The 175,799-nt window shown below is 60.3% G+C and carries 163 protein-coding genes, 1 pseudogene and 1 riboswitch; of the genes and pseudogenes, 83 read left to right on the top strand and 81 right to left on the bottom strand.

Going from position 1 to position 175,799, the window contains the following annotated elements; translation table 11 throughout:
- The first annotated feature begins 115 nt into the window (after window positions 1-115).
- The 3 genes from AC3WMT_RS16650 (at window position 116) to AC3WMT_RS16640 (ending at window position 2,436) form a co-directional block, all read left to right on the top strand.
- Window positions 116-592: a thioesterase family protein gene (locus AC3WMT_RS16650; RefSeq protein ID WP_103304241.1), complete on the top strand. Its 477-nt coding sequence runs from the start codon at window positions 116-118 to the stop codon at window positions 590-592.
- A 24-nt stretch (window positions 593-616) separates the two neighbouring features.
- A complete protein-coding gene (locus AC3WMT_RS16645; RefSeq protein WP_103304242.1) occupies window positions 617-1,780 on the top strand; it encodes a gamma-butyrobetaine dioxygenase in 1,164 nt (387 codons plus the stop codon).
- A 392-nt stretch (window positions 1,781-2,172) separates the two neighbouring features.
- A complete protein-coding gene (locus AC3WMT_RS16640) occupies window positions 2,173-2,436 on the top strand; it encodes a hypothetical protein (RefSeq protein WP_103304375.1) in 264 nt (87 codons plus the stop codon).
- A 112-nt stretch (window positions 2,437-2,548) separates the two neighbouring features.
- Here AC3WMT_RS16640 and gbdR read toward each other — a convergent pair whose 3' ends face one another.
- Together gbdR and AC3WMT_RS16630 are read right to left on the bottom strand one after the other, a co-directional pair.
- Window positions 2,549-3,652 carry a choline metabolism transcriptional regulator GbdR gene (gene gbdR / locus AC3WMT_RS16635; protein WP_007949927.1) on the bottom strand — a complete coding sequence of 368 codons (1,104 nt, stop codon included), beginning with the start codon at window positions 3,650-3,652 and terminating at the stop codon, window positions 2,549-2,551.
- A gap of 604 nt (window positions 3,653-4,256) precedes the next feature.
- Entirely contained in the window at window positions 4,257-5,633 is a 1,377-nt protein-coding gene (locus AC3WMT_RS16630; protein WP_103304243.1) for an L-serine ammonia-lyase, read from the bottom strand.
- A gap of 436 nt (window positions 5,634-6,069) precedes the next feature.
- Here AC3WMT_RS16630 and AC3WMT_RS16625 point away from each other — a divergent pair, with 436 nt between their 5' ends.
- From AC3WMT_RS16625 to choV, 3 genes are all read left to right on the top strand, one after another.
- Window positions 6,070-7,014, top strand: a complete 945-nt coding sequence (locus AC3WMT_RS16625) for a choline ABC transporter substrate-binding protein (protein WP_038363126.1) — start codon at window positions 6,070-6,072, stop codon at window positions 7,012-7,014.
- Between the two features lie 66 nt (window positions 7,015-7,080).
- On the top strand, window positions 7,081-7,926 hold the full coding sequence (gene choW / locus AC3WMT_RS16620; protein ID WP_103304244.1) for a choline ABC transporter permease subunit: 846 nt from the start codon (window positions 7,081-7,083) through the stop codon (window positions 7,924-7,926).
- On the top strand, window positions 7,923-9,101 hold the full coding sequence (choV, locus tag AC3WMT_RS16615; RefSeq protein WP_016772804.1) for a choline ABC transporter ATP-binding protein: 1,179 nt from the start codon (window positions 7,923-7,925) through the stop codon (window positions 9,099-9,101). The genes choW and choV overlap by 4 nt, the downstream gene beginning before the upstream one ends.
- A 190-nt stretch (window positions 9,102-9,291) precedes the next feature.
- On the opposite strand, the gene betT is transcribed toward choV, so the two are convergent.
- A complete protein-coding gene (gene betT, locus AC3WMT_RS16610; RefSeq protein WP_103304245.1) occupies window positions 9,292-11,289 on the bottom strand; it encodes a choline BCCT transporter BetT in 1,998 nt (665 codons plus the stop codon).
- 429 nt (window positions 11,290-11,718) lie between these two features.
- On the opposite strand from betT, the gene betI reads away from it, so the two are divergent.
- The 9 genes from betI to yccS all read left to right on the top strand — a co-directional run bounded on the left by betI (window position 11,719) and on the right by yccS (window position 25,862).
- Window positions 11,719-12,312 (top strand): transcriptional regulator BetI, encoded by a 594-nt coding sequence (gene betI, locus AC3WMT_RS16605; RefSeq protein WP_053124587.1) that lies wholly within the window; start codon window positions 11,719-11,721, stop codon window positions 12,310-12,312.
- A gap of 88 nt (window positions 12,313-12,400) precedes the next feature.
- Window positions 12,401-13,873 carry a betaine-aldehyde dehydrogenase gene (betB, locus tag AC3WMT_RS16600; RefSeq protein ID WP_103304247.1) on the top strand — a complete coding sequence of 491 codons (1,473 nt, stop codon included), beginning with the start codon at window positions 12,401-12,403 and terminating at the stop codon, window positions 13,871-13,873.
- Between the two features lie 180 nt (window positions 13,874-14,053).
- Window positions 14,054-15,757, top strand: coding sequence for a choline dehydrogenase (gene betA / locus AC3WMT_RS16595; protein WP_103304248.1), 1,704 nt, complete (start codon window positions 14,054-14,056; stop codon window positions 15,755-15,757).
- Window positions 15,758-16,039: 282 nt separating this feature from the next.
- Window positions 16,040-17,482, top strand: coding sequence for a TldD/PmbA family protein (locus AC3WMT_RS16590; RefSeq protein ID WP_103304249.1), 1,443 nt, complete (start codon window positions 16,040-16,042; stop codon window positions 17,480-17,482).
- Window positions 17,482-18,819 carry a TldD/PmbA family protein gene (locus AC3WMT_RS16585; protein ID WP_103304250.1) on the top strand — a complete coding sequence of 446 codons (1,338 nt, stop codon included), beginning with the start codon at window positions 17,482-17,484 and terminating at the stop codon, window positions 18,817-18,819. Before AC3WMT_RS16590 ends, AC3WMT_RS16585 begins: the two co-directional genes overlap by 1 nt.
- Before the next feature lie 148 nt (window positions 18,820-18,967).
- On the top strand, window positions 18,968-20,395 hold the full coding sequence (gene mdtD, locus AC3WMT_RS16580; protein WP_103304251.1) for a multidrug transporter subunit MdtD: 1,428 nt from the start codon (window positions 18,968-18,970) through the stop codon (window positions 20,393-20,395).
- 355 nt (window positions 20,396-20,750) lie between these two features.
- Window positions 20,751-22,088 (top strand): ATP-dependent RNA helicase DbpA, encoded by a 1,338-nt coding sequence (gene dbpA, locus AC3WMT_RS16575; protein WP_242482951.1) that lies wholly within the window; start codon window positions 20,751-20,753, stop codon window positions 22,086-22,088.
- 157 nt (window positions 22,089-22,245) lie between these two features.
- Complete coding sequence (locus AC3WMT_RS16570) at window positions 22,246-23,424, top strand: BaiN/RdsA family NAD(P)/FAD-dependent oxidoreductase (RefSeq protein WP_103304254.1); 1,179 nt, start codon at window positions 22,246-22,248, stop codon at window positions 23,422-23,424.
- A gap of 254 nt (window positions 23,425-23,678) precedes the next feature.
- Window positions 23,679-25,862 carry a YccS family putative transporter gene (yccS, locus tag AC3WMT_RS16565; protein ID WP_103304255.1) on the top strand — a complete coding sequence of 728 codons (2,184 nt, stop codon included), beginning with the start codon at window positions 23,679-23,681 and terminating at the stop codon, window positions 25,860-25,862.
- A 147-nt stretch (window positions 25,863-26,009) separates the two neighbouring features.
- Here yccS and AC3WMT_RS16560 read toward each other — a convergent pair whose 3' ends face one another.
- Window positions 26,010-26,747 carry a substrate-binding periplasmic protein gene (locus AC3WMT_RS16560; protein WP_103304256.1) on the bottom strand — a complete coding sequence of 246 codons (738 nt, stop codon included), beginning with the start codon at window positions 26,745-26,747 and terminating at the stop codon, window positions 26,010-26,012.
- Window positions 26,748-27,002: 255 nt separating this feature from the next.
- On the opposite strand from AC3WMT_RS16560, the gene AC3WMT_RS16555 reads away from it, so the two are divergent.
- A complete protein-coding gene (locus AC3WMT_RS16555) occupies window positions 27,003-27,455 on the top strand; it encodes a GNAT family N-acetyltransferase (RefSeq protein WP_103304257.1) in 453 nt (150 codons plus the stop codon).
- Window positions 27,456-27,578: 123 nt separating this feature from the next.
- Here AC3WMT_RS16555 and AC3WMT_RS16550 read toward each other — a convergent pair whose 3' ends face one another.
- Genes AC3WMT_RS16550 through AC3WMT_RS16540 form a run of 3 tightly spaced genes read right to left on the bottom strand, consistent with a single transcriptional unit; the run spans window position 27,579 to window position 30,562 of the window.
- Window positions 27,579-27,875, bottom strand: coding sequence for a winged helix-turn-helix domain-containing protein (locus tag AC3WMT_RS16550; RefSeq protein ID WP_007913779.1), 297 nt, complete (start codon window positions 27,873-27,875; stop codon window positions 27,579-27,581).
- Window positions 27,876-27,899: 24 nt separating this feature from the next.
- Window positions 27,900-28,394 carry a M48 metallopeptidase family protein gene (locus AC3WMT_RS16545; protein ID WP_103304376.1) on the bottom strand — a complete coding sequence of 165 codons (495 nt, stop codon included), beginning with the start codon at window positions 28,392-28,394 and terminating at the stop codon, window positions 27,900-27,902.
- A 44-nt stretch (window positions 28,395-28,438) separates the two neighbouring features.
- On the bottom strand, window positions 28,439-30,562 hold the full coding sequence (locus AC3WMT_RS16540) for a putative bifunctional diguanylate cyclase/phosphodiesterase (RefSeq protein WP_103304258.1): 2,124 nt from the start codon (window positions 30,560-30,562) through the stop codon (window positions 28,439-28,441).
- A 320-nt stretch (window positions 30,563-30,882) separates the two neighbouring features.
- Here AC3WMT_RS16540 and AC3WMT_RS16535 point away from each other — a divergent pair, with 320 nt between their 5' ends.
- The 3 genes from AC3WMT_RS16535 to AC3WMT_RS16525 all read left to right on the top strand — a co-directional run bounded on the left by AC3WMT_RS16535 (window position 30,883) and on the right by AC3WMT_RS16525 (window position 33,302).
- Window positions 30,883-31,551, top strand: a complete 669-nt coding sequence (locus AC3WMT_RS16535; protein WP_103304259.1) for a polysaccharide lyase family 7 protein — start codon at window positions 30,883-30,885, stop codon at window positions 31,549-31,551.
- Window positions 31,552-32,044: 493 nt separating this feature from the next.
- Window positions 32,045-32,407 carry a DUF6124 family protein gene (locus tag AC3WMT_RS16530; RefSeq protein ID WP_103304260.1) on the top strand — a complete coding sequence of 121 codons (363 nt, stop codon included), beginning with the start codon at window positions 32,045-32,047 and terminating at the stop codon, window positions 32,405-32,407.
- 544 nt (window positions 32,408-32,951) lie between these two features.
- Complete coding sequence (locus tag AC3WMT_RS16525) at window positions 32,952-33,302, top strand: hypothetical protein (RefSeq protein ID WP_103304261.1); 351 nt, start codon at window positions 32,952-32,954, stop codon at window positions 33,300-33,302.
- 63 nt (window positions 33,303-33,365) lie between these two features.
- Here AC3WMT_RS16525 and AC3WMT_RS16520 read toward each other — a convergent pair.
- Window positions 33,366-33,680: pseudogene (locus tag AC3WMT_RS16520) on the bottom strand (class II fructose-bisphosphate aldolase); the annotation flags it as partial.
- A 116-nt stretch (window positions 33,681-33,796) separates the two neighbouring features.
- Here AC3WMT_RS16520 and AC3WMT_RS16515 point away from each other — a divergent pair.
- Together AC3WMT_RS16515 and AC3WMT_RS16510 are read left to right on the top strand one after the other, a co-directional pair.
- Entirely contained in the window at window positions 33,797-34,048 is a 252-nt protein-coding gene (locus AC3WMT_RS16515; RefSeq protein WP_103304262.1) for a helix-turn-helix domain-containing protein, read from the top strand.
- Window positions 34,045-35,244: a type II toxin-antitoxin system HipA family toxin gene (locus AC3WMT_RS16510; protein WP_103304263.1), complete on the top strand. Its 1,200-nt coding sequence runs from the start codon at window positions 34,045-34,047 to the stop codon at window positions 35,242-35,244. The genes AC3WMT_RS16515 and AC3WMT_RS16510 overlap by 4 nt, the downstream gene beginning before the upstream one ends.
- A gap of 81 nt (window positions 35,245-35,325) precedes the next feature.
- Here AC3WMT_RS16510 and fba read toward each other — a convergent pair whose 3' ends face one another.
- The 6 genes from fba to tkt all read right to left on the bottom strand — a co-directional run bounded on the left by fba (window position 35,326) and on the right by tkt (window position 41,710).
- A complete protein-coding gene (fba, locus tag AC3WMT_RS16505; RefSeq protein WP_003229012.1) occupies window positions 35,326-36,390 on the bottom strand; it encodes a class II fructose-bisphosphate aldolase in 1,065 nt (354 codons plus the stop codon).
- A gap of 268 nt (window positions 36,391-36,658) precedes the next feature.
- Window positions 36,659-36,991, bottom strand: coding sequence for an MliC family protein (locus tag AC3WMT_RS16500; RefSeq protein ID WP_103304265.1), 333 nt, complete (start codon window positions 36,989-36,991; stop codon window positions 36,659-36,661).
- Between the two features lie 57 nt (window positions 36,992-37,048).
- Window positions 37,049-37,270 (bottom strand): hypothetical protein, encoded by a 222-nt coding sequence (locus AC3WMT_RS16495; protein WP_007913756.1) that lies wholly within the window; start codon window positions 37,268-37,270, stop codon window positions 37,049-37,051.
- Window positions 37,271-37,304: 34 nt separating this feature from the next.
- Window positions 37,305-38,468, bottom strand: a complete 1,164-nt coding sequence (locus AC3WMT_RS16490) for a phosphoglycerate kinase (protein ID WP_103304266.1) — start codon at window positions 38,466-38,468, stop codon at window positions 37,305-37,307.
- A gap of 12 nt (window positions 38,469-38,480) precedes the next feature.
- Window positions 38,481-39,533: an erythrose-4-phosphate dehydrogenase gene (epd, locus tag AC3WMT_RS16485; RefSeq protein WP_034153619.1), complete on the bottom strand. Its 1,053-nt coding sequence runs from the start codon at window positions 39,531-39,533 to the stop codon at window positions 38,481-38,483.
- A gap of 179 nt (window positions 39,534-39,712) precedes the next feature.
- On the bottom strand, window positions 39,713-41,710 hold the full coding sequence (gene tkt, locus AC3WMT_RS16480; protein ID WP_103304267.1) for a transketolase: 1,998 nt from the start codon (window positions 41,708-41,710) through the stop codon (window positions 39,713-39,715).
- A 258-nt stretch (window positions 41,711-41,968) separates the two neighbouring features.
- On the opposite strand from tkt, the gene AC3WMT_RS16475 reads away from it, so the two are divergent.
- The 4 genes from AC3WMT_RS16475 (at window position 41,969) to AC3WMT_RS16460 (ending at window position 46,580) form a co-directional block, all read left to right on the top strand.
- A complete protein-coding gene (locus AC3WMT_RS16475; RefSeq protein ID WP_103304268.1) occupies window positions 41,969-42,964 on the top strand; it encodes an ArsR/SmtB family transcription factor in 996 nt (331 codons plus the stop codon).
- Between the two features lie 18 nt (window positions 42,965-42,982).
- Window positions 42,983-44,173: a methionine adenosyltransferase gene (gene metK, locus AC3WMT_RS16470; RefSeq protein ID WP_003229025.1), complete on the top strand. Its 1,191-nt coding sequence runs from the start codon at window positions 42,983-42,985 to the stop codon at window positions 44,171-44,173.
- A gap of 237 nt (window positions 44,174-44,410) precedes the next feature.
- The gene (ligB, locus tag AC3WMT_RS16465) at window positions 44,411-46,087 is read left to right on the top strand and encodes an NAD-dependent DNA ligase LigB (RefSeq protein ID WP_103304269.1); all 1,677 of its coding nucleotides are present in this window, start codon (window positions 44,411-44,413) and stop codon (window positions 46,085-46,087) included.
- Window positions 46,088-46,184: 97 nt separating this feature from the next.
- Complete coding sequence (locus AC3WMT_RS16460) at window positions 46,185-46,580, top strand: DUF1090 domain-containing protein (RefSeq protein ID WP_103304270.1); 396 nt, start codon at window positions 46,185-46,187, stop codon at window positions 46,578-46,580.
- Window positions 46,581-46,747: 167 nt separating this feature from the next.
- Here AC3WMT_RS16460 and AC3WMT_RS16455 read toward each other — a convergent pair whose 3' ends face one another.
- A complete protein-coding gene (locus tag AC3WMT_RS16455; RefSeq protein WP_103304271.1) occupies window positions 46,748-47,197 on the bottom strand; it encodes a c-type cytochrome in 450 nt (149 codons plus the stop codon).
- A 128-nt stretch (window positions 47,198-47,325) separates the two neighbouring features.
- Here AC3WMT_RS16455 and mltA point away from each other — a divergent pair, with 128 nt between their 5' ends.
- Window positions 47,326-48,504: a murein transglycosylase A gene (gene mltA, locus AC3WMT_RS16450; protein ID WP_103304272.1), complete on the top strand. Its 1,179-nt coding sequence runs from the start codon at window positions 47,326-47,328 to the stop codon at window positions 48,502-48,504.
- A 146-nt stretch (window positions 48,505-48,650) separates the two neighbouring features.
- Here mltA and AC3WMT_RS16445 read toward each other — a convergent pair whose 3' ends face one another.
- Window positions 48,651-49,034 (bottom strand): MAPEG family protein, encoded by a 384-nt coding sequence (locus tag AC3WMT_RS16445; protein WP_103304273.1) that lies wholly within the window; start codon window positions 49,032-49,034, stop codon window positions 48,651-48,653.
- A 39-nt stretch (window positions 49,035-49,073) separates the two neighbouring features.
- A complete protein-coding gene (locus AC3WMT_RS16440) occupies window positions 49,074-49,907 on the bottom strand; it encodes an EamA family transporter (RefSeq protein WP_103304274.1) in 834 nt (277 codons plus the stop codon).
- A gap of 157 nt (window positions 49,908-50,064) precedes the next feature.
- On the opposite strand from AC3WMT_RS16440, the gene AC3WMT_RS16435 reads away from it, so the two are divergent.
- Window positions 50,065-51,330: a cation:proton antiporter gene (locus AC3WMT_RS16435; protein WP_103304275.1), complete on the top strand. Its 1,266-nt coding sequence runs from the start codon at window positions 50,065-50,067 to the stop codon at window positions 51,328-51,330.
- Here AC3WMT_RS16435 and AC3WMT_RS16430 read toward each other — a convergent pair whose 3' ends face one another.
- Together AC3WMT_RS16430 and AC3WMT_RS16425 are read right to left on the bottom strand one after the other, a co-directional pair.
- The gene (locus AC3WMT_RS16430) at window positions 51,331-52,236 is read right to left on the bottom strand and encodes a formate/nitrite transporter family protein (protein ID WP_103304276.1); all 906 of its coding nucleotides are present in this window, start codon (window positions 52,234-52,236) and stop codon (window positions 51,331-51,333) included.
- A 175-nt stretch (window positions 52,237-52,411) separates the two neighbouring features.
- Window positions 52,412-52,819: an acyl-CoA thioesterase gene (locus AC3WMT_RS16425; protein WP_095137509.1), complete on the bottom strand. Its 408-nt coding sequence runs from the start codon at window positions 52,817-52,819 to the stop codon at window positions 52,412-52,414.
- 197 nt (window positions 52,820-53,016) lie between these two features.
- Window positions 53,017-53,115, top strand: a riboswitch (S-adenosyl-L-homocysteine riboswitch).
- Between the two features lie 23 nt (window positions 53,116-53,138).
- On the opposite strand from AC3WMT_RS16425, the gene ahcY reads away from it, so the two are divergent.
- The 4 genes from ahcY to rhlE2 all read left to right on the top strand — a co-directional run bounded on the left by ahcY (window position 53,139) and on the right by rhlE2 (window position 58,650).
- Complete coding sequence (gene ahcY, locus AC3WMT_RS16420; RefSeq protein ID WP_064388105.1) at window positions 53,139-54,548, top strand: adenosylhomocysteinase; 1,410 nt, start codon at window positions 53,139-53,141, stop codon at window positions 54,546-54,548.
- A 191-nt stretch (window positions 54,549-54,739) separates the two neighbouring features.
- Window positions 54,740-55,585, top strand: coding sequence for a methylenetetrahydrofolate reductase [NAD(P)H] (metF, locus tag AC3WMT_RS16415; protein WP_003229047.1), 846 nt, complete (start codon window positions 54,740-54,742; stop codon window positions 55,583-55,585).
- Between the two features lie 147 nt (window positions 55,586-55,732).
- Window positions 55,733-56,545, top strand: a complete 813-nt coding sequence (locus AC3WMT_RS16410) for a substrate-binding periplasmic protein (RefSeq protein WP_103304277.1) — start codon at window positions 55,733-55,735, stop codon at window positions 56,543-56,545.
- 221 nt (window positions 56,546-56,766) lie between these two features.
- On the top strand, window positions 56,767-58,650 hold the full coding sequence (gene rhlE2, locus AC3WMT_RS16405) for an RNA helicase RhlE2 (protein ID WP_103304278.1): 1,884 nt from the start codon (window positions 56,767-56,769) through the stop codon (window positions 58,648-58,650).
- A gap of 261 nt (window positions 58,651-58,911) precedes the next feature.
- On the opposite strand, the gene AC3WMT_RS16400 is transcribed toward rhlE2, so the two are convergent.
- The 3 genes from AC3WMT_RS16400 to AC3WMT_RS16390 form a co-directional block, all read right to left on the bottom strand.
- Window positions 58,912-59,490 (bottom strand): YceI family protein, encoded by a 579-nt coding sequence (locus AC3WMT_RS16400; RefSeq protein ID WP_103304279.1) that lies wholly within the window; start codon window positions 59,488-59,490, stop codon window positions 58,912-58,914.
- Window positions 59,491-59,521: 31 nt separating this feature from the next.
- Window positions 59,522-60,073 carry a cytochrome b gene (locus AC3WMT_RS16395; protein ID WP_103304280.1) on the bottom strand — a complete coding sequence of 184 codons (552 nt, stop codon included), beginning with the start codon at window positions 60,071-60,073 and terminating at the stop codon, window positions 59,522-59,524.
- Between the two features lie 348 nt (window positions 60,074-60,421).
- Entirely contained in the window at window positions 60,422-62,191 is a 1,770-nt protein-coding gene (locus AC3WMT_RS16390; protein ID WP_103304281.1) for a flavin monoamine oxidase family protein, read from the bottom strand.
- A gap of 223 nt (window positions 62,192-62,414) precedes the next feature.
- Here AC3WMT_RS16390 and AC3WMT_RS16385 point away from each other — a divergent pair, with 223 nt between their 5' ends.
- Together AC3WMT_RS16385 and AC3WMT_RS16380 are read left to right on the top strand one after the other, a co-directional pair.
- Window positions 62,415-63,821 (top strand): adenosylmethionine--8-amino-7-oxononanoate transaminase, encoded by a 1,407-nt coding sequence (locus AC3WMT_RS16385; RefSeq protein ID WP_103304282.1) that lies wholly within the window; start codon window positions 62,415-62,417, stop codon window positions 63,819-63,821.
- Between the two features lie 135 nt (window positions 63,822-63,956).
- Window positions 63,957-64,676 (top strand): 16S rRNA (uracil(1498)-N(3))-methyltransferase, encoded by a 720-nt coding sequence (locus tag AC3WMT_RS16380; RefSeq protein ID WP_103304283.1) that lies wholly within the window; start codon window positions 63,957-63,959, stop codon window positions 64,674-64,676.
- A 111-nt stretch (window positions 64,677-64,787) separates the two neighbouring features.
- Here AC3WMT_RS16380 and trhA read toward each other — a convergent pair whose 3' ends face one another.
- A complete protein-coding gene (gene trhA, locus AC3WMT_RS16375) occupies window positions 64,788-65,405 on the bottom strand; it encodes a PAQR family membrane homeostasis protein TrhA (protein WP_103304284.1) in 618 nt (205 codons plus the stop codon).
- A gap of 142 nt (window positions 65,406-65,547) precedes the next feature.
- Between trhA and AC3WMT_RS16370 the strand changes: the two genes are divergently transcribed.
- Entirely contained in the window at window positions 65,548-66,468 is a 921-nt protein-coding gene (locus tag AC3WMT_RS16370; protein ID WP_103304285.1) for a LysR family transcriptional regulator, read from the top strand.
- A 190-nt stretch (window positions 66,469-66,658) separates the two neighbouring features.
- On the opposite strand, the gene madM is transcribed toward AC3WMT_RS16370, so the two are convergent.
- The 15 genes from madM to pilG form a co-directional block, all read right to left on the bottom strand.
- Window positions 66,659-67,423: a malonate transporter subunit MadM gene (gene madM, locus AC3WMT_RS16365; protein ID WP_103304286.1), complete on the bottom strand. Its 765-nt coding sequence runs from the start codon at window positions 67,421-67,423 to the stop codon at window positions 66,659-66,661.
- A gap of 1 nt (window position 67,424) precedes the next feature.
- Window positions 67,425-67,841, bottom strand: coding sequence for a malonate transporter subunit MadL (madL, locus tag AC3WMT_RS16360; protein ID WP_003229065.1), 417 nt, complete (start codon window positions 67,839-67,841; stop codon window positions 67,425-67,427).
- A gap of 66 nt (window positions 67,842-67,907) precedes the next feature.
- A complete protein-coding gene (gene mdcH / locus AC3WMT_RS16355) occupies window positions 67,908-68,828 on the bottom strand; it encodes a malonate decarboxylase subunit epsilon (protein ID WP_103304287.1) in 921 nt (306 codons plus the stop codon).
- The gene (locus tag AC3WMT_RS16350; RefSeq protein WP_103304288.1) at window positions 68,825-69,445 is read right to left on the bottom strand and encodes a malonate decarboxylase holo-ACP synthase; all 621 of its coding nucleotides are present in this window, start codon (window positions 69,443-69,445) and stop codon (window positions 68,825-68,827) included. Before AC3WMT_RS16350 ends, mdcH begins: the two co-directional genes overlap by 4 nt.
- A complete protein-coding gene (gene mdcE, locus AC3WMT_RS16345; RefSeq protein ID WP_103304289.1) occupies window positions 69,439-70,224 on the bottom strand; it encodes a biotin-independent malonate decarboxylase subunit gamma in 786 nt (261 codons plus the stop codon). The genes AC3WMT_RS16350 and mdcE overlap by 7 nt, the downstream gene beginning before the upstream one ends.
- The gene (locus tag AC3WMT_RS16340) at window positions 70,221-71,072 is read right to left on the bottom strand and encodes a biotin-independent malonate decarboxylase subunit beta (RefSeq protein ID WP_103304290.1); all 852 of its coding nucleotides are present in this window, start codon (window positions 71,070-71,072) and stop codon (window positions 70,221-70,223) included. Before AC3WMT_RS16340 ends, mdcE begins: the two co-directional genes overlap by 4 nt.
- A complete protein-coding gene (locus tag AC3WMT_RS16335; RefSeq protein ID WP_103304291.1) occupies window positions 71,065-71,364 on the bottom strand; it encodes a malonate decarboxylase subunit delta in 300 nt (99 codons plus the stop codon). The genes AC3WMT_RS16340 and AC3WMT_RS16335 overlap by 8 nt, the downstream gene beginning before the upstream one ends.
- Window positions 71,364-72,236 carry a triphosphoribosyl-dephospho-CoA synthase gene (locus AC3WMT_RS16330; protein ID WP_103304292.1) on the bottom strand — a complete coding sequence of 291 codons (873 nt, stop codon included), beginning with the start codon at window positions 72,234-72,236 and terminating at the stop codon, window positions 71,364-71,366. Before AC3WMT_RS16330 ends, AC3WMT_RS16335 begins: the two co-directional genes overlap by 1 nt.
- On the bottom strand, window positions 72,236-73,906 hold the full coding sequence (mdcA, locus tag AC3WMT_RS16325) for a malonate decarboxylase subunit alpha (protein ID WP_093429846.1): 1,671 nt from the start codon (window positions 73,904-73,906) through the stop codon (window positions 72,236-72,238). The genes AC3WMT_RS16330 and mdcA overlap by 1 nt, the downstream gene beginning before the upstream one ends.
- Window positions 73,907-74,388: 482 nt before the next feature.
- Entirely contained in the window at window positions 74,389-74,859 is a 471-nt protein-coding gene (locus AC3WMT_RS16320; RefSeq protein WP_103304293.1) for a chemotaxis protein CheW, read from the bottom strand.
- Window positions 74,852-80,755 (bottom strand): Hpt domain-containing protein, encoded by a 5,904-nt coding sequence (locus tag AC3WMT_RS16315; RefSeq protein ID WP_103304294.1) that lies wholly within the window; start codon window positions 80,753-80,755, stop codon window positions 74,852-74,854. Before AC3WMT_RS16315 ends, AC3WMT_RS16320 begins: the two co-directional genes overlap by 8 nt.
- An 11-nt stretch (window positions 80,756-80,766) precedes the next feature.
- Entirely contained in the window at window positions 80,767-82,821 is a 2,055-nt protein-coding gene (locus AC3WMT_RS16310; protein WP_103304295.1) for a methyl-accepting chemotaxis protein, read from the bottom strand.
- A gap of 247 nt (window positions 82,822-83,068) precedes the next feature.
- Window positions 83,069-83,608: a chemotaxis protein CheW gene (locus AC3WMT_RS16305; RefSeq protein WP_103304296.1), complete on the bottom strand. Its 540-nt coding sequence runs from the start codon at window positions 83,606-83,608 to the stop codon at window positions 83,069-83,071.
- Window positions 83,609-83,618: 10 nt separating this feature from the next.
- Entirely contained in the window at window positions 83,619-83,984 is a 366-nt protein-coding gene (pilH, locus tag AC3WMT_RS16300) for a twitching motility response regulator PilH (RefSeq protein WP_007913674.1), read from the bottom strand.
- 60 nt (window positions 83,985-84,044) lie between these two features.
- Window positions 84,045-84,449: a twitching motility response regulator PilG gene (pilG, locus tag AC3WMT_RS16295; RefSeq protein WP_007913673.1), complete on the bottom strand. Its 405-nt coding sequence runs from the start codon at window positions 84,447-84,449 to the stop codon at window positions 84,045-84,047.
- Window positions 84,450-84,674: 225 nt separating this feature from the next.
- On the opposite strand from pilG, the gene gshB reads away from it, so the two are divergent.
- From gshB to AC3WMT_RS16260, 7 genes are all read left to right on the top strand, one after another.
- Window positions 84,675-85,646 carry a glutathione synthase gene (gshB, locus tag AC3WMT_RS16290; RefSeq protein ID WP_103304297.1) on the top strand — a complete coding sequence of 324 codons (972 nt, stop codon included), beginning with the start codon at window positions 84,675-84,677 and terminating at the stop codon, window positions 85,644-85,646.
- Window positions 85,647-85,753: 107 nt separating this feature from the next.
- The gene (locus AC3WMT_RS16285) at window positions 85,754-86,653 is read left to right on the top strand and encodes an energy transducer TonB (protein WP_103304298.1); all 900 of its coding nucleotides are present in this window, start codon (window positions 85,754-85,756) and stop codon (window positions 86,651-86,653) included.
- A gap of 193 nt (window positions 86,654-86,846) precedes the next feature.
- Entirely contained in the window at window positions 86,847-87,419 is a 573-nt protein-coding gene (locus AC3WMT_RS16280) for a YqgE/AlgH family protein (protein WP_103304299.1), read from the top strand.
- Entirely contained in the window at window positions 87,419-87,856 is a 438-nt protein-coding gene (ruvX, locus tag AC3WMT_RS16275) for a Holliday junction resolvase RuvX (RefSeq protein ID WP_064589634.1), read from the top strand. Before AC3WMT_RS16280 ends, ruvX begins: the two co-directional genes overlap by 1 nt.
- Before the next feature lie 81 nt (window positions 87,857-87,937).
- On the top strand, window positions 87,938-88,444 hold the full coding sequence (gene pyrR / locus AC3WMT_RS16270) for a bifunctional pyr operon transcriptional regulator/uracil phosphoribosyltransferase PyrR (RefSeq protein WP_103304300.1): 507 nt from the start codon (window positions 87,938-87,940) through the stop codon (window positions 88,442-88,444).
- Window positions 88,445-88,471: 27 nt separating this feature from the next.
- Window positions 88,472-89,476: an aspartate carbamoyltransferase catalytic subunit gene (locus tag AC3WMT_RS16265; protein WP_095164512.1), complete on the top strand. Its 1,005-nt coding sequence runs from the start codon at window positions 88,472-88,474 to the stop codon at window positions 89,474-89,476.
- Window positions 89,473-90,744 carry a dihydroorotase gene (locus AC3WMT_RS16260; RefSeq protein WP_103304301.1) on the top strand — a complete coding sequence of 424 codons (1,272 nt, stop codon included), beginning with the start codon at window positions 89,473-89,475 and terminating at the stop codon, window positions 90,742-90,744. The genes AC3WMT_RS16265 and AC3WMT_RS16260 overlap by 4 nt, the downstream gene beginning before the upstream one ends.
- 100 nt (window positions 90,745-90,844) lie before the next feature.
- On the opposite strand, the gene AC3WMT_RS16255 is transcribed toward AC3WMT_RS16260, so the two are convergent.
- A complete protein-coding gene (locus tag AC3WMT_RS16255; protein ID WP_103304302.1) occupies window positions 90,845-91,279 on the bottom strand; it encodes an NINE protein in 435 nt (144 codons plus the stop codon).
- Between the two features lie 248 nt (window positions 91,280-91,527).
- Here AC3WMT_RS16255 and AC3WMT_RS16250 point away from each other — a divergent pair, with 248 nt between their 5' ends.
- A complete protein-coding gene (locus tag AC3WMT_RS16250; RefSeq protein ID WP_103304303.1) occupies window positions 91,528-92,151 on the top strand; it encodes a C40 family peptidase in 624 nt (207 codons plus the stop codon).
- A 119-nt stretch (window positions 92,152-92,270) separates the two neighbouring features.
- On the opposite strand, the gene AC3WMT_RS16245 is transcribed toward AC3WMT_RS16250, so the two are convergent.
- Window positions 92,271-93,305: a type IV pilus twitching motility protein PilT gene (locus AC3WMT_RS16245; protein WP_103304304.1), complete on the bottom strand. Its 1,035-nt coding sequence runs from the start codon at window positions 93,303-93,305 to the stop codon at window positions 92,271-92,273.
- Between the two features lie 56 nt (window positions 93,306-93,361).
- Between AC3WMT_RS16245 and AC3WMT_RS16240 the strand changes: the two genes are divergently transcribed.
- The 11 genes from AC3WMT_RS16240 to AC3WMT_RS16190 all read left to right on the top strand — a co-directional run bounded on the left by AC3WMT_RS16240 (window position 93,362) and on the right by AC3WMT_RS16190 (window position 100,965).
- The gene (locus AC3WMT_RS16240) at window positions 93,362-94,048 is read left to right on the top strand and encodes a YggS family pyridoxal phosphate-dependent enzyme (protein WP_103304305.1); all 687 of its coding nucleotides are present in this window, start codon (window positions 93,362-93,364) and stop codon (window positions 94,046-94,048) included.
- A 24-nt stretch (window positions 94,049-94,072) separates the two neighbouring features.
- Window positions 94,073-94,891 (top strand): pyrroline-5-carboxylate reductase, encoded by an 819-nt coding sequence (gene proC, locus AC3WMT_RS16235; RefSeq protein ID WP_103304306.1) that lies wholly within the window; start codon window positions 94,073-94,075, stop codon window positions 94,889-94,891.
- A 10-nt stretch (window positions 94,892-94,901) separates the two neighbouring features.
- The gene (locus tag AC3WMT_RS16230) at window positions 94,902-95,492 is read left to right on the top strand and encodes a YggT family protein (RefSeq protein WP_103304307.1); all 591 of its coding nucleotides are present in this window, start codon (window positions 94,902-94,904) and stop codon (window positions 95,490-95,492) included.
- Window positions 95,489-95,779, top strand: a complete 291-nt coding sequence (locus tag AC3WMT_RS16225; protein WP_103304308.1) for a DUF167 domain-containing protein — start codon at window positions 95,489-95,491, stop codon at window positions 95,777-95,779. Before AC3WMT_RS16230 ends, AC3WMT_RS16225 begins: the two co-directional genes overlap by 4 nt.
- Before the next feature lie 236 nt (window positions 95,780-96,015).
- Entirely contained in the window at window positions 96,016-97,155 is a 1,140-nt protein-coding gene (metX, locus tag AC3WMT_RS16220) for a homoserine O-succinyltransferase MetX (RefSeq protein WP_103304309.1), read from the top strand.
- Between the two features lie 7 nt (window positions 97,156-97,162).
- The gene (gene metW / locus AC3WMT_RS16215) at window positions 97,163-97,783 is read left to right on the top strand and encodes a methionine biosynthesis protein MetW (protein ID WP_103304310.1); all 621 of its coding nucleotides are present in this window, start codon (window positions 97,163-97,165) and stop codon (window positions 97,781-97,783) included.
- Window positions 97,784-97,808: 25 nt separating this feature from the next.
- Window positions 97,809-98,243 carry a DUF4426 domain-containing protein gene (locus AC3WMT_RS16210; protein ID WP_103304311.1) on the top strand — a complete coding sequence of 145 codons (435 nt, stop codon included), beginning with the start codon at window positions 97,809-97,811 and terminating at the stop codon, window positions 98,241-98,243.
- Complete coding sequence (gene rdgB / locus AC3WMT_RS16205) at window positions 98,240-98,836, top strand: RdgB/HAM1 family non-canonical purine NTP pyrophosphatase (protein WP_103304312.1); 597 nt, start codon at window positions 98,240-98,242, stop codon at window positions 98,834-98,836. Before AC3WMT_RS16210 ends, rdgB begins: the two co-directional genes overlap by 4 nt.
- Window positions 98,833-100,038 carry a radical SAM family heme chaperone HemW gene (hemW, locus tag AC3WMT_RS16200; RefSeq protein WP_103304313.1) on the top strand — a complete coding sequence of 402 codons (1,206 nt, stop codon included), beginning with the start codon at window positions 98,833-98,835 and terminating at the stop codon, window positions 100,036-100,038. Before rdgB ends, hemW begins: the two co-directional genes overlap by 4 nt.
- 35 nt (window positions 100,039-100,073) lie before the next feature.
- A complete protein-coding gene (locus AC3WMT_RS16195) occupies window positions 100,074-100,397 on the top strand; it encodes a DUF3392 domain-containing protein (RefSeq protein WP_007913629.1) in 324 nt (107 codons plus the stop codon).
- A gap of 19 nt (window positions 100,398-100,416) precedes the next feature.
- Window positions 100,417-100,965, top strand: a complete 549-nt coding sequence (locus tag AC3WMT_RS16190) for an RNA 2'-phosphotransferase (protein ID WP_103304314.1) — start codon at window positions 100,417-100,419, stop codon at window positions 100,963-100,965.
- A 19-nt stretch (window positions 100,966-100,984) separates the two neighbouring features.
- On the opposite strand, the gene AC3WMT_RS16185 is transcribed toward AC3WMT_RS16190, so the two are convergent.
- The 5 genes from AC3WMT_RS16185 to AC3WMT_RS16165 form a co-directional block, all read right to left on the bottom strand.
- On the bottom strand, window positions 100,985-101,773 hold the full coding sequence (locus tag AC3WMT_RS16185; RefSeq protein WP_103304315.1) for a hypothetical protein: 789 nt from the start codon (window positions 101,771-101,773) through the stop codon (window positions 100,985-100,987).
- Window positions 101,774-101,961: 188 nt separating this feature from the next.
- Window positions 101,962-102,687 (bottom strand): tRNA (guanosine(46)-N7)-methyltransferase TrmB, encoded by a 726-nt coding sequence (gene trmB, locus AC3WMT_RS16180; RefSeq protein ID WP_103304316.1) that lies wholly within the window; start codon window positions 102,685-102,687, stop codon window positions 101,962-101,964.
- A gap of 9 nt (window positions 102,688-102,696) precedes the next feature.
- Entirely contained in the window at window positions 102,697-103,491 is a 795-nt protein-coding gene (locus tag AC3WMT_RS16175) for a thiazole synthase (RefSeq protein WP_042561554.1), read from the bottom strand.
- Window positions 103,492-103,551: 60 nt separating this feature from the next.
- Window positions 103,552-103,752, bottom strand: a complete 201-nt coding sequence (thiS, locus tag AC3WMT_RS16170; protein ID WP_165557463.1) for a sulfur carrier protein ThiS — start codon at window positions 103,750-103,752, stop codon at window positions 103,552-103,554.
- 71 nt (window positions 103,753-103,823) lie between these two features.
- Window positions 103,824-104,204, bottom strand: a complete 381-nt coding sequence (locus tag AC3WMT_RS16165) for a DUF423 domain-containing protein (RefSeq protein ID WP_103304318.1) — start codon at window positions 104,202-104,204, stop codon at window positions 103,824-103,826.
- 74 nt (window positions 104,205-104,278) lie between these two features.
- On the opposite strand from AC3WMT_RS16165, the gene mtgA reads away from it, so the two are divergent.
- On the top strand, window positions 104,279-105,001 hold the full coding sequence (gene mtgA / locus AC3WMT_RS16160; protein WP_103304319.1) for a monofunctional biosynthetic peptidoglycan transglycosylase: 723 nt from the start codon (window positions 104,279-104,281) through the stop codon (window positions 104,999-105,001).
- 208 nt (window positions 105,002-105,209) lie between these two features.
- Here mtgA and rpoH read toward each other — a convergent pair whose 3' ends face one another.
- The 4 genes from rpoH to ftsY all read right to left on the bottom strand — a co-directional run bounded on the left by rpoH (window position 105,210) and on the right by ftsY (window position 109,399).
- Window positions 105,210-106,064, bottom strand: a complete 855-nt coding sequence (rpoH, locus tag AC3WMT_RS16155) for an RNA polymerase sigma factor RpoH (RefSeq protein WP_003229146.1) — start codon at window positions 106,062-106,064, stop codon at window positions 105,210-105,212.
- Between the two features lie 115 nt (window positions 106,065-106,179).
- The gene (gene ftsX / locus AC3WMT_RS16150) at window positions 106,180-107,205 is read right to left on the bottom strand and encodes a permease-like cell division protein FtsX (protein WP_103304320.1); all 1,026 of its coding nucleotides are present in this window, start codon (window positions 107,203-107,205) and stop codon (window positions 106,180-106,182) included.
- The gene (gene ftsE, locus AC3WMT_RS16145; RefSeq protein ID WP_003229148.1) at window positions 107,202-107,873 is read right to left on the bottom strand and encodes a cell division ATP-binding protein FtsE; all 672 of its coding nucleotides are present in this window, start codon (window positions 107,871-107,873) and stop codon (window positions 107,202-107,204) included. Before ftsE ends, ftsX begins: the two co-directional genes overlap by 4 nt.
- Window positions 107,870-109,399: a signal recognition particle-docking protein FtsY gene (gene ftsY / locus AC3WMT_RS16140; RefSeq protein ID WP_103304321.1), complete on the bottom strand. Its 1,530-nt coding sequence runs from the start codon at window positions 109,397-109,399 to the stop codon at window positions 107,870-107,872. Before ftsY ends, ftsE begins: the two co-directional genes overlap by 4 nt.
- 344 nt (window positions 109,400-109,743) lie before the next feature.
- On the opposite strand from ftsY, the gene AC3WMT_RS16135 reads away from it, so the two are divergent.
- From AC3WMT_RS16135 to AC3WMT_RS16115, 5 genes are all read left to right on the top strand, one after another.
- On the top strand, window positions 109,744-111,099 hold the full coding sequence (locus AC3WMT_RS16135) for a M16 family metallopeptidase (protein ID WP_103304322.1): 1,356 nt from the start codon (window positions 109,744-109,746) through the stop codon (window positions 111,097-111,099).
- Window positions 111,092-112,579 (top strand): M16 family metallopeptidase, encoded by a 1,488-nt coding sequence (locus tag AC3WMT_RS16130; RefSeq protein ID WP_103304323.1) that lies wholly within the window; start codon window positions 111,092-111,094, stop codon window positions 112,577-112,579. The genes AC3WMT_RS16135 and AC3WMT_RS16130 overlap by 8 nt, the downstream gene beginning before the upstream one ends.
- Window positions 112,579-113,196 (top strand): 16S rRNA (guanine(966)-N(2))-methyltransferase RsmD, encoded by a 618-nt coding sequence (gene rsmD, locus AC3WMT_RS16125; protein ID WP_103304324.1) that lies wholly within the window; start codon window positions 112,579-112,581, stop codon window positions 113,194-113,196. Before AC3WMT_RS16130 ends, rsmD begins: the two co-directional genes overlap by 1 nt.
- Window positions 113,197-113,330: 134 nt before the next feature.
- Window positions 113,331-114,326, top strand: coding sequence for a hydrolase (locus AC3WMT_RS16120; RefSeq protein ID WP_103304325.1), 996 nt, complete (start codon window positions 113,331-113,333; stop codon window positions 114,324-114,326).
- A complete protein-coding gene (locus AC3WMT_RS16115) occupies window positions 114,323-115,165 on the top strand; it encodes an AraC family transcriptional regulator (protein WP_103304377.1) in 843 nt (280 codons plus the stop codon). Before AC3WMT_RS16120 ends, AC3WMT_RS16115 begins: the two co-directional genes overlap by 4 nt.
- 111 nt (window positions 115,166-115,276) lie before the next feature.
- On the opposite strand, the gene AC3WMT_RS16110 is transcribed toward AC3WMT_RS16115, so the two are convergent.
- Both AC3WMT_RS16110 and AC3WMT_RS16105 read right to left on the bottom strand, forming a co-directional pair.
- A complete protein-coding gene (locus tag AC3WMT_RS16110) occupies window positions 115,277-116,131 on the bottom strand; it encodes a sulfurtransferase (protein WP_103304326.1) in 855 nt (284 codons plus the stop codon).
- 32 nt (window positions 116,132-116,163) lie between these two features.
- A complete protein-coding gene (locus AC3WMT_RS16105; RefSeq protein WP_103304327.1) occupies window positions 116,164-116,835 on the bottom strand; it encodes a TetR/AcrR family transcriptional regulator in 672 nt (223 codons plus the stop codon).
- Between the two features lie 146 nt (window positions 116,836-116,981).
- Between AC3WMT_RS16105 and AC3WMT_RS16100 the strand changes: the two genes are divergently transcribed.
- From AC3WMT_RS16100 to AC3WMT_RS16080, 5 genes are all read left to right on the top strand, one after another.
- Window positions 116,982-118,412, top strand: a complete 1,431-nt coding sequence (locus AC3WMT_RS16100; protein WP_103304328.1) for a coniferyl aldehyde dehydrogenase — start codon at window positions 116,982-116,984, stop codon at window positions 118,410-118,412.
- Between the two features lie 32 nt (window positions 118,413-118,444).
- Entirely contained in the window at window positions 118,445-118,990 is a 546-nt protein-coding gene (locus AC3WMT_RS16095) for a twin-arginine translocation pathway signal protein (protein ID WP_103304329.1), read from the top strand.
- An 88-nt stretch (window positions 118,991-119,078) separates the two neighbouring features.
- Window positions 119,079-120,674, top strand: coding sequence for a GMC family oxidoreductase (locus AC3WMT_RS16090; RefSeq protein WP_103304330.1), 1,596 nt, complete (start codon window positions 119,079-119,081; stop codon window positions 120,672-120,674).
- A 115-nt stretch (window positions 120,675-120,789) separates the two neighbouring features.
- Window positions 120,790-121,269, top strand: coding sequence for a pantetheine-phosphate adenylyltransferase (gene coaD / locus AC3WMT_RS16085; RefSeq protein ID WP_003229157.1), 480 nt, complete (start codon window positions 120,790-120,792; stop codon window positions 121,267-121,269).
- Window positions 121,270-121,430: 161 nt separating this feature from the next.
- Window positions 121,431-121,682, top strand: coding sequence for a YfhL family 4Fe-4S dicluster ferredoxin (locus AC3WMT_RS16080; RefSeq protein ID WP_003195146.1), 252 nt, complete (start codon window positions 121,431-121,433; stop codon window positions 121,680-121,682).
- 151 nt (window positions 121,683-121,833) lie between these two features.
- Here AC3WMT_RS16080 and AC3WMT_RS16075 read toward each other — a convergent pair whose 3' ends face one another.
- The 3 genes from AC3WMT_RS16075 to AC3WMT_RS16065 form a co-directional block, all read right to left on the bottom strand.
- Window positions 121,834-122,157: a multidrug transporter gene (locus AC3WMT_RS16075; RefSeq protein ID WP_103304331.1), complete on the bottom strand. Its 324-nt coding sequence runs from the start codon at window positions 122,155-122,157 to the stop codon at window positions 121,834-121,836.
- A 69-nt stretch (window positions 122,158-122,226) separates the two neighbouring features.
- Window positions 122,227-123,039, bottom strand: coding sequence for a bifunctional DNA-formamidopyrimidine glycosylase/DNA-(apurinic or apyrimidinic site) lyase (mutM, locus tag AC3WMT_RS16070; protein WP_103304332.1), 813 nt, complete (start codon window positions 123,037-123,039; stop codon window positions 122,227-122,229).
- 12 nt (window positions 123,040-123,051) lie between these two features.
- Window positions 123,052-123,864: an HDOD domain-containing protein gene (locus AC3WMT_RS16065; protein WP_177431403.1), complete on the bottom strand. Its 813-nt coding sequence runs from the start codon at window positions 123,862-123,864 to the stop codon at window positions 123,052-123,054.
- 228 nt (window positions 123,865-124,092) lie between these two features.
- On the opposite strand from AC3WMT_RS16065, the gene AC3WMT_RS16060 reads away from it, so the two are divergent.
- From AC3WMT_RS16060 to ilvD, 6 genes are all read left to right on the top strand, one after another.
- On the top strand, window positions 124,093-124,632 hold the full coding sequence (locus AC3WMT_RS16060) for a type 1 glutamine amidotransferase domain-containing protein (RefSeq protein ID WP_103304334.1): 540 nt from the start codon (window positions 124,093-124,095) through the stop codon (window positions 124,630-124,632).
- 239 nt (window positions 124,633-124,871) lie between these two features.
- The gene (locus AC3WMT_RS16055) at window positions 124,872-126,068 is read left to right on the top strand and encodes a class I SAM-dependent rRNA methyltransferase (RefSeq protein ID WP_007913577.1); all 1,197 of its coding nucleotides are present in this window, start codon (window positions 124,872-124,874) and stop codon (window positions 126,066-126,068) included.
- A 454-nt stretch (window positions 126,069-126,522) separates the two neighbouring features.
- Complete coding sequence (locus tag AC3WMT_RS16050; protein ID WP_103304335.1) at window positions 126,523-127,596, top strand: SagB family peptide dehydrogenase; 1,074 nt, start codon at window positions 126,523-126,525, stop codon at window positions 127,594-127,596.
- Window positions 127,593-128,570, top strand: a complete 978-nt coding sequence (locus tag AC3WMT_RS16045) for a diiron oxygenase (RefSeq protein ID WP_103304336.1) — start codon at window positions 127,593-127,595, stop codon at window positions 128,568-128,570. Before AC3WMT_RS16050 ends, AC3WMT_RS16045 begins: the two co-directional genes overlap by 4 nt.
- Entirely contained in the window at window positions 128,563-129,795 is a 1,233-nt protein-coding gene (locus tag AC3WMT_RS16040) for an MFS transporter (RefSeq protein WP_103304337.1), read from the top strand. Before AC3WMT_RS16045 ends, AC3WMT_RS16040 begins: the two co-directional genes overlap by 8 nt.
- Window positions 129,796-130,052: 257 nt before the next feature.
- The gene (gene ilvD, locus AC3WMT_RS16035; protein ID WP_103304338.1) at window positions 130,053-131,894 is read left to right on the top strand and encodes a dihydroxy-acid dehydratase; all 1,842 of its coding nucleotides are present in this window, start codon (window positions 130,053-130,055) and stop codon (window positions 131,892-131,894) included.
- 194 nt (window positions 131,895-132,088) lie between these two features.
- Here the strand turns inward: ilvD and AC3WMT_RS16030 are convergent, their stop codons facing one another.
- Window positions 132,089-133,150 carry an HAD family hydrolase gene (locus AC3WMT_RS16030; protein ID WP_103304339.1) on the bottom strand — a complete coding sequence of 354 codons (1,062 nt, stop codon included), beginning with the start codon at window positions 133,148-133,150 and terminating at the stop codon, window positions 132,089-132,091.
- Between the two features lie 241 nt (window positions 133,151-133,391).
- Here AC3WMT_RS16030 and AC3WMT_RS16025 point away from each other — a divergent pair, with 241 nt between their 5' ends.
- Complete coding sequence (locus tag AC3WMT_RS16025; RefSeq protein ID WP_103304340.1) at window positions 133,392-134,783, top strand: L-cystine transporter; 1,392 nt, start codon at window positions 133,392-133,394, stop codon at window positions 134,781-134,783.
- A gap of 120 nt (window positions 134,784-134,903) precedes the next feature.
- Here AC3WMT_RS16025 and AC3WMT_RS16020 read toward each other — a convergent pair whose 3' ends face one another.
- A complete protein-coding gene (locus tag AC3WMT_RS16020; protein WP_103304341.1) occupies window positions 134,904-135,416 on the bottom strand; it encodes a dihydrofolate reductase in 513 nt (170 codons plus the stop codon).
- 85 nt (window positions 135,417-135,501) lie between these two features.
- Between AC3WMT_RS16020 and AC3WMT_RS16015 the strand changes: the two genes are divergently transcribed.
- Together AC3WMT_RS16015 and AC3WMT_RS16010 are read left to right on the top strand one after the other, a co-directional pair.
- Window positions 135,502-136,875, top strand: coding sequence for a DUF2868 domain-containing protein (locus tag AC3WMT_RS16015; protein WP_103304342.1), 1,374 nt, complete (start codon window positions 135,502-135,504; stop codon window positions 136,873-136,875).
- Window positions 136,868-138,244, top strand: a complete 1,377-nt coding sequence (locus tag AC3WMT_RS16010) for a GTPase/DUF3482 domain-containing protein (protein ID WP_103304343.1) — start codon at window positions 136,868-136,870, stop codon at window positions 138,242-138,244. The genes AC3WMT_RS16015 and AC3WMT_RS16010 overlap by 8 nt, the downstream gene beginning before the upstream one ends.
- Before the next feature lie 129 nt (window positions 138,245-138,373).
- On the opposite strand, the gene AC3WMT_RS16005 is transcribed toward AC3WMT_RS16010, so the two are convergent.
- From AC3WMT_RS16005 to AC3WMT_RS15975, 7 genes are all read right to left on the bottom strand, one after another.
- The gene (locus AC3WMT_RS16005) at window positions 138,374-138,931 is read right to left on the bottom strand and encodes a phosphonate degradation HD-domain oxygenase (protein WP_103304344.1); all 558 of its coding nucleotides are present in this window, start codon (window positions 138,929-138,931) and stop codon (window positions 138,374-138,376) included.
- Window positions 138,931-140,064: a TIGR03364 family FAD-dependent oxidoreductase gene (locus AC3WMT_RS16000; RefSeq protein ID WP_103304345.1), complete on the bottom strand. Its 1,134-nt coding sequence runs from the start codon at window positions 140,062-140,064 to the stop codon at window positions 138,931-138,933. Before AC3WMT_RS16000 ends, AC3WMT_RS16005 begins: the two co-directional genes overlap by 1 nt.
- Window positions 140,065-140,197: 133 nt before the next feature.
- On the bottom strand, window positions 140,198-141,223 hold the full coding sequence (locus tag AC3WMT_RS15995; RefSeq protein ID WP_034153698.1) for a putative 2-aminoethylphosphonate ABC transporter substrate-binding protein: 1,026 nt from the start codon (window positions 141,221-141,223) through the stop codon (window positions 140,198-140,200).
- Window positions 141,224-141,262: 39 nt separating this feature from the next.
- Window positions 141,263-142,987: a putative 2-aminoethylphosphonate ABC transporter permease subunit gene (locus AC3WMT_RS15990; RefSeq protein WP_103304346.1), complete on the bottom strand. Its 1,725-nt coding sequence runs from the start codon at window positions 142,985-142,987 to the stop codon at window positions 141,263-141,265.
- On the bottom strand, window positions 142,987-144,063 hold the full coding sequence (locus AC3WMT_RS15985) for a putative 2-aminoethylphosphonate ABC transporter ATP-binding protein (protein WP_103304347.1): 1,077 nt from the start codon (window positions 144,061-144,063) through the stop codon (window positions 142,987-142,989). The genes AC3WMT_RS15990 and AC3WMT_RS15985 overlap by 1 nt, the downstream gene beginning before the upstream one ends.
- A 222-nt stretch (window positions 144,064-144,285) precedes the next feature.
- On the bottom strand, window positions 144,286-145,149 hold the full coding sequence (locus tag AC3WMT_RS15980; RefSeq protein WP_064590128.1) for a LysR family transcriptional regulator: 864 nt from the start codon (window positions 145,147-145,149) through the stop codon (window positions 144,286-144,288).
- Window positions 145,150-145,165: 16 nt separating this feature from the next.
- Window positions 145,166-147,475 carry a heavy metal translocating P-type ATPase gene (locus AC3WMT_RS15975; RefSeq protein WP_103304348.1) on the bottom strand — a complete coding sequence of 770 codons (2,310 nt, stop codon included), beginning with the start codon at window positions 147,473-147,475 and terminating at the stop codon, window positions 145,166-145,168.
- Window positions 147,476-147,559: 84 nt separating this feature from the next.
- Here AC3WMT_RS15975 and cadR point away from each other — a divergent pair, with 84 nt between their 5' ends.
- A complete protein-coding gene (gene cadR / locus AC3WMT_RS15970) occupies window positions 147,560-148,009 on the top strand; it encodes a Cd(II)/Pb(II)-responsive transcriptional regulator (RefSeq protein WP_103304349.1) in 450 nt (149 codons plus the stop codon).
- 122 nt (window positions 148,010-148,131) lie between these two features.
- Here cadR and AC3WMT_RS15965 read toward each other — a convergent pair whose 3' ends face one another.
- The 3 genes from AC3WMT_RS15965 to AC3WMT_RS15955 all read right to left on the bottom strand — a co-directional run bounded on the left by AC3WMT_RS15965 (window position 148,132) and on the right by AC3WMT_RS15955 (window position 150,831).
- Window positions 148,132-149,103: a thymidylate synthase gene (locus tag AC3WMT_RS15965; RefSeq protein WP_103304350.1), complete on the bottom strand. Its 972-nt coding sequence runs from the start codon at window positions 149,101-149,103 to the stop codon at window positions 148,132-148,134.
- 50 nt (window positions 149,104-149,153) lie between these two features.
- The gene (gene lgt / locus AC3WMT_RS15960) at window positions 149,154-149,969 is read right to left on the bottom strand and encodes a prolipoprotein diacylglyceryl transferase (protein ID WP_103304351.1); all 816 of its coding nucleotides are present in this window, start codon (window positions 149,967-149,969) and stop codon (window positions 149,154-149,156) included.
- A 79-nt stretch (window positions 149,970-150,048) separates the two neighbouring features.
- Window positions 150,049-150,831 (bottom strand): sulfite exporter TauE/SafE family protein, encoded by a 783-nt coding sequence (locus AC3WMT_RS15955; RefSeq protein ID WP_103304352.1) that lies wholly within the window; start codon window positions 150,829-150,831, stop codon window positions 150,049-150,051.
- Window positions 150,832-150,962: 131 nt separating this feature from the next.
- Here AC3WMT_RS15955 and AC3WMT_RS15950 point away from each other — a divergent pair, with 131 nt between their 5' ends.
- Window positions 150,963-151,709 (top strand): NRDE family protein, encoded by a 747-nt coding sequence (locus AC3WMT_RS15950; RefSeq protein WP_103304353.1) that lies wholly within the window; start codon window positions 150,963-150,965, stop codon window positions 151,707-151,709.
- A 125-nt stretch (window positions 151,710-151,834) separates the two neighbouring features.
- Here the strand turns inward: AC3WMT_RS15950 and ptsP are convergent, their stop codons facing one another.
- Window positions 151,835-154,114, bottom strand: coding sequence for a phosphoenolpyruvate--protein phosphotransferase (gene ptsP / locus AC3WMT_RS15945; RefSeq protein WP_103304354.1), 2,280 nt, complete (start codon window positions 154,112-154,114; stop codon window positions 151,835-151,837).
- Window positions 154,115-154,136: 22 nt separating this feature from the next.
- Entirely contained in the window at window positions 154,137-154,616 is a 480-nt protein-coding gene (locus tag AC3WMT_RS15940; RefSeq protein ID WP_003229203.1) for an RNA pyrophosphohydrolase, read from the bottom strand.
- Window positions 154,617-154,759: 143 nt separating this feature from the next.
- Here AC3WMT_RS15940 and AC3WMT_RS15935 point away from each other — a divergent pair, with 143 nt between their 5' ends.
- Complete coding sequence (locus AC3WMT_RS15935) at window positions 154,760-155,416, top strand: histidinol-phosphatase (RefSeq protein ID WP_103304355.1); 657 nt, start codon at window positions 154,760-154,762, stop codon at window positions 155,414-155,416.
- A gap of 45 nt (window positions 155,417-155,461) precedes the next feature.
- Here AC3WMT_RS15935 and AC3WMT_RS15930 read toward each other — a convergent pair whose 3' ends face one another.
- From AC3WMT_RS15930 to ilvA, 4 genes are read right to left on the bottom strand one after another with little or no spacing between them, the layout of a single operon-like run.
- Window positions 155,462-155,929, bottom strand: coding sequence for a DUF2269 family protein (locus tag AC3WMT_RS15930; RefSeq protein ID WP_103304356.1), 468 nt, complete (start codon window positions 155,927-155,929; stop codon window positions 155,462-155,464).
- On the bottom strand, window positions 155,926-157,182 hold the full coding sequence (locus AC3WMT_RS15925) for an SDR family oxidoreductase (RefSeq protein ID WP_103304357.1): 1,257 nt from the start codon (window positions 157,180-157,182) through the stop codon (window positions 155,926-155,928). The genes AC3WMT_RS15930 and AC3WMT_RS15925 overlap by 4 nt, the downstream gene beginning before the upstream one ends.
- A 15-nt stretch (window positions 157,183-157,197) precedes the next feature.
- Window positions 157,198-157,611 carry a DUF2269 family protein gene (locus AC3WMT_RS15920; RefSeq protein ID WP_103304358.1) on the bottom strand — a complete coding sequence of 138 codons (414 nt, stop codon included), beginning with the start codon at window positions 157,609-157,611 and terminating at the stop codon, window positions 157,198-157,200.
- Window positions 157,612-157,650: 39 nt separating this feature from the next.
- Window positions 157,651-159,165: a threonine ammonia-lyase, biosynthetic gene (gene ilvA / locus AC3WMT_RS15915; RefSeq protein WP_103304359.1), complete on the bottom strand. Its 1,515-nt coding sequence runs from the start codon at window positions 159,163-159,165 to the stop codon at window positions 157,651-157,653.
- 312 nt (window positions 159,166-159,477) lie between these two features.
- On the opposite strand from ilvA, the gene rpiA reads away from it, so the two are divergent.
- Window positions 159,478-160,152 carry a ribose-5-phosphate isomerase RpiA gene (gene rpiA, locus AC3WMT_RS15910; protein WP_103304360.1) on the top strand — a complete coding sequence of 225 codons (675 nt, stop codon included), beginning with the start codon at window positions 159,478-159,480 and terminating at the stop codon, window positions 160,150-160,152.
- A 145-nt stretch (window positions 160,153-160,297) separates the two neighbouring features.
- Here rpiA and AC3WMT_RS15905 read toward each other — a convergent pair whose 3' ends face one another.
- The 4 genes from AC3WMT_RS15905 to AC3WMT_RS15890 all read right to left on the bottom strand — a co-directional run bounded on the left by AC3WMT_RS15905 (window position 160,298) and on the right by AC3WMT_RS15890 (window position 164,655).
- Complete coding sequence (locus AC3WMT_RS15905; RefSeq protein ID WP_103304361.1) at window positions 160,298-161,215, bottom strand: SdiA-regulated domain-containing protein; 918 nt, start codon at window positions 161,213-161,215, stop codon at window positions 160,298-160,300.
- A gap of 117 nt (window positions 161,216-161,332) precedes the next feature.
- A complete protein-coding gene (locus tag AC3WMT_RS15900; RefSeq protein ID WP_103304362.1) occupies window positions 161,333-162,256 on the bottom strand; it encodes an SdiA-regulated domain-containing protein in 924 nt (307 codons plus the stop codon).
- A gap of 297 nt (window positions 162,257-162,553) precedes the next feature.
- Window positions 162,554-163,219, bottom strand: a complete 666-nt coding sequence (locus AC3WMT_RS15895; RefSeq protein WP_103304363.1) for a fumarylacetoacetate hydrolase family protein — start codon at window positions 163,217-163,219, stop codon at window positions 162,554-162,556.
- Between the two features lie 41 nt (window positions 163,220-163,260).
- On the bottom strand, window positions 163,261-164,655 hold the full coding sequence (locus AC3WMT_RS15890) for an FAD-binding oxidoreductase (protein WP_103304364.1): 1,395 nt from the start codon (window positions 164,653-164,655) through the stop codon (window positions 163,261-163,263).
- A 206-nt stretch (window positions 164,656-164,861) separates the two neighbouring features.
- On the opposite strand from AC3WMT_RS15890, the gene serA reads away from it, so the two are divergent.
- Entirely contained in the window at window positions 164,862-166,091 is a 1,230-nt protein-coding gene (serA, locus tag AC3WMT_RS15885; protein ID WP_025112046.1) for a phosphoglycerate dehydrogenase, read from the top strand.
- A 62-nt stretch (window positions 166,092-166,153) separates the two neighbouring features.
- Here serA and AC3WMT_RS15880 read toward each other — a convergent pair whose 3' ends face one another.
- Complete coding sequence (locus tag AC3WMT_RS15880) at window positions 166,154-166,579, bottom strand: DUF4399 domain-containing protein (RefSeq protein WP_103304365.1); 426 nt, start codon at window positions 166,577-166,579, stop codon at window positions 166,154-166,156.
- Between the two features lie 134 nt (window positions 166,580-166,713).
- Here AC3WMT_RS15880 and AC3WMT_RS15875 point away from each other — a divergent pair, with 134 nt between their 5' ends.
- A complete protein-coding gene (locus AC3WMT_RS15875; RefSeq protein WP_103304366.1) occupies window positions 166,714-167,298 on the top strand; it encodes a transporter substrate-binding domain-containing protein in 585 nt (194 codons plus the stop codon).
- A 119-nt stretch (window positions 167,299-167,417) separates the two neighbouring features.
- Here AC3WMT_RS15875 and AC3WMT_RS15870 read toward each other — a convergent pair whose 3' ends face one another.
- Complete coding sequence (locus AC3WMT_RS15870; protein WP_103304367.1) at window positions 167,418-167,903, bottom strand: 2-thiouracil desulfurase family protein; 486 nt, start codon at window positions 167,901-167,903, stop codon at window positions 167,418-167,420.
- Between the two features lies 1 nt (window position 167,904).
- Entirely contained in the window at window positions 167,905-168,537 is a 633-nt protein-coding gene (locus tag AC3WMT_RS15865; protein ID WP_103304368.1) for a 2OG-Fe(II) oxygenase, read from the bottom strand.
- A 108-nt stretch (window positions 168,538-168,645) separates the two neighbouring features.
- Here AC3WMT_RS15865 and AC3WMT_RS15860 point away from each other — a divergent pair, with 108 nt between their 5' ends.
- Entirely contained in the window at window positions 168,646-169,398 is a 753-nt protein-coding gene (locus AC3WMT_RS15860; protein WP_103304369.1) for a DUF2059 domain-containing protein, read from the top strand.
- Window positions 169,399-169,527: 129 nt separating this feature from the next.
- Here the strand turns inward: AC3WMT_RS15860 and bipL are convergent, their stop codons facing one another.
- Window positions 169,528-170,475 carry a phospholipase BipL gene (bipL, locus tag AC3WMT_RS15855; RefSeq protein WP_103304370.1) on the bottom strand — a complete coding sequence of 316 codons (948 nt, stop codon included), beginning with the start codon at window positions 170,473-170,475 and terminating at the stop codon, window positions 169,528-169,530.
- Window positions 170,476-170,573: 98 nt separating this feature from the next.
- On the opposite strand from bipL, the gene AC3WMT_RS15850 reads away from it, so the two are divergent.
- Together AC3WMT_RS15850 and AC3WMT_RS15845 are read left to right on the top strand one after the other, a co-directional pair.
- Window positions 170,574-171,152 (top strand): DUF6436 domain-containing protein, encoded by a 579-nt coding sequence (locus AC3WMT_RS15850; protein WP_103304371.1) that lies wholly within the window; start codon window positions 170,574-170,576, stop codon window positions 171,150-171,152.
- A 102-nt stretch (window positions 171,153-171,254) separates the two neighbouring features.
- Window positions 171,255-173,666, top strand: a complete 2,412-nt coding sequence (locus AC3WMT_RS15845) for a penicillin acylase family protein (protein WP_103304372.1) — start codon at window positions 171,255-171,257, stop codon at window positions 173,664-173,666.
- A gap of 139 nt (window positions 173,667-173,805) precedes the next feature.
- Here AC3WMT_RS15845 and AC3WMT_RS15840 read toward each other — a convergent pair whose 3' ends face one another.
- Window positions 173,806-174,771, bottom strand: coding sequence for a GlxA family transcriptional regulator (locus AC3WMT_RS15840; RefSeq protein ID WP_103304373.1), 966 nt, complete (start codon window positions 174,769-174,771; stop codon window positions 173,806-173,808).
- A gap of 298 nt (window positions 174,772-175,069) precedes the next feature.
- Between AC3WMT_RS15840 and AC3WMT_RS15835 the strand changes: the two genes are divergently transcribed.
- Entirely contained in the window at window positions 175,070-175,711 is a 642-nt protein-coding gene (locus AC3WMT_RS15835; protein ID WP_103304374.1) for an HD domain-containing protein, read from the top strand.
- Window positions 175,712-175,799 lie beyond the last annotated feature (88 nt).

Below are 175,799 nucleotides of genomic sequence, written 5' to 3'. Positions count from 1 at the left end.
CCAATATTGAAAGGCCCCCGATCGGCTCCCTTTCCCCCTCTCCCCCCTGGGGGAAAGGGCTGGGGTGAGGGGGTAGCTTTGATCTTGAAGACCACCTGACTGCCGGAACCCAATCATGCCCACCCTCACCACCTACCAAACCCGCATCATCCCCGACTGGGTCGACTACAACGGCCACCTGCGCGATGCCTTCTACCTGCTGATCTTCAGCTACGCCACCGACGCTCTGATGGATCGCCTCGGCATGGACAGCAACAACCGCGAAGCCAGCGGCAATTCGCTGTTCACCCTTGAACTGCACCTCAACTACCTGCACGAAGTGAAGCTCGATACCGACGTCGAAGTGCGCACTCAAATCATCGGCCACGACAGCAAACGCCTGCACCTCTATCACAGCCTGCACAAGGCTGGAGAGGATCAGGAACTGGCGGGCAACGAACAGATGCTGTTGCACGTTGACCTCTCTGGCCCACGCTCGACGCCTTTCAGCACGGACACCTTGAGCCATCTGCAAAGCATCGTCGCCGAGCAGCAAAACCTGCCCTCTCCCACCTACATCGGCCGCGTCATTGCCCTGCCACCCGCCCGGTAAATTCATCGATCACAAGGAGCCGCCATGCACAACGCTGCCGCTGTTGCCGATTTCCGTACTTATCCGTTGATCAGCGCGCTGAGCGGCGTGCAGAGTCTGGCGGATCGCGTTGCCATCGAGTGGGCTGACGGTCGCATCAGCCCGTTTCACCACGTCTGGCTGCGGGACAACTGTCCGTGTCAGCACTGCGTCTATAGCGTCACCCGTGAACAGGTCTTCGAAATTGTCGATGCCGCTGAAGACCTCAAGCCTGTCGCCGCGCACATCGACACCGACGGCTGCCTGCGCATCGACTGGCAGGATGGCCACCTCAGTCGTTTCGATCCGGGCTGGTTGCGTGCGCATGCCTACGACGACGAATCACGCGCCGAACGTCTGGCCGCCAAGCCCAAGGCGTACCTGTGGCACAACGATCTGCAGTTGCCGGTATTCGAATATTCGGCGCTGATGAACGACAACGGCGCGTTGCTGCAATGGCTGATCGCTGTCCGCGACATCGGTCTGACCCAGGTGCGCGGCGTACCGACCGAACCGGGTTCGCTGAAGCAGATCGCGCAGCGCATTTCCTTCATTCGCGAAAGCAATTTCGGCGTGCTGTTCAACGTGCAATCCAAAGCCGACGCCGACAGTAACGCCTACACCGCTTTCAATCTGCCGCTGCACACGGATCTGCCCACCCGCGAGCTGCAACCGGGGCTGCAATTTCTGCATTGTCTGGTGAATGACGCCGAGGGTGGCGAGAGCATTTTTGTCGATGGCTTTGCGATTGCCGATGCATTGCGCAGCGAAGACCCGGCGTCGTTTCAGGCGCTGTGCGAAATCCCCGTGGAGTTTCGCAACAAGGACCGCCATAGCGACTATCGCTGTCTCGCGCCGATCATCGCGCTGGATGCATTGGGACGTGTGGCGGAAATTCGCATGGCGAATTTTCTGCGCGGCGCGTTCGATACGTCGGTGGAGCAGATGCCGTTGCTCTATCGCGCCTATCGACGCTTGATCGCGATGACCCGCGAGCCACGGTTTCGGCTGATGCAGCGGCTCAATCCGGGGGAGCTGTGGTGCTTCGATAACCGCCGCACCTTGCATGCGCGCAATGCGTTTGATCCGGCGACCGGGGCGCGGCATTTCCAGGGGTGCTACATCGATCGGGATGAGTTGTTGTCGCGGATTCTGGTGTTGCAACGCTAGACCGCGTCATCGTTCATCGCGGGCAGGCTCGCTCCCACAGGGTTCGGCGTCGAAAACAAATAATTGATCAGACCCAAAACCTGTGGGAGCTGGCTTGCCAGCGAAGGCGTCAGCAGCAACACGCCATTCTCTGGCTCACAGCCAAAAAAAGCCCCGATACAAGCCGTGACAGGATCGGGGCAGAAGCTACTGTTGAGGAGCTGCCGTGCGAGGGTGACCAAACCTTCGTGTTGCAAGCTGAGTTCAGTGTGCCCACTCCCCTCAGCGACGAGTTAGCCGAAAACGACCTGTTCATAGCCGTCGCGGCCACTGCGACAAATCGCCCTTGCCGTCCCTTCCCATGCCTACCAGAATCGAGCCACGACCTCCGTTGCCGAAGAAGGATGCGCGTCATGATGTATGCCGATTTGATCGATCAGGAAGACCTGTTGGGACAGCTCAAGGCATTGGGTTTTCAGGTACCGAGTGGCTCCACAGCGGAGCAGGCCTGCGAGTGTGCAGTGCGCGGTCTGGATAATGTGCGCGCGTTTGAACTGCGCAAGATGGTCAAGGATATGTACACCAGCGGCGCGAGTATTCAGCCAGCGGTGCGTCAGGCGATCGACAAACAGTTGTTGCCGGCATTGGCGCAATACCAACAGACCCACAGCGCCTGACAGGCCGCCATCGCTGGCAAGCCAGCTCCCACATTGATCCGGGCAAACACAACATTTGTGTACTGCACAGATCCTGTGGGAGCTGGCTTGCCAGCGATAGGGGCGACTCGATCTACAGCCTTACGCTGGCAAACGTCGACTCGTTACGCGCCTGACTCAACGCCGACATCGGCCCCGACAGTGGCGACATCACAATCGCCTGCGGCAGCGGCAGCATCGCCACTTGCTGGGTGGTGTTGGAACCTACGCGTTCGTCACGCGGCGGAATGCCGAAGTATTCGCGGTAGCACTTGGAGAAGTGCGGCGTCGAGACGAAACCACACACCGAAGCCACTTCGATGATCGACATCGGCGTCTGCTTGAGCAACTGCCGGGCGCGGATCAGGCGCAGCTTGAGGTAGTAGCGCGACGGCGAGCAGTGCAGGTATTTCTGGAACAGCCGCTCCAGCTGGCGACGCGATACGGCGACGTACACCGCCAGTTCGTCGAGGTCGATTGGCTCTTCGAGGTTGGCTTCCATCAGCGCGACGATTTCCTGCAACTTCGGCTGGTTGGTGCCGAGCATGTGCTTGAGCGGCACGCGCTGGTGATCCTGCTCGTTGCGGATACGTTCGTAGACAAACATTTCCGAAATCGCGGCAGACAGTTCACGGCCGTGATCGCGGCTGATCAGGTGCAGCATCATGTCCAGTGGCGCGGTGCCGCCGGAGCTGGTGAAACGGTTACGGTCGAGGGTGAACAGGCGGGTGCTCATCGCCACGCGCGGGAAAGCTTCCTGCATCGCCGCCAGACATTCCCAGTGCACGCTGCAATCGAAACCGTCGAGCAGGCCGGCGCAGGCCAGGGCCCAGCTGCCGGTGCACACGGCGCCCAGACGCTTGGACTGGCGCGCCTGGCTTTGCAGCCACGAGACGTGTTCACGGGTGACCGTGCGCTGAATGCCGATCCCGCCGCAAACAATCACGGTGTCCAGGGGCGGGGCTTTGTGCATGGAGGCATCGGGAGTGATTTGCAGACCGTCACTGGCCCACACCTGGCCGCCATCGACGGTGAGGGTGCTCCAGCGATACAGCTCACGACCGGACAATTGATTGGCCATGCGTAGCGGTTCTACCGCAGAGGCCAGGGAAATCAGCGTGAAATTGTCCAGCAGCAAAAAGCCGATGGATTGAGGCGCACGGTTCTGGGGTTGGGCCCCGGAGTTGAACGACGTCATCGCGGTATCTCCTCACACAAAGCGGGTGATGGCCTCAGGCGGAGGCTCTTGTTATTGCCGCGTGCTCATGCGGGAGACGGGCTTTGTTATGACAGAGCAATTGCCATGCCTAAAATTGAATGGCCGTTCAATAACTCCTGAAAACGACGTCGCGACGTGTCTATTCGAGACGTCCGACGAAAGGTATTTCGAAGTGCCATCAGTGTTGGTGAGAGCCCTGCTCCGTTGCCTGTGAGCAAATCGGTAGCACTTGTGGGAATGGGCTTGCGCGCGGTTGTTTCGGAGTGTCACCGCAGGCACGGGTGACGGACGGTAGGGTGTGCTGATTGCCTGTTACAGGTGGGAAAGACTCTTATCTGATTGCGACGCGCTAAAAGGTGGCGTGATTTGATTAGCGTGTTCACTTGGTGAGCAGTTTTGACTGGTCCGGCCTCATCGCTGGCAAGCCAGCTCCCACAGGGATTGGTGATGCTCACAAGATTTCAGCAACACCCAACAACTTATGAGAACCAGCTCCCACAGGGATTTTCTGTGTGATCAAGATTTCTGTATCACCACAGAACCTGTGGGAGCTGGCTTGCCGGCGATTGGGGTCAACTCGGTATCAGCACTCAACAGCACTGACCGCCAAGCCACCGCGCGATGTCTCTTTATATTTGTCATGCATGTCGGCACCGGTATCACGCATGGTACGGATCACCCGATCCAGCGAGATAAAGTGCTGACCATCGCCACGCAAGGCCATTTGCGCCGCGTTGATTGCCTTCACGGCGGCAATCGCATTGCGCTCGATGCACGGCACCTGCACCAGACCGCCAACCGGATCGCAGGTCAGGCCGAGGTTGTGTTCCAGACCGATTTCTGCGGCGTTGCACAGTTGCTCCGGCGTCGCCCCGAGGATCTCCGCCAGCCCTGCCGCCGCCATCGCGCAGGCTGAACCGACCTCGCCCTGGCAGCCGACTTCGGCACCCGAGATCGAAGCGTTCTTCTTGCACAGAATCCCTACCGCCGCCGCACCGAGGAAATAGTCGACCACGTTGGCGTCGGTGACCGCTTCGCTGAACTTCATAAAGTAGTGCAACACCGCCGGGATGATCCCCGCCGCACCGTTGGTCGGCGCCGTGACCATGCGCCCGCCGGCCGCGTTCTCTTCATTAACAGCCAGGGCGAACAGATTGACCCACTCCATCGCACTCAACGTCGAGCCGATCACATTGGGCTTGTTCAACTCCTGCAGGCTGCGATGCAACTTCGCCGCGCGCCGACGCACATTCAATCCACCGGGCAGGATGCCTTCGTGCTTGAGGCCCTGCTCGACGCAGTCCTGCATCGCCCGCCACAGCTTCATCAGCCCGGCGCGGATTTCCTCTTCGCTGCGCCAGACCTTTTCGTTGGCCATCATCAATTCGGCGACGCGCAGGTTGTTCTTCTTGCACAGCTCCAGCAGCTCCACCGCGCTGGAAAAGTCATAAGGCAACTCGGTGCGATCCAGATCGACCACGCCACTGGACGCCTGCGCCTGATCCACCACAAAACCGCCGCCCACCGAATAGTAGGTGTCGCGATGCAGTTCACCGTGATCACCCTCGGCAACAATCGTCATCGCATTGGGATGGAACGGCAGATTCTCGTCGATCAGGCGCATGTCCCGTGCCCAGACAAACGGCACCGACAAACGACCATCCAATAGAAGGGTATGAGTTTCACGCAGCGCCTGAATGCGCGGACCAATCTGCGACGGGTCGATTGCGTCCGGCCACTCGCCCATCAGGCCCATGATCACCGCGTTGTCGCTGCCGTGACCGATACCGGTGGCCGACAACGATCCGAACAATTGCACTTCTATACGACGCACCTGTTCCAGTAGGTGCTTGTCCCTTAGCGACTCGACGAACAACGCCGCGGCGCGCATCGGCCCGACGGTGTGGGAACTGGAAGGGCCGATGCCGATTTTGAACAGGTCGAAAACGCTGATAGCCATTGCTGCAGAGCTCCTGAGGATGCCGATCCGGGGCGATAAGCGCCCGCTGGCGGAGCTGCTACGCTCAAGCTGCGATCCGCCGGAATGCCCGCATCATCAGGCTTTTGTCAGGTCGCACGGCGTCTGACACCGACGCACTCATGCCCACTAACGCCGTGCCGCTTTCGTCCCCGGTTTTCGCCGTTTTTATGCGGTTCAGATGGCCAGACGGGGCCAAAAAAAGCTGTAAGCGACGTCACTGACACTGGATGCGACCATCCCTGTACTGGATACGACGCCCCCTGTAGGCGTCAGATTTTCACTGGTACATGATCGTTATGACTCGATTGCAAGGCGCCGTGGTAGAGCTGTCTCCAGAACGCCATCCAACCGCAACCTATAAGTGCGGTGGTCCACAGTCGGAACACTGCCAAAAAAAACACCAAGGAGTCCATCCATGAAAGGTTCCCCGTCGTTGTTGTTGGCCGCCATGCTGAGTCTGCCGTTACTGGCTCAAGCTGCAGAACCGGCGCAGTGCAGTACCGTTAACTTCTCCGATGTCGGCTGGACCGACATCACCGCCACTACCGCTACCACCTCCGTTGTCCTCAACGCCCTCGGCTACAAGACCAAGACCACCATGATCTCCGTGCCCGTGACCTACAAGTCGCTGGCCGACGGCAAGAACATGGACGTGTTCCTCGGTAACTGGATGCCGACCATGGAGAACGACATCAAGGCTTACCGCGACGCCGGCACCGTGGAAACCGTGCGCACCAACCTCAAGGGCGCCAAGTACACCCTCGCCGTGCCGCAAGCCCTGTATGACAAAGGTCTGCATGACTTCGCCGACATCGCCAAATTCAAGAAAGAACTCGACGGCAAGATCTACGGCATCGAGCCTGGCAACGACGGCAACCGTCTGATCCAGAGCATGATCGACAAGGACGCCTTCGGCCTGAAAACCGCCGGTTTTAAAGTCGTCGAATCCTCCGAAGCGGGCATGCTCTCGCAGGTTGACCGCGCGCAGAAACGCGACACCGCCGTGGTCTTCCTTGGCTGGGCGCCGCACCCGATGAACAAGCGCTTCAAGATTCAATACCTGACCGGTGGCGATGATTTCTTCGGCCCGGATTTCGGTGCTGCAACCGTGGCGACCAACACCCGCAAGGGCTACGCCACCGAGTGCAGCAACGTCGGTCAGTTGCTGAAGAATCTGGAGTTCACTGTCGACATGGAAAGTGAACTGATGGGCAACATCCTCGACGACAAGATGAAGCCTGACGCGGCCGCCAAGGCCTGGCTGAAAAAGAATCCACAGGTGCTCGATACCTGGCTCGCTGGCGTGACCACCATTGACGGTAAACCTGGCCTGGAGGCCGTGAAAGCCAAACTGCAGTAATCGCTTATGCCGGGGGAGCCAGCTCCCCCGGGCTGTTTATTTCCTTGCATGCGGACGTTCACTACCATGCTGATTGATCAGAAAATACCTTTAGGCCAGTACATCGCGGGCTTCGTTGAATGGTTGACGCAACACGGCGCCAGTACCTTCGACGCAATCGCCGTGACCCTGGAAACGATGATCCACGGCGTGACGTTTGCGCTGACCTGGTTCAACCCGCTGGTCTTGATCGGCCTCATCGCTCTGATTGCGCATCTGATCCAGCGCAAATGGGGATTGACCGCTTTCGTTATCGCCTCCTTCCTGCTGATCCTCAATCTGGGGTACTGGCAGGAAACCATGGAAACCCTCGCCCAGGTCATGTTCGCGACCCTGGTCTGCGTGGTCATCGGCGTGCCGTTGGGCATCGTCGCCGCGCACAAACCGATGTTCTACACGTTAATGCGTCCAGTACTCGATCTGATGCAGACCGTACCGACCTTCGTTTACCTCATTCCTACCCTGACCCTCTTCGGGCTGGGCGTGGTGCCGGGCCTGATCTCCACGGTGGTGTTCGCCATCGCTGCGCCGATCCGCCTGACCTACCTGGGCATCCGCGATGTCCCGCAAGAACTGATGGACGCCGGCAAGGCCTTCGGCTGCTCGCGTCGCCAATTGCTCTCACGGATCGAACTGCCTCACGCCATGCCGAGCATCGCTGCCGGCATCACCCAGTGCATCATGCTGTCGTTGTCGATGGTGGTGATCGCGGCACTGGTGGGCGCCGACGGACTCGGCAAACCGGTGGTCAACGCACTGAACACTGCTGATATCGCCCTGGGCTTCGAAGCAGGCCTGGCGATCGTACTGCTGGCGATCATGCTCGACCGTATCTGCAAACAACCCGACGCCAAAGTAGGGGGTGACGCATGAGCATAATTCGCTTCGAAGACGTCGACGTAATCTTCTCCAAGGATCCACGCGAGGCACTCAAGCTGCTGGATCAGGGCATGACCCGCAACGAGATCCTGAAAAAGACCGGGCAGATTGTCGGCGTGGAAAAAGCCACGCTGGACATCAATAAAGGCGAGATCTGCGTGCTGATGGGCCTCTCCGGTTCCGGCAAATCGAGCCTGCTGCGCTGCATCAACGGCCTCAACACCGTGAGCCGCGGCAAGCTGTTCGTCGAGCATGAAAACCGTCAGATCGACATTGCCTCCTGTACTCCCGCAGAGCTGAAAATGATGCGTACCAAACGCATCGCCATGGTGTTCCAGAAGTTCGCCCTGATGCCGTGGCTGACGGTGCGCGAGAACATCAGTTTCGGTCTGGAAATGCAGGGTCGCCCGGAGAAGGAACGCAAGAAACTGGTCGACGAAAAACTCGAACTGGTCGGCCTGACACAGTGGCGCAACAAGAAGCCGGATGAACTCTCCGGCGGCATGCAGCAGCGTGTGGGTCTGGCGCGGGCATTGGCGATGGACGCCGACATTTTGCTGATGGACGAACCGTTCTCGGCACTTGACCCGCTGATTCGTCAGGGCTTGCAGGATGAACTGCTGGAACTGCAACGCAAGTTGAGCAAGACCATCGTCTTCGTGAGTCACGACCTTGATGAAGCGCTGAAACTCGGCAGCCGAATCGCAATCATGAAAGACGGCCGGATCATCCAGTACAGCGTGCCGGAAGAGATCGTACTGAACCCGGCGGACGACTATGTGCGTACCTTCGTCGCGCACACCAATCCGCTCAACGTGCTCTGCGGTCGCAGCCTGATGCGCACGCTGGACAAGTGCAAACGCATAAACGGTTCGGTGTGTCTGGATCCGGGCGGCGACTCGTGGCTGGACCTGGCCGAAGGTAACACTATCAAGGGCGCGCGGCAGAATGGCTCGGTGCTGAACCTGCAGAACTGGGCGCCGGGGCAAGCGGTGGAAGGGCTGGAGCGCAAGCCAACGCTGGTGGATTCGAATATCGGCATGCGTGATGCGTTGCAGATTCGTTATCAGACCGGCAACAAGCTGGTGCTGCACGATAACAATCATGTGGTGGGGATCTTGGGCGACAGTGAGCTGTATCACGCGTTGCTGGGCAAGAACCTGGGCTAAGAACCCAAGACACAAAAACGCCGCGAGAGGATCGCGGCGTGATCGTTCCCACGCTCTGCGTGGGAATGCAGCCCGGGACGCTCCGCGTCCCACAACAGCGGACGCAGAGCGTCCATTGAGACATTCCCACGCAGAGCGTGGGAACGATCATGCAAAAGGGGCTCAATCGAGCCCCTTTTGTTTTAGCTGTTTAGCTGTACACCCGGCCAAGGAGCTGCCGATGGCTTTCAAACTGATCGAGCACATCGCGTGTGATCTGATCCTGCGTGAAGCCCATCAGGTCGTAATCCTGGCTGCCGTTGTGCAAATACACCTCGGCGCGGTAGTAACGCTGGCGCGCTTCATCGGACTGGGCCGATTCAGTCGGCGTCGCCAGATAACCGTCCAGGCTCACTTCGTAAACGAAAGGGTTGCCCTCTTCCATCTCGATGCGCACGCCCATGCAACGCTTGGATTTACCCAAAAGCGTTTGCACTTCCAGACCCTGCGCACGCATTTGCGCGGCAGCGTCTTCCAGCGCCGGGCTGACCTGCTTGTCCATGAAACGCTGCACCACCGATTGGCTCGGTTGCAGGTCCAGTTGCGTCAGACGCTCGCTGAAACCGCGACGACCACGTTCAGCCAGTTGCGCCTGCTCCTGTTCGATCTGCACGTCCTGACGCATTGCCTTGTGCAGGCCAAACATGAAGAACACCAGCACTACCGAGAACGGCAGACCGGCCAGCACCACCATGGTTTGCATGGCTTCGAAGTTACCGGCAAACAGCAGGCCGATGGTCACCAGGGTGATCACCACCGACCAGAAGATTCGCAGCCAGTGCGGCGCATCTTCGTCGACGTTGCCGCCCTTGCAGGACAGATTCGCCATCATCACCGCGCCGGAGTCGGCCGGGGTCAGGAACAGCACGAAGCCAACGAAGATCGACACACCGATGACGATTTTCGACGCCGGGTAATGCTCAAGCAACTGATAGATGGCCATCGACGGCTGTTCCAGCGCCGTCTTGCCAAGCTCGACCGCCCCCTGGTTCATCACCAGGTCCAGTGCCGAGTTACCGAAGATCGACAGCCAGGCCAGGGTGAAGCCCAGCGGAATCAGCAGCACGCCGGCGACCAGTTCGCGCACGGTACGACCACGGGAAATACGCGCAATGAACATGCCTACAAATGGGGCCCAGGAAATCCACCACGCCCAGTAGAACAGAGTCCACAGACCCAGCCAGCGGTCGGACTTGGCGTTGTCGCCTTCATAGACGTACAGGTCGAACGTCTTCAGCACCACGCCGTTGAGGTAGTCGCCGATGTTCTGCACGAAGCCGTTGAGCAGGTGCAGGGTCGGGCCGAACAGCAGGACGAAAATCAGCAGACCGCTGAACAGCACGATGTTCAGGTTGGACAGACGACGGATGCCGTTTTCCACACCGGACACGGCCGCGATGGTCGCCACGGTGCTCATGACGATGATCACGATCAAAAGGTTGGTGTTGCTGTGCTCCATGCCGAACAGGTTTTCCAGGCCGGAGGACACTTGCAGCGAGCCGATCCCCAGGTTGGTCACCAGCCCCAGCAGGGTCACGAACATGCCGAAGCCGTCCACCGCGTGACCGGCCGCGCCTTTGACCCAACGCTCACCGACCAGCGGATACAGCGCCGAACGCAGGGCCAGCGGCTGGTTATGACGGTACGCGAAGTACGCCACGGCCAGACCGACCAGCGCATAGATCGCCCAGCCGTGCAGGCCCCAGTGCAGGAACGTCAGCTGTACCGCCTGACGCGCGGCCATGTTGGTGGCCGCTGCGCCTTCCGGCGGATTGAAGTAGTGATCCAGTGGCTCGGAAGCGCCGAAGTACAGCAGCGAAATACCGATACCCGACGAGAACAGCATCCCCGCCCAGGCGCCGTAACTGAAATCCGGGGTGTCGTCCTTGCTGCCCAGTTTGAGTTTGCCGTACGAGGAAAACGCCAGGCCCACGACAAATACCAGATAGGCGGCAATCACCACCATGTAGTACCAGCCGAAGCTGCGCGACAACCAGGCCTGAGCCACACCCAACAAACTGCCAGCCTCTTTCGGGGCGATCATCAGAATGGCGGTCAACAACAGAATCAGCGCGGTAGAGGTGTAAAACACCCAACCGTTGACCGTCACCTTCTCGGGCGGGGTCTTTATAAGCGAGGCAGAACTCATGGCACAAATGCTCCAGGCAGTGCGAGAGAAGAACACAAGGCAACACGGAACCCGACCAATCGGTTAGTTGGCAGCCGACCGGCGGGTGATATAAAGACACCCCGAAAAAAGCCCGAACCTGCCGAAATGGCGCTGCGAATCGCTTTCGTGGCCAAAGGCATCCGGACGTTCATCCGAAACCTGGCCCTGAGCGTCTTGCCCTTTCAACACGTCCATCGAATCGCGAACCGCGCCATGCCCCATACAGGTTTCAAGCATTTTCGGATGTCGGTTTTATCGCCACTTACACGTAGGAAAAATCTGTAGGCAGCGACGATTTGTCGCAGATCTTATTCTTTGTTGATTGAACGTTCAATCAAAACAAAATAGACTGGCCCTCAATCCGATAGGCGTCATTCGCCCCTCGGAAGGCCTAAGGAGATGTGCAAGATGCCCAAGGTCGGTATGCAACCCATCCGCCGCCAACAACTGATCGAAGCCACTTTGCAGGCGGTCGATCAGGTCGGAATGGGGGACGCCAGCATTGCGCTGATCGCCCGTTTGGCCGGTGTCTCGAATGGCATCATCAGTCATTACTTTCAGGACAAGAACGGCCTGATTGCCGCCACGATGCGGTATCTGATGAGCGTCCTCAGCGAGAACGTCACCCTGCGCCGCCAAGCGCTGGCAGATGACAGCCCACGGGCGCATCTGCAGGTGATCATCGAAGGCAACTTCGACGCCAGCCAGGTCAATGGCCCGGCAATGAAAACCTGGCTGGCCTTCTGGGCCACCAGCATGCACCAGCCGTCTTTGCACAGGTTGCAGCGGATCAACGATCACCGTCTGTATTCCAACCTGTGCTGCGAGTTCCGCCGTGTGTTGCCGCTCGAAGATGCGCGCACCGCAGCGCGTGGCCTGGCAGCGTTGATTGATGGCTTGTGGTTGCGCGGCGCTTTGTCGGGAGACGCTTTCGACACGGCGCAGGCGCAACAGATCGCTTACGAATACATGGATTTCCAATTGGCCAAGAAGGTGAGCTAGAGCACACAGAAAACGCTCGGCCCCTGAACGCCACCGCAGCCTCACCGCGGTGGCCAACGCCAACCACTAATGCACTTGCGAGGACACTATGGCCCGTTTCGAACTGCAAAAACTTTACATCGATGGTGCGTACTCCGACGCCGGCAGCGATGCCACCTTCGAAGCCATCAACCCGGCTAACGGTGAAGTCCTCGCACTGGTGCAACGTGCGACCAAGGAAGACGTCGAGCGCGCTGTCGTCAGCGCCGAAAAAGGCCAGAAAATCTGGGCTGCGATGACCGCCATGGAGCGTTCGCGCATCCTGCGTCGCGCCGTCGACATCCTGCGCGAGCGTAACGATGAGCTGGCTGCTCTGGAAACTCTGGACACCGGCAAAGCCTTCTCCGAAACCAAGTACGTCGACATCGTTACCGGCGCCGACGTGCTGGAATACTACGCAGGCCTGGTACCCGCCATCGAAGGCGAGCAGATCCCGCTGCGTGACACTTCTTTCGTTTACACCCGTCGCGAGCCGCTGGGCGTGGTGGCCGGTATCGGCGCGTGGAACTACCCGATCCAGATTGCTCTGTGGAAATCCGCTCCAGCCTTGGCGGCCGGTAACGCGATGATCTTCAAGCCAAGCGAAGTCACCTCGCTGACCACCCTGAAACTGGCCGAGATCTACACCGAAGCCGGCGTTCCGAATGGCGTGTTCAACGTTCTGACCGGCAGCGGCCGTGAAGTCGGCACCTGGCTGACCGAGCACCCGCGCATCGAAAAAATCTCGTTCACTGGCGGCACCGACACTGGCAAGAAAGTCATGGCCAGCGCTTCGGCTTCGTCGCTGAAAGACGTGACCATGGAACTGGGCGGCAAGTCCCCACTGATCATCTGCGACGACGCAGATCTGGATCGCGCCGCCGACACCGCGATGATGGCCAACTTCTACAGCTCCGGTCAGGTCTGCACCAACGGCACTCGCGTGTTCGTGCCGGCTCATCTGAAAGCCGCCTTCGAAGCCAAGATCGTTGAGCGCGTTGCGCGCATCCGCATCGGCAACCCGGAAGACGAAAACACCAACTTCGGCCCGCTGGTCAGCTTCCCGCACATGGAAAGCGTGTTGGGTTACATCGCCAAGGGTAAAGAAGAAGGTGCCCGCGTACTGTGCGGCGGCGAGCGTCTGACCGACGGCGAATTCGCCAAAGGCGCATTCGTTGCTCCGACCGTGTTCACCGATTGCACCGACGACATGACCATCGTTCGTGAAGAAATCTTTGGCCCGGTCATGGCGATCCTCTCCTACGAAACCGAAGAAGAAGTGATCCGCCGCGCCAACGACACCGACTTCGGCCTGGCCGCCGGTATCGTCACCAAAGACCTGAACCGCGCTCACCGCGTGATTCATCAACTGGAAGCCGGTATCTGCTGGATCAACGCCTGGGGCGAGTCCGACGCAAAAATGCCGGTGGGCGGTTACAAGCAGTCGGGTGTTGGCCGTGAGAACGGGATCAGCTCGCTGAACAACTTCACCCGCATCAAATCGGTACAGGTCGAGCTGGGCGATTACGTCTCGGTGTTCTAAGACCCGAGTCCTGTATTGCCTGCGAGGCCGCCTTCGCTGGCAAGCCAGCTCCCACAGGTTTGGTGTCGCCCACCAAATCTGTGGCAACTCCCAATCCTTGTGGGAGCTGGCTTGCCAGCGATTCGAGTGCGCAGCACTCGCCGAGGCCCGACCTGACCAACTTCAAAGAGGGTGCATTCAATGTCCCAAGAATTCGATTACATCATCATCGGTGCCGGCTCGGCCGGTAACACCCTGGCGACCCGTCTGACTGAAGACGCCGGCGTCACCGTTCTGCTGCTCGAAGCCGGCGGCCCGGACTATCGTTTCGACTTCCGCACGCAAATGCCCGCCGCACTGGCGTTCCCGCTGCAGGGTCGTCGCTACAACTGGGCGTACGAAACCGATCCAGAGCCACACATGGACGGTCGCCGGATGGAATGCGGTCGCGGCAAAGGCCTCGGCGGTTCCTCGTTGATCAACGGCATGTGCTACATCCGTGGTAACGCGATGGACTACGACGGCTGGGCAAAACTGCCAGGCCTGGAAGACTGGTCGTACCTCGACTGCCTGCCGTACTTCCGCAAAGCGGAAACCCGCGACATCGGCCCGAACGACTACCACGGTGGCGACGGTCCGGTCAGCGTGACCACGCCGAAGGCTGGCAACAACCCGCTGTTCCACGCCATGGTTGAAGCTGGCGTGCAGGCCGGTTACCCGCGCACCGAAGACCTGAACGGCTACCAGCAGGAAGGCTTCGGTCCGATGGACCGCACCGTGACGCCGAACGGCCGCCGTGCTTCCACCGCCCGTGGCTACCTCGATGTCGCCAAGAAGCGTTCGACTCTGACCATCGTCACTCACGCTCTGACCGACAAGATCCTGTTCGAAGGCAAGCGTGCCGTTGGCGTGCGTTACCTGGTCGGCGACGCTGAAGAGCGCGTTGAAGCCAAAGCCCGCAAAGAAGTCCTGCTGTGCTCCGGCGCCATTGCTTCGCCGCAGATTCTGCAACGTTCCGGTGTCGGCCCGGCAAAACTGCTGGAAAGCCTCGACATCCCGGTCGTACACGATCTGCCGGGTGTCGGTGAAAACCTGCAGGATCACCTTGAGTTGTACCTGCAATACGCCTGCACTCAGCCGGTTTCGCTGTACCCGTCGCTGCTCTGGTACAACCAGCCAGCCATTGGTGCCGAGTGGCTGTTCAACGGCACCGGCATCGGCGCCAGCAACCAGTTCGAAGCCGGCGGTTTCATCCGCTCGCGTCCGGAATTCGAATGGCCGAACATCCAATACCACTTCCTGCCGGTGGCGATTAACTACAACGGCAGCAACGGTGTGAAAGAGCACGGTTTCCAGGCGCACATGGGTTCCATGCGTTCGCCGAGCCGTGGCCGCATCCAGGTCAAATCCAAGGATCCGCGCCAGCACCCGAGCATCCTGTTCAACTACATGGCCACCGAGCAGGACTGGCAGGAATTCCGTGACGGCATCCGCCTGACCCGTGAAATCATGCAGCAGCCTGCGCTGGACGCTTTCCGTGGCCGCGAAATCAGCCCGGGCATCGAAGTGCAAACCGATGAGCAGCTCGACAAGTTCATCCGTGAGCACGCCGAAACCGCGTTCCACCCGTCCTGCTCGTGCAAGATGGGCACCGACGAAATGGCTGTGGTAGATGGCGAAGGTCGTGTGCACGGCATGCAGAGTCTGCGCGTGGTCGATGCTTCGATCATGCCGATCATCACCACCGGTAACCTGAACGCGCCGACGATCATGATGGCCGAGAAAATCGCCGACAAGATCCGTGGCCGCAAGCCACTGCCGCGTAGCAATGCTGCCTACTACGTGGCTGGCGGTGCGCCAGTGAAGGGCAAGCCGATGCGTGATATCACGCCTGTTGCTCAGTAAGACTTGATACTGCGTCACGGCTAATCGCTGGCAAGCCAGCTCCCACAGGGTTTTGCGTCGTTCACAGAAATTGTGTACACAAAAACACCTGTGGGAGCCTGGCTTGCCAGCGATGAGGCCCTCACATTCAGCACAAATCCCTCTGCTTCAAGTAAATCCCCCTACACCCCCTCTTCACTTGATCCTACCCCCACGCAGGCCTACTCTAGACCTCGCGCAACCGTTTCACCCCTCCCCGCCGAATCGCCTCACCCCGCAACTCCATAACAAGGAGGTTCCCGAATGTTCGATTTCCACCCCCAGCTCAAGCAGCGCTTCGCTGCCTTGCGCACGGGCGCTGAGTTTTTTTCCCTGCGGTATGTACGCGAGTCCGGCCAGTATTTGTCGGTGCGCAAGAACGTCGCCGAACCGCCAAGCCTGAGCCGTGATGAAGGCGCGATGCTTACCGTTCGCGTCAATGGCGTTGAAGCCTATGCGGCGACCAACGACCTCTCGCAACAAGGCCTGCAAGCCGCGCTTGAACGCGCCGAGCTGCAAGCCCGTCGGCTCAAGCCGCACGCGCTGCTCGACCTGCGCGATCAGCTCGTTTCCAGCGACCGCGCTGACTACTTTTCACCCAATCTCGAACAACCCTTCCCGTCCCTGAGCGAATGCTTTGAGTTGCTCGGCGCGGAATCCGCCTCGGTGCCAAAGGATGAGCGCCTGGTGAATTGGGAAGTGAGCATCGGCATTACCCATGTCGAGCAGATCTACCTGAGCAGCGCCGGAGCCGAATTGCGTCAGGCCCAGCGCTTCGTCTACCCAGGCCTCGACGTCACCGCCTACGACGGCAACGACAGCCAGACCCGCAGCCTCGGCCGTGAGAACTTCGGCCAACAGGGCGGCGCTGACGTGATCAGCCGCTGCGGCCTGGTTGGTGCCGGTCCGCAGGTGGCCGATCAGGCCCTGCAACTGCTGCTCGCGCCCAACACCCCGCAAGGGCCGCGCGACCTGCTGTTGATGCCCGATCAGATGATGCTGCAGATCCACGAATCCATCGGCCACCCGCTGGAGCTCGACCGCATTCTCGGTGACGAGCGCAATTACGCCGGTACCAGTTTCGTCAAAGCATCTGATTTCGGCAGCCTGCAGTACGGCTCGAAACTGCTCAACGTGACCTTCGATCCGGGCATTCCCGAAGAACTCGCCAGTTACGGCCACGACGACGATGGCAGCAAGGCCAGCAAGCAATTCCTGATTCGCGAGGGCCTGCTGCTGCGACCATTGGGCGGTGCGCTGTCGCAGTTCCGCGCTGGTCTCGACGGTGTCGCCAACAGCCGCGCCTGTGGCTGGAACCGCGCGCCGATCGACCGTATGGCCAACCTCAATATCGAACCGGGCGACCAGCCGCTGAACAAGCTGATCGAAGGCATCGAGCACGGCATTTTGATGAGCACCAACCGCTCGTGGTCGATTGACGATGCACGCAACAAATTCCAGTTCGGCTGCGAATGGGGCCAGTTGATCGAAAACGGCGAACTCAAAGGCGTGGTGAAAAACCCGAACTACCGGGCGATTTCCGCGCACTTCTGGAAAAGCCTGCGCGCCGTCGGCGACGCCAACACCGTCAAGGTGCTGGGCACGCCAAACTGCGGCAAGGGCGAACCGAACCAGGTGATCCGCGTCGGCCACGCTTCGCCGGCCTGCGTATTCAGCAATGTTGATGTGTTTGGGGGAGACGCCTGATGAGTACGGTCAAGAATCAGGCTGAGGCCTTTAAAGTACTGGTCAACTGGCTGCGCGACACAGTGCGCGAGCCGGAACAGTTCACCCTCAGCTATGCCGCCGAATCGTCGGCGTTCGTGCGTTTCAACCACGCCAAGGTGCGTCAGGCCGGGCAAGTGCAGCAGGCCGATGTCGGCCTGAAACTGATCAACGACGGCCGCCATGCCGACTTGCACATCACCCTCTCCGGTGATCTGGAAGGCGACCTGCAACGCCTCGCCGAAGGTCTGCAACAATTGCGCGAAACCCTGCCGCTGCTGCCGCAGGATCCGTATCTGTTGCTCAACCACAATGGCTGGCAGAGCAATAACGTGCAGGAACATCCGCTGCCGGACACCGAGCAGGTGGTCGACGAAATCTGCGCCGCCGCCGAAGGTCTGGACCTGGTGGGCTTCTATGCCGCCGGCCCGATCAGCCGTGGTTTCGCCAGTTCTTCAGGCGCCTTCGGCTGGCATCAGGCGAACAGCTTCAACTTCGATTTCAGCCTGTTCCACGAGAACGGCGAGGCCGTGAAGGCCAGTTACGCCGGGCACGACTGGAGCAGCGATGGTTTCGCCAAACGCTTCCAGCAGGCGCGCGAGCAACTGGAATTCCTTGGTCGGCCGTTGCGCACCTTGGCACCGGGGCAATACCGCGCGTATCTGGCGCCGGCGGCGCTGGAAGAAATCATGGGCATGCTGAGCTGGGGCGGTTTCTCGGCGCAATCGATCGCGAGCAAAAGCAGCCCGTTGCAGAAGCTCTATGTCGGCGATCAGGCGTTCAGCCCGCTGGTGTCGCTGGATGAGAAAGTCAGCGAATCGTTGAGCCCGGCGTTTTCCGGTGAAGGTTATCCACGCAGCGATCTGCGCCTGATCGTCGAAGGCAAGGCTGGCGATCAATTGGTCGGTTCGCGCAGTGCGGCCGAATACGGCCTGACGGCCAACGGTGCCAGCGGCGGTGAATCGCCGAGTGCATTGAACATGGCTGCCGGTGATCTGTCGCAAGCAGAGATCCTCAAGCAATTGGGCACCGGGCTGTACATCAGCAACCTGTGGTACCTGAACTTCTCGGATCAACCGGCGGCGCGCATGACCGGCATGACCCGCTTCGCGACCTTCTGGGTCGAGAACGGCGAAATCCAGGCCCCGGTCAGCACCATGCGTTTCGATGACAGCGCCTACAGCCTGCTGGGTTCGCAGCTGGAAGCACTGACCGCCGAGCGTGAGTTGCTGCTGTCGGCGAGTACGTATAGCCAGCGCAATACTTCCTCGGCGTTGCTGCCGGGGGCGCTGGTGAGCCGACTGACCTTGACCTTGTAATACCGCAACACCGCAGTACCTGTGGGAGCTGGCTTGCCAGCGATGGCGGACTTTCAGGCAACAACGATGTTGAATCTGAGGGCCTCATCGCTGGCAAGCCAGCTCCCACAGGGTAGTGTTCCGTCTGATCCACTTTCTCAGAGGTTCCATGCCCACTCGCCCGCCTCTCGACGCCATCACCGCCCGCTGGTTGCCGTGGGTCGTCGCCATTGCGTTCTTCATGCAGTCCCTCGACGGGACCATCCTCAACACCGCCCTGCCGGCCATGGCCCGCGATCTGGCCGAAGACCCTCTGCGCATGCAGGGTGTGGTCATCTCCTACATGCTCACCGTGGCGTTGTTGATCCCCGCTTCCGGGTGGATCGCCGACCGCTTCGGCACCAAGAAAATCTTCTTCGGCGCGATCCTGCTGTTCAGCTTCGGCTCGCTGCTCTGCGCGTTGTCGAGCAGCCTGAGCATGCTGGTCGGCGCCCGCGTCATCCAGGGCTTGGGCGGCGCGCTGATGTTGCCGGTCGGTCGACTGGTGGTTTTACGTGCCTATCCAAGATCGGAACTGGTGCGGATCATGGGTTTCATCACCATCCCCGGCCTGCTCGGCCCGTTGATCGGCCCGACCATGGGCGGCTGGATGGTCGAATACCTGACGTGGCACTGGATCTTCCTGATCAACCTGCCGGTCGGCGTCATCGGCTGCTACGCGGTGTGGAAGTTCATCCCCGACCTGCGCGGCACCGAGCGCACGCGCTTCGATAGCTTGGGCTTTCTGTTGTTTGGCGCGGCGATGATTCTGATCACCATCGCCATGGAAGGGCTTGGCGAACTGCACCTGCCGCACCTGCGGGTGATGTTGCTGTTGTTCGGCGGCATGGCCTGTCTGGCGGCGTATTGGTTGCGCGCCGGACACATCGAAAACCCGCTGTTCGCGCCGTCACTGTTCAAGACCCGCACCTTTGCCGTGGGCATTCTCGGCAATCTGTTCGCCCGTCTGGGCAGCGGCGCTTTACCTTTTCTGGTGCCGTTGCTGCTGCAAGTGGCGCTCGGTTATTCGCCGTCGCAAGCGGGGATGAGCATGCTGCCGCTGGCCGCTGCGGCGATGGTCGCCAAATGGGTGGCGCGGCCGCTGATCGAACGTCTCGGTTATCGCATTGTGCTGACCGGCAACACACTGGCGCTGGGGATCATGCTGGCGAGCATGGGCCTGGTCAGCGAGCAGACACCGTACTGGCTGCTGCTGTGTCTGCTGGCGGTTCTCGGCGCGATCAACTCGCTGCAATTTACGGCGATGAATACGGTGACGTTGATTGATCTGGATGATGCGAGCGCCAGCAGCGGCAACAGTTTGCTCTCGGTGGTGGCGCAGTTGTCCTTGAGTCTTGGGGTTGCTTGCGCGGGCGCGCTGCTCGGCGGGTTCACAGCGGAGATTGGTAACGATGGCGTCGAGACCGTATTGGGCGCGTTCCAGCTGACCTTCGTCACGGTCGGGATCATGGCGATGCTGGCGGCGACAATTTTCTCGCAACTGTCGAAAGAAGACGGCCGCCGCGCCAAACGCCCGGAAGAGCACATCGAACACTGATTTGCGCTGAAGGGCTTTTGTGGCGAGGGAGCTTTGTGGTGAGGGGATTTATCCCCGACGGGTTGCGCAGCGACCCCAAGAAAGCTGAATGCGATCAGTCTGATGCACTGAGGCGGCAGGTTTTGGGGCTGCTTCGCAGCCCATCGCGGATAAATCCCCTCACCACAGAGGCTCCTCTGCCACAGGTTCAAATGCGGTCCGGGAACAACTCTGAGCTGTTGATTCAGTCGCTGTTCGTCCAGAACTTTCGAGGAAAGTGGCCCGGGGCTGCTACACTGCGCGACATTTTGTTTTGCAGGCCAGTCCCGTGACCACCATCGCCACCGCTTTTAATACTCTGCCGCTGTCCGCCGCCATGCTGGCTAACCTCGACTCACTCGGTTATGCCCAGATGACGCCGATCCAGGCGCAGAGCTTGCCGGTGATCCTCAAGGGGATGGACCTTATCGCCCAGGCCAAGACCGGCAGCGGCAAAACCGCTGCGTTCGGCATCGGCCTGCTCAACCCGATCAACCCGCGCTACTTCGGTTGCCAGGCGCTAGTGATCTGCCCGACCCGTGAGCTGGCCGATCAGGTTGCCAAGGAAATTCGTCGTCTGGCCCGTGCCGAAGACAACATCAAGGTCCTGACCCTGTGCGGCGGCGTGTCGTTCGGCCCGCAGATCGCTTCGCTGGAACACGGCGCGCACATCATCGTCGGCACCCCGGGGCGCATTCAGCAGCACCTGCGCAAGGGCTCGCTGGTGCTCGATGGCCTGAACACGCTGATCCTCGACGAAGCCGACCGCATGCTCGACATGGGTTTCTACGACGCCATCGAAGACATCATCGTCAAGACGCCAGAGCGTCGTCAGACCCTGCTGTTCTCCGCGACTTACCCGGTGGGCATCAAACAACTCGCCTCGAAATTCATGCGTGACCCGCAAACGGTGAAAGCCGAAGCGTTCCACGATGACACGCAGATCGAGCAGCGTTTCTACGAGATTTCCCCGGAAGACCGGATGAGCGTAGTGACCAAAGTCCTGCACCACTTCCGCCCGGCGTCCTGCGTGGCGTTCTGCTTTACCAAGCAGCAGGTTCAGGAAACTGTCGATCACCTGACCGCCAAGGGCATTTCCGCCGTCGGCCTGCACGGCGATCTGGAACAGCGTGACCGCGACCAGGTGCTGGCGATGTTCGCCAACCGCAGTACTTCGGTACTGGTTGCCACCGACGTTGCCGCCCGTGGTCTGGACATCGATGCGCTGGACATGGTGATCAACGTCGAACTGGCCCGCGATTCGGAAATCCACATTCACCGCGTCGGCCGTACCGGTCGTGCTGGCGAGAAAGGCATTGCGATCAGTCTGGTTGCCCCGGGCGAAGCACACCGCGCTCAAGCCATCGAACAACTGCAGAAATCGCCGCTGAACTGGGATCAGGTCGACAACCTCAAGTCCCAGGGCCTTGCCCCGCTGCAACCGCCAATGACTACCCTGTGCATCGGCGCTGGTCGAAAAGACAAGGTGCGTCCGGGCGACATTCTTGGCGCATTGACCGGCGACGCCGGCATTCCGGGTGCGCAGGTTGGCAAGATCGCAATCTTTGATTTCCAGGCCTACGTGGCGGTTGACCGCACTGTGGCCATGCAGGCTTTGCAGCGTTTGAACGACGGCAAGATCAAGGGCCGTTCGTTGCGCGTACGTATTTTGTAATCGATCTTCTATCCGACGAAGATCCCTGTGGGAGCGGGCTTGCCCGCGATGACGGACTGACAGACAACATCTATGTTGAATGTGCAGGCCTCATCGCGGGCAAGCCCGCTCCCACATGGGTCACCGGTGATTTTGAAATTTGTGTGAGGACACCGTTTTGCGCTCTACCGAAGTCGTGATCATTGGCGCTGGCGCCGCTGGGTTGATGTGTGCACTGACCGCCGCCGGGCGCGGGCGTCAGGTGTTGCTGCTCGACCACGCGAACAAGGCCGGCAAGAAAATCCTGATGTCGGGCGGTGGTCGCTGCAATTTCACCAACATGTACACTGAACCGAGCAATTTCCTCTCGCAGAACCCGCATTTTTGCAAATCGGCACTGGCGCGTTACACCCAGTGGGATTTCATCGGCATGGTCGGCAAGCACGCCGTGCCGTACCACGAGAAGAAACTCGGCCAGTTGTTCTGCGATAACAAATCCAGCGACATCCTCGAAATGCTTCTGACCGAATGCGATCAAGTCGGTGTCGACCTGCGTCTGGACACCTCGATCCAGACCATCGAGAAAGTCGAAAATGGCTACCTGCTCGACACCACCCTCGGCCAGGTCCAGTGCCAGTCGCTGGTAATTGCCACGGGTGGTCTGTCGATCCCGACGCTGGGCGCCACCGGTTTCGGTTATCAGGTCGCCAAGCAGTTCGGCCATGAACTGCTGCCGACCCGCGCCGGTCTGGTGCCATTCACCATCACCGATCAGCTCAAGGAACTATGCACCGAACTGTCCGGAACGTCGGTGGATTGCCTGGTCAGCTGCAACGAGCAGAGCTTTCGCGAGAATATCCTGTTCACGCACCGTGGCCTCAGTGGTCCGGCGATCCTGCAGATTTCCTCGTTCTGGGAATCCGGCGACACGGTGGAGATCAACTTGCTGCCGGATCACGACGCGGCGAGCTGGCTGCAACAGCAAGTGGCCGAACGCCCCAATAGCGAGCTGAAAACGTTGCTGGGTGAAATCTTCACCAAGAAGATGGCCAACCTGCTGGCGGACAACTGGTTCGTCTCCAAGCCGATGAAGCAGTACACCCACGCGGAACTGGCGGAGATCGCCGAGAAGCTGGGTAGCTGGAAAGTCGTGCCGGCGGGGACTGAGGGTTATCGCACCGCTGAAGTAACACTCGGTGGCGTCGATACTCGCGAAGTGTCCTCGAAAACCATGGAATCACTGAAAAGCCCCGGCCTGTACTTCATCGGCGAAGTGCTCGACGTCACCGGCCACCTGGGCGGCTTCAACTTCCAGTGGGCCTGGGCCTCCGGATACGCTGCTGCGCAGTACGCTTAATTCAAAGCTAAATACAAAAACCTGTGGGAGCTGGCTTGCCAGCGATGAGGCCGGCAGATCCAACATCATTGTTGACTGTCAGGCAGCCATCGCTGGCAAGCCAGCTCCCACAGGGTTCCGTGCCCAATTCAAGATTTAATCCAGCACAAGATCTCAAAGGAACACTTTTTGCTGTCAGATGTGATCGGCGCCATTGCGTCGGCGTCATTACTGGCTCAATTTAGCGGCATCGCCTCGGAAGGCCTTCGCACTTCATGTCCTCGACCTCGTTTCGTCAGTCTTTGCGGCGCCTGTGGGCGCTGGATAAATTCAGCTACAGCGTGCGGGTGTTCATCGCCCTGACCGGCAGCATGGCGCTGTGTTGGTATCAGGATGAAATGGGCCTGCTGATCCCGTTGTTCCTCGGCATTATCGCCAGCGCCCTGGCCGAGACCGACGACAGTTGGCAGGGCCGCCTCAATGCCCTCGCCGTGACGCTGGTGTGCTTCAGCATCGCCGCGCTGTCGGTGGAATTGCTCTTCCCCTACCCCATCGTGTTTGCCATTGCCTTGGCGCTGGCCAGCTTCGGCCTGACCATGCTCGGTGCGCTCGGCGAGCGTTATGGGGCGATTGCCTCGGCAACGTTGATTCTTTCCGTGTACACGATGATCGGCGTCGATCAACGCGGTGGTGCGGTCACTGATTTCTGGCACGAACCGATGCTGCTGGTGGCGGGTGCGGCGTGGTACGGCTTGCTCTCGGTGTTGTGGCAGGCGATGTTTTCCAATCAGCCGGTACAGCAGAGCCTGGCGCGGTTGTTCCGCGAACTGGGGTTTTATCTGAAGCTGAAATCGTCGCTGTTCGAGCCGATCCGGCAGATGGACGTCGAAGCACGACGGCTGGAGCTGGCCCAGCAAAATGGCCGCGTGGTTGCGGCACTGAACAGTGCCAAGGAAATCATTCTGCACCGGGTCGGCAACGGTCGCCCCGGCTCGAAAGTCAGCCGTTACCTGAAGCTGTACTTCCTCGCCCAGGACATCCACGAACGCGCCAGCTCCTCGCACTATCCGTACAACGCCTTGGCCGAAGCGTTTTTCCACAGTGACGTGCTGTTCCGCTGCCAACGCCTATTGCGCCAGCAAGGCAAAGCCTGCCGCGCACTGGCCGAATCGATCCAGATGCGCCAGCCGTTCATCTATGACGCCAGTTTCGCCGAAGCGCTGAGCGACCTCGACGCCTCCCTCGAACACCTGCGCATCCAGAGCAATCCGGCATGGCGCGGACTCCTGCGTTCGTTGCGCGCACTGGCAGCCAACCTCGGCACCCTCGACCGTTTGCTCAGCGACGCGAGTAACCCCGACGCCTTGGCCGATGCGACCGACAGCAGCTTGCTCGACCGCTCACCACGCAATCTCAAGGATGTCTGGATTCGTTTGCGCACGCAGCTTACGCCAACGTCACTGTTGTTCCGTCACGCCCTGCGCCTGCCATTGGCCCTGAGTATCGGCTACGGCATGGTGCACCTGATTCACCCGTCGCAAGGCTACTGGATCATCCTCACCACCCTGTTCGTCTGCCAGCCGAACTACGGCGCCACGCGGCGCAAACTCGGTCAGCGGATTTTCGGCACGGCCATCGGCCTGACCGTGGCATGGGCGCTGTTCGATCTGTTCCCGAGTCCGTTGGTGCAATCGTGTTTCGCCATTGCCGCCGGCGTGGTGTTCTTTACCAACCGCACCACCCGTTACACCCTGGCGACCGCTGCGATCACCATCATGGTGCTGTTCTGCTTCAACCAGGTCGGCGACGGTTACGGGCTGTTCCTGCCGCGACTGTTCGATACCTTGCTTGGCAGCCTGATTGCGGGCCTGACGGTGTTCCTGTTCCTGCCGGACTGGCAGGGCCGACGCCTGAACAAAGTGCTGGCCAACACCCTGACCTGCAACAGCATCTACCTGCGCCAGATCATGCAGCAATATGCCGCCGGCAAGAGCGACGACCTCGCTTATCGTCTGGCCCGACGCAACGCGCATAACGCCGACGCGGCGCTGTCGACGACACTGGCGAACATGCTGATGGAGCCGGGGCATTTCCGCAAAGAAGCGGATGTCGGTTTCCGCTTTCTGGTGCTGTCGCACACCTTGCTCAGTTACCTGTCAGGGCTGGGTGCGCACCGCGAGACGCAGTTGCCGGCCGATGTGCGTGAGCATTTGATTGATGGTGCCGGCGTACAACTCGCGACGAGTATCGACGAAATCGCCCAAGGGCTGGCGAGCAAGCAGCCGATTGCGATTCAGAGTGATGAAGAAGAAGCGCTGGCCAACGAACTGGAGCAGATGCCCGATGAGATTGATGAAGGGCAGCGCCTGGTGCAGACGCAATTGGCGTTGATCTGCCGGCAGCTGGGGCCGTTGCGTACGCTGGCGGCGCATTTGATCAAGGACACCTCCGAAGTTTGAGGTGGCCTGACTGGCCTCATCGCTGGCAAGCCAGCTCCCACAGTGGGTCGAGTGATTCACAAAATTGTGCTTCACCAAAGAACCCTGTGGGAGCTGGCTTGCCAGCGATGAGGCCCTCAGCAACAACACAACTCTGGGATCAGACACCTACATCCCATGCTGCCTCAGCAACCGGTCATAACTGCCATCCGCCTTCATCGCCGCTATCGCCCGATCAAACCCCGCCACGATCTGCTCATGCTGCGGATTTTTCAGACTCACCAATATATGCAGGCTGTTCTCGCTCAACGGTTTGGGCAAGAACTCCACCGAATTGCGCACCTTGGCTGATTCCCGCGCCAGGTAGTACTTCGCGACATACTCGTCCTCCAGCGTCAACTTGACCCGGTCCGCCGCCAGCATGCGCACCGCCATGGCGAAGTTATGCACAGGGACTTTCTGCAACGCCGTGTCGGCATCAAATGGCGGCGAATAGGCATAACCGCGCACCACTGCAATCGGGTATGTGTGCAATTGCTGCAGATTGGAGTATTCAAGCGGCGTGTCTTTGCGCTTGAGGAAGCGGATGCGGTTGAGCAGGTACTCACCGGAAAACTGCCCGAGTTTCGTCCGCTCATCGTTGTACCAGGCGTTGACCAGTACATCGTAACGGCCTTCGCCGACACCCAGCAGCGCCCGTGCCCACGGCACCTGTTCATAACCGCTGGCATAACCGGCCCGGGCCAGCGCGGTGCTGACGATGTCGGTGGCCAGGCCGCCATTGACCAGCGTGTCGTCGGTAAAGGGTGGCCAGATATCGAATACCAGCCGCAGCTTATCGGCTGCAGCGTTCTGACCCAGCAAGAGCAATCCGATCAAAGCAAAGGCTCGATGCAATCGCGGCATGCTTGAAAATCCTTAGCGGGCGAGCTGCCCGGCGTATTTTTCAGTCAAAACCCAAGGCCCCTTACCGGCGAAACCCAGGCCCTAACGTTAGCTCATTGAAGCCAGTGCACAGCGCTCTCCAGCAGATTACACAAAGAAGACACCGTCGCGAGAAAGGAATGATGGCATTTTGACCTTTATCACAGACTCTTCAGCCATACAGACATCTTTGGCGTCTGCGCTTAGTATCGGGCGACGCCTTCAAGGAATCGAAAAATGACAATCGAATGGGTCTGCAAACATCACAGTGATTTGGGCAAAGAACAGTTGTACGCATTGCTGAAACTGCGTTCGGAAGTCTTCGTGGTCGAACAGAAATGCGCCTACCCCGACCTCGATGGCCAGGATCTGGACGGTGACACCTATCATTTGATGGGTTGGGAGGATGACCAGTTGATGGCGTATCTGCGCCTGCTGGATCCGGAATCCCAGGGCGGTGACGTGGTGATCGGCCGGGTGATAACTGCGCCGCAAGGGCGAGGCAAAGGGCTTGGGCACGAAATGATGGAACAGGCGCTGAAACAGGCCGAGAAGCATTGGCCACAGGTGCCGATCTATCTGTCGGCACAAGCGCATTTGCAGGGGTATTACGGCAAGTACGGGTTTGTGGTGGCGGGTGAGGAGTATCTGGAGGATGACATTCCGCATATCGGGATGCGTCGCTCCTGAAAGCCCCATCGCTGGCAAGCCAGCTCCCACAGAGATCTGCGGCAAACACACTTTTTGTGAATGACAGACAAACCTGTGGGAGCTGGCTTGCCAGCGATGGCGTCAGCTCAATCGATACACAGCTCAGGGATACTCAAGCACTGCCTTGATCTGCCGCAAATTACGCTCGATCCACCCGCGATCAATCGCCCCCCACTCGCGAATCCGATAGCGCCCGGCATGGTTGCGTGCGCCCTCTTCCTGCTCGAATTCACAAACGATATCCAGATCCGCCAGTGCCGCAATCGTGTCCTGCGCCGTGCGCCGGGGCATGCCGGTCACTTCGGTCAGCGTCGGCACACTCGGTGCCAGACCGCTGTCGATCAGGTACGCCACGTACAAGCGGCGGTAGAAACTGCTTTTGGTCTTGCTGACGTCCATCCACACCTTCCTGGTTGCGTACTGTTAAGCCTGCAGATCCCGCCACGTCAGGTACACGCGCAGATCAAACTCGACCTGGTGATACCCCGGCAGCATGTGCTCACACAATTTATAAAACGCCTTGTTGTGATCCGACTCTTTGAAATGCGCCAGTTCATGCACCACGATCATCTTCAGAAAATCCGGCGCGGCATCCTTGAACAGCGAGGCGATACGAATCTCTTTCTTGGCCTTGAGCTTGCCGCCCTGCACTCGCGAAACCGTGGTATGCAGACCGAGCGCACGGTGGGTCAGATCGAGGCGGTTGTCGAACAGCACTTTGTCGATGGCCGGGGCGTTGCGCAGATATTCCTGCTTCAAGTCCAGTGCGTAGCTGTACAGCGCCTTGTCGCTCTGCACATCGTGCCGCCCCGAATAGCGCTGATCCAGGTATTCACCCAGACGCCCGTCGGCGATCAGTTGGCGCACCTGATCCTGAAGTTGCGCGGGATAGGCCTGGAGGTACTTCAACACAGTCATGGACGAGCGACACGGTTCGAAAAAGGTGCGCCAGTGTAGCGAATTCAACCGGGCAGTGCGCTCCAGTCAAACGGCGCGGCGAAGCTTGCAACGTCCTCGGCGATCAGTGGTCGTGCGACGAGGAAGCCTTGCACATACTCGCAGCCGTGGGCTTGCAGCCATTGATACTGCTCGATGGTTTCGACACCTTCGGCAATCACCAGCAAACCGTATTGCTTGCACAGGTTGATCACCGTGCTCACCAGCGAAGCGTCCCTTTCGGAGTCCGGCAACCGGGCGATCAGATGGCGATCAAGCTTGAGTGTATCGAGCTCCAGGTCACGCAGATGCGTCAGCGAACACGGCCCGGAGCCGAAGTCGTCCAGCGCCACGCGCACCCCGAGATTGCGCAGCAAACGCAGTTGTTTGCGGGTTTCATCCGGGTTTTGCATCAATGCTTCTTCGGTGACCTCGACTTCCAATTGCCGTGGCTGCAAAGAATGTCGCTCCATGACCTGACGCAACTCGGTGACCAGATTCGGCAGGCTGAACTGGGTGTTGCTCAAACTCACGCCGAGCACCAGGTCTTCGGCAAACAGGGTTTCCCAGGCTTTGCGCTGACCGGCACCGCGATGATAAATCCAGCTGCCGAGACGGCTGATCAATCGCGCCTCCTCCAGCAACGGCAAGAACAACCCCGGCGGCACATCGCCAACGCTCGGGTGCTGCCAGCGCAACAGCGCTTCAAAGCCACGAATCTGGCCGCTGTCGATGGCCACCTGCGGTTGATAGACCAGATTGAAATCGCGGTTTTCGATGGCCGTGCGCACGCTCTCCTCGAGCATCAAACGCGAGCGCGCCCGACCATTCATTTCGTGATCGTAAAAACGATATTGCTGACGCCCGGCGCGCTTGGCCTCGTACATGGCGATGTCCGAGGCGCGCAGTAATCCGTCGAGGTTCGAACCGCAATCCGGATACGTCGCGATGCCGATACTGGCACCGAGGGCGATGTCCAGCCCTTCGATCTGCTGACAGATCGACACACGTTCGATGAGTTTCTCGGCAATCTTCGCCGCTTGCTCGGGAAACTCAAGATCCAGCAGTGCCGTAAATTCATCGCCGCCCATGCGCGCAAGAATGTCGAACGGCCGCAGACACGCCTTCAACTGCTCGGACACCCAACGCAACACGCGGTCGCCAGCATCGTGGCCAAGGGAATCATTGACCCGCTTGAAACCGTCGAGGTCCAGATACAGCAGCACCCAGCTGCTGTCGCTGCGTTCACCGCGCAACAGCAGGTTCTCCACGGTCTGGTAAAAACCGCGACGGTTGAGTAACCCGGTCAAGGGATCGGTCACGGCTTGAAATTCGAGCTGTTGGTGCAAGTGGCGCACCACCGACATGTCGAGAACCGTCACCACCATCGCCTGTTGTTCAGTGGGAAGCGCCGCGCAGGACAAGGCCACCGGCACTTGCTGGCCTGGCGCTGTGCGCAATAACGCATCGTGAAGTCTCAGGGTTTCAGCACGCTTGAAGCTGGCGTAAAAATCGGATTCGGCCCACTGAGGGATATGTGGTTTCTGCAGATAATCGAGAAATTCCTTACCCTCCAGCTCCTTCACCGGCGCGTTCAGCAGGCGCGAAATCGCCGGATTGGCAAAGCGGATCAAGCCATCCTCGCCCACCACCAATATCCCCTCGGCAGCGTTATCCAGCACCGAGGCATTGAAGGCGCGCGCCACTTCCAGGTCATGACTCAAGCGCTGCAACGCGCGGCGATTGCGCTGGTGTTCCAGCAACGCCTGCACTTTCGGTTTAAGGATTTGCGGATCAAACGGTTTGAACAGGTAATCCACCGCGCCGCTGGCGTAGCCCTTGATCACGGCGTCCTGGGATTGCTCGTTGGCGGTGAGGAAGATAATCGGCGTGAGGCGCGTACGCTGACTGCCGCGCATCAGGCGCGCGACTTCAAAGCCGTCCATGCCCGGCATCTGCACATCCAGCAGCACCAGATCGACGTCGTGTTCGAGCAAAAGATTGAGCGCCTCGAAACCGGAGGCCGCGGTCAACACGTGCCAATCCTGACGCTGCAGCAACGCGCGCATGCTGATCAGGTTTTCAGGGTAATCATCAACGATCAAAAGGACAGAGCTGCCTTCACCTGGCGGGGGTTGCACGCATTCCATGCTGCTTCTCTTGTCGGGACATCAGACCGGTTCCGGTAAAAACCGTACACATACTGAGCCTTCACTCTAGTCGCGGATCTGCAAAAGCAGAAGCTGTCATCAGGCCATCATTTAACCAATGTCAGGTCTAGCCGACTAACGGTCACGCGTGAAGGCCCCTGAAACCGGGAAAGATGGCATTTCGACAGGATGTTGACGCCAAACGTCCGCCGGACGGCGGTTAACAAAAAAACCCTCTACGCTTATAAAGGCCGCCCCAAAACGTGCGGCCTAGAGCTTCTGGCACGTGCGTGCAGTGAAACTTGAGTGGAAGAACCGACATGATCGACCTCGCAACCTGGAACCTCAGCGTTCCCGTTGGCAGCCCGCCATACACCGTCGAAACCTCCAAACTGGTGAACGGCTTCAAGGATCAGTACTTCCATTCCGACACCGGCACTTTGTTCTTCTGGTCACCGGTTACCGGGTCAAAAACCGAAAACGCCATCTACCCGCGCACCGAACTGCGCGAAACCTACAGTAACGGCACCCTGCGCAACTGGTATTACCCCGACGCCGACAACTCGTTGCGTGCCACCGTGACGGTGAACAAGGTGCCCAGCTCCGGCAAGATTGTCATCGGCCAGATCCACGCGTACGAAAGCCAGAAGCCGATGGTCAAACTCGAGTACCAATACAAGACCAAAACCGAGACCGGTAACCTGGTGATCAAGGTGCGCATGCACCCGGATGACGACGAGGGCCGGGTCATCACCCTCGCCACCGGGATCAAACTGGATCGCGAATTCAACTACCTCATCCACTTGAGCCCCGGCGGCGCACTCGGCATCAGCGCGGCGGGTTATCAGTGGGACAGCCAGATCAGTGCGACGTGGCGCAACAAGCCGCTGTACTTCAAGGCCGGGGTCTATGTGCAGGACAACACCGGCTACACCAGCGAAGGCGGCCAGGTCACCTTCAGCAAACTCGATATCGACCACGACAAATAACTCTTTATTGACACACATCCTGTGGCGAGGGAGCTTGCTCCCGCTGGGGCGCGCAGCGGCCCTGAAAAAGCGAGGCCTGCTGCGCAGTCCAGCGGGAGCAAGCTCCCTCGCCACAGTGTTATTTATTGCCAATCGGACATCCTTTAAACGGGTTGTTTAGCTTTGTCGGCCGTTACTTCCGGATGCCTACAACAGCTTGCGTCGTTGCCTACGGGTACGCCAGAATCCGCCGGCTTGTGCGCCTGGCGGGCCATCGGTAACTTGATTCGCGTCACTGATTTCCAGTGATCGGGTTTAGTAGCCCGTGGTGTTTTTCAGTTATGTGCAAGGCGCATCAGTCAGCTTTTGTTAGCCGACTTGATGGTGGCTGTGTGCAGGGCGCTTCGGCGCGCCGGTCAATGCTGAATAACTCCCCGGTCTACTAACCTGCGCACAGCTGCCACCCTCCTTTTAGTAGAGAAGGCAAAGCGGCTCCATCAGGAGTTTTCAGCAAATGATCAAATCAACGCCTCACCCGCCGGTCACCGACCCGGCCTCCCCGTACGAATCCCTCAATTCCAAAAAACTCAACGATGCCGCTGAACGCGCCCTCGACCATTACCTCTGCCCCGCCGCCCACATCATGGCGAGCACCAACAAACCCGAACCCATGTACCTCGCCAACCCGAAGTACAACACCGAATCCCTGCTGGCCAACGCCAGCGAAACCCTGGGTTCAGCCAGCGAAATGCTCAACAACTTCGCCGCCATGCTCGACACCTCACACCGCAAGACAGCGCTGGGCATCGCGCAAGTGGTCATGCTCGGTGAATTGGCAGTGAATCAAGCGCTGGATCACGTGGAGTTGAAGGAATAGCCACCCATATCGGACTTTTCATCTAAAAACCTCTTGGATGTCCGCTGTAGGTGACAATTCCTTGTCACTGATGGGAAATCATCCACAGATAAACCCGCCCCGCGGCGGGTTTATTCTATAACAGTCCAACGCTCCGACTTATTTGCCCTTAGTCTTCAACTCTTCCTTCAGATAACGCCAGTAACATCGCTTCCAGCGAGATCGTTTTGGTCTTCGAAGTATTACCGGCAGTAGCGAATACTTCATTACGAGCGATACACACATCACGCATCGGGATCACAGTGACTCCGGAGATCTTACGTGGGTGGAATTCGCTCAAATTGCTTAAATAAAGGGAACAGACCTGCTTAAATTCCAACTTCTTATACCGAATTTATGAATTACCCGAACAGATCATCGCGAATGACTATAAAAAACTGTCATTTCTATCAGGTTACAAGAAACAGACTTCAACCTAACCTCATCAGCGTGATACCGGAAAACCGACTTCGGACTGAAATTTAGCCCGAGCCTTAAATATCGCGAGCAAAAGGTTAAGAAAATAATGCTTACTTTCCAAGGAACCGTCTCTGATACAGGCGAAAGCAATCCCGCCACACTTACATTTGATGACCTAAGCCAACAGGGTGGCAAGTTAAATAATGGGAAAATGAAATATTACGGGCTTAACTTCACCGTCACCGGGAACTATACCGCGAAGACATCCAGATCTTTTAATCTTCAGGCAAAAGCAAAAGCTTCAGATGGGGATGAATATGGGCATGGAGACAGTTCACTCACCATCACCCTGAAATCGTCCGACGGCAACGACAATCAGTTGGGCGGTACTGTTAAAGTTCTCGCAGGCGGGCCGAATGTGGGTAAGACCTACAATATGAACTTCACAAGAGGGTAACCCCAGAGCACAAAAAACCCGCCTTTCGGCGGGTTTCTTGAATCAGCAAATTAACGCTCAGGCTCAGTTAACCTTAGCGTTCAACTCACCCTTCAGATAACGCTGGAACATCGCTTCCAGAGAAATACCGAACGCTTCATAACGGGCGATACACACATCACGCATTGCAGTCACGGTCGCGCCGAAGAATTTACGTGGGTCGAATTCGCTCGGGTTGGTGGCCATCAGGCGACGCATTGCGCCGGTGGATGCCAGACGCAGGTCCGTGTCGATGTTGACCTTGCGCACGCCGTACTTGATGCCTTCGACGATTTCTTCAACCGGTACGCCGTAGGTTTCTTTGATGTCGCCGCCGTACTGGTTGATGATCGCCAGCCACTTCCGGTTTCATGGACGAGTAAACGTGCATCAGCAAGGGCAGCAGCTCGCAGTGAAGCGTGGATAAAATGTTTCGTATACGCTACCTTCAATATTAAATGTTACGGTAGCGACACATGGACTACTCTCTGTTGATTAACCGGCTCGGCATCCAATTACGTCAAAAACGTATAAATCGTGGCCTGACGCAGGCTCAGCTTGCCGATCTGGCGGGACTGACGCGATACAAAGTCATCGCGGTGGAGAAAGGCACCCTTTCCGTCGGCATGATCGCTTACGCGCGCGTTTTGGCTGCTCTGGACTGCGAACTCTCGGTGGTTCCAGCAACGATGCCAACCCTTGAAGAGCTTGGGGATTTATTCGAATGAAAATGGCCTCTCTTCAAGTCAGTACCCCACAGGGTAATAGCGGCAGACTTTTCAGCAACGCCGAGGATTTCACTTTTCGTTATCACGAAGATGCATCGCCAAAAATGGCCATCAGCCTCTCGATGCCTGTACGGCATGACGAATTTCGTCGGCGCGAACTGCACCCTGTTTTTCAAATGAACCTGCCAGAAGGCTATGTGCTGGAGCAGTTACGCAATCGCTTGGCCAAGACAGTCAACGTCGACCCAATGCTGCTACTGGCGCTTTCCGGAAGCACATCGCCCATTGGCAGGGTTCACGTACGCTCTGAAACCGTTGATGCTTTGTTGGAGGAGCAAGAATTTCCGGGAGAGAAACTCGAAGAGATTCTCACGTGGGACGGCACGGAAGATATCTTCGCCGACATGCTTGATCGCTACATCCTGCGGGCAGGCATTTCAGGCGTTCAACCCAAGTTGCTGGTGCCGGAACGACAAGAGGCAGAGTTGCCGCGAGTGACATCCAAAACCTCGGACCTGATCATCAAAAGTGGCAGAGACGAATTCCCAGGCCTGGCGATCAACGAATTCCTTTGTATGTCCATGGCAAAAGACGCGGGCATTCCCGTTCCGCCGTTTTATCTTTCCGACAACGCCAAGCTATTTGTCATGCGCCGCTTTGATCGCGACGATCAGCTCAACCCGATCGGTTTTGAAGACATGGCCGTGTTGATGGGGCTGCCGGCTACTCAGAAGTACAGCAAAAGTTATGCAGCCATCGCGAAGGCTGTTCGAGTGTTTTGCCCGGCGAAACACTTGCGCACGTCCCTCGATCAACTCTTCGATAGCGTTGCCCTGAGTTGCATCGTCGGAAATGGCGACGCTCATTTGAAAAATTTCGGTTTGCTCTATTCAGAACCCACGCAACGCGATGCGCATCTGGCGCCGGCTTACGACATCGTCAACACCACCGCCTATATTCCGGAAGATGTTTTGGCGTTGGATCTGGCGGGCAACAAGTCAATGTTCGCTTCACGACAAGGATTGCTGGAGTTTGCTCATACCTGTGAAATCGAGCGGCCCAGAGAGCGTATTCAAAAGTTGCTCATCGCTGTTGAAGAGGTGCTGAAGCGCCATTCTCAGTATCGTGAACAGGCGCCTCACGTGTTTACTGCCATCAAGCAATCAGCAGCACCATTTGCTCTGACTTTTGGATAGTTTCACTGCACGCAGACATCGCAGCCCACAAAAAACCCGCCTCACGGCGGGTTTCTTGTATCAGCGGTTCAAAGCCAAGGCTCAGTTAACCTTAGCGTTCAACTCACCCTTCAGATAACGCTGGAACATCGCTTCCAGGGAGATCGGCTTGATCTTCGAAGCATTACCCGCAGTACCGAACGCTTCATAACGAGCGATACACACATCACGCATTGCAGTCACGGTGGCGCCGAAGAATTTACGTGGGTCGAATTCGCTCGGGTTGGTGGCCATCAGGCGACGCATTGCGCCGGTGGATGCCAGACGCAGGTCGGTGTCGATGTTGACCTTGCGCACGCCGTACTTGATGCCTTCGACGATTTCTTCAACCGGTACGCCGTAGGTTTCTTTGATGTCGCCGCCGTACTGGTTGATGATCGCCAGCCACTCTTGTGGCACCGACGAGGAACCGTGCATTACCAAGTGGGTGTTCGGGATGCGTTTGTGGATTTCCTTGATGCGGTCGATCGCCAGCACGTCGCCGGTCGGTGGCTTGGTGAACTTGTAGGCGCCGTGGCTGGTGCCGATGGCGATGGCCAGGGCATCAACCTGAGTCTTCTTGACGAAGTCAGCGGCTTCTTCCGGGTCGGTCAGCATTTGGCTGTGATCCAGAACGCCTTCAGCGCCGATACCGTCTTCTTCACCGGCCATGCCGGTTTCCAGCGAACCCAGGCAGCCCAACTCACCTTCAACCGAAACGCCGCAGGCGTGCGCCATGGCTACGGTCTGTTGAGTCACACGAACGTTGTATTCGTAGTCGGTCGGGGTCTTGCCGTCTTCGCCGAGGGAACCGTCCATCATCACCGAGCTGAAGCCCAGTTGAATCGAGCGCTGGCAGACGTCAGGGCTGGTGCCGTGATCCTGGTGCATGCACACCGGGATGTGCGGGAATTCTTCGATCGCGGCCAGGATCAGGTGACGCAGGAACGGCGCGCCAGCGTATTTACGGGCGCCGGCCGAAGCCTGGACGATCACCGGGGAGTCAGTCTTGTCAGCGGCTTCCATGATGGCGCGCATCTGCTCAAGGTTGTTGACGTTGAAGGCTGGAACGCCGTAGCCGAACTCGGCTGCGTGGTCCAACATCTGGCGCATGCTGATAAGTGCCATTGTGTGTGTCTCTCCCGGTTTGGGTCGTTAATCGTGCCAGCCTGCCGGAGCGGCGGCGGCTATTCAAGTGATTGCAGATCGGGGGTCGAAGCCCGGTCTGGTGATTCGATAAAGCAAATTCTGTTTGTCACTGAAACTCTGTGGCGAGGGGGCTTGCCCCCGTTCGGCTGCGCAGCAGTCGTAAATAGCTTTGGGAGCGCTTCGCACTCCAACGGGGGCAAGCCCCCTCGCCACAAAAGCCCCCCACATTAGAGTGGTGGTGTGTCAGTTATTGCGCTTTGCAGCCGCGGCCGATCAGGTCATTGGTGGCGACCCAGTACACCAGGCCTTCGTCACCCTTGACGTGAAACGCCAGCATGCCATCGCTGTACAACGTGCCCGAGGCGCCCGGCTCTTCTTTCAGGCGATAGACCTGATCGCCGCCACCCAGTCGAACATCGACTTCCTTCTGGCTGGCATCGGCGTAACGCCACAGCACTTTGGCCTGGCTGTCGCAGGTCCAGGTGGTCCAGTTATCCGCCGGGGCGGACGACTGAAACAGGTTTAACTGCGCGCAACCGCCCAACAATGCCAACGCCGCAATGGCGATCAAGCCTTTCATCCGTGTTCCTCGGCTGACGGCGCATGCCGCCAGCCCTGAGTTAAAGAGTCAGACCCGTCAAGGACAACCATGTTCCTTGGCCGGGGTTTGCGTCTCGTATTTGTCCAGGCCGTCCGGCCCCGAGCGCTTGTTCAGCACCGGGTTGGTTTCGGCCTGCCAGTCGGCCTGATAACAGCCCTTCTGCGACTCGCTGGGTGCCGGCGTCGCTTCGGCCTTCGGGTTACTCCCGCAGGCCGCCAGCGTACCGGTCAGCAACAACAGTGCTAACGACTTGACCATGTGACCACTCCTTTGCCTGGCCAATCGGGCGGCCTCAGGCCTTGGCCCGGCTTTCCAGGACTTCTACGGCTGGCAGCACTTTGCCCTCGACGAATTCGAGGAACGCGCCGCCACCGGTGGAAATGTAGGAGATTTGCTCAGCCACGCCATATTTATTGATAGCGGCCAGGGTGTCGCCACCGCCAGCAATGGAGAACGCCGAGCTTTCAGCGATGGCCTGAGCCAGCACTTTGGTGCCGTTGCCGAACTGGTCGAATTCGAACACGCCGACCGGGCCGTTCCACAGAATGGTTTTCGACGATTTCAACAGTTCAGCGAAGTTGGCAGCGGTCTGCGGGCCGATGTCCAGAATCATGTCGTCAGCGGCAACTTCAGCGATCAGCTTGACAGTGGCTTCTGCGGTTTCGGCGAATTCTTTGGCAACCACCACGTCAACCGGCAGCGGCACGCTGACTTTGGCAGCGATGGCGCGCGCGGTGTCGAGCAGGTCCGGCTCGTACAGCGATTTGCCCACCGGGTGACCGGCCGCTGCGAGGAAAGTGTTGGCGATACCACCGCCGACGATCAGTTGATCGCAGATCTGGCTCAGGCTGTTCAGCACGTCGAGTTTGGTCGACACCTTGGAGCCGGCAACGATCGCAGCCATCGGCTTGGCCGGCGCGCCCAGGGCTTTGCCCAGCGCATCCAGTTCGGCAGCCAACAGAGGGCCGGCAGCGGCGACTTTGGCGAACTTGGCCACGCCGTGGGTCGAACCTTCGGCGCGGTGGGCGGTGCCGAAGGCGTCCATCACGAACACGTCGCACAGGGCCGCGTATTGCTGGGCCAGTTCGTCAGCGTTCTTTTTCTCGCCCTTGTTGAAGCGCACGTTTTCGAACAGCACGATGTCGCCGGCCTTGACGTCTACACCGCCCAGGTAATCAGCCACCAGCGGCACTTCGCGGCCCAGAGCCTTGCTCAGGTAGTCGGCGACTGGCTTGAGGCTGTTCTCGGCGGAGAACTCGCCCTCGGTCGGACGGCCCAGGTGCGAGCAAACCATCACCGCCGCACCTTTTTCCAGGGCCAGCTTGATGGTCGGCAGCGAAGCCAGGATACGCGCGTCGCTGGTGACAACACCGTCCTTGACTGGGACGTTGAGGTCTTCGCGGATCAATACGCGCTTACCTTGCAGATCGAGGTCGGACATCTTCAACACGGTCATGGGTCGCACTTCCTACGGTTTTTTTGAAGTTGCTGTTTGCAGATAGTGTTCTGCAACATCCAGCATTCGGTTGGCAAAACCCCATTCGTTGTCGAACCAGGCCAGGATGTTTACCAGTTTGGGGCCGGAAACACGGGTCTGACTGGCATCGACGATGGCCGAATGTGGGTCATGGTTGAAATCACAGCTTGCGTGGGGAAGCTCGGTGTAAGCCAACAGGCCTTTGAGCGGGCCGCTGGTGGCAGCCTCGCGCAGAATCCGGTTGACCTCATTGGCGTCGGTCGCGGTGGCGGTCTGCATCGTGATGTCGAGGCAAGACACGTTGACCGTCGGCACGCGTACGGCTTTGGCCTGAATTCGCCCGGCAAGTTCCGGCAGCAGGCGCTCGATACCGCGCGCCAGACCAGTGGACACCGGGATCACCGACTGGAACGCCGAACGCGTGCGGCGCAGGTCTTCGTGGTGATAGGCGTCGATCACCGGCTGATCGTTCATCGCCGAGTGAATCGTGGTGATCGACACGTAATCGAGGCCAATCGCCTTGTCGAGCAGACGCAACAGCGGCACGCCGCAGTTGGTCGTGCAGGAGGCGTTGGACACCAGCAACTCATCACCAGTCAGGCAATCCTGATTGACGCCGTAAACGATGGTGGCGTCGACATCCGCCTCGCTGGCCATCGGCTGCGAGAACAACACGCGTGGCGCGCCAGCGTTGAGAAAGCGCTGGCCATCTTCACGGGTGTTGTAGGCACCGGAACACTCAAGCACCAGATCGACGCCAAGGGACGCCCAATCGATGCCTTCGGGGGTGGCACTGCGCAGGACCTTCACGCAGTCGCCATTAATATGCAGACAATCGCCTTCTACTCGCACTTCGCCGGGAAAGCGGCCGTGAGTGGAGTCGAAGCGTGTCAGGTATTCGATGCTGGCCATGTCGGCCAGATCGTTGATTGCGACAATTTCAAACCCGGCTTTCTCGCCTCGCTCAAACAACGCACGCAAGACGCAACGACCAATCCGGCCGTAGCCGTTGAGTGCAACTTTGTAAGGACGCGGTTGAGGCATGGGGTTCTCGATAAAACGCGGGCAGACACAATGCTTGTTTGCGACACATTCCTTGTGGGAGCTGGCTTGCCAGCGATGGGGTCATCCGCTTCAACATAAATGCCGACTGAACGGACGCTATCGCTGGCAAGCCAGCTCCCACAGGGAATTGCGGTGACCGCTAGATCACCGCGCTGTGCTTAGTCTTCCAGCAGCTCTTCAGCCTGACCCAGGATGTTTTCCAGGGTGAAGCCGAACTCTTCGAACAGTGCCGAAGCCGGAGCCGATTCGCCGTAAGTGGTCATGCCGATCACGCGACCTTCCAGACCCACGTACTTGAACCAGAAGTCGGCGTGAGCCGCTTCGATCGCGATACGCGCGCTGACCTGCAACGGCAGCACGGCTTGCTTGTAGCCCGCGTCCTGAGCATCGAACACGCTGGTGCAAGGCATGGAAACCACGCGCACCTTACGGCCCTGCTCGGTCAGTTTGTCGTACGCCTGAACAGCCAGGCCCACTTCAGAACCGGTCGAGATCAGGATCAGCTCAGGCTCGCCTGCGCAGTCCTTCAGCACGTAGCCACCGCGGCTGATGTCGGCGATCTGACCGGCATCGCGCTCTTGGTGCTGCAGGTTCTGACGCGAGAAGATCAGCGCCGATGGGCCGTCCTTGCGCTCCAGAGCGTTTTTCCAGGCCACGGCCGATTCAACGGCATCGGCTGGACGCCAGGTGTCGAGGTTCGGTGTGGTACGCAGGCTGGTCAGTTGCTCGATCGGCTGGTGCGTCGGGCCGTCTTCGCCCAGACCGATGGAGTCGTGGGTGTAGACGTGGATCACTTGCTTCTTCATCAGCGCGGACATGCGCACGGCGTTGCGGGCGTATTCCATGAACATCAGGAAGGTCGCGCCGTAAGGCACCAGGCCGCCGTGCAGAGTGACGCCGTTCATGATCGCGGTCATGCCGAATTCGCGCACGCCGTAGTACATGTAGTTGCCGCTGGCATCTTCAGCGCTGACGCCTTTGCAACCTTTCCACAGGGTCAGGTTGGAACCGGCCAGGTCAGCCGAACCGCCGAGCAGTTCCGGCAGCAGCGGGCCGAACGCGTTCAGGGTGTTCTGGCTGGCTTTACGGCTGGCGATGGTTTCGCCTTTGGCAGCCACTTCAGCGATGTAGGCCGAGGCTTTTTCGGAGAAGTCGGCCGGCAGCTCGCCGCTCAGACGACGCACCAGTTCGTTGGCTTCGGTCGGGAACGCGGCGGAGTAAGCAGCGAAACGCTGATCCCACTCGGCTTCAACAGCACGGCCAGCTTCTTTGGCATCCCATTCGGCATAGATGTCCGCCGGGATTTCGAACGGGCCGTAGTTCCAGTTCAACGCTTTGCGAGTCAGAGCGATTTCCGCGTCGCCCAGCGGGGCGCCGTGGCAATCTTCTTTGCCCTGCTTGTTCGGCGAACCGAAACCGATGGTGGTCTTGCAGCAGATCAGGGTCGGCAGCGGGCTCTTGCGCGCGGTCTCGATGGCGGTCTTGATCTCTTCCGGATCGTGACCGTCGACGTTGCGGATGACCTGCCAGTTGTAGGACTCGAAACGCTTCGGCGTGTCATCGGTGAACCAGCCTTCGACTTCGCCGTCGATGGAGATGCCGTTGTCATCGTAGAAAGCAATCAGCTTGCCCAGGCCCAGAGTACCGGCTAGGGAAGCGACTTCGTGGGAAATGCCTTCCATCATGCAGCCATCACCCAGGAACACGTAGGTGTGGTGGTCAACGATATTGTGGCCAGGACGGTTGAACTGCGCGCCCAGCACTTTTTCAGCCAGAGCGAAGCCCACGGCGTTGGCCAGACCCTGACCCAGAGGGCCAGTGGTGGTCTCGACGCCCGGGGTGTAACCGAATTCCGGGTGACCCGGGGTACGGCTGTGCAGTTGACGGAATTGTTTGAGGTCGTCGATCGACAGGTCGTAACCGGTCAGGTGCAGCAGCGAGTAGATCAACATCGAGCCGTGGCCGTTGGACAGCACAAAGCGGTCACGGTCGGCGAACGATGGATTGCTCGGGTTGTGCTTGAGGTAGTCGCGCCAAAGCACTTCGGCGATATCTGCCATACCCATAGGGGCACCGGGATGGCCGCTGTTGGCTTTTTGCACGGCATCCATGCTGAGGGCACGAATGGCGTTGGCACGCTCACGACGGCTAGGCATCGCTGATCTCCTGGGTGTGAATAGATTGAAACGGAAAAAAGGAGGGCATTTTCCCTCACCGGAGCGCCTCGGGGCAATGACAGATAGTCATCCGAGGGCGTTTTTCCCATGGTTAACGGCGGTTTCCGTTGGTGAAACCTTTCCGCTGTTCGTTTGTAGAGTTAACCGTTTCGTGAGAAGTGCCATTTATCGAGCAATATCAAAACTTTTTGATATTGGCCTTGCGGTGATTTACCCCCGTCTCTAGACTGCTGCCCCATGAACTTACGCGTGCCTTCCATTCGCCATGACGATTGCGACGAGCTGGCGGCCCTGTGCAAGGCCGGCGGTGATCCGCTGCGGCTGAATGTACTGCGCGCGCTGGCCAACGATTCGTTTGGTGTATTGGAACTGGCGCAGATTTTCGGCATTGGCCAGTCCGGCATGAGTCATCACCTTAAAGTCCTGGCGCAAGCCGATCTGGTGGCGACCCGCCGCGAAGGCAACGCGATTTTCTATCGCCGCGCCCTGCCCCACACCGAACTGCTGGGTGGCAAGCTGCACGCTGCACTGTTAGAAGAAGTCGACAATCTGGCGCTCCCGGACGACGTCCAGGCGCGAATCGCTCAGGTTCACGCCCAGCGAGCCGCCGCCAGCCAAGACTTTTTCGCCCGGGTCGCGGAGAAATTTCGCGCCCAGCAAGACCTGATTGCCGGCCTGCCGCAGTATCGTGAAAGTGTGCTGGCCCTGCTCGACAAACTGAATTTCAATGGCGCTGCCACGGCCATTGAAGTCGGCCCCGGCGATGGTGCTTTTCTGCCGGAACTGGCACGCCGCTTCGGCACCGTAACCGCGCTGGACAACAGCCCGGCGATGCTCGAACTGGCACGTCAGGTATGTGAACGCGAACAACTGGCTAACGTCAGCCTGCAATTGGCCGATGCATTGAACGGCACCAGCCTTCAAGCCGATTGCGTTGTACTGAATATGGTGCTGCACCATTTCGCCGCACCGGCCGAAGCGCTCAAGCACATGGCCGGCCTGCTGCAACCGGGCGGTAGTCTGCTCGTGACAGAGTTATGTAGCCACAACCAGAGTTGGGCCAGGGAGGCCTGCGGTGATCTGTGGTTGGGGTTTGAACAGGACGATTTGGCCCGTTGGGCCACCGCTGCGGGACTCGTTCCCGGGGAAAGCCTCTATGTAGGCTTACGTAATGGTTTCCAGATCCAGGTCCGCCATTTTCAGCGACCGGCTGGCGACACTCACCATCGGTAAATTCAGGAAAACATCGAGATGAGCGAATACTCCCTCTTCACCTCCGAGTCCGTGTCTGAAGGACATCCGGACAAAATCGCCGACCAGATTTCCGATGCGGTGCTGGACGCCATTATTGCCCAGGACAAGCACGCACGCGTTGCCGTGGAAACCCTGGTCAAGACCGGCGTGGCCATCGTTGCCGGTGAAGTGACCACCAGCGCCTGGGTCGACCTGGAGCAGATCGTTCGTGACGTGATCTGCGACATCGGCTACACCAGCTCCGAAGTCGGCTTCGACGGCGCGACTTGCGGCGTGATGAACATCATCGGCAAGCAGTCCCCCGACATCAACCAGGGTGTTGACCGCGCCAAGCCTGAAGATCAGGGCGCCGGCGACCAGGGCCTGATGTTCGGCTACGCCAGCAACGAAACCGACGTGCTGATGCCAGCCCCGATCACCTTCTCGCACCAGCTGGTGCAGCGTCAGGCCGAAGCCCGTAAATCGGGTCTGCTGCCATGGCTGCGTCCAGACGCCAAGTCGCAAGTGACTTGCCGTTACGAAGGCGGCAAGGTGGTTGGTATCGACGCAGTTGTTCTGTCGACCCAGCACAACCCTGAAGTGTCGTACAAAGACCTGCGCGAAGGCGTGATGGAACTGATCGTCAAGCACGTGCTGCCTGCCGAACTGCTGAGCAAAGACACTCAGTTCCACATCAACCCGACCGGCCAGTTCATCATTGGCGGCCCGGTAGGTGACTGCGGTCTGACCGGTCGCAAGATCATCGTCGACAGCTACGGCGGCATGGCCCGTCACGGCGGTGGCGCGTTCTCCGGTAAAGATCCATCGAAGGTTGACCGTTCGGCAGCCTACGCTGGCCGTTATGTTGCCAAGAACATCGTCGCTGCCGGCCTGGCCGAGCGCTGCGAGATTCAGGTTTCCTACGCGATTGGTGTGGCCCAGCCTACTTCGATCTCGCTGAACACCTTCGGCACCGGCAAGATCAGCGATGACAAGATCATCAAACTGGTTCGCGAAGTGTTCGACCTGCGTCCATACGCAATCACCACCATGCTGGATCTGCTGCACCCGATGTACCAGGAAACTGCAGCGTACGGTCACTTCGGTCGCGCTCCACAGACCAAGACTGTTGGCGAAGACACCTTCACCACCTTCACCTGGGAAAAAACCGACCGCGCCGACGCTCTGCGTTCTGCTGCTGGTCTGTAAGACTTCCCCGGCTGTACAAAAAGCCCCGCACGGTTCGCGCCGTGCGGGGCTTTTTCATGCCTGAAATGCGATTCCTGAACCCAAACGAATAACCCTGTGGGAGCGGGCTTGCCCGCGAAGAGGCCAGCCGGATCGACATCACACCTTGACCGGACACACCCCGCAAAACACCCCGCCTACCGAGTTCCATTTCGTCTTCTAACCTTCAAGCATTCCCCCTGAGCAAGGACGCTCACGATGCTTGCCACGCTTCGCCTGCTGTTTGTTTTCCTCGTCGCCTGTACGGCTCTCAATGCCCACGCCGATTGCCCGAAATGGCCAGCTACTCAGGCAAAAACCGAAATCACCGCCCTGCAAAACCAGATCGACCAATGGGACGATGCCTATCACCGCCAGGGCCACTCGCTGGTTGCCGACGAAATCTATGACCAGTCGCGCCTGCGTCTGGGCCAGTTACAGCAGTGTTTCAAACTGGCAGCGGTGACCGAGCCCTTGCGCATGGCCTCAGGCTCAGTCGTGCACCCCATCGCCCATACCGGCCTGGACAAGCTTCATAAAGCCGAAGCCGTGCAAGCCTGGCTGCGTGATCGCAAGGATGTCTGGGTACAACCCAAAGTCGACGGTGTTGCAGTGACACTGGTTTATCGCGAGGGCTTTTTGCAGCAAGCAATCAGTCGCGGCGACGGGGTCAACGGACACGACTGGACGGCATCGGCGCGCAAGATCAAAGCGATTCCGCAACAACTGACGCAACCTGTGGATTTGCTGGTGCAAGGTGAACTGTATTGGCGCCTGAACGAGCATGTGCAGGCCCGTTCCGGCAGCGTCAACGCCCGTGCCACGGTGGCCGGGTTGATGGGACGCAAATCCCTGAATGACGAACACGCCGCCGACATCGGACTGTTTGTCTGGGACTGGCCGCAAGGGCCTGCGCAATTGCCTGAAAGATTATCGACATTGGCGACACTGGGTTTTCCCGCCAACGAACTTTACAGCCACCCTGTCAGCGAGTTCGCCGATGCACAAAAATGGCGTGACCACTGGTATCGCTCACCTTTGCCGTTCGCCAGCGATGGTGTGGTTTTGCGCCAGAGCCAGCGCCCACCCGCCGAACGCTGGCAGGCTCGTGCACCCTATTGGGCCATCGCCTGGAAGTACCCGTTCGCCCAAGCGCTGGCCGACGTGCGCAAAGTCAATTTCAAAGTGGGACGCACCGGGCGCATCACCCCGGTTCTGGAACTGACACCGGTCATGCTGGATGACCGACAGATCAAACGGGTCAGCACCGGTTCGCTGAAGCGTTGGGAAGAGCTGGATATCCGGCCCGGTGACCAGGTGGCAATCAGCCTGGCAGGGCTGACGATTCCGCGCCTCGACAGCGTTGTGTTGCGCACCACTGAACGGGCGGACATCAATATCCCCAGCGCCAGCGACTTCCATGCTTTGAGCTGCTGGCAACCCACACCCGGCTGCGAAAGCCAGTTTCTCGCCCGTCTGACCTGGCTCAGTGGCAAACACGGACTGGCGATGCAACATGTCGGTCGCGGCACCTGGGAGAAACTTCTCGAAACACGCCGCGTGAACAACCTGCTGGATTGGTTGACCCTCGACGCGCCAGAGCTTGCTAACATTGCCGGCTTCGGCGACCGCAGCAGTGAGCGCCTGATCTACAGTTTTCACAGCGCCCGCCAACGACCATTCGCACAGTGGCTCAAGGCACTGGGCTTGCCGCCAACAGGTGAGGCAAGGCTGGCTGATTCGTGGCAGGCACTGGCACAACGTGACACCGAACAATGGCAGGCAGAAGCCGGCATCGGCCCCGGTCGCGCGGCGCAATTGAGCGCATTTTTCCGCGACCCGCAGGTGCTGGCATTGAGTCAAACCTTACGCGCCGCCGGTATCGACGGCTTCTGAACATGCAATCCCGGTGCGCCGGGAACCCAACGGCCGCCGAAGCGCTCCAACAGCGCAGTGCCCGACCGACCTGATTGCCTTTGCACATGGAGCTTTTATGAAATTTCTCACACCGCTCGCCCTGCTCACTCTTTGTGGCGTAATGGCCGCGCCCGTGATGGCTGCCGAAGATGCTCCGGGCCTCACCGGTTGCGCTGCCAAGAAGCAGGGCATCATGAACCAGATCGAGCAGGCCAAATCCCGTGGCAATGCCGATCAGCAGGCGGGCCTGGAAACTGCGCTGCGCGAAGTGACCGAACATTGCACTGATGCAGGCTTGAAGAAAGAACGCGAAAACAAGGTGCTTGAAGCCAAGCACGAAGTGAGCAAACGCCAGGCTGACCTCGACAAAGCCATGAAGAAAGGCGATCCCGAGAAGATCAACAAACGCAAAGACAAGCTCGCCGAATCGCGCAAGGAACTGCAGGAAGCGCTGGACGAAATCGATAAGTAATTGATGCCCCTGTGGCGAGGGGATTTATCCCCGATGGGCTGCGAAGCGGCCCCAAGTCCATTCAACTCAGCTGTAACAGGCATACCTGGTTGAATGGATTTGCGACGGCTACGCCGCCGATCGGGGATAAATCCCCTCGCCACAGGGTTACTCAGCAGTCTTGAAGATCAATGATCCCGAAATTGCTTATGGCAAGCGCTGCAGGCATCTTCAACTTTCTGCACCGCAGGCCCGAGGTTGCTGGCCTTGTACGGCTGGACCTTGCTGGCGATCACCAATTCACCGGTGGCAGCTTCAAGGGTGCGAGCCATTTCCTGAAACTGCGCCTGTTTCTGCCAGACATCGTCCTTGGCGCTGGTGTGATCTTCTTCGCGCACCTGCGGGAAATGCTTCCACGGCTCATGAGACAACGCATCAAGCTTTACCGCACCTTCAGCAAACTTCGGCCCGTCGAACGGAATACGTCCACGCAACATGCCACCCAGATCTTCACCGGTCTTGAGCATCTGCTTGAAGATCGCCTTGCGTTGCCCCAGCGGAGAGTTCGGATCGACACCGCCACAGGCGGACAAGGTCAGACAGGCCAGCAATACAACAGCAATTCTTTTAAGAGTCATGGTGGCTTCAGGTCACGGAAATCGGCGGCCAGTATCCCCGCGTCACCGCCAAACACCAATAGCCCTATTAAAAATACGGGTTGTTCGAGCGCATGGAGCACTCGGGCAACCGGCACAGGAATCACTCCATGAACAGCCGTTTCAAGGCCTGGCGTCATCCACTGATCGCGACTCTACCCCTGCTGGCGATTCTCGCCGGCTGCACCGGGGGCGACAGCGACAAGCCGAAAACCCATGCGCTGGCCACTTATTCCAGCGCAACCTGGGAAGCACTGCCTGCCGTATCCGACAGTGATCTGGTCGCTGGCTTCGGCTCGTGGCGCAGTGCATGCACTCGACTCAAGGCCGACCCGGTCTGGGGCACGACCTGTGCGGCAGCCGCTAACGTGCCACAAAGTGCCGGCGAGATTCGTGCGTTCCTCAAGCAGAACCTCGACGTGTTTGGCCTGCGCGCTGAAAACGACAACCCCAACGGCTTGATCACCGGCTACTACGAACCCGTCTACCCCGGCAGCCTGACGCCCACCGACGTGGCCAACGTGCCGGTGTATGGCGTCCCCGAAGACATGATCATCGTCTCGCTGGACAGCATTTATCCCGAATTGAAGGGCAAGCGCTTGCGCGGTCGACTCGAAGGTCGCGTGCTCAAACCCTACGACGATGCAGCGACCATCGAGTCCAAAGGCGTGAAAGCGCCGGTAGTTGCCTACCTGACCGATCCGATGAACCTGCAATTTCTGCAGATCCAGGGTTCCGGGCGCATTCAGACGCAGGACGGCAAGCAGCTGCGCATTGCCTACGCCGACCAGAACGGCCACCCATATCGGCCGATCGGCCGCTGGCTGGTCGAGCAAGGCGAGCTGAAGAAAGAAGACGTCACCATGAGTGCGATCAGCAAATGGGCCAAAGCCAATCCGGCGCGCATCCCTGAACTCCTCGGCAGCAACCCGAGCTACGTGTTCTTCACCCGCAACCCGGACAGCAACGAAGGCCCGCGCGGCTCGCTGAACGTGCCGCTGACTGCCGGTTACAGCGCGGCGGTGGACCGCAAGGTTATTCCGCTGGGCAGTTTGTTGTGGCTGTCGACTACCCGCCCCGACGGCACGGCGCTGGTGCGCCCGGTGGCGGCGCAAGACACCGGCGGCGCAATTGCCGGCGAGGTTCGTGCGGATCTGTTCTGGGGCACCGGCGACGCAGCCGGGCAATTGGCCGGGGACATGAAACAGCAGGGGCAGATCTGGATGCTCTGGCCAAAAGGTGCGGCGCTGCCGCAAGTGCCGCAGGTGGCCGATACGGAGAAGAAATAACTCTTCAGATCATCGGTGGCTGTTAGAAAGCCATCGCGGGCAAGCCCGCTCCCACAAGGTTCCTTGGTGTACACAGAATTTCTGTTCACCACTGATACCTGTGGGAGCGGGCTTGCCCGCGATGAGGCCATCAGCAACACCGGTAATCAAACAGACACAAAGAAGAACGAAGCAATCAACCCCATCCCCACAAACCACACCAGCGACCGCAAGATCGCCCAGTCAGCCAGATAGCAAATGATGTACAGCAGGCGACTGGTGATAAACAGCACCGCCAGCACATTGACCGTCACCAGCTCAGCAGTCCCCACCAGATGCGCGACGATGACCGCAGCGGCAAACGCCGGCATCACTTCAAAGCTGTTCAATTGCGCCGCATGCGCCCGACGAGCCACACCGTTAAGGCTTTCCAGAAAATCGCGCGGATCGTGGTTGTCACTCAGCCGGTAGCCACCCACGGCTTTCGCCACGCCAGTGCAGATATACGGCAGAAAAATCGCGATCAACACACACCACAGAGCCACCGTCATAACGCCGTCCTTTTTTCGAGTCATAGAATTCGCGAGCGGTCAGAACTTCATCACCAGCATGCCGATCAGCACCAGCCCACAGGCTAAGAGCCGTGGCCGGCCGAAAGGTTCTTTGAGATAGCGCATACCAAACAGCACCACCAGAATCACGCTGATCTCGCGCAATGCCGCCGCTTCTGCAATCGAGCCCAACTGCATCGCCCACAGCACCAGAGCGTAGCTGAACAACACGCAGAATCCGACGGTCAGCCCCAGCTTCCATTGTTCACGCCAGAACTGCATGAACGCCGGGCGTTTGGCCACCCACGCCAGCAATGGGAACGGCCAGGCACTGAGCAGCGTGACCCAGACCAGATAATCCAGCGGGTGCGACCAGCGCCGCAACGCCTGACCGTCGATGTAGGTGTAGCAACCGATGCACAGTCCGATCAACGCAACCACCGGCAACATTGACCACGGCAGATGCTTGCCGCCACCGCCCTGCCAGAGCAGGCAGGCCATGCCAAAGGGAATCAGCATGATCCCGAAGATCTGCTGGGTGGTCAGCACTTCGCCGGCAAAAATCAGGGTCAACGCCAGTACCACCAGCGGTGACAAACCGCGCATCAGCGGATAGACCAGACCGAGGTCGCCGACCCGATAGGCCTGGATCAGCAGATAGCGATACAGCAGTTCGAACGCCGCCGAAGCCAGTATCCACGGCCAGATGTCCTGCGGCGGCAGGCTGATGAAGGGCAACGCCAGCGTCACGAACAACAGCGCCACCGTGTCCATGCACGCCACCACCAGTAGCCGTTCGGCGCTGAATTTGATCAGGGTATTCCACGCCGCATGCAACAGCGCCGCCACCAACACCAGAGCTGTCGCCAGCATGTTCTACTCCTTGTTTTTTGCGGTTGACCCTACACCAATGTCTGCGGCTGACCAACCGAGGGGACATCATTGTGTCTCCGCCCCGAATCAGCCCATCCAACCCCTGCATCGAAGAATCGGTGCGCTGTCTTTCCACCCCTCATCCAAAGGACCCCGGATGCTTGAACTTGTCGCCGCTTTTATCTGTTTGACCACCCTCCTGACCTTCGTCAATTTCCGCTTTATCGGCCTGCCGCCGACCATCGGCGTGATGGTCACCGCACTGATGTTCTCTCTGTTGCTGCAAGGCCTGAGCCTGCTCGGCTACCCAGGCCTCGAAGAACGTGTGCAGCAACTGATCGGCCAGATCGACTTCGGCGACCTGCTGATGAACTGGATGCTGTCGTTCCTGCTGTTCGCCGGCGCCCTGCACGTCAACCTGAACGACTTGCGCAGCTACCGCTGGCCCATCGGCCTGCTGGCAACGTTCGGTGTATTGATCGCGACCGCCGTGATCGGCAGTCTCGCCTATTACATTTTTGCCTTGTTTGGCTGGCATGTGAGTTTCCTCTACTGCCTGCTGTTCGGTGCGCTGATTTCGCCGACCGACCCGATCGCCGTGCTCGGCGTACTGCGGACCGCCAACGCCTCGAAACCGCTGAAAACCACCATCGTCGGCGAATCGCTGTTCAACGACGGCACTGCGGTTGTGGTGTTCACCGTGTTGCTGGGCATCGCCCAGCTCGGCGAAACCCCGACCATCAGCGCCACCGCCATGCTGTTCGCACATGAGGCGATTGGCGGCGTGCTGTTCGGTGGGCTGATCGGTTATCTGGTGTACCTGATGATCAAGAGCATCGAGCAGCACCAGATCGAAGTGATGCTGACCCTCGCACTGGTGATCGGCGGTTCGGCGATGGCGTCCGAACTGCACGTCTCGGCGCCGATTGCGATGGTGGTCGCCGGTCTGATCATCGGCAACCTCGGTCGCAACCTGGCGATGAACGACATGACCCGCAAATACCTCGACGGCTTCTGGGAGCTGCTCGATGACATGCTCAACGCACTGCTGTTCGCGCTGATCGGTATGGAGCTGTTGCTGCTGCCGTTCAACTGGGCGCACGTGGCGGCAGCCAGTTTGCTGGCGCTGGCGATTCTGCTGTCGCGCCTGCTCACCGTGGCCCCGGCCATCGTCCTGCTGCGTCGTTGGCGCACGGTGCCGCGCGGCACCATCCGCATCCTGACTTGGGGCGGTTTGCGCGGCGGTGTCTCGGTGGCGTTGGCGCTGGCGCTGCCACTGGGTCCGGAGCGTGATCTACTGCTGAGCATCACCTATATCGTGGTGCTGTCGTCGATCCTGTTGCAGGGTCTGACCATTGGCAAACTGGTCAAACACGCCACCCGTGACGAGCCAGCCACTGTGGCCGAGCCCGCACACCACTGATCATTTTCTGATCTGCTGCGGGTCAGGTTTTTCGGCCTGATCCGCAGACTGTTTCGCCTTGCCTGTCTCTTTCGGCACGCCGCTTTCGCTGCGAATCTGCGCATGGCTGATCAGGGCGAAGATGAAACTGCCGCCGATGATATTCCCCGCCAGCGTCGGCCCGGCGAACACCATCCAGAAATCACTCCACGGCAGTTCGCCGGCAAACACCAGATACGACACTTCCGCCGAACCGACCACGATGTGGGTGAAGTCGCCCAACGCCATCAGGTAAGTGATGAGGATGATGATCCACATCTTGGCGCTTTCCATGGACGGGATCATCCAGACCATGGTGGCGATCATCCAGCCGGAGACGATGCCCTTGGCGAACATCTGGCTGGCGTGGTTTTCCATGACCTTGCGGCCGATTTCAAGGAAGGCCTGGTCGGTCCTGGTGTCGAAGATCGGCAGTTCAAGCATCACGTACGCCACCAGAATGGTGCCGCACAGGTTGCCGAACAGCACCACGCCCCACAATCGAATCAACCGGCCGAAATTGCGCAGGGTCGGTTTGGTCATCACCGGCAGTACGGCGGTAAGAGTGTTCTCGGTGAACAGTTGCTGGCGCGCGAGGATCACCGCGAGGAAACCCGCGCAGTAACCAAAACTGGCGATCACCTTGAACTCGTCACCTTCGGGCAGGCGCGAGTTGAGCAGGCCCATGCCCATCAGCGACAGGCCCATGGTCAGCCCTGCGGCCAGCGCTGACCACCACAGTGCGGCAATACTGCGCTCCAGTTCCTGGTCGCCTTGGGTGCGGATGATCTCGTGCAGAACCGCCGCGCGGGGCGGCTGGCTTTTCTCGACTTCATGTTTTTCATCGGTCGAGAGGTTGGGGGTCTTGCCGTCTGTCGGGGTGCTCATGGCGGGGGAACCAGTGGGGGGCTTTCAGCTACGACCCGCGCCATTCACAGCTGTTCAGTGGTCAGACAAATATGTGCTGACTTCAAAACCGCCATCGCGGGCAAGCCCGCTCCCACAGGGGATTGCGCTGAACCTGTGGGAGCGTGGCTTGCCCGCGATCGGAGCGCCGCCGATGTCAGTTGCTGACCAGCTCATCTTCCTTGAACTGGTCTTTGACGTACTTGATCTCGGTCCGCCCGTGCGGTGCCGGCAGGCCGTCCTCGCCTAAGTTCACGAAGACCATTTTCTCGACCGTAAGGATGCTCTTGCGGGTGATCTTGTTGCGCACTTCGCAGGTCAGGGTGATCGAGGTGCGGCCGAATTCGGTGGCGGTGATGCCCAGTTCGATGATGTCGCCCTGGCGCGAAGCGCTGACGAAGTTGATTTCGGAGATGTACTTGGTCACCACGCGCTGATTGCCCAACTGCACGATGGCATAGATCGCCGCCTCTTCGTCGATCCAGCGCAGCAGGCTGCCGCCGAACAAGGTGCCGTTAGGGTTCAGGTCTTCGGGTTTTACCCATTTGCGGGTGTGGAAATTCATGTTCACTCCTGAGCGTTTGCCGAAAGATGGGCGCCATCTTGGCAGACTGATCGGTCATGCTCCATGAGCCTTCTACTATGGTCGCTATTAGCGATCTTCATTTGGCCGACAGAAACCCTTTGGAAGATCAGTCTAGACGGCTATAATCGCCCCCGTTTCAAAACGGTCATCTTCAATTGATACCGTTTTCCCGCCACCTGTCCGAGGGGCGCTGCAGCAGGTTCAACCTGTCAGGCTCGGATGGGGCGTTGACTGGCCTTGGCCGGACACTAAACGCACAACGGCGCCCATTCGCATACATTACGAATGGAGGCTCTTCATGAGCGCTGTTATCACGCCTGCAGATTTTAACGATTACAAAGTTGCCGACATGTCCCTGGCGGCCTGGGGCCGTCGCGAAACCATCATCGCCGAATCGGAAATGCCGGCTCTGATGGGTCTGCGTCGCAAGTACTCCGGCGAACAGCCGTTGAAAGGCGCCAAGATCCTCGGCTGCATCCACATGACCATTCAGACTGCCGTGCTGATCGAAACCCTGGTTGCCCTGGGTGCCGAAGTGCGCTGGTCGTCGTGCAACATTTTCTCCACTCAGGATCAGGCTGCTGCCGCTATCGCCGCTGCCGGTATCCCGGTTTTCGCCTGGAAAGGTGAAACCGAAGAAGAGTACGAGTGGTGCCTGGAGCAGACCATCCTGAAGGATGGCCAGCCATGGGACGCCAACATGATCCTCGACGACGGCGGCGACCTGACTCAGCTGCTGCACGACAAGTACCCACAGGTTCTGGATCGCGTTCACGGCGTGACCGAAGAAACCACCACCGGCGTACACCGTCTGCTGGACATGCTGGCCAAGGGCGAGCTGAAAATCCCGGCCATCAACGTCAACGACTCGGTGACCAAGTCCAAGAACGACAACAAGTACGGCTGCCGTCACAGCCTGAACGACGCGATCAAGCGTGGTACCGACCACCTGCTGTCCGGCAAGCAAGCGCTGGTCATCGGTTACGGTGACGTGGGCAAGGGCTCCGCGCAGTCCCTGCGTCAGGAAGGCATGATCGTCAAGGTTTCCGAAGTTGACCCGATCTGCGCCATGCAAGCGTGCATGGACGGTTTCGAACTGGTTTCGCCGTTCATCGACGGTATCAACGACGGTTCCGAAGCAAGCATCGACAAAGCGCTGCTGGGCAAGATCGACCTGATCGTGACCACCACCGGTAACGTCAATGTTTGCGACGCGAACATGCTCAAAGCCCTGAAGAAGCGCGCCGTTGTCTGCAACATCGGTCACTTCGACAACGAAATCGACACCGCTTTCATGCGCAAGAACTGGGCATGGGAAGAAGTGAAGCCACAGGTACACAAGATCCACCGTACCGGCCCGGGCGCTTTCGATGCGCAGAACGACGACTACCTGATCCTGCTGGCCGAAGGCCGTCTGGTGAACCTGGGCAACGCCACTGGTCACCCGAGCCGCATCATGGACGGTTCGTTCGCCAACCAGGTTCTGGCGCAGATCTTCCTGTTCGGCCAGAAGTACGCCGACCTGTCGCCAGCCCAGAAAGCCGAGCGTCTGACCGTTGAAGTACTGCCGAAGAAACTCGACGAAGAAGTGGCCCTGGAAATGGTTCGCGGCTTCGGCGGCGTGGTCACTCAACTGACCAAGCAACAGGCTGACTACATCGGCGTCACCGTCGAAGGCCCGTTCAAGCCGCACGCTTACCGCTACTAAGACAAGAGCAGCTGCGAGCGTCTAGCTTCAAGCGGCAAGCGAGGTCAAAAGCCGAACTTGCCGTGCGAAGCCTGAGGCTCCGCCCCTATTTCAAAACAGTGTCAGGCCGCAAGCTTCAGGCACAAGAGACCGGCGCACCTCCGCTGCTCTTGCAGCTTGAAGCTTGCAGCTTGTAGCTGGAGGCTCCCTCCATGTCCCAAGACCGTCGCTACAGCTTCGAGTTCTTCCCGACCAAGACCGATGCTGGGCATGAAAAGCTGCTCAACGTTGCCCGTCAGTTGGCAACGTACAATCCCGATTTCTTCTCCTGCACCTATGGCGCTGGTGGTTCGACCCGTGATCGCACCCTCAACACCGTTCTGCAACTGGAAAGCGAAGTCAAAGTACCGGCCGCACCGCACCTGTCGTGCGTCGGCGACAGCAAGGACGACCTGCGCGGCCTGCTGAACGAGTACAAGGCTGCCGGCATCAAGCGCATCGTTGCCCTGCGTGGCGACCTGCCGTCCGGCATGGGCATGACCAGCGGTGAGCTGCGTCACGCCAATGAACTGGTTGAATTCATTCGTGAAGAAACCGGCGATCACTTCCACATCGAAGTGGCCGCTTACCCGGAGATGCATCCGCAAGCGCGCAATTACGAAGACGATCTTGCCAACTTCGTGCGCAAGGCCCGCGCTGGCGCCGACAGCGCGATCACCCAGTATTTCTTCAACGCCGACAGCTACTTCTACTTCGTCGACCGTTTGCAGGCGCTGGGTGTGGATATTCCGGTAGTACCGGGAATCATGCCGATCACCAACTACAGCAAACTCGCGCGCTTCTCCGATGCCTGCGGTGCGGAAATTCCGCGCTGGATCCGCAAGCAACTGGAAGCCTACGGCGATGACAGCCAAAGCATTCAGCGCTTTGGTGAGCAAGTTGTCAGCGAGATGTGCGAGCGCCTGCTGCAAGGTGGCGCGCCGGGACTGCATTTCTATTCCATGAACCAGGCTGAGCCTAGCCTGGCGATCTGGAATAACCTGAAGTTACCGCGTTAAGCGTTAGAAGCAGGATCAAGAGATCGCAGCCTTCGGCAGCTCCTCCAAGGGTTGTCGTTGCTGCGATTTTTTGCGTTTGAATCCGCGAATTAGAGCTTGTGCGGCCACTTTCTGGCTCTTTCACGTTTCTCGTCGTAATCTCAAGCCATGCCTTTGATCGCGCAGTTATTCACCGTGCTGGTTTTTGCTTGCCTGAGCTTTGCCGCTCGGGGCGAGAAGCTGCGCATTGTCACCGAACCGTGGGCGCCTTATGTCTACGAGGAGAACGGCAAGAACCTCGGGCTCGACTACGAAACCACCGCCATCGTGTTCAAGCGCCTGGGCATTGAAGTCGAATGGCAATTCCTGCCGTGGAAACGCTGCCTGTCGATGCTGGAAACCGGTCAGGCCGACGGCGCACTGGATATCTTCCACAGTGACGAGCGCGATGCCACCCTGCTCTACCCCAGCGAACCGCTGTCGGATGTCGAGTTCGTAATGTTCTACGCCAACGATCGACCGCACCCCTTCAGCAACCTCGAAGAACTCAAAGGCCTGACCATCGGCACCTCACCGGGTTATCTGTACAGCCCCGACTTCAGCGAATCGACACTGTTTACCCGCGAACCGGCACCGACCCACGAAGCCAATTTCGGCAAACTGCTGCGTGGACGCATTGACCTGCTGATCACCGACCGCCGCGTCGGCCAGCATTTGCTCGATCAGTTGAATATTCGCGATCAGATCAGCGAAAACCCCACAGTCCTTAGCCGTCAGAGCCAGTTTCTTGCGGTTCGGCGCAATGCCGGGATGGATTTGCTGGTGCAGCGTTTCGGTGCCGAGCTCAAGCGATTCAAGCGCGAACCAGCGTACGCCGAGCTGAGCGCACGCTATGGCGCGGCGCCCAACGTTGCCGCACCGCTGGGCAATGCCTCGGCCAACAGTAAAACCGTTGAGCAGCAGGAAAGCAGCGCGCAATGAATGCTCTGTTATACTCCGGCGTTCCCGCCAGGCTCACGCCCGGACGCCCGGAACCGTAACAGGCCTCTCGACCCGCTACAGCGCAGCTTTCAGCCCGCGCGAGCGCTCCTGACGTGCCTTCGGAACCGCAGCAGGACCGGACGGGATTGCGTCCTCTTAAACGTGATTCGCGCCAGGCAAGACTCCCATTGGGCCAAGCCCTAACTAAAACAGGATTACTCATGTCCTTTGCTTCCCTCGGTCTCTCCGAGGCTTTAGTCCGCGCCATCGAAGATGCGGGCTATACCGAGCCTACTCCGGTGCAACAGCGGGCTATTCCCGCCGTGTTGCAAGGTCGCGACCTGATGGTTGCGGCTCAGACAGGTACCGGTAAAACCGGCGGTTTCGCCCTTCCGATCCTGGAGCGGTTGTTCCCCAACGGTCACCCGGACAAATCCCAGCGTCATGGCCCGCGCCAACCGCGCGTCCTGGTCCTGACCCCGACCCGCGAACTCGCGGCCCAGGTACACGAGAGCTTCAAGATCTACGCCCGTGACCTGAAATTCGTCAGCGCCTGCATCTTCGGCGGCGTCGGCATGAACCCACAGGTTCAGGCCATGTCCCGTGGCGTCGACGTTCTCGTCGCCTGCCCGGGTCGTTTGCTCGACCTCTGCGGCCAAGGCAGCGTTGACCTGTCCCACGTTGAAATCCTCGTCCTCGACGAAGCTGACCGCATGCTCGACATGGGCTTCGTCCACGACGTGAAGAAAGTCCTCGCACGTTTGCCGGCCAAGCGTCAGAACCTGCTGTTCTCGGCAACGTTCTCCAAAGACATCACCGATCTTGCCGGCAAGCTGCTGCATAACCCGGAACGCATCGAAGTGACGCCGCCGAACACCACGGTCGAGCGCATCGAACAGCGCGTATTCCGTCTGCCGGCCAGCCACAAGCGTGCGCTGCTGGCGCACCTGATCACCGCAGGCGCCTGGGAACAGGTGCTGGTGTTCACCCGCACCAAGCACGGCGCCAACCGCCTGGCCGAGTACCTGGACAAACACGGCCTGCCGGCTGTGGCGATCCACGGTAACAAGAGCCAGAACGCTCGCACCAAAGCCCTGGCCGACTTCAAGGCTGGCGAAGTGCGCATTCTGGTCGCCACCGACATCGCTGCTCGCGGTCTGGACATCGATCAGTTGCCACACGTGGTCAACTTCGAGCTGCCAAACGTCGATGAAGATTACGTACACCGTATCGGCCGTACTGGCCGCGCCGGTCGTTCGGGCGAGGCGATTTCGCTGGTCGCACCGGACGAAGAGAAACTGCTGAAAAGCATCGAACGCATGACCAAACAGAAGATTGCCGACGGCGATCTGATGGGCTTCGACTCCAGCACCATCGAGGCCGAGAAGCCTGAAGTGCGCGAACGTCCCGACGTGCGCAACCCGCGCAATTCCCGTGGTCCTCGCGGCGACGGCCCGAATGGCGGCGGCGGTGGCGGCGGTCGTAAAGACAAAGGCAAGGACAAGGGCAAAGAGAAACCTGCCGGCGAACGCGGCGAACGCCCTGCCCGTCAGCAGAAGCCACGCGAAGGTACTCCGGCCCGCGAACAGCGTCCGAGCCAACCGCCACGCGCAGCAGCTGATCGTGCACCGGACGAGTTCCTCGACGACGATATCGATAACTTCGGCAACCGCGTTGACTACGTGCCCAAGCCTGCCCCTGCCGGCGGCCGTGGCCGTCGTCCAGGCGCACCGGCTCAAGGCGCAGGCGCTGGTGCCGGCGCACCACGCGGCGGTCAGCCGCAAGGTCGCCAGAACGGTCCGCGCAACAGCAATGGTTCGAGCACCGGCACCCCGCCGGGCAAACGCAGCGGCCCACGCAATGGTGCGCCGCGTGACGGTCAGTCGGGTCGTCGCGACGACTCCGCCTCGTCCTCGCGCAACCGTCGTCCGGCCCGTGACGATCAGCCACGCAGCGAACCGGCAGTGCAGAACCCGCGCAGCACCGGCCCGAAGATCATGCACAAGGAGTCGAAGGCTGATCGCTTCCCGACACCTGAGCAGCTCGATCAACTGCCAAGCCGTCCGCGTGGCGAAAAACCAGCCTTGCTGACCCGCAATCGCTGAGTCGACGCCGCAATGAAAAATGCCCCGCCTCGAAAGAGTCGGGGCATTTTTTATGGCGCCACAAATACCCCTGAATCACCGCATCTCCCCTGTGGGAGCGAGCCTGCTCGCGAAAGCGGTCATTCAGCCAACATCATTGCTGACTGACCCGCCGCCTTCGCGAGCAGGCTCGCTCCCACAGGGGATGTGTGTATGTGTCGCAGGCAATAAAAAACGCCCCCGGTCTTTCGATCGGGGGCGTTTTTATGTGGCCGGGGAAAGTTATTTAACTTTCACACCTTCCAGCGAGATGTCCAGGTCCGCGGTTTGCGAGGAAGGACCTGGGCCCTTGATCCCGAAATCGTTCAGGTTAAGCGTGGTCTTGGCGTTAAAGCCAGCACGTTCGCCGCCCCATGGATCCTTGCCTTCGCCGTTGAACGTGGCCTTGAAGGTCACAGGCTTGGTCACACCGTGCAGGGTCAGGTCACCGGTCACGTCAGCGGTCTTGTCACCGGTCGACTTGACGGCGGTGGAAACGAACTTGGCGTCAGCGAATTTGCCCACGTCGAGGAAGTCTTTGCTGGCGATGTGCTTGTCACGCTCGGCATGGTTCGACCACAGGCTGGCGGTTTTCACGTCAACGGCAATCTTGCTGGCTTCAGGCTTGGCCGAATCCCACGAGAAAGTACCGTCGAAGTCTTTGAACGTACCGTGAATGAAGCTGTAACCCAGGTGGCTGATTTTCCAGTCAACGAAGGCGTGCTGGCCTTCCTTGTCGATTTTGTAATCCGCAGCCATGGCCTGACCAGCCGAGAGCAGTGCAGAACCGATTGCCAGAGCGGCCAGAGTCTTTTTCAACATGCTTTCTTTTCCTTTGAGTCGAGGTTGAACTTCAGGCTTTGCGACCGAGCATTCGCGTCAGGGTCGCATCACGATCGATAAAGTGGTGCTTCAATGCTGCCAACGCATGGAGACCGGAAAAAATTACCAGCGCCCACGCCAGCCAGAGATGAATCACCCCAGCGGTATCTGCCTGATCCGGTAGCCCGGAGACCAGTGCAGGAACTTCAAACAGGCCAAACACCGGAATCCCGACACCGTCTGCGGTGGAGATCAGGTAACCGGCAATCATCACAGCGAACAACGCGAAGTACAGAAACCCGTGGCCGAACTTGGCGCCGATGCGGGTCATGCGGCTGTAGCTTTGCAGCGTCGGCGGCGGTGGGCTGATAAAGCGCCACACCACCCGCAAGACCATCACACCGAGCAGCACCAGACCGATGCTCTTGTGCAGATCCGGCGCGTCTTTGCGCCAGGTACTGTAGTAATCCAGCCCGACCATCCACAGACCCAACGCGAACAGCCCGAAGACCACCAGCGCCACGCCCCAGTGCATGAAGATGCTGACCCAACCATAGCGCGAAGAAGAGTTACGTAGCTGCATTGCCCAAATCCTGTGAGAACTGCGAACCAAGACTAGCGAGTTATCTATCGAATTAAAGCGGAAAATTTTGCTTTGAAATATCGAGAAATACGATCAAGAGTCTGGAAGTGGTGAATTAAGGAAGGATTAAAAGGAAAAGTGCGGAGGGATGCTAGGTGGAAGATCCTGAAGATGTGCTGTTTGAACAGGCCTCATCGCGGGCAAGCCCGCTCCCACAGTGGTCGGTGGCGGTCACAAATTCTGCGTTCACCTCAGAAACCTGTGGGAGCTGGCTTGCCCGCGATGAGGCCGTTACAGGCAAAAAAAAGCGCGGCATAAGTGCCGCGCTTCTTCATTCACCACAAGGCCTTACTGCACCTTGGTCTCAGTCGCTGCAGCAGGCTTGGCTGCTGGCTTCTTCGCCGGTTCAGCCTTCTTCGCTGCCGGTTTCGCCGCAGGCTTTTTCACTTCGGTTTTAGCCGCAGGCTTCTTCGCCGCTGGCTTGGCCGCCGCTTTCTTCGCAGGCTCGGCTTTCACCGGAGCGGCAGGCTTCGGTGCCTCCACCGGAGCTGGCGCAGGTGCCGGGGTCGGCGCAGGCGCTGGAGCAACCGGAGCTGGAGCCGGCTCTGGCGCTTTCACAGGCTCAGGCTTCTTCTCGTCATCCGAACCACCAAACAGATTGCTGAAGAAGTTGCCCTTCTTCGCTGCCACGGCACCCGCCGCGCCTGCCGCTGCTGCGGCCGGCACCACTTTCGCCGGTTCAAACGATTTGCCAGCTGCCAGATCTTCGACCTGACTGGCCGCACGCTGACCGGTGCGCAGCGCGCCTTCCAGTGTGCCCGGGTACAAGGTGTCGGTGTGTTCGCCGGCGAACGCTACGCGTTGCAGCGGACGCTCCCAGATACGCCAGAACTTGCTGATCTGGCCCGGGCCGTAAGCCAGGTAGGCGCCGCCCATCGACGGGTCGGTGCTGTAGCGACGGATTTCATAACCGGTGAACGAGCCACGGGCCTGTGGATAAAACGCGTGCAGACGGATCAGCACCTGATCGACCATCTGCTTGTCGCCAAACGCCTGCATCACACGGGCGTTGTCGCCAGAGAGGTTGATCACCACGTTGGCGCCACCCTTCAGCGCTGGCTCGATCCAGAGCATGCCCAGACCGGCGTTGCTGTAAATCTCGCCGGACATGCGCGCCTTGCTTTCCCACACCGGAGTCTTGAACTTCAGCATGATCTGGTCGCGCCAGCCGTAGTTGGTGCCCTTGATCGCGGCCAGGTGCTGAGCGTCCAGCGCCGGGGTCAGCGCAATCTTGTTCAGCGCGCGCAGTGGCACGGCCAGCACCACGTAGTCAGCCTGGTAGCCAACACTGCCGACTTTGACGGTCACGCCGTCCTTGTCCTGAGTGATGGCCGAGACCGGCGAGTTGGTCTTGATGGTCTTGATCTGTTTGACGAACGCCTGTGCCAGCACCTGGCTGCCGCCGACCAGACGCGAAGCGCGCAGGTCACGGTCGGAGATGCCGCGATAGACGCGGTTCTGCTGAGCGAAATACAGCAGCGACAGGCGCGAAGGCTCGTCGTAGTGAGTGCGGATGTCCTGGTTGATCAACTGACGCGCCGTGGCCGGCAGGTTCTGCTTGTCGAGCCAGCTCGACACGTTGATCTGATCCAGTGCGTGCAGAGTGTTGGTCGCCGCCGGGTTTTGCGGGTCATCAATCGAACGCGCCAGATCGTCGAGGGTTTTCTGATAGCGCTTCAAGGCATCGGCGGTGGCCGGTTGCTTGGTCGCCAGATCAGCAGCAGAGAAATACTCGCCGTCGATCAGATAACCCGGCGTCCGCACGAATTCCGGCGCTGGCGTGGTGCCCAGCTTGAAAGTCGAAACGTACTTGTTCAGCACCGGCTGGGTCTTGTCGTTGCCGATCCACTCGCTGGTGGCCATGCCCGAGCGACCGCCCAGACTTGGCTTGGCTTCCAGCAGCGTGACCTGCCAGCCTTTGTTTTGCAGTTCGTAAGCGGCGGTCAGGCCCGACAGGCCGCCGCCGATCACGATTGCGGTTTTATCCTTGGCCAGCGCCGTAACGCTGAACAGCCCCAACATCACCAGCGCACAGGCGCGCAGCCAACCGACAGACATTCAGCGAACTCCGGAAAAACACGTAGGAAAAAGCAGTTTTGCGGGTCAGACGACCCGAAGAACCGCGAAGAATACGTCAGCCATCAAAACGCCGCCAGCGACGTCTATCGGCCCATACAAAGTAGCTCAATCGACACAATGGGTTGTCCCGACGCGATGCATTGCATAGGCTTGCGCGATTGTTTGCCCGCGCCAGACGCGAGCCGCCTCGAGGAGACTGTAAATGGGCCTGAATAACCAGTGGATGCAACGCGATCTCGCGGTGCTGTGGCATCCCTGCACCCAGATGAAAGACCACGAACAGCTGCCGCTGATCCCGATCAAGCGCGGTGAAGGCGTCTGGCTCGAAGACTTCGAAGGCAAGCGCTACCTCGACGCGGTCAGCTCGTGGTGGGTCAATGTGTTCGGCCACGCCAACCCGCGCATCAACCAGCGCATCAAGGATCAGGTCGATCAACTGGAACACGTGATTCTGGCTGGCTTCAGCCATCAACCGGTGATCGAGTTGTCCGAGCGTCTGGTGAAGATGACGCCCGAGGGCCTGAACCGGGTGTTCTACGCCGATAACGGGTCGTCCTGCATCGAAGTCGCGCTGAAAATGAGCTTTCACTACTGGCTCAATCGCGGCCAGCCGGCCAAGAAGCGCTTTGTCACTCTGACCAACAGCTACCACGGCGAAACCATGGCGGCGATGGCGGTCGGCGACGTGCCGCTGTTCACCGAGACCTATAAAGCGCTGCTGATGGACACCATCAAGGTGCCGAGCCCGGATTGCTACGGGCGCCCTGAAGGCATGAGCTGGGAAGAGCACTCGCGCAATATGTTCGCGGCCATGGAGCAAACCCTGGCCGAGCATCATGACAGTGTTGCGGCAGTGATCGTCGAACCGCTGATTCAAGGCGCCGGCGGCATGCGCATGTATCACCCCGTGTATCTGAAACTGCTGCGCGAGGCCTGCGACCGCTACGGCGTGCATTTGATCCTCGACGAAATCGCCGTCGGCTTCGGCCGTACCGGGACGATGTTTGCCTGCGAGCAGGCCGGCATCCGTCCGGACTTCCTCTGCCTGTCCAAGGCCCTGACCGGTGGTTACCTGCCGCTGGCGGCGTGCCTGACCACCGACGAGGTTTACAGCGCGTTCTACGACGACTATCCGACACTGCGCGCCTTCCTCCATTCGCACAGCTACACCGGCAATCCGCTGGCGTGCGCGGCGGCGTTGGCGACGCTGGATATCTTCGAGCAGGACAATGTGATCGAGAACAACAAGGCACTGGCTCAGCGCATGGCCTCGGCGACGGCGCATCTGGTCGATCACCCGAACGTGTCCGAAGTGCGTCAGACCGGCATGGTGCTGGCCATCGAGATGGTCAAGGATAAAGCCACGAAAGAGGCCTACCCTTGGCAGGAGCGCCGTGGCTTGAAGGTGTTCCAGCATGCGCTGGAGCGTGGCGCGTTGCTGCGGCCGCTGGGCAGCGTGGTGTATTTCCTGCCGCCGTACGTGATCACCCCGGAACAGATCGACTTCCTCGCCGAAGTCGCCAGCGAAGGCATCGACATCGCTACGCGTGACAGTGTCAGCGTGGCGGTGCCGAAGGATTTCCATCCAGGGTTTCGTGACCCCGGCTAAGCACGACCGTACTCATTCCCACGCTCTGCGTGGGAATGCAGCCCGGGACGCTCCGCGTCCCAAAAGCGGACGCAGAGCGTCCAATGAGGCATTCCCACGCAGAGCGTGGGAACGATCTACTTAAAGAGACCCGAAATGAGACTGTCCCGCTTCTTTATCGACGCCCCCCTGAGCACTGGCGAACACGAACTGCCGGAAGCCCAGGCGCATTACATCAGCCGTGTGCTGCGCATGGCCGAGGGCGATGCGGTGCAGTTGTTCGACGGCTCCGGCCATGAGTTCCGTGGATCGCTGGTGGAAGTCGGCAAGAAACGCGTGGTGGTGCAGATCGACGAGCAACTGGCCGGCCAGGTCGAATCGCCACTGCAGATCCACCTCGGCCAAGGCCTGTCCCGGGGCGAGCGGATGGACTGGGCGATCCAGAAAGCCACCGAGTTGGGCGTGAATGAAATCACCCCGATCTTCAGCGACCGCTGCGAAGTCCGCCTGAAGGACGAACGCGCCGACAAACGCCTGCTGCACTGGCGTCAGGTGGCGATCAGCGCTTGTGAGCAATGCGGGCGTTCGCGGGTGCCGGTGATTCATCCGCCGGTGTTGCTGGCTGACTGGATCAAACAGACCGAAGCTGATCTGAAGCTGGTGCTGCACCCGGTGGCCGAGCCGATGGTGAGTCATGCCAAACCGGCAACACTGGCGTTCCTGATCGGGCCTGAGGGTGGGCTGACGGATGCTGAGGTTGAGCAGGCCAAGGGCAACGGCTTCCATGCCGCCCGCCTCGGCCCGCGAGTGTTGCGCACCGAGACCGCGCCGGTGGTTGCACTGGCGGTGGCCCAACAACTTTGGGGTGATTTCTAGGACGCCCTCGCTGGCAAGCCAGCTCCCACAGGTGCTTCGTTGATCAAAAATTTTGTGAACAACACTGAACCCTGTGGGAGCTGGCTTGCCAGCGATTGGCAGCGCCTCGGTCTACAGGACGTAAAACATAATCGCCACAAAGTGCAGCAGGCTCCCGGCGATGACGAACAGATGCCAGATCCCGTGTGCATGTCGCAACCGGTGGTCCAGGGCAAAAAAGATAATCCCCACGGTGTACAGCACGCCGCCCGTGGCCAGCCAGGCAAAACCGATGGTGCCCAGCGCCGCAATCAATGGCTTGACCGCCACCAGCACGATCCAGCCCATCACCGCGTAGATCACGATCGACAGAATCCGCGCCTCGGAACGCGGTTTGATCTCCTGCAAGATCCCGATCAGCGCCAGCCCCCAGACAATCCCGAACAGCGTCCAGCCCCACACCCCGCGCAGGGTCACCAGACAGAACGGCGTATAACTGCCGGCAATCAACAGGTAGATCGAAAAGTGATCAACCTTCTTCATGATCGCTTTTTTGCGCCCGCGCACGCTGTGGTACACGGTCGATGCGCTGTAAAGCACCAGCAGGGTGAAAGCGTAAATCGCCACACTGACAATCTTCCATGGACTGCCATCCAGGCTGGCGATCACCAGCATCCACACCCCGCCGATAAAAGCCGCCACCGCCCCGACCAGATGGGTCCAGGCGTTCAATCGTTCTCCGTGATACATGTATCGCTCACCTCAATATTCATTACCGCAGCGCGCAAGGCTCGGGCCTTGAGCGTAAAAGCGCAATGTTTCTGTTCAACGCGAACCTGCGCGTGCCCGGTTAATTGGGCACAATCGGCCGATACCAAAAAGAGTCCGCGCCATGCTGATCGACGAAGAATTGACCCTGAAAAAACTCGAGGTGTTCCTCGCCTTCATGCGCACCGGCAATCTGGCCCGCGCCGCTGCCGAGTTGCAGACCAGCAATGTCAGCGTGCATCGCGCGATTCACTCGCTGGAGAGCGCCCTGCGTTGTCCGCTGTTCAAGCACGAAGGCCGCAACCTGACACCACTGGAAAGCGCTTATGTGCTGGAAGAACGCGCACAGAAGCTGATTCAGGACGTGGTCGAAAGCGTACGCCTGACCCGCGAAGCCGCCGGGTTCTCCGCTGAACGTTTCAAGCTTGGCTCGTTGTATTCGCTGACGGTGAAGACCGTACCGCAACTGATCATGGGCCTGAAGATCCGCCGCAGCGAACTCAACATCGATCTGATCCTCGGTTCGAATATCGACTTGCTCTACAAGCTGAAAAACATGGAAGTCGACGCGATTCTGGTGTCGCTGGACGACAGCATCAACGACCCGGATTGCGAGCAGATTGCGCTGTTTTCCGATGACATTTTTCTCGCGACGCCAGCAGATTCAAGGTTTGCCCAGCGCAGCGAAGTGGATCTGGCGGAGGTGCGCGATGAAACCTTCATTACCCTGACCCAAGGCTTCGCCACCCATCAGGACGGTAACCGGGTGTTCAAGCAGGCAGGGTTCGAGCCGAAGGTGGCGATGCAGGTGAACGACATCTTCACCCTGCTGAGCATGGTCAGCTCTGGAGTAGGTTACGCGTTGCTGCCGGGGCGGATTGCGGCGGTGTATGAGAACCGGGTGAAGTTGATTCCGTTGCAGGAGAAGTACCGGTTGCAGCAGCACATTGGCGTGGTGTTCTTGAAGGCCAAAGAGCGGGATCCGAACTTGCTGGCGTTGTTGGCGGAGTGTCGGATGTATGCGAATCGGCAGTTGGCGGATTAACAGCAGATCAAGAGCTTACCCCCTCACCCCAGCCCTCTCCCCCAGGGGGCGAGGGTGAAAGGGAGCAGATCTTCATGGGTTTCAAGACCTGAGTTCGACTCAGGACTTTCAGGTCGGCGTACCTCCAACATCCACCGCGGTCAGTCCCCTCTCCCCCCGGGAGAGGGCTAGGGTGAGGGGCTTTTGATCTTCAGCCCACAATCCCGCGAACAATGAAGAACAACAACGAAGGCCCAAGCAAACACCCAAGCCCGGTATGGAACGTAGCCGTCAACGCCCCATAAGGCACCAACCGCCGATCCGTCGCCGCCAGCCCCGCCGTCACCCCGCTCACCGTCCCGGCCAACCCGCCAAACACCATCGCCGAACGCGGGTTATCCAGGCCCATCCAGCGCGCCGCGACCGGCGTGCCGACCATCACCAGAATCGCCTTGATCAAACCGGTGGCAATCGACAGCGCCATCACATCCGAACTCGCACCAATCGCCGCCCCCGTCACCGGCCCGACGATATAAGTCACCGCGCCCGCGCCAATGGTGGTCATGCTCACCGCATCGCGATAACCGAACGCCCAGGCCATGCTCGCGCCGACAATGAACGGCAGGATCGTGCCCAGCAGCAGCGCAATCACACCAATCATCCCGGCCTTCTTCGCCTCGGTCGCCTGCACTTCGAACGCGGTGGCAACAATCGCAAAGTCTCGTAGCATCGCCCCGCCCATCAAACCGATGCCAGAGAACAGCGTCAGATCCGCCAGGCCCTTCTGCCCGCCAGTCATGGTGCCGCCGACCCAGGCCAATACCAGACCAATGACAATGGCAATCGCCGAGCCGTGAATGCGCCCGAACGTCAGACGTTTCGAGAGAATCACCGACACCCACATGATCACGCCGACGAAGGCGAAAGCAGTGACCAGACCGTTGTGTTCCAGACCGTTTTCAATGAGTGCCCACATGTCAGCGACCTCCTACCGGGGTGCCGACAGGAGTGACTTCCACCGGTTCGTCGGGCAATGGCTCGCCCTTATGGGTGCGGCTGATCAAGGCAATCGTGCAACCACACACCACCACCGAACCGATTGCCGCCAGCACCGCCACCGGTCCGCCGTGCAGGGCGGTGACGACGTTTTGTTGCGCAGCCATCGCCACCACCACCGGAATATACATCGCGCCCCAGAAGCCGACGCCCATCTCGCAATCCTTGGTCATGCCGCCGCGTTTCTGCATCCACAACCGCGCGCAGATCAACAGGATCATCGCGATGCCGACCCCGCCGACATTGGATTTGACCCCCAGCAGCACACCGAGCATGTCACCCATGATCACCCCTGCCAGCGTACAGATCGCCAACAGCGCCACACCGTAAATAATCATTGTTGTAGTCCTCAAAGTGCATCGTCGAATGTTGTTTTTGTTGTTCGAAGCCTGAGTCGCGGCGGTTTAGAGTTGGCGGCTTCCCTCCTCACGCAACAGCGCCTGCAAGGTGTCGAGCCGCGCACTGTCGAAGGCAGTGACAGTGCCCGATTCGAACACCCGGCGCGCCAGCCCGGTCAGCACCGCACCGGGCGGCAGTTCGATCTGTAACCGTACACCGCGCTCGTAAGCGCTTTGCACGGTGCCGCGCCAGTCCACCACGCGGCACATGTTGAAAGCGAGGTCGTCGCGTAGCGCTTCGGGCTTGATGACCGGACGCGCACGACTGCCGCTCAGGTAAGCAATTTTCGGGGTTTTCAGTTCAACCTTGGCGAAGGCTTCGGCAAGGGTTTGCGCCGGTTTTTCCAGCAGCGGGCAGTGCGACGGCACACTCACCGCCAGACGCTTTGCCAGACCGGCACCACGGCCGCGCGCCAGTTCGGCGACCGCTTGCATCGCCTCGTCGCTGCCGGCAATGACGACCTGGTTATCGGCGTTGATGTTGGCCAGGTACACCGGCGAATCTTCGCTGTGCACCTGCGCCAGCAGCGTTTCGACGGTGGATAACTGCAGACCGATGATTGCGGTCATGCCATAGCCCTGTGGATAAGCCTGCTGCATCAACTCACCGCGCAGGCTGACCAGATGCAACGCATCGCTGAAGCGCAACGCCCCGGCAACCACCGCTGCCGGGTAAGCGCCGATGGACAAACCGGCGACGTAATCCGCCGTGAGTCCGTCCTGCAACAACTGCCGTGAAGCCGCGACCCCGGCGATCAGCAGACAAAGCTGCACCGCCCTCGTTGTGCGCAGCGCCACGGCCGAGTCAAGCAACCGCACATCTTCACCGAGTACATCACTGGCCTCGGTCAACGTTTCTCCAGGCAAACGCTGGAGCATGCCTGCTTGCTGCGCGCCCTGGCCGGGAAACACCAGCAGACTGCTCACGCTGCCTGCTCCTGCGGATTCCACGGATCGGCGACCAGACAGGCCTGATCGACGTTTTTCAGCAGCACCCGTGCCGAACCGCTGGCCCACTCGCGCAGGGCCACAGCACCGAACGGCGTCTGCAATTGCATGTCGACCCGGCACAAGGCCTGATCGAACAACGCGACCAGTTTTCGTGCCTGATTACGGGTGAGCAGTTGCGGGGTACGCAGGATCAGATCGAGATCACTGGCCGCGTGCATCGCTTTAAAACCACTGGCCAGTTCAAACCCGACGCTGCCGCTGACACCCCAGACCCAACCGCAGTCATCAAGCATCGGCCGCAGTTGCTTGAGCGCCCGCATGACCGGTAAATCGCGCTCGCAATCGACATGACACAGCGCTTCGGGGCTAACCCGACAGGCAATCGAATCGAGCGTCATAAAAGCCGCCAGCCGCTGCTCGCGCAACACACCGCGCACGCCCACGGCCACAAAACCCTCGGTGCACACGGCCCGGCGCACCACCACCGGTTGCCCGGCGGCCAGCGACTCGACTGCCCACAGCGGCGCATCCGCCGGCAACTGCGCAGGCGTCATGCCCCAGAGCAGGTCGTGAGCCAGAGGCGTTTTCACCACTGCGCCCTCAGCAACTCACGGACTTTGCTGGAGGCTGCACGATTTTTTGCGCCGAGGCGATTGCTCAGATCAGTGTTGGAGATATCGCCGATGGCTTGCTTCAAACACTCGTTAACCCTTGATAGATCTTCCGCTGTCGGTTGTTCGATTTGCTGCACCGACAGGGTTTCCCAGAGCAATCCGAGACTCGCATAGCTGTCGATGTCGTAAGCCATCGGCGGCACACTGGCGGCCAGCGCCTCCAGTTCCTCGACACTGCGCAAGGTCACCCGCGCTGCCGACGCCTTGCCCATCGCATGCACCATCACCCCCGGATCGCGCAGCGCGATCAAGCGGTTGGCCTGATAACCATGAGCGAGAAACGCCCCGGACATGGCCTTGCCCACCAGCAACGCAATCACCGGATGCCCGGCCAAACGCGCGCGGGCATAGCTGTCCGCAGCGCCGGCCAAAGCCTGATGGATGCCGAGGGCTTCTTCGCGGCGACCATAAGCCTGACTCGGTACGTCGACGATGGCGATGATCGGGCGCTTGTGCGTTTTGTCACGGTCAGCGCTGATTGCATCATCCACAGCCTTGGCCAGACCCCAGCCTTCGAGCAAACCGACTTCGCCATTGCGAGCACGTGGGAAACGGTTGTCCGGGTCAGCGACCACGGCGATAAAACGCCCGAGTTCGCCATCGGCTATTTGCAACGACGGCGGCAAACCTTCCACGGCTTTCGCACCAGCGCTCAAGGCGTTGAACCAGTTCAAACCGCGCAGTGAATAACCGCTCATGAGCGCTCTCCTTGATACAGATCGCGAACCACCGACGGTTCGATTTGCTGGTCAGTGTTCAAACTGCTCAGGCGTTGCAGAAACCATTCGGCGCGTTGACTGCGCGGCTGCGCCGGCAAACCTTGCTGAAGCAATTCGCCGACCTGCTGGCGGATCTGCGCCACATCATCGGCGACATAACGATCCACCAAGCCGCTGGCGAAACGCTGCTCGCCACCGGTCAGGCTCCAAATGAACGGCCGGTCTCGCGAGTCGTATTCCTCGATCCCGGCTTCCTGCTCGATCACCTGCGGGCCGTTCAAACCGAGACGCGCTTCCTGAGTCACCAGCAAATAGCTGCACAGCGCCGCCGCAATCGACATACCACCGAAGCAACCAACGCTACCGGCGACCACACCAACCACCGGTTGGTACCGCTGCAAATCGACAATCGCCGCATGAATATCAGCAATTGCCGCCAAACCGAGGTTGGCTTCCTGCAAGCGCACGCCACCGGTTTCCAGCAGCAACACCGCGCGAGTAGGAATGCCTTTACGGTTGTCCTCAGCGGCCAGTTCCAGCGCACCGGCAATCTTCGCCCCGCCGACTTCGCCAAGGCTGCCGCCCTGGAAAGCGCCTTCAATCGCCGCGATCACCACCGGCAAACCGTCGAGGCTGCCCTTGGCGATCACCACGCCGTCATCGGCTTGCGGCACCACGCCCTGGCGTTCGAGCCACGGCGACATGACGCGTTGAAACGGGTCGAGCAATTCGCGGAAGGTCCCGTTATCGAGCAAGGCTTTCGCCCGTTGCCGCGCACCGAGTTCGACGAAGCTGTGTTTGTGCAAAAGCGCTGCGCTGTCAGTCATGGCCGATCTCCTCGAAACCTTGTTCCAGACGCAGACGCACCACGCCGGGTGTCGCGCCGAAATCGTGGATATCGATGGCCATGGCCGGCGGCGTGGTGCCGTCGAACATCCGCGCAAACAGATGCTGCCAACGCAACTGCGCACCGTTGACCGAGGTCTGCACGTTGATCGTCAGCTTGCCGGCCGGGCCCGGTTCGATCAGCACTTCCAGATCACCCGAGCCGACACAACCGACCAGCGCGCGCCCGCGTGGCGGCTGCCCGGCGGGGAATTCAAAGGATAAGGTTTCCATCAAAACGCTCCCTGAAGGATGCCGTCGCGCTCGATACGGTCGAGCAGCAGCGTGGCGGCGAGCAAGTCGGCGGCGCCACCGGGCGAGGCATTCAATGCGATGAGTTGTTGATCCAGTTCGTGCAGGCGCCGACGGCCGCTGAGGCTGGCGCTGCCGCCGGCATCGAGCACCGCTTGCGCGCCTTGTTGCATGGCTTGCAGGCCTTGTTCGCCGGCGCGGTAGAGCACGCAGGTGTCGGCCAGGTCAGTCATGATTGCGAGCAAGGCGTCGAGCCGGGCGTTCTGTTCGCCATGCCCGGCGGTGCGGCTTTTTTTCAGTTGCGGCAGGCCACGTTGCAGCACGGACGGGAAGCCGAGTTGCGCTTCCTCACGGGCGCCGCGAGCGCCGTAACGCAGGGCGACCTGGGCGCCGTGGCTCAGTGGTTGGGGTGCGTAACGGTCATCCAGCAAGGCCAGACGTGCGGCGCGCAGGGAGACTGCGTTGGCGCGGGAGGATTGCGGTTCCAGCGCAGCAGCAGTGACCAAAAGCCCCAACGCCCAGATCGCCCCGCGATGAGTGTTTACGCCATTGGTGGTGGCGAGCATGGCTTGCTCGCCTTCACGACCGATGCGGCCAATCGCTTCGCGCAACGTTGAATTTACTTCACCGATTTCAACCGCCGCTTCAGACATTTCCTTGAATGCCGGCCACAGCGACAACGCCGACGCGTGCATCAGGCCCAGGTGCAAATCGGTGTGCGCGCCGTTGCCACGCCGGTCGACCAGTGCCGGTTTCGGCGACAGATCCGCTTCGTCGATCAACGCGTCCACCGCCAGATCGGCCAATCGATCAGCCAGGGACAGCGGTTTCGCTTGCAGGTTAAGTGCGTGCATTACCAGCTCCTGAATTTGGCGGGCGGGTTGTACAAGCCACCCGACCACTCGACCAGATCAGCCACGCTTTTCGCCGCCAGCAGTTCGCGGGTGGCGTCGGTGCGGCGGATGCCAAGGTCTTCGGGCAAGGCGATCAGGCCTTCGCGGCGCATGCGTTCGGTGTCTTTCGGGTTGTGGCGCAGGCCGATGGCGGTGACGCCCGCTACGGCGGCGATCATCGCCTGACGCTCTTCCAGCGAGCGTGCCTTGTACAGGTAGGCGATGCCTTCTTCGGTAAGCAGGTGGGTGACGTCGTCGCCGTAGATCATGATCGGCGCCAGCGGCATGCCGCTTTTCTTCGCCACTTCCACCGCGTCGAGGGTTTCGACGAAGGTCGGTTTGCCACCCTCCTGGAAGGTCTCGACCATTTGCACCACGAGTTTCTTGCCGCGTTCGAGCATCGGTTGCTGCGAGTCGTCATGGCGCATATCGAGCCACGCCGGGGTGCCGTGACGGCGACCGCGCGGGTCGTGGCCCATGTTCGGCGCACCACCGAAACCGGCGAGACGGCCACGGGTAACGGTCGAGGAATGGCCATCGCCATCGACCTGCAGCGTCGCGCCGATGAACAGATCCACCGCGTACTGCCCGGCCAGTTGGCAGAACATCCGGTTGGAACGCAGCGAGCCGTCGCGCCCTGTGAAGAACACGTCTGGCCGGGCGGCGATGTAGTTTTCCATACCCAGTTCGGTGCCGAAGCAATGCACGCTTTCGACCCAGCCGCTTTCGATCGCCGGGATCAGCGTCGGGTGCGGGTTGAGCGTCCAGTTGCGGCAGATCTTGCCTTTGAGGCCGAGGGATTCGCCGTAGGTCGGCAGGATCAGTTCAATGGCGGCGGTGTTGAAACCGATGCCGTGGTTGAGCGACTGCACATTGTGTTTTTCGTAGATCCCGCGAATCGCCATCATCGCCATCAATACGTGTACGGGCTTGATGTGCCGTGGGTCGCGGGTGAACAGCGGTTCGATGTAGAACGGCTTGTCGGCCACCACCACAAAATCGACCCATGACGCCGGGATGTCCACACGGGGCAGTTCGCTGACGTCGTCGACCAATTGGTTGACCTGGACGATGACAATGCCGTCGCTGAACGCGGCCGGTTCGATCAGTGCCGGGGTGTCTTCGGTGCTCGGGCCGGTGTAGATGTTGCCGGCGCGGTCGGCCATGAACCCGGCCGAGAGCACGACGTTGGGAATCAGGTCCACCACCAGCCGGGCGTAGAGTTCGATGTAGGTGTGGATCGCGCCGATTTCCAGCAGGCCGTCTTCGAGCAACTGGCTGATGCGCAGGCTCTGGGTGCCGGCGAAAGAGAAATCGAGCTTGCGGGCGATGCCGCGTTCGAACAGGTCGAGGTGCTCGGAGCGACCGACGCTGGGCATGATCATGTGCAGGTCGTGGAGCTTTTCCGGGTCGGCCTTGGCCAGCGAGCGCGAGAGGAAATCCGCCTGCTTCTGGTTGTTGCCCTCCAGCACCACACGGTCGCCGGGATGGATCAGCGCTTCGAGCGCGGCGACGATCTTGTCGGTGGGCAACACCACACCGTCGGCCAGCCCGCGCACCTTGTCGAGGCGGCGCTGCTTCTCGTCACGCCGCCGCGTCCAGCGCGAATCGGGGGAAATTGTTGTTGTCATGCTCACTCCACGGGGTTCGCTGTCGTGGAGCAAAGTTAGGCGTGTGGGGTGCGAGCATCAATCAAGCGCGGCGGTGAATCATTACGCTGAGCGTAACGTTCAATGCCGCCTTCGCGAGCAGGCTCGCTCCCACAGGGGATCTCTGTCGTCCACAGAAACTGGGGGGCACTGAAGATCTAATGTGGGAGCGAGCCTGCTCGCGAAGAGGCCAGCCAAAGCGGCGTAAGTTCTGGATAAGTCCGCCGATGAGTCAGGGGGTTGGCCGGCAGGAAGTTGCTGATGCCACTGGCCCCATCGCTGGCAAGCCAGCTCCCACAGGGTTTTGTGTGGCTCACAAAATTCGAACACAACTCGGACCCTGTAAGAACCTGCAAGCCAGCTCCCACAGGATTCTGCGGGGTTCACAGATTTGAATACGACTCGGACACCGTGGGAGCTGGCTTGCCAGCGATGGGGCCTGTCAGATCACTGAAAGCTCTGGATCAATGGACCAGGCCAGCCTCCACCAACAACTTCTCCAGCCCCAACAAATCCGGCACCTTCGCTACCTGCTCTCCGACCTGCACCGCCGCCTGCTCCAGCGCACACAACGGCACATCGACGTAACTCAACTGGCTATCGAGCTTGTAAGAGCGCGGAATCCCCTGCACCAGCAGCGCAATGAACTTCAACTCCGGCAATCCACCGAGCGCATTGAGAATCACGATCCGCGCCCGCTCGCCAATAACGATTTTCTGCCCGCACGCCGACTCGAAACTCAGCAACGGTATCTGCCGCTCGCGCCACATCACCCGCCCCAGATACCACGGTGGCGTGTCCAGGTCGAAGGCGCTGGCCTGATAGTCGATCAGCTCGGCCACCGCGACGTTGGGCAGGATCAGATTGCGATCCGCCAACGGCAGCAGCAAACCGGTGAGTTGACTGCTGCGCTGATTGTGCCGGCGCTCATGCATGTTTCTTGCTCCAGTGGGCAATGCTTTCGAGCAGCACCGATTCCTGGTACGGCTTGCCGAGGTAGTCGTTGACGCCGATGGCCATGGCGCGGTCGCGGTGTTTCTGGCCGGTGCGCGAGGTGATCATGATGATGGGCAGGTGTTGCAGGCGTTCGTCGTTGCGCACTTGGGTGGCGACTTCGAAGCCGTCCATGCGCGGCATTTCGATGTCGAGCAGCATCAGGTCGGGCATGTGTTCTTCGAGCAGGAGCATGGCGTCGACCCCGTCCTTGGCGGTCAGCACGTTCATGCCGTGGCGTTCGAGCAAACGACTGGTGACCTTGCGCACGGTAACCGAGTCGTCGACCACCATGACCAGCAACGGCTTCTGCGGCTCGCTGTCGATGTCCGGCAGCGTCGGATACTGCGCAACTCGCGCCTGCATTGCGCGGATCGGCGCCAGCAAATCGAGAATCAGCACCACCCGGCCATCGCCGAGTATCGTCGCGCCGGACACGCCCTGCACCGCTGCGAACTGCGGGCCGAGGCTCTTCACCACAATCTCGCGAGTACCGGCCATGGTGTCGACCTGCACCGCTATGCGTCGGTCGTTGTACTGCACCAGCAACACTGGCAACGGCAGGCTCTGCCCCAGCAGTTTCGGCCGCGATGAAGTTTTCAGTAGTTCGCCCAGATAGCACAACTCATAGTGTTGGCCGCCGTATTGATAGCTCGGTGGATCGAGACGGAAATGCCCGTCCAGATCATTCGGCAAGACGCGGACGATGCCGTCGATGGTGTTCAGCGGAATCGCATACTGATCCTCGCTGCACTGCACCATCAACGCGCGGTTGACCGACACGGTGAACGGCAGGCGAATGCGGAAATGCACGCCCTGCCCCGGCACCGAATCAATGCTCATGCTGCCGCCCAACTGGCGGACTTCTTCGTGCACCACGTCCATGCCGACGCCACGCCCGGAAATCTGGGTGATTTTCTCGGCGGTGGAGAAACCCGGCTGAAGGATGAACTGCAACACGTCGCGGTCGCTGATCTCGGCGTCCGGCGCGAGCAATCCGCGCTTGATCGCCTTGCGCCGTACGGCCTCCAACGGCACGCCGGCTCCATCGTCGCGGATGTCGAAAACGATGTCGCCACCCTCGCGGGACAGGTCCAGCGTGATAGTACCCTGCGCCGGTTTACCCGCCGCCAGGCGCACCTCGGCTGATTCCAGACCATGGTCGACGGCGTTGCGCAGCATGTGCTCCAGCGGTGCGGCCATGCGCTCCAGCACATTGCGATCCATCTCACCTTCGGCATTGCCGACGACAAACGCGACGTCTTTGTTCAGCTCTTCGGCGACCTGACGGACGATGCGTTTCAAGCGCGGCAACATGCGCTCGAACGGCACCATGCGCGTACGCATCAGGCCTTCCTGCAATTCGGTGTTGATGCGGCCCTGTTGCTGCAACAGGTTCTCGGCATCGTGGTTGCGGCGGTCGAGGGTTTCCTTCAGATCAAGCAAGTCGGAAGCGGACTCGAACAACGCCCGCGACAGTTGCTGCAGCTGCGAATGCCGATCCATTTCCAGCGGATCGAATTCCTCGTAGCCGAGGCGCTCGGCATCGACTTGCTGACGGCTGAGGATACGCCCCTGGGTTTCGGTGTCGAGGCGGCGCAACTGATCGCGCATGCGCTCGATGGTGGTTTCCATCTCGTTGAGCGCGACTTGCGCATCGTTGACTTGCTGTTCGATACGACCACGGAAAATCGAGGTCTCCCCGGCCAGATTGACCAGTTCGTCGAGCAGCTCGGCAGAGACCTTGACCATGTCCGCCGCCACCTCGGCAGCGAGTGGCGCAGGCTCGGTTTTAACCGGCAAAGGCAACAGTGGCGGCGCTTCAGGCGTCAGCGGATGGCTGAAACTCTGGATCGCATTGATCAGCCGATCCGCTGGCGGACACGGTTGCCCGGCGCGCACGGCATCGAGCATTTGCGCCAGTCGGTCATGCCCGCGCTGCACCAGCGCAAACAGCTCGGTCGACGCAGGCAGCGTGCCGGCAGAAAGGCTTTCGTAAAGGTATTCGAGTTCGTGAGCGAGGTCGCCGATCGGGCCGATCTCAACCATCCGCGCGCCACCCTTGAGGGTGTGCAGATCGCGCAGCAGGGTTTCCACTTCCTGGCGATTGCCCGGCTCGGCCTGCCAGCGCAGCAGCGCGGCGCCGGAGTTCTCGATGATGTCGAAACCTTCTTCGAGGAAGATTTCCAGCAACTCCGGGTCATGCCCGGCGCCTTCGTGATCGATGGCCGGTTGCGCCGTTTCGGCCGTGGCGGATGAGCCCTGACGCAGCTGTCGGATCGATTCGATCAGATCCAGCGCCGGGTTCAGCGGTTGGTGGTTTTGCAGCTGTTCAAGCAACAACGCCAAGCGGTCATGGCTCTTGTGCAGCAAACGGCCAAGGGCTTCGCTGTGACTGTAACGCCGATCAAGCAAACCTTCGTAAAGGCTTTCCAGCTCCTGGGCCAGATCGCCGATGGTCTCGACTTCGGCCATCCGTGCACCACCCTTGAGGGTGTGCAAATCGCGCTGCAACGACGACAGCGGCGCGACGTTGTCCGGGTCATTCAGCCAGCGCTGCAAGGCTTGCCCGGCGCTGTCGAGAATATCCACCGCTTCTTCGAGGAAGATCTCGACGATCTCGTCGTCCGGTTCAGACGTTACGGTTTTCTGTGCAAGCTCGGCGGTCGCCGCGCCCAGTTCGCGGATGCTCAAGGTGCGGCTGCCATCGCTGCGGATCAGGCCCATGGATGACGGATCGAGGCTTTCGTCGAGTAGCTCATGCAACGCACGAATCCGTGCCGGCTGCGGGGTGACTTCCTGGCCGGCGGCCAGTTCGTCGAGCATGTTGATCAGCGCTTCATGGGCGTTTTGCGCCTCATGGAAAAAACGGTCGCTGACCGCGAGGCTGCTTTCTTCCACGGCGCCATAAAGATCGAGCAACGCTTCGCAGAGCACATCGACCGGCAGCAGGTCCGCCAGGTGCGCACCTTCGCCGAGGGTGGTCAGTTCATCCAGCAGCGCACTGAGTTCCTGGCGTTCGCCGGGATGCTGCTGCCAGCGCTGCAAAAGGTTTTCGGCATCGAGCAGGATGTCCATGCCCTGGGCGAGGAAGTTGTTGAGCAACTGCGGATCACGCTTGATGCGCAATCCGGTGTTCGGCGCATTGAGGATCGATTCCAGACGCTCGGCGAGCAGTGTTTCGGTACGTTTGATCAGCGATTGCGCGCCGACAATCGGCGCCAGCGGATCGTGTTTGAGCTGACGCAAACCGACGCGGAACAGGCCTTCGGCTTCGAGGAGCAATTCCACTTCATCGAGATCGAGCGGCAGTTGATGCGCCTTGAACTCACGGGCCAATTGATCGAGCGGTGCTGCCAGTTCGGCAATCGGCAGTACGCCAGCCATCGACGCACTGCCCTTGAGGGTGTGCAAGGCGCGCTGCAATTCGTCGCTGGCCGGCAACGGCACATGTTCGGCGGCTTGATCGAGGAAACGGTTGAGACTGGCCAAGTGCGTCTCGGCTTCGTTGCGGAAGATCTCCAGCAACAACGGATCGAGCGCCGCGACATCGTTGACGTCTTCGGCGGCCAGCGGTTCATCACCCTTGGCCAAGGCGTGGGCGCGGGCGGCGAGTTGATCGACATCGCTGCGCTGGCGCTGGCTGTTGGTGGCGAATTCGCTGATCAGTTCCGGCAGCAACAGCACCGTATCGGTGAGCAGTTGCGGCACCACTGCGCCCGGCTCGACGCTTTGTTCAAGCACGCGGTTGAGCAGGTTTTCCACAGCCCAGGCCAGTTCGCCAAGAATCAGCGCACGGACCATGCGCCCGCTGCCTTTCAAGGTGTGAAAGGCGCGGCGCAGTTCGGTCAGAGCGGCGCGGTCCTGCGGATTGGCCGACCAGCGCGGCAGGTATTCGTGGAGGACTTCGAGGACCTCGTCGGTCTCTTCGAGGAACACTTCGCGCAGTTCATCGTCGACCGGTTCTTCATCGGCCGGCGGCGGCATCAGGCTGCCGGGGGTGATCAGCGCCGGCGGATTGACCGCCGAGACCGGGCTGGCCAACACGTCGGCCAGCGACTGCACAATCTCGGGATCGTCCAGCGCCTGCATGTCCTGCATCACCAGCGCTTCGCTGGGGCTGAGAACTTCCTCGAGAACCGGCACGTCGGGCTCTTCATCCGGAAAATAACCGAGACGGGCGAGGCTCTTTTGCGCGACGTCGAGCAATTGTTCGCTCGGGGCCTGCGGGTCGTCGCTCAAGCGTTCAAGGTAATACTCAAGACTGCTGATGACATCGGCCAGGTGATCGAGTTGCTCCCAACCCGGCTCGTGCGGATCAAGCAGCAGATGTTCGCGGATAAAACCGTTGCAGGCCTCGACCAGGCTCGCCGCACGATTCAACGGAATCATCGCCAATGCACCGCGCACCTGAGTCAACAGCTCCGGCAACGGTTGCAGGTGCTGGCGGTCCCAATCGGCGTCGATGTAGTCGACGATCATGTCCTTGGCCTGTTGCAGGCAGATGCGCGCTTCCTTGATGACGATCTGATGGATCTGCGTCAGGTCGGTGGTGGGCAGGCGTGAATCTTCCGGACTTTCCGGCTCGACCGTGCCAACCATTCCGGCGAGCGTCGCCTCGACATAAAGCAGCGCGCCGGCGACGTCCATCAACGTTGCATCGTTGGGTTCGCGGTGGCCCTGGGCGAGGCTGAGCACCACCGCCAGTTGATCGATGATGACCTTGCGCGGCTGGCCGAAACCGAGCACCGCGAGGGTGTCGGCGATCTGCCGCAACGGCGCCAACAGACTTTCCAGATCCGACGCATGTTGACGGTCGCTGCGCACGAACAGATCGAGGCGTTCCTTGACCCGTACCAGTTCTTCGCACAATGCCGCCAGTACAGAGCGCATCGCATCGCGGTCGGGGCCGGCCAGGCGCGCGCGTTCTTCGTCGACCATCGCGCTGTCGGGCAACGCGTCGTCCAGGGAGTAGCGATCTTTCATGGTCAGCATCTGCCCGGTGGGATGTTCGGCCTTGGCAATATAGAACAACAGGCTTTTCAAAAGCTCCGGCGGTGGCGGCTGGTTGAGGCCGCGCATGCCTTGGTCGAGCAGGCGTTTGAGTTCCTTGTCGGCGTCCTTGAACAGGCTGCGCAGCGCCGGGCTGTTGGCGATGGCGCCGTCGCGCATGCCTTCGACCAGCGCCGAGGCGACCTGCCACAACGGGCTCAGCGGCGCCTCGCCGCTCAGCGCTTCGAGGCGGCTGAAGACTTTAGCCAAGTATTCCAGGTGCGTCTGGTCATCCTGCTCACGCAACAGACCGACCAGAGCCATTTGCAGCATCTGGCGTAATTTGCGCAGCACGTTCGGCAGTTCGGCCGGTTCCAGCAGTGCCAACGCGTCTGCACTCAGCGGCGGTAACTCGGGCAATTGCGGGCTGAACAGGCTGGTTTCCGAGAGCAGGCTTTCGCCGCGAGCGCTGCGCAGATCATTGATCAGCGGCAGAACCACCAGCGGCAAATCTCGGCGGGCACTTTGCACGCGGTCGAGGTAGATCGGCAATTGCCCGAGCGCTTGCAGTAGCAAATGCAGGGCTTCATCGCGATGACTGACGCGTTCGTGTTGCAGGGCTTCGACCAGATGTTCCATTTCTTCGGCGAGCAGCGCTGCGCCGTAAAATTCGACGATCTGCAGGCTGCCGTGAACCTGATGGATGTAATCCAGACACTCGTCCAGCCCGGGGAAGGCCTGCGGATCATCGAGCACGGCTTCTATCGCCTGATGCGCCAGTTTCAGCGTTTCGGCAATTTCGCCTTTGACCCACTCGAGGGCCACATAGTCGTGCCGATTACCCATAACCACTCCGCTTACGCTTTATCCGTCGTCGGCGCTGCCGGCAAGGTGAAACCGGAGACCGAACGGCGCAACTGGCTGGCCATTTTCGTCAGGTTGCCGATGCTCTCGGCGGTGGCAGTGGAGCCCGACGACGTTTGCGTGGTGATCTGCTGGATCACGTTCATCGTCAGCGAGATCTGCCCGGCCGATGTCGTCTGCTGCTGCGCGGCGTTGGAGATGCTCTGAATCAGCGCCGCGAGTGTCTTCGACACGCCTTCGATTTCTTCCAGGGCCACTCCGGCATCCTGCGCCAGTCGTGCGCCGCGCACCACTTCGGTGGTGGTCTGTTCCATGGAAATGACCGCTTCATTGGTGTCGGTCTGGATCGCCCGCACCAGCGTTTCGATCTGCCGGGTGGCGGCAGACGAGCGCTCGGCCAGTCGCTGCACTTCGTCGGCAACCACGGCAAAACCGCGCCCGGCATCACCGGCCATCGACGCCTGAATCGCCGCGTTGAGGGCAAGGATGTTGGTCTGGTCGGCGATGTCGTCGATCAGGCTGACGATGTCGCCGATTTCCTGTGACGACTCGCCCAGGCGCTTGATGCGCTTGGCGGTGTCCTGAATCTGTTCGCGAATGTTGTCCATGCCGTGGATGGTGTTGTGCACCACCTCGTTGCCCTTGTTGGCGATCTCTACCGACCGCTCCGCCACCGCCGAAGACTCGGCAGCGTTGGCCGAGACCTGATCGATGGACTGGGCCATGTCGCTGATCGCCGTCGACGCTTCAGAAATCTGCTGCGCCTGATGCTCCGAGGCTTGCGCCAGATGCATGGCGGTGGCCTGGGTTTCCTGTACCGCTGCGGCGACCTGGCCGGCGGTGAGGTTGATCGTCGCGACCAGATCACGCAGTTGATCGACGGAATAGTTGATCGAGTCGGCGATGGTGCCGGTGAAGTCTTCAGTCACCGAGGCGGTCACGGTCAGATCGCCGTCGGCAAGGTCTTCGATTTCGTCGAGCAGGCGCATGATCGCGTTCTGGTTGCGCTCGTTTTTCTCGGCGGTCTCGCGCAACTGGCGGTTGGTTTCACGGACCATGACCATGCCGATCAGGATGATCGAGGCCAGCGCCAGCAAGCCCAGCACATAGCCGCCGATGGTGTCGGTGTTGCGCCCGCCGGCGAGGTTTTCGAAACCGTTGGCGAGGTGCGAGGCTTCGTCAAGCAGGGTTTGCGACAGGCTGAAGATGTTGCTTGCCGACTCACGGACCTTGAACAGCTCCGGTGAGGTTTCGAGAATTTCATCGACGGAGCCGGAGACGAACTGGAACAGCTCGGAAATCTCGCTCAAACGGGCGCGGGCATCGCGGTCTTCGACCTGGGTGATTTTCAGCGTCGGGTTGCCTTGCAGCATGCCGTTGAGCACCTGGCCGAAACGCGTGGCATCGCGGCCAAAGGCATCGGCGGCCTGCTGCGAATTTTCGTCGCCGGCGAGTACGGTGTTGACTGCGCCAAGGATGCGTTCGGCCAGCAGCGACTGACGCTGGGCCATCGCCACTTGCGCGGCCGGAGCGCCACGTTGCAGGAGGATTTCAACGACTTTTTCGTATTCGATCTGCAACTGCGGCACGGTTTCGGCCAGTGTCGCGGCGACCTGATGCAGCGACAGCACAGTCTGTTCGCTGGAGAGAATGGCGTCGGTGTTTTTCAGCAGGCGTTCCCAGTCGAGCTGCACGGCGCGCATTTCCGGGCGCACGGTCGATGGCGCGGGCGGCAGGCCGGTAGCCGGGTCGCCCTTTTTCAGGTAACCCCAGCGCTGGGCGAAATCGTTGCGCGCATCGCTGAGCAACTTGAACGCGGCAGCCTTGCCGGCGGCAGCTTCGGTGGCGTTCTTGGCGATGCGTTGCGACAGCACGCGCAGCTCACCGGCATGGCCGATGTACTGTTTGTCGTAGTTCGCCTGGGTGTTGAGGTAAGCGAAGTTGGCGAACAGCAGCATGATGAACACGATCAGTGCGATGAACAGCACGATGATCTGCGAGCGACTGCGCGATCCTTCCGCTGGCTTGCCTGTTTTTGCTTTTGTCATCGGTCCTCGCCTGTTTGAAGCTCACCGGTAGAACCTGTAGGAACTAGCCTTGGAAAGTGAAGGGATTCTGTGGCGAGGGGATTTATCCCCGATGGTTGGCGAAGCCGACCCAAAACCTACATTTGAGATGTATCAGATACAACTCATGTTCTGGGGCCGCTGCGCGGCCCATCGGGGATAAATCCCCTCACCACAGAATCCCATTACCACATGGCCCATTCCCACAATGGATTCTCTGTTGTTTCGACTAAATTGCGACACTCATGAACACCGGTGATTTAGCCAGGGCAAACAGGCTGAACACCCGCCAGTTCTGCTCGCGCCGGAAATAGCCTTTGACGAACTCGGCCTTGGAGCCCTGGCGTTTGCTGATCGAAACGGGTTCGAAACTGTCCTGCTCGAAGTGCTGCAAACCAATGACCTCGTCGACCATCAATCCGGCAAACACGTCGCCATGCTCCACCACCAGCACCCGCCGCTGCTTGCGCAAGGGCGACAGCTCATGCCCGAAGAAACCGCACAAATCCATGATCGGCAGCAGCCGCCCGCGCAAGTTAGCCACCCCTTTGACCCACGGCTTGACCCCGGGCAACTGGGTGAAGCGCGGTTCGTGCAGCACTTCGCTGACTTCGCCCATCGGCGCAACGTACCAGTGCTCGCCAAGGCGAAAACCGATACCGCTCCAGCGATCCTGGCGCGCAGGCTGCGACGGCAGGTCGGCCGCCAACAGGCGGCAGCGCTGGTCAATCTGCCAGAGCAGTTCGAACGCGGTCAGCGATTCGCTCATGGTTGCGCGATCAGCCTTTAAGCACGTTGTTCAGGGTCTTGATCAGGGTGTCTTCGTCGACCGGTTTGGTCAGGTAGTCCTTGGCGCCCTGACGGGTGCCCCAGACCTTGTCGGTTTCCTGATCCTTGGTGGTGATGATGATCACCGGGATGTGACTGGTGTCGGCATCCTTGGTCAACTGACGGGTCGCCTGGAAACCGTTGAGGCCGGGCATGACGATGTCCATCAGGACTGCATCGGGCTTTTCCTGACGGGCCAGTGCGACACCGTCGGCGCCGTTTTCAGCTTTGAGCACTTCGTGACCGTGCTTTTCGAGCATGCCGGTCAGTTTGTACATTTCAGTCGGCGAATCATCGACGATCAGGATACGTGCCATGGTTTTCCCCATTTTTCTTGTCGACCCCCGGCCCGCTGGCCGAGCGTCACTGTACGTGTCTTACTGCGGCAAAACGGCGGCGAAGCCCGGAACATGGGCTTGAATCGCGTTGAGCAGTTCTTCCTTGCTGAAAGGCTTGGTCAAAAATTGATCGGAGCCGACAATCCGCCCCTTGGCCTTGTCGAACAGCCCGTCCCTGGACGACAGCATGATCACCGGCGTGGCCTTGAACGCGCTGTTGTTCTTGATTAAAGCGCAGGTCTGATAACCATCCAGACGCGGCATCATGATGTCGACAAAAATGATCCCGGGATGGTTGTCGGCGATCTTCGCCAACGCGTCGAAACCGTCGATGGCCGTGATGACTTCACAGCCCACATTCTTCAACAGTGTTTCGGCGGTGCGACGAATCGTTTTCGAGTCATCGATCACCATGACCTTCAAGGCGCTGGACTGCTGTTCCATAAGGGGGCTCTACCGTCGCCTTTGCGAATCAAATTGTCCGTTTTGCGATGAGTAATGGCTGGAAACCCTTGATGCTCAAGGGCCAGCACGCTATGCCAGCCTTTTTAGCACAGTCTCCAGATGCAATCTATCGACGGGTTTTCCCTTGACCGAAAACCCGCCCGGCGCCACTCTGGCGGCACTTTTTTCATACCGATCCGGTAGCCAATTTTCGAGGAAACCCCAATGAGCGTTCGCGTCGGGATTGTCATGGACCCTATCGCCAGCATCTCCTATAAAAAGGATAGCTCGCTGGCCATGCTGCTGGCCGCGCAGAAGCGTGGCTGGGAGCTGTTCTACATGGAACAGCGCGACCTGTATCAGGCCGAAGGTCAGGCGCGGGCGCGCATGAAGCCGCTGAAAGTCTTCGCCAACCCGGAAAAATGGTTCGAACTGGACGCCGAGCAGGACAATCTGCTGAGCGATCTGGACGTGATCCTGATGCGCAAGGATCCGCCGTTCGACATGGAGTTCGTCTATTCCACCTACCTGCTCGAACAGGCCGAAACCGCTGGCGTGCTGGTGGTCAACAAACCGCAGAGCCTGCGCGACTGTAATGAAAAGCTGTTCGCTACGCTGTTCCCGCAGTGCACCCCGCCGACCATCGTCAGCCGTCGCGCCGATGTGCTGCGTGAATTCGCCGCCAAGCATGGCGACGTGATCCTCAAGCCGCTGGACGGCATGGGTGGCACGTCGATTTTCCGTCACCGCGCCGGTGATCCGAACCTGTCGGTGATTCTGGAAACCCTGACCGCCCTCGGTGGCCAGCAGATCATGGGCCAGGCCTATCTGCCCGCGATCAAGGACGGCGACAAACGCATCCTGATGATCGACGGCGAGCCGGTGGATTACTGCCTGGCGCGGATTCCGGCACAGGGCGAAACCCGTGGCAACCTTGCTGCCGGTGGTCGTGGTGAAGCCCGTCCGCTGACCGACAAGGATCGCTGGATCGCCGCACAAGTCGGCCCGACCCTGCGTGAGAAAGGCCTGCTGTTCGTGGGCCTGGACGTGATCGGCGAAAGCCTCACCGAAATCAACGTCACCAGCCCGACCTGCATCCGTGAAATCGACAATGCGTTTGGCACTGACATTGGCGGCATGCTGATGGATGCCATCGCCAAGAAGCTGCAAGCCGCCGGCAAAATGCCACAAGCTTGATGCACGTCACATGCAGTCTGTCGCTTGAAGCGTGAAGCCCAAGGCGTGAAACCAACATTGCGTTATCATGCGCAGCCTCTGAAAAACGCGATGTTGGTTTTCTTGTCATGACCCTCCCGTCCGATCTGCCCGCAGAACTCGCCCACCGTGGCGTGCGCCCGGCCGATCGCCTCGGATTTACCCTATTCCTCGCGGCGCTGATTCATTTGGCGCTGCTGCTTGGCGTCGGCTTCACGATGGTCGAGCCCAAGCAAATCAGCAAAACCCTGGAAATCACCCTCGCCACCTTCAAGAGCGAAACCAAGCCGAAAAAAGCTGATTTCCTCGCTCAGGAAAACCAGGAAGGCAGCGGCACGCTGGACAAGAAGGCGATTCCGAAGACCACCGAGGTCGCGCCGTTCCAGGACAATCAGGTGAAAAAGGTCACTCCGCCACCGGCCGCCAAACCGGAAGTGCAGGAGGCCGCGCCCAAGGCAGCGGTGACCACCGTGGCGCCGAAGCCGAAAAAGGCGCCGACCAAGAAAGAAGAAACCAAGACCGAAGTCAAACCGACGGTCGACGCGCCTGAGTTCGACAGTTCGCAACTGTCCAGCGACATAGCCAGCCTCGAAGCGGAACTGGCCAAGGAACAACAGCTGTACGCCAAGCGCCCGCGCATTCACCGCTTGAGTGCGGCCTCGACCATGCGCGACAAAGGCGCCTGGTACAAGGATGACTGGCGCAAGAAAGTCGAGCGTATCGGCAACCTCAATTACCCCGAAGAAGCCCGGCGCAAGCAGATCTACGGCAACCTGCGCCTGATGGTCTCGATCAACCGCGATGGCTCGCTGTATGAAGTGCTGGTGCTCGAGTCGTCGGGCCAGCCGCTGCTGGATCAGGCGGCGCAGCGCATCGTGCGCCTGGCTGCACCGTTTGCCCCGTTTACCGGGGACTTGTCGGATATCGACCGACTGGAAATCATCCGCACCTGGAAATTCGCCCGGGGCGACAAGCTCTCGAGCAATTAAAGGCATTGCAAAACCCTGTGGGAGCGGGCTTGCCCGCGATGGGGCCGGCACATCCGACATTGATGGCAACTGACCTGACGCCATCACGGGCAAGCCCGCTCCCACAGGGGTCAGCATCGCTCGCGGTTTTTTGCAGCACTTCCCAGATATCTCCAGCTTGTCAGTTCGCCCCTTGAACGCCACACTATCGCTCATGAAAAACGTCAGCCCCAGCTACCTCAAGCATCACTTCCTGATCGCCATGCCGCACATGGCCGACCCGAACTTTGCCCACACCTTGACCTACATCGTCGAGCACACGGCCAATGGCGCCATGGGGATTGTGGTCAATCGACCGCAGGAGCTGAATCTGGCGGACATTCTTGAGCAACTGCGCCCGGACATCGATCCGCCGGCCCTCTGCCAGCATGTACCGATCTTCATTGGCGGCCCGGTGCAGACCGATCGCGGGTTTGTCCTGCACCCGGCGGGCAAGACCTTCCAGGCCACCGCCGAGCTTGAAGGTGACCTGGCACTGTCCACCTCACAGGACGTGCTGTTCGCCATCGCTGACGGTGTCGGCCCGGCGAAAAGCCTGATCGCCCTCGGCTACGCTGGCTGGGAAGCCGGGCAACTGGAAGCGGAACTGGCCGACAATGCGTGGCTGACCTGCCCTTACGACGCCGACATCCTGTTCAACACCAGCAGCGAATTGCGCCTCGAAGCAGCGGCCAAACACCTGGGGATCAACCTCAGCCTGCTGACCAGCCAGGCGGGGCACGCCTGATGGCCCTGCGCCTGATTCTCGGCTTCGACTACGGCACCAAACAGATCGGCGTTGCCGTCGGTCAGGTGATTACCGGCCAGGCTCGCGAGCTGTGCACCCTGAAAGCACAGAACGGCGTGCCGGACTGGAACCAGGTCGAAGCCCTTATAAAAGAATGGAAACCTGACGCCGTTGTCGTCGGCCTGCCGCTGAACATGGACGGCACACCGAGCGACATGTGCGTACGCGCCGAGAAATTCGCCCGCCGCCTCAATGGCCGCTTCAACCTGCCGTTCTATACCCACGACGAACGCCTGACCACGTTTGAAGCCAAAGGCGAGCGACTGGCCCGCGGCGGCCAGAAAGGCAGTTACCGCGACAACCCGGTGGATGCCATCGCTGCCGCTCTGCTGTTGCAGGGCTGGCTCGATGAAAACACCGCACTATTTGAATCCTGACAAGCGCTTCGGCGCTTTTCTTTTGGCTAAAAACCCAGCCATGTCCGGCAGGACGCGGCTCGGGTCAAAGAAGGAGCAACCATGAGTCTGCCCAATCCCGCCGATCTGATCAGCCAGATGGCGACCCGCCTCAAGGCGCACCTTGCCCAGCGTGGCATCAGCGAACCGCGCTACATCGGCATTCGCACTGGCGGCATCTGGGTCGCGCAAGCCTTGCTCAAGGAATTGGGCAGCGACTCGCCATTGGGCACGCTGGATGTTTCCTTCTACCGCGACGATTTCAGCCAGAACGGCCTGCACCCGCAAGTGCGCCCGTCCGCCCTGCCCTTCGAGATCGAAGGCCAGCATCTGGTGCTGATCGATGACGTACTGATGAGCGGCCGCACCATCCGCGCCGCCATGAACGAACTGTTCGACTACGGCCGCCCGGCCAGCGTGACTCTGGTCTGCCTGCTCGACCTGGACGCCGGCGAGCTGCCGATCCGCCCCAACGTGGTCGGCGCGACCTTGGCGCTGGCCGCCCACGAGCGCGTGAAGCTGTCCGGCCCCGAGCCGCTGACGCTCGAACTGCAAGATTTCTCCCTTTAATCCGCCCTATTGAGAGTCCCCCTCGCGATGACGCCTCTAGATACCAAGCGCCCGCTGCAGCTCAATGATCAGGGCCAGCTGCGCCACTTCCTCTCGCTCGACGGCCTGCGCCGCGAGTTACTGACGGAAATCCTCGACACTGCCGACTCGTTCCTAGAAGTCGGTGCCCGGGCAGTGAAGAAAGTCCCGTTGCTGCGCGGCAAGACCGTGTGCAACGTGTTCTTCGAAAACTCCACACGCACCCGCACCACCTTCGAACTGGCGGCCCAGCGGCTGTCGGCGGACGTGATTACCCTGAACGTGTCGACCTCGTCGGCAAGTAAAGGTGAAACGCTGCTCGACACCCTGCGCAACCTCGAAGCCATGGCCGCCGACATGTTCGTTGTGCGCCACGGTGATTCCGGCGCCGCGCACTTCATCGCCGAACACGTTTGCCCGCAAGTGGCGATCATCAATGGCGGCGACGGCCGTCACGCCCACCCGACCCAGGGCATGCTCGACATGCTCACCATCCGTCGGCACAAGGGCAGTTTCGAAAACCTCTCGGTGGCCATCGTCGGCGACATCCTGCACTCGCGGGTGGCGCGCTCGAACATGCTCGCCCTGAAGACCCTCGGCTGCCCGGACATCCGCGTGATCGCGCCGAAAACCCTGCTGCCGATCGGCATCGAGCAATACGGCGTGAAGGTCTACACCGACATGACCGAAGGCCTCAAAGACGTCGACGTGGTGATCATGCTGCGCCTGCAGCGTGAGCGCATGACCGGCGGCCTGCTGCCGAGCGAAGGCGAGTTCTACCGCTTGTTCGGCCTGACCACCGCGCGTCTGGCCGGAGCCAAACCCGATTGCATCGTCATGCACCCGGGGCCGATCAACCGTGGCGTGGAGATCGAGTCGGCGGTGGCTGACGGCCCGCACTCGGTGATCCTCAATCAGGTGACCTACGGCATCGCGATTCGTATGGCCGTGCTGTCCATGGCCATGAGCGGGCAAACAGCGCAACGTCAATTCGAGCAGGAGAACGCCCAGTGAAGCTCAGCATTCTCGGCGCCCGCGTCATCGATCCAAGCAGCGGCCTGGATCAAATCACCGATATCCACGTTGAAGCCTGCAAGATCGTCGCCCTCGGCGCCGCTCCGGCCGGTTTCAGCGCAGTTGAAACCATTGATGCTCAAGGCCTTGTGGCCGCTCCAGGGCTCGTTGACCTGAACGTCGCCCTGCGCGAGCCGGGCTACAGCCGTAAAGGTTCGATTGCCAGCGAAACCCGCGCAGCCGCCGCCGGCGGCGTGACCAGCCTGTGCTGCCCGCCGAAAACCAAACCGGTGCTCGACACCTCCGCCGTGGCCGAACTGATCCTCGACCGCGCACGTGAGGCCGGCAACACCAAGGTGTTCCCGATTGGCGCGCTGAGCAAAGGTCTGGACGGTGAGCAACTGGCGGAACTGGTGGCGCTGCGTGACGCCGGTTGCGTGGCATTCGGCAACGGCCTGGAGAGTTTCCGCAATACCCGCACCCTGTGCCGGGCGCTGGAATACGCAGCGACGTTTGATCTGACAGTGATTTTCAACTCGCAGGATCATGATCTGGCCGAAGGTGGCCTGGCCCACGAAGGCGCCGTCGCCAGTTTCCTCGGTCTGCCGGGGATTCCGGAAACGGCGGAAACCGTAGCCTTGGCTCGGGATCTGTTGCTGGTCGAGCAAACTGGCGTGCGTGCGCACTTCAGCCAGTTGACCAGCGCTCGCGGCGTGGCGCTGATTGCTCAGGCTCAGGCTCGCGGCTTGAAGGTCACAGCAGATGTCGCGCTGTATCAACTGATCCTGACCGATGAAGCGTTGATCGACTTCAGCAGCCTCTATCACGTACAACCGCCGCTGCGCACCCGCGCTGATCGCGATGGCCTGCGTGAAGCGGTGAAGTCCGGTGTGGTCTCGGCGATTTCCAGCCATCACCAGCCCCACGAGCGTGACGCCAAACTGGCGCCGTTCGGCGCGACTGAGCCGGGCATCAGCAGTGTTGAGCTGTTGCTGCCGCTGGCGATGACGCTGGTTGAGGATGGCTTGCTCGATCTGCCAACACTGCTGGCGCGGTTGAGCGCAGGACCTGCCGAGGCACTGCGTCTGCCGGCGGGCAAACTGGCGGTGGGTGGGGCGGCGGATATCGTGCTGTTCGATCCGAAGGCCTCGACCGTGGCCGGTGAAGGCTGGCTGTCGAAGGGTGAGAACTGCCCGTTCCTGGGGCACAGTCTGCCGGGTGTGGTTCGCTATACCCTGGTGGATGGGCGAATCAGCCACCAGGTTTGATATCGGGTTGCCCCAATCGCTGGCAAGCCAGCTCCCACAGGTTTTGCGCTAACCCGAAAATTGCGCAAGACCTTGTGGGAGCTGGCTTGCCAGCGATGGCTTATTGGAAGGCGCCTCTACCTTCGGCGTTACGCACCGAGACCTGATCGTTCAGCGTCCAGAAGTCATACAGCACGCCAATAAAGAACAACCCGCCCGTCAGCAGATAGATCAGCCCGCTGATCCACTTGCCCTGATACATCCGGTGCACGCCCAGCGCGCCAAGAAACGTCAGCAGAATCCACGCCACGTTGTACTCGATCGGCCCTTCGGCAAAACGCAGATCCGCCTCGCGATCCATCGCCGGGATCAGGAACACGTCGATCAGCCAGCCAATTCCGAGCAAACCGAAGGTGAAGAACCAGATCGTCCCGGTCACCGGCTTGCCGTAATAAAAGCGGTGAGCACCGGTGAATCCGAAGATCCACAGCAGATAACCGATGAGTTTGCTGTGGGTGTCTTTTTCCTTCACACGGGGTAGCTGATAGCTGTTCATGAAGACCTCATTGCACTCGATAGATAAATATTCTTGAATTCTTTGTGACTTTTTTACAGGTAGCCGACGTATGGCAAATGTTACCGTTGCTACCTCCAAACCCTTGTAGCACAGGACTTCTGTCCGACAATCGCGTCAATTTGCCGCTTATTTGGTTCCGTTGCCTCCAGAGTCAATCGACCAACGGCCTCGGAAGGGACAAAAAAGCTGTTATAAAGTTGCGCGCTATCACTGAAGAGCCACGCCTAATGCGACCATTTTTCAAGACATGGCTAACCATTTGCCTATTAATGCCACTGGCCGCCCACGCCACCAATCGTGAGCAACGTCTTCCCAACGTTAACGGTTTCACCCCTAAATCCCATGCTTCTGCTCCATCGAGCAAAAGCAAGCAAAGCAAAGTCACCACGCTGAGCAGCAAGAGCCACGGCAAGCTGGTACCGCCGATGGCGAACAAGGAAAGCAGTAACGTCCTTAGCCGCGCAGTGAACGTCCTCGGTACGCCATACCGTTGGGGCGGCAGCAGCCCAAGTAAAGGTTTCGATTGCAGCGGTCTGGTGAAATACGCGTTCAACGACGCCACATTCGACCTGCCACGTACGTCCAATGCCATGGCCAGTGGGCATGGCGAGAAAGTCGAACGCAAGGATCTGAAGCCGGGCGACCTGATTTTCTTCAACATCAAGAGCCGTCGGGTCAATCACGTTGCCATCTACCTGGGCAACGACCGCTTTATCCACGCACCGCGCCGTGGCAAGTCGGTGAGCATCGATACGCTGAACAAGCCGTATTGGGAAAAGCATTACGTGGTGGCCAAGCGTGTGCTGCCGAAAGAACCGGCTGGCAAGCAGCTGCGCGTGGTTCAACGCTAACACCGCAGATCGTTCCCACGCTCTGCGTGGGAACGCAGCCCGGGACGCTCTGCGTCCCAAAGCGGACGCGGAGCGTCCATCGAGGCATTCCCACGCAGAGCGCGGGAACGATCATCCTCTCAGAAATTATCCGGCGTACGCGCCTTCTCCCGCGCATGCTCGCGGCTGATCAAGCCCTTGGTCACCAGGTCCTTCAGGCACATGTCGAGTGTCTGCATCCCCAGCGCCCCACCCGTCTGAATCGCCGAATACATCTGCGCCACCTTGTCCTCGCGGATCAGGTTACGGATCGCCGACGTTCCCAGCATGATCTCGTGCGCCGCCACCCGTCCGCCGCCGATCTTCTTGATCAGCGTCTGGGACACAACTGCCAATAACGACTCCGACAGCATCGAGCGCACCATCGACTTCTCGTCTCCGGGGAATACGTCCACCACCCGGTCGATGGTTTTTGCTGCCGAGGTCGTGTGCAGCGTGCCGAACACCAGATGCCCGGTCTCGGCAGCAGTCAGGGCCAGGCGGATGGTTTCCAGATCACGCATCTCGCCCACCAGGATCACATCAGGGTCTTCCCGTAGCGCTGAACGCAAAGCGGTGGCGAAACTGCGGGTATCGCGGTGGACTTCGCGCTGGTTGATCAGGCATTTGCGCGATTCGTGAACGAATTCGATCGGGTCTTCGATGGTCAGGATGTGGTGATGACGATGGGTGTTGAGGTAGTCGATCATCGCCGCCAGCGTGGTCGACTTGCCGGAGCCGGTAGGCCCGGTGACCAGCACCAGCCCGCGCGGGGCATCGGTGATCTTGCGAAAGACGTCGCCCATGGCGAGGTCTTCCATGCTCAGCACCTTCGATGGAATGGTGCGGAACACCGCGCCGGCGCCACGGTTCTGGTTGAAGGCGTTGACCCGGAAACGTGCAACACCGGGGACCTCGAAGGAAAAATCCGTTTCCAGGTATTTCTCGAAGTCGACGCGCTGGGTGTCGTTCATGATGTCGTAGATCAATTCGTGCACTTGCTTGTGATCCAGCGCCGGCAGATTGATCCGCCGCACATCGCCATCGACGCGAATCATCGGCGGCAGACCGGCCGACAGGTGCAGGTCGGAAGCTCCCTGTTTGGCGCTGAAGGCCAGCAGTTCAGTGATATCCATAGCGCTCCTCAATTCCAGTAGAATGCCGCGAACCTTCAGACCGCCGGCGCCTCTTGATGTCCACGATAGCAGACAACATTCAACTGGTTAGTTCGCGCATCCAGGCCGCTACCGCTGCCGCCGGGCGCCCCGAAAACAGCGTGCAGTTGCTGGCCGTGAGCAAAACCAAACCCGCTGAAGCCCTGCGCGAGGCGCATGCAGCCGGCCTGCGCGATTTTGGCGAGAACTACCTGCAGGAAGCCTTGGGCAAACAGCTCGAACTGGCCGACCTGCCCTTGATCTGGCACTTCATCGGCCCCATTCAATCGAACAAGACTCGAGCCATTGCCGAGCATTTCGACTGGGTGCACTCCGTGGATCGCCTGAAAATTGCTCAACGGCTGTCCGAACAACGCCCGGCCGACCTGCCAGCGCTGAACATCTGCATTCAGGTCAACGTCAGCGGCGAGGCCAGCAAATCCGGCTGCACCCCGGCTGATCTGCCGGCACTGGCCGCGTCCATAAACGCGCTGCCGCGCCTGAAGTTGCGCGGGCTGATGGCGATTCCCGAGCCGACCGAAGATCGCGCCGAACAGGACGCCGCATTTGCTGCCGTGCAGAAGTTGCAGGCCAGCCTCGATCTGCCGCTCGACACGCTGTCCATGGGCATGAGTCACGACCTCGAGTCGGCCATTGCCCAAGGCGCCACCTGGGTTCGTATCGGTACGGCCCTGTTTGGCGCCAGAGATTATTCCCAGTCTTGAACGTTTCCAGATAAGGACCAAAACATGAGCAACACACGTATTGCGTTTATCGGTGCGGGCAACATGGCGGCCAGCCTGATTGGCGGCCTGCGCGCCAAAGGTCTGGAAGCCGCGCAGATTCGCGCCAGCGACCCGGGCGAGGAAACCCGCGCCAAGGTCAGCGCCGAACACGGCATTGAAACCTTCGCCGACAACGCTCAGGCCATCGACGGCGTCGACGTCATCGTGCTGGCGGTCAAGCCACAGGCGATGAAAGCCGTGTGCGAAGCGATTCGCCCGAGCCTGAAAGCCAATCAACTGGTGGTCTCGATTGCTGCCGGCATCACCTGCGCCAGCATGACCGCATGGCTCGGCGAACAACCGATCGTGCGCTGCATGCCGAACACTCCGGCGCTGCTGCGTCAGGGCGTCAGCGGCCTGTACGCCACGCGCGAAGTGACCGCCGAACAGCGTCAGCAAGCCGAAGAGCTGCTGTCCGCCGTCGGCATCGCGCTGTGGCTCAACGAAGAGCAGCAACTGGACGCGGTCACTGCGGTGTCCGGTTCCGGCCCGGCCTACTTCTTCCTGCTGATCGAAGCCATGACCGCCGCCGGCGTCAAACTCGGTCTGCCAAAAGAAATCGCTGAGCAACTGACCCAGCAAACGGCTCTGGGCGCCGCGCACATGGCTGTCTCCAGCGACGTTGACGCTGCTGAACTGCGCCGTCGCGTGACCTCGCCAAACGGCACCACCGAAGCTGCCATCAAATCATTCCAGGCCAATGGCTTCGAAGCCCTGGTCGAAACCGCACTCGGCGCCGCCGCGCACCGCTCGGCCGAAATGGCCGAACAACTGGGCAAATAAGGAGCCTTACATGATTGGATTGAACACCGCAGCGGTTTACGTGCTGCAAACCCTCGGCAGTCTGTATCTGCTGATCGTGCTGCTGCGCTTCGTGCTGCAACTGGTACGGGCAAACTTCTATAACCCGCTGTGCCAGTTCATCGTTAAAGCGACCCAGCCACTGCTCAAGCCGCTGCGCCGGATCATTCCGAGCATGTTCGGCCTCGACATGTCGTCGTTGGTGCTGGCGATTCTGGTGCAGCTGGCACTGATGGCCCTGACTCTGCTGCTGACTTACGGCACCACCGGCAACCCGCTGCAACTGTTTATCTGGTCGATCATCGGCGTAACCGCGCTGTTCCTGAAGATTTTCTTCTTCGCCCTGATCATCAGCGTGATCCTCTCGTGGGTCGCGCCGGGCAGCCACAATCCGGGTGCTGAACTGGTCAACCAGATCTGCGAACCGGCCCTGGCGCCGTTCCGCCGCTTTCTGCCAAGCATGGGCGGTCTGGACCTGTCGCCGATCTTCGCGTTTCTGGCACTGAAGCTGATCGACATGCTGGTGATCAACAATCTGGCGGCGATGACGATGATGCCGGAAATCCTGCGCCTGCTGATGTGAGCTGGTTTCGCTGGGACGGTGACGACTTGATCCTCGAGTGTCACCTGCAACCAGCAGCCCGCAGCGATGATTTCTGCGGGCTGCACGGTGATCGCTTGAAGATCCGCCTGACCGCGCCGCCGGTCGAGGGCAAGGCCAATGCCTATCTGATGGGCTTTCTGGCCAAGGCGTTTGGGGTGTCCAAGAGCCAGGTCAGTTTGCTCAGTGGCGAGTTGAATCGGCAGAAGCGGGTGAAGATCTGTTCGCCGAAGAAGTTGCCGGATTTGCCTGATCTGGTGCGCCCGTGATCGAGTAGTGCAGCACTTGTGGCGAGGGGATTTATCCCCGATGGGTGGCGAAGCCGCCCCTTGCTTTCTTCCAGCCAGTCCGCGTCAGCAGGTTTTGCGACTGCTGCGCAGCCGATCGGGGATAAATCCCCTCGCCACAGGGGGCGCGTTCAATGAATGAATGAGGCCCGATCGTTGCTTGCCGCTAACCCCCCCGGTCTTTAGACTTACGCCTCATTTCAACGAGAGCAGGGTCGATGCCAGCTGCCTTTCCCCCCGATTCTGTTGGTCTGGTGACGCCGCAAACGGCGCACTTCAGCGAACCGCTGGCCTTGGCCTGTGGCCGTTCGCTGCCCGCCTATGACCTGATCTACGAAACCTACGGCACGCTGAACGCACAGGCGAGCAACGCCGTGCTGATCTGCCACGCCTTGTCCGGCCACCACCACGCCGCCGGCTATCACAGCCCCGACGACCGCAAACCGGGTTGGTGGGACAGCTGCATCGGCCCCGGCAAACCGATCGACACCAACAAATTCTTCGTGGTCAGCCTGAACAACCTCGGCGGCTGCAACGGCTCCACTGGCCCAAGCAGCATCAACCCGGACACCGGCAAACCGTTCGGCGCCGACTTCCCGGTGCTCACCGTGGAAGACTGGGTGCACAGCCAGGCACGACTCGCTGACCTGCTCGGCATCGGCCAGTGGGCGGCGGTGATTGGCGGCAGCCTCGGCGGCATGCAGGCGCTGCAATGGACCATCACGTATCCGGATCGCGTGCGCCACTGCCTGGCCATCGCCTCGGCACCCAAACTGTCGGCACAGAACATCGCCTTCAACGAAGTCGCCCGCCAGGCGATCCTCACCGACCCCGAGTTCCACGGCGGTTCGTTCCAGGAACAAGGCGTGATCCCCAAGCGCGGGCTGATGCTGGCGCGGATGGTCGGGCACATCACCTACCTGTCCGACGACTCCATGGGCGAGAAATTCGGCCGTGGCCTGAAGAGCGAAAAGCTCAACTACGACTTTCACAGTGTCGAATTCCAGGTCGAGAGCTACCTGCGTTATCAGGGCGAGGAGTTCTCCGGGCGCTTCGATGCCAACACCTATCTGTTGATGACCAAGGCACTGGATTACTTCGATCCGGCGGCGAACTTCGACGATAACCTGGCGAAAACCTTCGAGAACGCCACGGCGAAGTTCTGCGTGATGTCGTTCACCACCGACTGGCGCTTCTCCCCTGCCCGTTCGCGTGAACTGGTCGATGCCCTGATGGCGGCGCGCAAAGACGTCAGCTATCTGGAAATCGACGCGCCGCAGGGCCACGACGCCTTCCTGATTCCGATCCCGCGCTACTTGCAGGCGTTCGGCAATTACATGAACCGAATTACGGTGTGAACAAGCCATGAGAGCTGATCTGGAAATCATCCAGGAATGGATCCCCGCCGGCAGCCGCGTCCTCGACCTCGGTTGCGGTGACGGCGAACTGCTGACCTGGCTGCGCGACAACAAGCAGGTCACCGGGTATGGCCTGGAAAACGACCCGGATAACATTGCCGAGTGCGTGGCCAAGGGCATCAACGTTATCGAGCAGGATCTGGACAAGGGGCTGGGCAACTTCGCCAGCAACAGTTTCGACATCGTCGTGATGACCCAGGCCCTGCAAGCCGTGCATTATCCGGACAAGATCCTCGACGAGATGCTGCGGGTCGGTCGTCAGTGCATCATCACCTTCCCCAACTTCGGCCACTGGCGCTGCCGCTGGTATCTGGCAAGCAAGGGCCGCATGCCGGTGTCGGAGTTTCTGCCCTACACCTGGTACAACACGCCGAACATCCACTTCTGCACCTTCGAAGACTTTGAAGAACTTTGTCGCGAACGTGATGCGAAGGTCATTGATCGGCTTGCCGTGGATCAACAGCACCGCCACGGGTGGGCCAGTAAGCTATGGCCTAATCTGTTAGGTGAGATCGGTATCTACCGTGTCAGCAGCCCGGTGCTTGCAGATCATCGGATCGCGGTCTGAGCCACGACTTTTCGAGGAGACGATCATGGGTCGTTTAGCGTTGTTGTTACTCACAGCCTGCCTCAGCGTCAGTGCCATGGCGGCCGACGTCATCAAGGGCGAGCGCAAGGAAAACTTCGGCGACGTGACGGTGCACTACAACACCTTCAATTCCACGTTTCTGACCCCGGACATCGCCAAGGCAGCAGAGCTTGTCCGCAGCAAGAATCAAGGCGTGATCAACGTCTCGGTGATCAAGGACGGCAAACCACTGGTCGCCAGCCTCACCGGCACGGTCAAAGACCTGACCAGCCAGAGCGTGCCGCTGAATTTCCGCCAGGTCACCGAGCAGGGCGCGATTTACTACATCGCCCAGTACCCGGTGGAGCAGCAGGAAACCCGCACCTTTGAAATCAAGGTGCAGAACGGCGACAAGATCAACACCATCAATTTCAACCAAGAACTCTTTCCCGGCGAATGATGAACCTCAAGCAGCTCGTACTGGCCAGCCATAACGCCGGCAAACTCAAAGAACTCCAGGCCATGCTCGGCGACTCGGTGCAACTGCGCTCGATTGGCGAGTGGAGCAAGGTCGAGCCGGAAGAAACCGGTCTTTCGTTTGTCGAGAACGCGATCCTCAAGGCGCGCAATGCCGCACGCATTTCCGGGCTTCCGGCGCTGGCCGACGACTCCGGCCTGGCAGTGGATTTCCTCGGCGGTGCGCCGGGCATCTACTCGGCGCGTTATGCCGACGGCAAAGGCGATGCGGCGAACAACGCCAAGCTGCTCGATGCGCTGAAGGATGTGCCAGAAGCCGAGCGCGGCGCGCAGTTCGTTTGTGTGCTGGCGCTGGTGCGCCACGCTGATGATCCGCTGCCGATTCTTTGCGAAGGCCTGTGGCACGGGCGCATCCTGACCGCCGCCAGTGGCGAACACGGTTTTGGCTATGACCCGCTGTTCTGGGTGCCGGAACGTAATGTGTCCAGCGCCGAACTGAGCCCGGCCGACAAGAACCAGATCAGCCACCGCGCCCGTGCAATGGATCTGCTGCGCCAGCGTCTGGGCTTGAAATGACCCGTGACTCTTCTGCGTCGTCGCTGATTGTCGGCGGCGCCGCTTCTTCACCTCGGGCGCCGCTGCCGACGCTGCCGCCCCTGGCGCTGTACATCCACATCCCGTGGTGTGTGCGCAAATGCCCGTATTGCGACTTCAACTCGCACACCGCCAGCCCGGTTTTGCCGGAGCAGGAATACGTCGACGCGTTGCTGGCTGATCTCGATCAGGACCTGCACGCCGTTTACGGCCGTGAAATCAGCTCGATCTTCTTCGGTGGCGGCACGCCGAGCCTGTTCAGCGCCGAGGCCCTAGGGCGTTTGCTGGAAGGCGTCGAGCAGCGCATTCCGTTCGCCTCCGACATCGAAATCACTCTGGAAGCCAATCCCGGCACCTTCGAACAAGAGAAGTTCGTCGCGTACCGCAAACTGGGGATCAATCGCCTGTCGATCGGCATCCAGAGTTTCCAGCAGGAAAAACTCAAGGCGCTCGGTCGCATCCACAACGGCGACGAAGCGGTGCGTGCGGCCGGCATGGCGCGACAGGCCGGGTTCGATAACTTCAACCTCGACTTGATGCACGGCTTGCCGGATCAGTCGCTGGACGACGCATTGAGCGATTTGCGCCAGGCCATCGAACTGAAGCCGACGCACATTTCCTGGTATCAGCTGACGCTGGAACCGAACACGGTGTTCTGGAACCAACCGCCCGTGCTACCAGAAGACGACACGCTGTGGGACATTCAGGAAGCCGGGCAAGCGCTGCTGGCCGAGCACGGTTACGCGCAGTACGAAGTGTCGGCTTATGCCCAAACCGGACGCCCGGCGCGGCATAACCTCAACTACTGGAGTTTCGGCGACTTCATCGGTATCGGTGCGGGTGCGCATGGCAAGCTCAGTCATCCAGACGGGCGCATCGTGCGCACCTGGAAAACGCGCCTGCCGAAGGACTACCTCAATCCGGCGAAAAGCTTCCAGGCCGGCGAGAAGGCCCTGACCAACGACGAAATGCCGTTCGAGTTTCTGATGAACGCTTTACGCCTGACCGCAGGTGTCGAATCGCGTCTGTATCCGGAGCGCACCGGCCTGTCGCTGGACACGCTTGCCGAAGGCCGGCGCGAGGCCGAACAAAGCGGTCTGTTGCAGGTCGAACCGTCACGTCTGGCGGCCACCGAGCGCGGACAACTGTTCCTCAACGACTTGCTGCAACAATTTCTGAACTGAGCCCAACCCTCAACTTCTGTCCCAAGGGAAAACGCATGGATTTGATACTCGACCTGCTCGCCACCGTCTCCCGCTGGAGCCGCAGCAACCTCTCGGAAATCGCCCTCGCGCTGGTTGGTTGCCTGCTGGTGCTGTTCGGCGCCGACTTCAAAGGCTGGGTCGAGCAACGCCTGGGCAGCATCGCCGGCGCCCTGCGCGTACCGCTGATGGCCCTGCTGTGCGTCATCGGCAGCGGCGCCGCACTGATCTACGCCACACCGTGGGTGATCAAGGGGCTGAGCCAGTTCAACAACTACAGCCTGGCGCCGGTGTTGTTGGTGGTGCTGGTGTTGATTGGCGTCGTCGCTGACCGCCGCTAAATGCAAAACAGGGACGTTCATGAGTAAAAAACTGCTGGATGAAACAAGCAAATTTCTCAGCTACGTGCTGCGCCACGAGCCTCAAGCCATTGGCCTGACGCTGGATTCTGAAGGCTGGGCGAATATCGAAGCGCTGATCAGCGGCGCGGCACGCGACGGTCGCACTCTCGAGCGCGCACTGATCGAAACTGTCGTAGCGAGCAACGACAAGAAGCGCTTTTCGATTTCCGAGGACGGCCAGCAGATCCGCGCCGTGCAGGGTCACTCGACCAAGAGCGTGAAGCTGCAACTTGAGGCAAAGCAGCCACCAGAAACGCTGTATCACGGCACGGCGACGCGCTTCATGAACTCGATCAACAAGCAAGGCTTGATCCCCGGATCGCGGCATCACGTGCATCTCTCGGCAGATACCACCACCGCCTCAGCCGTAGGTCAACGCTACGGCACCGTGGTCATTCTGAAAGTCGCCGCGCGGCAGATGCAGGAACAAGGCTTCAAGTTCTATCAGGCGGAAAACGGCGTCTGGCTGACAGAGCAAGTGCCGGTGCGCTTCATCACTACGCTGTAGTCCTCGACACCTTCGTCATCTATTCAGCGCTGGCTTTGACCTCACTTCGAATCATCGCACTGAGCCCGTAGTAGTCCTTACAGCCCAACGCTTCTGCATTGTCCAGATACGCAATATTCTGACCATCGTGCCGGTCATTCTCGTTTACATGCGTCAGCGCAAGAATGTAGTTGGCCTCAGCCCGATATTGATCTTCTGACAATAACAGCGCGACAGCGCGGGCCCGCATTGCCGCCAATTTGCCTTGCTGTCCGACGGGCGCCCTCTCGTCGACGAAGCACAGCGAATGCTTGGCCTGCAAAGGATAGACGTCGGCATAAGCGTCGGGCTTGCTCAATAACTGTTGCAGCGACTGCAAGAACTTCAAATGATCCGCGTTTTGCAGATCAAACCTTTCGTATGCCTTGTCGCATAAATGGTAGTAACCCACCGCAGCCGCCAGCAACCCCTGATCCATGGCTTTCTGGTAAAGGCCACAGGCCTCCATCCGCGTTCGCTCAGAGAACATTGGATTGTCCTGAAGGTTGGCTAGCAAGTACGTTGCGAGCACATGCCCGCCATCCGAGGCCTTTTTCAGATTGTCTGCAAGCGCTGCAAAATCGCCTTCGGCATTGCGCAACTGCTCCGGCGTATACGCGAGTTCCGGCTCGCCCGCGCCTTCCCGCCTGATCCGCTCATCGGCATCACGCTGGATTTTTTCGGCCACTCTTTGCGCGCTGGCGAAGTATTCATCGGGCGTTACCACGCGCTCGCAAGCCGCTGAAAACAGCAGACCCAACGCCAGCATGCAGGTGAAAAGGGCTTTCAAGACTCGTCTTCCTTTACAAGTGGGGGGACGTAGAGCTTTCGGCGGATCGCCAGCAATCTTTAAGGCACCCCAAAAACAACTGTAGGAGTGAGCCTGCTCGCGATAGCGGTGTGTCAGTCGGCATAAGTACTGACTGATCCACCGCTATCGCGAGTAGGCTCACTCCTACATTGGGTATTGCGTGATGGTTAAGCGAGTTTTTCGAACTTCAGGTCCCAGACGCCATGGCCAAGACGTTCGCCGCGGCGTTCGAACTTGGTGATCGGGCGTTCGGCCGGGCGCGGTACGCACTTGCCGTCTTCGGCGAGGTTGCGGTAGCCCGGGGCGACGTTCATCACTTCCAGCATGTATTCGGCGTACGGTTCCCAGTCGGTGGCCATGTGCAGAATGCCGCCAACCTTCAACTTGCTGCGCACCAGTTCAGCGAACGACGCCTGAACGATGCGACGCTTGTGGTGACGGCTCTTGTGCCATGGATCCGGGAAGAACAGCATCAGGCGATCAAGGCTGTTGTCGGCGATGCAGCGGTTGAGCACTTCGATCGCGTCGCAATCGTAGACGCGCAGGTTGGTCAGGCCCTGCGTCAGCACGCCGTTGAGCAGCGCGCCAACACCCGGACGGTGTACTTCAACGCCGATGAAATCCTGATCCGGTGCCGCTGCGGCCATTTCCAGCAGCGAGTGACCCATGCCGAAACCGATCTCCAGCGAGCGCGGTGCCGAGCGGCCAAACACTTGATCGTAATCCACCGGCGCGTCGGCCAGTGGCAGCACGAACTTGGGCGCGCCTTGATCCAGACCGCGTTGCTGGCCTTCGGTCATGCGCCCGGCGCGCATCACGAAGCTCTTGATGCGGCGGTGTTGGCGCTCGTCGCCCTCTTCCGTCTGGATAGGCGTGTCGTTCGATTCAGTCATCAATGGCTCTTACTTGATCAGACCATCCAGCGGCGAAGAGGCGCTGGCATAGAGTTTTTTCGGCATGCGGCCGGCGAGGTAGGCCAGACGGCCCGCGACGATCGCGTGTTGCATGGCTTGCGCCATCATCACCGGTTGCCCGGCGTGGGCGATGGCCGAGTTCATCAGCACGGCATCGCAGCCCAGTTCCATGGCGATGGTGGCGTCGGAAGCAGTACCGACACCGGCATCGACCAGCACCGGAATTTTTGCTTCTTCGAGGATGATCTGCAGGTTGTACGGGTTGCAGATCCCCAGACCGGAACCGATCAGACCGGCCAGCGGCATGACTGCAATGCAGCCGATCTCCGCCAGTTGCCGGGCAATGATCGGGTCATCGCTGGTGTAAACCATCACGTCGAAGCCTTCCTTGACCAGCGTTTCGGCGGCCTTGAGGGTTTCGATCACGTTAGGGAACAGGGTTTTCTGGTCGGCCAGCACTTCCAGCTTCACCAGGTTGTGGCCGTCGAGCAGCTCACGGGCCAGACGGCAAGTGCGCACGGCTTCGATAGCGTCGTAGCAGCCGGCGGTGTTCGGCAGAAAGGTATAGCGATCCGGCGACAACACGTCGAGCAGGTTCGGCTCGCCCTCGATCTGGCCCAGGTTGGTACGGCGCACAGCGAAGGTGACGATCTCGGCGCCCGAGGCTTCGATGGCCTGACGGGTTTCTTCCATGTCACGGTATTTGCCGGTACCAACCAGCAAACGCGACTGGTAAGTACGACCGGCCAAGACGAAAGGCTTGTCGCTACGAACGATGCTCATGGGGAATCCTCTTTACGGGTGAGGGTCTTGCAGAATTCTCTGCCCTTGCGGGCCGGGCGACTAGCCGCCGCCGATGGCGTGCACGACTTCGACGTTGTCGCCGTCGTTGAGCGTGGTGTCGGCATGCTGGCTGCGCGGGACGATATCCAGATTGAGTTCGACCGCTACCCGGCGTCCGGTCAGTTCCAGACGGGTCAGCAGGGCCGCAACGGTTTCACCGTCGGGCAGTTCAAGGGATTCGCCGTTCAACTGAATGCGCATGCTTAACGCCGCCATCATTTTTAGGGGCTGGCATTCTAGCCCGATCATGACCTAAAGGTCAGCACCGAGCGTCAAGCGGTGGGTTGCAAGCGCCAGGCGGCGAGCCCCAGGCATACCCAACCGGCCAGAAATGCCAGACCACCGAACGGGGTGATGATGCCAAGCTTGCTAATGCCGGTGGTGGTCAGCGCGTAAAGACTGCCGGAGAACAGGACGATGCCGACGGTGAACGAAACACCGGCCCAAGTAACCAGTCGCCCCTGAATTTGCGTGGCCAGCAGCGCTACGCCGAACAACGCCAGGGTGTGCACCAGTTGATAGGTGACGCCGGTATGGAAAATCGCCAGATACTCAGGCGTGAGGCGGTTTTTCAAACCGTGGGCGGCGAAAGCGCCCAAGGCAACGCCGGTGAAACCAAAAAAAGCGGCCAGCATCAGAAAGCCACGCAGCATGTGGAACTCCAGTCAGACTCGATCGGCAGGGTCTGTATAATGGCCCGCTCCACCGGTTCGGCCAAGCCATCTCTATGCTGCGTACTATTTTTCGTCGTCTCACGAAGGCCCTGCTCTGGTTCGCGGGTGGCAGCGTATTGCTGGTGTTGCTGTTTCGCTTCGTGCCGCCACCGGGCACGGCATTGATGGTCGAGCGTAAAGTCGAATCCTGGATCGATGGCGAACCGATCGACCTGCAACGCACCTGGAAACCGTGGGACGAGATCTCCGATGACCTCAAGGTGGCCGTCATGGCTGGCGAGGATCAGAAGTTTCCCGAGCATTGGGGTTTTGATTTCGGCGCCATCCAGGCTGCACTGGCGCACAACGAACTGGGCGGCTCGATCCGAGGCGCCAGCACATTGAGCCAGCAGGTGTCGAAGAACCTGTTTCTGTGGGCCGGCCGTAGCTATCTGCGCAAAGGTCTGGAAGCGTGGTTTACCGCGCTGATCGAGGTTTTCTGGCCCAAGCAGAGGATTCTTGAGGTGTACCTGAACAGTGTCGAGTGGGATGACGGTGTGTTTGGCGCTGAAGCAGCGGCCCGCCATCACTTTGGTGTGAGCGCGAAGTCACTGTCACGGCAGCAGGCGAGCTATCTGGCGGCAGTATTGCCGAATCCTCGCGTCTGGAGCGCGAGTCATCCGACGGCGTACGTGTCGCGCCGTGCCGGATGGATTCGGCAGCAGATGAGTCAATTGGGTGGGACCAGTTATCTGCTGGGGCTCAATGATTCGCGCCGGGCACCTTGGGCGCAATAGTCGAGCATTTACCTTCCAGACACTGATGATCCCTGTGGGAGCGGGCTTGCCCGCGATTGCGGTGGTTCAGCAGGCATCTAAATGACTGACAGGACGCCATCGCTGGCAAGCCAGCTTCCACAGGGTTTGATACAACCCCGAAACACGCGGATAAAAAAACGCCCCGATCATCGCTGATCGGGGCGTTTTTTATTGCCGTGGCGCCGGTTTAGGCGGCGATCGACAACTTGAGCTTGTTCATCGCACTCTTTTCGAGCTGACGAATACGCTCGGCCGACACGTTGTACTTCTGCGCCAGGTCGTGCAGCGTGGCTTTCTCTTCTGCCAGCCAGCGCTGGTAGAGAATGTCACGGCTGCGCTCGTCCAGCACTTCCAGCGCTTCGTGCAGGTTGTGGTTGGAGTTGTCGCTCCAGTCGGCATCTTCCAGTTGACGCGCCGGGTCGTACCGGTGGTCTTCCAGATAGTTGGCCGGCGACTGGAAAGCACTGTCGTCGTCTGCTTCCGCAGCCGGGTCGAAGGCCATGTCATGGCCGGTCAGGCGACTTTCCATCTCGCGCACTTCCCGCGGCTCGACGCCGAGGCTTTCCGCCACACGGTGGACTTCCTCGTTGTTCAGCCACGCCAGACGTTTCTTCTGGCTGCGCAGGTTGAAGAACAGCTTGCGCTGGGCCTTGGTGGTCGCGACTTTCACAATGCGCCAGTTGCGCAGGATGAACTCGTGAATTTCCGCCTTGATCCAGTGCACAGCGAACGACACCAGACGCACACCCATTTCCGGGTTGAAGCGTTTGACCGCCTTCATCAGGCCGACGTTACCTTCCTGGATCAGGTCAGCCTGAGCCAGACCGTAGCCGGAATAGCTACGGGCAATGTGTACGACAAAACGCAGGTGGGCGAGCACCATCTGCCGAGCCGCCCCCAAATCCTGCTCATAGTAGAGACTCTCGGCCAGTTCACGCTCCTGCTCCGGCGTCAGCAATGGAATGCTGTTGACGGTGTGCACATAGGCTTCCAGGTTCGCACCAGGAACCAACGCGTACGCAGGTTGCAAAGAATTGGTCATGCGAAAAAACCTCCCACTTACATACTCGTGCCTCTCGGCACTGCGAAAAATTGACCGGGAATTCAAGTACAAGTTCCCAAAAAAACCGCGAGGCCAATCACGCGCAAAAAAGATTCTACTTCGGCGCCAGCTCCCTGAGATGACGTGCGACTGCAATCCATGCACCGATATAACCCAACAGCACCGCGCCAAGCAAGAGCGACAGACCGTCGGCAACTGGCACTCCGGCCAGCGCGAAATCACTGCCGTACAAGCCGGCCAGCCCAACCACCGCGTCGTTCAGCCAGTTCAGGCCGAACGCCAACACTCCCCAGGACAACAGCCCCGCACCGAAACCGTACAACGCGCCCATATAAAGGAAGGGACGCCGCACATAGCTGTCGGTGCCGCCGACGAGTTTAATCACTTCTATCTCGGTGCGGCGGTTTTCGATATGAAGACGAATGGTATTGCCTATCACCAAAAGTAATGCAGAAACCAGCAGCACTGTCAGACCGAAGACAAAACGATCGCCGAGCTTGAGGATGGCGGCCAGACGCTCGACCCAGACTAGATCAAGTTGTGCCTGTTGTACCTTGGGCAGCTCGGAAAGTTTTTGTCTTAATGCTTCCAGCGTCGACTTGTCGACCTCGTTCGGGGTGACCAGCACCACGCCCGGCAGCGGGTTTTCCGGCAGCTCGCGCAGGGCTTCGCCCAGGCCGGACTGCTGCTGGAACTCTTCCAACGCCTGATCGCGGCCGACATATTCAGCATCAGCTACGCCGGGCATGCCTTTGATCTGCTCGCGCAATGACTCGCCCTGCTCCGGGCTTGCATCGAGCTGCAGGTACAGCGAAATCTGCGCCGCACGCTGCCACGAACCGCCAAGACGCTCGACATTATTGAGCAACAGTGACAAGCCCATCGGCAGGCTCAGCGCCACCGCCATCACCATGCAGGTAAAGAAGCTGCCGATCGGCTGCTTGCCGAGTCGGCGCAGGCTGTCGAGCAGGCTGGCGCGATGGCTTTCGACCCAGGCACGCAACAGCGTAGCGAAATCAGGACCATCGTCATCGTCGTGCTTTTTCTTCTTCGGCGACTGCGGATCGGCGGCTTTCGGGGCCACGCGCTCGGAAACCTTCGGACTGCGTGTCGCACTCATACCCCGGCCTCCCCGTCGCCGATCAATCGGCCACGTTGCAGGGTCAGCATGCGGTGACGCATGCGCGCGATCAGTGCCAGGTCGTGACTGGCGATCAGCACGCTGGTGCCCAGACGGTTGATGTCTTCGAACACGCCCATGATCTCGGCCGCCAGACGCGGGTCGAGGTTACCGGTCGGTTCGTCCGCCAGCAGCAGGGCCGGGCGGTGAACGATGGCGCGGGCAATGCCGACGCGCTGTTGCTGACCGGTGGACAGGTCGCCCGGGTACAGATCGGTTTTGTCCGACAGCGCCACACGCTCCAGCGCCGAATCGACACGCTTGGCGATTTCAGCCTTGGACAGCCCGAGAATCTGCAGCGGCAACGCGACGTTGTTGAACACCGTGCGATCAAACAGCAACTGGTGATTCTGGAAGACCACGCCGATCTGCCGGCGCAGGAACGGAATCTGCGCGTTGCTGATGGTGCTCAGGTCTTGCCCGGCGAGCAGCAGCTTGCCGCTGGTCGGACGCTCCATCGCCAGCAACAGGCGCAACAGTGTGGACTTACCGGCACCGGAGTGGCCGGTGACAAACAAGAACTCGCCACGACGGACTCGAAAGCTCAGCTCATGCAAGCCGACGTGACCGTTCGGGTAGCGTTTACCGACCTGTTCGAAACGAATCATGAACGCTCCCGCTCGGCAAACAGTGCCTGGACAAAGGGTTCGGCTTCAAAGGTACGCAAATCGTCGATGCCTTCACCGACGCCGATGTAGCGGATCGGCAGGCCGAACTGCTTGGCCAGGGCAAAGATCACCCCGCCCTTGGCCGTGCCGTCAAGCTTGGTCAGCGCCAGGCCGGTCAGTTCGACGGTCTGGTTGAATTGCTTGGCCTGGTTGATGGCGTTCTGGCCAGTACCGGCGTCGAGCACCAGCAGCACTTCGTGCGGCGCATCGGCATCGAGCTTGCCGATCACCCGGCGAACCTTTTTCAGTTCTTCCATCAGGTTGTCTTTGGTGTGCAGACGACCGGCGGTGTCGGCGATCAGCACGTCGATGCCACGGGCCTTGGCGGCTTGTACGGCGTCGAAGATCACCGAAGCTGAGTCGGCACCGGTGTGCTGGGCGATCACCGGGATCTTGTTGCGCTCGCCCCAGACCTGCAACTGCTCAACGGCGGCGGCGCGGAAGGTGTCACCGGCGGCGAGCATGACTTTCTTGCCTTCCAGTTGCAGCTTCTTCGCCAGTTTGCCGATGGTGGTGGTCTTGCCGGCGCCGTTGACGCCGACCACCAGAATCACGAATGGCTTATTCTGCGAAACGATCTTCAGCGGCTGCTCAACCGGCTTAAGCATAGCGGCCAGCTCGGCTTGCAGGGATTTGTACAGTGCGTCGGAGTCGGCCAGTTCCTTGCGTGCGACCTTCTGGGTCAGGCGCTGAATGATCTGCGTGGTGGCTTCGACGCCAACGTCGGCGGTGAGCAGACGGGTTTCGAGGTCATCAAGCAGATCGTCATCGATGGTTTTACGGCCGAGGAACAGGCTAGCCATACCCTCGCCGATGCTGGCGCTAGTCTTCGACAGGCCTTGCTTGAGACGGGCGAAGAAACCGGCTTTGGTTTCTTCAGTGCGCGGGGCTTCGACGGGCGTTTCGGCAACCACTTCAACCGGCACCACTGGCGCAGCGACAACCGGCGCAGGTGCTGGCTGATGGATGACTGGAGCTACGGGAGCAGCAGCTACCGGGGCAACTGGCTCCGGAACCACAGGTTCCGAAACAACAGGCTCAGCTACAACCGGCGCAGGTTCGACAACCGGCTCGACCACCGGCGCCGGAGCCACCTCGGGAATAAACGCGGCAGGCGCGGGAATCACTGGCGTGACATGCGGCGCAGCCTCTTCAACCAACGCTACCGGCTCTTCCGCCACTGGCAACGTCAGCCACGGCTCGGCTACCGGGGTCAGCGGCGCCTCGGCAATCACAGGGGTTTCAGGCTCAGGTTCGGCGGCCGGTTGCAGCACCGGCTCGGCGATCGGCAGCACGATCGGTGCCGGCTCTTCTTCTATTACCGGAGCAGGCGCCGGAACGGGCTCAGGAATCGCGGGCGGCTGTTCGACGACGGGTTCCTGCGGTTTCTTACGCAGCCATCCGAACAGGCTTTTCTTTTCGCCAGCCGCAGCTGGGGTCTTCTTGTCGTCGTTGGAACCAAACATGGAGGACGGCTATCTCACGGTAGCGACGCGCCTAAGGGCGCCCCGGCAAATAAATATTCGATGCAGAACAGACTGTGTTTCACCCAGCTTGTTCACGCGCAACATTTTGTCGAGGCGCCAAAGGCACCTCAAAGGTCGATTATTACGAAGGACTGGAACGGCATCTTCGGCGAAAACGCAGAGTTTAGCTGAGAAACTCAAAGCTTCTGCCGGTAACCCATACAACCTATCGACCGATCAATGGCTTGATAGGCGTGGCCGCCAGTAAAACGGATCAGTATCCTAGCACCCTCTCGCCCGCCGACGCTAAGACCAAGCGGGCAGCTCAACAGGTTAAAAAACGAATGAATGCTCTAGCCCGCCGCGCTGCAGGCCTGCTGCTCAGCACAGTCTGCCTGCCCCTTTCGGCCCTGGCGGCCGACCCGCAACCGACTCACGAATTCACCCTCGACAACGGTTTGAAGGTTGTCGTGCGCGAAGACCATCGCGCGCCGGTAGTGGTGTCGCAGGTCTGGTACAAGGTCGGTTCCAGCTACGAAACCCCGGGCCAGACCGGTCTGTCCCATGCGCTTGAGCACATGATGTTCAAGGGCAGCGAAAAAGTCGGTCCCGGCGAAGCTTCGCTGATCCTGCGTGATCTGGGTGCCGAAGAAAACGCCTTCACCAGCGACGACTTCACCGCTTATTACCAGGTACTGGCCCGCGATCGTCTGGGCGTGGCCTTCGAACTGGAAGCCGACCGTATGGCCAACCTGCGCCTGCCGGCCGACGAGTTCGCCAAGGAAATCGAAGTCATCAAGGAAGAGCGCCGTCTGCGCACTGATGACAAGCCGATGTCCAAAGCTTACGAGCGCTACAAGGCCATGGCCTACCCGGCCAGCGGCTACCACACGCCGACCATCGGCTGGATGGCCGACCTCGACCGGATGAAAGTCGAAGAGCTGCGCCACTGGTATCAGTCCTGGTACGTGCCGAACAACGCCACCCTGGTGGTGGTCGGTGACGTCACCCCGGACGAAGTGAAAACCCTCGCCCAGTGCTACTTCGGCCCGATCGCCAAGCGCGACGTGCCACCGGCGAAGCAACCACTGGAACTGGCCGAGCCCGGCGAACGCCAGATCACCCTGCACGTGCAGACGCAACTGCCTAGCCTGATGCTCGGTTTCAACGTGCCGAGCATCGCCACCGCTGAAGACAAACGCTCGGTCAACGCTCTGCGCCTGATCTCGGCACTGCTCGACGGCGGCTACAGCGGGCGCATCCCGACGCAGTTGGAGCGCGGCGAAGAACTGGTGTCCGGTGGTTCGTCGAGCTACGACGCCTACACGCGCGGCGACAGCCTGTTTACCCTTTCGGCCACACCGAATACCCAGAAGAAAAAGACCATGGCGCAAGCCGAGGCCGGTCTGTGGAAGCTGCTCGATCAGTTGAAAACCACAGCCCCCTCCGCCGCAGAGCTTGAGCGCGTACGTGCACAAGTGATTGCCGGTCTGGTCTACGAGCGTGACTCGATCACCAGTCAGGCCACTGCCATTGGCCAACTGGAGACTGTCGGCCTGTCGTGGAAACTGATGGACACCGAACTCGCCGATCTGGAAAGCGTGACCCCGCAAGATATCCAGAATGCCGCCAAGCTGTATTTCACCCGCGAACGTCTCAGCGTCGCCCACGTCCTGCCACTGGAGACGACTCATGAGTGAGCGCAAAACCCCACGCCTGTTGCTTGGTCTGATCGCGGTCGCCGTGATCGGCTCCGCCGCGTTCTATCTGACCCCAGGCGCTAACACCAACGCCAGTGAAGCGCTGGATAACGCCAAGACCAGCCAGAAGCTGCAATCGCTGGCCGAACTCGACGGCAAGGCGCCGGCCAGCCGCAAGCTCGACGTACAGACCTGGAACACCGCCGAAGGCGCCAAGGTGCTGTTCGTCGAAGCGCATGAGCTGCCGATGTTCGACATGCGCCTGATCTTCGCCGCCGGCAGCAGCCAGGACGGCAATGCGCCGGGGCTCGCGGTGCTGACCAACGCGATGCTCAACGAAGGTGTCGCCGGCAAGGACGTCGGCGCCATCGCCCAGGGCTTTGAAGGCCTCGGCGCGGATTTCGGCAACGGTGCCTTCAAGGACATGGCGCTGGCATCGCTGCGTAGCCTGAGTGCTGTCGACCAGCGTGAACCGGCCTTGAAGCTGTTCTCGGAGGTGGTCGGCAAACCGACCTTCCCGGCCGATTCGTTCGCGCGCATCAAGAACCAGATGCTCGCCGGTTTCGAATACCAGAAACAGAACCCCGGCAAACTCGCCAGCCTCGAGCTGATGAAGCGTCTGTATGGCGATCACCCATATGCGCATTCCAGCGATGGCAACGCGCAAAGCGTGCCGAAAATCACCCTCGCGCAACTGCGTGAGTTCCATGCCAAGGCTTACGCTGCTGGCAACGTGGTGATCGCGCTGGTGGGCGACTTGTCCCGCGCCGATGCCGAGGCGATTGCCAGTCAGGTGTCCGCCGCCCTGCCGAAAGGCCCGGCGCTGGCGAAAATCGCCCAGCCGCAGGATCCGCAGGCCAGCATCGGTCACATCGAGTTCCCGTCCAAGCAAACCAACCTGATGATCGCGCAACTGGGCATCGACCGCGACGACCCGGACTACGCCGCCTTGTCGATGGGTAACCAGATCCTCGGCGGCGGCGGTTTCGGTACGCGTTTGATGAGTGAAGTGCGCGAGAAGCGCGGCCTGGCCTATGGCGTGTATTCCGGGTTCAGCCCGATGCAGGCTCGCGGTCCGTTCATGATCAACCTGCAGACCCGCGCGGAAATGAGCGAAGGCACCCTGAAACTGGTGCAGGACGTACTCGCCGACTACCTGAAAACCGGCCCGACGCAAAAAGAACTCGACGACGCCAAACGCGAACTCGCTGGCAGCTTCCCGCTGTCCACCGCGAGCAACGCCGACATCGTTGGCCAGCTCGGCGCCATGGGTTTCTATAATCTGCCGCTGAGCTATCTGGACGACTTCATGCGTCAGTCCCAGAGCCTGACCGTCGAGCAGGTCAAAGACGCGATGAACAAACACCTGAGCACGGACAAAATGGTCATCGTCAGCGCTGGCCCGACCGTGCCGCAAAAGCCGTTACCGGCCCCATCTGATAAACCTGCCGAGCAACCGCTCGGGGTTCCGGAGCATTAATGGCGACTCGTTCCCCAAAAAAACCTGCGCACAACGTTCACAACGGTGTGAACCAGTTGCGCATCATTGGCGGCCAATGGCGCAGCCGCAAGCTGAGCTTCCCCGATGCGCCGGGCCTGCGTCCGACGCCGGATCGTGTGCGTGAAACCCTGTTCAACTGGCTCGCGCCCTACGTTGAAGGGGCCAAGGTGCTCGACCCGTTCGCCGGCAGCGGCGCGCTGTTTCTCGAAGCGCTGTCCCGTGGCGCGGCCATGGGTCAGGCGCTGGACGCCAGCAACATTGCGGTGTCCAGCCTGAAAGAACACCTCGGCACGCTACGCTGCACCAACGGGCAGGTGCAGACCGCTGACGCCCTGCGCTATCTGGAAACGCAAGTTGCCACGCCGTTTGACCTGGTGTTCCTGGACCCGCCGTTCAACCAGAACCTGCTGCCGGCGGTTTGCACTCTGCTTGAAGAGCGTCAGTGGCTGGCGCCCGACTCGTGGATCTACACTGAAAGCGAAACCGCGCCTTCGACGCTGGATCTTCCGGGCAACTGGCGCCTGCACCGCGAGCAGAAGTCCGGACGCGTTTATTACGCGCTGTGGCAACGCACGGCAGAGATAGCCGTTAACTAAAAGTTTGCGAGAAACCTGTGGCGAGGGAGCTTGCTCCCGCTGGGTCGCGAAGCGGCCCTTATTTCAGAAGCGAGGCCTGCTGCGCAGTCCAGCGGGAGCAAGCTCCCTCGCCACAAAGTGCATCGAGAACCATCGTGCCCCCTTCGTCAGAACGCTTCATTCCTGCCTTCGGCCTCGGCAATCCGCACTTGCAAACCTTGTGGGGCCCGCTGTGGCGCAAAACCGTTCACCTTGAGCGCGAGCGCGAACGGCTTTGGCTCGACGACGGCGACTTCCTTGATCTTGACTGGCACGGCCCGCATAGCGCCGACGCACCGCTGGTGTTGGTGCTACACGGGCTGACTGGCTCTTCCAATTCGCCCTACGTGGCAGGTGTCCAAAAGGCTTTGGCCGATCAAGGCTGGGCCAGCGTCGCGTTGAACTGGCGCGGCTGTTCGGGCGAACCGAATCTGTTGCCGCGCAGCTACCACTCCGGCGCCAGCGAAGACCTCGCTGAAGCCATTCGCCACCTGCGCGCCAAACGTCCGTTGGCGCCACTGTATGCCGTCGGTTATTCCCTGGGCGGCAACGTACTGCTCAAGCATCTGGGGGAAACCGGCAGCGCCAGTGGTGTGCTCGGCGCGGTGGCGGTGTCGGTGCCGTTTCGCCTCGACCAATGCGCCGACCGCATCGGCCAAGGGTTTTCCAAGGTCTATCAGGCGCACTTCATGCGCGAGATGGTCGCTTACATCAAGAACAAGCAACGTCAGTTCCAGCATGACGGACGCGACGATGGCCTCGCCGCGCTGGCGGCGCTCGGTTCGCTGGAGAACATGCGCACGTTCTGGGACTTCGATGGCCGGGTGACGGCGCCGCTTCACGGTTTCACCGATGCCGAGGATTACTACCGCCGCGCCTCGAGCCGTTACTTTCTCGGCGAAATCCGCACGCCGACCCTGATCATTCAGGCAGCGGACGATCCGTTCGTATTCCCGCACAGCCTGCCGCAAGCCAGCGAGCTGTCGGAGTGCACCGAATTCGAATTGCAGACTCGCGGCGGACACGTCGGCTTCGTCGAGGGTTCGCTGCGTCAGCCGGGTTATTACCTGGAACGGCGCATCCCGCAATGGCTGGCACGCCTGACGTCATGAACGATCAGGGCGAGTCGATCCGTTTCTGGCAAACCACGCCGCTGGCCGGAGTCGAACTGCTGTCGGCACGCTACATCGAACAACGCTTTGCCCCGCACGTTCACGATGGCTACGTGATCGGCATGATCATGGCCGGCGCTCAGCGTTATCGCTATCGCGGCGCTGAACATCTGGCGGGCAGCGGCACGCTGGTGTTGATCAATCCGGACGAATTGCACACCGGCCACAAGGGCACCGAGAACGGCTGGCTGTACCGGGCGTTTTATCCCGACACAGGCAAAGTCAGGGCGTTGCTGGATGAACTGGAATTGCCCAGCGCGCCGATGCCCGCCTTTGGCGAAACGCTGTACCGCGACCCGGACCTGGTCAACGGCTTCTGTCAGCTGCACCGTTTGCTGGAAAATCCGCCCACGGCGTTGCAGCAGCAAACCGTGTGGCGCGAAATGATGATTTTGCTGCTACAACGTCACGCTGCCGTGCGGATCCCCGGCAAACCCGGCAAGGAACACCGGTCGGTGGTGCGCGCCAAGGAACTCCTGCACGCACAGCTGGCGGCGCCGCCATCGCTCGAAGAATTGGCGGCGGCGGTCAATCTGTCGCCTTTTCACTTCGCCCGGGTGTTCCGCCGTGCCACCGGCATGCCGCCGCATACCTGGTTGATGCAGCAACGCATCGCCACGGCCCGGGGGTTGCTGCAAAGTGGATGTTTACCCGTGGAGGTCGCCCTGCAGTTGGGGTTTGCCGATCAGAGTCACCTGAGCCGGCAGTTCAAGCAGGTTTATGGCGTGGGGCCGGCGGCTTATCGCAGTGCCCGGCAGATTTCCCCAGACACCGCATAGCCCATATGGGAGCGAGCCTGCTCGCGAAAGCGCTCGTTCATTCAACATTGATGTCGACTGATCCGATGCATTAGCGAACAGGCTCACTCCCACAGAGAGGATTTGCCGTGTTTATTCGCCCGTGGCGATACCGCGCGAAGGCTCGTTGATCCACTCGCTCCACGACCCGGCGTACAGCGAACCCAACGGATAACCCGCCAGACACAACGCAAACAAGTTGTGACACGCCGTCACACCGGAGCCGCAATACGCCACCAGATCCGCTGGCGAGCGATCACCCAGTCTGGCGGCAAAGCGCTGCTTTAGTTGCTCCGCCGGCAGAAACCGGCCATCACTCCCGAGGTTGTCAGTAAACGCCGCACATTGAGCACCGGGAATGTGCCCGGCAACCGGGTCGATCGGCTCGACTTCGCCCTTGAAGCGCGGCAAGGCTCGGGCATCGATCAAAGTCAGTGCCGGTTGACCGAGGCGCTGCTGCAATTGTTCGGCGCTGAGCAGCAAAGACATGTCCGGCTGACCACTGAAGGTTCCACGCGTGATCGTCGGCGCATCCAGACTCAGCGGCAGGCCCGCCGCATGCCAGGCCTTGAGCCCGCCATCGAGAATGAACACACCGTCACGCTTGCCCAGCCATGCCAGCAACCACCACGCACGCGCCGCGTACGCACCGGGGCCATCGTCATACAAAACCACGTCGCTGTCGGCATTGATGCCCCAGGCTTGCAAGCGCTCGATCAGCGCTGCCGGCTCCGGCAACGGGTGGCGCCCGGTCACGCCCTTGACCACTTTGCCGCTGAGATCACGCTCGAGATCGGCGAAGCTCGCCCCGGCAATATGCCCTTCAGCGTAGCTACGCTGCCCGTAGTCCGGGTCTTCGAGGGCAAAACGACAATCGAGAATCACCAGCCCCGGTTGCTCCTTGCGAGCATCCAGAGCGTTGGGGCTGATCAGTTGCGCAATCGGCATAACGGGCTCCTGTGGGATTTCAACAGAACGGTTTACTTCACGTCTTCGAGAGCCTGGGCCAGCGGCACGTAGAACTCCTCGAACAGCGCATTGACCTGCTCGCGCGCCTGATCGGTGACGAACCCGGCTTCCAGTACCAGCACCTGATACACGCCACGTTTAATGGCTTGCTCGCTGAGGTGGTTGGAGTTTTCCCGGGTGGTGCACAGAAAGCGCACCCACGACGTCAGGATGATCCAGGCGTTGAGGGTCAGGGATTCGATCTGCACGCGATCCATTTCGAGGATCCCGGCGGCGACAAAACCTTCGTAGATCGCCGCACCCTGGATCACGCAGCGCTGGGAAAAACGCCGATAACGCGCGGCCAGCTCCGGATCGCTGTCGAGCAGGTGCTCCAGATCACGGTGCAGAAAGCGGTAGCGCCACATCGCCGACAACAGCTCCTTGAGGTAGAAGCGCTTGTCTTCGACCGTCGCGGCGCGTCCCTGTGGCGGGCGCAGGAAGCTGTCGACCAGGCTTTCGTACTCACTGAACAACACGGCGATGATCGCCTGCTTGTTGGGGAAGTGGTAGTACAGGTTGCCCGGAGAAATCTCCATGTGGGCAGCAATGTGATTGGTGCTGATGCTGCGTTCGCCCTGCTGATTGAACAGCTCGAGGCTGTTCAGCACGATACGCTCGCTGGTTTTTATTCGTGGGGCCATGGCTTGAGCTTTAATTCAGAGTGCGTTGACGGGCATCTTACGACCTAACCGGAAATGGATAAAACACTGCTGTGCATGGAAGTCATTTGACTTTCTAGAGCATAGACTCTAGAAAGTTCCTCACTACAATAAATCCGGAGCCGACCATGACTGCCGACATTGCCTACCTGCAAACGCTGCAACAGCCACTGGAAGAGCTCGATCGGCAGTTCGCTGCACAACGGGCCGCATACGCCGCCAACCCGATGCCACCCGCCGCCCAGCGTCAGCAATGGCTCAAGGCATTGCGCGATTTGCTGAGCAACGAACGTCAGGCCCTGATTGAGGCGATCAGCGCCGATTTCAGCCACCGCAGCGCCGATGAAACCCTGCTCGCCGAACTGATGCCGAGCCTGCACGGCATCCACTACGCCAGCCGTCATCTCAACGGCTGGATGAAGCCATCGCGGCGCAAGGTCGGCATGGCTTTCCAGCCCGCCTCGGCGAAAGTGGTCTACCAGCCATTGGGCGTGGTGGGCGTCATCGTGCCGTGGAATTACCCGCTGTATCTGGCCATCGGCCCACTGGTCGGCGCCTTGGCGGCGGGCAACCGGGTAATGCTCAAACTCAGTGAATCGACCCCCGCCACCGGGCTGTTGCTCAAACAACTGCTGGCGCGGATTTTCCCCGAAGATCTGGTCTGCGTGGTGCTGGGCGAAGCCGATATTGGCGTGGCGTTTTCCCGTTTGCGCTTCGATCACCTGCTGTTCACCGGCGCCACCAGCATCGGCAAGCATGTGATGCGCGCCGCCGCAGAAAACCTCACGCCTGTAACCCTGGAACTGGGCGGCAAGTCGCCCGCCATCGTCTCGCGCGATGTGCCGCTCAAGGATGCGGCCGAGCGCATTGCCTTCGGCAAAACCCTCAACGCCGGGCAGACCTGCGTCGCACCCGATTACGTGCTGGTCCCGGAAGACCGGGTCGGCGGCTTCGTCGAAGCCTATCGCCAGGCAGTGCAGGGTTTTTATCCGACCCTCGCCGACAACCCGGACTACACGGCAATCATCAACGAACGCCAATTGGCCCGGCTCAACGGCTACGTCAGCGATGCCACCAGCAAAGGCGCGCTGCTGATCCCGCTGTTCGATCAGGGTCAGGGCCGGCGCATGCCGCACAGTGTGCTGTTGAACGTCAGCGACGAGATGACAGTGATGCAGGACGAAATCTTCGGCCCGCTGCTGCCGATCGTGCCGTACCGGGATCTGGAGCAGGCATTCGCTTACATCAATCAGCGGCCACGTCCTCTGGCTCTTTACTACTTTGGCTACGACAAACGCGAACAGACTCGCGTCCTGCACGAAACCCATTCCGGCGGCGTGTGCCTGAACGACACCCTGCTACATGTGGCGCAGGACGACATGCCCTTCGGCGGCATCGGTGCTTCGGGCATGGGCCATTACCACGGTCACGAGGGCTTTCTGACGTTCAGCAAAGCCAAAGGCGTGCTGGTTAAACAGCGCTTCAACGCGGCCAGACTGATTTACCCGCCCTACGGCAAATCCATTCAGAAACTGATCCAGAAGCTGTTCATTCGCTAAACCTTCGTCATCGTCGCCGGGTAATAAAAACAATGCACCCAAGCCTGACCGATACACCTGCCCTGTCGCGCCGTGGCCTGCTGAAATTCAGCCTCGGCGCCACGGCATTCCTTGCCACCGCAGGCCTTGGTGCCAGCCTCAGCGGCTGTTCGTCGAGCGTCGCCGCCAACGGTTTCGTTTCATTGCGCGACGGCGATCTGCTGTTTTTGCGCGCACTGATTCCAGTGATGCTCGACGGCGCCGTGGCGGCCGAGAAAATGCCGAGCGCCGTCGACGGCACTCTCAAGTCGCTGGACTACAGCCTCGATCATCTGTCGCCGGAAATGCTCAAGCTCACCCGGCAACTGTTTGACGTGCTCGGCATGGCCGTGACGCGTGGACCGCTGACCGGCATCTGGGGCAGCTGGGAAAACGCCAGCCCCGAAGCCATGCGCCACTTCCTCGACCGCTGGCAAAACAGCTCGTTGAGCCTGCTGCGCATGGGTCACAGCTCCTTGCAGCAAATGGTGCTGATGGCCTGGTACACCCGCACCGAATCCTGGGCGCATTGCGGCTACCCCGGCCCGCCTGTCGTCTGAACAGCACAAACCCTGTGGGAGCGGGCTTGCCCGCGATGCGCCAGTTGCCCCACCCCTGCATCCAGAATAATAAAAGAGAACCTGATCGATGCCCGTACCCGACCCGTTCCGCGAAGGCCTCGCCCGAGGCTGGAAAACCTACAACGGCGCCCAACTCAGCGACGATCTGACCCTAGAAGCCGACGTCGCGATCATCGGCAGCGGTGCCGGTGGCGGGACCACGGCGGAAATCCTCAGTGCCGCCGGCTATAAAGTGCTGCTGATCGAAGAAGGCCCGCTGAAAACCAGCACCGACTTCAAACTGCTCGAAGATCAAGCCTACAGCAGCCTCTATCAGGAAGGCATCGGCCGCATGAGCAAGGACGGCGCGATCACCATCCTGCAGGGCCGCGCAGTGGGCGGCACCACACTGATCAACTGGACATCGAGCTTCCGCACGCCGGAACCGACCCTTGAACACTGGGCCAAAGAGCACAACGTCAAAGGCCACAGCCCTGCCGAGATGGCACCGTGGTTCGAAAAAATGGAGCAGCGCCTCGGCGTCGCACCGTGGATGGTCCCGCCCAACGCCAACAACGACGTGATCCGTAAAGGCTGCGAGCAACTCGGCTACAGCTGGCACGTGATCCCGCGCAACGTGCGCGGCTGCTGGAACCTTGGTTACTGCGGCATGGGCTGCCCGACCAATGCCAAGCAATCGATGATGGTCACGACCATTCCGGCAACCCTGGAAAAGGGCGGCGAGCTGCTTTATCTGGCCCGTGCGGAGAAGCTGTTGATCAACGGCGACAAAATCTCCGGCCTGCAATGCGTGGCGATGGACGAGCGCTGTGTCGAGCCGACCGGACGCAAGATCACCGTCAAGGCGCGGCACTACGTGCTGGCCGGCGGCGGTATCAACAGCCCGGCGTTGCTGCTGCGCTCGGATGCGCCAGACCCGCATCAACGCCTGGGTAAACGCACTTTCCTGCATTTGGTGAACATGTCCGCTGGACGCTTCGACGAGGTGATCAACCCGTTCTACGGTGCGCCGCAGTCGATCTACTCGGACTATTTCCAGTGGAAGGACGGCGCCACCGGGCCGATAGGCTACAAACTCGAAGTGCCGCCGCTGCACCCGGCGCTGGCGGCCACCCTGCTCGGTGGGTTCGGCCAGCAGAACGCCGAGCACATGGCTGATCTGCCGCACACCCACGCGATGCTGGCCCTACTGCGCGACGGCTTTCATCCGGACAGTCCCGGTGGCAGTGTCGAACTGCGCGGCGACGGCTCGCCGGTGCTCGACTATCAGGTTTCACCGTACGCTTGGGAAGGCCTGCGCCGTGCGTTCCACAGCATGGCCGAGATCCAGTTTGCCGGCGGCGCCAAAGCGGTGCTGCCGATGCACGCCGACGCGCATTACGTGAAAACCCTGGCCGAGGCGCGCAGCCTGATCGATGGTTTGAGCCTTGAGTTGTACCGCACGCGGCTGGGCAGCGCCCACGTCATGGGCGGCTGTGCGATGGGCGAAGACGCGAAAACCGCGGTCACCGACAGCCTCGGTCGCCATCATCAACTGAGTAATCTGTCGATCCACGACGGCTCGCTGTTCCCCACCAGCATCGGCGCCAACCCGCAATTGTCGGTGTATGGCCTGACCGCACAATTGGCGACATCCCTCGCCGATCGGCTGAAAAATCCATGAAAAAGCAGAATATTCCCCTCGTCTATAGTGCTTTCTTACCCAACAGGCGACTTGGCCGACCGGGACGGCTGCGATACCATCCGACTCCCCAACGGACTCCCGCCAGGACGACGCGATGAACCGAGTGTTGTACCCAGGTACCTTCGACCCTATTACCAAGGGCCATGGCGATCTGGTCGAACGCGCCTCGCGCCTGTTCGACCATGTGATCATTGCCGTCGCCGCCAGCCCCAAGAAAAACCCGCTGTTCCCGCTGGAACAACGGGTTGAACTGGCTCGCGAGGTCACCAAACACCTGCCGAACGTGGAAGTGGTCGGTTTCTCGACGCTGCTTGCGCATTTCGCCAAAGAGCAGAATGCCAACGTGTTCCTGCGTGGTTTGCGTGCGGTGTCGGACTTCGAATACGAATTTCAGCTGGCCAACATGAACCGCCAGTTGGCGCCGGACGTGGAGAGCCTGTTTCTCACGCCATCCGAGCGTTATTCGTTCATTTCTTCGACGCTGGTGCGGGAAATTGCCGCGCTGGGCGGCGATATCAGCAAGTTCGTCCACCCGGCCGTGGCCGACGCCCTGACCCTACGCTTCAAGAAGTAAGCGCTGCCAAAGGCTCGGGCTGCGATCAGACGATCTTTTGCTTTTAAAGGATTGCAGTCGCGTGCCCTTGATCGCACCCGCGTGCACTGCGCTCGCCAATGCGGCACAATTGCGCGCATTGATTTATAGCGCCCGGGCCTGCCGCCCCGGCTGGAGTTAGCATGTCCCTGATCATTACCGACGATTGCATCAACTGCGACGTCTGCGAACCCGAGTGCCCGAACGCCGCCATCTCCCAAGGCGAAGAGATCTATGTGATCGACCCGAACCTGTGCACCCAGTGCGTCGGCCACTACGACGAACCACAGTGCCAGCAGGTCTGCCCGGTGGATTGCATTCCGCTCGATGAAGCGCATCCGGAGACTGAAGAACAGTTGATGGAGAAGTACCGCAAGATCACCGGCAAGGCCTGAGTCCTTCAGCGCCTGATCCGACGCCATCGCGGGCAAGCCCGCTGCCACAGGTTTGCGTGGTGAAACACTAACCGTGTAAACACCAAAATTCCTGTGGGAGCGAGCTTGCCCGCGATTGGGCCATCAGAAACACCATTGACTCCGGAGCAGCTCACTCACGCTGCTCAAACCCCTCCCCCGTACACCCCAGACACCGCACAAACGCCGCTCTCGCCGGGTCCACGACCAGCGCCTGCCCTGCATCGCCAATCCCGCCACCCAACGCGGTAAATGGCAGCGACACAATAAACGCCCCCGCGCCAATCACCGTTGCCACCACCAATAGAGGTCGGGCAATCAGCAAGTCGCCGATCATGGCGTAGGCCGGTGGATTCTGAATGGTGTAACGCGGATCACCACTGCCGTTTTCCGTGGCCTGAACAACCAGGCTGGAACACAGCAGCAGTGTTGCGAAGAGGACTTGCAAGGATTTCATGGCACGATCCTTCGGGCTGAACAGTGAGACAACTCACTATAGACCGTAGGACTTTTTCAGCCTTTTGCCTCAGGTCTGGCAGCGCGGGCAGAACACACTGGCGCGTTGCCCCAGCTTCACTTCGCGCAGACCGGTGCCGCAAACCTTGCAGTGTTCACCGCCACGACCGTAGACAAACAGTTCCTGCTGGAAATACCCCGGCTGCCCGTCGCCGCCGATGAAATCACGCAACGTGGTGCCGCCACGCTCGATGGCGGCGGCGAGGATGCGCTTGATCTCGATGGCCAGCTTCAGATAGCGCGCCCGGGAAATGCCCCCGGCCTCGCGGCGCGGATCGATCCCGGCGGCAAACAGCGCTTCCGTCGCGTAGATATTGCCGACCCCGACCACCACCGCGTTGTCCATGATGAACGGCTTGACCGCCATCGAACGCCCGCGCGACAGCTGGAACAGCCGCTCGCCATCGAACAGATCAGTAAGCGGCTCCGGCCCGAGGCGAATCAGCAATTCGTGATTGAGCGGATCATTGCTCCACAACATCGCGCCGAACCGCCGCGGATCGGTATAGCGCAGGGCCAGACCCGACTCCAGCTCGATATCGACATGCTCATGCTTGAGCGCCGGCAACCCGACCTCGACCAGACGCAGATTGCCCGACATGCCCAAATGGCTGATCAACGTGCCGACCTCGGCATTGATCAACAGATACTTGGCCCGGCGCTCGACCAACACGATGCGCTGCCCCGAAAGTCGCACATCGAGGTCTTCCGGGATCGGCCAGCGCAGCCGCCGGTCACGCACGATCACCCGGCTGACGCGCTGGCCTTCCAGATGCGGAGCAATGCCCCGGCGGGTGGTTTCAACTTCCGGCAGTTCAGGCATGACGTCCTCGAATCAATGCGCGCCGAGGTCGCGGATAGTTTGTTTGAGGGTTTCGAAGTCGTAGTCCGACAGCCCTACGTAATCGAGTACCAGCGGGCCCACCGCGTTCCATTCGAAATCTTCGGTCTGATTGCCCAGCACTCGATACGAGGCGCAGATGTGCTCGGCCATCTTGAGAATCGCCAACAGGTTTTTCAGCTGACTGTTGCGCGACGACTCATCGCTGAAGATCGCCAAAGCATTGTGGTGATTGGCGATCGCTGCGCTGACATGTTCCGGCAGGCGCCAGGACTTGGCGGTGTAGTAGCCGACCACAGCGTGGTTGGTGTTGAACTCGGCGTTTTCAGTGTCCACCACACGGCATTCGGCGCTGGCATTGGCGTAAGCCTTTTCCAGTACCGACATGTAATTGGGGAACCGCTGCAACATCAACGGTACGCCGCAGTCGTGGAACAGGCCGAGAGCGTATGCCTCGTCGCCCGCCTGAGTGCCGATGCGCTTGGCCAGGGTCAGGCAAGTCATCGCCACGTCCTGCGCGGTGTCCCAGAAACGATTGAGGGTGACGATGGTGTCGTCGTTCATCTCGCCCTTGATCGATTGGGCATTGATCAGGTTGATGATCGAACGGCTGCCCAGCAGGTTTACCGCGCGCTGGATCGAAGTGATCTTGTTGCTCAAGCCGTAATACGGCGAGTTGACGATTTTCAGCAGCGCGCCGGACAGGCCGGGATCCTGGGCGATCAACTTGGCGATCACCTCCAGATCCGGGTCGGGCATGTACTGCTCCATTTGCAGATCCACCATGATCTGCGGCTGCGCGGGCACGCTGATGCCCTGCAGGGATTGTTGAATCTGTTCGGTGGTCAGCTCTTGGGACATAAGTACACACTCTGGGACAGGCGGCGATTCTAACCCCTAAAAACCGCAAGACGACACACCAGTGGGCAATTGTCAGGAACTTTCATTCAGGCCCTGGCTTCGGACTCTGTAATGCCCGGCGGTTCATCTCGATCCCTTGGGGCGGCTATTTCCAACAGACTCAGGAGCTTATTGATGGCTACTTCACTCAACGGCAAGCGCGTCGCTTTTTTGGTAACCGATGGTTTCGAACAGGTCGAATTGACCGGTCCCAAGCAAGCGCTGGAAGAGGCCGGTGCGCAGGTCGATATCCTCTCGGCCGAGGCCGGCAAGGTTAAAGGCTGGCATCACGACAAACCGGCGGACGACTTCACCGTCGACCAGACTTTCCAGGGCGCCAGCAGCGAGCAATATGACGCGATCGTGCTGCCCGGTGGCGTCCAGAACTCCGACACGATCCGCATCGATCAGGATGCCCAGCATCTGGTCAAGACCGGCACCTCGGCCGGCAAACCGATTGCAGTGATCTGCCATGGCAGTTGGTTGCTGATCTCTTCAGGGCTGGTCAATGGCAAAACCATCACCAGCTACAAGACACTCAAGGATGATCTGGTGAATGCGGGGGCCAACTGGGTCGATCAGGAAGTGGTCAGAGATGGCCACTTGATCAGCAGCCGCCAGCCGGATGATATTCCGGCGTTCAGCCGAGAGTTGATCGACGCACTCTCTGATTGAACTGCCCTTGTGGCGAGGGGATTTATCCCCGATCGGCTGCGCAGCAGTCGCAAATCTGACAGCGCGAGATATCAGGCTTACCGTGTCAGACAGGTGCGACGGCTGCGCCGTCCGTCGGGGATGAATCCCCTCGACACCGGTAAGCCCTATCACCATTGCTGTCGCGCCACATGTCCACTCACCAGCCAATCGTGCCGAGCAACACGGTATACTCCCGCTCTTTTTTCCGGAGCGACGTCATGTCCCTGCCTAGCTTGCGCCTCAAAGCCAACGCCGACCGTCGCCTGCGCGCCGGTCACCTGTGGGTCTACAGCAACGAAATCGATGTGGCCGCCACGCCACTGCACGGCTTCAACGCCGGCGATCAGGCGATCCTCGAAGCCGCCGGCGGCAAGCCGCTGGGCATCGTCGCGATGAGCCCGAACAACCTGATCTGCGCCCGCCTGCTGTCGCGTGACACCAAGGTCGCGCTGGACAAATCGCTGTTGGTGCACCGCCTGAACGTCGCGCTGTCCCTGCGCGAGCGTTTGTTCGACAAGCCGTTCTATCGTCTGGTCTACGGTGATTCCGACCTGCTGCCGGGCCTGGTTGTCGACCGTTTCGGCGACATTCTTGTGGTGCAGATCGCCTCGGCGACCATGGAAGCGCACAAAGATGACGTGATCGCCGCACTGACCCAAGTGCTCAAGCCAAGCGGCATTCTGTTCAAGAACGACTCCGCCGCCCGTGACGCCGAAGGCCTCAACCGTTACGTCGAAACCGTATTCGGTCTGGTGCCGGAGTGGGTCGCGCTGGAAGAGAACGGCGTGAAATTCGAAGCACCGGTCATCCAGGGTCAGAAAACCGGCTGGTTCTACGACCACCGCATGAACCGCGCGCGTCTGGCTCCTTACGCCAAAGGCAAACGCGTCCTCGACCTCTATAGCTACATCGGTGGCTGGGGCGTGCAGGCTGCCGCTTTCGGCGCCAGCGAAGTGTTCTGCGTCGATGCCTCGGCTTTCGCTCTCGACGGTGTCGAGCGCAACGCTGCACTGAACGGCTTCGCCGACAAGATGACCTGCATCGAAGGCGATGTTTTCGAAGCCCTGAAAGAACTGAAGGCCAGCGAAGAACGCTTCGACGTGATCGTGGCCGACCCGCCGGCGTTCATCAAACGCAAGAAAGACATGAAAAACGGCGAAGGCGCCTACCGTCGCCTGAACGAGCAAGCCATGCGCCTGCTCAACAAGGACGGCATCCTGGTCAGCGCTTCGTGCTCGATGCACCTGCCGGAAGACGATCTGCAGAACATCCTGCTGACCAGCGCCCGTCACCTGGACCGCAATATCCAGTTGCTTGAGCGTGGCGGTCAGGGCCCGGATCACCCGGTGCATCCGGCGATCGCCGAAACCCGCTACATCAAGAGCATCACCTGCCGCCTGCTGCCAAACAGCTGATCAATGCGGATGACGGGGAGCCAGCAGGCTCCCCGTTTGCTTTACGCCAGCCCATGCCAGTCAGGGCGCTATCTCTGCTTCAATAATCGACACTTCCTACACTTGCTTTCCTACTGACGTGCAGGATATTTCCTTACGTCTTTTAATTATTGAAACTTAGCCTACAAAGTCCAACTCCAGCTAAAGATCGCTCCGACAAAATTACTGGAATATTCCTACTTAATATCCACTTGCCAATAATCCATTACAAACTATTATGAAGTTGTCACCACGAGGTGACTTCGACTATCAATGAACAAGGAGTTCACATCATGAAAACCATTTATCTGGAAACCAACAAAATCGCCAACCTGGCTTTTCTGGTTGCCCCTAAAGCCCGCTAAATAGGGCAGGACGCCGGGAAGTGCCGGCAACCAGGCGTCCTTTTCGATTTTATCCAGAGTAAATAACCCACATGTACATAAACCCTTACCTGTTTATATTGCCGCGCTCGCCGGGACAAATAGTATGGAACTACAAAGATCATACCCAGCATGAACTTGACCTTGATTATTCAATTCGGCTCACCCAACTAATCAACAACCCTGACTTGTTCGACACGCACAGCATAATAGACACACAACTATTAAGTGCGGGCATCCTAACCGTTTCAAAAATAGACAATCCACAATGGGGTTGGGATGAACTGTCGAAGATCTACCATATCGGTACGCAAAACATTCCCTGCGAACACACCCCCCAGAATATTCACGAGTGGTCCAGGCAATATCTTTCTCACTGCAACGAAGTCCTGGCGACCCCGGCTCCCGTGAAAGAACGCCAGCAGCAGGAAGCCGGGCAGCGCATCGCATTGCCCCTTCCGCGTGAATTGCGCGACGACAGCCTGGTTCACGCCCTGCTCCAGCGTAAAACCTGCCGCACCTATACCGGCGCAGCGATGACACTCGATGACCTGGGCACCCTGCTTTATCTTTCGCTCGGTTACCTGCGCGAGCGCGACGGGGACCGTGACGACAGCATCGCCGACGATCTCGGCGCACGCCGCAGCAGTCCTTCCGGTGGCGGTCTGAACGCCTGCGAAGGTTTTCTGCTGGTGCAGAATGTCGACGATCTGGAGCCCGGGATCTACGCCTATCAGCCGACCGACCATTCCATCAGTCGGGTCAATTCATTGCCTCAATCCGCGTTGGGGGTTTTGCTCGCAGGCCAGCACTTCATCAACAATCTGCCGCTGGGCCTGTTCATCACCGCCCGATTCGATCGGCTCTGGTGGAAATACGAGCACTCACGGGCCTATCGCATGGCATTCGTGGAAGCCGGTCATCTGTCGCAAACCTTTCAACTGGTCGCCACAGCACTTGGCCTCAACACCTGGTTGACCGGTGCGTTTGCCGACAGGCAAATCGAAGCACTGCTCAAGCTTGAGGGAAGCGCGGAGCAACCGCTGTTCTTTGTCGGCTGCGGCGAAAGCGACGGCCAGGCGATGTGCCAGGAAATGCACGGACTGTTGCGCGAGGTACAAGCATGACAGTCTTGATTCCGGATCCGGCCGAAGTGCCTGTGTCATGGGCGCTCAAATTTACTTTGGGGGACTGGGACAGCCGCGCCTCGGTACGCACCAGCACCCACAACTATCAATTGCCGGACGACGTGCAGCAACAACTCGAAAGCCGCTACTGGTTTCCCCCCGCCTTCCTGCCTTATCTCGCTCATCCAGCGATCCAGGCCGCAGGCCGCGAGGTGCTGCACCGCCTGACCGCCAACCATCTGGTGTACTTTCTCGACTACACCACCCTGCTCGAGCATCGCATCGTCAATCGCGCGGTTGAAGTCATCGCCCATCGGGAACTGCCCATTTATGTGCCGCTGGCGATGAAGCACGCAGCGCTGCAGCTCTACACCGACGAGGGCTACCACGCGCTGTTCTCCAATCGTCTCGCCGAACAGATCGCCACGCTTTATAACGTTGGCGGGCGCCCGGCGATACCCAAGCGCATCACGCGCATGAACGCACTGGTCGCCCGTACCCCGGAAAAGCAACGTTCACTGACATGGTTTCTGCTCGGTTTCGTTTCGGAAACCATCATTGCCCGGGAACTGCTGGACGTGTGCCGGGACAGTCTCGTGTCCAGTGTGAACGACATGCTGCGCGATCATCTGGCCGACGAAGCCCGCCACAGTCGCTATTTCGCTGAAGTGTTCCATTACCTTTGGCTGTCCATGAACATTCGCCAGCGCACATTTGTGAGCAAAACGCTGCTCGAGATCATCGGCATTTTCTTCGAGGCCGACGAACGCTGGCTGCAACAGAGCCTGCGTGGAGCGGGCATTGCCGAGAGCGATGTACGGAATATTGTCGGCAGCATGGCAACAGTGCAGGCCAGCCGTGCGCGTGCAAAATCAGGCTCCATCGCTACGCTGGATGCGTTGCGCAAGGCCGGTTTCTTCGCCACGCCCCATAACCAGACACTTTTTTCCAAGGCAGGACTGATCGATGGATAAAGGAAAATCCGTGGTAACCCCCCGTCAGCGTCGCGGGGCTGTCAGCCTGTTGCTGGCGATGGTGCTGCTCGGCGCGTTCCCACTGGATGTCCTGCTTCCATCGTTTCCGGCACTGGCCGCGCACTTCCAGACAACCCCGGCGGACATCGCACTGTCGATCAGCCTGTTCGCCGTGGGCATCGCCTTTGCCCAGGTACTGATCGGCCCACTGTCCGATACGATCGGTCGCAAGGGCTTGTTGCTCGCTGGCATGAGCGTCTCGATGCTCGGTGCACTTGGCTGCGTGATGACCGACGATTACACGCTGTTCCTGATATTCCGTGTCGTACAGGCAATAGGGTGCGGTTGTTTCGTGCTGTCCCAGGCACTGGTGCAGGATCTGTTCGAAGGTGAAGAGCGTGATCGCCTGCGTATCCTGATGGTCACCGCCAGCGGGATCTTCATTTCGGTGTCGCCACTGGCCGGCACCTTTCTGCAAGCCACCCTTGGCTGGCGCGGCAGCTTCTGGGTATTTACCGCACTCGCAGCAGTCGTGCTCATCAAGGCCTGGCTGTTGCTGGACAACAGTCGGCCGGCCAGCGGTGGCATACGCCTGGGTTTCATTCAGTCGTACCGACGGGTACTGGGAAATTTCCAATCCGTCGGTTACTGGTTGATATCGGCGTTCGCCTTCGCCTGCCACTTTTCGTTCATCGTGATCTCGCCGCTGATTTTCATGGATCAGCTACAACTCGCGCCCTATGACTTTTCGCTGATTCTGCTGATTTACGGGGCTGCCTATATCGTCGGCGGCATTGTCGCCAGCGTGCTAAATCGCCGCATCACCCCGGGCCGACAAATCATTACCGGGCTGAGCCTGATCCTGCTGTCGGGCCTGGCCATGCTGTATCTGGCCGCCCATCATGCGCTGGCGCCGGCCACGGTGCTGATCCCGATGCTGATCTGCACGGCCGGCACCACCATCACACGACCGGCCGCCACCTCTCGGGCCATGGCGCTGTTTCCCGACAACGCCGGCACTTCGGCCTCGGCCGGTAGCACCATCATTTTTATCAGCGGCGGTTTGATCAGCGCACTGATCAGTCTGAGCCCGGCCAATCTGCAAGCCACGCTGGGTTACAGTTTTGTACTGCTCAGTTGCGTCGCGCTGGCACTCAACAGCGGGATCAGCCGGCGCTTGAGGAGCGTTCAAGCCAGTGCGCTGGTGCAACCTGGCAGCGAATGATCCTGCCGGTCGTCATGCCACACGCACCGTCGGCACTGGAACAATGCTTTGCGCCATTCCCTCCAGACGCCAGCGGTGTAGAATCGGCTGATTCATCGCCATTCATCCCCCGGCGGGTTTATGAGCTCAAGCTGAGACCAGCGGCGATCCCGCAACGTCATCGGCAACTTCACGGACACACGGCCATTTCTGAGTGTTCCAGACGTCAATAGAAGCTCACTCCCCTTTGATACCTGATTAGCCGCCCGGAGTGCTCCATGCCAGATTACCGCTCGAAAACATCCACCCACGGCCGCAACATGGCCGGCGCCCGCGCACTGTGGCGCGCCACCGGGATGAAAGATGACGACTTCAAAAAGCCGATCATCGCCATTGCCAACTCGTTCACCCAGTTCGTACCGGGCCATGTGCACCTGAAGGATCTGGGCCAGCTGGTCGCCCGCGAAATCGAACGCGCCGGTGGCGTCGCGAAAGAATTCAACACCATCGCCGTGGATGACGGTATCGCCATGGGCCACGACGGCATGCTCTATTCGCTGCCGAGCCGCGAGATCATCGCCGATTCCGTCGAGTACATGGTCAACGCCCACTGCGCCGATGCCATCGTGTGCATTTCCAACTGCGACAAGATCACCCCGGGCATGCTGATGGCTGCCTTGCGCCTGAACATCCCGGTGATTTTCGTTTCCGGCGGCCCGATGGAAGCCGGCAAGACCAAACTCGCTTCCCACGGCCTCGACCTCGTCGACGCCATGGTGATCGCCGCCGACGAAAGCGCTTCTGACGAGAAAGTCGCTGAGTACGAGCGCAGCGCCTGCCCGACCTGCGGTTCGTGCTCCGGCATGTTCACCGCCAACTCGATGAACTGCCTGACGGAAGCGCTGGGTCTGGCATTGCCGGGCAACGGTTCGACCCTCGCCACCCACAGCGACCGCGAGCAGCTGTTCCTGCAGGCGGGCCGTACCATCGTCGAGCTGTGCAAGCGTTACTACGGCGAGAATGATGAATCGGTATTGCCGCGCAACATCGCCAACTTCAAGGCGTTCGAGAACGCGATGATGCTCGACATCGCCATGGGCGGTTCGACCAACACCATCCTGCACTTGCTGGCTGCCGCCCAGGAGGCGGAGATCGATTTCGACCTGCGCGATATCGACCGTCTTTCGCGCAGCGTTCCACAGCTGTGCAAAGTCGCGCCGAACATCCAGAAGTACCACATGGAAGACGTGCACCGCGCCGGCGGCATCTTCAGCATCCTCGGTTCGCTGGCCCGTGGCGGCCTGCTGCACACCGACCTGCCGACCGTGCACAGCCGCAGCATGGAAGAAGCCATCGCCAAGTGGGACATCACCCAGACCACTGACGAAGCGGTTCACCACTTCTTCAAGGCTGGTCCTGCCGGCATCCCGACCCAGACCGCGTTCAGCCAGTCGACCCGCTGGGAAACCCTGGATGACGACCGTGAAAACGGCTGCATCCGTAGCTTCGAACATGCCTACTCGCAAGAAGGTGGTTTGGCCGTGCTGTACGGCAACATCGCGCTGGACGGCTGCGTGGTGAAAACTGCCGGCGTCGATGAGTCGATCCATGTCTTCGAAGGCAACGCGAAAATCTTCGAAAGCCAGGACAGCGCCGTGCGCGGCATCCTCGCTGACGAAGTGAAGGCTGGCGACATCGTCATCATTCGCTACGAAGGCCCGAAAGGCGGCCCGGGCATGCAGGAAATGCTCTACCCGACCTCGTACCTGAAATCCAAAGGCCTGGGCAAAGCCTGTGCGCTGCTCACCGATGGTCGTTTCTCCGGCGGCACTTCGGGCCTGTCCATCGGCCACGCTTCGCCAGAGGCTGCGGCCGGCGGCGCGATCGGTCTGGTGCAGGACGGCGATAAAGTGCTGATCGACATCCCGAACCGTTCGATCAACCTGTTGGTCAGCGACGAAGAACTGGCTGCACGCCGGGTCGAGCAGGACAAGAAAGGCTGGAAACCGGTCGAGGTTCGTCCTCGCAAAGTGACCACCGCCCTCAAGGCCTACGCCCTGCTGGCGACCAGCGCCGACAAGGGTGCCGTGCGTAACAAGGCGATGCTCGACGGGCTGTAAGCGTCGAATCGCAGTAACGAAAAATGCCCCGCCAACGTGCGGGGCATTTTTTCGCCTGATCGAATCAATGGATGAACACGAGGGCCCCATCGCTGGCAAGCCAGCTCCCACAGGGATTTATGGTGTTCTCACCATTTGTGTTTCACCTTGGACACTGTGGGAGCTGGCTTGCCAGCGATTGGAGCGACTCGGTCTTACTGAATCTCTTCAGGCTTGACGATCACCCAGTTCTTGTCCGCCGTCACCGGCAACCCTTCTTTGGCCTGCGCCGCCGCGTGCTTGGCCATCATGCCGTTCAACTGGGTCATGTATTTGTCCTTGCGGTTGACCCACAAGTGAATGCCGCCCTTGGCCACGTCAACATCGTGGAACAGCATGTAACCGTCGCTGGTCGGGGTATCGCCACCCACCAGTACCGGTTTTTTCCATTCGTCGATGTAGGTAAGGATGGCCGCGTGCTTGCCGGCCATCCACGTTGCTGGCGTCCACAGGTATGGCGTCAGTTCGAGGCCAAGGTTGGCCTTCTCGTCATATTTGCCGGCGGTAATCTGCTTGCGCGCAGTGGTCAGCTCGCCGGTTTCGCGGTTCTTCAGCAACGTGGTCACGCCGATGACGTTCTGCGGTTTGACGTTGTAGCCATACTTCGGATCGGCCGCGACCATGCGCACCAGTTCTTCCGAGGCCGCAGTCATCACGTAGACCTCGATGCCGTTCTCCATCAGCTTGTTGTACAGCTCAACCTGGCCGGTGAAGATTTTCGGTGGTTGAACGTCGAGGTTCTTCACCACATCGCCTTCGTAATAAGTCGCCGGCACCGGCTTGCCCGAGGCCATCAACTCATCGACGTAGCCCTTAAGCTCCTTGAGGGTGAAGCCGGAGAACACCTGCGCCACCCACGGGTAGCAGACCATGTCGTCGACTTCGCAGAGGCGATAGTAGTAACTGAACAGGCTTTCCTTGTGGTCGGCGGTGTCCTTGAACGGCATCAGCTTCAGGGAGGGATCGAGCTTGTCGCGGGTGATCAGGCCCTTGTTTTCCATGAATGGCAGCAAGGACTCTTCGAGGTCGTAGCGGTAACTGGTGTTGTCCATGTCGAACACTGCGTAGTTACCCTTGTTGGCGTTGGCGGCGATCATCGCGTCCAGTGCCTTGGCCTGATCCGCCGGCCAGTGTTTGAGGTCGGTGGCGAAAGCCTGACCGGCCAGGCCCAAACCTACAGTCAGTGCGACAGCCAGAAATTTCGGTGCGAACTTCATCGATGCTTTCTCCCTGAGCTAAAGACATCGACGCTAACAAATATGTGTGACAGTCCTCGTCTGTCAGCGACCGCTCACGTCCCCATTGCGCCAAATGCATTGCCGAGAGCGACACGCGCTTATTCCAAAAACGACGGAAGACCTTCAATTTCGGTATTAAATCATTGCAAATCAAACTGTTAGGCTTGCCGGTTCGCAGCAGCCCCGGAAGGCTGTTGGCACAGTCTTACCTGGAGATCTCATGAATCTACCGTTGATTCTCAACCTGCTGGTGTTCCTCGCCCTGCTCTTCGGTCTGGCGCAAACCCGCCACACCACCTGGAGCCTGGCGAAAAAAGTCCTGCTCGCGCTGGGATTGGGTGTTGCGTTCGGTGTTGCGCTGCACACGATCTACGGTGCCGGCAACCCGGTGCTGAAAGCCTCGATCGGCTGGTTCGATCTGGTTGGCAACGGTTACGTGCAGTTGCTGCAAATGATCGTCATCCCGCTGGTGTTCGCCTCGATCCTCAGCGCCGTGGCGCGCCTGCACAACGCTTCGTCGTTGGGCAAGATCAGCTTCCTGACCATCGGCACGCTGCTGTTCACCACGGCGATTGCGGCGCTGATCGGTATCGGCCTGACCAATCTGTTCGGCCTCACCGCTGAAGGTCTGGTCGCCGGCACCCAGGAAATGGCCCGTCTGCAAACCATCCAGACCGACTACGCCGGCAAGGTTGCCGACCTGAATGTGCCGCAATTGCTGCTGTCGTTTATCCCGCAGAATCCGTTCGCCGACCTGGCGCGGGCCAAGCCGACCTCGATCATCAGCGTGGTGATCTTCGCTGCATTCCTGGGTGTTGCCGCGCTGCAACTGCTCAAGGACGACGTCGAGAAAGGTCAGAAAGTGATCAACGCCATCGACACCCTGCAAGCCTGGGTGATGCGTCTGGTGCGTCTGGTCATGAAGCTGACCCCGTACGGCGTGCTGGCGCTGATGACCAAAGTGGTCGCCGGTTCCAACCTGCAGGACATCATCAAGCTCGGCAGCTTCGTCGTGGTCTCGTACCTCGGTCTGGGCCTGATGTTCGTGGTTCACGGTTTGCTGGTGTCGGCGGCCGGGATCAACCCGCTGCGTTTCTTCCGCAAGATCTGGCCGGTGCTGACGTTCGCGTTCACCAGCCGTTCCAGCGCCGCCAGCATTCCGCTGAGCATTGAGGCGCAGACTCGCCGCCTGGGGATTCCACAATCCGTTGCAAGCTTTGCCGCTTCATTCGGTGCGACCATCGGCCAGAACGGTTGCGCGGGCCTGTACCCGGCGATGTTGGCGGTGATGGTTGCGCCAACGGTGGGCATCAACCCGCTGGATCCGCTGTGGATCGCGACGCTGGTGGCGATTGTGACCCTGAGTTCGGCCGGTGTGGCCGGCGTGGGTGGCGGTGCGACGTTCGCCGCGCTGATCGTGCTGCCGGCGATGGGCTTGCCGGTGTCACTGGTGGCGTTGCTGATTTCGGTTGAGCCGCTGATTGATATGGGTCGTACGGCGTTGAACGTGAGTGGTTCGATTACTGCTGGTGCGATTACCAGTCAGGTGATGCAGCAGACCGATAAAGAGTTGCTGGATGCCGATGAGCATGCGGAGCTTGCTCAGGCTTAAGGTCTTCTTGGCCTGATCTGGCCCTATCGCTGGCAAGCCAGCTCCCACAGTGTTCGAGGTGAAACACATATTGTGTGAACACCATCGATCCCTGTGGGAGCTGGCTTGCCAGCGATGCTTTTAAGCCTTTTCCCAGACTTCAAAGTTGTACGCCGGCTTATCGCCTTCCGCCGGATTCGGCACGTTCGACACCAGTTTCCACTGGTTCAAATCGAACTCCGGAAACCATGCATCGCCCTCCGGGCTCAGCGCCACACGGGTCAGATACAAGCGATCCGCATCGGCCAGCCCTTGCGCATACAACTGCGCCCCGCCAATCAGCATCAGCTCATCGACGCCCTGCTCTTTCGCCCACTCTTCGGCGCGAACCACGGCAGCCTCCAGCGACGGATAAACCTCCGCACCTTCGAACACCAGGTCTTGCTGACGGCTGACCACGATGTTCAAGCGTCCCGGCAGCGGACGACCGAGGGAATCCCAGGTCTTGCGACCCATGATGATCGGCTTGCCCAAGGTCGTCGCCTTGAAGTATTTGAAGTCCCCCGGCAGGTGCCAGGGCATGCTGTTGTCGACGCCGATCACACGGTTTTCACCGAGGGCTGCGATCAGGCTGAGGGGGAGTGATTTAGTCATGCCGGCGAGGATACCAGAGCCTCGCTTGACCCGATAAGCGCCACAGCGGTTATGCTCACGGCTCAATTGAGCGACGGGATGCCGCGTGACACAACTGACTCCACTGCAAAACCTCTGGTTGACCGAAACCGTGCGCCTGCGCGAAGAACACGCAGGTCCCCTGGATGATCTGGAAGCCAATCGCCTGGCCCGCGCGGCCGGCGGCGATCTGCCGAGCCGGATTCAGCGCCGTGCGCTGTGGCTGGCTGAGCGTGACGGGCTGACATCTGCACTCAAACACTGGCTGCAAGGCGCGCGTCTGGCGCTGATGTTGCTGATGATTTTCGCCGTATTGAGCGGTGCCGGGCTGGCCTTCGCCGCGCTGGGACAAACCCCGGTCAACGTGTTCTGGGCCTTGGGCAGCCTGCTCGGGCTGAATCTGATTCTGTTGCTGAGCTGGGCGCTGGGGCTGATTTTTGCCGGCGAACACGGTGCCACTTTGGGCCGCCTGTGGTTGTGGCTCAGCGAAAAGTTCGCCCGCGACGCCAAAGCCGCGCAACTGGCGCCAGCGCTGCTGCTGATGCTTCAGCGCCAGAAGCTCAATCGCTGGGCGCTGGGTGCATTGGTCAACGGCTTGTGGTTATTGGCGATGCTCAGCGCACTGATTCTGTTGCTGACGCTGATGGCGACCCGGCGCTACGGCTTTGTCTGGGAAACCACGATTCTCAGTGCCAACACCTTTATCCACGTCACTCAGGCACTCGGCTATCTGCCGTCGCTGCTCGGTTTCAATGTGCCGACCGTGGAGATGATCCGCGCCAGCGGCGACAGCGCACTCGACATCGAAAGCGCCCGCCAGGCCTGGGCGACATGGCTGGTTGGCGTGCTGGTGGTCTACGGCGTCGTCCCGCGGTTGTTGCTCGCGCTGTTTTGCCTGTGGCGCTGGAATGCCGGCAAAGCCGCACTGCGTCTGGACTTGAACCTGCCCGGCTACGCGCAACTGCGCGAACGCCTGATGCCCACCAGCGAACGCCTCGGCGTCAACGACCCGGAGCCTGCGCAGATGCATCGCGTCGAAAGCGGCGTGGGTGAACTCGCCAGCGAAGGCGCGCTGCTGGTCGCCATCGAACTCGATGAGCAACGCCCATGGCCGCCCGCCCTGCCGAAAAGCGTCAGCAACGCCGGCATCCTCGACAGCCGCGAATCGCGCAACAAACTCCTCGAACAACTGAGCCGCTTCCCCCCGGCACGTCTGGCCATCGCCTGTGATCCACGACGTTCGCCGGATCGCGGCAGCCTCGCCTTGATCGCCGAACTGGCACGCAGTGCGGGCGAAACCCGGGTCTGGCTGCTGCAAGCGCCACCCGGCGAAGCGCTGGACGCCGAGCGCCTCGGTGACTGGCACATTGCGCTGCAACAACTGGAGTTGCCCTTCGCCGATTGCGCACCGCTGAACTGGCTGGAGACGGGTCATGACTGATACCTGGAAAGCGCCGCTGAAACTCGCGGTGGTCGGCCACACCAACGTCGGCAAAACCTCACTGTTGCGTACGCTGACTCGTGATGTCGGCTTCGGCGAGGTCTCCCATCGCCCAAGCACCACCCGCCATGTCGAAGGCGCGCGGTTGTCGGTGGACGGCGAACCGTTGCTCGACCTCTACGACACGCCGGGGCTGGAAGACGCCATCGCCCTGCTGGATTTTCTCGAACGCCTGGAACGCCCCGGCGAACGCCTCGACGGCCCGGCGCGGCTGGCGCGGTTTCTCGACGGCAGCGAGGCGCGTCAGCGTTTCGAACAGGAAGCCAAGGTGCTGCGGCAACTGCTCGCCTCCGACGCCGGTTTGTATGTCATCGACGCCCGCGAGCCGGTGTTGGCCAAGTATCGCGATGAACTGGAAGTGCTCGCCAGTTGCGGTAAACCGCTGCTGCCGGTGCTGAATTTCGTCAGCAGCGCCAATCATCGCGAGCCGGATTGGCGTGAGGCGTTGGCGCGGCTCGGATTGCATGCATTGGTGCGTTTCGACAGCGTCGCGCCGCCGGAGGATGGCGAGCGGCGGCTGTACGAGAGTCTGGCGTTATTGCTGGAAACGGCGCGACCGCAACTGGAACGGTTGATCGCTGATCAGCAAGCCCAGCGCCTCGCCCGCCAGCAAAGTGCGGCGCGCCTGATCGCCGAATTGCTGATCGACTGCGCCGCGTGTCGACGCAGTGTGGTCAGTGAAGCCGAGCAGGAACAGCAAGCCATCAGCGAATTGCGCAAAGCCGTGCGTCAGCGCGAACAGAAATGCGTCGAAGCGCTGCTCAAGCTCTATGCGTTTCGCCCGCAGGATGCGGCGGCGAGTGATTTGCCTCTGCTGGATGGGCGTTGGGGCGATGACCTGTTCAATCCGGAAACCCTCAAGCAACTCGGTGTGCGGGTCGGTGGCGGCATCGCCGCAGGCGCGGCGGCGGGGGCTGGCGTCGATTTGCTGGTCGGCGGAATTACTCTCGGCGCAGCGGCGTTGGCTGGCGCGATTGCTGGCGGTGCGCTGCAAACGGCGCGCAGTTATGGCAGTCGCTTGCTCGGCAAGATCAAAGGCCAGCGGGAATTGACGGTGGATGACGGGGTGCTGCGGTTATTGGCGTTGCGCCAGCGGCAGTTGTTGCTGGCGCTGGATCAGCGTGGGCATGCGGCGATGGACGCGGTTCAGGTGGCGACGCCGCAGGACAAGACCTGGCGTGAGGGCAAGTTGCCCGAGGCGCTGAGCAAGGCGCGGGCGCATCCGCAATGGTCCTCGCTCAATCCGCAGGCGAAATTGAATCAGGCAGAGCGGCAGGAGCAGATTGAATCTTTGGCCAAAGAGCTCTAGCGCCTGACCTGGCCCCTTCGCTGGCAAGCCAGCTCCCACAGTGTCCGAGGTGGAACACATATTGTGTGAACACCATCGATCCCTGTGGGAGCTGGCTTGCCAGCGATAGCCGCACCTCGGTCTAACGCCTCAAGCAGCCAAAAGTCGCGCCGCTTTGTCCTTCAAAACCCCAAGATCCATCACCGGCACCGCCGTTTCCTTGGCCAGCTCATCCCACTGCCGCATCCGCAGACTGACCGCACACAGCGGATCGCGCTCAAACACATCCGCCTCAGCCCCCGTCATCACCCCGCCCTGATATTCCAGCGTCCGCCGACTCGCCTCACTCAAACGCTCGAAATACCCCGGCTCGCGTAAGGTCAGATACCGCTTGGCCTGCACGTGATATTCCACCAACCGTGCCAACCGCTCGCTGAAGCCGGCCTCACGCAAATAATCCGCGCCCAACCGTTCATGGCTGACCACCCCATAGCCGCCCATGCTCTGTGCACCTTCGGCACACAAATGGCCGATGTCGTGGAAGAACGCGGCGAGCACCACTTCATCATCAAAGCCTTCAGCCATCGCCAACTGCGCTGCCTGAGACATGTGCTCGATCTGTGATACCGGCTCACCGATGTAATCGCTGCTGCCGAAGCATTCATACAGCGCAAACACCCGGTCAACGACTTGCGCGTGATCTGCCATCAAACCTCCTCCAGCAACTGCGCCACGTTGCACTCGGCCATCGCCGGGCCGACGCTCATGCCGACGCCCGTGTGCATCAGCGCCACACTTAACCCCGGAGCCGGGCGCAAAAACGAAAACGGCCCAGGCCCCCGTGAACCATAGACGCCCTGCCAGCGCTCGACCACTTGCACCTTGCAGCCCAGCGTCTGCTCGGCCAGTTCGATCATCCAGTCGTCCACGTGCTCGGCATTGAATGGCGATGGATCGCTGCCGTAATGGTGCGAGTCGCCGATGATCAACTCGCCGTACGGCGTCGGGCTGATCAGCAGGTGGATACCGTTTTCATGCAGGTGCGGTTGCTCCCGAAGGATCTGCGCCTGCAGCGCCGCCGCTTCCGGCAGGTCGGCAAAGGCGCCGTAGTGCACGCAGCTCAGGCCGGTGAGCAAGGCGTGTTGCAGATTCAGCTCGATCTGCGGTTTTGCGCGGAGCATTTGCAGGCGGCAGATCTGCGGATCGAGCGTGGCAATCGGCTCGGCCAGCAAGGTCTGATAGTCGTGGCCGGAGCAGACAATGATCTGCTTGGCGCTGAAACGGCCGACAGTGCTTTGCAGGTGCCCCGGCTCGACATCGCGCACCAGTGTGGAGAAGTGGAATTCGACGCCGAGGTCGCGGCGCAGGTAGTCGATCAGCGCCGGAATCGCTTCGCGCGAGTACAACTGTTGATCGTCCATGCCGTGCAGAGCGGCGCGGTGATGGCTGAACTGGCCGTTGTACAAATCGCGCAGTGCCGCGCCGCGCAGTAGGTCGACGTTGTAACCGTGCTCGACGGCGCGACCGGCGCAGAAGGCTTCGAGCAGATGCTCTTCGGCTTCAGTGCGGGCGAACAGGTACGAGCCGTTGCGCTTGATTTGCAGGCCGGCGAGTTTTGCCCAGTCGCCCCAGATCTCGCGGCTGGCCTTGGCCAGTTCGAGCATTTGGCCTGGCGGCTGACCAGTGACCAGCGCCTGACCGAAGTTGCGCACCGAGGCGCCGAGGGGCGTGGCAGTGCGTTCGAAAACGGCGACTTTGAGGCCGCGTTTGGCGGCGGCGTAGGCGTGGGACAGGCCGAGAATGCCGGCGCCTACGATGAGCAGGTCTTTGTGGTGTGTCATTTAGAGATGCTCTGAATGCGAGACCGCTATCGCTGGCAAGCCAGCTCCCACAGTTGACCGAGTTGTCCAGACGGACGCGGTCCAGTGTGGGAGCTGGCTTGCCAGCGATGAGGCCCTGTCAGTCGAAAAAATCTTACTTGGCGGCGACTTTCTCGGACTTGCCGTCATAGCGCTTGCGCCACTCGGTGAGGATCTCGTCGCGATTCTTCGAGGCCCAGGCAAAGTCGTTCTTGATCAAACGCTGCTCGTAATCGGCCGGCAGTTCGGTCTGCGGCTTGGCGATGCCCGGTTGCGCGAGGACGGCGAAGTTCTCCTTGTACAGGTCCATCGCCTCGGCGCTGGCGGAGAAGTCCGCGAGTTTCTTCGCGGCTTCTTCATGCGGCGTGCCTTTGATCACGGCGGTCGCTTCGATCTCCCAGCCCAGGCCTTCCTTCGGCAGGATGATGTCCAGCGGCGCGCCCTGGCGCTTCAACTGTACGGCCGGGTATTCAAAGGAAATGCCGATAGGGAATTCCCCCGCCGCCGCCAGTTTGCAAGGCTTGGAACCGGAGTGAACGTACTGGCCGATGTTCTGGTGCAGGCCGTCCATGTAGGCCCAGCCCTGCTTCTCGCCGAAAGTTTGCAGCCAGGCGCTGACGTCGAGGAAACCGGTGCCGGACGACGCCGGGTTGGGCATGACGATCTTGCCTTTGTACTCAGGCTTGGTCAGATCCTGCCAGCTCACCGGTTTGCTCAGGCCCTGCTTTTCGGCTTCGACGGTGTTGAAGCAAATGGTTGCGGCCCAGACGTCCATGCCGACCCAGGCGGGCGGGTTGGCGGCGTCCCGGTAGTTCGCGCCGATCTTGCCCAGATCCTTCGGCGCGTAGCTTTGCAGCATGCCCTGCTGATCGAGGATCGCCAGGCTGGAAGCCGCGAGGCCCCACACCGCATCAGCCTGCGGACGGGCCTTTTCGGCCAGCAGTTTGGCGGTGATGATCCCGGTGGAATCGCGTACCCATTTGATTTCGACGTCCGGGTTGGCCTTCTCGAAAGCCTCTTTGTAGGACTTCAGTTGCTCGGCTTCGAGGGCGGTGTACACCGTCAACTCGGTTTTTGCCGCGAAGGCATTCAGGCTGAAAGTCGCGAGCACAGCAGCGGCCAGGGCCATAGGCTTGAACATGATCGTTTTCCTGTCTTTTGAGTTGAGGGGTCTGGAAAATCAGTGACCGGGCGCGGTTTGCCGCCAGGCCTGGGAACGGCGCAGCAAGCCGCGCGAAGCCCACGCCAGCAGCAAGGACACGCCCGCCGAGGTGAACAGAATCAGGGTCGACATCGCCGCCGCGCCGCCGACGTTGCCGGCATCGTCCATATTCAGCACCGCCACCGCTGCGAGGATGGTGTCGGGGCTGTAGAGGAAGATCGCCGCCGACACGGTGGTCATCGCCGAGACAAACAGGTAGCGCACGATGTCGAGCAGCGCCGGCAGGCAAATCGGCACGGTCACGCGCAGGTAGTGCCGATACAGCGGCGCCTTCAGCGAGAGCGCGGCGGCTTCGAACTCGGCATCGAGTTGGCGCAGCGCGGTGGTCGCGGTCATTTGTGCGGTGGTCAAATAGTGAGCAATGGTGCAGACGATCAGCAGCGTCATCGTCCCGTACAGCACGTGCAGCGGGTTGCCGGTGAGGTTGAAGAAGAAGACGTAACCCAAGCCGAGCACCAGCCCCGGCACCGCCATCGGGATGAAACTGAGCATGCGCAGAGTCAGGTTGAGGCCACGTTGTGTGCGGGTCTTTTCCATCAGATACGCGCCAGTGAAGATCAATACGCTGCCGATCAGCGCCGTGCCCAGCGCCATCTTTAAGCTGTTGCTGTAGGCCAGCCAGCCACCGCCGGCGGTTTCGTTGAACTGGTAGTGGTTGAGCGACAACGACAGGTTGTATGGCCAGAACTTCACCAGCGACGAGAACACTGCCATGCCGAATACCAGAATCAACGCGGCGCTGATCAACAAGACAATCGCTAGATAGCAGCCATCGCGCAATTTCGACGGTGCCGGTTTGAATACTTGGGCACGGCCGCTCATGGAGTCGCCGTGACGGCGGCGCAGCCAGGCATCGACACCAAAGCTGAACAGCGCGGGCAGCAACAGCACCATGCCGATCAACGCCCCGCGACCGAACTGCTGCTGACCGACCACGGCTTTGTAGGCTTCCAGCGCCAGCACTTGGTAGTCGCCACCCACCACCACCGGCACGCCGAAATCGGTGATGGTCAGGGTGAACACCAGACAGAACGCGGCGAACACCGCCTGACGCGTTGCCGGCCAAGTGATACTGCGAAATGCCTTGGCAGGGCTGGCGCCCATGCTCGATGCCGCATCAAACAACCGTGCATCCGCCAGCGACAGTGCCGAGAGCAAAATCATCAGCGCATGCGGAAAGGTGTAAATCACCTCGCCCAGCACAATGCCCCAGAACCCGTAGATGTTGTCCGAGAGCAGCCCGCGCAACATGCCCTGGTTGCCGAACAGATAGACCAGCGCAATACCCGGCAACATCGACGGCGCCATCAACGGCAGCAGGGAAATCCCGCGCCAGATGCCCTTGGCCGGAATCAGCGTGCGTTGCAAAGCGTAGGCAAACAGGTAGGCCAGCGGTACGACGATGGCCGCCACGCTGAGGGAAACTTTCAGGCTGTTACCGAGCAACCAGTGGAAATTCTCGCTGGTCACCAGCTCCTTGGCGGCGAGCCAGCCACCGCCCTGCCCGGCCTCGCTACTGAAGCCACGCCAGAAGATCGCCAGCAGCGGCAACAGCACCGCGACACCGAGCAAAAGCAGCAAGAGGACTTTGCCGCCGACTACAAAGATTCGGTCGCCAATCTCGGCTTTCGAGGACTGTCGCACCTGCTTGTGCGGTAGCGGCAGCGCGAGGTTGCTGTTCATCAGGCAAATACCTGCAGGCTGCGCGGCGGCAAGGCGACCATGATCTGCTGCGCGCCGAGGCGTGGCATGGCTTCCGGCGCCAGTTCAGCGAGCAGCGCGTGGCCCGGCAGTTGATCGAGTTCGAAGCTCATGCGGCAGCGATTGCCGAGGAAGGTGATCTCACGGACTTTGGCCGGGAACAGGTTTTCTTCATGCACCAGCGGATTGACGTTGATCGCTTCCGGGCGGCAGAACAGTCGCCCCGAGGCGCCGCTCACGCTGCCGTCGGCCAGACGCACATTCATTCCGCCAACCCGCGCGTGGCTGTCGCTGCTGCGCTGGAACGGCAGCCAGTTGCCCTGGCCGACAAACTCGGCCACGAACGGCGTGGCCGGGCGATTATAGATTTCCTGCGGGGTGGCGTACTGCTCGACGCGGCCGTTGTTCATCACGGCAATGCGGTCGGCCATCAGCATGGCTTCGTCCTGATTGTGGGTGACCATCAGGGTGGTGATACCGAGGTTGCGCTGCAGTTGGCGCAGCTCGGTGCACAGGTGCTCGCGGACGCGGGCGTCGAGGGCGGACATCGGTTCGTCGAGCAACAATAACGAAGGTGCTGGGGCCAGAGCGCGAGCCAGCGCGACGCGTTGCTGTTGGCCGCCGGACAATTGGCCGGGGTATTTTTTCTCACTGCCGGTGAGGCCGACCAGTTCCAGCATCTGCCCGACGCGACGGCGCACTTCGTCGCGACCGCTGCCGGCCAGGCCGTAGGCAATGTTCGCTTCGACGGTCAGATTGGGAAACAGCGCGTAGGACTGGAACAAAATCCCGTAGTCGCGGGCCTGCGGTGCGAGGTGCGAAACGTCGCGATCACCGAGATACAACTCGCCGCTGTCCTGCTTTTCCAGACCGGCGATGCAGCGCAGCAGCGTGGTTTTACCGCAACCCGAGGGGCCGAGCAGACAGACCAGCTCACCGGCCGCGACGTCGAGGGAGACGTTATCCAGCGCAGTAAAAGCGCCAAAGCGCTTCTGCACGCCGCGCACTTTCATCGGCGCACCGGGGTTGGTCAGGGCAGTTGCGATTGCAGGATTCATGGGACAGACCTCATCAAGCAGATGGGGCCAATCCTAGAGTTGTAATGCGTCGGTCATGTGGCAGTAAGGCAAAAACGGCCGATAGCGGTATTCGGGGATTTTGGTTCACCAGAGATCGTTCCCACGCTCTGCGTGGGAATGCCTCATCGGACGCTCCGCGTTCGGCTGTTGGGACGCAGAGCGTCCCGGGCTGCGTTCCCACGCGGAGCGTGGGAACGATCATTACGCCGGGGACATCTCTTGGGCCAAGCCGAGAAACGCCGCCGGCAACCGCGCGCCCTTGCGCTCCTTGAGGCAATACAGGTACTCCGGAATCTGCGGCGCATTCTCGATCGTCAGCACGCGCAACTGCGGGTCATGCGGCACTTCCTGCCGGGCAATGATGCTGATGCCAATATTGCGCAGCACCGCCTCACGAATCGATTCACGGCTGCCGATCTCCAGCAACGGCCCAAAACTCACGCCCGCGCTGGCCAGTAACTCTTCAGTCAATCGCCGCGTGGTCGAGCCGGTCTCACGCATCAGCAAGGTATGCCCGGCCAGTGCGCTCAATGCCACATGCTCCTGCGTCGCCAGCGGATGATTGCGATGCACCGCCAGCACCAGCGGATCTGTGCCCAGCACCCGACGAATCAGACGCGCATCCTCGAGCAATTGCGACGAAGCAGCCACATCCACCCGATAATCCTCCAGCGCTTCCAGCACTTGCTGCGAGTTGCCGATTTCCACCGACACTTCCACCTGCGGCAGGCGCTCGCGGAAGGTCTTCACCAGATCAAGAATGTAATACGGCGCGGTGGCGGCGATGCGTAGCGTGCCTTGCACCTGACCGCTGTTGCGCAGGAAGAACTCGATATCGGCCTCCTGCTGCAACAGCGCCTTGACCATCGGCAGCAACCGCGCGCCTTCGTCGCTGACACTCAAGCGTCGACCGCCACGGTAGAACAGTTCCACCGAATACTGACTTTCCAGATTGCGGATCTGCGTGGTCACGGTCGGTTGGCTGAGGCCGAGCTTTTTCGCCGCCAGGGTGATGCTGCCCAGGCGGGCCACCATGTAAAACGCCTTTAGCTCGGCACTCAGCACAACCATCCCTCATCGTTTACTTGCGCAGCAGGCGCAAACCGTTGAACACCACCAACAGGCTCACGCCCATGTCGGCGAACACAGCCATCCACATGGTGGCGAGTCCGGCGAAGGTTACCCCAAGAAAGATAGCTTTGATCACCAGTGCCAATGCGATGTTCTGTTTCAGGATGCTTGCGGTGTTGCGCGACAGGCTGATGAACGCCGGGATCTTGCGCAGATCGTCGTCCATCAGGGCGACATCGGCGGTTTCGATCGCAGTGTCGGTGCCCGCTGCGGCCATGGCAAAACCGATCTCGGCGCGGGCCAGTGCCGGGGCGTCGTTGATGCCGTCGCCGACCATGCCGACGCGATGACCCTGTGCATAAAGCGCTTCGATGGCTTGCAGCTTGTCGGTCGGCAGCAAGTCGCCCTTGGCCTGATCGATGCCGACCTGCGCCGCGATGGCCTGCGCGGTATGCACGTTGTCGCCGGTGAGCATCAGGGTTTTCACACCCAGTGCGTGCAACTGGCGGATCGCTTCGCGGCTGGTTTCCTTGACCGTGTCGGCCACAGCAAACAGCGCCAACGGGCCGGAGCTGTCGAGCAGCAGCACCACCGACTTGCCCTGCTTCTCCAGCGCGAACAGCTTTTCTTCCAGTTGCGGCGAGCACAGACCCAGCTCTTCCACCAGACGGTGGTTGCCCAAGTGGTAGGTCTGACCGCCAATTTCACCTTTGACACCACGCCCGGCCAGCGCTTCGAAGTTATCCACACTCAGCACCGCGAAGTTTTTATCCACAGCCGCATTGGCGATAGCCATCGACACCGGGTGATCGGAACGCCCGGCCAACGCAGCAGCAATTGCCGGTGCCGTAGCATCGGCAGTCGGATCGAGTGACAGGTAATCGGTCTGCACCGGTTTGCCGTGGGTGATCGTCCCGGTTTTATCCAGCGCCAGATAGTCGAGCTTGAAACCGCCCTCCAGGTACACACCGCCCTTGACCAGAATGCCTTTGCGCGCCGCCGCCGCGAGGCCGCTGACGATGGTCACCGGGGTGGAAATCACCAGCGCACACGGGCAAGCCACCACCAGCAGCACCAGCGCGCGGTAGATCCAGTCGAACCACACCGCGCCCATGAACAACGGCGGAATGATCGCCATGGCCAGCGCCAGGACGAACACCACCGGGGTGTAGATTTTCGAGAATTGATCGACGAAGCGTTGGGTCGGGGCGCGCGCGCCTTGAGCCTGTTCGACGGCGTGGATGATCCGCGCCAGGGTCGAATTGTTCGCCGCCGCAGTCACGGAGTATTCCAGCGAACCGGCCTGGTTAATGGTGCCGGCGAAGACTTTATCGCCGACGGTTTTCTCCACCGGCAGGCTTTCACCGGTAATCGGCGCCTGGTCGATGGTCGAGCTGCCGCTGACCACTTCGCCATCCAGCGCAATGCGCTCACCGGGTTTTACCCGCACAATGGCACCCAGTTCGACGATTTTCACATCCTGCTCAAGCCAAACACCGTCAGCCTGCTGCACGGTCGCCTGCTCGGGCGTCATCTGCATCAGGCCACCGATTGCATTGCGCGCACGGTCCAGCGAGCGCGCTTCGATCAACTCGGCCACGGTGAACAGGAACATCACCATCGCCGCTTCCGGCCACTGACCGATGAGGATGGCACCGGTCACCGCGATGCTCATCAGCGCATTGATGTTGAGATTAAGGTTCTTCAGGGCGATCCAGCCCTTTTTATAGGTGGTCAGGCCACCGCTGAGGATCGACACCAGCGCAATGATCGCCACCACCCAGGTCGGCGCGGCGTTGGTGAAGTGGATGACTTCGGCAGCCAGTGCACCGACACCGGACAGTGCCAGTGGCCACCAGTGTTTTTTCACTGCCGCAGGTGCCGGCGCTTCGACGCCCGCTTCCAACGGCTCGGCGTGCATGCCGAGGGATTTGATCGCCTCGGTGATGGGCTCGGTGCCCGGCAGCGTGTGAGTCACGCCGAGCACACGGTTGATCAGGTTGAATTCCAACTGCTCAACGCCGGCCAGTTTGCCGAGCTTGTTCTGGATCAGCGTCTGCTCGGTCGGACAGTCCATCGCCTCGATGCGGAAACTGCTCAACCGCGCATCGGCGCTGGTCTTTTCGCTCAGTTGCACCAGCGCAGGCGCGGCGGCTTCCGACGAGCAGCAGGAGTCCTCGTGCGCATGAACCGGTGCCGGTGCTGCGACTTTCGACCCGCAGCAAGCATCGCCGCCATGGGAATGCTTATGCACAGGCTGCAATTTATGACTGTGAACGTGCCCGTCGCCGGGCTTGTGGGTGTGCTGGGAATCGCTCATTGGTCGCGTCCATGAAGGTGCCTGTTGCCAAGTAAAGACCCTGTAGCCACTATAGGGTCAAGCACCCTTTTGGAGATTGCCGTCATGAAGATCGGAGAACTGGCCAAACTCACCGACTGCGCCGTGGAAACCATCCGCTATTACGAGCGCGAAAACCTCCTGCCGGAACCGGCCCGCAGCGACGGCAACTACCGCGTCTACACCCAGGCCCACGCCGAACGCCTGACCTTCATCCGCAACTGCCGCACCCTCGACATGACGCTCGAAGAGATCCGTAGCCTGCTAGCCATGCGTGACAGCCCGCAGGATCAGTGTGAGAGCGTTAATACCCTGATCGACGAGCATATCCAGCATGTGAAAGCGCGGATTGATGGGTTGCTAGCGTTGCAGACACAACTGCTCGACCTGCGCCAACGCTGTGGCGAAGGGCCGGGGGCGGAGCAATGCGGGATTTTGCAGCGGCTGGAAGTGAGTGGCGGGGTTGTTGCGACGGAAATCGAACACTCCCACGTGGGCCGCAGCCACGGCCATTAAGAACACCGAGTATCCCTGTGGGAGCTGGCTTGCCAGCGATAGCGGTTTTACAGACACATCAATGTTGAATGTGCCGCCGTCATCGCTGGCAAGCCAGCTCCCACAGGTTTATTGGCAAGCCTTCAGACCGCCATCGGCGCTGTCATCGGCGCATGGTGCTCGTAGCCTTCCAGCGAGAAATCGCTCGGCTCAACCAGCTCCAGCCACTCCGGCTGATACACACCCGTCTTGGCAAACTCCGGTACGCGGTCGGAGATTTTCAGCTTCGGCATGGCGAACGGCTCGCGCTTGAGCTGTTCGTTGAGCATGTCGAGGTGGTTCTCGTAGACGTGCGCATCACCGATGAAATAGGTGAACCAGCGCGGCGTGTAGCCGGTCAGGCGACCGATCAGGCTCAGCAGCGCGGCGCCTTCGGTGAGGTTGAACGGCGTGCCCAGGCCCAGGTCGTTGGAACGGATGTAGAGGGTCAGGGAAATCTCTTTTGTCTCGACATTCGGGTGGAACTGGTACAGCAGGTGGCACGGCGGCAGGGCCATTTCATCCAGCTGGGCGCAGTTCCAGCCGTGGAACAGAATGCGGCGGCTGCCCGGGTCCTTGATGATCGTGTCGACGCACTGGCGCACCTGGTCGATGGCTTTGTACAGCACCACGTAGGCCTGGCCGTCTTCTTCGCCTTGGGCAATCTGCTTGTAGCCGTTGTTCAAGGTTTGTTCGATGGCGGCCGTGTTGCTCAGCGGGATCTGCTTGTACGCCGGCCATTTGCGCCATTGCACGCCGTAGATCTCGCCGAGGTCGTCGTCGCCCTGACGGAACGGGTTGGCCAGCCATTGTGCGTTTTCGTTGGCGTTCTGGTCCCATACCTTGCAGCCCAGTGCACGGAATTCAGCGGCATTGTTGACGCCACGCAGAAAGCCGCACATCTCGCCGATGGCCGATTTGAAGGCCATCTTGCGGGTGGTGATCGCCGGGAAACCTTCCTGCAGATCGAAACGCAGCATCGCCCCCGGGAAACTGATGGTGTTGATGCCGGTGCGGTTGGCCTGTTTGGTGCCGTTCTGAATGACGTGCGAGACCAGTTCGAGATATTGCTTCATGAGTTACCTGTGTCCTTGGAGCCCCGGCGTCGCGCGCCGGGGTTCGTAGTTTAAGCCGTCGGTGCGAGCGGTGCTGCCGGCGCGCGACGATAGGCCAGCCAGATCAGGAACAGCCCGCCGATGATCATCGGCACGCAGAGCACCTGGCCCATGGTCAGCCAGTTCCAGGCCAGATAGCCCAGTTGCGCATCCGGGACGCGGACGAACTCGACGATGAAACGGAAGATGCCGTAAAAAAGCGCGAACATGCCGGAAACGGCCATGGTTGGGCGCGGTTTACGCGAGAAAATCCACAGGATCAGGAACAGCGCCACGCCTTCGAGGGCGAACTGATACAGCTGCGAGGGGTGACGCGGCAGTTGCGCAGGATCGCTGAACGGCGGGAAGACCATGGCCCACGGCACGTCGGTGGCCTTGCCCCACAACTCGGCGTTGATGAAGTTGCCGATACGCCCGGCACCCAGACCGATCGGCACCATAGGCGCGACGAAGTCCATCAACTGGAAGAACGACTTGCCGTTACGCTTGCCGAACCAAAGGGCCGCGAGCATCACCCCGATAAAGCCGCCGTGGAACGACATGCCGCCCTTCCACACTTCGAAAATCAGCGTCGGGTTGGCCAGGTAAGCGCTCAGGTCGTAGAACAGCACATAGCCCAGACGCCCGCCGACAATCACGCCCATCGACAGCCAGAAGATCAGATCGGAGAGCTTCTCCTTGGACCAGGTCGGGTCGAAGCGGTTGAGCCGGCGCGACGCCAGCAGCCACGCACCGCCGATGCCGATCAGGTACATCAGACCGTACCAGTGGATTTTCAGCGGACCGATGGCCAGGGCCACCGGGTCGATCTGCGGGTAAGGCAGCATTGCGACTCCTCGTTAGAGTTGAAACCAAAATTCCCGGGCGACGCTGCCACCTCAGGATTAAGTCAGGATTGCGGCGCGGTTAAAGCAGAAAGCTCAAACCCACGCTGAACAGCAAAGCGGCGAACAGCCGTTTCAGCAAGCGCGGCGACAATCGATGTGCCAAACGCGCGCCGATGCGGGCGAAGACCATGCTGGTCAGGGCGATGCCCAACAACGCCGGCAAATAAACAAAACCGAGACTATGGGCTGGCAGCAACGGATCATGCCAGCCCAGAATCATGAAACTTAATGCACTGACCAGAGCGATCGGCAGGCCACAGGCTGATGAAGTCGCCACGGCTTGCTGCATCGGCACACTGCGCCAGGTCAAAAACGGCACGGTCAGGGAACCGCCACCGACGCCAAATATCGCCGAGGCCCAACCAATCACACTGCCGGCCACGGTCAGACCGAGTTTGCCCGGCACGGTTCGGCTGGCCTTGGGTTTGATATCCAGCGCCAGTTGCACGGAAATCACCAGGGCGAACACACCGATGATTTTTTGCAGGTTTGGCCCCGAGATCGCTTCAGCGGTCAGCGCACCGAAACCGGCACCGAGCAAAATGCCCACCGCCATCCACATGAAGATCGGCCAGCGCACCGCACCACGCCGATGATGTTCACGCACAGCGTTGACCGAGGTGAAAATGATCGTTGCCAGCGACGTACCCACCGCCAGATGCGTCAGGATCGACTGGTCAAAGCCTTGCAGGGTGAAACTGAACACCAGCACCGGGACAATGATGATCCCGCCACCCACTCCGAACAGCCCGGCCAGTACGCCCGCACAGGCGCCCAGCGCCAGATAGAGCAGAAATTCCATGACCGTCTCCCAAGGCGCATCGCCAAAACCGGAGCGGCATGGTAACGGATGCATGGCCTCCTGCTCCACTTGCGATGGATGCACGGACGCTGGATGCGTAGAGTGAGCAAAAAACACACAAGGACCACCTTATGTGCCTAATTGTTTTCGCCTGGCGCCCGGGCCATGCCCAGCCGCTGATCGTCGCGGCCAACCGTGACGAATTCTATGCCCGGCCAAGCCTGCCGCTGGCGCAATGGCCGGAGGCGCCGCAGGTGCATGCCGGGCGTGATCTGGAGGCTGGCGGGACCTGGCTGGGGATTGGCGCCAGTGGCCGCTTTGCCGCACTGACCAATATTCGCGATCCGCATCAGCCGCCGGCCCGCAAGTCACGGGGCGAGTTGGTGGCGCGGTTTCTGAGGGGTGATGCGTCGATTGATGATTATTTGAACGATGTGGTCGGACGTGCGCCGGAATATGCCGGGTTCAATCTGCTGCTCGGCAACAGCCATGAGCTGTGGCACTTCAATGCGCGGATGTCCGAGCCGGTGATGCTGGAGCCCGGTGTTTACGGTCTGTCGAATGCCGGGCTGGATACGCCGTGGCCGAAGTTGCTCAAGGCCAAGGCAGCGTTGAGCGCGGTGCTGGAGGATCCGCAGCCTGGGCGGTTGCTGGAGCTGCTGGGCGATGCGCAGACCGCGCCGTTTGCCGAGTTGCCGGATACCGGGGTGGGTCTGGCGACGGAGTCATTGTTGTCGAGTGTGTTTATTGCCAGCCAGAGTTACGGGACGCGGGCGAGTACGGCGCTGATTGTGCAGGCGGACGGGACGCGGCGGATGGTAGAGCGGAGTTTCGGGCCGTATGGCGGGCATCTGGGTGAGGTAGAGGTTTTGGTTTAGCGTTGCAGGGTAGGCCGCCATCGCTGGCAAGCCAGCTCCCACAGGTTTTTCGGGTGTTCACACGTTCGGTGAACGGTGAAGATCCTTGTGGGAGCTGGCTTGCCAGCGATGGGGCCAGCAGCCTTTTAGAGAGCTTTGTTGACCGCCGGCGGATTGATCTTCGACAACCCAAGATTCTTCAGCGCCAGTTGCAACGAGCTGTGGATAACTTGCGGGTTATCGATTGTCATCAGCTCCGCCAACAAATCCTTGGCTTTGCTCAGATTGACCTGACGCAACATCCACTTCACCTTCGGCAAGTTGGTGGCGTTCATCGACAGGCTGTCGAAGCCCATCGCCATCAACAGCACTGCCGCCGCCGGATCACCGGCCATCTCGCCGCAGATACTCACCGGTTTGCCTTCGGCATGGGCATCACGCACCACGGTTTGCAGGGCTTGCAGCACCGCCGGGTGCAGGTAGTCGTAGAGGTCGGCCACACGCGGGTTGTTGCGGTCGACTGCCAGCAAATACTGGGTCAAGTCGTTGGAACCGACGGACAGGAAGTCGACCATCCGCGCCAGTTCCTTGGTCTGGTACACGGCCGCCGGAATCTCGATCATCACGCCAATCGGCGGCATCGGCACGTCGGTGCCTTCGTCGCGCACTTCACCCCAGGCCCGGTGAATCAGGTGCAAGGCTTCTTCGAGTTCATGAGTGCCGGAGATCATCGGCAGCAGAATCCGCAGGTTGTTCAGGCCTTCGCTGGCCTTGAGCATTGCGCGGGTCTGCACCAGGAAGATTTCCGGGTGGTCGAGGGTGACGCGAATGCCGCGCCAGCCGAGGAACGGGTTGTCTTCCTTGATCGGGAAGTACGACAGCGACTTGTCACCACCGATGTCGAGGCTACGCATGGTTACCGGTTGCGGGTGGAACGCGGCGAGCTGTTCACGATAGATCGCCAGTTGTTCCTTCTCGCTCGGGAAGCGCTGGTTGATCATGAATGGCACTTCGGTGCGGTACAGGCCGACACCTTCCGCGCCACGCTTCTGCGCCCGCGCCACATCGGCCAGCAAACCGGTGTTGACCCACAGCGGCATGCGGTGGCCATCGAGGGTCACGCACGGCAGGTCGCGCAGGGTGTCGAGGCCCAACGCCAGTTGTTTCTCTTCTTCGACGACTTCGGCGAACTGCTTGCGCAGCACTTCGCTCGGGTTGGTGTAGACCTCGCCGCGCGTACCGTCGACGATCATTTCGATGCCGTCGACCTTGGCGTACGGCAGGTCAACCAGCCCCATCACCGTCGGAATGCCCATGGCCCGGGCGAGGATCGCGACGTGGGAGTTACCCGAACCAAGTACCGACACCAGACCGACCAGCGTGCCTTCCGGCACCTCGCCGAGCATTGCCGGCGTCAGCTCTTCGCTGACCAGAATGGTTTTTTCCGGGTAGACCAGGTTCTGCTGACGTTCTTCCTGCAAGTAAGCGAGCAGGCGGCGGCCGAGATCCTTGACGTCCGAGGCGCGCTCACGCAGGTAGGCGTCGTCCATCAATTCGAAACGGTTGACGTGTTCGGTGACCACCTGACGCAGCGCGCCCTGCGCCCACTGGCCAGTCTTGATCACAGTGGTGATTTCGCTGCCCAGCGAGGCATCGTCGAGCATCATCAGGTAGACGTCGAACAGCGCTCGCTCTTCCGGGCGCAACTGGGTCGCAAGCTTGGCGGACAAGGCACGCATGTCGGCGCGCACGCCTTCGATGGCGGTCTTGAACAGCGCCAGCTCAGCGTCGATGTCGGTGATGGTCTTGTCCGGCACCACGTCCAGATCAGCGGGCGGCAGCATGACAACTGCAGTACCGACCGCCGCACCCGGCGAACCCGGCACGCCGACGAACTTGGCTTCCTGGATACCCTTGCCCTGACGGCCCAGGCCACGGATCGAACCGGTGGCCTCGGCATGGGCGATAACGCCGGCAAGCTGCGCGCTCATGGTCACGAGGAAGGCTTCTTCACCTTCATCGAACTGGCGACGTTCTTTTTGCTGGATGACCAACACGCCGACGACGCGGCGGTGGTGAATGATCGGTGCACCGAGGAACGAGGCGTAACGCTCCTCGCCGGTTTCGGCGAAGTAGCGATAGCGCGGGTGATCCGCGGCGTTTTCGAGGTTCAGGGGTTCTTCACGCGTGCCGACCAGACCGACCAGACCTTCGTTGGGTGCCATGCTGACCTTGCCGATCGAGCGCTTGTTCAAGCCCTCGGTGGCCATCAGGACGAAGCGATTGGTCTCGGGATCAAGCAGGTAGACCGAGCAGACCTGGCTGCCCATGGCCTCTTTGACGCGCAACACAATAATCCCCAACGCCGCCTTGAGATCCTTGGCGGAGTTAACTTCCTGGACGATCTTGCGCAGCGTATTGAGCATGGCTCGGGGTCGAACTCCGTCGTCAGTCGCGCGCTAAAAGGCGCGGGGCAAGCTCTTTGAGGGCGCGGCGATACACCTCGCGCTTGAATGTCACCACCTGGCCCAACGGATACCAATAGCTGACCCAGCGCCAGCCATCGAACTCCGGTTTACCGGTCAAATCCATCCGCACCCGCTGCTCGTTGGAGATCAGGCGCAGGAGAAACCATTTCTGTTTCTGGCCGATGCACAGCGGTTGGCTGTGGGTACGCACCAGACGTTGCGGCAAACGATAGCGCAACCAGCCCCGAGTACAGGCGAGTATTTCAACATCTTCACGTTCCAGGCCAACTTCTTCGTTCAGCTCGCGGTACAAGGCGTCCTCCGGCGTCTCCTCGGGGTTGATTCCCCCCTGTGGAAACTGCCAGGCATCTTGATTGATACGGCGAGCCCATAGCACCTGGCCGGCGTCATTCGTCAGAATGATCCCGACATTGGGACGGAAACCATCGGGGTCGATCACGGCAACAACCTCGCAAACGCATGTCGCCGCATTGTTCCACAAAGCTTGATAAGGCGGCAACGAAGGTTCCTACCTTATGTGCACTCTTGTGAAAAGACCGTATTCTTGTCGCCTTTTTACTGACTTTTCAGCGGGTAACTGCAATGCGCCTGGCTCTATTCGATTTGGACAACACCCTTCTGGGCGGCGACAGCGATCACGCCTGGGGCGACTATCTGTGTGAACGCGGCTTCCTCGACCCGATCGCCTACAAGGCGCGCAACGACGAGTTCTATCAGGATTACCTGGCCGGCAAACTGGATAACGCAGCCTACCTGAACTTCTGCCTGGAGATCCTCGGCCGAACCGAAATGGCCGTGCTCGAGCAGTGGCATAACGATTACATGCGTGACTGCATCGAGCCAATCGTGCTGCCCAAGGCACTGGAACTGCTGAAAAAGCACCGCGATGCCGGCGACAAACTGGTGATCATCACGGCGACCAACCGCTTCGTCACCGCGCCGATTGCCGTTCGTTTGGGCGTCGAAACCCTGATCGCCACCGAGTGCGAGATGGTTGATGGCCGCTACAGCGGGCGCAGCACCGACATTCCATGCTTCCGTGAGGGCAAGGTGACGCGCCTGAATCGCTGGCTGGAGGAGACCGGCTATTCGCTCGACGACAGCTATTTCTATAGCGATTCGATGAATGATTTGCCGCTGCTGGAGCAAGTGACGAACCCGGTGGCTGTCGACCCGGACCCGAATCTGCGCGCCGAAGCCGAGAAACGTGGCTGGCCGGTAATCAGCCTGCGCGACTGATATCCGCTTGCCCACAGCGTTTTGCACATCGCTGTGGGCATCGCTTCACGCGGGTTTTGCCACCATCAGGTAGAAAATCGCCATAAACGCCAGAAATGCCGGCCACCCCAAGGCAAACCACCAGCGCATGTAGGTCGAGGCCTTTACAGGCATCGGCGTCCCTTGCAGCAGTGCCTGATCGGCCATCCTGTGCACGCGAATCTGCAACCAGACCACCGGCAACCAGCAAATTCCGGCCAGGATATACAGGCCAATGCTCCACATCAGCCAGGTCTGCTGCAGCGGCCAACCGGCCATGTGCATCAAGCCCAGGCCACTCAACGGCTGAAACACCGCTGTCGTGGTGGTGAAAGCCCAATCGGCAAACACCAGATGCTTGAAGGTCACGGCGATCACTTCGACCTTGCCGGAACGCCATGCCCTGAGCGCGTAATAAGCCGAGCCGGCACCCAGCCCGAAGAGAATCGTCGACGACAGAATATGCAGGGTTTTCAGCAGCAGATAAGCGCTCATCGGCGAGGTTCAGTCCAGAGAAGCCATAAAGTAGCCACCATCAGCACCAGATTTTTGCCGACGGCCGCGTAAGGATCAAACCAGTAGTGGGGCAACACCAGGGTTATGTAAACGGTGTAGGCGAGCATCAACCCCAATTGCAGGCGAAACGCTTGCCGGCGCCAACGGTTGAACAGCATGGCGACACCCAATACACCGTCGAAGATGGCCCCACCGATCACCGCAAACTGCGCCCAGGCGCCATGCACGCCGGTTTCGGCCATGATCCGCAGGCTCCATTGGTAGCCAGGGCCCAGACACACCGCAGCAGTGCCCAGCCAGATCAGCGCCATTGCCACCAGCATCAACGGGCGCAATGCGCGTTGGATACTTTGGGCAACGATCGGCCAATCTTGCAGTCGAGTGTGTAGCGGAGCGGCTCGATAGCCGCAAATCGACGTCAGCACCTCGGGATCAGCGAGATTGTCGCGCTGCGCCAGCTTCACGCTTTGCCGATTCAATGCACGCCAGCCGAAACGCTCTCCCAGCCAACTGCCGGTGCGCAGCAATAGTTGCGGAACCTGCACATAACGTCCCGGCATCCAACCTTGCGCCCGGCGCAAACAATCGATGACCTGAGCCAGCGTCATCGGCTCCGGCCCGACACACGGCAACACCAGCGACCGCGCGGGCCATTGCCGCAACAGGGCCAGCACCGCACCCACCACGTCATCGATATGGACGGGTTGTGATCGAGCCTTGAGATCCAACAGGGGAATCAATGGCCATGGCGAAAGCCCCGCGAGCCAGAGACTGCTTGTCCCGCCAGCGCCGAGCACCAGCGAAGGGCGCAGCACCACCGCGACGGTGTCCAGCTTCAGCAGGTAGTCGTCAGCCTGGCCTTTGCTCGCCAGAAACGGCACATCGGATTGTGCCGCCGCACCCAGCGCTGAAATCTGCAGAACCCGCACGCCTTTGCGGGCGGCCAGATCGAACAATGCCCGGGCACCGCGATCCTGAATCAGGCTCAACGCCTGCTCATCCACGCTCAACAGGCCGGCGGCATTGATCAGCAAGTCGATATCGTCAGGCAAAGCAAAATGTGTGGGATCAACCGCCAACACAGCGAGGTCGAGCTGACGCCATTCGACACCTGGCCATACCGACACTTGCGGTTCGCGGCTGGTGGCGATGACGCAATGGCCCGCAGCGCACAGCGCACGCAGGAGGTGGCGGCCGACAAAACCGGTGCCGCCCACCAGCAGAATTTTCATCACAATCCTTGTCGCTTAAACCGGTTTTGCGCCCATCAATCCGGCAATCGCGAGAAACCCGACGGCGCTGACAATGGCCAGAATCAGGGTGAATTTCCAGTTACCGGCCTGACCGACCCGCACGCGGTTGAGGCGCGCCAGCAACCACAAGGTGCCGAGAGTCGCCACGGTGTAGATCACGCCAGAAAACAGAATCCAGGTCTGGCCCAGCGGCCAGCCCACCAGGTGCACCAGCCACCAGCCGCTGAAGGGCATGCTGAACATGCACAGCAGCATCAGGCACCAGACGAAAATCCACGGGCGACGCAACGTGCTGGCCGCCCCTTCGCTGCGCTTGCGCCAGGTCAGATAGCCAAGACCGACACCACAGACCAGCAATACGGCTGTCGCGGCGACATGCAGGATTTTCAGAGTGGTCAGGGTTTCCATACTTTGTCTTCCTTGGGACGTGCCCTTCAGCGTAGCCGTTTAGCCAAGAAACAACTGATAGGCCGGGTTCTCGCTCTCATCCCAATACGGGTAGCCGATTTCTTCCAGCGCCGCCGGTACCAGATGACGCTCGTCATGCGGCACTTGCAGACCAGCGACCACCCGGCCATCCGCCGCTCCATGGTTGCGGTAATGGAACATCGAGATATTCCAGCGCCCGCCAAGCTTGTTGAGGAAGTTGAACAGCGCGCCCGGACGCTCCGGGAACTCGAAGCGAAACACCACCTCATCGACCACCTGCGCCGCGCGTCCGCCGACCATGTGGCGGATGTGCAACTTGGCCAGTTCGTTGTCGGTCAGGTCGAGGACCGGGAAACCCTGCTCGGTCAGGCTCGCCAGCAGTGCACTGCGCGGATCGTTTTCCGGATGGGTCTGCACGCCGACGAAGATGTGCGCTTCGCTGCCGGTGTTGTAGCGGTAGTTGAATTCGGTGATCTGACGCTTGCCGATGGCCTCGCAGAACGCCTTGAAGCTGCCGGCCTTCTCGGGGATGGTCACGGCGATGATCGCTTCGCGGCCTTCACCCAGTTCGGCGCGCTCGGCGACGTGGCGCAAACGATCGAAGTTGACGTTGGCCCCGGAGTCGATGGCCACGAAGGTCTGGCCGCTGACACCGCGCTGCTCGACGTATTTCTTGATCCCGGCCACGCCCAAAGCGCCGGCAGGTTCGGTGATCGAGCGGGTATCGTCGTAGATATCCTTGATTGCCGCGCAGATCTCGTCAGTGCTGACGGTGATCACTTCATCGACGTAATCCTTGCAGATGTCGAAGGTGTGCTGACCGATCTGCGCCACGGCGACGCCGTCGGCGAAGATGCCCACGGTCGGCAGTACCACGCGCTCGCCCGCCGCCATCGCAGCTTGCAGGCAATTGGAGTCGTCCGGTTCGACGCCGATGACCTTGATGTCCGGCCGCAGGTATTTCACGTACGCAGCGATGCCGGCGATCAGCCCGCCGCCACCGACCGGGACGAAAATCGCATCCAGTGGCTGTGGGTGCTGACGCAGAATCTCCATCGCCACGGTGCCCTGCCCGGCAATGGTGTGCGGATCGTCGTACGGGTGAATGTAAACGTAACCTTTTTCATCGACCAGTTTCAGCGAGTAGGCCAAAGCTTCCGGGAACGAGTCGCCGTGCAGCACCACTTTGCCGCCGCGCGAACGCACGCCTTCGACTTTGATCTCGGGGGTGGTCTTGGGCATGACGATGGTGGCTTTTACGCCCAGCACTTTCGCCGCCAAGGCCAGACCCTGCGCATGGTTGCCCGCCGACGCGGTGACCACGCCACGGGCGCGCTCTTCTTCAGTCAGTTGGGTCAACTTGTTGTAGGCGCCGCGAATCTTGAACGAGAACACCGGCTGCAAGTCTTCGCGCTTGAGCCAGATGTCATTGCCCAGCCGCTCGGAGAGCTGGCGAGCGTTCTGCAGCGGGGTTTCTACGGCAACGTCATAAACGCGCGAGGTGAGTATCTTTTTGACGTACTGTTCGAGCATCGGAAAGCATCACTGAGCGGGTTGGGCAGGGCCAAGGAGTCTAACCCGGCTTTTGCCCGGGCGACCACACTAAACAGGTGGTTTTGGCCAGCGAGAACCCATTGTGGCGAGGGGATTTATCCCCGATGGAGTGCGAAACACTCCCACAGCAGTCATCAAGTGATACCGCACCCTCAGGTTTCACGACGACTGCGTCGCCGGTCGGGGCGGTGCGACGTTTCGTTAAATCCCCTCACCACAGGAGGTTTTCGCCGGGCATGGGGATATAATGCCGGCCTTTCCGTTCTCCCCTCGCCCGCTTCCGGAGCCCGCATGACCCAGGATCAACTCAAACAGGCAGTGGCTCAGGCCGCCGTCGACTTCATCCTTCCGAAACTCGACGACAAGAGCATCGTCGGGGTCGGCACCGGCTCCACTGCCAACTGCTTCATCGACGCCCTGGCGCAACACAAGGGTGCGTTCGACGGCGCAGTCGCCAGCTCCGAAGCCACCGCCGCGCGCCTGAAGGGCCACGGGATTCCAGTGTATGAGCTGAACACCGTCAGTGACCTGGAGTTCTACGTCGACGGCGCCGACGAAAGCGACGCTCACCTGAATCTGATCAAGGGCGGTGGCGCGGCCCTGACCCGCGAGAAGATCGTGGCGGCCGTGGCCAAGACCTTCATCTGCATCGCCGACGCCAGCAAACTGGTGCCGGTGCTGGGCGAATTCCCGCTGCCGGTCGAAGTGATCCCGATGGCCCGCAGCCACGTCGCGCGCCAACTGGTGAAACTGGGCGGCGACCCGGCCTACCGCGAAGGCGTGCTGACCGACAACGGCAACATCATCCTCGACGTGTTCAATTTGCAGATCACCAACCCGGTCGAGCTGGAAGCGCAGATCAATGCAATTGTCGGCGTGGTCACCAACGGTCTGTTCGCGGCGCGTCCGGCGGATCTGCTGTTGCTGGGTACCAGCGAAGGCGTGAAAACCCTCAAGGCTGAGTAAGCCGGACTACCCACATTGGTGTGGGCAAATGAAATACCTGTGGGAGCTGGCTTGCCAGCGATGGCGGCCTGTCAGTCAACAATGATGTTGAAAGTGATGGCCTCATCGCTGGCAAGCCAGCTCCCACAGTGTTTTGGGGTGTTGGTTAGGGCTGTACCGGTTTTTTGAAGACGTAAAACAGGTTCGGCTCACTCACCAGATACAACGTCCCGTCATCATCCATCGCAATGCCTTCGGCTTGCGGTACGGTCTTCTTCAAACCCTGCCGACCGCCACTGATGGACATCGTGCTCAACGGACGTCCATCGACATCCAGCTCCAGAATCAATCGCGACTCATCCGACAGCGCCAGCAAATGCCCGCTGCGCTCGTCGTACTGCAAACTCGACAGATCGCGCACAAACATCCCGGCGTCACGCTTGGGATCGTTGATCACATGCACCGCGTAGGACTTCTCCGGATTGAAGTGCGGAAAGCCGTGCACTTCGTAGATAAGCATCGGATTGCGCTCTTTCGCGACAAACAGGCGCTTGCCCACCGAGTCATACGCCAGACCTTCAAAACCTTTGTTGCTGGCCATATGCACGCCGAGGGTCATCTGCTCAGCGTCCGCGGCGTCGAGGAATGTGGTGCCTGCCTCCAAGTGAATCTTGATCAGCCGCTGCTGACGCTCATCAGTGATCACGTAGGTGTCGGCGCTGATGTACTCGACGGCTTCGGGATCGCCAAAACCAATCAGGGCAATGCGCCGCAGGATCTTGCCTTCAAGCGACAGTTCGACCAGCTCGGAATTCTTGTTGGTCACGGTGAACAGGCTTTTGCGCACCGGATCGAAGGTCAGCGCCGAAACATCGTCGTCCAGCCCTTCAATCACCCGCGCCTCAATCTCCACGCGATACTGATCCAGCCCAATCGACTCGCTACTCTGCGGTTGCCATAGTGTGTGCAAGTTAAACCAGGCGCGCTCGAACAGGCGCATGTATTGACCGATCGCAATCAACGCGATCAGGGCAATCACCGACAGGAAGACAATCAGAGGTTTGGGGCGGGCAAGTCGACGCATGTGGATGGGCTCGGGATCAAAACAGGCGGATGAAATATCACGCCCGTCTGAACTGAAGCTTAATGGCCACTTGCCTGTCAGGACAATCAGACTTGTCTGAAATTGCCGCGAGGACAGTTATCGCTTTTTTTCGAAGCGATAGAACAGGTTGGGTTCGCTGACCATGTACAACGTGCCCGCATCGTCCATGGTCACGCCTTCGGCGCGGGGGATGGTGTTCTTCAGGCCATTGAAACCGCCAAGCAGCGTCATGAAGCTGACCTGCTCGCCCTTCTCGTCCAGTTCCAGCAGCAGGTGCGAATCGGCGGACAGCACCAGTGTGTGGCCAGTGCGCGGGTCGATTGCCAGAGCAGAGAGATTGCGGATATCCAGCTCATCACTGGCCAGTTTCTGCTTGTCGCCGTTCAGAGTCTGGCTGCCATCGCTTTTCCAGGTGAACAGTGCCGGCGGGCGTTCTTCACCCAGCAGCAACTGGTGGTTGCGCGGGTCCCAGGTGATCGCTTCGAAGGCCTTGTTCTGGTCTTTCGACGGACCGAGGTCGTATTTGGGGAAATTGGCGATGTTCAGTTCACGGGTGTCGGCATCGACTTTGACGATCGAGAGCAGGTGCTGGCGCTCATCGACAATCGCCATCAAGCCGTTTTCCATGACGGTCAGGCCTTCAGGATTGCTCCAACCCACCAGCGGCATCTTGCGCAGCACATCGCCTTGCAGATTCAGCTCGGCGAGAAACGGATTTTTGCCCATCACCGAAAACAGGGTCTTGGTCTGCGGGTTATAGGACAGGTCGGAGGCCTCGTCCTTGTCCATGCCCGTCAGCGGCTTGGCATCGATGACCACCCGATAGTCCGGCAGCCAGATGCTTTCTTTCTGCTCGGCCTGGCTTTCGAAGCGCTCCAGCACCCACAACACCCCGCGGTCATCCCAATGCATGGCGAACGCCAGGCCGTATGCCACGGCAATCACCAGCAGCAGCCAGGCATACCAGCGCAGGGCGAATCGTGAGCGGCGTGGCGATTTGAGCTGAGGTTGAGATGACATCGATGGACGCGTTCCGAAATTTCAGGCTATGGGTAATAGCACAAAGAAGCCGGCTAAGACGCCAGAATGAGAGGAATTATCCGTACAAGATGTGAAAAAAACGGCAAATGGCGGGATTGCCCTGCACCGTTGCGGGAAGGATCACAAATCTGGATATGAGACCGACTCTTGTGGCGAGAGGATTTATCCCCGATGGCTGCGAAGCGGCCCCAAAAGCTGGAACTGCTGCGCAGACCATCGGGGATAAACCCCCTCACCACAAAGGCTAGCGCCCACAAGAGATTTGCGGTGTGGCGGTTAGCGCACGCTGCTGGTGAAGCTGCTCGCACCGACCAGTTCCAGAACGATGTCATCGCCGACATTCAGCGGACCAACACCCACCGGCGTGCCAGTGAGGATCACGTCACCGGCCTGCAGCGAGAAGCAGCCGGCCATGTGCTGGATCATCGGCACGATCGGGTTGAGCATCGCGCTGCTGTTGCCGTCCTGACGGACTTCGCCGTTGATGGTCAGGCGGATGCCGATGTTGGTCAGGTCGGCGAAGGTGCTGCCGACTACGAACGGGGCAAGCACTGCCGCTCCGTCGAACGACTTGGCGATTTCCCACGGCAAGCCCTTGGCTTTCAATTCAGCCTGTTTGTCGCGCAAAGTCAGATCCAGCGCCGGGGCGAAACCGGAGATCGCATCGAGCACTTCTTCACGGCTCGGCTTGGTCGACAGCGGCTTGCCGATCAGCACAGCGATTTCGGCTTCATAGTGCACCGAGCCGCGCTCGGTCGGAATGCTGAAACCGCCTTCCAGCTCGACCACGCAACTGCCCGGCTTGATGAACAGCAACGGCTCGGTAGGCACCGGGTTGTCCAGTTCCTTGGCGTGTTCGGCGTAATTACGGCCAATGCACACGACTTTCCCGATCGGGAAGTGGATGCGCGTGCCGTCGACATACTGGTGCTGATAGCTCATTTACCGACTCCTGCCTTCATTGATTCATCAAGAATTACAGATCAAACCGCGAAGATCTTGCCCGGGTTCATGATGCCGTTCGGGTCGAACACCGCTTTCACCGCTTTCATGTACTCGATTTCGACCGGGGAACGGCTGTAGGTCAAGTAATCGCGCTTGGTCATGCCGACGCCGTGCTCGGCAGAGATCGAGCCGTTGTACTTCTCGACGGTTTCGAACACCCACTTGTTGACGGTGGCGCACTTGGCGAAGAACTCGTCCTTGCTCAGGTTTTCCGGCTTGAGGATGTTCAGGTGCAGGTTGCCGTCGCCGATGTGGCCGAACCAGACAATTTCGAAATCCGGGTAGTGTTGGCCGACGATTGCGTCGATTTCCTGCAAGAACGCCGGCACTTTCGAAACGGTGACCGAGATGTCGTTCTTGTACGGCGTCCAGTGCGAGATGGTCTCGGAGATGTACTCGCGCAGCTTCCACAGGTTCTGCAACTGGGTTTCGCTCTGGCTCATCACCCCGTCCAGCACCCAGCCCTGCTCGACACAGTGTTCGAAGGTTTCCAGTGCGCTGTTGGCTACTTCTTCGGTGGTCGCTTCAAATTCCAGCAAGGCATAGAACGGGCAGTCGGTTTCGAACGGCGCCGGCACATCGCCGCGCCCCATGACCTTGGCCAGGGCTTTGTCGGAGAAGAATTCGAACGCGGTCAGGTCGAGCTTGCCCTGGAAGGCGTGCAGCACCGGCATGATCGAGTCGAAATCGGCAGTGCCAAGGACCATCGCGGTGAGGTTTTTCGGCGCACGATCCAGACGCATGGTCGCTTCGACGACGAAACCGAGGGTGCCTTCAGCGCCGATGAACAGTTGCCGCAGGTCATAACCGGTGGCGTTCTTGATCAGGTCTTTGTTCAGCTCCAGCACATCGCCCTTGCCGGTGACGACTTTCATCCCGGCCACCCAGTTGCGGGTCATACCGTAGCGAATCACCTTGATTCCGCCGGCATTGGTGCCGATGTTGCCGCCAATCTGGCTGGAACCTGCAGAAGCGAAGTCGACCGGGTAATACAGGCCTTTTTCTTCGGCGACGTTCTGCAAATGCTCGGTGACCACACCCGGCTGACACACGGCGGTGCGGTCTGTGAGGTTCACGTCGAGAATCTGGTTCATGTAGTCGAACGAGACCACCACTTCACCATTCGCGGCCACCGCAGCAGCGGAAAGCCCGGTGCGCCCGCCCGATGGCACCAGCGCGACCTTGTGCGTGTTGGCCCAACGGACAACGGCCTGCACCTGCTCGATGGTCTTGGGGAACACGATGGCGCTTGGGGCCGGGGCGAAATGCTTGGTCCAATCCTTGCCGTACGCGTTCAGGGAGTCGGCGTCGGTCAGGACCTTGCCAGGCTCGACCAGGGTCTTCAGTTCATCAATCAGGGCAGGATTGGTCATCGACAGAACTCTCGAACAATTCATGGTCATCCTGAGAACGCTTCACGTCGCAGGAATGAGTGTTTAGCGGGGCGGCTATGCTAGCATACCGACCCCGCAGGACAGTGCCCAAGGCCAGATCTGCGGTAACGGCTTTCCTGCCGTTTGGGTCAGCTCCAGGCTGCTCCCCTCCCTGCCATTTTTCTCCGGGATACAGGTTTACGCAGATGAGCAAGACTTCTCTCGATAAGAGCAAGATCAAGTTCCTTCTTCTCGAAGGCGTCCACCAATCGGCTGTCGACGTCCTCAAGGCGGCGGGCTACACCAGCATCGAATACCTGACAGGTTCCTTGCCGGAAGCCCAGCTCAAGGAAAAGATCGCTGACGCTCACTTCATCGGCATTCGTTCTCGCACCCAACTGACCGAAGAAATCTTCGATCACGCGAAGAAGCTGGTGGCAGTCGGCTGTTTCTGCATCGGCACCAACCAGGTTGACCTGAGTGCTGCCCGCGAGCGCGGTATCGCCGTGTTCAACGCGCCGTACTCCAACACTCGCTCCGTTGCCGAGCTGGTGCTGGCCGAAGCGATTCTGCTGCTGCGCGGCATCCCTGAGAAAAACGCTTCCTGCCACCGTGGTGGCTGGATCAAATCCGCAGCCAACTCCTTCGAGATCCGTGGCAAGAAGCTGGGCATCGTCGGCTACGGCTCGATCGGTACGCAGCTGTCGGTTCTGGCTGAAGGTCTGGGCATGCAGGTGTTCTTCTACGACACCGTGACCAAGCTGCCGCTGGGCAACGCCACGCAGGTCGGCAACCTGCACGAGCTGCTGGGCATGTCCGACATCGTCACCCTGCACGTTCCGGAAACCGCTGCGACCCAGTGGATGATCGGCGAGAAGGAAATCCGCGCCATCAAGAAGGGCGGCATCCTGATCAACGCGGCGCGTGGCACCGTGGTCGAGCTGGACGCCCTGGCGGACGCGATCAAGGACAAGCACCTGATCGGCGCGGCCATCGACGTATTCCCGGTGGAGCCACGCTCCAACGACGAAGAGTTCGAAAGCCCGCTGCGTGGCCTCGACAACGTGATCCTGACCCCGCACATCGGTGGCTCGACCGCCGAAGCGCAAGCCAACATCGGTCTGGAAGTGGCAGAGAAGCTGGTCAAGTACAGCGACAACGGTACTTCCGTTTCGTCGGTCAACTTCCCGGAAGTAGCCCTGCCGGCTCACCCTGGCAAGCACCGCCTGCTGCACATCCACGAGAACATTCCGGGTGTGATGAGCGAGATCAACAAGGTCTTCGCCGAAAACGGCATCAACATCTCCGGTCAGTTCCTGCAGACCAACGAGAAAGTCGGTTACGTGGTAATCGACGTCGACGCCGAGTACTCGGAGCTGGCGCAAGAGAAGCTGCAACACGTCAACGGTACTATCCGTAGCCGCGTGCTGTTCTGATCGAACGCTGAGCGACAAAAAAAGGGAGCCTTCGAGCTCCCTTTTTCATGCCTGTGGAAAAGTTACTCCACGTTGACGGTGATCTTCTTCGAGACGATCGGTGGATCGAACGGCATATGGCCGCTGTCGCCCAACTCCAGTTGCAGAGTGTGTTTGCCCGGGGCCAATTTGACGTCGGCCTGGGTCTGGGCCTTGCCAAAGTGCATGTGGTTGGCATCGTTGGGAATCGGCGCACCGGCTGCCGGCAGCTTGTCGACGTCGATCAGCAAATGGTGGTGACCGGAGTTTTTGGTGACATCGCCAGCGGGTGCGAGGGAGACGTCCTTGACGCCGAACTTGACGGTAAAGGTTTGCGAAACAGTCGCCCCGTCCTCGGGAGAAACGATGAACACTTCAGCACCCTTTGGAGCCGGAGTCGCCGCACTGGCCAGCACCGAAACACCCATCAGCACACCGGCCATCGCCGCACGTGACATAAAGCTTTTCATTTTCTTCTCCAGTTTTTCCGTAAAATCCGCACGGTCATGACAACTTCATGACCATTCGTTGTCGAAGGCACTCGACAACCATAGCAAAGCGCGCCAGAAACACAGGCCGCGATAATGATTTCAAAGGAGTGACCATGCGTTTTCTGCCTGGCCTGATCTGCCTGCTACCCCTTTTGAGCCCATTGGCTCACGCCGAACTGATTGATGACGTCAACGACCGTGGCGAGTTGCGCATCGCCATTGAGGCTAATACACCGCCCTTCAATTTCAAGGATGGCGACACACTCACGGGGTTCGAGGTCGAGCTGGGGCAACTGCTGGCCAACGAGCTGGATGTACGCGCCGACTTCATCGTCACCGACGAAGGCGATCTGCTCCAGGGCGTTGAAAGCGGCAAGTACGACGTAGCGCTCAACCACATAGCACTGACACCTGAACTCAAGGATCGTTTCGACTTCAGCGAGCCATACGGCAAGGTTGAATCGCAGTTGCTGGCGAAAAACGATGAGCAACCACGGCCGATGGTGCTGGTGCAGGCGTTGACGGAAGAGAAGCCAAAAGCGACGGCACCAGTGGAGTTGGCGATTCCGTTTCAGAAGGGCAACCCGGCGTTTCAGGCCAGCCTTGCGAGCGCAATACAGCGGATCAAAGCGGATGGGCGTTTGGAGGCGTTGACCGAGAAGTGGTTCAAAGCGCAGACCACTGAAAACCTGAAGTGAACAAAAAAACCTGTGGGAGCTGGCTTGCCAGCGATAGCGGTGGGTCAGTCAGCAATGATGGTGGCTGACCCAATGCCATCGCTGGCAAGCCAGCTCCCACAGTGTTTTGTGGTGAATGGCTAGTCGAGTTTTGTCAGGGCTGTTGCAGCCTGCGGCAGTTCGAGTTCGCTGAAAACCTGCACGCCATGGCGTTTGAGCAGTGCAGCTGTCACGCCTTCACCGCTGACTTTCACTCCACTGAACGTGCCGTCATACGTCAGCAGATTGCCGCACGATGGACTGTTGGCCTTGAGCACCGCCACCCGAATACCGTGCTTGCGCACCAACTCTAGTGCCTGCCGCGCACCATCAAGAAACTGTGCGCTGACATCCTCGCCCTCGGTAGTGATCACCGAAGCAACGCCATCGAGCACTTCACTACCCTGCCCGCCCGGAATCTCTGCCGCTGCTCGGGGTGTCGGCAAACCGCCCGCGACTTCCGGACACAACGGCACCACACGCCCTTCGGCAATCCACTGTTCGAGCAAATCAAACGGCCCGCTGGCCCCGCCGTCGTAGCGCACGCGGTGGCCCAACAGGCAGCGGCTGACCAGAATCTTGTTCATATCAGAACGGCTCGTTGCCACGACGGCGAAACCAACCGGTCAGCGACAAGCGCTCGCGATTCGCCGGCAGCACTTCATGAGGCACCTCGCCGGAGAGAAACACCACCAGACAACCGCCGGTGGGCTGCACATCGTGCACGCGGTCGCCGTGCAGATACATGCGCAACTGGCCACCATCCTCCGGCAGCCAGGCATCATTGAGGTAGACCACCACCGAAACCATGCGCTTGTCATCGTCGCGAAAACGGTCGACATGCCTGCGATAAAACGCACCCGGCGGGTACAGGGCGAAATGGCATTCAAAGTCTTCAAGACCGAGGAACAAGCCCCGGTTGAGTGCCTCGCGCAGACTGTCCATCAGGTTCAGATATCGGTCGCTGGCCTCGGCCTGCCCCGGGTCGATCCATTGGATATGGTCGCCGCGAATCCCCTCGCGAATCTCTGAAAACGGCCCACGGCCAACAGCCGCCGGCGCCAGTTCACCCTCGGCCTCACGTTTGCGGCACTCAGCCGCCAGCTCGCGGGTCAAAACCGCGGGCAGGAAAATGTTCTGCTGCGACCAGCCGTGTTCGGCCAGGTCGTCGACGATACGTAACAGCAGCGGGTGTTCAGAGGATATTTGCATGGCGCGCATAGTATGTCGGCGGCAAGAAATCCGACAGAGCCACGCGGCGGCTGGATACGAATTCTCGACAAGTACCGGCACCGCACGGAGAATAGTCCGCTGCTGACAGGAGTCCCTATGCGCCGTTTGCTTTTTTCACTGTTGATGTTCTGTGTTTTGCCCGCCTGGGCGGACGGCCACGATCAGCTGTACAAGGTCGCCGGCTGGCCAGATCAACGTGCGCATTTCAATGACGCCCTGAGTGCCGCGCAGCAGCGCTATCAAAACAGCCTGCCGCCCGCCGTGTTTCAAGCGCTGGTGAACAACAGCAATCAGCGTTTTGCGCCACAGGCCATGGACCAGCGCGCCGAAGCTCAATTGCGGCAGAAGCTCGCCGATCCGAAACCGGCGCTGTCTTTCTTTCAATCGCCGTTGGGCAAGAAAATCGTTGCCGCTGAATTACTGGCGACCCGCCGCGATCAACTGGCAAAAAATGCCAAGGGCCTGCCGAAGATGCCGGCCAGCGACAGCCGCCTGCTGATCATCGGCCACCTCGCCCAGGCGCTGCCTGCCCGCGAGGCTGGCGCCGAAGTCAGTCTGGCGATTGCCGGCGTGGCCGCGGACAGTTTGAGTTCGATGATCCCGGGACTGCTCGGCGGCGGTCAGGCGCAGGGCATGTTGAATGGGCAACGTCAGCGCTTGATGGAGCAGATTGGCGCGGACATGAACAACACGCTGCTCTATGTATATCGCGACCTGTCGGATGAAGAGCTGGAAGAGTTCGCGACGTTTGCCGAATCGACCGAGGGCAAGGCTTATTACCAGGCGGCGCTGGCGGCGATTCGGGCGGGGTTGGCGGTGGGACAGAATACGTCGAACCTTAGCCAGTGATCTCTATCGCCTGACAGGCCGTCATCGCTGGCAAGCCAGCTCCCACAGGGTCCTTGGCGCTCACACATTCTGAACTCACGGAAGATCCTTGTGGGAGCTGGCTTGCCAGCGATGAGGCCAGTGAATCCTCTAGAGATTCCTGCCCCTGATCCGCTTGCTCAGAAACTCGAAATACTCCTCGCGCATCTCCACCGTCTCATTGGCCAGATGATGCCGCGCCTCGGGCAGCAGCAAGATCTGCGGCCGATCAAACTTCCACTTCAACACCTGCAAATTGTGCTGCCAGTCGACCGTCATGTCCGCCTGCCCCTGAATGATCAGCGGCCGCCGCGGACTTTTTTTCGCATACTCGACCCGGTTGATCCAGCGCGACAAGGCTCCGACCCATGCCGTCGGCAAACGCTTGGGCTGCAACGGATCGGCGAGCAGAAACGGCAGGAAATCCGGATCGTTGGAGTTCTCGCTGAAACGTCGGGCGATGCCCCGCACAAACGGCCGCAGCAAGTAATAACTCAGCTGCGACCAGCCCCACGCCCGCGGCCGCACCAGCGGCGACAGCAAGATCAACTGTCCCTGCGCCGGACTGTTCTCGCCATGATTGAGCACATGATCGACCACGATCGCGCCGCCGGTACTTTGCCCGCACAAGTGCCAGGGCTGCGGTAGCGCAATTGAGTTCGCTTCGGCGAACAAGGCTTGCAGCGCGTCCTGATATTCGGAGAAGTCGCGGATGCTCGCTCGCGGCCCGCTCGACAGACCGTGCCCCGGCAAGTCGCAGGCAATCACGGCAAAATCCTGATCCAGCGCCCACTCGATCACATGCCGATAGAGCCCGGTGTGATCGTAGAAACCGTGGAGTAGAAACAGCGTGCCCTTGACCTTTTCCGGCCACCAGCAATGGCTGACCAATTCGTAACCGTCCACGGCAAACCGCCCCATGCCGCGCCAGACATCACGTTCGGGGAAGTCGGTCTGGTAGAACCGTTGATACGCTTTCGACTCCTCGGACAACGCCTGCCACTCGGCCAGAGGCTTGAGGCTGGCGCGGATTTGATCGGGGTCGAAAGTGGCAGGCATGAGGCAATTCCAGAACGGTAAACAGACTTTATCGGCCTGCGATATTCATCTGTTGAGTCAGGCATGGCAAGCTAGCCGGCCTTCGAGGATCGAAAACCATGCGTTCGCCCTACCGCACCGCACTGTTTGCCAGCCTGCTCGCGCTTGTGTGTGCAGGCGTGCTGTGGGCCGCGTATGACTGGTTTCAGGGGCGCTACCTGCGGGCGTTCAGCGAACACACCGCGGTTTTTTCCGGCGATCCTTTGCGTCTTCCCGATAACCTGGCTGGCCCCGGCAATATCCGTCTCGTCCACTTCTGGGACCCAGCCTGCCCGTGCAACGTCGGCAATCAACAGCACCTGACCGAAATGGTCGAGCACTTCAGCGGCAAAGGCGTGGAGTTTTTTGCCGTGCAGAGAGCCGGCAGCCACGGCCAGTTGCCCGCCACGCTGAGCAGCCTGAAAACCATCACGGTGTTGCCCGGCTCCGAGCAGATTCCCGCCAGCCCGGCCGTGGCGATTTGGGATCGCAGCGGCAAACTGGCGTACTTCGGTCCCTACAGCGAAGGCCTCACCTGTAACTCCAGTAACAGTTTTATCGAACCGATCCTCAATGCGCTGACGGATGATCGCCCGGTGAATGCCACACACACCCTGGCGGTCGGCTGCTATTGCCCGTGGCCGGTGGAGGCGCAGTAAGGCATTCCGGACTTTTCAAGGACAGCGATGCACGGCACAGAAGGTCTGTGCTAATTGTTTGCAGCCCGACGGGCGGCAATCCCGCATGCACAAGGAGTCACCATGAAGCGCGTGTTCACCGTTCTTGCCTTGCTCATCGTTGTCCTGCTCGCCGGCGCCGGCTGGTATGTCTACAGCAAGCAGCCATCCCGCCAGGGCCAAGTTGAACTGCGCAACCTGCAGGGTTCGGTGACCGTACGCTATGACGAGCGCGGCGTGCCGCACATCCGTGCTGAGAACGAAACCGACCTGTACCGCGCCCTCGGCTATGTGCATGCCCAGGACCGGCTGTTCCAGATGGAAGCGATGCGCCGCCTCGCCCGTGGCGAACTGGCCGAAGTGCTCGGGCCAAAACTGCTCGACACCGACAAACTGTTCCGCAGCCTGCGAATTCGTGAACGCGCGGCCAGTTACGTCGCCAGCCTCGATAAGCAGTCGCCGGCGTGGAAGGGCCTGCAAGCCTATCTGGATGGCATCAACCAATATCAGGACACCCACGCGTCGCCTATCGAGTTCGACGTGCTGGGCATCCCCAAGCGACCGTTCACGGCTGAAGACAGCATCAGTGTCGCCGGTTACATGGCCTACAGCTTTGCCGCGGCGTTTCGCACCGAGCCTTTGCTGACTTACGTACGCGATCAACTGGGCGCCGACTACCTCAACGTCTTTGATCTCGACTGGCAGCCCAAAGGCGTGCTGGCGAAGAGTCGTGCAAATCCGACTCCGGCGCTTGCCGCCGGCGACTGGAAAGACCTCAACGCCCTCGCTCGCCTCAGCGAACAGGCACTGATCGACAACGGTCTGCCGCAGTTTGAAGGCAGCAATGCCTGGGTCATCGCGGGCAGTCGCAGCCAGAGCGGCAAACCGCTGCTGGCCGGCGATCCGCACATTCGTTTCTCGGTGCCGTCGGTGTGGTACGAGGCGCAATTGTCGGCGCCGGGTTTCGAACTCTATGGCCATCATCAGGCGCTAGTGCCGTTCGCGTTTTTGGGGCACAACCTCGATTTCGGCTGGAGCCTGACCATGTTCCAGAACGACGATCTGGACCTGATCGCCGAGAAGGTCAATCCGGATAATCCGAACCAGGTCTGGTATCGCGGCCAGTGGACCGACATGGTGGTCACCGAGCAGCAGATCAATGTGAAGGGCCAGACGCCAGTGACCATCACCCTGCGTCAGTCGCCGCACGGGCCAATCGTCAACGATGCGCTGGGTACGGCCGCCGGCAAGACGCCGATTGCGATGTGGTGGGCATTCCTCGAAACACCGAACCCGATCCTCGAAGGTTTCTACCAGCTCAACCGGGCCGACACGCTGGCCAAGGCCCGCGCTGCTGCGGCCAAGGTGCAGGCGCCGGGGCTGAATCTGGTTTACGCCAACGCCAAGGGTGATATCGGCTGGTGGGCCTCGGCGTTGCTGCCAAAACGCCCGGTCGGGGTGAAGCCGGGTTTCATTCTCGACGGCAGCAGCAATCAGGCCGACAAGGAAGGTTACTACCCGTTCAGCGCCAACCCGCAGGAAGAGAACCCGGCGCGCGGTTACATCGTCTCGGCCAACTTTCAGCCGGTTTCGCCGACCGGCATGGAGATTCCCGGTTACTACAACCTCGCCGACCGGGGCCAACAGCTCAATCGCCAGCTCAGCGACAAGAATGTGAAGTGGAGCAACGAGGCCAATCAGAAGCTGCAACTGGGTACCACCACCGCTTACGGCCCGCGTCTGCTGGCGCCGTTGCTGCCAGTGCTGCGTGAGGTCGTCAGCGACCCGGCGCAACTGAAACTGGTCGAGCAACTGGCGCAATGGCCAGGCGACTACCCGCTGGATTCGGTCAGTGCGACGCTGTTCAACCAGTTCCTCTACGACCTCGCCGATGCGGCGATGCGGGATGAGTTGGGCAATGACTTTTTCGACACGCTGTTGTCGACACGGGTGATCGATTCGGCACTGCCACGGCTGGCGGCGAACGCCGATTCACCGTGGTGGGACAACCGCGCCACCCCAGCCAAAGAGACCCGCGCCGATGTCGTGCGCACAGCGTGGCAGGCGAGCAACAAGCATCTGAAACTGACCCTTGGCGACGATGTTGCCGGATGGCAATGGGGCGCGGCGCACACACTGACTCACGGGCATCCGTTGGGGCAGCAGAAGCCGCTGGACCGGATTTTCAACGTCGGGCCGTTCGCGGCGCCGGGCAGTCATGAAGTGCCGAACAACCTTTCGGCGAAGATCGGCCCGGCGCCATGGCCGGTGACTTACGGGCCTTCGACGCGGCGTCTGGTGGACTTCGCCGACCCGGCGCACAGCTTGACGATCAACCCGGTCGGACAGAGTGGTGTGCCGTTCGACAGTCACTATGACGATCAGGCTGAGGCGTATGTCGACGGGATGTACGTGCAGGCACATTTCAGCGAGGAAGAGGTGACGGCGAATACGCGCAGCACGTTGAAGCTGTTGCCGGCGCGGGCTGCGCAATAGAGTTGTATTGACTGGACTGGCCTCATCGCTGGCAAGCCAGCTCCCACAGAGTTTCGTGTCGTTCACAAATCATGAGAACACCAGAGAACCTGTGGGAGCTGGCTTGCCAGCGATGGGCCCTCAAGAACACCAAAGGCCTTCAAAGCATCACCGCAAAATTCAGCCGAAACTGCTGCGGCGTCACGCCCAACCTGCGATTGAACACACTGCGCATATGCTGCGCATCGCGAAACCCGCACTGATACGCCACAGTCTTCAACGGCGCCGCGGTGCTTTCCAGCATCACCCGCGCCGCGTCCACCCGTGCCCGCTCGACGAACTCTGCCGGCGTGACCTTGGCTTCACGGGCAAACACCCGGGAGAAATTGCGCGCACTCATGTTCGCCGCATTGGCCAGATCGGCGATGGTCAGATCCCCAGTGAGATTGGCCAGCACATACAACTGCACCATCGCCACCGCCGAGGTCGACTCTGCGTGCGGCGTCAGGAACGGACTGAACTGCGACTGCCCGCCGGAACGCTGGGTGAACACCACCAGCCGCTTGGCCACGCTCAATGCCACTTCGGCGCCGTGATCACGCGCCAGCAGATACAGCGACAGATCAATCCCCGCCGTCACCCCGGCCGAGGTGTAGAGCGCACCATCCTCGACGTACAAGCGATCAGCTTCGACCTGCGTGGACGGGCACAACTGCGCCAAGGCCTCGGCATCGTTCCAATGCGTGGTGACCGTGCGCCCCTCAAGCAGCCCCGCGCGCGCCAGCATGAAGGCGCCGTTGCAGATCGAGCCGAAACGCTGCGCCCGGGCGCAGGCATCGCGCAGCCAGGTGTCGAAGGACTTGCCGAAATCGATGAAGGGCAACTGCGGCCCGCCGGCGACCAGCAACAGGTCAAAGGCGTCCGCCACTTCGCCGAAATGACGATGGGCGTTCAGCACCAGGCCGTTGGAGCAGGCCATCGATCCGTGTTCGACACCGATCACCTCCAGCCGGTAGTGATCCTCGGGCGCGAGAAAACGATTGGCCTCGGCGAACACATCCATGGGCCCGGTGACGTCCAGTGATTGCACGCCGGGGAATACCACGATGGCGATGGTTTTGGTCATCTCTCTCGCAAACTCCTCTGAACCTGTGGCGAGGGGATTTATCCCCGATCGGCTGCGCAGCAGTCGTAAATCCTGTAATCGCGTTTTAACTGATAAGCCTAATCAGCAGGTACCGGGGCTGCTGCGCAACCCATCGGGGATAAATCCCCTCACCACAATGCTCTCCTATCGGTCAGTTGGCATGATTTGCAGGTCGATTGGCAAGGATCGCAGCCATGCGTCGATTGTCCGCTTTCAGCCTCGGGAACAGACTTTCTCCATCAGCGCCGACCCGGCGTTTTCGACGAGGAAACCTCCCATGACCACCACCATCGCCGGCATCAAGATCCCCGACAGCGCCCTCGCCCGCGCTACCACCGAATACATTCGCGACATCGAATCCGACCTGCTCTATCACCACTCGCGCCGGGTGTTTCTGTTCGGTGCGCTGAGCGGCGAACGTCAGCAACTGGCCTACGATCCGGAGCTGCTGTACGTCGGCGCGATGTTCCATGACCTCGGTCTGGTCGAAGGTCATCGCAGTGACGACGAGCGTTTCGAAGTCGACGGTGCCAACGCTGCAGCGGCATTCCTGAAACCGTATGGCTTGAGCGATGACGACATCGAACAGGTCTGGTTGGCGATTGCCCTGCACACCACGCCGGGCGTACCGAAGCATCTGCGCCCGACCGTGGCGCTGGTGACCGCCGGTGTCGAGATGGACGTGCTGGGCATGGATTACGCCGCGTTCAGCAACGTGCAGCGCGAAGCGGTGGTGCATGCGCATCCACGCGGGGAAGGTTTCAAGGAGTGCATCATCTGCGCATTTGCCGATGGCTTGCGCCATCGTCCGCAGACCACATTCGGCAATGTGAAGACCGATGTGCTGGTGGATCAGGAACCAGGGTTCAAGCCGATGAACTTCGTCGAGGTCATCCGCAAATCCCCTTGGATTTCCTGACCACCATAGAACCTGTGGGAGCGGGCTTGCCCGCGATTGCGGTGGTTCAGCAGGCATCTAAATGACTGACAGGACGCCATCGCTGGCA

Source organism: Pseudomonas sp. FW305-7, from assembly GCF_058786735.1.
This window is presented reverse-complemented; position numbering and strand designations above follow the sequence as displayed.

Excerpts from the sequence above, each read along its gene's own strand:
- rdgB (WP_103304312.1), top strand. The coding sequence starts at position 98,240 with ATGATGAACCTCAAGCAGCTCGTACTGGCCAGCCATAACGCCGGCAAA.
- AC3WMT_RS16500 (WP_103304265.1), bottom strand. The coding sequence starts at position 36,991 with ATGAAAGGCTTGATCGCCATTGCGGCGTTGGCATTGTTGGGCGGTTGC.
- AC3WMT_RS16335 (WP_103304291.1), bottom strand. The coding sequence starts at position 71,364 with ATGGAAACCTTATCCTTTGAATTCCCCGCCGGGCAGCCGCCACGCGGG.
- AC3WMT_RS15890 (WP_103304364.1), bottom strand. The coding sequence starts at position 164,655 with ATGACCAATCCTGCCCTGATTGATGAACTGAAGACCCTGGTCGAGCCT.
- thiS (WP_165557463.1), bottom strand. The coding sequence starts at position 103,752 with ATGCGCATTCAGTTGAACGGCGAATCCCTTGAACTGCCCGACGGTGAA.
- AC3WMT_RS16195 (WP_007913629.1), top strand. The coding sequence starts at position 100,074 with ATGGATTTGATACTCGACCTGCTCGCCACCGTCTCCCGCTGGAGCCGC.
- AC3WMT_RS15955 (WP_103304352.1), bottom strand. The coding sequence starts at position 150,831 with ATGGAATTTCTGCTCTATCTGGCGCTGGGCGCCTGTGCGGGCGTACTG.
- metW (WP_103304310.1), top strand. The coding sequence starts at position 97,163 with ATGAGAGCTGATCTGGAAATCATCCAGGAATGGATCCCCGCCGGCAGC.
- AC3WMT_RS16250 (WP_103304303.1), top strand. The coding sequence starts at position 91,528 with ATGCGACCATTTTTCAAGACATGGCTAACCATTTGCCTATTAATGCCA.
- AC3WMT_RS15935 (WP_103304355.1), top strand. The coding sequence starts at position 154,760 with ATGCGCCTGGCTCTATTCGATTTGGACAACACCCTTCTGGGCGGCGAC.
- AC3WMT_RS16020 (WP_103304341.1), bottom strand. The coding sequence starts at position 135,416 with ATGACTAAATCACTCCCCCTCAGCCTGATCGCAGCCCTCGGTGAAAAC.
- AC3WMT_RS16115 (WP_103304377.1), top strand. The coding sequence starts at position 114,323 with ATGAACGATCAGGGCGAGTCGATCCGTTTCTGGCAAACCACGCCGCTG.
- AC3WMT_RS16255 (WP_103304302.1), bottom strand. The coding sequence starts at position 91,279 with ATGAACAGCTATCAGCTACCCCGTGTGAAGGAAAAAGACACCCACAGC.
- ptsP (WP_103304354.1), bottom strand. The coding sequence starts at position 154,114 with ATGCTCAATACGCTGCGCAAGATCGTCCAGGAAGTTAACTCCGCCAAG.
- AC3WMT_RS16305 (WP_103304296.1), bottom strand. The coding sequence starts at position 83,608 with ATGAGCGAATCGCTGACCGCGTTCGAACTGCTCTGGCAGATTGACCAG.
- AC3WMT_RS16550 (WP_007913779.1), bottom strand. The coding sequence starts at position 27,875 with ATGGACGTCAGCAAGACCAAAAGCAGTTTCTACCGCCGCTTGTACGTG.
- AC3WMT_RS16435 (WP_103304275.1), top strand. The coding sequence starts at position 50,065 with ATGCTTGAACTTGTCGCCGCTTTTATCTGTTTGACCACCCTCCTGACC.
- AC3WMT_RS16245 (WP_103304304.1), bottom strand. The coding sequence starts at position 93,305 with ATGGATATCACTGAACTGCTGGCCTTCAGCGCCAAACAGGGAGCTTCC.
- AC3WMT_RS16100 (WP_103304328.1), top strand. The coding sequence starts at position 116,982 with ATGACTGCCGACATTGCCTACCTGCAAACGCTGCAACAGCCACTGGAA.
- AC3WMT_RS15875 (WP_103304366.1), top strand. The coding sequence starts at position 166,714 with ATGCGTTTTCTGCCTGGCCTGATCTGCCTGCTACCCCTTTTGAGCCCA.
- AC3WMT_RS16560 (WP_103304256.1), bottom strand. The coding sequence starts at position 26,747 with ATGCCGCGATTGCATCGAGCCTTTGCTTTGATCGGATTGCTCTTGCTG.
- trmB (WP_103304316.1), bottom strand. The coding sequence starts at position 102,687 with ATGACTGAATCGAACGACACGCCTATCCAGACGGAAGAGGGCGACGAG.
- AC3WMT_RS16540 (WP_103304258.1), bottom strand. The coding sequence starts at position 30,562 with ATGGAATGCGTGCAACCCCCGCCAGGTGAAGGCAGCTCTGTCCTTTTG.
- AC3WMT_RS16330 (WP_103304292.1), bottom strand. The coding sequence starts at position 72,236 with ATGCACGCACTTAACCTGCAAGCGAAACCGCTGTCCCTGGCTGATCGA.
- ilvD (WP_103304338.1), top strand. The coding sequence starts at position 130,053 with ATGCCAGATTACCGCTCGAAAACATCCACCCACGGCCGCAACATGGCC.
- betI (WP_053124587.1), top strand. The coding sequence starts at position 11,719 with ATGCCCAAGGTCGGTATGCAACCCATCCGCCGCCAACAACTGATCGAA.
- AC3WMT_RS16050 (WP_103304335.1), top strand. The coding sequence starts at position 126,523 with ATGTACATAAACCCTTACCTGTTTATATTGCCGCGCTCGCCGGGACAA.
- choV (WP_016772804.1), top strand. The coding sequence starts at position 7,923 with ATGAGCATAATTCGCTTCGAAGACGTCGACGTAATCTTCTCCAAGGAT.
- pilH (WP_007913674.1), bottom strand. The coding sequence starts at position 83,984 with ATGGCACGTATCCTGATCGTCGATGATTCGCCGACTGAAATGTACAAA.
- yccS (WP_103304255.1), top strand. The coding sequence starts at position 23,679 with ATGTCCTCGACCTCGTTTCGTCAGTCTTTGCGGCGCCTGTGGGCGCTG.
- AC3WMT_RS16535 (WP_103304259.1), top strand. The coding sequence starts at position 30,883 with ATGATCGACCTCGCAACCTGGAACCTCAGCGTTCCCGTTGGCAGCCCG.
- metK (WP_003229025.1), top strand. The coding sequence starts at position 42,983 with ATGAGCGAATACTCCCTCTTCACCTCCGAGTCCGTGTCTGAAGGACAT.
- choW (WP_103304244.1), top strand. The coding sequence starts at position 7,081 with ATGCTGATTGATCAGAAAATACCTTTAGGCCAGTACATCGCGGGCTTC.
- AC3WMT_RS15905 (WP_103304361.1), bottom strand. The coding sequence starts at position 161,215 with ATGCGTCGACTTGCCCGCCCCAAACCTCTGATTGTCTTCCTGTCGGTG.
- bipL (WP_103304370.1), bottom strand. The coding sequence starts at position 170,475 with ATGCCTGCCACTTTCGACCCCGATCAAATCCGCGCCAGCCTCAAGCCT.
- ftsY (WP_103304321.1), bottom strand. The coding sequence starts at position 109,399 with ATGTTTGGTTCCAACGACGACAAGAAGACCCCAGCTGCGGCTGGCGAA.
- betT (WP_103304245.1), bottom strand. The coding sequence starts at position 11,289 with ATGAGTTCTGCCTCGCTTATAAAGACCCCGCCCGAGAAGGTGACGGTC.
- AC3WMT_RS16380 (WP_103304283.1), top strand. The coding sequence starts at position 63,957 with ATGAGACTGTCCCGCTTCTTTATCGACGCCCCCCTGAGCACTGGCGAA.
- rpiA (WP_103304360.1), top strand. The coding sequence starts at position 159,478 with ATGACCCAGGATCAACTCAAACAGGCAGTGGCTCAGGCCGCCGTCGAC.
- AC3WMT_RS16135 (WP_103304322.1), top strand. The coding sequence starts at position 109,744 with ATGAATGCTCTAGCCCGCCGCGCTGCAGGCCTGCTGCTCAGCACAGTC.
- mltA (WP_103304272.1), top strand. The coding sequence starts at position 47,326 with ATGAACAGCCGTTTCAAGGCCTGGCGTCATCCACTGATCGCGACTCTA.
- epd (WP_034153619.1), bottom strand. The coding sequence starts at position 39,533 with ATGCCTCAACCGCGTCCTTACAAAGTTGCACTCAACGGCTACGGCCGG.
- AC3WMT_RS16510 (WP_103304263.1), top strand. The coding sequence starts at position 34,045 with ATGAAAATGGCCTCTCTTCAAGTCAGTACCCCACAGGGTAATAGCGGC.
- AC3WMT_RS15895 (WP_103304363.1), bottom strand. The coding sequence starts at position 163,219 with ATGAGCTATCAGCACCAGTATGTCGACGGCACGCGCATCCACTTCCCG.
- AC3WMT_RS16105 (WP_103304327.1), bottom strand. The coding sequence starts at position 116,835 with ATGGCCCCACGAATAAAAACCAGCGAGCGTATCGTGCTGAACAGCCTC.
- ftsX (WP_103304320.1), bottom strand. The coding sequence starts at position 107,205 with ATGAGTGCGACACGCAGTCCGAAGGTTTCCGAGCGCGTGGCCCCGAAA.
- trhA (WP_103304284.1), bottom strand. The coding sequence starts at position 65,405 with ATGTATCACGGAGAACGATTGAACGCCTGGACCCATCTGGTCGGGGCG.
- AC3WMT_RS16525 (WP_103304261.1), top strand. The coding sequence starts at position 32,952 with ATGCTTACTTTCCAAGGAACCGTCTCTGATACAGGCGAAAGCAATCCC.
- AC3WMT_RS15995 (WP_034153698.1), bottom strand. The coding sequence starts at position 141,223 with ATGTTCAAGCCTATGGCCCTGGCCGCTGCTGTGCTCGCGACTTTCAGC.
- AC3WMT_RS16285 (WP_103304298.1), top strand. The coding sequence starts at position 85,754 with ATGACCCTCCCGTCCGATCTGCCCGCAGAACTCGCCCACCGTGGCGTG.
- AC3WMT_RS16475 (WP_103304268.1), top strand. The coding sequence starts at position 41,969 with ATGAACTTACGCGTGCCTTCCATTCGCCATGACGATTGCGACGAGCTG.
- ilvA (WP_103304359.1), bottom strand. The coding sequence starts at position 159,165 with ATGCTCGAACAGTACGTCAAAAAGATACTCACCTCGCGCGTTTATGAC.
- AC3WMT_RS16395 (WP_103304280.1), bottom strand. The coding sequence starts at position 60,073 with ATGCAGCTACGTAACTCTTCTTCGCGCTATGGTTGGGTCAGCATCTTC.
- AC3WMT_RS16000 (WP_103304345.1), bottom strand. The coding sequence starts at position 140,064 with ATGACACACCACAAAGACCTGCTCATCGTAGGCGCCGGCATTCTCGGC.
- AC3WMT_RS16190 (WP_103304314.1), top strand. The coding sequence starts at position 100,417 with ATGAGTAAAAAACTGCTGGATGAAACAAGCAAATTTCTCAGCTACGTG.
- fba (WP_003229012.1), bottom strand. The coding sequence starts at position 36,390 with ATGGCACTTATCAGCATGCGCCAGATGTTGGACCACGCAGCCGAGTTC.
- betB (WP_103304247.1), top strand. The coding sequence starts at position 12,401 with ATGGCCCGTTTCGAACTGCAAAAACTTTACATCGATGGTGCGTACTCC.
- AC3WMT_RS16385 (WP_103304282.1), top strand. The coding sequence starts at position 62,415 with ATGGGCCTGAATAACCAGTGGATGCAACGCGATCTCGCGGTGCTGTGG.
- AC3WMT_RS15880 (WP_103304365.1), bottom strand. The coding sequence starts at position 166,579 with ATGAAAAGCTTTATGTCACGTGCGGCGATGGCCGGTGTGCTGATGGGT.
- AC3WMT_RS16625 (WP_038363126.1), top strand. The coding sequence starts at position 6,070 with ATGAAAGGTTCCCCGTCGTTGTTGTTGGCCGCCATGCTGAGTCTGCCG.
- madL (WP_003229065.1), bottom strand. The coding sequence starts at position 67,841 with ATGATTATTTACGGTGTGGCGCTGTTGGCGATCTGTACGCTGGCAGGG.
- AC3WMT_RS16370 (WP_103304285.1), top strand. The coding sequence starts at position 65,548 with ATGCTGATCGACGAAGAATTGACCCTGAAAAAACTCGAGGTGTTCCTC.
- AC3WMT_RS16460 (WP_103304270.1), top strand. The coding sequence starts at position 46,185 with ATGAAATTTCTCACACCGCTCGCCCTGCTCACTCTTTGTGGCGTAATG.
- AC3WMT_RS16130 (WP_103304323.1), top strand. The coding sequence starts at position 111,092 with ATGAGTGAGCGCAAAACCCCACGCCTGTTGCTTGGTCTGATCGCGGTC.
- AC3WMT_RS15860 (WP_103304369.1), top strand. The coding sequence starts at position 168,646 with ATGCGCCGTTTGCTTTTTTCACTGTTGATGTTCTGTGTTTTGCCCGCC.
- mutM (WP_103304332.1), bottom strand. The coding sequence starts at position 123,039 with ATGCCTGAACTGCCGGAAGTTGAAACCACCCGCCGGGGCATTGCTCCG.
- AC3WMT_RS15965 (WP_103304350.1), bottom strand. The coding sequence starts at position 149,103 with ATGAAGCAATATCTCGAACTGGTCTCGCACGTCATTCAGAACGGCACC.
- AC3WMT_RS16530 (WP_103304260.1), top strand. The coding sequence starts at position 32,045 with ATGATCAAATCAACGCCTCACCCGCCGGTCACCGACCCGGCCTCCCCG.
- AC3WMT_RS16075 (WP_103304331.1), bottom strand. The coding sequence starts at position 122,157 with ATGAAATCCTTGCAAGTCCTCTTCGCAACACTGCTGCTGTGTTCCAGC.
- ftsE (WP_003229148.1), bottom strand. The coding sequence starts at position 107,873 with ATGATTCGTTTCGAACAGGTCGGTAAACGCTACCCGAACGGTCACGTC.
- AC3WMT_RS16390 (WP_103304281.1), bottom strand. The coding sequence starts at position 62,191 with ATGTCTGTCGGTTGGCTGCGCGCCTGTGCGCTGGTGATGTTGGGGCTG.
- rsmD (WP_103304324.1), top strand. The coding sequence starts at position 112,579 with ATGGCGACTCGTTCCCCAAAAAAACCTGCGCACAACGTTCACAACGGT.
- AC3WMT_RS15840 (WP_103304373.1), bottom strand. The coding sequence starts at position 174,771 with ATGACCAAAACCATCGCCATCGTGGTATTCCCCGGCGTGCAATCACTG.
- AC3WMT_RS16650 (WP_103304241.1), top strand. The coding sequence starts at position 116 with ATGCCCACCCTCACCACCTACCAAACCCGCATCATCCCCGACTGGGTC.
- AC3WMT_RS16210 (WP_103304311.1), top strand. The coding sequence starts at position 97,809 with ATGGGTCGTTTAGCGTTGTTGTTACTCACAGCCTGCCTCAGCGTCAGT.
- hemW (WP_103304313.1), top strand. The coding sequence starts at position 98,833 with ATGACCCGTGACTCTTCTGCGTCGTCGCTGATTGTCGGCGGCGCCGCT.
- AC3WMT_RS16495 (WP_007913756.1), bottom strand. The coding sequence starts at position 37,270 with ATGGTCAAGTCGTTAGCACTGTTGTTGCTGACCGGTACGCTGGCGGCC.
- AC3WMT_RS16425 (WP_095137509.1), bottom strand. The coding sequence starts at position 52,819 with ATGAATTTCCACACCCGCAAATGGGTAAAACCCGAAGACCTGAACCCT.
- lgt (WP_103304351.1), bottom strand. The coding sequence starts at position 149,969 with ATGCTGCCTTACCCGCAGATCGACCCGGTGGCCCTGGCCATCGGTCCG.
- AC3WMT_RS16005 (WP_103304344.1), bottom strand. The coding sequence starts at position 138,931 with ATGGCAGATCACGCGCAAGTCGTTGACCGGGTGTTTGCGCTGTATGAA.
- AC3WMT_RS16310 (WP_103304295.1), bottom strand. The coding sequence starts at position 82,821 with ATGACAAAAGCAAAAACAGGCAAGCCAGCGGAAGGATCGCGCAGTCGC.
- madM (WP_103304286.1), bottom strand. The coding sequence starts at position 67,423 with ATGTGGGCACTCATTGAAAACGGTCTGGAACACAACGGTCTGGTCACT.
- AC3WMT_RS15925 (WP_103304357.1), bottom strand. The coding sequence starts at position 157,182 with ATGAAAATTCTGCTGGTGGGCGGCACCGGTTTTGTCGGCCGCCACCTC.
- AC3WMT_RS16010 (WP_103304343.1), top strand. The coding sequence starts at position 136,868 with ATGACTGATACCTGGAAAGCGCCGCTGAAACTCGCGGTGGTCGGCCAC.
- metF (WP_003229047.1), top strand. The coding sequence starts at position 54,740 with ATGTCCCAAGACCGTCGCTACAGCTTCGAGTTCTTCCCGACCAAGACC.
- AC3WMT_RS16515 (WP_103304262.1), top strand. The coding sequence starts at position 33,797 with ATGGACTACTCTCTGTTGATTAACCGGCTCGGCATCCAATTACGTCAA.
- ruvX (WP_064589634.1), top strand. The coding sequence starts at position 87,419 with ATGGCCCTGCGCCTGATTCTCGGCTTCGACTACGGCACCAAACAGATC.
- AC3WMT_RS16455 (WP_103304271.1), bottom strand. The coding sequence starts at position 47,197 with ATGACTCTTAAAAGAATTGCTGTTGTATTGCTGGCCTGTCTGACCTTG.
- tkt (WP_103304267.1), bottom strand. The coding sequence starts at position 41,710 with ATGCCTAGCCGTCGTGAGCGTGCCAACGCCATTCGTGCCCTCAGCATG.
- AC3WMT_RS15870 (WP_103304367.1), bottom strand. The coding sequence starts at position 167,903 with ATGAACAAGATTCTGGTCAGCCGCTGCCTGTTGGGCCACCGCGTGCGC.
- mdcA (WP_093429846.1), bottom strand. The coding sequence starts at position 73,906 with ATGACAACAACAATTTCCCCCGATTCGCGCTGGACGCGGCGGCGTGAC.
- cadR (WP_103304349.1), top strand. The coding sequence starts at position 147,560 with ATGAAGATCGGAGAACTGGCCAAACTCACCGACTGCGCCGTGGAAACC.
- AC3WMT_RS16590 (WP_103304249.1), top strand. The coding sequence starts at position 16,040 with ATGTTCGATTTCCACCCCCAGCTCAAGCAGCGCTTCGCTGCCTTGCGC.
- AC3WMT_RS15990 (WP_103304346.1), bottom strand. The coding sequence starts at position 142,987 with ATGAACAGCAACCTCGCGCTGCCGCTACCGCACAAGCAGGTGCGACAG.
- AC3WMT_RS16280 (WP_103304299.1), top strand. The coding sequence starts at position 86,847 with ATGAAAAACGTCAGCCCCAGCTACCTCAAGCATCACTTCCTGATCGCC.
- serA (WP_025112046.1), top strand. The coding sequence starts at position 164,862 with ATGAGCAAGACTTCTCTCGATAAGAGCAAGATCAAGTTCCTTCTTCTC.
- AC3WMT_RS16175 (WP_042561554.1), bottom strand. The coding sequence starts at position 103,491 with ATGAGCATCGTTCGTAGCGACAAGCCTTTCGTCTTGGCCGGTCGTACT.
- betA (WP_103304248.1), top strand. The coding sequence starts at position 14,054 with ATGTCCCAAGAATTCGATTACATCATCATCGGTGCCGGCTCGGCCGGT.
- AC3WMT_RS16165 (WP_103304318.1), bottom strand. The coding sequence starts at position 104,204 with ATGCTGCGTGGCTTTCTGATGCTGGCCGCTTTTTTTGGTTTCACCGGC.
- AC3WMT_RS16585 (WP_103304250.1), top strand. The coding sequence starts at position 17,482 with ATGAGTACGGTCAAGAATCAGGCTGAGGCCTTTAAAGTACTGGTCAAC.
- AC3WMT_RS16025 (WP_103304340.1), top strand. The coding sequence starts at position 133,392 with ATGAATCTACCGTTGATTCTCAACCTGCTGGTGTTCCTCGCCCTGCTC.
- AC3WMT_RS16110 (WP_103304326.1), bottom strand. The coding sequence starts at position 116,131 with ATGCCGATTGCGCAACTGATCAGCCCCAACGCTCTGGATGCTCGCAAG.
- AC3WMT_RS15920 (WP_103304358.1), bottom strand. The coding sequence starts at position 157,611 with ATGGAAACCCTGACCACTCTGAAAATCCTGCATGTCGCCGCGACAGCC.
- AC3WMT_RS16400 (WP_103304279.1), bottom strand. The coding sequence starts at position 59,490 with ATGTTGAAAAAGACTCTGGCCGCTCTGGCAATCGGTTCTGCACTGCTC.
- AC3WMT_RS16045 (WP_103304336.1), top strand. The coding sequence starts at position 127,593 with ATGACAGTCTTGATTCCGGATCCGGCCGAAGTGCCTGTGTCATGGGCG.
- AC3WMT_RS16445 (WP_103304273.1), bottom strand. The coding sequence starts at position 49,034 with ATGACGGTGGCTCTGTGGTGTGTGTTGATCGCGATTTTTCTGCCGTAT.
- AC3WMT_RS16340 (WP_103304290.1), bottom strand. The coding sequence starts at position 71,072 with ATGACTGACAGCGCAGCGCTTTTGCACAAACACAGCTTCGTCGAACTC.
- AC3WMT_RS15985 (WP_103304347.1), bottom strand. The coding sequence starts at position 144,063 with ATGAATCCTGCAATCGCAACTGCCCTGACCAACCCCGGTGCGCCGATG.
- mtgA (WP_103304319.1), top strand. The coding sequence starts at position 104,279 with ATGCTGCGTACTATTTTTCGTCGTCTCACGAAGGCCCTGCTCTGGTTC.
- mdcE (WP_103304289.1), bottom strand. The coding sequence starts at position 70,224 with ATGAGCGGTTATTCACTGCGCGGTTTGAACTGGTTCAACGCCTTGAGC.
- AC3WMT_RS16080 (WP_003195146.1), top strand. The coding sequence starts at position 121,431 with ATGTCCCTGATCATTACCGACGATTGCATCAACTGCGACGTCTGCGAA.
- AC3WMT_RS16645 (WP_103304242.1), top strand. The coding sequence starts at position 617 with ATGCACAACGCTGCCGCTGTTGCCGATTTCCGTACTTATCCGTTGATC.
- rpoH (WP_003229146.1), bottom strand. The coding sequence starts at position 106,064 with ATGACCAATTCTTTGCAACCTGCGTACGCGTTGGTTCCTGGTGCGAAC.
- AC3WMT_RS16490 (WP_103304266.1), bottom strand. The coding sequence starts at position 38,468 with ATGACCGTGTTGAAGATGTCCGACCTCGATCTGCAAGGTAAGCGCGTA.
- AC3WMT_RS15930 (WP_103304356.1), bottom strand. The coding sequence starts at position 155,929 with ATGAGCGCTTATCTGCTGCTGAAAACCCTGCATATTCTGTCGTCGACG.
- AC3WMT_RS16430 (WP_103304276.1), bottom strand. The coding sequence starts at position 52,236 with ATGAGCACCCCGACAGACGGCAAGACCCCCAACCTCTCGACCGATGAA.
- AC3WMT_RS16555 (WP_103304257.1), top strand. The coding sequence starts at position 27,003 with ATGACAATCGAATGGGTCTGCAAACATCACAGTGATTTGGGCAAAGAA.
- AC3WMT_RS15850 (WP_103304371.1), top strand. The coding sequence starts at position 170,574 with ATGCGTTCGCCCTACCGCACCGCACTGTTTGCCAGCCTGCTCGCGCTT.
- gbdR (WP_007949927.1), bottom strand. The coding sequence starts at position 3,652 with ATGACGTCGTTCAACTCCGGGGCCCAACCCCAGAACCGTGCGCCTCAA.
- AC3WMT_RS16095 (WP_103304329.1), top strand. The coding sequence starts at position 118,445 with ATGCACCCAAGCCTGACCGATACACCTGCCCTGTCGCGCCGTGGCCTG.
- AC3WMT_RS15950 (WP_103304353.1), top strand. The coding sequence starts at position 150,963 with ATGTGCCTAATTGTTTTCGCCTGGCGCCCGGGCCATGCCCAGCCGCTG.
- AC3WMT_RS16440 (WP_103304274.1), bottom strand. The coding sequence starts at position 49,907 with ATGCTGGCGACAGCTCTGGTGTTGGTGGCGGCGCTGTTGCATGCGGCG.
- proC (WP_103304306.1), top strand. The coding sequence starts at position 94,073 with ATGAGCAACACACGTATTGCGTTTATCGGTGCGGGCAACATGGCGGCC.
- ahcY (WP_064388105.1), top strand. The coding sequence starts at position 53,139 with ATGAGCGCTGTTATCACGCCTGCAGATTTTAACGATTACAAAGTTGCC.
- AC3WMT_RS16640 (WP_103304375.1), top strand. The coding sequence starts at position 2,173 with ATGATGTATGCCGATTTGATCGATCAGGAAGACCTGTTGGGACAGCTC.
- AC3WMT_RS15845 (WP_103304372.1), top strand. The coding sequence starts at position 171,255 with ATGAAGCGCGTGTTCACCGTTCTTGCCTTGCTCATCGTTGTCCTGCTC.
- AC3WMT_RS16630 (WP_103304243.1), bottom strand. The coding sequence starts at position 5,633 with ATGGCTATCAGCGTTTTCGACCTGTTCAAAATCGGCATCGGCCCTTCC.
- AC3WMT_RS16055 (WP_007913577.1), top strand. The coding sequence starts at position 124,872 with ATGTCCCTGCCTAGCTTGCGCCTCAAAGCCAACGCCGACCGTCGCCTG.
- AC3WMT_RS16030 (WP_103304339.1), bottom strand. The coding sequence starts at position 133,150 with ATGAAGTTCGCACCGAAATTTCTGGCTGTCGCACTGACTGTAGGTTTG.
- AC3WMT_RS15865 (WP_103304368.1), bottom strand. The coding sequence starts at position 168,537 with ATGCGCGCCATGCAAATATCCTCTGAACACCCGCTGCTGTTACGTATC.
- AC3WMT_RS16090 (WP_103304330.1), top strand. The coding sequence starts at position 119,079 with ATGCCCGTACCCGACCCGTTCCGCGAAGGCCTCGCCCGAGGCTGGAAA.
- AC3WMT_RS15975 (WP_103304348.1), bottom strand. The coding sequence starts at position 147,475 with ATGAGCGATTCCCAGCACACCCACAAGCCCGGCGACGGGCACGTTCAC.
- AC3WMT_RS16410 (WP_103304277.1), top strand. The coding sequence starts at position 55,733 with ATGCCTTTGATCGCGCAGTTATTCACCGTGCTGGTTTTTGCTTGCCTG.
- rhlE2 (WP_103304278.1), top strand. The coding sequence starts at position 56,767 with ATGTCCTTTGCTTCCCTCGGTCTCTCCGAGGCTTTAGTCCGCGCCATC.
- pyrR (WP_103304300.1), top strand. The coding sequence starts at position 87,938 with ATGAGTCTGCCCAATCCCGCCGATCTGATCAGCCAGATGGCGACCCGC.
- AC3WMT_RS16315 (WP_103304294.1), bottom strand. The coding sequence starts at position 80,755 with ATGGGTAATCGGCACGACTATGTGGCCCTCGAGTGGGTCAAAGGCGAA.
- pilG (WP_007913673.1), bottom strand. The coding sequence starts at position 84,449 with ATGGAACAGCAGTCCAGCGCCTTGAAGGTCATGGTGATCGATGACTCG.
- AC3WMT_RS16240 (WP_103304305.1), top strand. The coding sequence starts at position 93,362 with ATGTCCACGATAGCAGACAACATTCAACTGGTTAGTTCGCGCATCCAG.
- AC3WMT_RS16060 (WP_103304334.1), top strand. The coding sequence starts at position 124,093 with ATGGCTACTTCACTCAACGGCAAGCGCGTCGCTTTTTTGGTAACCGAT.
- dbpA (WP_242482951.1), top strand. The coding sequence starts at position 20,751 with ATGCTGGCTAACCTCGACTCACTCGGTTATGCCCAGATGACGCCGATC.
- metX (WP_103304309.1), top strand. The coding sequence starts at position 96,016 with ATGCCAGCTGCCTTTCCCCCCGATTCTGTTGGTCTGGTGACGCCGCAA.
- AC3WMT_RS16040 (WP_103304337.1), top strand. The coding sequence starts at position 128,563 with ATGGATAAAGGAAAATCCGTGGTAACCCCCCGTCAGCGTCGCGGGGCT.
- ligB (WP_103304269.1), top strand. The coding sequence starts at position 44,411 with ATGCTTGCCACGCTTCGCCTGCTGTTTGTTTTCCTCGTCGCCTGTACG.
- AC3WMT_RS15900 (WP_103304362.1), bottom strand. The coding sequence starts at position 162,256 with ATGTCATCTCAACCTCAGCTCAAATCGCCACGCCGCTCACGATTCGCC.
- coaD (WP_003229157.1), top strand. The coding sequence starts at position 120,790 with ATGAACCGAGTGTTGTACCCAGGTACCTTCGACCCTATTACCAAGGGC.
- AC3WMT_RS16230 (WP_103304307.1), top strand. The coding sequence starts at position 94,902 with ATGATTGGATTGAACACCGCAGCGGTTTACGTGCTGCAAACCCTCGGC.
- AC3WMT_RS16320 (WP_103304293.1), bottom strand. The coding sequence starts at position 74,859 with ATGCATGAGCGCCGGCACAATCAGCGCAGCAGTCAACTCACCGGTTTG.
- gshB (WP_103304297.1), top strand. The coding sequence starts at position 84,675 with ATGAGCGTTCGCGTCGGGATTGTCATGGACCCTATCGCCAGCATCTCC.
- AC3WMT_RS16545 (WP_103304376.1), bottom strand. The coding sequence starts at position 28,394 with ATGACTGTGTTGAAGTACCTCCAGGCCTATCCCGCGCAACTTCAGGAT.
- AC3WMT_RS16265 (WP_095164512.1), top strand. The coding sequence starts at position 88,472 with ATGACGCCTCTAGATACCAAGCGCCCGCTGCAGCTCAATGATCAGGGC.
- mdtD (WP_103304251.1), top strand. The coding sequence starts at position 18,968 with ATGCCCACTCGCCCGCCTCTCGACGCCATCACCGCCCGCTGGTTGCCG.
- AC3WMT_RS15835 (WP_103304374.1), top strand. The coding sequence starts at position 175,070 with ATGACCACCACCATCGCCGGCATCAAGATCCCCGACAGCGCCCTCGCC.